The organism is Coraliomargarita algicola, from assembly GCF_033878955.1.
Classification (GTDB): domain Bacteria; phylum Verrucomicrobiota; class Verrucomicrobiia; order Opitutales; family Coraliomargaritaceae; genus Thalassobacterium; species Thalassobacterium algicola.
Window position 1 is genome coordinate 2018503 of the sequence record NZ_CP138858.1, and the last position, 230686, is coordinate 2249188.

The window sequence follows — 230686 nt, forward strand, 5'->3', positions numbered from 1 at the left end:
ATCAAGGGCTGGGTCTTTCTAGAAGATTGGCCATTACTGGGCATGCCCGCGCTCCCATGGAAACCCAAGCAACTCCCAGTCGTCGCGATTCAGTCTTCGCCATCGGCCTTCATGTATGTCGACCAGGGCTACCTCGACGCGCTAGTCGTGCACCCCTACTACGACTGGGGCGTTCAGAGCGTCGAGGCCATGATTGAAAAACTACATAACAATCAAGCACCCGCAGCGCCCGTCTTACGCACAACCCCACGGCTAGTCGATTGGCGCAACGCCGAAGCCTACCGCGACAACTGGAAGAAGTGGCTCAAGTAAGAATCACTCCCCGCAAGGATTTACATGCGGATGCTTCACTTCAGGCGATGTGGGCTGGAGTAAGATTTTACCCAAACGCGGCTGGCCATCATGCTCGATCGCAGCCTTGTATTCGGCGAACGAATACGTCTTCTCGATCGGCAATTTCAAGCGCCCATCTGCCATCATCGCATACACCTCTGTCATGACTTCACGTACCGCTTCGACCCCATGACGTTTGCCATACTGATCCCACCAGAAACCAGTGAGTCGCACATCATTAAAGATAAGAAAGCGTGTCGGAAAACGAACTTTATCGCCCACCATGCCACCGAAAGTGACTTGTGTGCCCCCTTCTCCCAAGGCTTTGATCTGATCGATCGCGCTCTCTCCCCCAATCGAATTCAAGGCTAGGCGAACAGGGGCACCAGCTGTCAGTTCAGCGATTCCCTTGGCCCAGCCAGAACCTTCAATCACAACATGGTCAGCTCCCATCGCTTTGAGTGGCTCAACTAATTCTTCGCGTCGGACTTGGCTAATCGTCTTGAGGCCAAAGGCCTTGGCCATCTGGATCACTGATAGCCCCACCGCAGAGTTACCCGCGTTTTGCACCACCCAATCACCTGCTTGCAGGTCCACGACCTTCCTAAGTAGGCAATACGCGGTGGGCGGATTGATGAATGAGATCGCGGCCTGTTCGACCGGCACTTCGGAGGGCACCACCAATAAATCTTCGGCGGCCACACAAGCCGAAGCTTGCCACGCACCGTCCTCGCCGGGGAAGCGCACCCGCGTGCCAATCTCAAGCCCCGTCACTCCCGAGCCGAGTGCTTCGACCACGCCGACGCCTTCGCGGCCAGCCACTGCCGGTAGTTCGCGCAGGCTACCATAGCTCCCACCAATCATCCCATAATCCGAGGGATTGATGGTCGCCAATTCGAGGCGCACACGCACTTCGCCTGCCTGAGGTTCCGGCTGGGCGATTTGTTCCAGTTGCAAGACTTCGAGAGGCTTCCCAAAGCTGTGATGTCGTATCGCGATTTGTTGCATAAATTAAGACTTAAGGAGAAAATAAAATTATGCCACCACAGGAGACAAAATATAATCAATCACATCGTTTGCTGAATAGCTGGACTGATTGGCATCGAGTATGGAATCAAGAAAACGCATATCCTCGCCCCAGGTCACCAAGGGTTGCACAGGAGTGCCGCGGCGCACAGTGCCCATACCAATTGTAGCCAGCAGACCATTGCAAAGACACTGTTTACCTTCGGCCTCCTCAGCAGTGCCTCCTTTGTTCACAAAAGGCTTACGGGGGCTGGCGGGGCACCGGTAGCCCAATGTGCCATCGTCCTTGGCATATACGTGACGCAAATAACCGAGATCGCAGGCGCGACAAGCATCGCGTGTGCTGTTCGCTTCGACTTCCACCCGTTTAAACGGATAGCCCGTGGGCGAAGCTTTAAAATCAGTGATCACCTGCAGTGTGCCATCACGGTGTTTTTGAATAATCTCCGATTTAATTTTTGCGGTAATGCCGGATTCTTCACTGCAGGCAAACGCTGTGCCGACTTGCACACCGCAAGCTCCGGCAGCCTTCGCTGCGGCTAAAGCTTCGGGTGTCGAACAGCCGCCCGCCAGCCAAAAAGGCATGCCAAGCGCAGCCACCTTTTCGATGGAACAAACATCGCGCTCAGTGTATTCACCACCACGACGTGGAGGTGCATTGTGCCCGCCCGCCCGGTGATGCTCGATCACAAAGCCATCGACCCGGCCACTGGCCTTTTTCATCAGAGTCTTGGCCAGTACATCGGAAGAAATGACAGCAAAAAACAAGGGACGCTTGAGTGTCTTCTGCACCGCCGAAACGTGAGTGCCTGGGTGGAAAGAACTGGTATACTCCTGCGAGCGGTCCGTCGTGACCACATGGAGCTTCATTTCAACGGGCTGGAGTTGCGACATTTTATCAAGCGCACCGGGAATCCCCAGCGGAATACCTCCGCCCATGCACACCACATCCACATCCGCCAGCATCGCTCCGAACAACGATGGCAGCGTCGGCAACTGAATTTTTTCGAGTAAATTGATACCGACCATGCCCGAGTGCCCTTCTTTGGCTAAATAAACTTCCACAAAGTTGGCCACAATCAGCAACTCCTCATCCTCACGCAGCATATCGACTGTGGGCATCGGCTTAAGCTTGTAAGCTTCATCGGCTTGCTTGCCGCCCTCGATGTACCACTTGTCCAGGATCGTCCGCACCATTTCAGGATATGGGAACGCCTCAAGCGCACGACGCATATGCCCGCCCGGATCGCCAAGCTGAAGCCGACGAATCAAAATCGTATCGAGTGCAGTGCCCGAAATCACACCGAGCTGCCCGCGCCTGGCGACCGCATTGGCCAAACGCCAATTGGAGACGCCTGCCCCCATGCCGCCTTGGATAATTTCTGGATAGGCCGTGGCCTGAGAGGAATCTAAAGTGTTCAACATAAGCTCACTTAATGGTGCTCGAAATTAAAATAAGTCGAAGCTAATGCGAACAGGGCGGCCTGTTATAATTCCGCCTGCTGCATTCCATTAAAAACACCCATGTTAGGACAGGTAAATCACTTCGATGACCAGACCCCCATGCTCAACAATTGCTTTTCAGCCTGCGCCGCCCAACCACGATTCGCAGCAGGACTCGCGGGGCTGGGATGCAAAACGCGCCCCACATTCAGCTCGTAGCCGAGCAAAGCCTCTTTCGCACGCGACTCGGCAAAGGCCCCCACACCGATCACCCACTCTGGCTGCAACACATCCACCAAGTCACGCAGATGCTGATCGCAGACAGCATATAAATCTGCCAGTTCTGCCACGGGTAGTTTATCTGGCGTGCGATTCTTGCCACTTGCCTCCATGAATACCAGTGGGCAATAATTAGCCACGAAATGCTCCGCAAAAAAGTCCTCCGCCACGGGATATTTTTCCGCAAAAAGCCCCCATAACCGGCGTCCACTCACCTCACTGCGCTGACATGCAAAGCCCTCGATCGGACGCTTCGGGTGTACATTCTCAGGCGGCAGTATAGTCTCCTCCACTCCAACCCAATCCCGCACTAAGGCAACTTCACCAAAGGGCACTCCTGTTTGTGCCATACCGAAAGGACCGGGATTCATCCCCATGAAAATAACCTTTTTCCTCGAAGCCGCGTGTTGCTCCAAGTAACTGCGATGCCCTGTCCATGCGTAGCGCAGAGGATTATAAATATGCGTCGTCGGCGCGGCAAAATGTAGCGCGTCCACACCATCAGCTAAACGCTCGGCGGCCGCGATGGCTTGTTGCGCAATTTCAGCGGACATCTGTTTGCCTTTCAACACGGTCACTATGCCCCAAATCACGCTCCGGTGCGATGTGGTCACGCACGCGTTGCTTCAATTCTTTCATTTCTGGAAAACGGCCCTCGATCTTACGCTCCCAGAGCAGGTGCTCGTCGACTGTCACACGAAACGTTCCGCTACTATCAGAAGGTCGCAGCGTCACCGCGCCCAGCTCCGCCTCGAAGGTGGTTAAGAGTTCCTGCGCCGTCCATGCAGCTCGTAGCAGCCAGCGACAGCCAGGACAGTATTCGATTTCAATTTGTGGCTTCATTTGTCTCAAAGATTAGGCGTTTAAACTCAGGGGATGCAGCGTCAACCCCTCTTTGGATAAAGTGGCTGCCAGATCGGCAACGCGTTGACCACGGATCCGCAGCTCGGGCGCAATGGCATGGAGCGGGTGCACCACAAAGTCGCGCTCCGCGATACGCGGGTGCGGCACATGCAATCGCTCACATTCAATCGTCGCCTCCCCATAGGCGATCACATCGAGATCAATCGTGCGAGGTGCCCATTGACCCGTGCGCACGCGCCCGAGCTCTGTTTCCACCGCTAAACAACGATCCAAAAGCTCCAGTGGGGCCAAGCTGGTCTCCACCTCCGCAATCGCGTTGAGAAAGTCGTCGACCGCCCCCATTCCCACTGCACGATTCTCGTAAACAGGGCTCACCTGAACCACCTGCAAACACTCGTCGCCCGCTAAACGCACCAACGCCGATTGCATCTGTCCCAAGCGATCGCCGAGGTTACTCCCGAGCGCGATATAAGCGCGAACTAGCGGCATCGTGTCACCTCCGCAGCGAAGTAGTCGCAAATACAATCGACTGGAACGGCAGGCTTTTTGACCCTGACCGTGACCGAAATCACTTTCGCGAAACGCTCGAGAATCGTCGCCGCAATGCGATCTGCCGCCGCCTCGATCATATTAAAGCGCTGCTCGGTAAATACCTCCTTCACCGCCTGATACAACTCGACGTAATTGACCGTCGACTCTGGCGTATCCTGCGAAAGATCCAGCGAGGAATCGAGCGTCGCCAGCACATCCACCCGAAAACGTTGCCCCAAGACGGCCTCCTCTTCGAGAAGTCCATGCCGGGCAAAAAACACCAATTCCTTAAGCTCAATCTTAGCAGTCTGCATCCGCGCAGTAAAAGCTCCCAAGCCAAGAATGGAAAGAACACAATTCTGTAGATGGCACCCACGAGATAAATACCACACACATTTGCTTAAAAGATTGATTCAAACCACTCTTAAAGTTCGTATTCACCTTTCGACTATCTCCAATTGACACTCTATACTCCATGCGTCCTGAAATTCACTGGCTCCTTCATTTTTGCTCCGATAACGAACTTTTAACAACTGCCCAAATTACCGGCATGGCGGCCAATCTCGATCCCGAGACCGACATCCACTCCGTCGCCAAACTGTTGACCAACACTGGCTGGGTCACCGACAGCGAATTCCTACAAGGCGCTGTCGACGCCGCACTGCAAAACGTGCAAGAAGGATTCGAACTGCCGGAAATCCCAGGCATCTCTGCCGAAATCGAATCCACCGCCGAAGGCTTCCCCACCTTCTCCTCCTTCGAGGAAATGTCAGACGCCGAGCTGCTGCTTGCACTGAAAAAGCTATTCATACAATGCCAGAAAATCGGTGCCAGTGACTTACATATTACCGGTGGTGCACGCCCGCGCATTCGCCACCACCGACGTATCGTTTACCTCAGTAACACCCCACTCTCAGACGAGCTGGCACGCCGCATGAATCTAATCCTGCTCAACGACGCCCAGCGCAAACAGTTCGAGACCGACTGGGATCTCGACTATGCACTCACGATCGACAACGAAGACACAGCGAGTGGCATGCGATTTCGCGCCAACCTAATGGAGCAAAAAAACGGAATCTCAGGCGTGTATCGCGTCGTCGCCGATCACATCATGAGCCTCGAAGAACTTGGTTTCCCCAATGCCCCCGACATTCGAAAACTGCTCGCCTACCACAACGGCATCATTCTGGTGACCGGCCCCGCGGGTAGCGGCAAAACCACCACCCTGGCCAGCTTGGTCAATGAACTGAACCAATCACGCCAGGAGCACATCATCACGGTCGAAGATCCGATCGAGGTCATGCAGGAATCTGCCAATAGCATCGTCACACAGCGACAAATCGGCGATCACACCCAATCCTTTAATTCCGCGCTCAAGTCCGCCTTGCGGGAAGATCCCGACATCATCGTGATCGGAGAAATGCGCGACCTGGAAACCATCGAAATGGCCATCACCGCGGCCGAAACCGGCCACCTGGTCATCGCCACCATGCATACCCGCGATGCCAGCTCGACCCTAAATCGACTCCTCGACGTCTTTCCCCCACGACAGCAAAACCAGATCCGCGCCATGGCCGCCGGCTCCCTACGCGGCATCCTCTGCCAACGCCTCCTCCCCAGCGTCGACGACGAAGTCGTGCTCGCCTGCGAGCTGCTGGTCAACACCAACGCCGTCGCCAACATCATCCGCGACGGCAAGGACTCCGGGCTGAACAACGCGATGCAATCTGGCAAAAAACATGGCATGCGCACCATGAACGACTCCGTAAAAGAGCTACTCGAACAAGGCAAAATCTCCCCTGAGACCGCAGCCGAGCACACCGACAACGCCGAAGACTAAAACCAGCACTCCCACACACCCCCATAGTATGAACGATTTAGATACACTACTCACTGACATGCTGGAACGTGGCGGATCCGACCTCCATCTCTCCGTCGGCGCCCCCCCAAAAACACGCATTGATGGCATCATCCACCCGCTCAACGATCAGCCCATTCAAGCCAACGAAATTGAGGCCATGCTACAAGCAGTCACTCCCAAGCACCGCTGGGACTCATTCCTCAAAACCCACGATACAGATATCGCACATGAGATCCCCGGCCGGGCACGTTTCCGAATGAATCTCTTCAGAAACAGCAAAGGCATGGCCACCGTGTTACGTCAGATCCCCTCGCGCATCGCAAGTATCGACGAGTTGGGACTGCCCGTAGCGCTCAAAAACATTGCCAGCTACACAGAAGGCCTAGTGCTCGTAACCGGCCCAACCGGTAGTGGAAAATCCACTACATTGGCAGCGATCATCGACCAGATCAACAGCAGCTACGAACGCCAGATCATCACCCTCGAAGATCCCGTCGAATTCTCACACATCGACAAAAAGAGCACGATCTTACACCGTGAAGTCGGTGAGCACTCACATTCGTTTGCGGCTGGCCTCAGAGGTGCCATGCGCGCCGACCCCGACGTCATACTCATCGGCGAGATGCGCGACATGGAGACCATACGGCTAGCCCTAAATTGCGCCGCCATGGGCACACTCGTCTTCGCGACCTTACACACCAATAGCGCCACCAAGACCATCGATCGGATCGTCGATGCCTTTCCTTCCGACGAACAAAACCAAGCCCGCATCATGCTGGCAGAGACTCTACGCGGCATCGTCTCGCAGCTACTCTGCAAACGCAAAGATGGCGGCCGCATCGCAGCGCACGAGATCCTACTCAAGCATGGCTCACTGCCCAATTGCATACGCAACAGTGCCCTCTCCAGCATACGCAATATCATCGACCAGAACCGCAGCACCGGAATGATCTCGATGGACACCTCCCTGCGAAAACTACTCGAGGACGGCATCATCACGCAAGAAGAAGCCTACATGAAAGCGATCGACAAAGCGCAATTTCAGCTAAGCTAACGCACACAGAGGACAGAGGACAGAGGACAGAGGACAGAGGACAGAGGACAGAGGACAGAGGACAGAGGACAGAGGACAGAGGACAGAGGACAGAGGACAGAGGACAGAGGACAGAGGACAGAGGACAGAGGACAGAGGACAGAGGACAGAGGACAGAGGACAGAGGACAGTCTCCCCGGTTCAAAGAACCGAGGCCACAAGAAAAAAAATCATTCTGCCTACAATAATTCTGCCCCAAAAATTCAATATTGGACGTTGGACGTTCAATGTTCGACGTTCCCAATCCCCGCCGCTCCCCGGTTCAAAGAACCGAGGCCACAAGAAGAAAATCATTCTGCCTACAATCATTCTGCCCAAAAATTCAACATTGGGCGTTGGACGTTCGACGTTCCCAACGTTCCCAATCTCCGCCGCTCCTACTTCAACAAAGCCTTAATATCGTCGAGGTTCACTTTGGCATTGGCGGCTTTGCTCTCGTCGAAGAGTTCCTGTAGAATTTCGGCTTTCTTAGCCTGCAATTCCAGAACTTTTTCCTCCACGGTGTTGGCGGCGATCAGCTTGATGCTGGTCACGACTTTGGTCTGACCGATACGGTGCGCCCGGTCGGTGGCTTGGGCTTCGGCCGCGGGATTCCACCAAGGGTCGTAGTGCAACACGGTGTCGGCTCCGGTGAGATTCAGACCAGTGCCCCCGGCTTTGAGCGAGATCAAGAATACCGGGATGCTCTCGTCTTGATTAAACTCATCCACGAGCGCCAGTCGGTTCTTGGTCTTACCATCCAAGTAACAGAATTTGTGACCTTTCTTCTCCAGATGCTCAGCCAACAATTGGAGCGCGGTCACGAAACTGGAAAAGACCAGGATGCGACTGCCGGCGTCGAGACACTCATCCAGCACTTCGTCAAAAGCGGCGAGCTTGGCGGAGTCTTTCTCCGGGAATTCTTCGTCGATGATGCGTGGATCGACACAGGCTTGACGCAAACGCAGCAACTCGGTGAAGGCGGCAAACTGCACGCGACCGGCGTTGGCACCGGACATTTCTAAATTGAAAATATCGCGACGAGTTTTTTCCAAGGTATCCTGGTAGAAGCGCTGCTGCTTGGCACCGAGTTCACAGAAGAATGTTTTCTCGATCTTATCGGGCAGCTCCGGCGCAACTTCCTTCTTAGTGCGGCGCAGGATGTAGGCCGCCGCGCGCTCGGCTTGGCGTTTATTATGCCAGGCTTTGTTGTCCTGCGAGATTTTACCAGTGGGCTTTTGCAAATAGCCGGGCATCAGAAAGCTGAACAATGAGAGCAAGTCATCCAATGAGTTTTCGACCGGGGTACCTGTCAGCAAAAAGCGTCCTTCAGCGTGCAGACTGGTGAGGGTCTTCGCATTCTGACTGCGGCGGTTCTTAATGTGCTGCGCTTCGTCCCCAATCACCACACACCAATCCATGGTGCCGAGCAGTTCGGCGTCTTGGCGTAAAGTGCCATAGGATGTAATGACGAGATCGTATTCCTCCAAGACCACAGGCTCCTTGGCGCGTTTCGGCCCGTGGTGTTTAAGTGTTTTAAGATTGGGTGTAAAACGAGCGGATTCCCGCTGCCAGTTTTCCACCAAACTGGCAGGGCACACGACGAGCGCGGGATGCTTCGCAAGCGGAGTTGCGCCCGCTCCATTCGCCTTCTCATTTCGGATACACTCAATCAAGGCCAGCGCTTGCAAGGTTTTACCAAGCCCCATTTCATCGGCTAAAATGCCGCCGAGTTGATGACGATAGAGGTGCCAGAGCCAAGCGACACCGATGCGTTGATACGTGCGCAAAATGGCGTCAAAACCAGGGCGGATGGGCGCGGCTTCCAGCGCACCGACTTCTTTTAAAGCACGGCTGCGAGACTGCCATGCTTGGGGCGGTTGCCAGCCTTCACAGAGCTCGTCGAGTAAATCTTCGACATCGATCAAATCTTGAGTTTCAAGGCGCTTGGAAAACGTAGGTGTAAAGGGACGGTCCGCTTGACCGCTGACTGAACGTTCCAGCTGGTGCAATTGTTCGACGGAATGGCGATCCAGTAAGGTGATGGCGCCATCTTCGGCTTCGACATAATTCTTGCCACTGGCAAGGGCGCGTCGCAGCTCCATTTCGTCGGTGTGCTGACTGAGACTGACCTCCAGCGCAAATTTCCCGCCATCCTCCTTGGCCTCCACTTGAAGTGCCGACACTTCGACCGACTTTAGTTTGGATTCAAAGTTCTTAGTAAACTCTGCCTGCCATTCATTCTTAAGCGCGGCCCAGTGCCCCGCGAGAAAGTTAAGTACTTTATGACGGTCGCGAAGCCACCATTTGCGGTTGCTGGGTTCGAGCATAAAGCCCTCGGCCTTCAATAAACTACGCAAGGGTTGCACGGAAGCGCTATCCCCGGAAGGCAAACGAATGGCGATATAATGAATCGAGCCATCCACAACCACACTCTTATGTGAAAAGCCCTCCATACTCGCGGCCGCCTCACTGGCCACGGGGTAATCGGCCTTGCGGGCCTGCCACAATTTCGCGCCCTTGGATTCGGCGATACGGCGCAGGTTGGGTTTGGACTTTTCGCGCAGACTAAGATTTGCAGGAAAACTCCGCGGCTTGACTGGCTCGGGGTCCAGCACGACGGGCTCCGGCTGAGCTGGCTCAGGCTCCGCGGCTGCGGACTCCCCGAGAAATTCATACACGCCAGGCAATGCACCGTCGACCCAATCAATAGGCGCATTGGGCTTCTTGACCCAATAGACGATAGGCTCTCCCCGAACCGCATCCAGTAATTGACGCAATTGCGCCCCAGAGAGCTGCAACAGGCTGGAGAGTTTGCCACCGCACCAGGATTCGACCAGCTTAAGCACCGCAACTTGCTTCGGCGCCACCTTGTATTTTTGACGCGGGTTGAGCTTATTCAGCGGCAGAATTTCGCGCCCTGCCGCGGCATCGAGCTTAAGCACAATGGCTCCCCGCTCGGCCGCAGCTTCCAGATTGGGCGGCAAAAAAATCAAAACGCGCAACAACAAACCATCTTCCCCCATCCGAATAGAACGCACTCGCGGCAGCTTGGCCGGTTTCACAGGCGCAGCAACGGGCTCCGGCTCGGGTGCGGCCGCCAAAGTTTCGGCGACTTTGGCATTTTTAGCCTCTTCTTTTAATGCCTGGTAGTGAAGCGCCGTCGCCAACACATGCACGCAGACTTTACGCCGACGCCCTTCCAGACAATTACAGCTACTTTCGGCAAACACGGTAGAGCGCAGATTGAGCTCGGGCGTATAGATGCCATCCCCCCCATCCACCAAACCTTTCAATACCGGGCTCTCCCACTCAGCCGACTCGACGGCATGCGATTCAAAGAGCTTTTCAGCTTGGCGATAGAGAATACCACCTCCCAATTCAATTAGGAAGCCACGGTCGAAAGTCGGTGCGGGTTTCGGAGAAAGTGCCATAGAGCGCGAGAATCGGACAAAATATCGCGCAAGAGGCAACCCCGCAAAAAAAATTCCTATTTCCAGAATTGCAGGAATGCGCCGAATATCTATCGATGTGCGCATGAAAACCAAGGTTGCTCTTATACTCTCAGGCTGTGGCGTTTATGACGGTGCCGAAATCCATGAATCCGTACTCACACTCTTGGCACTGGCCAAGGCCGGGACACAGACAAGCTGCATCGCGCCCGACATCACCCAACGCCACGTAATCGACCATGCCACAGGAGAAGAGCTCGAAGACGAAGACCGCAATGTGATGTCCGAAGCGGCACGTATCTCGCGCGGCGAGATTCTACCACTCGACAATATCAAAGCGGAAAATTACGACGCATTTATCTATGTAGGTGGCTTTGGCGTGGCTAAAAACCTCTCTAGTTACGCCTTCGACGGAGCGGACTACGATGTGGACCCAGCCGTCATCGACCTCATTCAAGCGGCTCACGAAGCCGGAAAAGCTCAGGGCTTCATGTGCATCGCCCCCGTATTGGCCGCACGCGCGCTGGGAGAAAAGCATGTGCAACTCACAATCGGCAACGACCCCGACACCGCCGCAGCACTCGTCGCCAAAGGTGCTCAGCACATCGCCTGCCCAGTCGACTCCATCGTAGTGGACGAAGCCAACCGCGTAGTCAGCACACCGGCGTATATGCTCGCAAAATCAATCACGGAAGCGGAGAGTGGGATCAACCAACTCGTCACCGCAGTGCTTAAATTCTGCTAGCCACGTGAAATTTATGCAGATTGAGTACTTGACGACGCGTCTTTGAAACCTTTAATCCGCGCATTCCAAACGAGCCTAGCTCTAAAACATTTAATCTAAGACACACATCCCATGGGACAGCCAAAACGCAAACAATCCAAGCAACGCAGCCGTAAACGCCGCGGAGCCACTACTTTCGCACTGCCACAATTGTCAAAAGACTCTCAAGATGGCACACTGTTCCGCCCACACCGCGTGAACCCTGCCAACGGCATGTATCGTGGCCGCCAGGTGCTCGACGTCGAAGTCTAAGCACTCGGACGCCTCATAACTTTCTAATTTGACTTCCTATATGGGCGCACCCGGCGGTAAATGCACCATCGCGGTCGACACCATGGGGAGCGACCTCGGGCCCACGGAATTTATCCGTGGGCTTTTGTATGCAACTGAAGAGCTCGATCTCGACTGCAACTTTACCCTAGTCGGTAAAGGCCGTCTGATCGAACGCTTGTTAAAGGTCCGCAAGTCCTCAATCGACCCAGCCAGAATCAATATCCATCACGCCAGCGAAGTCGTCGGCATGGATGAAAAACCGATTCAGGCACTGCGAAAGAAAAAAGACTCTTCGATGTCGCAAGCCATCGAGCAACTACGTGACGGCAAAGCCGACGCGGTCGTCAGCTGCGGCAACACGGGCGCACTGATGGCTGGTGGCACTCTGCGACTGCGCCCACTGGACGGTGTCGATCGGCCCGCGCTCGGCATTATTATTCCCAGCAAGCGTAAGCCCTTTGTGCTGATCGATGTCGGTGCAAATCCCGAGTCGACTGCGCTCAACCTCGTACAGAATGCAGTATTGGGTGCCAACTACGCCAAGGCCGCACTCGGCTGCGCCAGCCCACGTGTCGCCCTACTCACCATTGGCACCGAAGAAGGCAAGGGCAACAGCCTGATCAACGCCACCCACACGGATCTACAGAAAATCCATGGCAAAGTGATCAACTATGTAGGCCCCATCGAAGGCTTCCAGCTATTCGATGGCGACGTGGATGTAGTCGTTTGCGACGGCTTCGTCGGCAATATCGTTTTAAAATCCAGCGAAGCGCTATTCGGCTTCATCGGAGCCACCATCAAAGAAGAACTGGTGCGCAATCCCAAACGTATACTCGGTGCCGCGCTCTCCAAGTCAGCCTTCCGCGACATGAAAGTGCGCCTCAGCCCCGACCAGCACGCGGGCGCCCCACTACTGGGGCTCAAAGGTAACATTTTGAAATCGCACGGCTCCTCCAATTATATTGCAATTGCCAATGCTTTAAGGATCGCCCGCGAGGTGGTGATGCATGATATGATTGACTCAATCGGTTCAGATATCAATCAAGTGAGTGACCTGATCTAAACTTTCTGCCGCTGCGCTACAGCAGAGCGGCAGATTCAAATACGATCGTTCACGTAGAATCCAATTTTTTCAATGTCTCAGCCTACTCAATCCGTTATCATTACCGGCACAGGTGCGTATGCACCCGATCATATAGTGACCAATGATGATATGGCCAAAATCGTGGAGACGTCGGACGAATGGATTCGCACGCGCTCCGGCATCAGTGAGCGCCGCTTTGCTGCCAAAGACGAAACCACCAGCGACATGGCGCAGCTGGCCGCGGAAAAAGCAATCGCCGCCGCTGGCATCGACCGCAACGAGATCGACCTCATCATCGTTGCCACCATGACGCCGGACATGCCCTTTCCTTCGACCGCATGCTTACTCCAAAGCAAGCTCGGACTCAACAACATCACTGCCTTCGACATACAGGCAGCCTGCTCTGGTTTTATTTACGCACTCAACACCGGCTCCAATATGCTGCGCTCCGGTGCTTATAAAAAAGCCCTCATCATCGGTGCCGAAAAAATGAGCTCGATCTTAGACTTTGAAGACCGCACCACTTGCGTGCTCTTCGGCGATGGTGCCAGCGCAGTCATTTTAGAGACCTCAGAGACTGCTGCCGTGGGCGTACTCGACACGATCACTGGTTCCGACGGGTCCGATCCCAGCCTGCTCTACCAAGCCGCTGGCGGCTCCGCAATTCCCGCAAGTGTCGAATCTATCAACGCACGCCAGCACTTCATCAAGATGAACGGCAAGGAGATATTCAAGCTCGCCGTCCGCGTCATGGGCCAAGTGAGCCAAGATGTGCTGGAGCGTAACGACTACAGCACCGACCAAGTCGACCTGCTCATTCCACACCAGGCCAACATGCGTATCATCGACAGCCTCGCCAAACGAATGAAGCTGCCGATGGAACAATTTCACAACAATCTTGACCGCTATGGGAACACCTCCGGTGCATCTGTCGGGATCGCCCTGGACGAAGCCTTCCGCAATGGCCGCATAAAGTCCGGCGACTTAGTGCTACTGGTCGCCTTCGGGGCAGGCTTGACCTGGGGAGCCTCACTGATCAAATGGCAGTAATCTGGCACTAAACAATATGCAACGCAACGCTTTCACTCTTCTCGCAATCTGGTTTCTCCTCCTCTCCTCCTTACAAGTTGAAGCAGGACTCAATCCATTCAGCTGGTTCGCAGGCGACGACGAGGAAGACGTCATCGCACTTAAAATTGCCAGTCCCGCCGATGAAGCCGCAGCCGCCTCGCTACTGGAGACTGGCATGGCCAAACTAGAAGACGGCAACACAGGCTCCGCCAACCGCACCTTCAAGAAAATCATCAAAAAATATTCGACTGCCAAAGCCGCAGCCGATGCCCGCTACTATCGCGGACAAATTCTCACCACCAAAGGCAAATGGGTGAAAGCCTTTGCCAGCTTCCAGGAAGTCATCTCTAAACACCCCAACTACGAAAGCTTCGACCAAGTGATCGGCGCACAATTTGAATGCGCGACCGCACTCATGGAAGGTGCCCGCGGACGCATCCTATGGATCATTCCAGGCTTTAGACAATATGGCGAAGCCACCCGCGAATTTGAACAAATCGTTCGCAACGCCCCCTACAGCGATTATGCACCGCTCTCGTTGATGAACATCGCGATCGTCTCGGAAATGCAAGAAAAGCCCGAAGATGCCATTGATGCGCTCGATCGCTTGATCAACTACTACCCACAGAGCATGCTCGCCCCCGACGCCTACTATAACATGGCCGAGACCTACTCGAACCTCGTCAAAGGCGCTCAATACGACCAAGGCTCCACCCGCCAAGCCATCAGTTACTACGAAGATTTCCTGATCCTCTTCCCCAAGAGTAACTACCTGGGCGAGGTCGAAAGTAATCTGGCCGCGATGGAAGATCTACTGGCCCGTAGTCGACTCAGCCTGGGTGACTTCTTCTATAATTTCCGCTCCAACAACACCGCGGCACTGGTCTTTTACAACGAAACCATCACCATCGCCCCCGAATCCGAAGCGGCTGCAGAAGCACGCCTCCGCATCGCCGACATCGAAGCAGGCGTCAAGCCGACATCCGGCGCCAGTATCCTGCGCAAGATCCTGACAGACTAATCAACATAAATACCGGCGGCCCCAGTCCACTTAGCTTAAATCATGAAGATGCTCCCAAACGCCCTCCGCACCCCCCTGCTCGCTATGCTCACCGTGCTGGCCGCGATCCTGATTAGCGGTTGTCAATCCTATCAATGGGGCAACCCGGCGGAGCTCCCCTTCAAGTCGATCTACATCAAACCTGTCTCCAACGACAGCTTCGCACCACAAGCACAAGCACTACTCAGCGGACAGATACGGGATGCCTTCATTCGTGATGGACGCACCCTGCTCGTCACCAGCGAAGAAGACGCCGATGCGGTACTACTGGTCAATCTGACCAACTACAAACGAAGAGCCGCGGCCCTCAGTAGTCAAGATACCGCCACCGCTGCCGATTTTGATCTCACACTCGTGGCCGAGCTCTCTCTATATAACCAAAATCAAGGGGATTACTTTTTTGAAGGACGCGTCATCGAAGAAACTTCCAACGCCTACGTCAACAACCCCTACCTGGCGTCCACAGCGACATCCAACACACAGAGCTTCCTCCAATCCGAGGACCAAGCCATGTCACTGCTGACCCGCGATCTCGCTCGAAGAATAAGCAACGAAGTGCTCAGCCCTTGGGAACCCAAGCAGTAATCCCCGTCCAGCGCCCTTTTTAAACGCCGACGCAGGTCGGCGTTTTTTTGTGTAAGCTGCAGTACAAACACGATCAGCAATGTGAATGAGATCCAGTATCAAAGATTATATTGACAGCGAGTAAATTGAGCTATTGGGACTCATCCTCCCGTCAAACAAACCTAACAATAAACAAATGAAAAAACACCCTATCCTCGCGCTGGTCATCCTTGGCCTTGCAGCCTTCGCATCGACGCTGCGTGCAGCTGAAGAAACCACAACCTCCATGCCTTCGCGTGAAGTCATGTGGGAAATGTTGCAGCAACAACAAAAGCAAATCGCCGAACTCACCGCACTGGTAAAGGCCAACCAATCCAGCACAGTCGAAACACGCCTCGAACTCGCGCAGGCCAAAGCAGCCGCCTCCAATGCTCAAGCTGAAGCCAACAACACTCGTAAAGCGCTGGCATCGACTCAAGCTCAGCTCGAAGCCACCACTCTCGCGGTCGAAGAATCTGGCAGCAGCTTCGGATCTGCCGGCTGGTGGGAAAAGACCTCTGTGGGCGGCTACGGCGAACTACATGCAAACTTCTATGAAAATGCGGACAATGAAATCGATTTCCACCGCTTCGTACTCTTCGTCAACCATGAGTATAACGACTGGATCACCCTCTATACCGAACTGGAGCTAGAACACTCCCTCGCTGGTGACGGTGCGAGCAAACCAGGTGAAGTGGAACTCGAACAAGCCTTCGTCCGCATGGACTGGACCGAACGCTTCAGCACCGATGCGGGTCTCTTCCTGATGCCTGTTGGCATTACCAATGAAACACACGAGCCCAATACATTCTACGGAGTCGAGCGCAACAACATTGAGTCCCGCATTATCCCCTCCACATGGTGGGAAGCCGGCCTCAAAGGCACCTACCGCTTCAATAACGGCATCGCCGTCGATGCTGGCATCACTTCCGGTCTGGATATGACCACAGATGGCGTCATACGTGGTGCACGTCAAAAAGTCGCTGAGGCCATCAACAACGAAGCTGCCTTCGTCGGTCGTGTAAAATACACCGGCATCGCAGGGCTCGAACTAGGCGCTTCAGCCTTCTATCAAGATGAAATGAAACAATCCGTAGGCGGCGATGTTTCCGGTCTATTGACAGAAGTCCATGCCGACTACAGCTATCAAAACTTCCGTCTGCGTGCCCTCTATGCCCGTTGGGACTTAAGCGGCACCATCGACGCCGATGCCGAAAATCAATACGGCTTCTACATCGAGCCCTCCTACCGCTGGCAAGTGAGTGAAAAATATGGCGAGCTCGGCGTCTACTTCCGCTACAGCAACTACGAGTATTACACAGGCACGCTGCTCAGCGAAAACGACATTTACGAGCTCGGCCTCAACTACTGGCCACACCCGAATGTCGTCTTCAAAGCCGACTTACAAGAAATATCCGAGTCCGACCAGTACAGCGCCAATGGCGACACCGTCTTTAACCTAGGCGTCGGCTACCAATTCTAATTGTCAAAACCTTGGCCTGCGCTTGCTCTTTCAGCCAGCGCAGGCCTTTTTGGTATCTATGCACTTTCGCCTCAGTACATTCAGCTTACTCCTCCCCCTGTTCCTAGTGGTCAAGGTCGGCTTGCAAGCGAAAGAGGACATCTACCTGGAGCCTGACAGCTTCATCCAACAGAGCTTCGAAGGCACGCCCGAACAAAAAGTGCTGTGGTTAACGAAAGAAACCAAGGCCCGCATCAAAGCAGTTTTCGGTAGCGACTATCCTGGCCTGCGCATCCGCTACTGGCAACAGGGCCCGCGCACCGCATGGATTCTCGAAGAAATCGGTAAGGTCAAGCCCATCACTACCGGCTTTCTCATCGAAGGCGATGCCATGCTACAAATGCGCGTGCTCATCTATCGCGAAAGTCATGGCTGGGAAGTGCGCTACCCCTTTTTCACCGATCAATTCACAGGGCTGCAATTATCCCCGGAGCAAAAGCTTAATAAGAAGATCGACGGCATCAGCGGCGCCACCCTCTCAGTCAACGCCCTCACCCGCCTCTCAAAACTAGCGCTCTTCCTACACCAGGAGGTAACACAGTGAATTTCCCGCGCAAACGTGTAATCTTAGCCTGGCACCGCTGGATGGGCCTAGTCTCGGCCTTGTTTCTAGTCGTGCTCTCCATCACTGGTCTGGCGCTCAACCATACCGAGCGGCTGGGTTTAGATACGATACAAATCAACAACCGTTTCATCCTCAGTCGCTACGGCATGGCCGCCGGCTCTGAAATCCACGCCTACCGCATCCACGGCTCCCACACCTTGGCACACCTGAATGGACAACTTTTCTACGACGGCCAAGCACTCACTCACGGCGACCTCCCCCTCGGCATCGTCGAAGGCGATCCCATCAGCGTCGTCGCCACTGCCACTCAACTCATTTATCTAAGCGGCGATGGCGAGTTAATCGAGACGATTCACCACAGCCAGCTGCCCTACGATAAACTCATCGCCGTCGGGCGCAGTGGCGACGATCGCCCGGTACTCATCGCTGAAGAGGGATGCTGGAGCCCCGACGCTAATTGGCTCGATTTCGACACGTATCAGGCTGGCTACAATGTGAGCCCACTGATACAAACCGAGCTCAGCGATGCCAGTGCCGCAACAATTCTAGACGCCTTTCAAGGCAGTGGAGTTTCCCTATATCGTGTAATGCTCGATCTACATGCGGGACGCCTATTCGGTTGGGGCGGACGCACACTAATGGATCTAACTGCCATCGCGATCCTACTACTGGTCAGCTCCGGCATCGGCGGTTGGCTGCGCAAATCACGCCGAAAAACACCGTCCATTTCCTGATGCAACGTCGACGCTTCATTCAAATTATGGCGAGCTCCATCGCGGGCTTAGGCCTCGGGCAAACACTTTCTGCACGTTCACTACAGCCCGTGAGTTGGCAAGGCTACGCACTCGGTAGCGAAGGCCAATTTACGCTCTACACAGAGCAGCCCACACAAGCCAGACGCATACTCGACACTTGCTTAGCTGAAATCCGCCACCTCGAATCGCGCTTTAGTCTATACGACAGTCAATCCGAACTCTGTCAGCTCAACCGCAACGGCTCACTCAGCAATCCCGCCCCCGAGTGGCAGCCTCTACTACGCGCGATCGACCAAGCCTACCAACAAACAAACGGTCTATTTGACCCCACAATTCAACCCATTTGGAAGCACTATCAAGCACATTTTGCAGCGCAGCCTCAGGCCACGACTGTGCCCGATGAAGGCACATTACAAGCGGCCCTCGCTCGCACCGGTTGGCAACACGTGCAGCACAATGAGAGCGGCGTCCACTTCAAGCAGCCCAGCATGTCACTCACCCTCAACGGCATCGCCCAAGGCTACATCACCGACCGCATCGCAGAAATCCTACAGGCCGCCGGCTACGGACAAGTACTCATCGAACTGGGTGAGACACGCGGACTGGGACAACATCCAGAGCAACGCCCTTGGCAAATCGGCATCCAAGACGCCAACAACCGCCAAAACATCTACCGAATCGCTGAGCTGGAAAACCAAGCCCTCGCCACCAGTGGTGGCTACGGTAGTCCCTTCTCTCAAGACGGCACATACCACCACCTGATCCACCCGCAGACAGGCCGCCCCACCACACAATGGAAAAGCCTAAGTGTGATTGCCCCCTCCGCCACCCAAGCCGATGCCCTCTCGACCGGACTCTCATTTGCCAGCCCAAGCCAGATCCAGCAATTCCAACAAACACACGACCAAGTCCAAATACTCACACAGGCCTAATAGACGTAGAGTGCGAAGATTGTGAAGCCCCTACAGAAAACACGTCTGCATAGTAATGATTCTGCAAAAATACGTCATCGCCGAATTCGGCCTCAGGTAATGTAAGCAATCAAGTTTCATCGCATGAGTCACACTGCGGCGTACCATGCTCTAGCCATCCATTGCCCCCCTCACCCCACTAAACAAGTTCGGTGTCGTGTTGAACCTTAGAAAGCTTAGTCTGGTCGGACGGCCACACCGCAGCGCTCGCCCATCTTGGCGTACACCTCGCGCCCAGCCGCGGCTTGTTCCAGTAAATCGGCATCGAGCCGTAACGCGCCTGACTGATAGATCGTCGTCACACAGGAGCCACCAAAAGAAAAATAGCCCTTGTCCGCGCCCTTCTGCACCACTCCGGGCTGAAAGGTCGAGTGCATGCCCCCCACACAGGTCGCCCCCACTTCCATCACGATCACTTTGCCAAACTCAGGCGAATCCACCAAGGTGCGCGCACGTCGGTTTTCCCACAAAATCGATAAATTGCGCCGCAAGGCCAAGGGACTCACCGAGCGCAAACTTCCTGCCAGGATGTCCACCGGCCCGGCCTGCCCCGCAACCGGGAAATGATAGCGGTGGTAATCCACTGGACACAGCCGCGAGATCACCATCGAGCCCCCTTCAAACTCACGCGCCAGCGCGGCGTCCCCAACAAAGGCTTCCAAATCAAAACGCTGCCCTTTGATATAAAAACTGTCTGCCAAACTAACATTCTCGATCCCCAGGTGCCTGCCATCGGCTGGGAAAACCGCTACCGCCGGATCGGCATCCACAGGACGCGCGCTCGGCTTCAACTTGCGGTAAAAGAATTCATTAAAACTCGAGTAGCTCTCAACAGAATCCGCAAATTCATCCACATCGACCCCATAGTCCCAAATAAAAGGTGCCACCTTGGCGCGACTCTTCGGGGAATCCATCCGCCAGCCATACCACTTCGAGAACCACAAGCGCTTCACCGCCACCGCTACCGTCAAGCGGCCCAACGGATTCCCATACGCCCAGCGTAAAAAGCCCTCCCCATAGACATCCTCCGTCTCCACTTCGCCACTGTGGCGATTGTAAAACTCGATGGCTGCGTTATATTCTGCGTCCTGACTCATACGGCTGTGCTAATCAATTTTTCCGTCCATAGCGACGGCGCGTGCTTTTAATTTCTCTTAAAGTCGACTCTTCTGGCTCACTGGTGTGAAACTTCGATACAGCCACCCGCTGCGACTGGTAAATCCCCGTGTGCCCACTACAATAATAGGCAACAAAACAAGCGACGGCATAGTACACCGCATTCTCCGCCCCAAACAGCTCGATCCCCATCATGGTGCAAGCCAGCGGCGTATTCGTCGCGCCCGCAAAGACTGCGATAAAACCGAGCCCGGCTAATAAATCCACGGGAGCCCCCAATAGCATCGCCAGCGAGTTCCCCAAGGTGGCACCGATAAAAAACAATGGCGTCACTTCCCCGCCCTTAAAACCTAAGCTCAAGGTAATCGCCGTCAGCAGTAGCTTCCAAAACCAACTAAATGGCTCCGCCCCGCCCGCCGTAAATGCGGATACGATGCTCACCCCCTCCGGATCTGGCGAACGCACCCCCAACCCTAAATAATCATAGCTGCCAATCAGCACACTGATGCCCAACACCAAGAGGCCGCCAATCACCGGTATCAGCCACTTGCGCGCCACCAGTGCCTGCGAAGTGGACTTGAGCCAGTGTGATAACTCCGCAAAGGCATAACTCGCCAGCCCAAAGCAGGCTCCCGCCAGCACAACCTTTAGCAGCAAAACCAGATCCAAAGAAAAGTACCCGATCGCCGCCTTGGCCGAATACGCGATATGATACTGCGTGTGGTGGATGGGAAAGGCATGACAGGTCACATCCGCCAACAAACTCGCGATCAAACAAGGCAACAGGGCATCGTATTTGATCCGCCCGATTGCCAACACTTCTAGCGCAAAGATCGCCCCCGTCACCGGCGTGCCAAAGACCGCACCAAAGCCGGCCGCCATTCCCGACATCAATAAAATGCGCCGATCCTCCCGCGAGAGCCCAAAGCGCTGGCCTAAATACTCCGCAATACTGCCCCCCATTTGCACCGCAGTGCCCTCGCGCCCAGCCGAGCCACCGAAGAGATGCGTCACCACCGTCGTGAGCAAAACCAAGGGCGCCATGCGAAAAGGAATCCCCCCGCCAGGCGCATGAATCTCATCCATGATCAGATTATTGCCCGCCTCTGAGTTTTTGCCCCAGTAGCGATAGAGCGCGTAAATGCCGACTCCTGCCAGCGGCAACAGCCAAATCAACCACATGTGCGCCTGCCGTGTCTGCGTCGCCTGCTCCAATAGCCATAGAAATAAGGCCACCATCGCCCCCACCGACACCGCCACCGGCACCACTAAAAGCGACCACCACACGACATGCCGCGCGATCCGAAACGGCTCAAAACTATGTCCTGCATTCGCCATTGTTAAAATAAAGCGCAGACTCGGCTTTTTCGTACTGTTTCGGCATTTTGCATATATATTGCTTGGCGGGAATCACGCCCCCTGTAAAGCCTACCATTTCACACCTTTTTTCTTATGACCGACACGATGACCGAATTTGACAGCATTCTCGAGGCACTCCACCAAGCAATCGAGAAGACCGACGCCGCCGCCGCAATCAAGACGCTGCAACAAGCCGATCACGATGAAACTGCCAAACTAATCGACCGTCTGTCCGCCGAAGATCGCCAGGCCCTCTTCGGCCTGCTCACACCGGAACAAGGTGCCGAAGTCCTCGAACGCGTCTACTACTTTCAAGGTGCCGACATCATCGAAGAACTCTCGGCCGAAGTCGCCGCCCCCTTCGTGGCTGAACTCGATAGCGACGACCGCGCCGACCTGATGAACGAGCTCGATCAGGCCGACTCCGAGGCGATTCTGGAAGAACTCGACGAAGATCTCGCCCACGAAACACGCCGTTTCATGGCCTACCCCGATGGCACCGCCGGCGCCATTATGTACAGCGAGTTCGTCTCCTTTCAGGCCGATATGACGGTTGAAGAAATCCTAAACGACATCCAAACCAACCGTAAAAAATACATCGAGTTCGGCGTCCAATACGCCTACGTGCTCAGCCAGGACAAACAACTCCTCGGCGTCCTGCCCGTGCGCAACCTACTCTTCGCCAGCCGCAGCCAACAGGCCAGCGAGATCATGATTCCCAACCCCACCACCGTGCACGCCTACGACACAATCGAGGAGCTGGAAGACATTTTCGAAGAGCACAACTACCTCGGCCTACCCGTCATCAACAAAGACGGCTGCCTCATCGGCATCATCGACCGCGAATCCACCACCGAAGCGCTGCAAGAAGCCGCCACCGAAGATCTGCTCAAATTCCAGGGCTTGATGGGTAAAGAAGAGCTCCGCTCCATGCCACTCAAAGTCCGCAGCGGGCGCCGCCTCTCCTGGCTCAGTATCAATGTCGTGCTCAACCTCATCTCCGCCAGCGTGATCGCCATGCACCAGGATACCCTCGAAGCCGTCATCGCGCTCGCGGTCTTCCTCCCCATCATTTCCGACATGTCCGGCTGCTCCGGTAATCAGGCCGTCGCCGTCTCCATGCGCGAACTTTCCCTCGAACTCATCAGTCCCAAGGAGTTTCGCCGTGTCTTTTTCAAAGAATCCAGCGTCGGCCTCATCAACGGCGCCTGCCTCGGCCTGCTGATAGGCGGCCTCGCATGGCTGTGGAAAGGCAACGCCGTGCTGGGCCTGGTGGTCGGCACCGCCCTCGCACTCAACACCACCGTCGCCGTCTGCGTAGGCGGCCTAGTCCCCCTCGCACTCAAAGCCTGCCGACAAGACCCCGCACTCGCCTCCGGCCCCATCCTCACCACCGTCACCGATATGTGCGGCTTCATGCTCATCCTAGGCCTCGCCTCCCTGTGCCTCCCGTATTTGGTATAATGGCGGAGGAATGATGATTGATGGTGGATATGTCATAAATCATCAGAAAGCGCAGATCCGCTATCCGCCATCATTCATCCGCCATCTAAAAATTATCCCGATTAGGCCTTGATCTTTGCGAGGTGGGGGCATTTATTCCTCCGCTTTCACTTTTAACAAGGAGTCCTACTATGTCACAACACAACAGTTTCAAAGCCGCCGGTGGTGGTGGTAAAAAGAATCGCACCGTCCTCAAGCGCTTCGAGCGCGTGGACTTGCTCCGCAAGCGCGGACAATGGGAAGACGGCCAACGCGTGATTGGTCTGAAAAAGACCAAGCCCGAAGAATAAGCCCCTCGGTCAACTATTTACAAAAGCCCTTTTCTCTAATTGAAAAGGGCTTTTTTATGCTGCCATATTCTGTTAAAAATCAGTAGTGACATTCCACAGAGCTTTCCCAGTATGCATCAGAGCGTCACCACAAAACTACGGTATATCACCTACTCACTCTAAGCACCTGCACCAGGAAGACCTGTTAATACATCAATGTTACCTTACCTGCACATATTGATTCGCGTAGAAGACGACGGCTCCCTCCACGCGCTAGGTGCATTTACCAGCAAAGAGAAACAGCTCGCCTACCAAAAAGACAGCGGGCTCAAAGACAGCCAGGTGCGGCTCGACTTCTACAACGGCCCCTTCGACGAAGACATCAGCGTCATCTATGCCGGCCACCGCCGCTGGAACATGGACCTGTTTCAACTCGGCGGCTACTTCAAAAGCGAAGGTGAAGCCTGGACCTGGGTGACCCAAGAAGGCTACGTCAGCGTACTACGCATCGACACCACTTACGAAGAAGAAAAAGCACTCCAACAGGACGCACTCGAACGCTACGCCAAACTACAACGTCGCTGGCGCCTCGCCACCTACGAAGAACTCGTCAGCCGGGAAGGTGCCGACAAAGCACGCGCCAACATCAAGCTTCGCTTCTACGAAGACGCCCTCGAGTCCTTCAAACCCAAGACTCGACGCGACCTCCGCGCCCTCTACGCTTTCGCCATTTTAATTCTTTGCCTACCACTAGCCATCTTCTACTTCCTCAGCCGAGGCCCCGAATATGGCGAAAATGTCGACTCCGTCGGATGGCTCCCCAGCTATACCAGCGACATCTCCTACTACCGCTCGAAACAAGTGCAGGTTTTCGAGTTCAAAGTCAGCAGCACAGACTTTAAGCGCTGGGCCGAAAGCCGCGGCATGAGCGTTCGCCGACTCGTGAATAAAGAGATTATCAGCCGCTACAAAGCTTACATCCCCACTCCCAGCAGTCAATCCAGTGCCCCCGCCACTCCAGGCGGCGTCCTAACCGTCGAACAATTTGAGTCCTGGCAAGACGACATCAGCGCTAAAGTAGAGCAAGGGCTCATCGCCGAAAGCCCGCTCAAGGATATTGCCATCTACGATAATCAAACAAAAAAAGCCTACTACGAGTACCTAATTAACTTCTAAAAAAATTGCTAAAAGCAACAAGTACCCCACCAGTTCAACTGTTGAATAGCGCTCCATCCCCCTACACTTGAATCAATACTTTGACACCTGCATGATAGTTTGTAACGTCAGACAAGAAATGAGGAATTTCGGATAATCATGCAGGCGAAACACCCTAGAGCATTTTCATTGATAGAACTTATGGTCGTGGTCACGACCATAGGTATTTTAGCGCTGCTCGCCACCCCGGGCATCCGCAACGCTGTAGAACGCACCGAAGCCACAGTCACAGCAAACGACATACGGATATTCGCCGAGGCCATCGAATTCTACAGTACCGCCGAGGGCAGCTATCCCGAGGCCATGACCTATACACGCATGCCCAACGAGATCGCCAGCTACCTCGCGACTCCATGGAAAAACGGCAGTTACAGTTGGTTTTACGTCAACACAGAGAACTTAACCTATGTGTACGTATACAATTTAAACTTCACAGCTGAACAAGCCGTACGTCTCGACAGCATGATCGACGATGGCAACATTGCCACCGGCGGCATACGGATGGCCTACAACGGCAGCGGCTTAGTTTATTTATTCCGCTATAATCCATAAGATCCCGCACGCCCGGGCATTCAGGGCAAAACAAGAATCGCGCTTGCAATTTTCAAACAAATCGCGAGCTTAAGCGAGTTCTTTGAAAGAAGCATCCGCAAATGCGGACACAATTCTTTCCGTATTAGGCTTTTTAAATTATAGAAGGCCTCATTCATAATTCCTAATTTTAATTCTTAATTGAATATCAAGGGGGGTGTCACGGATTCGACCTTGTGTCGTAGTGCGAGGCTGCATGTCGGAGATGATGGAGGCTCCGTATCAATCCATTACAAAAATTAATTGGCGAAGAACAATTCGCACTTGCTGCTTAATGCGGCAACGTTTCTACCCTGACACCTGCTAAGGAATAGAAGCGTCGACTAGCAGGCATAGCTCGATAAGTTGGCTTCCGCTTATCAGCTGTATTCAGGAAGCCTGGAAACTGAAGAGTCTGCTTAGAGACGCTTCAGCGACGACAACAAATTCTAAGCTAAGCATGTAGATGCCACGTGTGAAAGCACGAGGGACGCGGGTTCGACTCCCGCCACCTCCACCATTTGACCACCCTCGACAGGGCGCGACAGAAGTGGACTATACACCTCACAATCAACAACTTCCAACACACCATTGGAAGTTTTTTTGTGGACAGAGTTCGACACGTTTTGACCCGTTTTCCCAGAAATCTGTGCGCGTATGTGTGACACCTCACCCAATTGAGGCAACCCGCGCACCGCCTCACGGAGTGGCAATAAAGCAGCATCCGTATAAACAACATTCGTCAGCCGCCGATCGCTGTGACGCATCAATGACATTGCCGTGCGTTCGTCCACACCAGCACGCTGCAAATACGTTGCCCACGTCTTGCGGAAGCTATGAAACACGGCCACATGCCCCCGTTCATCGACTTCGGGAATACCTGCCGCCTTTAAATCAACCTTCAATGTCCTAGAGCGAGGAACCCCCTTCCTGAAAACCTTATCTGTCGGTTTTGCAGATTCAGGAATGTAAGCCCGTAACGCCTGCTCAAGTTCAGGCAATAAAGGAAGCGTAGCGCTTTTCTTGTTTTTCGTAGTGCTCGCCCTGACTTGGATTCGCGAGTGATCACCGTCGAAAATCACATCACCGCATAGAAGCTGTTGAAGCTCCTGAAAGCGTAGGCCAGTAAAAGCGGCAGTTTGGTAGGCGATCCGTCGATATTCGGGAGCGACCTCAAAGATTGCTTTTAACTCAACATCTGAGAACGCCCTCTTAACCGTCTCATCATCTTCGGTCTTATCGACCTTAGACACATGTTTAAGCGGATTAGTTTTGATACGTTCGTGCCGCTCCAGCCAATTCAAGAAAGTAATCATTTCAGCTAGGTAATGATTCAAAGTGCCTGGCTTCATTTCGGTCTGGCGAGAACGCCAGCTGGTGAAGCTATCAGCTGAAATACTAATCAGAAACTGCCAGCCGCAGTCTTCAGAAATCCGTAAGATTCGGCTTTCAGTCTGCTTCAAACCTTTACCGTTTCGCCCAGTCTTACCCCGCCTCTCCAGATCGGCGCAGTAGTCCTTGAGATGCTCTGCAATGGGTTTCTTAGCACCCTCACGAATAGACTTAGGCATTAAAATCCCCGCTTGTTCTGCCTCAATTTCAGCGCGGAAATCGTTTGCGAGTTTTTGAGCCGCTTCAAGTGTCGACACCCCCAAAGACTTCCAACGATCTGCCAGCATATCGCCGAACCGATAACGCAAGTAATAGCACTTAGACAAGACCCGCTTACCATTCACACGCTTAGGACGCTTTTGAACTTTAAAGATCATGCCTCAACGCCCCCGATCAGCTGTACAATTTCACTCTTTCTGATACGCACACAACCACGCACACGGACGCGCTGAAGCTCTCCGTTTACAATCATACGATCAATCGTGCGCTCAGAAACGCCAAGGCGCTCACTTGCTTGCTTCTTGGTTAATAGAATATCAGTCTTCATTTTCATCATTCTCCGTTGTTGGTTTAGACCAGAGCAAAAGACGCTCGGCCACTTGTTGAATCTCGTCCGTAATCCCCTCCATCACTGGCTCAGGAGTACGAGCAAACTCATCGTTATAGAAGTCTCTCAACTTAGTATGAGAGACACTGACGCCCCGCTCTCCCAGCCATGCGGCAATATTACGCCAGCTCATGTCTCTGAGCCTTAGCGCATACACCACTTTGAAATAAGGTGCGAGTTCAGGAAACTTAGGAGCACGCAGTGCTTGCTCTAAAAGTTCGTCGGGATTTGGCATGTTTTCATTATCCATATTCAATTTACATGTTCAATTTACACCGACTAGTCAAGTCGTTTACAGACAAATAGTGGACAGTCTAGTCCACACTCGACCGACACAGACGAAAAGACCGTAAGAAGCAGTAGGTTCCCTGTTATGTCGCGAAGACTAAAGGACGCGACCGCGTGGCAGGTGCCACGCGCTTCGGAACTCGCACGCAACACCTGCCACACGCCCCACACATACGCAGTAAGACGCAATGGCTTTAGATGGGGGTTCAGCTCACAAATCGAAGCATACCGAAGCTAGCCGCTGCGAAAGCCGAGGAACTCCGCAAGCCCCAAAGGCAGCTAATGGCGCTTCAATCCCGCGCGGGATTAAGACGATCCGGTCGCTTCGCGCTGCGGATCTTGCAGGACGGTTAAGCATGGAGATGTAGAGCACAAGTCAATTTGCTAATCTTGTATGTCTAAAATCAATTGTCTGAAATGCTCTTTAAGTTTATCATATGTATCAATCATGAATTGCCCGCCACAAAACACATAGGACCAATCATCTCCAATTCTGTATGCATATGGACAATGTAAACAGTCATCAAAAACATTTGCATATGACTTCCCCCTCCAAATTCGAACGCCTTGCGGGCAATAATCTACGTGCCTAGCCATCCCCCTCTTAACTATCGATCGCCTTGTCGCAGTGCTAAAGAATCGCTCTTTGATACGATTCGCATGAGCATTATATAACCATTCTTTGTTCTCAACATTTCCGACAATTAACTCACGCAACAGATCCTCGGTAAGCTCACGATCTCCTTTTGAGAGATCTATTTCGATAGTGGAAAGACCTAGACGTTTAATCTTCTTAAGCTTCCGTTCATCGACCTCGTGAGTGACCTTAATTTCAATTAGGAGTTTAGATTCCCCCTTTATGGCAATGATATCTGGAACGATGTCTTCGGTTTTTCGTTCTTCAATAACTTGGTCAAATTCAATCGTTTGCTCTCCTGCGAGAACAACATGTTCAGCATATGAATCGAATTTTAGAATTACCGCTGGAATTACTATTTTCTTTTCTTTCGATAAGATTTTTTTTGCAGCTAAGTGAAGTGCTGTTTCGAGTGCAGTTGCACATTCGCCACCACGATAATGAGCAAAGTGGTGCATCGTTTTCTCCCCCTTCTTGGCAACCAAAGGATGCCCGCAACTAGGGCATGTGCAATTACACGAAAGCCCTTTGTCGACCTTCGAGATATGAATTAGCTCTTCGTCTAAAATTCCGAATGGAAGCTTGAGATTCATGTTGTCTAACGTGAAGACATATCGACAGAGCAAAAACAGAACCGCAACGAAATAGATACTGCGATTTTTTTTAACCAAAGGACTCAACCCGGAGAGCTGCAGCCACCCGCCCCCAAAACATCGACCATCTTTGCCTGATTTTCTGCCCTTGCCGCTTCGATCTCCTCCTGACTGTTCTCGAGTCCAGCCAAATATTGAAATAAGCGCTGCTGAGTTTTCTCATTCATAAAAACCGTCATACTCTGCCTTTTTTTATGGGCTTTTTTGCGCTTCAAGTAACGCCGAAGAATCCGCCTCAAACGATGCTCTGTATCTGGTTCAAGATGTCCCAAACTCTCAATTTGCTGATACTTCTTTAACTGCGCCTCTCCGATCGTCCCCCACCATCGACCGACCGAAATATCTGGCGCCTGATTTCCCTTCTGCGCGTGCAAAGCCAAATACCAGCTAGCGCGGCCAGCTTCCCGCCTTGTGACCTTCAATGCATACTGATGAGTGTTCCCCGAACGTTCAGCCCACCACTTTTTCAATTGAATCTCTTGCTCCTCGGATAGATCAGACATCAGGCAATGAAAATGAGCGGCACGCCGAAAACGTGACAGATAAGCCATTTGAGCGGCCGAAATCAAAGAGCATTTAGTAAGCAAATCGACACAGACTTGCCGTCTCTCTTGAAACTCCAAACGCCAAAAGCCGAACAAACCACGACGCAGGAACCACTTGCCCAGCTGCTTACAGTCCTCTTTCCAATAAGTGCCCGTTTGCTCAGGTTCAAGTTGCCCGTAGGTCAAAGTGATATGCGCAGGCTGCATTGGCCACTTAGTCGAAGCCAAAGCACGCCCAAAGTTTAGCCGAGCTTTCTTTGAAAATCCGTTAATTGCTTGCTTCTGGCCACCACCAGGAGGAACTGCCCCCTGCCTGATTGGCAACTTCTCAAGGGTGATCTTGAGAAGTGAGCCTGCTGTTTGAAGTTCTGCCCGTTGCGGATAGTCCCCGCAGGTCATTATTCTTTACCCTCCGCCCCATTTGGCAACCCAGACAAAGCGAGAATGGCCGCTTTAATGTGCTGAGGTAAAGAAGGCCAAGATTCGACCAGGTGAACCAGATCTTGCCTATCCTTGCCTTGAATCTGTGCGCTTATCTGTGCTACCAACCCACAGCCAGCACGACAAGCACATTGATTATTAGCTACTTGCAAATCTCGGGAGCATTCTTCGACTCCCGCCACCTCCACCAATTTTGTCCAAGCTTGCTTGGCAACAAAATTGAGTGCCCGGCGTAGCTCGACAGAGCGAAGACGGGCGACACCTCAAATAACAAAGAGGCGCTCAAACCAACGATCGTCGCACGCATTCAAAACACCAATTTTGTCCAAGCTTGCTTGGCCTCGGGATTGGAGCCGTCGGCAGGCGTGAGGCAGATCGCCCTTCCCCCACTCCCCGGTTCGGAGAACCGAGGCTACGTATCTTCAATCCTCGGGATTGGAGCTGTCGGCAGGCGCGGGGCAGATCCCCCTTCCCGCACTCCCCGGTTCGGAGAACCGAGGCCACGTATCTTTAATCCTCGGGATTGGAGCTGTCAGTAGGCGCCGGGCAGATCGCTCTTTCCGCACTCCCCGGTTCAGAGAACCGAGGCTACGAATCTTCAATCCTCGGGATTGGAGACGTCGGCAGGCATGAGGCAGATCGCCCTTCCCCCACTCCCCGGTTCGGAGAACCGAGGCTACGTATCTTCAATCCTCGGGATTGGAGCCGTCGGCAGGCGCGAGGCAGATCGCGCTTCCCGCACTCCCCGGTTCGGAGAACCGAGGCTACGAATCTTCAATCCTCGGGATTGGAGCTGTCAGTAGGCGCGGGGCAGATCGCTCTTCCCCCACTCCCCGGTTCGGAGGACCGAGGCCACGTATCTTTAATCCTCGGGATTGGAGCTGTCAGTAGGCGCCGGGCAGATCGCTCTTTCCGCACTCCCCGGTTCAGAGAACCGAGGCCACGTATCTTCAATCCTCGGGATTGGAGCCGTCGGCAGGCGCGGGGCAGATCGCTCATCCCGCACTCCCCGGTTCGGAAAACCGAGGCTACGTATCTTCAATCCTCGGGATTGGAGCCGTCGGCAGGCGCGAGGCAGATCGCGCTTCCCCCACTCCCCGGTTCGGAGAACCGAGGCTACGTATCTTCAATCCTCGGGATTGGAGCTGTCGGCAGACGCGAGGCAGATCGCTCTTTCCGCACTCCCCGGTTCGGAGAACCGAGGCTACGAATCTTCAATCCTCGGGATTGGAGACGTCGGCAGGCGTGAGGCAGATCGCCCTTCCCCCACTCCCCGGTTCGGAGAACCGAGGCTACGAATCTTCAATCCTCGGGATTGGAGCCGTCGGCAGGCGCGAGGCAGATCGCGCTTCCCCCACTCCCCGGTTCGGAGAACCGAGGCTACGTATCTTCAGAAGCCAGCTACTGTTAATCAGTTGGTTATGAAAATCACGACATGCGCCAATTGGGCGAAATGGGAAGTCGCATAACTTATTGATATTTATATCTGGCTTCTGACACCTGTCTGCTCTTTCTAGAATAACAGAGCGGACCCGAAAAAAATTAAGCCGCAGCGCCAGTTGAACTCGCGATGCGACTGAAAAGCGCGCATGGTCCATGAGAACCGAGCTGAAATCGCTTAAAGCGGCCGTGCGAGGAAATTGACGCGGCGAATGAACACATCTCCGTGCTCGCGGACAACATCATCAACATGATTGTAGCCGCTCCCTGCTAGATTCTCTAAAATAGACAAACCTTCATCGGAAAGCACTGTTAGGCGTATTTCTGCATACAGCAGCGGGTTTGTAATCAATTCTGCTTGAGCTGAGTCACCTCCATAGGCAAAAGCACCATTTGTCCCTGCCAGCAGATCTCCAGTGCTCGCATCCCAATTGACAGGATTCGGCGTATCCGTGCCATCATCTTCGTAAAGAATGACTTTGAAATCGACAATATTTCCAGCAAGGTAGTTTTCGTCGATTTCTACATCTGCCTTATCCCAAAAGCTATTCGCAGTGAGATCTAGCTGCGGACTGTCCGTATCCGATGAAGATCCCATCAATGAATTAAAAGTAGTATCAGGACGAGCAATTGCACGGTACAGAGCATACACTTCGTCTTCAGCATTTTCATATGCTTCTCGATACGAAAGACGATAGGCAATCGCGCAAATATCACCTGCTGAAGAATCATCACGATCTAGCGCAGGTGAAAATAACTTTAGAGCAACAGTTTGATCGTTATAAGGACCTAAAGGATTCTCGGGCGACTCGACGCGCAACCACTGCTGTCCATTACTCCTGAAAACTGCGGTCTCCAAATCTTGTGTCAGCAAATCCATCGCAATGCGTGCTTCAGAATTGGCAGAAAGCTTGCCGGAAGAACGGTTCCAAACTTTCAAGACTTCACTGGTGATCTGAATAACCAAGCCCACCAAAATCACCATGATGACGGTGGCCACCATGATTTCAATTAGAGTAAATCCCTTTTTTACGACGCCCCCTCTGAATTCCTTATTCTTCAAACTTTTCATATTTAGTAAGATACGCAGTATTTCTTAGCGTACGATTGCGGTGTTATATGTAAATAGCGGCTGTTTATCATTGAGAGCGCTTAAAGATGCGTCTTCAGCGGTTTCACCAGGATTTGCAGGCAACTTAGCACCATCAAAGGTCGGCGATGCATTCTCGACATAGATACGGACTTCCATGGCGAAATAACCTTCAAGATAGTTATCAATATTCGCACTCTGCAGGCTATATACTCCAGTATCAGAATCTCGCACAGTGCTGCTTAAGTAGGTATCGGGCGTCACTGAAGAGGGAGTCAACACAACGCGATAAATCGGCCCTGCAGCGAGGACTGTTGAACCAGTTGTGATATCTGAATTATCCACTGTCGCGCTGGTTTCACCGAAAAAACCAATTTTCAGCGAAACATCGTCACTGTTAGCACTGGCATACTTACGGAAAACGAAAATCGTCGCGTAACCATCTCCGGCTACAGCATTAAAAATTGTTTCGAATTTAGATTCATCTGCATTCGCAATTTCTGGTGAATTTTGTAGAAACGCGTTGACCGTATTCACAACCGAAGCGACCTCGTCCGTTTTCTCGACTTCATCCACCGATTGAAGTGTCGGCCCCAACAATCCGACAAGAGCCAGTACAGTCACGAGAAAGATACCAATCGCTAAAACTACCTCAATCAGGCTAAATCCTGTCTGGCGACGTGTTCTATGTGGCGTAAAAAGTGCGTTGTGTTGAGAGTGCATGTTGGACTAAATTGAAGGCTTCTGTTAATTAATTTTTGTGGGATCGTCAACCAGGGTAGTCGTGCCGACTCGACGAAAAATGAGTGCTGTTTTTAAGCCGGATTGCTCACTATTGGCGTCATAATCCTGCAGCGTGCCGCTGGCATCATACTGCCCCGCGCGAAGTGCAAGCCATTGGTTCGCATTCTCAGAATTCCCATTGGATTTAAAACCATACCAATAGTAAGAAGTCGAACCTCCGCCACTGGCGGAAGTGTTTGCACCAACAGACTTGCGTGGATAATCGAGAGTCATCGTATCCGCAGTATAATTCTTACTCAAGGTCGGATCAAAATAAATACCCTCTGGCAAATAAGTGCCCTGAGTCGCCGCTTTCCAGCCTGGAAGGCCGTCTGGAGTCCCGTCAGCCTTATAGTCCTGGCCCCAATACACGACACCAATAAATCTGCGATATTTCTCCGGATCAGAGGGGTCATTATTAATAATCAAACGCGTTTCTGCATTTTTTAAAATAGCCTGTCCGCGTGCTCCTTGCGCAATGCCAGCAATAATCCGCTGAGACGAACTCAACTTAGCTCCCGCTCCCCCATTTCCGCCAATGAATATAATCGACGAAGCAATCAGAATGATACTGATGACGACAAGCAGCTCAATCAAAGTAAAGCCTGCCTGCGCACGAGCGAAATTGGATTGGTTTCGATATATCATTTAATTATTGAGGTAATAATCAGGCTCTTCTTCGTCTGTAGTGCTGGGGTTATCCAATGCATATGCAGTGACACCAGCTTTGACTTGAGACTGTCCGGGCACGTCAAGACGACCATCTCCGTTTGAATCAATTAAGATTGTAATATTTGTATTATTAAAACGGTCCGCTAACTGAGTGGAACTGACAACGGCAGTCGCTTCGTCGTAGTAGAATTCAGATTCACCGAAGCTGTGAAATGCCACCATCTTTCGATTGCCGCCAAATGCGACTTTAGTATTACTAGTCGAAGACGGATCGCGTCCTGATAGAGTTTTAATAAATGCCAAACTGTCTGTACTCAAGTTTACAGAATCATCTGTAGTGGACGATGTTGAAAATGGATAGTAACCATACTCTCCTTTAAACATCGTAATCGCAGTCACGTAGTTAGATAATTGCGCCTTAGAAGCAGCAATATTGGCTTGTTTTTTAACAGCTCCAACAGTGGGGATCAAAATACCAGCAAGTATGCCGATGATAGCGATCACCATCAAGAGCTCGATGAGCGTAAAACCTTTAGATGTATCTTTATTCATAGTGATTATTGGCCTGCGTAAATATTATCGACATTTGCAGCAACTGTTTGATCTTGGATGCCTTCGCTATCCGCAGCGACATGATCACCATCAGGACCACGCGAATATAGAACATAGCCAAAGTTATCCCAGCTGGTGGTATTCGGTCCGATGTAATCATACACATATGGATTCCCCCACGGGTCCAAAGGCCAGAGTACTGTCGGAACCTTATCGGGAGTATATGTGTCGTTAAAAGAAAATTGCTTCATATCGAGATACGATTTCCCACGAGCCTTGGCAGGTGAAAAATCTGGCCGATATTTCAAATCTGCTGGAGTTGAGCCGCTATTGTATTCCCAATCCATCCAGCCGTCCAAGGCCAACAGCAAACGACTTCCATTGGTCTGAATCTGAGCGTCTGACAAAGCTTGATTATTTACCCATGGGTAATCTCCATAATCTCCCTTAAATTGCTCTAGCGCTTGCGCCAGAACAGCCAGATCCGCCTTGGCTCTGGCCCTGGCCTGAGCATTTTGCACACCACGGGAAATACCGAAGGTGATGCCAGCGAGGATCAAAATAATAGCAATCACGACTAGCAACTCGATCAGGGTAAAGCCCTGCTGCTTCGAGCGCTGTCGAACGGAAATGGGGGGATGAAATAACATGGGGAGAATGTCTAATCTCTGTATTTTACAGAATAAGCATGGAAATATCGTGTTTCCACGAGGCGCTGTCAACACTGTGTGTCAATGCGGACGGGGGTTTTCAATGATTCTTTTCCAAAGCGCAAGCGATAGAGCACGAAAACCATGAACATGGTGAAGGCAAAATACCAGGGAAAGCACTGTAGCGAATCGACGAAAACGGATTCGCGCGCGACCTCGCCATCGGCCTGCGCTTTAATCCACACGATCAAGCCTGAATACATCAAGGAGACAGCACCATAGCTGAAGTTGGTCGACAGCCCGCGAAAACTGAGCACGGTGGCCCGCTGCTCGGAAGGCGCAGCTTCATTTAAATAGCGGCTGACAAAGAAACCGGTCAGTTGAATGGAGGCATAGAGTAAAATAGCCGGCAGGATGCCCCAGATCGGCACGGCAAAGCCTAGCCCCAGCAAGCCAAGAAAGACCGCGGCCCCGGTGAGTAGAAAGTTTTTAAGCGGCGTGCCCTTTTCGGTCAGCAGACGTGCCAGGCGTGGCACCAACAAGCCCATCAGCGCCATGCCGGAGCCGATCAGGCCGTAACTGGCGATCGGCAGCTCGATGACGTGCCAGTATTCACTGGCGAGTGTGAGAAATTGGCGCACCGCACTATCGATCACCATGGCAGCCAAAATAATGGCAAATGGCAGCGGCGTGGCCCAAATCCAGCGGGCGGCGGCGCCGGTCTGCCGCCAGCTTTGTGCCAGAGTCTCACGCACACTGCGCTCGCTGACTGTCGCAGCTTCTCGCATGCGCAAGGCCATCCACAACACCACGACTCCAGAAAAAAGTGTGAGTAAAATGGGCAATTTAATGAGCTGCGCCTGCTCCACGACGATCGACAGACCCAAAAACTGTAGCCATGCGTTGACCATCTCGGGATCATAAACGGCGGCACCGATCATCATGGCAAAAAAGAAGGCCAGCGAGGTATCGCGTTGCACGCGTTCCAGCACATGGCCCCAGCGCTCTTCCAATCCCGCGGCTTTGAGCGAATCATACACGAGGGCCTCATCGGCGCCACTGGCAGCGGCCTCCGCCGCGCCACTGAGCAATCGATTGCACACAAAGAAGGCAAAAAGCCAGCCGCTCGGGCCGATGGGAACAATCAGCAGCACCAGCATTTCCAGCAACATGCAAACGCCCGCCACCCAAAGTAAATTACGCCGACCGATGGTGTCTGCCAGCGCCCCCGAAGGCACCTCCAGCAGGACGATGGTCGCGGCCCAGATACCATTGAGCACACCGAACTGACCGAGTGTGAGCCCGTAGTCCAAAAACAGCAAGGCATAGACCGGATAGTAGAAACGCGCCGAGAAAAACATACGAAACAGCGTAAAGCTGCGCACATTGCGCCAGGCGATGGTTTCTAGGTTTGCAGTGTCCATAATAGAAAGTAGTGACAAACTTCCAGCTTGTCGGAATAACAGCAAGGCAAGCTGGAGGCTTGTCACTACAATAAATCGACTAAAATAAGAATTGGTATTTTAATCCGTCGCATCTACTTGCTTTCAGGTTTGCAAGCCTCTGAGAAAAGCACACAAGCTTTCGGCTCCGTTTTAACTTAATCCGAAAATCATTATGTCCGATCCAAAACCTGTTAAAAAAGTTGCTCTTCTCACTGCGGGTGGTCTCGCGCCTTGCCTCTCGTCCGCTATCGGCGGTCTGATTGAACGCTACACGGAGCTGTATCCGGACATCGAGATCATCTGCTACCGCGGCGGCTATAAGGGCTTGTTGCAAGGCGACAGCATCACGGTGACCGAATCGATCCGCGCGACTGCGGGCACTTTGCACGCGCACGGCGGCAGCCCGATCGGCAACAGCCGGGTAAAATTGACCAACGTGAAGGACTGCATTAAGCGCGGCCTAGTCCAAGAGGGCGAAGACCCGCTGAAAGTGGCGGCCGACCAGTTGACAAAGGACAATGTGGACGTGCTCCACACCATCGGGGGCGACGACACCAACACCACGGCGGCGGACCTGGCTGCATTCTTGGCTGAAAACGACTACGACCTGACCGTAGTCGGCCTGCCCAAGACGATCGATAACGATGTCTTCCCGATCGCTCAAAGCTTGGGTGCATGGACCGCGGCTGAAGAAGGTGCGAAATATTTTGAAAATGTGGTGGCGGAGCACAATGCCAACCCACGCATGCTAATCATCCACGAAGTGATGGGCCGCAACTGTGGCTGGCTGACTGCGGCCACTGCGGATGCCTACCGCAAGCGCTTAGACAATTTGGAATGGGCGGAAGAAATCGGCCTCAGTGCCGCACGCAAAGAAGTGCACGCCATCTTTATTCCAGAAATGGAAATCGACATCCAAGCGGAAGCCAAGCGCCTCAAAGCCGTCATGGACGAGCATGACAACGTCAACATCTTCATCTCCGAAGGCGCAGGCGTAGAGACCATCATTAAAGAGATGGAAGCCGCGGGTGAAGAAGTGCCACGCGACGCCTTCGGCCACGTCAAGCTGGATGCCGTCAACCCAGGTAAGTGGTTTGGTGAGCAATTCGCCAAGATGCTGGATGCGGAAAAAGTGTTGGTGCAAAAGAGCGGCTATTTCGCTCGCGCGGCACCAGCCAATGTGGAAGACATTCGCCTGATCAAGAGCTGCACCGACCTCGCAGTCGACTGCGCAGTGGTGCGTGAAAGCGGCGTAATCGGCCACGATGAAGACGACCGCAACATTTTGCGGGCGATCGAGTTTCCACGCATCGCGGGTGGTAAGCCTTTCAACATCGACACTCCATGGTTCGAAGAACTCCTGGATGCGATCGGCCAAGCCAAGGGCGCCAACATCGCTCAAGCGGGGCATTAATTAAGAGAGCACTCACTGCGTGTCCGAATCTCCGCATCCATCCAGGCGCGCTTGGCATCCGCTCATCGCGCCTGCGATGGCTGCGTTTTCGACCTATTGGCCCGCGATCTTGCTCATCCAACTCGTGGCACTGGCAGTGGTGCTCAGCTACTACCTGGTCGACCGCGCAGGCGGGCTCTTTGCGACTGTGGCCGACTGGAAACAAGCAGGCGGGCTCTACTTCGCGGCGGGCTCGACGATAGTGAGCGGAGGGATCTTGCCCGAGCTGATCAAGCGACGCTTTCGGCCCGCTGGCGTGAAAGCGCCCGGGCTGGGCGAGCTTTGCCATCAATTTATAATGTGGGCGACGCTCGGCATCGTAGTCGACTTAATGTATCGACTACAGAGCCACTGGTTCGGTGATGGCAAGGACCCTGCGACGCTCCTGACAAAGGTATTTGTCGATCAGTTTGTATTCACCCCCCTGATCAGCCTGCCCGGCATCGCACTCTGGTTTGCGCTGCGCGAGGTGAACTATTCGCCAAAAGCCTTTGCGGGCTGCCTGCGCTTTCGAAATTTAAGCGCGCGCGTCTTACCGCTCTGGACCACCTCGCTGTGCTTTTGGCCGGTCATGCTCTGCATCGTGTTTTCGCTGCCGACGCCCTTACAATTCCCACTTTTCCTACTAGGCAACGCAGCCTATAGCATACTGATGATCTTCATAGTGCGCCATCAAGCGCCGCTGCAGACCACGTAGCCGAGTGCTGCGGGCTCGGTTCTGGCGGGACGGGCTCCCGACCCGACGCAAATGTAAACCGCAGAGTTCGCGGAGAACGCAGAGGCGATGGGGAGCGCGCCGCCACTCACACGATGCGAAACGGGGTCTAAAGTCCCCCGCTACTGAATTCCGCGACTCATTCAACATTCGACGTTGGACGTTCAATGTTCAATGTTCCCACCTTCTCTTCGCCCGCGCGTGCGAGGCTAGGCTCAAAAATCGAGCTTAGTGCTCGCCCCTACTGAAAAAGTCATATTTCACGGGGCAGTGAACACGCCTTTAATGACTCCACCTCTACCGATTCCAGTTAATGAGACTGCGCCCAATTGGCGTAAGATCGTTAAAAAATACCAGCAACCTTGCCTGAAGAAGAGCTCGTGGCAGATCGTCAATTCAATGGGTCCTTACATCGCCTTGTGGGGGGTGATGTACTTTACAGTCTCGTTTTCGTGGCCGCTCACACTGGCACTGGCCACACTGGCAGGGCTCTTTTTGGTGCGGGTTTTTATCATTTTTCACGACTGCGGACACGGCTCGTTTTTTCGAAATAAAAAAGCAAACAAGACGGTGGGCTTCATCTCGGGGCTGATGACGCTCACGCCCTTCCGCCACTGGACCTGGCAACACGCGGTGCATCATGGCACTTCCGGCAATCTGGATCACCGGGGGGTGGGCGATGTCTGGACGATGACAGTGAAGGAATACCAGGCGGCTCCCTTGTGGCTACGGGTTCAATACCGTCTGACGCGTAATCCTTTTATCCTGTTCGTGCTCGGCCCGCTGGGGCTGTTTATCGTGTATCAACGCTTCGCCTACAAAATCGCCAGCCGCCGCGACCGTATGGACGTGTATAAGATGAATGCATGCATCGCGCTCTACGCAGTGGCGATGAGCCTGATATTTGGTTTTTGGAATTTCCTATGGATTCAACTGCTGATCACGACGGTTTCCGGAGGGGCGGGCATTTGGCTATTTTATGTGCAGCACCAGTTCGAAGACACCTACTGGCGCACGGGTGATGAGTGGGACTATACCGACTCGGCCATGCAGGGCAGCTCCTTTTATCGCTTACCTGCGATTTTAAACTGGTTCTCTGGCAACATCGGCTACCACCACATTCACCACTTGAGCTCGCGCATTCCGAATTATAATTTAAAGGCCTGCCACGAGTCGGAGCCCTTCTTTCAACAAGTGCCGGAGTTGACACTGCGTAGCAGTATTCGATCGATCCAGCTGCGGCTGTGGGATGAGGAAGCGGGCAAACTCGTCGGCTACGATGTGCTGAAAAAATCCGCCCACTAGTTGCGTGGCTACAAATATTCAGCGATCACCGCTTGTAGGGCTGGGCGCATCGCATCGGCAAGCTCGGGATTGGCATAGGCGGCCCAACTCACTGGCGTAGTGGTATCCAGCGGGCAATCCAAGGGCTGGCCATCGGGCTTTTCGACCACACAGCCCGCCTCTTGCAGAATGAGCGCGGTCGCGACATCGTAGGGGTGGCAAGCAAGATTGGACAAAATGCCGAGCTTGGCAAAGGCCTCCGGACGCAGGTCCGCGACAAAGCGATCATGCCCGGCCAGGATCTCGTAAAACTGACCACCACTGGAGATATATTGATCATTAAAAACCAATGGTGACGGCGAATCCGGCTGTCCATAGAGTCGATCCCACAACGCTTCTTCGACTCGACTCAGGAGCGCCAAGCCTGCGGAAAAAAAGCGACTGACGGTGCCGAAGGCATGGCGCACTTCATGGGCACGGCTCGGTTGCAGTCGGAGTGCTTGACTACTAAAGCCGTCGCGCACGTCGATCGCCACGGCACGCACGCCGCAGCCGCGGATGGCGCTGACTTGATCGGCCCGCCACTGCCGGGTGGTGGGGATCTCCGTCATCACGGCGACTTCAATATCGGCTAGGCTAGTGTCCGCGCCGCGCTGCGCGGCCACCCCGGCAAGGATCCAAGCGGCACGCTTATCATACATAATACCCCGTGTGCCGTCAATCGGGTCGATGATGCATTTCAGCCGGGTCTCGCCCACAGGAGTACCGAGGGGATAGGTCAACACTGCGTCATCTTCCAGACCCTCCATCACAATTTCCACCGGCTGATCGCTCGGCCAATGCGCGCAAAACCAGCTATGAATCGTCGTCTCTGCTACACGATCGATCGCGTAGATGGTATCAGCCGCGGTCTCCTGCGACACCGCTGCCAGTGCCTCAACAGTGCTCCGTGCACGCTCGGCCAGAATTGCTTTTAAAATCGCCTGCTGCAGCTCGCAAAGCAGCGTGCGGATGCTTTCTTGGTTTTCTATCACAGAAAAGAGATGGCCCAAAGCCCCCAGGCTTGGCAAGGCAATCCCAGCCCCATTATCTGGTTGTCGCCGCGCGGTGAACCCGTTCCTACTGTGTGCGCCTCTCTTCTTCTGAGGTCAGAAGTCATCTGACTCCCCTTTCCAGGCTCATGGACTTACTCTCACATACCATTACTTTTCGTCATGCCCTCGCTCAGTGGTATGCCACCGCCCAGCGGCCCTTGCCCTGGCGCACACAACCGAGCCTCTATCGAACCGTGGTGTCCGAGCTGATGGCGCAGCAGACACAAATCAAGACCATGCTGCCCTACTTTGAGCGCTGGATGCAGCGCTTCCCCGACTTTGCCGCACTGGCCGAGGCGCCCGCCGAGGATGTGCTCAAGCACTGGGAGGGACTGGGCTACTACAGCCGCGCGCGCAACCTCCACAAGTTGGCCAAGGAATATGTCGCGCTGGAGCCCAAACCACGCAGCCGCGAAGATTGGCAACAACTGCCCGGCATCGGCCCCTACACCTCGGCCGCGATCAGCTCGATCGCGCTGGGCGAACCCGCGGCAGTGGTCGATGGCAATGTGGTGCGCATTCTCGCGCGGCTGACGGACGATGCCCGCGTGTTTAAAAACAATGGCGAAGCCGTCAAAGCTTTCACTCCCACCGCCGAAGCCGTGCTGGACCAGGGCAATGCCGGCGAGCACAATCAAGCGATGATGGAGCTCGGCGCCACAGTGTGCCTCAAGCATAAGCCACTCTGCACGGTCTGTCCCGTGCTGGCCTATTGCGCAGCCAGCCGCAAGGGCAGCCAAGAGGCGCGCCCCAAGATCGAGCGCAAAGCCACGGTAAAAGTCGAAGTCGAGCGGGCCTGGGTATTGCAAGCGGGCAAGCTACTGCTCCACCGTATCGCGGAAGACTCCGGCCAACTGGCCGGGCAGTACGAGCTGCCCCGATTAGAGACAGTGGCCAGCCCGCGCAGTGCCAAGCAGCTGCTGGCCAGCAAATCGCGCTCGATCACGCACCGCCGCATCAAAGAACACATTTACCAAGTCAAAGCCAAGCCCAGGATCGACGCCTCACTGGAGTGGGTGCGCGTCGAAGACATCGAGCGCATCACACTATCGGGCCCCCATCGCCGCTGGATCGGCGAACTGTTGGCCCGCTAGTCGGAGGACTGAGGGCGGAGGACAGAGGACAGAGGACAGAGGACAGAGGACAGAGGACAGAGGACAGAGGACAGAGGACAGAGGACAGAGGACAGAGGACAGAGGACAGAGGACAGAGGACAGAGGACAGAGGACAGAGGACAGAGGACAGAGGACAGAGGACAGAGGACAGAGGACAGAGGACAGAGGACAGAGGACAGAGGACAGAGGACAGAGGACAGAGGACAGAGGACAATTTCAATAGTTATAGCCCTTCCTGTCTCGCCAAAATACGCATACCGTGTTTTTTTATAACTAACTTACAATAAGCGACTTGCTCTTAATTTCAAAGCTCCGACTAATGAATTAAGGTTCAAAGAACCGAGGCCACGAGAGAACCCCCGCAACACACCCGTTCATGCCCCAAGACTGAACTAGCTCAGCCACGCCAAGCATGCAGAAGGAAAAATCATTCTGCCTCCAATTATTCTGCCCTCCTATTCAAAATTGGACGTTGGACGTTGGACGTTCGACGTCCCCCCTCGCCGCTCCCCGGTTCAGAGAACCGAGGCCACGTGAGAAATCTCGCTCTGCGGCGGCCAGTATCCATTAGCGAACAATTTGCCGCAACCTTTTACATAAATGCTCGATTCTAAGTTGGACCTTCCGCCCGTGACGCCACTACTTTGCTCCGCAACATGCCAAAGCCCAAAAAATGGACTGCTGACGACTTCGAGATCCGCACCTCTACTATCGAGGGCGCGGGCATGGGACTCTTTGCCAAACACAGTATCGCGGAAGAAGATACGATCGGCTACTACACCGGCGAGGTAATCACCGAAAAAGAGTTTCACGACCCGGAGCGCCCCTTTTCCGCATACGTGATGTGGGTCTGCCGCACGCATATCATCGTGGGCGAAGGCCCCAAGGCCAACTACACCCGCTACATTAATCACAGTGATGAGCCAAACGCCTTTCTAATCGTTTCCAGCCGCTGGAAGACTGCACGCTTCGAAGCGCTGCGCGACATACAGCCTGGTGAAGAAATCTTTTTCAATTACGGAGACGACTACTGGGAATAATTGACCTAGGAACAATCCCACTCCATTTAGATCAAAGCTCACAATTATGAATATCGACCCCATCTACTCAGGCCTCGACGAGGAACAACGCAGCACAGTGACTGGCCTGCCACGTGGCGATCGTTTGATCGAGTTGTCCACACTACGCAACCGACCGACGCGCGAGATGATGACCGAACTGGCCGAGCTGGCCGAGCTGCCGGTGGTGCAAAATTTCGAACTGATCGAAAACCCCACCGCCACCCTGCCCCTGCGCATGATCCACGAGTATCAGTGCATCCCGATCAAAACGGAAGCTGACGAGGATCGAGCATTTAGCGACGACCTGGCCGCCGAAACAGACCAGAGCGCTCCCATCGCCCTAGCCACCCTATGGCCGCCCGACGAGACAATGAACCGCTGGATCTACGCCGTCAGTGGGCGCAATGCCCAATGGTTCATGGGCGATCCGGAACAGATCACCGAAACCATCACCCAAAACTTCGGCGTCGGCTCCGGCAGCTTGGATGAGTCGGACCTGGTGACCGATGTCGCCGATGCCGATGAGGCAGAGGACGAAGATGCGGCCGTGATCCGCTTCGTAAATGAAGTGGTGCAGAAGGCTGTCAGCGATCGCGCGACCGATATCCACTTCGAGCCGCACCGCGACGAACTACAGATCCGCTACCGCATCGACGGCGAACTGGTGCCCGTCCGTGTGCCCGACAATTTGATCCGCTTCCAGGGGGCCATTATTTCGCGCCTCAAAATCATGGCCAAGCTCAACATTTCGGAGAAGCGCCGCCCACAGGACGGCCGTATCTCCTTCGGCGCCGGCAACTCGGAACTCGACATCCGTATTTCCACCTTCCCGACGATGTATGCCGAAAGCGTCTCGCTGCGTCTGCTGAATCAAAAGTCGAAGCCACTCTCGATGCGCGAGCTGGGCCTTGCAGACGATGAGGAGAAAAAGCTGACTCAGTCGCTGGCCACGCCGCACGGCATCATTCTAGTAACGGGTCCCACCGGCTCGGGTAAATCCACCTCCTTGACTGCCTTCATTCGCCTGATCAACAAGCCCGAGCGGCGCATCATTACCGTAGAGGACCCGATCGAGTATGAAGTGCCCGGGGTCAACCAGACACAGGTGCACCCCGAGATTGGCCTGACTTTTGCCCAATCACTCCGTGCCGTGCTACGGCAAGACCCCGACGTAATCATGGTGGGTGAGATTCGCGACCGCGAGACCGCCGACATCGCGATCCGCGCCTCGCTGACTGGGCACTTGGTGCTCAGCACGCTCCACACCAACGATGCCCCCGGTGCCCTCACCCGCTTGGTCGACATGGACATCGAGCCCTTCTTGATCGCCTCTTCGGTGGAGATGATCATCGCGCAACGCCTGGTGCGCCGCCTCTGCCCCAACTGCGCGCAGCCGGCCAATTACGATCCACGTCAAGTCGCCAGCTTTTTACACACCATGCGCATCGACCCCAGCGAAGTGCAATACGCTCCACTGGCCAAAGCCCCCTGCGGTTGCGAGCGCTGTCGCAAACTCGGCTTCCGTGGCCGTGTGGGCATGTTTGAAATCCTACGGGTGACCGAAGAGATCCACGAACACATCGTCAAGCGCGACTCCGCCCGCATGATTCGCCAGACAGCGGTCTCGCAAGACATGCGCACACTGATGCAAAGCGGCTGGGCCCACGTCAAAGGAGGCACCACCACATTAGAAGAAGTCATGCGCTTCGCCGAACTCGAGAGTGACGAAGAGTAAGGCTCTCGCCTCTGCAACAGCCGGCAAGCCCGTGCACAAATGGAAATCGAATGTTCGCAGTGAATGTCTCTGACTACGTCCCCCCCTTCGGTTTTCGAAATGCGCATCTACAAACCGTCTACCCGACTCTGTTCAGGCGAGTGCCGGTAGTCACCGTCCAACGCGAACGAATCGCCACTCCCGATGGCGACTTTATCGATATAGATTGGAGCGCCAGGCAGAGTAACAAGCGCCTGGTTGTCATCACACACGGTCTCGAAGGGCATTCGCGCAGCCACTACTGCCAAGGCATGGCCGCCGCCTGCCAACAAGCAGGCTGGGACGTCCTGGCATGGAACTTCCGAGGTTGCAGCGGAGAGCCCAACCATCAGTTACAAAGTTACCACAGCGGTGCCACCGGAGAGCTGCAAATTGTGCTGGAACACATATTTGCAAACACTGCATATGAACAACTGGCGCTCATCGGCTTCAGCTTGGGCGGCAATTTAACACTTAAATATATCGGCGAACACGGAACCTCAATCGATCCACGTATCAGCGGCGCGGTCACCTTCAGCGTGCCCTGCGATCTAGCCAGCAGCGCGCAGCGACTCGAACACTGGCAAAACCGCATCTACATGGCGCGCTTCATGCGAACTTTACGTCAAAAAGTAAGAGAAAAGGCGCAACGCTTCCCCGATCAACTGTGCTTGGACGGCCTGGCGACCATGCGCACCTTTGCCGAGTTTGACGACAAATACACCGCCCCGATCCACGGCTTTACCGACGCGAACGATTACTGGACGCAGTGCAGTTGTCGTCACCTGTTAGACAAAATCGCACTGCCCACGCTACTGGTCAACGCGCTCGACGACCCCTTTCTAACACCCGCATGCTACCCACATCAAGCCGCAGCGATAAACCCAAAATTCACACTTGAAACACCCCCACACGGAGGCCACATCGGCTTCGTTACATTCGCAGATCGGGGCAGATATTGGTCCGAAAAACGAGCCGTCGCCTTTCTCAACCTGATTTCATAAGTCAGCCATCACGAGGCCAACTCGACCTGCCGCATCATCGGCAATATCGGAAAACCAATAAAAAGCGCAGTCACTCCCAAAGCCCTAGCCCTCGCTACGAAACTGAGTCGGCGACATGCCGGTGATACGCTTAAAGGAGCGATTGAACTGCGAAATGGAGTCGAAGCCTGTCTCAAAGGCAATCTCGCTCACGCGGAGATGCGGATTTTGCAATAGGTGCTTGGCCTTCTCCACGCGGGTGCGCGCCAAATAATCGGTAAAAGTAATGCCTGTGGCTTGCTTGAACACCTTGCAAAAATGACGCGTGCTGGCATTCACGGCCTGCGCGGCTTCGTCCAAGCTGATGCGCTCATTGAAACGCTCGCTGATATATTTCTTGGCACGGCTCACCACTTGATCTTCTGGATCGGCCGCGGCGATCGACTGCTCGGGCTCGATACTATTACTGATAGTCGCGAGGTGCTCGGCAAAGGTCGACAACAGCCGCAACATGGCATCGTACTGCTCCGGATTGAAGACCTTGGTCTGAAAATAAGCTTCTTCCAAGGCCTTTAAATTCACCTCACTCCCCCAGGCGAGCAACTGCTTGGTGGTGCGGGTAAACTCCTGCTGATTCGGTTGGTGCAAGAGAATTTGCCCGGTCTGCAGGAATGCAATCAACTCACCGCCGACCCGAATCGGCACCGCACTATCGCATAGACCGGCAAAACAATGCAGCGATTTAGGCTCCATGCCGGCCTTCTGCTCCAAGTCGGCCTGCATCTTAATGCAATTCGCACAACCGGCATTGGTCTGCGCCAGCAACATACAAAATGGGTTCCCGCCCTCGCGACTCTTCAATGCATTCTCATAGGCCTTTACCGGACGAATCGCCAAGGGCAGCCCGGTGGCCGCTCGAAAGGCCTGCTCGTAGTCTCGATAGAGTTGCGATTCACTCAACCGGTCGACCACAGAACGACCTGCACCACAGGGCGCGCAGGTTGAATCAGAATCGGAATGACAGGTTTCGGTGAGCATATCAGGAGAAAAAAGTGTTTTTTGCAGAATATGCGCAGTCTTATGCGCAATATGCTGAGACAGCCTAGCCCCTGATCTGTAATAATCAAGCCATGCATGCACGCTTGGTCAGCTACCTTCGTGATAACCGTGATCAAATCATTGAAAACTGGTTAACCGAAGTGGACATCCCAGCCCCCATCGAATCGAAGGGGCTGGAAAGCGGTGTTGTGCCCTATGAGTTCTTTACCAAGGCGCTGGATGCAGTTCTCGATTTGATAGAAAACGGGCCTGATGCAGGCAATAACCCTCAGGTGCTCCATCTCAGCAAGTTTCTCGGCGTGAGCTGCGACTGTCGCGAGCGCTGCTTCGGCGGACGGGTCTGCTTGGAACTACAGGATGCAGGCTTACACGCCTTCATGTCTGTCTTCGACGATGAGTGGGACGCGGAACACGAATTTAGCCCCTTTGATCGCGAGTGCTCCAAAGGCCTGATCAACCACGCGCTCTCTATTTTCTTCAGTAAAGAAATTAAACTCTGCCAACAAAGAACCTTCCGCAGCGACTGCCCATTTGCTGCCTACAACTAAATACTTCCATGAACGTCCTCATACTCACCGTCTTCCTGAGCCTACTACTCGCTTCGCTCTTTCTACTCTTCTTCGTTCGCGAACGACGCACACAGGGCCTCGGCTCGCCGGAGCAGGATGCCCTGCGCCCATTCGACTCTGAAATCCCTAAAAACGCCCTCCACCGCTAAACTCACAGCGACGACTTACATTTAACGCAGATGAATACAAACAACACAAAAACCACGACTGTCGTCTACGATGACGACTCCGTAAGGAAGTTCATGATCGCCTCCATTTTCTGGGGCCTGGTCGGCATGGGCGCAGGCGTCTTGATCGCCACCCAATTGAACTACTGGCAAATGAACGGAAAGTTCCTCGAATGGATCACATTCGGGTGGCTCAAAAGTGAGGGCGTGGAGTTCCTGACTTTCGGACGTCTACGTCCACTGCATACCAATGCTGCGATTTTCGCCTTCGTGGGTAATATGATGTTTGCCGGCATCTACTACTCGACTCAGCGACTCTGCCGTGTGCGCATGGCATCCGACCTGCTCACCAAGATCAACCTCTGGGGCTGGCAATTTATCATTGTCTGCGCCGCCATCACCCTGCCCGCGGGCTACACTCGGGGTAAAGAATACGCGGAACTGATCTGGCCAATCAACATTTTGGTCGCTGTCATCTGGCTGGTCTTCGCCGCCAATTTCTTTTGGACGCTGGCAAAGCGCAATGAGAAGTCGCTCTACGTGGGGCTCTGGTTCTACATCGCGACCATCGTAACGATCACCATGCTTTATGTGGTCAATCACCTCTCGATCCCAACCAGCTTCACTCACAGCTACCCGATCTTTGGAGGCGTGCAAGACGCGCTGGTCCAGTGGTGGTATGGGCACAACGCGGTGGCGTTCTTCCTCACCACGCCGATGCTGGGCATCATGTATTACTTCGTGCCCAAGGCAGCGAATCGTCCGGTCTACTCCTATCGTCTGTCGATCATCCACTTCTGGTCACTGGTATTCATCTACATCTGGGCTGGTCCGCACCACTTGCTCAACACTGCCCTGCCCGAGTGGCTACAATCACTAGGCATGATTTTCTCACTCATGCTATGGGCGCCCTCTTGGGCCGGCATGCTCAATGGTCTGCTCACCCTGCGGGGCGCATGGGACAAGCTACTGACCGATCCGATCATTAAATTCTTTGCCGCAGCCGTCACCTTCTACGGCATGGCCACCTTCGAAGGCCCCCTGCTTTCGATCAAAGCTGTCAATGCCCTATCGCACTATACCGACTGGACCGTCGGACACGTGCACGCCGGCACCCTCGGTTGGAACGGCTTCCTCGCTGCAGGTATGTTCTACTGGCTGGCACCACGCCTGTGGAATACCAAACTCTATTCCACGACATTGGCCAACGCTCACTTCTGGCTCGGCATGGTGGGCATCCTACTCTACGTGGCTTCGATGTGGGTCTCTGGTATCACACAGGGCCTCATGCTCAACGCCACCACAGAGGGCGGCACCGTCCTGCAGTATCCTAATTTCCTGGACACCTTACAAGCGATCCGCCCGGTCATGCTCTTCCGCGCCATCGGTGGCGGCCTCTACTTGATCGGCTTCTTTATGTTGGCCTACAACATCTGGAAAACCGCCCGCAGTGGTCAAGCTGTCAACGGCACCGTGGAAGTCGCCACTCAAACTGAGTCCGACACCGACAAGCGTTTCTCGACCTTCCTCTCGGCTCCTGTCATTTACTCTGGCCTGATCATCTTCTCGGTCTGCCTATCCATCTTCAGCAATGGAGCGCTCTTCATCTTTGGCATGTTCTTGACCATCGTCTTTATCATTGTGGCCATCGCCCACTTTGAAGTGTCCAAGGCGAGCTGGAACGACTGGTTCGAAGAGCTCCTCAGCCATAGCTTTGGCTTTAGTGTCTTGACGATCATTGCTGCAGCCATTGGTGGAGCGATCCAAATCATCCCGACTGTTACTGTGCAACGCGCGGACAACATCGAAGGCCGTATTCAAGTGCCCTATACACCACTCGAACTCGCCGGTCGTGATATCTACGTCAGCGAAGGCTGCTATAACTGCCACTCACAAATGATCCGCACCCTGGTGCCCGATGTCATGCGCTATGGCAACAGTGGTCAAGGGGGCGGCTACTCTCACCTGGGCGAGTCGATCTACAACTTCCCTTATCAATGGGGCTCCAAACGCACGGGTCCTGACCTCGCCCGCGAAGGCAGCCACCGCTCTGACGACTGGCACTACTGGCACATGCTAAATCCGCGTGACATCTCACCGGGCTCCAACATGCCCAACTACCCATGGCTCTTCGAAAAGCCAATCAAGGTCAGCCAATTGCCCAATAAAATCCATGCCATGCGCATGCTAGGGGTGCCTTACCCGATCGATCTCTCCGAAGAGGAAATCCAGGCCCAGGTCGATGAACAAGCCGCTGGCATCGTCGAACGCCTGGCAGAAAAGGGCGCCTTCACCGAACCTGACCGCGAAATCGTCGCCCTCATCGCCTACCTACAAAAACTGGGCACCTACACAGAAACGGGCGATTCCGCAGAATAGTCCGCCCATTCACTCATTCGTAAGTATTAGTTACTAATTCCAAATTCTAAAAGTCATGTTTAAACGAATCATCTACGACGATTGGACCAGCATCGTACCACTCATCTCCTTCTGGCTCACCTTTGGCGTCTTCCTCGCCATCGTTGTGCGAGCCTTGCTCCTTAAAAAGACCACCGTTCACCACATGGAGAACCTCCCGCTCGAAGACGGAGACAACGCGAACACTCAAGTAGCTAGCAAATGAGCACAGACGACCATAAAGACTCTCACCTCGTCAAACAAGAGGACCTGCCCGAAGGGGTCATTCTGCGCGACCACGTAGTCGACGGCATCCAGGAGTATGATCAACGCCTCCCCTTCTGGTGGCTGTGCATCCTCTTCGGTGTGATCGCCTTCTCCATTGTTTATTGGCTGGTGCTGGATGATCGCAGTTTTAACGGCAGCGCGCACCAAGAGCTCGAAGCGCAACTACAAGCGGTCGCGGCCAAGCGCCTGGCGAATTCGATCGACGTCACCAACGACGATCTCTTCTTCGAGATGGCAGGCACCGCACAATTCGTCAGCGCGGGTGAAAACACCTTCATGACCAACTGCGTGGCCTGTCATGGCAAGGAGCTACAAGGCGGCATCGGCTTCAACCTAGTCGACGAGGAGTGGGTGCACGGCTCCAAACCCTCCGAAATCTATAATACGATTGCTCATGGCGTGCCTGAAAAAGGCATGCAAGCCTGGGAGAGCCAACTGGGCCAAAAGCGTATCGCCGAAGTGGTCGCTTTTGTCTTGAGCAAAAACCCCGGGCTGAAGCCATAAAGAAGATCGAACACTCAAAACCGAACATTGAACATCGAATAAGTCCTCTCAGACAAGCTCTGCATTCAAAATTGGATATTGGACCTTCGATGTTCGATGTTCACCCCATATCATGAAGCCCAATCAGCCATCACGTGCCACGCCAACAACCATCAACCAGGATGGTTCGCGCAAGTTTCTGCATCCAGCCGACGTTAAGGGTTTCTTCACCACCTACCGTCGCATCTTCGCGCTGCTACTGATCGGCATCTACGTATCCCTTCCATGGATACCGATCAATGGTCACCCGGCCGTGTTCCTGGATGTGCTCAATCGCCGCTTCCACCTATTCGGCCTTAGCTTCGCAGCTCAAGACTTGTGGATGGCGTTCTTCTTCATCACGGGCCTGGGCTTCACACTCTTCTTCATCACAGCACTGCTCGGTCGCGTATGGTGTGGTTGGGCCTGCCCGCAAACGGTCTTCTTGGAACACGTCTATCGCCGCATCGAACGCTGGATTGAGGGCGACGCAGCTGCTCGCAAGAAATTGGACAAGCAAGCATGGGATAACGAAAAGATCATCAAACGTGTCGTAAAGAATGGCATCTTCTTCGCCTTCTCGGCGCTGATCGCGCACCTCTTCCTCGCCTACTTCATTTCGATTCCCGAGCTCTATCACTGGATGACGAGCAGCCCGAAAGAGCACTGGGGCGCCTTCTTATTTGTCTTCATCGCTAGCAGCATAATCTTTGTCAATTTCGCTTGGTTCCGCGAACAGCTATGCCTGGTCATCTGCCCTTACGGTCGCCTGCAATCCGCCTTGATCGACGATGACACACTCATTATCGGCTACGATGAAAAGCGCGGCGAACCCCGCGGTTCAGCGAAAAAGAAAGACATCGGCGACTGCGTGGATTGCACCCGCTGTGTGCAGGTCTGCCCCACGGGCATCGACATCCGCCAGGGCCTGCAAATGGAATGCATCGGCTGCGCCAACTGTATCGACGCTTGTGATACAATCATGGCCAAGCTGAACCGTCCCAAAGGTCTGATCCGCTACGACTCACAAAATGGCCTCGCAGGCCAAAAGCGGCGCTACTTACGCCCACGCACTTTTATCTACGCCGCACTGATGCTCATCGGGGCAGCAGCCTTTACACTCTCCGCCATGCAACTGCGCAGCGCTAATATGAATGTCGTGCGCATGTCCGGCGCCCCCTACTTCCTAAGCGATGCGGGCGTGCGCAATCAATACATGGTGCGGGTGATCAATAAGACCAACGAAACCAAGACCTATCGCATAATCAGCGCCGCTGAAGGCCAGACCTATACAATGGAAGGCAACGAAGACGGCATCACTGTGCCGCCTATGGGCGAAGAAGTGCGCCCGGTCATCATATCTGTCCCACGCGCGCACTACAGCGGACAGTTTCCCTTAACGCTCTCTCTACTCGCGCCTGACGGGGAGACAGTCATAATGACTCGCGAAGCGGAATTCCTAGGTCCCAATGCACGACTTTGGAAAGAACACTCAGCAGCAAAATGAGCACGCCCAAGAAAAAGAAATTTGCCTGGTCCCTGTGGATTCCTGTGACCCTCGCCTTCATTCTGGTCATCATCGCATGGACGATCCTGATCAAAATAGCTAAAGAAAATCCCGTTGAAACGATTGAAATCGAAAGAACCACCACACCGTAGCCACCACAGCTTGGAGTCCCGCCTTTAGGCGGCCAGCTCGACCAGGCTTGGCATACGCAACCGCCTAAAGGCGGAACTTCAACATTTATAAATGTCCACCGCCACCAAAGCTATTTGTGCCCACTGCGGCACGCCCTTCACTCCTCGGGCGAAGGAAAGCTACTGCTGCCATGGCTGCGAATATGTCGCGCAAGTGCTGAGCGAAAACGACCTGACTCGTTTCTATGAACTCAAGGGAAACACCGCGGTGCCGCCCGTCGGCTCCAAGGCATTCACCGAAGCTGAGGTCGCGCCCTTAATCGCTGAGCTCAAACGCGTCGAAGCCAACTGCGGAAAACCTGTCGCGCACACTCGCTTCTGTCTGGAAGGCATTAGTTGCATCGGTTGCGTGTGGTTAATTGAAGCCATCTTCCAACGTCAACCAGGCAGTGCCCGTGTTCGAATCGATCCACGTGCCAGCGCCATCGAGATGTATTGGCAACGCGGGCATTTCAATGTGGCGGACTTTGCACAGGAAATCCAAAAAATCGGTTATCGGCTCACCCTCTACACTGAAGATCCTCAAGCGAATACGGGCAGTCGTCAAATCATCCACCGTCTCGGGCTCTGCGGCTTCTTTCTCCTCAACACCATGCTGTTTACCCTGCCGGCCTATCTCGGCATGGGCGGTGACTTTTTTCTAGCCCCACTCTTTCAACTCCTGGGGGCGACCTTTGCCACCCTCAGCCTCATCACCGGCGGCGGCTACTTCATCCAACGCGCATGGCAGGCCGCACGTAACCGGGTGCTGCACATCGATCTGCCCATCGCTGCGGGTTTACTGGCGGGCTACATCGGCTCCCTGCTGGGCTGGGCAACCGGCTATGTAAACCTAATCTATTTCGATTTCGTAGCCACCTTCGTCTTCCTCATGCTACTGGGACGTTGGCTACAGGAATACGCGCTGGAAAAAAACCGCTCGCACCTGCAACGCCAAAAAGCAGGCCCGCGCAATGTTACTCTCATCGGTGGCGCCCAAGACGGGCAAAGTATTCCAGCCAGTCAAATCACCGCAGAGCTGCAATACAGCGTCGCCCCCGGCGAAATCAATCCTGTCGCAGCCGATCCCTTGGATGCGCAAGGCAGCCTCAGCTTAGAATGGATCAATGGCGAAGCCGACCCTGTCACGTGGCCACAGAATCGCACCGCCCCGGCGGGCGCGATCAACGTCGGCTTACACAGCCTACGCTTCCGCGCTCGCGAGGCTTGGGACGACAGCCTCCTGGCTCAGCTACTGGAGCGCCCTGAAGATGGCTTTCAGGAAAGACGCTTACAGACGGTGCTAAAATATTATATCGCATCCGTCCTGGTGGTCGCGGCCATCGGCAGCTTGAGCTGGCTACTCACATCCGGCGATTGGCTCAAGTCCACCCAAGTGCTCATCTCCGTGCTCATTGTCTCCTGCCCCTGCGCGCTCGGCGTCGCCCTGCCGATGTGCGACGAATTTGCAAATGCCCGCCTCCGTCGCAGTGGGCTGTTTATCAAAAGCGCACAGATCTGGGAGCGCCTGCGTCAAGTCCGCACCGTGGTGTTTGATAAAACCGGCACCCTGACGATGGATATCCCTCGCCTACTCAATACAGCTGCGATCAAAGAGCTCGATTCACTGGCTGCGCAAGCACTTCAGCAGCTCGTCGAGCACAACCGACACCCCATCGCACGCTCGCTGCGCGAAGCACTACTGGCCGCATTCCCCAAGCTTCGCAGCGACAACAGCGCAGCCTTGGTTGAGGAAACCATCGGTCAAGGTGTGGCGTGGAAAGACGCCGGCGGCAACGAATGGACCCTCGGTAAGCCTGATTGGCGGACTGCCAAGCTTCCAGCTGGTCGCAGTGAATACCAGCAAGCTGGAAGCTCGCCACTCCGCCCACACACTTGCCTGCGCCAAAACGGTTTACTCGTGGCAGGGTTCAACTTCCAAGAAGACGTGCGGGATGATGCCCGTGAAGCCATCGACCATATACGTAGTCGTCAAATGGATACAGCCATCCTCAGCGGCGACGCGCCCGAGCGCGTGCAAACCATCGCCACCCAACTCGGCATCGAATGCAAAGCTCAGTGTAGCCCACGCGACAAAGCCAACTGGATCGAAGCCCGTGCGCCCCAGCAAGCACTGATGATCGGCGATGGGGCCAACGATAGCCTCGCATTCGACGCAGCCATCTGCCGCGGCACCCCCGTAGTCGATAAAAGCATCCTCGAAGCCAGCGCCGATTTTTTCTTTTTCGGCCGCAGCTTACGCAGCCTCCCGCAGCTCTTCCAAGTCGCCGCCAGCCGCCGCCTGACCATCACCACCATCTTCACAGTCGCCGTGCTCTACAATATCAGTGCAGTCGGCATCTGCCTAGCCGGACACATGCACCCACTCATGGCTGCCATCCTCATGCCACTCAGCTCGCTAGTCACACTCGGCCTAGCTTGGCTAGGGCTCGGTAGACAAACTCAAAAAACGTAGGATCATAACTTACCACGCCCTCGTTGATCAGGCGGACGTGACAAGTCACGCCTCTACAAAAAAATTTATGCAAACAGAACTTCTCGCTCCCGCAGGCTGCTATGCCTCCCTTCAAGCCGCCATCGATGCCGGTGCCGACGCCGTTTACTTCGGCTTGGCTCAGCTGAATATGCGTGCCCGCTCGCGACGCTCTTTTCACGTGGACGACTTGGCCACGATCATGGAACGCTGCCACGCCGCAGGTGTGCGCGGCTATCTGACACTCAACACCCTCCTCTACGACCACGACTTAAAGCTCTGCTACAAGCTACTTGAAACCGCCAAGCAACACGGAGTGCATGCCGTAATCGCAGCGGATATGGCCTGCATTCTAAAGGCGCGCGAATTGGGACTGGAAGTCCACCTCTCCACCCAGCTCTCGGTGTCCAACTTCGAATCCTTTAAATTCTATGCGCAATTCTGCGACCGCATCGTGCTGGCCCGAGAACTCAACCTATCGATGATTCGCAAAATCCATCAGCAAATCATCCAGCACGACTTGCGCGGTCCGGCTGGACGATTGGTTGAAATCGAAGCCTTCGCACACGGTGCGCTCTGCATTGCTGTATCCGGACGCTGCGGCATGTCGCTCTACACCGATAACGCCTCCGCCAACCGTGGCGCCTGCGTGCAGAACTGCCGCAAGAGCTACGTCGTCAAAGACCAAGAGAGCGGCCAAGAACTCAAAATCGACAACAATTTCGTTCTTTCGCCCAACGACATCTCCACCATCGAGTTTTTGGACCAAGTCGTCGAAGCGGGCGTGCACACACTCAAGATTGAAGGCCGCGGTCGCTCGCCGGAATACGTCAAACTGGTCACCCGCGCCTACCGCCAGGCACTCACTGCAATTCAAGACGGCAGCTATAATCCAGCCTTCGTTGACCAACTCATCATCGAGCTCAAAAAGGTCTACAACCGCGGACACTCCTCCGGCTACTACCTCGGACGCGAACAAGGCTGGTCCAATGCCTATGGCTCCAAGGCCACCCATCAAAAAATTTTACGCGGCGAAGTCACACACTACTATTCAAAGATCGGCGTGGCCGAAGTTCGCGCCATCGGCGCAGTCGAAGTCGACGACGAGTATGTCATCATCGGTGAGACTTCAGGAGTGGTCGAGGGCAAGATCGAGGGCCTACGCCTCGACGACGGCGAAGTGCCCCAAGCCCAAAGCGGCGACGTCTTCGCCCTCAAAGTCAACCAACGCGTCCGCCGGAATGACAAGTTCTTCATAATACAAGAAGTCATCACAAAGTAAGACAGGCGCCGCGCCTGTCATGTCTCATAACGATATCCCGTATGACCTACATCAAAATAGCCCACAAAAAACCAGAGTGTATCGGCTGTGCCCTCTGCACCGAAGTCGCGCCCGGTTATTGGCAGATGGACGAGCACGGCGAAGCGCAGCTCACTCAAGTGACTCGTCGTGATGCACAATTTGAATACGCTCAAGGCTTCGCCGAAGACCGCGCCACTCTGGAGCAAGCTGCCGCCGGCTGCCCGGTAGACATTATACGAATCGATTAAGACTCTGCATTCGACAACACGATCCGGTAGCGAGCATCCCCGGACTTCAAGCGTTCAAAGGCCTCATTGATCTCACTCATTGGATACGATTCCACCTTGGGTTGAATCTCATGCAGACGCGCAAAATCCAACATCTGCTCAATCGTCGCTGGGCTCCCCACGGGAGATCCCGAAATTGAGCGCTGGGCTGATATCAAGGAAAACACGCCCACTTCCAATGGCTCCAAAGTGGCTCCCACGAAATGCAGCCGTCCCTTGGGCTTCAAGGTGCTCAGATACAAATTCCAGTCCAACTTCACATTCACCGTCGAAATGATAAAATCAAAAGATCCGGCCGCAGCTTTGATCTCCGCAGCATCACGCGAGTTGAGCGTCGTATGCGCCCCCAATTCCAGCGCCTCCTGACGCTTGGATTCACTCGATGTAAACGCAGTCACCTCGCAGCCCCATGCATTGAGAAATTGCAACGCGAGATGCCCCAGACCGCCAATACCAATCACAGCGACCTTGTCAGTCGGTTGCACATCAAACTGCACGAGTGGGTTAAAGACGGTAATGCCGCCACACAGTAAAGGTCCCGCAGCGGCTAAATCAATTCCCTCGGGGATCACCACCACACTGGCCGCATCCGCCCGCACCTTATCCGCAAAGCCTCCATGCCGCGCGACGATGGTCGATTCCGCCGATTGACAGAGATTCTGATCTCCTGTCTGACAACAGGCACACTCCCCACAATAGCCCGAATGCCAGCCCAGCCCCACCGTCATCCCAGGCTGCAGTCGGCTGACCTGTGGCCCCACCGCCGCGACACGTCCAATCACTTCATGCCCCGCGACTAAGGGATACTTCGACATGCCCCACTCATTATCGATCATACTCAGATCGCTATGACAGATGCCACAGTGCAAGACATCAATTTCCACCTCATTCGGCTTCAAATCCCCCACTTCATAGCTAAATTTTTCTAAAGGTCCGCCCGCCTGCTGCGCGGCATAAGCATGGATCGTCTGTGTCTGTGTCGCATTGTCATTCATAGCCATAAGCTAGCAAAAATCTGATAGAGTGCAAATTCCCCAAGCAGTTGAAACTTTCGCCTAGAGCTTGCGATTCATTTATGATGGCGATTCTAATCTGAAGCTCCCCTCGAATAATTATGAAAAAATCTACCGTTCTACTTGGTGTCACAGTCTGGTCAGTTAGCCTACTGACTGCGTATTATATCGGATCACGCGCCAACGAGGCCTCCAATCCCTCCACCACAACGCCGATCGCTCAGGCTAATCGCGAAAACACCCAGCAACAAAGCTTTCAAACTGTAGCACTCACCGAGCCCGAAGAAGCCAATAAACTGGAAGCCTTTTTCGACGGCGAAGCACTCTCCTTAGAAGAAATGCTGCGAGAGATTCCCACACTCAGCGCCGAGGAAAGCCGTCAACTACTCACTCAGGCCCTGGCCATGCCTAAGTCGGACCCCAAACGCGCCCGACTAATCAACGAATTACTCAGCCAGATCGCCGAAACCGAACCCATGGCTGCGCTGGAACTGGCCACTCAAATCGACTCCTTGCGCGATTACGAAAGCGCACGCGTTTCCATCCTCGAGGTATGGGGCCGCAATGATCCCGCCGCTGCCATTGCCTGGGCCGCCACTGCACTAGAAAACGAGCCCTCACGCTCACGCGCCTCTCAACTGACCGCGATCTACCGTGGCTACGCATTGACGAATCCGGAAGCCGCCTTTCAACAAGCACTCACAATGGATGAAAATGCGCGCCTAAAAAATCGCCTACTCGGTGAAGTGCTCGAAGCCCAAATTGAAAACGGAGGCCTGGAAGCCGCCAAACTCGCGGTCGACTTGGTCAGTGATCCCGACATGAAAGACCGCCTACGCCGCGACCTCGTCAGCGAATGGGCCGAATTCGACCCCAGTGCCGCAGCGGAATATGTCGTCTCACTCGGCGACGAAGCTTCAGCTGATTTAAAAAATGCCCTCATCCGCGAGTGGGCCGAGAGCAGCCCTGCCGAAGCCGCAGCCTGGTTGGACAGCTTGGATGCCGACGACCCCGCCATCGCGCGCGCCAGCGCATCCATCATCGAAGAATGGACTCGTTACGATCTAGCCGCTTCCGCAGAATGGCTCAATAGCCTCGAAGCCAGCCCTGAGCTCGATCGCGCTGTCATCACCTACACCTTTAGTGCCGCCGCGGAAGACCCCGCAAGCGCCATGACCTGGGCGGAGTCCATAGACGACGATCGCCGACGCACCTGGATGATGGAGCGCGTCGCCGCCACTTGGAAGGAACAAGACACCGAAAGCTTCAGTGAATATCTCGATAGCTCCGAACTAACTGAAGAGCAGCGCACCACCCTCGAAAACGCCGAAAACCGCGGCGGCCCAGGTGGCGGCGGTGGTCGGGGTCCTGGCGGTGGTGGCCGCGGCCGATAATGGGATGCCCCACAGGCATGCGACTCTCGATAGAACAGTGTTTGACGCTCCTGCTACATCGAGCGCAGACAAGCCATTAATACTTGCAAACGATCTGCCTAGCCACCGAACTAGGGTAATACACATACCTGCGAGCCATATCCGCCCGCCCACGGTATACGCATTCCTGAAATCAAGCGAAGCAATTACAATGCAAGCCATCCAAACTATCACCTTCGCGGTCAATACGACCAAGCCCGGGGCCGAAGAAGCCGCTCGCTACCTAGCAGGCATCGCCGAATGCGAAGGAGTGCGAACCACCATTAGTAGCGAGTATCCGCTCCAGCCAGATGCCCTCAAGGGCCAAGATCTCTGCTGCGCAATCGGAGGTGACGGCACTCTGCTCGGCGTGCTCGATGCCGCCCTCGAATCAGGCTCCGCGGTGCTCGGCGTGAATATGGGCAAACTAGGCTTCCTCGCCACCTTCACAGCCGAAGAAGCTGCCAGAGATCTGCCACAACTCATCCAAGGCCATTACGAAATCGCAGAGCGCTCCGTGCTCAAATGCACCACACGTGCCGGCGAAACGATCTCGGGACTCAACGACGTCGTGCTGAAAGAAACCGACGGCAGCGGCCTCATCCGCCTACAAGTATCCTCCAACGGCAACCCCGTGTCCGAATACCATTGCGACGGCCTCATCTTTTCCACCCCCACCGGCTCGACTGCCTATAACCTCTCCGCTGGTGGACCAATTATCGGGCCCAAAGTCAGTGCCATCGCAATGACTCCGATCTGCCCCCATACCTTGGGTAATCGCTCCGTGATCTTCGATAATTCCTCGCGCATCAGCGTCACCCATCTCGAACCGGGCCCCTGTCCACGCATCACCATCGATGGCCGCGTACGCTTCGCCACCGCTGACAATTTTCCCATCGAGATCGCCGTTGCCGAACGCAGTTTCCGTCTCATGCAACATCCCGACCACTCCCACTTCGCCATCGTCCGCGACAAACTCCACTGGGGCGACCCGACAATTCGGTAAACGAATTGCCGGGAGTGGAAAGTTGGGAGTGAGAAGTGGAAAGTAACTACGATGAGTATACTCAATTACCAAGATTTGATTGTCTGGCAGAAAGCGATGACACTTGCTGAGCTGGTCTATGCTTTGACGCAGCATTTTCCGAAAGAGGAAATCTACGGACTGACTAGTCAGGTGCGACGAGCGGCGGTATCGATCCCTTCCAATATCGCAGAAGGACAAGCGCGCACAGGAACGGCCGAATTCAAGAATTTCTTATCGATTGCATCCGGTTCCAGAGCTGAAGTAGAAACACAGCTCATCCTGGCACAACGACTCAATTACATCACGGAGCCCCAGCTCAAAGAAGCGCTAGACCTAGCCAACGAAATCAAACGCATGACCCACGCCCTAAACAACAAACTAAAATAACTCCCGACTCATCACTGGTGCCAAAGGCACCCCAACTTCCCACTTTCCACTCCCTACTCTCCACTTCCCACTGGTGCCGAAGGCACCTCTCCCCACTCTCCACTTTCTACTGGCGTCAAAGACGCCCACTCCCTTTGAGCATCCTCGACAACATTCAAAACAAACAGAAAACCGCGCTACTTAAAGTCGCTGAAATCTTGCGCGATACAAAGGGCAGCGGCCGCGCACTTTTGGTCGGCGGCTGCGTGCGCGACGGGCTGCTCGGCATTCCCGCCAAGGATATCGACATCGAAGTCTATGGCCTCGATGCCGACGCAGTGGAAGCCGCACTCAAGCCGCACTTTCGCTTGGACACGGTCGGGCGTGCCTTTGGTGTCTTCATCCTCAAAGGGCTCGATATCGACATCGCCCTGCCCCGCCGCGAGTCCCGCACCGGTCCCAAGCACACAGATTTTAAAGTCGAAGGTGATCCCCACATGTCGCCCCGCGAGGCCGCTTCACGCCGCGACTTCACTATCAACGCCATCAGCTACGACCCGCTCACGGGCGAGCAACTGGACCCCTATAACGGCATTCCCGACCTAAAGGCGCGTCGCTTACGCCACGTCTCCGAGGCCTTCAGCGAAGACCCGCTGCGCGTGCTGCGTGGCATGCAATTCATCGCCCGTTTCGACCTCACGGCCGCCCCCGAGACCATCGCACTCTGCCGCCAGCTCTCCCCCGAGCACCTCCCAATGGAGCGCCTGTGGGAGGAATGGAAAAAGCTCATCCTCAAAGGGCAACAGATCCGCAAAGGTCTGAACTTCCTGAAAGACTGCGATTGGCTACAATATTTCCCAGAGCTAGCAGCCCTCGACGGCTGTGAACAAGAGCCACAATGGCACCCGGAAGGCGATGTCTGGACCCACACCGGCCACTGCCTCGACGCCTATGCCGCCCACCGTATCGACGACGAATGGGAAGACCTCGTCGTCGGCTTCGCCGTGCTCTGCCACGACTTTGGCAAGCCCGACACCACCTACACCGACGACAACGGCCGCATCCGCAGCCCCCGCCACGACGTGCTCGGCGTGCCGATCGCCAAAACCTTTCTCGAGCGCCTCACCCGCCAGAAGAAAATTTTCGAAGAAGTACTCCCACTCGTCGAGCAACACATGCGTCCGCTGGCCCTTTACCGCGACGGCGCCGGCAACTCCGCCATCCGCCGCCTAGCAGCCAGAGTCAAGCGCATCGACCGTCTGGTGCGCGTCGCCCACGCCGACAAAAACGGCCGCCCCCCCATCGAATCCGACGGCTACCCCGAAGGCCAATGGCTACTTGATAAAACAGCCGAGCTCGCCATTCAGGACAACGCCCCCAAGCCCATCCTACTCGGGCGTCACCTCTTAGAGCTCGGCATCAAGCCCGGCCCCCACTTCGGCAAAATCCTCGACCGCGCCTACGAAGCCCAGCTCGACGGCGCCTTCACCGAAGAAGAACAAGCCCGCGACTACCTCAAAAAGCTGGTAACCGAGATTTTGTAGGGGCTTCACTTGTGAAGACCGCCGCACACTAGCAGTCTCCCCAAACGTAGCAGGGTTGCTTTAGCGCCCTGTTTACATGCGTAGCCGTGTTCAATATATGAAATCGGGCAGCTAAAGCAACCCGACTACATCGAGCAGCAACTTTCCCACATTCAAAGTTGGACCTTCGACGTTCGACGTTCAAAGTTCTTCTCCACATGAAATCTCTTTACCTACTCGACGGCATGGCGCTGGCCTATCGCGCGCACTTTGCCCTGATTCGCAGCCCCATTTACACCAGCAAAGGCTTCAACACCTCGGCCATCTTTGGCTTCACCGCCACCTTGATCGATCTGATCACCAAGCAAAAGCCGAGTCACTTGGCTGTGGTCTTCGACACCTCCGCGCCCACCGAACGCCACATTCTACACCCCGAGTATAAGGCGCAACGCGAAGCCATGCCAGAAGACCTGGCCGCCGCACTGCCCCACCTCTCCCGCATCGCCGAAGCCTTCGGCATTCCCGTGCTCAAAATGGATGGCTACGAGGCCGACGACATTATCGGCACCCTCGCCCACCGCGCGGAAGCCGACGGCTTCGACGAAATTTACATGGTCACCCCCGACAAGGACTTTGGCCAACTAGTCACCGACAAGATCAAAATGTATCGCCCCGGCCGCAAAGGCGACGGCGGCGAAATCCTCGGCGTCGAGGAGATCAAAGAAAAATGGGGCATCACCCGCGTCGACCAAGTCATCGACATGCTCGGCCTCTGTGGCGACGTCTCCGACAACATTCCCGGCGTGCCCGGCATCGGCCCCAAGACCGCCGAAAAACTACTGGCCAAATACGACACTGTCGAAGGCCTGCTCGACCACGTCGATGAGCTCAAAGGCAAACAACAGGAAAAAGTCCGCGACAACGCCGACCAAGCCCGCCTCTCCAAAAAGCTCGCCACCATTCAACTCGATGTTCCCATCAACTCCGACTGGGACGCCATCCAGCTGGAAGCGCCCGACCAGGAAAAGCTGATCCCGATCTTTGCCGAATTCGAATTCCGCACCCTCGGCAAACGCATCTTCGGTGCCGACTTCTCCGTGCAAGCCGCCGCCACCGACCTCGTGCTTATGAGCGAGGACGACGAGAAAGCCGCCAAGCAAGACCCGGGATCGCAAATCTCCGCATTTGCTGCGTCCGAGTCAGCCGACCCACAACTGGCCCTCATTCCCGAGATCGCCTTCAAAAAGTTCGGCGACCTCAAGACCGACTACCGCATCGTCAAAACCGATGCCGAACTAGCTGAGCTCGTCGCCAGCCTCACAGCAGCCAAAGCATTTGCCTTCGACACCGAGACCACCGGGCTCAATCCCCGCGCCGCGCAACTCGTCGGCATGTCTTTCTCCACCCAGCCACACAGCGGCTACTGGGTGCCCGCCAGCGAAGCCGCCCTAGCCGCGCTGCGCCCGGTCTTCGCCGACGCCACACTCACCAAAATCGGTCACAACCTCAAATTCGACCTGTCCATCTTAGAGGAAAACAACCTCCCCGTCGCCGGTCCCTGCCACGACACCATGCTGGCCCACGCACTGATCGACCCTGAACAGCGCCACAACCTCGACACGCTCTCCGAGGACTTTCTCCAATATTCCCCGATCCGATTCAGCGAGCTACTGCCCGACGCCAAAAAAGGCGAGTCAATCGACTACTCCGGCGTCGCCGAAAAGGACCTCGCCCACTACGCGATCGAAGATGCCGACATCGCGCTGCAACTCTGGCAGACCTTCGAGCCCAAGCTCAAAGAAAGCGGCCAGGCCAAAGTCTTTTACGACATCGAAGTGCCCCTACTGCCCGTGCTCGTCACCATGGAGCGCGAAGGCATCCGCATGTGCGAAGACACACTCGCTGCCACCGGTGCCTCACTCGAAAGCCACATCGCGCAACTACAAGCCGACATCTACCAAGTCGCCGGCCACGAGTTCAACCTCAACTCTCCCAAGCAACTCGGCGAAGTTTTGTTCAACGAACTCAAACTCGTCGAAAAACCCAAGAAGACCAAGACCGGCCAGTTTGCCACCAACGAGCAAGTGCTCTCCAGCCTCGCGCCCAAGCACCCGATCGTCGCCGACCTACTCGAATACCGCCAGCTCACCAAACTCAAGAGCACCTACATCGACGCCCTGCCACACAGCGTCGACGCCAAGACCGGACGCGTGCACACCCACTACGGCCAAGTGCAAACCGCCACCGGCCGCCTCTCCTCCAACGATCCCAACCTGCAAAACATCCCCGTGCGCAGCCCCAAAGGCCGCGAGATCCGCCAGGCCTTTGTGCCGCGCGAAGGTTGGAAACTCCTCGCCGCCGACTACTCCCAGATCGAGCTACGCATCCTCGCCGCCCTCACCAGCGACGCCGGCCTACTCAAAGCCTTCAAAGAAGGGCAAGACATCCACACCGCCACCGCCGCCAAGATCTTTGGCGTCACCCCCGAAGACGTCACCCGCGACCAGCGCAGCACCGCCAAAATGGTCAACTTCGGCATCCCCTACGGCATCTCCGCCTTCGGCCTAGCCCAGCGCCTCGGCACCGTCAGCCGCAAAGAAGCCCAAGAAATAATCGACAATTACTTCGCCCAATTCCCCGGCATCCCCGGCTACATGGAAGCACAAAAAGAAAGCGCCCAAAAGAAAGGCTACGTCGAAACCAAGTGCGGACGCCGCCGACACCTACGCGACATCAACTCCGGCAATGGCACCATCCGCGCCGCCGCCGAGCGCAACGCCATCAACATGCCCATCCAAGGCACCGCCGCCGACATGATAAAGATCGCCATGGTGCGCATTCAAAACGCCATCCAAGAAGCCGGCCTCAAAAGTCGCATGCTACTTCAAGTGCACGACGAACTCGTCTTCGACCTAGAGCCCAGCGAAGAAGCCCAACTGCGCGAAATCGTAAGCGATGGCATGGTCGGCGCGCTGGAACTCGCCTGCCCCATCGAAATCGAAATCGGCCTAGGCGACAACTGGCTCGAAGCACACTAAGATTTTGGGGAACGTCCAACACTGAACATCGAATGATTGTCGTATCATTCAAAATTGGACGTTCGACGTTGGACGTTGGACGTTCCCAAGGCTTCGCTAGCTAAACACCGCCTTACGCAGCCCCCGAATCACAGCCAGGTCGCCCCATTCGGCCCCCTTCAGTCGATTCATCTTCGGAGGATGTCGGCGCTGGCGCTCCATTTGCCAAGCCGCAGCGTAACTCCTCACAAATTCCGCAGAGCCCAAGATCGCACCATCCGTAAAATAGCGCACCCGACAGCGCAAAATCGCCGCTTTCGGCAATAAGCCATCCTCCTGCTCCAAAACACGCAGAGCCTCCTCACGTGCAATGGTAGCACCCCCCTTCGAACTCGCCGCACTGCCCTGACCAAAGAGTAGAAGACGATGCGCCCGCAGCGGGTTCGTATCATGATCGCCCCAGATACGGCGCAAGCCCTCGATCGCAGCGGACACGCCTGAGACCGCCTCCGCATAGCCACAGAAGCGATAATCCTTCGGATCCTCCACCAGACCAGCCCGCACTGGATTCAAGTCAATATAGGCAGCCATCGTTTGCAAAGGATTCCCTTTCCCCTCGACCAGCACCGATTTAAAACGGTCCGCCCACAGCGTGCCATAACGATTATGGTTACGGTTATACCACACAGAAAAGCGCTGCTTCACCGCCTTCATATATTCAGAAATATCCCCCATCCGGGCCAGTAACTTACGCCGCGTCTCCTGAGCGTCCTCCGAATTCGCAGCCAACTCAGCGCGCAGCACCTTAATCGAGTCCGACTGATACGGAGTCGGTTTAGGATACAGCACCTGATAACGACGCAGCAACTCCGCATCATCCACATTTTGTTCCTCAGGCACCCGCAGCAGCACATGGAAATGATTCGACATGATGCAATAAGTCAGCACCTCCACCCCGCAGAAGTCAGCCAACTGCCAAATCATCTTACGCAGCACCTCCTTCTCACGATCCTTAAAGAGCCGCTCACCGTTCACCACACGCGTCATACAATGGTAAGTCGCCGCAGCCCCCTCAACTTTAGTTCGACGTATTCGTTTCATAACTCCCCTTCAAACAATAGCTTGCCATCACATAACTCAAGCAGTCAACCTAATTCTTATAGCCTGGTTCTATATTTTGAAATAGCGACTTGGCAAATGTTGGGCTTTTGATTATCAATTGGGTTCTCATGCAAATTACATCTCAAGACCTGCGACTGATCGAAAAGTATAACCGCCCGGGGCCTCGCTATACGAGCTACCCGCCTGCGAATCACTTTCGAGAATACGAGGACTACACGCCTTTGATGGCTGGCGTGGAAGATGGCGATGCACCGCTTTCACTGTATTTCCACCTGCCCTTCTGTGAGACGCTGTGCTGGTTTTGTGGCTGTCACCAGATTACGACTCTGGATCGTAATCGGGGAAGTGATTACCTGGACTTGCTGGAAAGGGAACTTGAAATCTTTGCTCAACATCTGCCCGCGGGACGCGAGGCGGTGCAAATGCACTTCGGGGGCGGCACGCCTAACTTCTTCACCTCGGCCCAAATTGACCGTTTGGCGAGCATGATCGACCGACACTTTACTTTTTCCCATGATGCGGAAAAATCAGTTGAGCTGGACCCGCGTCGACTGAATCGGGAACACGTGGAGGCATTTGCTCGCATGGGGCTGACCCGCGCCTCTTTTGGCGTGCAGGACTCCAACCCTGAAGTGCAAAAGGTGATCCACCGACTACAACCGCAGGCGATGAATGTGGAAGCGATGCAAATGTTGCGCGACAATGGTTTTAACTCGGTCAATCTGGACCTGATCTACGGTCTGCCACTTCAGACCTGCGACAGTTTCTCGGCAACCCTGGATGAAGTGCTGGAACTGAAGCCTGACCGATTCGCGATTTTTAACTACGCACATGTGCCATGGATGCGACCTGCCCAAAAGCTACTGGAGAAAGCTGGTCTGCCGGATGCGGAAACTAAAATGCAGCTGCTGAAACTTTGCATCGAACGCCTGACTGCCGAAGGCTATGTCTATATAGGTATGGACCACTTTGCTCTGCCCGACGATGAATTGGTGCAAGCGCAACGTGAGCAGTCACTGCAACGCAACTTCCAGGGCTATAGCACCCGTGCGGGTGTCGAAATTTGTGGCTTTGGTATTTCTAGTATTTCACAAGGCTCGATCGGCTTTCACCAAAACATGAAAGATCTTGAAAGCTACCGGGCGTGCCTATCACAAGGCAAGCTACCGATCACCAAGGGCTATGAGTTGACGGACGAAGACCGCATGCGGGCGGACGTGATCATGCGACTGATGTGCGACCTTTCGCTCGATTTTGGCGCCATGTCTGAAAAATGGAATGTCAACTTCGAGTCACACTTTGCCGAGGCTTTAAAGCAACTGGCTGAGCCAGCAGAGGATGGGCTGCTGGTCTGGACGGATCGCGGATTTGCTGTCACCGAGCGTGGCCGCCTTTTTATTCGAAATCTTGCCATGTGCTTTGACGCTTACCTAGACCCTGCGGTCGCAGGCCGCTATTCTAAAACGGTTTAACGATCTCAATGGAGCTGAGCGCCCCAAGGGCTACTTGCATGCAGCTTGAATACGCGAATAACGCCAAATAAGACAGGCAAATTCTCCACTAGAAAGCGTTATTGAAATAAATTTATAGATTTTTTTGAGACGTCGTTAATTCAGAAAATACAAAATTTCGAATTCGGGCTCAGCTAAGAGATAGCGTGCCTTAGAGCACAATTGCACTCACTAAATTAGGTAACGGTATCGAACTGATAGAGGCCTCGAATCCACTCCCGGGGCAAATAAAACCCTTGATCCCGACAAGGGGGACGCCTCTAGACTAGTGGCATCGACGAAATAGAACTACAGATTCCCGATTCCCTGGACGGCTCATCAATCAATCGATTGGTTTCGCAGAGCCCGCCCCTGGACACGAACTCCACTTATTGCAACCTTTTGCAATGTATTCACTTTTCGGATACATCTATAATTGCAAAAAAGTTGGGTGAACCCGTGGGCTTTGTTTCTGGCTACATGATTCCACGCAAAGCCTGCACTCTGTTCATCTGGCAGGTCGTAGTCAGCGCGGAAGCACGTGGGCAAGGCTTAGCCTTGCGAATGCTGCGTGAGCTATTGCAACGCGGACACAGCGAGGAGGTGCGTTTCCTGGAGACAACAATCACCAAAGAGAACGAAGCTTCGTGGGCACTCTTTCGCAAATTGGCGAAAGAGCTGAGTGCAAAGCTGGAGGTATCTGTAGCCTTCGACAAAGAGACTCACTTTTTCGGTGAGCACGAGACCGAGCATTTAGTGCGCATTGGTCCGTTCAATTAATTTATTAACCAATAATAAACATGAAAATATTCGAAGAACTCGAATCCGAGGTGCGTAGCTATGCACGTAACTTCCCGCGTCTGTTTAAACGGGCGGCGGGTGAATTCATATACGATGAAGACGGGAATGAATACATTGATTTCCTAGCCGGAGCGGGTGCGCTCAATTATGGACACAACCACCCAGTCTTTCGCAAGAAATTGATTGAGTACATTGAGTCCGAGGGCATCACTCACAGTCTGGATCTGCACACTGATGCCAAAAAAGAATTTTTAGAGGCATTTAAGCAGCATATTTTAGAGCCACGCAAACTGGACTATACATTAATGTTTACTGGCCCGACAGGAACCAATGCAGTGGAGGCCGCGCTCAAAATTGCGCGTAAAATCACAGGTCGCTCACATGTAGTTTCTTTCACCAACGGGTGGCATGGGCAAACTTTAGGCGCGCTTTCGGCCACTGCAAATTCGCATCACCGCAATGGTGCGGGCATTGCTCTGACGGGGGGCCACCGCATTCCTTACGACGGTTATTTAGGCGACGAAGTCGACACCACTGAATATTTGGACAAAGTGCTGACAGACAGTAGCAGCGGAGTAGATTTACCCGCGGCGGCTATCGTAGAAACGGTGCAAGGCGAAGGCGGCGTAAACTATTGCAGCATGCAATGGCTACAAAGTCTGGCCAAGGTTTGCAAGCGCCATGGCGTGCTCTTGATCGTGGATGACATTCAAGCGGGCAACGGGCGCACTGGTGACTTCTTTAGTTTTGAGTTTGCAGGCATTGAGCCAGACATCGTGACGCTCTCGAAATCGTTGAGCGGCTATGGACTACCTTTTGCTATGTTAATGTTTAAGCCGGAGTATGACAAATGGACTCCAGGTGAACACAACGGCACCTTCCGCGGGAACAATCATGCATTTGTAACTGCAAAGTCAGCACTCGACACCTATTGGGCCGACGGCGAGTTCGCGCGTGAGATTAAGGAAAAGGGAAATTATATCGCCGGACGCCTCGACAAGATCGTCGAGAAGTATGGCGATGGCAATTTCACGGCCAAGGGTCGTGGCATGTTTCAGGGCATCAATTGTGTCAGCAGTGAGATTGCAAGCCAGATCTCACGAGCAGCCTACAAGCGCGGTCTGATCATTGAAACCAGCGGCACCGACGATCAAATTATAAAGCTACTTTGCCCGTTGACCATCTCACAGGAATCACTGGCGAAGGGCATCGATATTATCGAAGAATCGATTCAGGAAGTCTGCGCCGCCCATGGTGAAATCCCTGACGATCCGTGTTACTTCGACGACGTAGTCGTCGAATCGAAAGAAGAATCGCAGCATATCATCGCATAATCATGATCGTACGTAATTTAAAGCAAGCAGCCGACGAGGGGCGTAAGATCGTCTCTCCCGACGGGAACTGGGATAGCACACGCATGTTGTTGCAAGACGACGGCATGGGCTTCTCCTTTCACATCACCACGATTTATGCAGGTGCCGATTTTGACATGCACTATCAGAATCATCTGGAATCAGTCTATTGCATATCCGGAGAAGGAGAAGTGCAATCACGTGAAGACGGGCAGGTTCATGCGATCGCTCCCGGCACACTCTATGTCTTAGACAAACACGATCGGCACACGCTACGAGCCAAATCAGAGATGAAGATGGCCTGTGTGTTTAATCCGCCGCTGCATGGCACCGAGGTGCACAATGCAGAGGGAGCTTACGAATTAGAGGCCGCTCCAATTCAGCAGGGCTGAGCCCTCCCCTCCGATGATCCTCAGTTTTCTGCTATTCCTCGCGGCATTCGTAGTGATTGGCGTTAGTTCTGTGCGGCACAGTCGCGGCACCAAGAAGGACTACTATCTGGCAAGCTCATCAGTGGCTCCGTCCTTGGTCGGCCTGTCCGCCGTGGCGACGAACAATAGCGGCTACATGTTCATTGGCGTGATTGGCTACACCTACGCAACCGGCTTGGCGGCGATCTGGCTAATGATCGGATGGATCGCAGGCGACTACATCGCCTCGACCTTCATCCATGCCCGTCTACGGCGAGCAACCGCCCACACCAAGGAGGTCAGCTTTGCAGGCGTGCTGAGCCGCTGGGGTGGCCGCGAAGATGTGAGCTTGCAGCGCATCTGCGCCATCATCTCGCTCGTATTTCTACTCGCTTACGCCAGCGCGCAACTTGTCGCTGGCAGCAAGGCCTTGCACGTGCTCTTTGGCTGGCCTACCTATGCCGGGGCAGTGATTGGCGCCATCCTAGTCATCGTGTACTGCCGAGCAGGCGGTATACGCGCCTCAATCTGGACAGATGCCGCACAGTCTGTGGTGATGATCTGTGCGATGACGATGATGCTAGTCGTCGGCATTCACAGCTTCGGCGGCATCGGGGGCGCGATCACAAAGATGGAAGCGATCGATGGCTATTTAAATTGGTTCCCACAAGATCTCGCCCTCCCCGGACTGGCGGGCGGGCTGCTATTCGCCATAAGTTGGGCTTTTGCGGGCTTTTCTGTAATAGGGCAACCGCATGTGATGGTGCGCTTTATGACACTGGACAACCCTGGCCAAATGCGTCGTGCACGGGCCTGGTATTACCTCTGGTTTCTCGCCTTCTATCTAATGGCAACGGGCGTAGGCATGCTTTCGCGCATTTACATTCTCGATCCCGGCAATTTCGATGCAGAGCTCGCCTTGCCCACCATGGCGCAGCAGATGCTTCCCCCCTTTGCCGCGGGGATTGTGCTGGCGGGGATCTTCGCTGCGACCATGTCCACGGCCGACTCGTTGATCTTAAGCTGCTCTTCCGCGCTGACGCACGACTTACTGCCTGGGAAAATCGAGAAAACCAAAATCCTCAAGCTCGGAACCGCCTTGATTACCTTAGCCGCACTGGCCTGGGCCTTGCTCAACAAACAAAGCGTTTTTAACTTAGTCATCATGGCTTGGTCCGGACTCGCAAGTGCTTTTGCACCGCTACTGATCTATCTCTGTCTCGGCGCACAGCCCAGCCGACAAGGATCCGTAATCGCGATTTTCGGAGGGCTCGGAACGGCACTGCTTTGGCGATTCTTGGGATGGCATGCCACCATCTACGAAGGCATGCCCGGGATCTTAATTGGCTTACTCATTCTAGTGATTGATGGGCGACTCTCAGCAGCAGCTCGCAACGAATCATTAACAGAAAAAGAAACATACACATGACACAGCACACAGTCGAAAAGATCGGGGGGACTTCTATGAGTCAATATGCCTCGGTGCGTGATAACATCATTCTGCAAGGTCGCCCGAAGGTCGACGCGTTCAATCGAATCTTTGTGGTATCCGCATACAGCGGCATCACCAATCGCTTGCTCGAGCACAAAAAGAACGGGCAGCCCGGCATTTATGGGCTCTTTGCTAAAAGCATGCAAAGCGAGGGCTGGAAGGCAGCGATCACAGACTTAAGAAACGAAATAAAGCGCATAAATGCCGAGTTGTTTGCGCATTCAGATTCCTTACACGAAGCGAATCAATTCATCGAGCAACGCATCGACGATGCCGAAAGCTGCTTGGACGGGCTGTTGCAACTATGTGGGCACGGACACTTCGAGCTCGGCTCGCACCTTGAAACCGTAAGGGAAATGCTGGCGAGTTTAGGTGAAGCACACAGCGCATGGAACACCGCACGCTTGCTAAACGAAGATGGGATCGCCGCGCGCTTCATTGATTTAACCGGCTGGCAAACACAGCGCCATATCACACTGGATGAACGCATACAAGAGGCCTTCGCTGATTTGGATTTGAGTGAAGCGTTCCCCATCGTGACCGGCTACGCGCATAGTCAGCGTGGTTTAATGAAATCATTTGATCGCGGCTACAGCGAGATGACTTTCAGTCGACTAGCAGTGCTCACACAAGCGCGCGAAGCGATCATTCACAAAGAATTTCATTTGAGCAGTGCCGACCCCGGCATCGTCGGCGAGCAAAACGCAGAGCCAATCGGGCGCACCAATTACGATGTCGCCGACCAATTGGCCAACCTCGGCATGGAAGCGATCCATCCACGTGCGGCGAAGGGCTTACGCAAAAACGACATCGCGCTAGTGGTAAAAAACACATTTGAGCCACAGCACCCCGGCACACTCATCACCACCGGCTTCACGCGCGAGCGGGCACAGGTCGAAATCATCACCGGGTGCACCGACATCTATGCCTTTACCCTATTTGATCAAGACATCGCGGGCAACTTCCATGAGTATGATCAAGACATCGTAGAAACGATTCAGCAGTGCAAAGCACATATCGTATCCAAGGGCGTGAATGCCAACACCATCACTCACTACATCAATGCCAACCTGCAAACAATTAAGCGCATTCGCGCACGACTGCTCAAGCGTTACCCCGATGCTGAGATCGATCAACAGCGCGTCGCCTTTGTTTCCGCAATCGGCAGCAATATGACAATTCCCGGCATCATGGCGCGCGCCACTGGCGCACTCTCGGCGCATAACATCAATATTCTAGCCACTGGCCAATCGATGCGACAGGTAGACATCAATTTTATCGTGAAAGAGTCCGATTATGAGGCAACCATACGCAGTTTGCACCGCGTCTTAGTCGAAGAAGACGTACCGCGCGGCTCCATCGCCAATGCGGCTTAAGCACAATTAATGATCTCAATGATAAAGCAGACTCCATTCTACGCACACTGGGCCTTAGTCTTGGCGCTCACATTTTGGGGCTCGGTCAATGCCAGCGCTCAGGACTTCGACGGGCCCGCGTCGACAGTGGCCCCTACGTCATCCAAGGCGAGCTATACAGATACCATCGAATCGCTGGAGGAGCCACTCTACTCCCCTTTCATTGAGCGCTATGTCTTGGACGAGTTAAAAACACTGCGCAGCGAGATGGCCGCACAGAAACATGAACTCATGCAACAGATCCTCGACCGCGAGCACAATTCCGTAGACCGCGCGGTCGCATATTCCACTGACACGGTAACTTACTTCTTTTATCTCATCGCGGGGGTCTCTTCCATTCTGGTGATCATGGGCTGGTCGTCGATGCGCGACGTGCAGAAGCGTATTCAAGTGGCCGCTGAAGGTCGCGTAACGAAGCTGATCGACGTGTATGAAACACGACTCGAAAAGCTCGAACGCGTAGTCAAACAGAAGACACAACACATCGAAGAGAACCGCGAAGAAATTGAGCGCACCCAAGACATACAAGCACTCTGGTTACGAGCGGGGCAAGAAAACAGCCCCGCGCAGAAGATTGCGCTCTATGATGAAATCCTGAAACACAACGCACAAGACGTAGAAGCTCTCACCTATAAAGCACACTCCGTGTTGCAACTAGACGAGCCGCAATGGGCAGCCAACCTGTGCACCCAGGCGCTCGACATCGATGCCGAAAACAGTCAGGCGCATTACCAACTAGCGCGTGCTTATTGTACCATGGGCTATAGTGATGAAGCGATCCAATCACTACAGCGAGCGATTCATTTCACTGAATCTTATCGAGCAGAGCTCGGGAGTGATGAGGCACTCAAACCCATGGCAAGTTTGCCTGAGTTTCAGAAATTATTGTCGAATGTTTAATTTTTAATCTGATTGATGATCGGTGTATATTTTTCTCTGAGTGCGTCCGCACCGGCTTGTCGACCAGTAGCTTCAAGGTACTGCATGTAAGTTTCAAACCCTTCGACTCCAGGTTGCCCATGCGTAAGTGAGGCATGGAAGGGGCCACCTTCGCGAATCACAGTCCACAGCGGGTCCACTACGTCGTTTCCAGTTAAAGCCATTTTCTGCATTTGCGCATCGTGCCACCTTGACAGGCGCCATTGGCCTTCACGGCAGAGCTCCGGATGATCTAGTGCCAAGTCGTTTTGCTCGTGTGGATCCGCTTCAAGGTCATGCAGCATTTCCTGGGGGAAAAGATGGAAACCATCGTGGTAAGTGCGCGTATAAAGCCATTTTCCCCAGCGGACTGAGCGCTGGCAAACATGGCAGCATTGGCTAATCGTGACTTCATCGCGCCCCATATCCAAGCCCTCCGTAATGGCCGGAGCATAGGACTCGCCATCCCAAATAGCTTGTATTTTACCTCCAAGCAATTCCATGACAGTTGGAGCAAAGTCGATATTGTAATGAAACTGACTATTGCGAATACCTTTAGCACCGCCTGGATATTTAATAATCAATGGAACGCGGCAGGTAATGTCATCAGCGGTGCCGTGTTCACCGTAAAGACCCCATTCTCCTAAATTTTCACCGTGATCAGCTGAAATCACAATCATGGTATCGTCGTAAACGCCGGCCGCTTTCAGGTCTTCCACGATGCAAGCAATTTGATCATCTACGTAGCGGACTCCCATGTCATAGCCGTCGATCACTTGACGCACGGACTCACGGTCAGTTGCTTTACCAGGATGACGAGGATACGCGGGATGACCATTTCCAGTATACATATCGATTTCGTGTGCACAGTGCGGGCCCACTTTCTGATTGTTGGCTTCGATCACCTCATCGGATAACCATTCAGGCAGTGGTTCATTCTCGAACTGATTTTCGATGTTCAAGGGCACACGATAAGGGGTGTGGGGGTCCCAATAGTTAATATGCAAATACCAGTTATCTTTCGAAGCATTATCAGCCATCCATTTACTGACGACAGGTTGCACAACTTCGGCGGATTCAGCACCACCTTGCCCGGTGTTATGTATTTCGTTGAAGCCAGCATAAAAATGCCATGCCGCATGACGTTGACCGAAGGGGCTGATCATTGCAGTGTGATAATTGAGATGTTGCAACTGACGAGCGAGTCCGTGTTCATCAAAATTGTCGCGGAAGCCGCGCTGACTTCCTTCAATTTTGGGTTGAGCCGCGGTGCCTCCATGCCCCACAACGCCAGTTTGTATTCCGAAACGCCCCGAGTAGAACGCAGTGCGTGATGGGAGGCAGGGTGCATCGGGTGTATAACAACGATCAAAGACGACGCCCTCTTTAGCAATCTGGTCGATCGCTGGACTGGTGTTGCGATGATAGCCGTAGCACCCTAAATGATCTGGGCGTTGACTGTCGATATCGATGTATAGTATGCGCATAGTTACTGTTTGAGCGTTTGAGTTAGGGATTGAATGATAAATTCAGGTTCGTTTGCCCGTGAGAAGTGGTACACTTCAGCGACTGCAAGCACGCCGAGAAATGACAAATCATCGGGGTCAAAAGCTGCAGCGGCAAATCGACGAACTCCATTGGAGTTAAAAGGAAGATCGTAGGCTGTTTGTTGTGACTTTGCGTGACGGATACGTTTTTGTATTTCCTCGCGGTCGATCGGACAGAGGATTCCATTGGCTGTATAATGCTGACTCTTCTTTAGCGGCGGAGCTTGTGAAGCAAATGCGTGGCCGACACAAATAACCGCTTCAAACTCAGTGTGCCAGTCACGTAGGAAGCCCGGTCGAGCTTGAACGCAAAGCTCAGTTTCAGGATTAGTTTGATGGATGAGCTGCATGCCGTCGCAGGTGGGTTCATACCATTCGACAGTGCAATCGGTGGATGCAACTAGCATTGCCATGAGTGCTTTCAGCGAATCACGAAAGCGCTCGATCGGAGATTGTAGAGGCTGGAGTCGAAAGAGTGCCTGATACCGCTTTTCCGGAATCTTGCGAACGATTCCCATTTGTTCCAAGGTGGCCAATAGGCGGAGTGTGGACGCTTTTGGGGTCTCTAATTGTCGACTAATCTGGTCCAGGCTCATTGATGAATAGCCTTCGAGTAGCTGTAGCAAGCGTAAGCCACGCTCCAATGCAGGTGCACTTGCTTCTATGCGATCAGACGAGGATTTAATTTCCATATTTGAAACCAATTTCAAATATGGAAGAACGCTGCAAGTTTATTCTAAAACTTGTAGCTCAGGGATTGCCCAAAGACGTAGGCAGTCTTCCAGCTAGAGCCGCCGACTGCGCGTTTGGACTGTGTCATTAGATACAATGACAGTTTACTGCGCTCGCTAATTTTGAAGGTGGTCTTGAGGGGGATGAAGCGATTTTCAAATATTTCGTCTGTATCATAGCGCACGAATACTTCAGTGCTGGCACCGATCCCCACAAGCCGACCATAATCTTCCAATTTGTAATCCAGCCCGAAACGATGCCGCGAGATCCAGTAGTCGTCGCTGCCTTCAATTTCACGCAGGCCCAGCACGTGACGCATGCTGAACTTGAGATTGTCACTAAGCTGCCAGTGTGGACTGGCGTGAAGCCAGAAAATATGCAGCCGCCCATAATCATCCCCACAATCACTACGAATGTCCTCCAACAAATAAGTCGCGCCTAAATCCAGATTGGGGTGCACTTTATACTGCACCGTCGGGAAGAGCAGCCATGCCCCAAGAAACTTACCTTCATCGAATAGCCGACTCTGGGCTCCCGCAGTGATGCGCCAGTTATCATCTTCGTAGGCATTGATACTGAGCGACTGCCAGAGACGGACATCGCCGTCAAATTCAGCATTCAGAACTTGTACTGCTGACAATAAACCACCACAGATAAGAACGAGAGTGGTGTAAACACGGAAACTGTACTTAAAAATCATTCCTCCGAAATGAAGAACTCCTCGAATACATCAATACATCTTATCTTAATGCGATGTAGTATTAGATAGAATTATCAAACACATGAAAGCTTGCCCCTGTCATTTGCAAAACAGCCGCTTGCATCTAGAATCCCCGAGTATGCGTCTTTTCTACTACTGCCTCACCTTCACCCTCACAGCATCGCTAAGTGCCAACCAAGTTCGTGAGTTTTGGTTCAACGGCGCAGAGATCAACCGCTACGAACTAACTCAAACACGCTACGGAGAGTCTCACCCAGGGCACGTCGAATTCATCTACGTCACCGAACCCTTCCTAACCGATGTCCAGGTTAAGAACGAATCCGGGGGGCAGCCATCGACTGACGTGCTCAAGCTCAACGCTCTGCGCACTTTTAACACGGGGATCTACAGCTACCGCACCATGAGCAGCACCTTTCAACCGATCGACTTGGAAAAATACCCCCGAGCGCTCAAAACAAACACCAGTGTACAGGACTGGCGTGGCCAATCTTTTTCACAATTGAACCGAACAGCACAAGGCTGGCGTGGCGAACTGCGCTCCTACTTTCAAAGTGAAGCCGATCAAAACTTTGAACTTAGCGATGCCCTACTCGAAGATGCCGTATGGCTCAAGCTACGCCTCTCGCCTCAAAGCCTTCCCACGGGGCCCATCCAAATCATACCGAGCGGTGTGCATACCCGATTCGCACATAGCCCGGTCCGCATAGAACGCGCCACTGCAGAACGTATCACTCAAGGGGCAATGAGTCGCTATATCATCCGCTACGAAAACATCGATCGAGAACTACACATCAACTATGAAACAAAATTTCCCCATATCATCCAAAGTTGGAAGGAGATCGAAGACGGCAAGCGCATCACACAAGCAGTGCTCACTCACCGTGTAATGAACAGCAACTACTGGTCTGAACACGCTCCTCAAGACGCTTCCAAACGCAAAACGCTGGGACTAAACCCCATCGCCAATTAAGCCCGCCTACTGCCCGAAGAGCTGCTTCAACAAATCTGTCGAGCGCGCTAAAGGATTTTCACGTATCGCTTTCTCTTCCGCAGCCATCGCGGTAAAGAGGCCATCCAGTGCTTGATCATTCACATATTGGTCCAGATCAAAATCACTGGCAGCGATTCCAGTAAAGGACTGAATTTTAGAGAAGAGCCCAGTCCCTGAACTTGGCACAGCCGACTGCATCTCCTTATATGCGCGCGTAGCACCTGTCGCATCCGTTGCTTGCGAAATCAGTGGCAGCATACGCTCACTCAACTGAGCGCGGGATTTCTTTTCGAGGAAACGGGTAATGGCATCGTCCTCTCCCTTCCAAAGTGTATTAAGGTCCTCTAGTGTCAGGCTATTGATCGCCTCCTTCACAATCGCAGGCGCAGCAGCGACGCCTGCTTCCGCGGCACGATTGATCGTAGCCTGAACATCATCTAAACGATAGTCTTGATTGATCAAAGCTAAAGGCTTGCGCAACTTCTCAACCGCGCGGGGCAATGGAATTTGATACAATTCAGAGTTAGCAAACCCACCCTGCTGCCCCAGTGCAGTCAATGCACGTTCGGCAGAAACGGCCAATGCTTCACGTAGCGCTTTGGCCAATTCATCGGCATTTGCAAACGCACTCCCGAGCTCCGTATCAGCCGCAGGACTACTTTTAAAAATAGACAAAGCTCGACTCGCCCAGGAGGACTCGGCGCGCAGCGCCCCAGTCGATAGTAGAACAGTCAGAGCAACAAGAAGTGTATTTTGAATAGAACGCATGTAGAGAAAGCTAGCGCTTCAGCCACAAAAGGCGAGCGAAAGGACTCAATCGATAGGCAAGTCGAACAGCATCACTTGAGCGACCTCTGTCCCTTGCTGCACAAAGTCCAGATCAGCAACATCTGTCAGCGCCAGCGAATCCCCCCGCGAGAGCTGTTCTCCCCCCACTTGAACGTCACCCTGCAGGACGAATATCCAATAGCCGCGCCGCTCACTATCACTGACATAGGACACCGACTTCCCCTCACTTAAGCGAAGAGTGCGCAGCTCTGCGTCTTGGCGAATCGCCATCGAGCCCTCATGCCCATCCGGGGACAGAATGAGTTTCCATTCGTTATCCACGGCACCGAGCATCGGCTGATCGGCATAGCGTGGTTCAAGCCCCGTTTCGCTCGGCTGAATCCATATCTGCATGATATGCACGGGCTGATCCGCCGAAGGGTTGAACTCACTGTGCACCACTCCGCTGCCCGCACTCATGTATTGAATATCCCCTGTTTGAATCACACGACCATTCCCCAGACTATCCTTATGCTGCAACTGACCATCGAGAACGAGAGTGATGATCTCCATGTCCCGATGCGGGTGCGAAGGAAAGCCGCCACTGGGCGCGATGATATCATCGTTCACCACGCGCAAGGGGCCGAAGCCCATGCGCTCGGAGTCATAGTGTCCGCCGAATGAAAAACTGTGCCGACTATTCAGCCAGTCGAAATCACTGTGCATACGCTCTTCTGAGCGTGTGAGTTGTTTTGTAAGTGTCATGATAGAATGTGCCTTTTTCTAATGAATCATTTTGCAGCGAGCTTACGATCGACCGAGAAGGCTCCCCCACCACCGATGGCGAGAGTGAGACTGGTGAGTAGCAGCGTGAGCGGATATTCCATGCCGTTATTCGAGGCAAAGAAAGCGCTGGAGTGCGCGGTGAGAATGGCAACCGCCATGGTGCCCGCGAGGCTGAGGCCTGCCAATCGTGTCATTAAGCCCACAATCAACAGCAAACCGCCAACAAATTCTGTACCGCCCGCCATCGCCGCCATCAATAAACCCGGTTTCAGGCCAAGGCTCTCAGAGAAAAATTGCCCCGTCGCTTCGAGGCCATAGCCCCCAAACCAACCGAATAACTTTTGTGAACCGTGCGCAGCCATCACGACACCGACGCCTAAACGGATCGGCAAGAGCGCGATGCTGTTGGAAGTATTGAGGAGGATTTCTATGATTTTCATATTTATTGTTCTTTCTATTTGTATTTCAGCCCACACAAAACCTTGACATCAAGATATATGGGTAAATTTTATTATTCAGTCAGCGCTTGGCTACGACGGCCCAGCTTGCGCATCAAATCAGCAAACTGAGTGCGTTCCTTCTCGGAGAATTCGCTGAACAGCGTGTCTAAATTGGCCGCGTGTGCGGCGAAGGCGTCCACAATCACCTCACGCCCAAGCTCGGTAAGATGCACGAGCACAACGCGAGCATCGCCCTCACTTCGCTCACGGCGCACATAGCCCTTCTTTTCCATTCGTTGCACAGCGGTGGTAATTGAACCGCTAGTCAGCAGCACCTTCTCGCCAATGGTGTTCACTGGCAGCGCGCCCTTATGCAGCAAAACTTCCAGCACTGCAAAGTCCGACAAAGAAGCAAAGCCTTGCTTTGCGATACTCTTATGATCGTAGCGCATCACCCCGTGCGATGCCTTCCAAAAGAGAAGAAAGAGGTGCGAACCAGAATGTTGATAAATCTTGGGCATGACACTCAAGCTAGCAACAACTATCTTGATGTCAAGCTAAAATTAATCCCGCATCCGAAACGACAGCGAGAACTCGTGCGCTTGCCCGGTCGGCGTGGGCCCCGCGGAACTTGCCATGCGAAACGCAGCGAGGACAGATTGATCAAAGGCCGCATTGCCCGATCCGGGGCGCAGGCGCGCATTGGTAATCTGCCCCGATGCAGACACATTAAAAACCACCTCAGCCACCAATTGAACACCAGCGAGCTGAGCGGGCTTGGTCCACGCGGCGTCAATGCGTGAGCGCAGGCGTGAACTATAACTAGCCAAGGCCGACAATTGCTGCGATGAAAGCTGCGGGTTTGATTGACTCGCAATCGGATTGCGGGGGAGCACTAATTTAGGCACATCGATTTGCCGCACTTGAATATTTGGACGAGGCGTCACAACTTGCCGCGGCTTAGGCGCCTCCTTAGGGTGCTCTTTGAAAAAATCATCTGCCGACATCAACTGAGGCGCCGGCTTGGGCGTCGGTTTCGGGGTGGGGGTGGGCGTCGGTTTCGGCGTCGGGGTGGGCTTAGGCGGTGTAGGCGTCGGCGCGACTGGCTGCGGCTCCGGAATGTCCACTTGTGGCACGGGCGGTAGCTCAACCGGAGGCAGGTCGACAGGCAACTGTGGTTCCGGCGTGGACTGTTGCGCCTGGCTCACTTCGCTGGGCGGCTCTACCATCTCAAAAACGTGTGGTTTTTCCTTCGGTTTGAAAGCTTGCACGATAGTCGCCAGAAACAAGCCCAACAGAACCACCAGGTGTAAAATCACCGCAGTCCACAGGGGTTGGTTCTTCGTGAGTTTCATCATTCGACTTTGGTATCTAAACTAATCTTGGAGAGCTTACGCTGCTTAATCATGTCCACCACTGTAATGACTTTTTGATAGGGCAATTGAGCATCTGCCCGGATACTAATCACAGACGGCGCAGGGTCCATCGCCATAGTATCTAATAAATCTCCCAGCTGCAGTTCAGTCACTTGTTGATCCCCCCAATAATAAAGCCCCGCGCGATCGATTGATAAAGATTGAAAATCTTCACGATCTTCCGACTGCGTCTTGGCAGTTTCAACTGGCAGGTTTAACTCGACGGTCTGCTCAAGCAAAGGCGTAGTCACCATAAAAATAATCAGCAACGCAAACGCGAGATCGATCAAAGGAGTGACGTTGATCTCGGTCAGTGCAGAAAGCCGGTCTTTGCGATGGAATTTACGAGCCACAGTGAGAATTATAAATTAATAATTAGGAACTAGGTAAGCAGAAACTATGCATTCGCAGCCGCCTGTGCTTCGAGCTCGATACGATCCGCAGCAGTACTGGCGAAATTCTCCAGCTCAACCACTGCAATTTTGGTCTGTTGCAAAAGATAATTATACCCAAAAACGGACGGAATCGCGACAATCAAACCTGCCACGGTAGTCAACAAGGCACCGGAAACACCCGGGGCCAGACTCTGCAAGCTAGCCGACCCCGCGCCTGCCATACCACCAAAAGCATCCATCACCCCCCAAACAGTGCCCAACAACCCCATGAAAGGAGCCCCGGTGATAATAGAGCCCAAGACCACCATCTTCGCTTCGTAACGAATGATCTGTTCGGCGACGCTACGTTGAAGCGCATTTTCCACATGCCCCATGCGAAGTGTGGCACGGTGCGGGTCCGCATTACTCAAATCACCACCATAGCGGCGAAAGGCCTCCAGCGCTTCGCGAATAATATTGTAATATGGGCCCGCCCCCTTGCCGGGCCGCTCCGGATCCAGCGCGATCAGATGCGACTCCTTACTTAACAAACGCTCGTAGCGCTGATTTTGCGACCGCAGCTTGGACAGATCCATGTATTTACCCAGCATCACCGTCCACGCGACTATACTTAATAGTCCGAGAATAAAAATGACCACCTTACCCGCGAAATTCGACTGCGCGAAATAAGTAAATACATTGGGCCCGGCGGCCGCCTGAATGAAAAGAGAATCGAATACAAAAGTGAGGCTCATGAAAAATATAGTAAAGTCGTTGCAGGAACAGACATCAATAAATCACAGGCGTTCAAAAAGCTTCCAGCTTAAAAGAAAAATGTGAACAATAAATATATTCCATTGACAGTATATACCAAAAACAGGATATACATAACTCATGGAAGCCAGTGAACTCTATAAATGCATCGCGGACCCGCAGCGCTTACGCATCCTCAATCTATTAGAGGCAGGCGCGCTCTGTGTATGTCACATGCAAGAGCTGCTCGACGTACCGCAAGTCAAGACATCGAAACAACTCGCTGCAATGAAGCAACTCGGCCTGATCGAATCCAAGCGCGAAGGCACTTGGATGATCTACTCACTGATCGAACCTATCAATGGCCTCCTTCGGGCAAACCTACAATATCTCCGCCAAGCCGAGTGTTCCGAGTGCAATCAACTGCAGCGCGACCTAGTCAACCGCAACCAACTCATCGCACGCATCGCCGAAGCCAACGACGACTGCCCCGTCAGTGTCTGTGAAAAGATCGGCTGCTGCTAACAGACTAAGAACTGAAATTTACGACAACGATATAAATTATGAAAACGAATACAGAACAAGCCACCAAACAAGCGACTGCCGAAAAGCCCGGCTTCTTCACTCGCATCCTGAATAAAGTGGACAGCTCTATGAAGGCGAAAGCCGATCAAGCCGCGCAAAACGCATGCTGTGGCGGCGATAAAAACGGCAAAGGCGGCAAGTGCTGCTAAACACTGCGAGTCGATCCAAAGATTTTTAGCGCCGGTCGCACTGCTTAATCGGCCGGTCAAACACACAACTGCGAGTGCCACAAAGGGCACTCAATAGAATTCCTATGCTCACATCCATAATAGATAGCCTACTCTACGGAGCACTCGGACTCGATCCGGAGTCACGACTAGTGGGGGCCTTACACTTTTTTCTCTACGACACGATCAAGATCTTTCTGCTGCTGGCAGTCATGGTTTTCATCATCGGAATCATACGCACCTGGTTGCCAGAAGATCGTCTCAAACGCTGGATGGGGCGTGGTGGCCTCTGGGGCAACATGGTCGCTGCACTCTTCGGCGCCATCACTCCGTTTTGCTCCTGCTCATCGATTCCGATTTTCATCAGTTTATTAAAAGCGGGCGTGCCACTGGGAGTCACCTTCTCCTTCCTGATCACCTCTCCGATTATTAACGAGTATCTGGTCATCCTCATGGTCGGCGAATTTGAAACCCCGATCACCGTCGCTTATGTCGCCAGTGGCCTGTTCATTGGCACCGTAGGTGGTGGCATTCTCGGAAAGCTCAAGCTAGAGAAACACCTGGAAAAAGACATCATCGCATCCGCAAATGCTGAGAACGAAGTAGTGAGCCACACACTGGTCTCGCGGATACGCTACGGCTGGGATGAAGCCATCAGCGTCATTAAGCAAATCTGGCTTTGGGTCATCATCGGCGTTGCCGCCGGAGCCTTCATTCACAACTACGTGCCGCAAGAGACCATTCACTCGCTGATGGAAGCCACCGGAATCTTCTCGGTTCCAATCGCAACCGCGCTCGGCGTGCCCATGTATGGCAGCTGCGCCGCAATCGTGCCCATCGCAGTGGTGCTCTTCCAAAAAGGCATCCCCATCGGCACGGCCCTCGCTTTCATGATGGCCATGGCTGCACTCAGTTTACCGGAAGCGATCATGCTCCGCCGCACCATGCAGCTCAAGCTGATCGGCATCTACTTCGGCATCACCAGCCTCGCAATCATCTTCACCGGTTACCTGCTCAATCTCTTGGCCAGATATCTATAATCACGTTTTACACAAGCACTCAACATTATGAAAAAAGTACTCATTCTTTGCACTGGTAATTCCTGCCGCAGTCACATGGCTGAAGGCATCTTACGCGCCGCAGCTGGCGACCTCTTCGAGGTCTTTAGCGCGGGCTCCAAGCCCAAGGGTGCCGTACATCCCCTGGCAATCGAGGCGCTCAAGGAAATCGGGATCGACGCCAGTGGGCACACATCCGATCACCTCGATCAATATCTAAACACAGGCATCGACACCGTAATTACTGTCTGTGGCAACGCCGACCAAGCCTGCCCGACTTTTCCCGGCAAGGTAAGTCGCTACCACTGGGGCTTTGAAGATCCCCCCCATGCACAGCGTCCCGGGGAGAGCGAGCTCGACGCCTTTCGCCGCATCCGCGACGAGATCAAACTCGTCTTCGAGGCCTATGCCGCGGGCTACCGCGAAGCTTACAAAGCCTCTGAATAATCAAGCCAAAAACTGGCGGCTGTGAGCGACTGCTAAGTCGCTCAGCCATCGGCAATGTTTCTGAAGTGCAGGCAAATCGAATTCAAAAGCATCCACAGATTGACATAATGAAAACAACACAGATTGACACAGGCTGCTGCCCAAGCGACCGCAAACAACTCGGCTTCCTAGACCGCTACCTCACGCTATGGATTTTTATTGCGATGGCGATCGGGGTCACCATCGGATCTGTATGGGAGAGTGCAGAAGGTTTCTTAAACCATTTCCAGGTAGGTGCCACCAATATACCAATCGCCATCGGGCTGATCCTCATGATGTATCCGCCACTGGCTAAAGTACGCTACGAGGAGATGCCACGTGTGTTTCGCAACGTCAAAGTGCTGACGCTCTCGCTGGTGCAAAACTGGATCATCGGGCCTAGCCTAATGTTTGCACTCGCGATTCTGTTCCTACAAGACTACCCGGAATACATGACCGGAGTCATCTTGATCGGTCTGGCCCGCTGCATTGCGATGGTGATCGTATGGAACGAACTAGCCGAAGGCGACAACGAATACGCTGCGGGACTAGTCGCTTTCAACAGTGTCTTCCAAGTGATCTTCTTCAGTCTATATGCCTGGTTTTTCATTACATGGCTCCCCGGGGTGTTTGGCTTAGAGGGCAGTGTGGTCGAAATCAGCATGGGTGAAGTGGCGAAGAGCGTGCTCATCTATCTGGGCATCCCCTTCTTTGGCGGCATGCTGACACGCTTTATTGGTGTTAAACTCAAGGGGCGCGACTGGTATGAACAGGTCTTCATCCCCAAGATCAGCCCGATGACATTGATCGCCCTACTACTTACAATCGTGCTGATGTTCAGCTTCAAAGGCAGCGCAATCGTGGCCCTGCCACTGGATGTGTTACGCATTGCAGTGCCGCTAACGATCTACTTCCTCATTATGTTTTTCATCAGTTTCTTAATGGGCAAAATGGTGGGCGCCGACTACAAACAAAGCGTGACCCTGAGTTTCACAGCTGCCAGTAACAATTTCGAGCTAGCGATCGCCGTCGCCATCGCCGTATTCGGCATCGGCTCAGGCATCGCGTTCACTGCCGTGATTGGACCACTGGTAGAAGTGCCAGTCATGATTGCGTTGGTCAATGCCGCCTTCTGGATACGCCGTCGCTATTACTCAAAAAGTTTAGCCTAGATTCGGCCATGAACTAAAAAGATGAGTGAATAGCCGAACCTTAGGTCAAAAGACACACAACTCACCAGCAGAAAGCCTAAGCAGCGTCTGCGGGTGAGTCCTTTGACTCGACCTTGGACTCTTCAGCCTCAGAAGTTTCGTCTGCTTTATTAAAGTGCATCTTAGGCTTACTCCGACCTTCGACGACGCCGCGGTTGATGACGACCTTTTGCACGTTCTCGGTTTGCGGCAAATCATACATCACATCGAGCATGATGCGCTCCATGATGGAGCGCAGGGCGCGAGCCCCAGTCTTGAGCTCGATCGCTTTTTCGGCGATGGCAGCGACCGCGTCGCGGGTAAAGTGAAGATCGGCCCCTTCCATCGAGAAGAGCTTACTGTATTGCTTCACCAATGAGTTTTTGGTGTTTTGCAAAATGTGCTCCAGATCGGAACGCGACAACTCATCCAACACTGCGACCATAGGCAAGCGACCGATAAACTCAGGTATCATACCAAAATGGACCAAGTCCTCGGGTTGAGTTTCACGAAGAAGTTCGCTAACAGGCACCTCGTTCTGATGACGATTACGCTCCGTATCGAAGCCCATCGCTTTAGAGCCCACGCGGCTTTGAACGATCTTATCGAGGCCTACAAATGCGCCCCCACAGATGAAGAGAATGTTGGAAGTGTCGAGTTGGATGTACTCTTGATTCGGATGCTTACGCCCGCCTTGAGGTGGAACGTTACAAACGGTGCCTTCGAGGATCTTTAATAGTGCTTGCTGCACGCCTTCTCCGGAAACGTCACGAGTAATGGATACATTATCTGTCTTACGACCAATCTTATCAATCTCGTCGACATAGATGATGCCACACTCGGCCTTTTTCACATCGTAGTCCGCAGATTGCAACAGACGCAGCACGATGTTTTCAACGTCCTCACCAACATAGCCAGCCTCGGTCAAAGTAGTGGCATCAGCGATGGCGAAGGGCACGTCGAGCATTTTTGCCATCGTGCGGGCGAGCAATGTTTTACCACTACCCGTAGGTCCGAGTAGTAAAATGTTACTCTTTTCAATTTGGACATCATCGTATTTGCCATCCAAATCGGCAAACTCAGACGATTGATCGATACGCGACTCAGAACGCAAGCGCTTGTAGTGATTATACACAGCAACGGCTAAGGCACGCTTCGCATAATCCTGACTAATGATGTGCTCGTCGAGTGCGGCTGTAATTTGAGCCGGCTTAAGCAGATTAAAACGTCCACTTGAAGTTTCCGGAGTCTTTGGTTTTGCTTCCGCGCTCGCCTCCGACAACTCACGGTCGATGATGGTTTTGCACACAGAAACACAGGAGTCACAGATGTGCACGCCAGCGGGGCCGGCGATCATTTTGCGAACTTCGTTTTGTGCTTTTCCGCAAAAAGAGCAGAAAGTCATTCGTGTGGACTTAGCCATAATTAAAAAAAATTGAAATGTGTAAGCAGGCCGGGATTAGCCAATGGGCTTGGCCTCGATGACCTTATCGACGATACCATAGGCCAAGGCGTCCTCAGCGGTGAGGTAAAAGTCGCGGTCAGAGTCGTTGGCAATCTCTTCGGCAGTCTTGTTGGTATGACTTGCAATTAGATCATTCATACGCGAGCGCCAGCGCAAGATTTCGCGGGCCGCGATCGAAATGTCAGATGTTTGGCCAGTCGCCCCCCCGGTCGGTTGGTGCATCATAACGCGGCTGTTGGGCAGGGCGTAGCGCTTGCCCTTAGTGCCGGCAGCCAGCAAGAGTGTGGCCATGCTGGCCGCTTGCCCGACGCAATAAGTGACGGTGTCACACTGCAGGAAGTTCATGGTGTCGTAGATGGCCATGCCGTCGGTCACACTGCCACCTGGCGAATTGATGTAGAGGCTAATGTCCTTCTTCGGATCTTCCATTTGCAGGAAAAGCATCTGAGCGATGACAGCATTGGCGACAAAGTCGTTAATCGGAGTGCCGATAAAAATAATACGGTCGCGCAAGAGGCGGCTGTAAATATCCCAAGCGCGCTCGGAGCGGCCTTCGCGTTCATAGACAGTAGGAAGTGGTACGTAGCTCACAGTGTATAAGTTGGTTTCTGGATAAAATTGATATGAAGTCCCCTAGCCTACAGGCCAAGTCCCGAATATCAAATGCTTTTGAAGATTCTACGGTTTAGCAGATTATTAAAAAAACTGACTTCCGTCAATGAATGTAGTGCAGCACCCGAAGGGCACTGCACTACAAAATGAATGCCAAAGCAATCGAAAGCCTTGGTCTTAAGGACTGGCTAATTACTCGGCGACTGCTGCTTCAGCAGGCTCAACTGTCTCACGCTCAGCCTTTTCAGCCAGCAGATCCATAGTTTTGCCCAAAATGATATCGCGACGCATTTGGTTGATACGATTTTGATCTTTTTGGAGCTCCTTGACCAACTTCTCTGGCTGTTGGCCTGACTGCTGAGCTTCCATCATGATCATACGGCTAAAGTCTTCGTTCTCGACCTTGATCTTCTCTTTCTCAGCAATCTTGGACAAGATAATACGAGACTTGAGACGGTCGTGAGCGGCCTTGCTGGCACCTTCGTGGAGTGATTCCTTGTGCTTCTCAAACTCTTCAGCAGAGACGCCTTGCTGCATATTGCGCTGCATAAAGTCACGCAATACCGCGTCGGTTTCGCTTTCGACGCCGCTTTGTGGAACCTCAAAATCAACCGCCTTGAGCAGCTCTTGGGTGATTTGCTGACGCTCGGAATTGGCGTTTTGCTGCTTCTTTTGATTCTCGATATTTTCAGCAATCTTGCTGCGAAGTTCAGCTTCGTCGGCAACTTGCAGGCTCTTAAAGAACTCTTCATCCATTTCCGGCATGACCTTCTCGCGGACTTCCTTCGCTTCGATGGTATAAACTGCAGTCTTACCAGCGAGCGCTTCAGGTTGAAAATCTTCAGGGAACTCCATAGTCACTTCCTTGGTGTCGCCAGCTTTCATACCAACGAGGCCATCGACCACGGCACGCACGCCAGGCGCATCTTCGTTACCCGCCTCTTCCCAAGTGGTCTTTTGAGTGCCAAACATAGGTGTTTCCGGCACGAGATCAGCGACCAACTCGTCGCCGATTTTACCTTCGTAGCCGCATTGCACATAGTCGCCCTTCTCTGCAGCTTTTTCTGCCACATTGTATTCGGCGCGCTGACTCAAAATTTGATCCAGCATCTTAGAAACTTCCTCGTCGGTCGCTTCAGTTGGAGTATTAGTCACCTTCAGCCCCTCGTAGGCAGGCACTTCAAATTCAGGAACCACATCTACAGTGAAAGTGACGACGGCGTCTTGGCCAGCCGAGATCTCTCCCTCATTGAGTTCAACGATAGTAAATACCTCAAAATCGGCCCCCGCGACACCTTCTTGGTGCGCTTGAGAGACGACACGCTGTTTGAGCTCCTGCTTAAGATCCTTGGCGAAGCGCATGCGCACCATATTCTCAGGAGCTTTACCCGGACGGAAACCCGGGATTTTGGCTTGACGCTGAAAGTCCTTAATAAGTTTCGCCTCGAGCTCAGACACTTCCTCAGAAGTGACTGTCACGGCGATAGTTTTGCGAGTTGCGTTGATGTCTTGAACGTCGGTTTTCACGGTGTGTATGTGTGTTGAATGAGGTGGGCGAGAAAGGACGCCGCACTGGAAAAAGCGGGCGATTAGAGGGGAAAGGCATTTTACGGTCAATGCCTATATTGCAATCGAAGCAAGCCTAAGCACATTTAATTGAGCCGAAACCAGACAAGTATCACCTCAGCGGCTCCAGCTAGTGACTTCGCAACACATTTGAGCGACCACGGAGAGCCCCTTGTCCCAATCGCCAGGCAGAGCTTACTTAGAACGAGAAGGAGCGACCGCCGCATAAAGCAGCACCAGCAAATTGACCCCGGGGACAAGCATCAATAGCGACCAATACGCGGGTTTATCCATATCACGCAGACGCTTCAGCAGCTGCATCAGCCCTGCCAAAGAGCAAAACAAGGCAATCACAATACCAACAAATGGCCCCAAAGGGCTATAGTTGCCATGGTGCCATTCATTAAAATAATCCAAGGCAAGCTTCGTGACTGCCAGCGTCAAAAGGACGAGCAGAGCGACGCGCACGATAAAAACAAAACGACCAATACGGCCTTCGGAGCTAATAAAAGTATCTTTCATAGTAGAGAGTAGCAGAAATAATGAAGCGATGTTTACGATAAAAAGCAGGATCGCAATAAAAACCTACCACGCATTGCACAGCGCAGTATTTTAATCTTATAAGAGCGGGTGCAGCGTCAATTCGCTTAATTCTGAGGAATGAACATGACGCAAGGAACGCACTCAAACACCGCACTCAACTATGTCTTGGATCGCACTCAGTATCTGCTCCGCCCTACTACTAGGTCTTTACGACCTGGCTAAGAAACACGCGCTCCGCGATAACGCAGTGCTGCCCGTGCTCTTTTTCGGAATCGTAACTAGCGCGCTGGTATGGCTCCCCTTCGTGCTATGGTCGCAGCTCTCTCCGGAGAGTTTCCCCTCCGCACAATTCCAAGTCACCCCTCTCGCCACACATCAGCACGTGCTGCTATTCCTAAAATCCTCACTCGTGGCGGGCTCCTGGATATTCGGCTACTTCGCCCTCAAAAACCTACCACTTTCGATCGCAGGGCCAATACGCGCCACCGGGCCTCTATGGACGATTCTACTTGCAGTCTTTTTAATGAGCGAGAGCCCCAGCCCGCGGCAATGGCTCGGTATCAGCATCGTGCTGGCCGCGTTTTACGCATTCTCTTTTATCGGCAAACTCGAGGGCATCCACTTCACCCGCGACAAATGGGTCGGCTATATGATCGCCGCGACGCTCATCGGCGCCTGCAGCGCCATCTACGATAAATTCCTGCTACAAACGGCGCTGATCGAACCGGCCACGGTACAAGCTTGGTTCTCAATCTACCTCGTCGTGGTCATGGCCCCCTTCTACCTGCTATGGCGACGAGGTGCCTGGCCGCGCGGAAAGTTCGAATGGCGTTGGTCGATTCCACTGATCGGCCTATTACTGCTCTCGGCAGATTTTCTATATTTTACAGCCATCGCCCAAGAGGACGCCCTGATCGCCGTCATCTCCCCCATCCGGCGCAGCGCGGTCATCGTCACATTCCTGGGCGGCATACTGATTCATAAAGAACTCAACTTTAGACCCAAAGCGATCTGCATCGTTTTCCTACTACTAGGCATCGTGCTAATGAAGCTCGGTAGTTAGGTTGGAAGACACACAGTCAAAGCTCCTCCGTATAACTAAACTCCTGCGATACAATGTGCCCGGGGCGTGCCTTCACTTCAGCAAACACGCGGCCCACATATTCCCCCAGCACACCGATGGACAGTATCTGAACGCCGCCGAGAAAACAGACCGCGACCGAAAGCGTCGCCCATCCCGGCACATCTGAACCAAAAAAGAGCGTGCGCCCGGCAATCATCAATGCGTAACAAATCGACAGCATTGAGATCACCACCCCTACGCCCGTCCAGACCCGCAGCGGCCAATCGGAAAATGAGGTCAAGCCCGTCAAGGCCAGATCGAATAAGCGCTTAAAATTAAATTTGGAAGTCCCGCTTTGGCGCTGATCGATTACAATCGGCACCGCCTGCGACTTAAACCCAACCCAACTATATAGTCCTTTCATAAAACGATTACGTTCCGGCAGCGAAAGAATGGCTTCCACCACCTTACGATCCATCAATCGAAAATCGCGCGCATCTGCTGGGATTGAAACCGAAGTGCTCTTTCTCAGTAACCAGTAAAATGCATTGGCCCCCTTGCGTTTAAAGTAAGACTCGTCCTCACGATGCGCACGCACGCCATAAACCATCTCAATGCCGGCATCCCAATGCTCTAAAAACTCCTTCAGATAGGAGACGGGCTCCTGCAGGTCGGCATCGATCATAATACACGCGTCCCCCCGCGCCGCCCGCATGCCAGCCGTCATCGCATTTTCTTTGCCGAAATTTCGCGAGAGACAAATCACCCGCACCGGGAATCGCCCAATCGTTGTTCTGGCTTCGGCCACCGTCGAGTCGCTGCTACCGTCGTCTACAATGATAATCTCAAAATCGCGACGCAGTTGAATCATTTCCTCTGCGATGGCAGTAATCGTCGCAACGATATTGCCCGCTTCATTATAGGCGGGCACCACACAAGACACCTGCGGACACTCGCGCAGAAATTGCCGCGCGAGAAACGACGAATCTAGCTCACGCGAGCCATGACGATTCAGTGACTGCGCATTCATCTGGAGCGGGTTACAGTTCATAATAAAGAGCATCTTTTGCGTAAATACCTTGAAGCTTAAATTTCGTATCAAAATCTGCCGGCAACTGATCCATACGACTCTTGCGGATCACGAGAAAGTCCCGGGCATCATTATGCAAAATCGTTTCGATACCATCGATACTCTCGATCGTATGCACCTGCCCTTCGGCGTAAAACTCGGCCGAGTAATAGCGCTTATCTAAATAGTAAATCTGCCCACCACTCGTGCCGCGCATTTGATTGATGTCTTCTATCAAATACTTCTGCGACTTCTTCACCACAGATGCACCTCCTACGTAGACAGCGCCACAAACCAATGCAAACAGACACACCGCCACACTGACCGTTGCGACATAAAACCTGGCCACACCGGGTTTTGGCACTTGCACCCCCTCGCCCGCAAATCGCCACAGATCGATCACCAAAAAGCAGGCCGCTGGCAGTCCGGTAATCACATAAGTGGCGATGATATTCGTCGCCAAAGTAAAGAATAGCATCGGAGAAAGCGCCCAGCAAAGCAGGTAAAGCGACCATCCATCTGCTTCGATCACTAGCCCACGATACACGCGGCGGCCCCAGCGCAGCGGAGCCAAAAAGAAGAAACTCCAAGGCAATACCGCAGCCAACCAAAACACCCAAATCGTGCCACGAGTCTCCGCGTGCCCATGCCCATAAAGGTCGCCCGTCCAACCGCTATCCAAGAAACGATGCCAATGCTCCCCGAGAATAAAATACTCGATAAAGCCCGGCGTCTTAATCTCCGCTCCGACATACCATGGCAGAAAGATACAGGCGCTCAGCAAGCTCCCTTCAATCCAAGGCAATTGACGCCACGTATCCCGCCAACGATTCTTCAACAACACCCACATACCAATGGGAATACCAGTCAGCACCACTGCGACCGGCCCTTTTGCCAGCATCCCGATGCCCAAACCAACAAAGAACAGATAGCTCCAAAGCCGGGCATGCTTATGCCCTGTCACCGCAACATAAAAGCCCGCCATACTAAGAAAGACACCCGAGGCCATCACAAGATCGGTCATTACAGTAGCACTTGCTAAATAAAAAAGTGCCGTGCTCGACAGTATCACAATACCCGCCAGTGCATAATCACGCCCTTTATAAGAACGCGCCCAGGCATAGAGCATCCAAACCGTCGCGATCGCCGTGAGAAAAATAAAAATGCGCGCGCCAAATTGCCCCACTCCAAACAACTTCATACCAAGCGCGGACACCCAGGTATGCAGCGGTGGCTTCCCCCAGAAAGGCACCCCGTAGTCAAACTGCGGAGTCATCCAATCCCCAGTCTCGACCATCTTGCGGGCGATCTCGGCATAACGGGCTTCCGTCGTATCGGTAAATGGGATCTCGAAGAGCATCACAAGCCGAAGAATTCCCGCCAGTGCGAGAAATCCCCATAGCCAGCGACGTTGTAGCTGAGTCAATGTAATATGCGTCAATTTATCCATACCGATCCAATGACTCTCAGAGGAAAGTCATTAATCAGCGCATCATAGCGTTTCCCAGATGATAGGATTATGAGAACATCTCATTTTTCTCAGAAAAATGTATTTTCACCGAAAAAACCGATGCCTCACTAAAGCGGACGTCCAATTCAACATGTAGTAATTTCGCGATCTCTTGCGCCAAAGCGAGCCCGATACCCGAATGCCCCCCCTCCACACTCCGCGCCGCATCACTGCGATAAAAAGGCTCAAAGATATGCGCGAGCTCCGAGCGTTCGAAGCTACGGCATACATTCGAAATCACCACGCAGATCCCCGCGTCCACAGACTGCACAAGCACCTTGACCACAGAGCCTGTATCCGAATGTGCCACCGCATTGCCGATCAAATTGTTCATCAATATTCCGACCAATGTCTCATCCGATGCCACCACACAGCTCTGCGCCGGGATCTCTGTCTCCAACACCAGACCGCGACTCGCAATGCGTTCCTGCAAAATCGCCAAGCGTGTTTCGACCACCAAGGAAATATCCACTGGGCCCCGCTCGACCGCTTCCGATTTATTGTTCAGGCGCGAAAACCACATGAGCCGATGAATCAAATCCCCCATTTGCCGGACAATGCCCTGCGCACATTCAATCCGCTGCCGATAATCCTCCGCCTCACGTTTTTCTGCCAAAGCTTGCTCCAAGGTCGCCTCAACACCAGCCAGCGGCGTACGCAACTCATGCGCGACGTTGGCTGAGAATTTTCGCTCACGCTCACGCACCCGTCCAATTCTGCCAAAGAGCTCCTGATAACGCGCCACCAATCCCCGCAGTTCGGCTGGCAAATCTTGTGGCACCGCCAACTCTGCCTTCGGATCATTCACATCAGTCTGCATGATCACTCGCTCTAAACGCTCTAGCGGGCGAATCGAGCGGGCAATGATCTGACGAATCGTCACAAAGCTGACAAAAAGGGAAAAGGCCAAGCCCAACAACAAAGTCCCGATCAATCGACGCAGTGCATTTTCCGCGGCCTCCACATCGAGGGCAATCGCCATATAGTGAGGCTGCGCCTTTGTGGCTTCGCTGCGAGCCACTTCTTCGTCCTGCCCATCCCACTCGACTACAGGAAAAACTTGCCGCCCGATCACACGCCCGTGATGCCCTCCGGGCAACAATACGTTCGTATACTGAGCACTCTCTGAGCCAAAAAAATGCGGTAAATCCGTGCCCTGCAGCGCTGGCGAGCGAGTTGCCTCCCCCGTCACTTCATTCCACACTTGTATGTAAGTGCTGCCGATACGCGCAGTGTCGTTCTCAATATCATGCAGCCACTCGTGATAAATGGAGCCATCGACCAGCTCCAATTCCAGCTGCTGTAGCGCCAAGGTCGATTCCAGGTTCTGATCAATCTCCTGATACAAGGTCGAACGCGCGGTCACAAAGATCACATACGATCCCAACGCGAGGATTAGCGTCACCATCAAACCGATCCAAAACACCAGTCGACTGCGTATAGAGACGAATTTCATACCGTTTGATACTCCAGTAAATACCCCTGCCCACGGCGTGTCTGAATGTATGTCGCACCCGTCCCCGTGCCGAGCTTCTTCCTCAAATAGCCGATATAGACATCGACCGCATTACTCGAAGCATCTTCGTAATAATTATAAACATGATCCCAGATCTCTTGGCGCGAAACGACCTCGCCCTCCCGTAACGCAAGGTATTCGAGCAAACTGTCCTCTTGGGCCGTCAACTTGAGTTCGGCACCAGCGCGCTCCACCCGCTTCGCGGATAGATCGATACTTAAATCACCCACCAGCAAGCGCGATGCCCGCTTATCGTATGCCTTTCGCGTTTGCGCCCGCACCCGCGCCAACAGCTCTTTCAAGGCAAAGGGCTTCACGAGGTAATCGTCGGCCCCCGCATCCAAACCTTCGATGCGATGATCCACCGAGTCACGCGCACTAATAATAATCATCGGCACACCCTTGCCCTCAGCTCGAATCGTTTCCAAAATCTCCAAGCCATTCATCTTAGGCAACATAATGTCTAAGACGATCGTATCGTAATCGTGATTCTGCGCATACCACAAGCCCTCCTCCCCCTCCACAGAGGCATCCACCGCATAGCCTGCGGACTCTAAGGATTCAACCATCGCTGTGCGCAACGGCGAGTAGTCTTCAATCACCAGAATTCTCATACGCGTCCCTCAATTTTTTCAATCGCCCATTGCGCATGTTCGGCCACCATCGGATCCCCCGCGTCGACGGCCGCGTTGAGTGCTGGCAAGTCGGCAGCGGTGCCCACATTGCCCAGCACCACGCAAATATTACGTTTAAAGCGGTGCACTTTGAGCCGGCGCAGCGGGGAGCCCTGCATCCGCTCCGAAAACGTCGCCTCATCCCAAGCCAGCATCTCGGCCAAGCCAGGCAGTTCGCGGGGCGCAAACTTCGGCTCCACCGTCGGCACTGCCCACTTATTCCAGGGGCACACGTCGAGACACTCATCGCAGCCGTACAACCGGTCGCCAATGGCCTCACGATACTGCAGCGGAATCGCCCCATCGTGCTCGATCGTCAGATAAGAAATACATTTGGACGCATCCAACTGGTAAGGCGCCGTGATCGCTTGCGTCGGGCAGGCGTCCAGACAACGCGTGCAACTGCCACAGCGGTCTTTTTGTTTTTCGCCAGTCGGCAGCTCCAATGTCGTGACGATATTGGCGAGAAAATTCCAGGTCCCCCGCTTCGGCTCGATCAGGATCGTGCTTTTTCCCTGCCAGCCCAAGCCTGCGGACTCCGCGATCGGTTTTTCCAACAACGGCCCGGTATCCACGTAAGGTCGCTGCTCGCCACCATATTCCTCACGCAGAATACGGCACAGTCGCTTCAAACGGCGCAGCATAAAATTATGATAATCGTCGCCCAAAGCATACTTAGCCACCCGGTAGCCACGTGTCGGATCCGGCTGATAATAATTAAGCGCCAGTGAGATGATCGATCTTGCCTCACGCTCAGGAATTAAGCGGTCCGGGTGCAATCGCCGATCATTATTACGCTCCATCCACGTCATCGTGCCGTGCTTCCCATCCGCGATCCACTGAGTATAGTAATCGCGCCGGAGCTCTAGCGGAACCGCAGTCACCCCCATGGAATGAAAACCTAAAGTCTGAGATTCCGCCTGAAGACGTGTAAAAATTGTAAAATTTGGCTGCACCACGTCCCATAATATGTAAGCCTAGCTTGTAGAGTCCAGCCATCTGAAGCAGATAATAACAATGCCAACAGCAGCTGGCTGCAAAGTCACAACCAGAGATGAATTGACAGTTTTTTGACCTCGGATATCTGCCCTGTATTCAATATCTTCATAAACTAACCTAACCTACCTTATTATAAAAAGCACAGATTCCGTGATTGGACGCATCCCCTCATCGCCACCACTGGCTGAGAAAGTAAAGGCTCATCCTCTACTTCTGAACCTGCTGATTATGCTCATCTACTGGGCCTCTTCAAGCGTGGGCTTCGTACTGGCAGCGATAGAAGCGAACATCTCGCCGATCTGGCCACCAAGCGGATTCGCCGCAGCAGCGATATTCTTAGGCGGCTATCGTCTCCTACCTGGCATTTTAGCAGGGGCATTGGCAGCAAATGCGTGCAATGACCTCACGCTGATCAGCGCCTTTGCCATCGCGATCGGCAGTTGTGGCGAAGCGGCTCTAGCGGGCTGGTTACTAAACCGTATACGCCCCCTGGGCGCTCAACTGGGTAAATACACCATTCCCATCTGGATTCTAGGCACATCCCTATTCGCTCCAATGATCGCAGCCACAATCGGCAGCTTGAGTGTCATACACCTGAATACACGAGAGGCCCCACTGGATTTTTGGGAGCTTGCACTCACCTGGCTAGCTGGCGACTCCATCGGGATACTAATCATAGTCCCAGTCTTGCTCTCACTGAGCCGCCCCAAGCTATCGATCGAATGGTTCACAAAATTGATCTGTATAAGCACGCTCAGTTTAATGGTTTATGCCTTCTTCATTTGGGCACAACCGAGCTCTGCATATTACTTTCTAGCCTTCGCACTCCTCATACCAGCTTGCCGTTTTTTTGGAGAAGCAGGCTGCGCTTTAAGCACGCTGAGTTTTGTCGTATTCACCATTGTCACCATATTAACGACTCCGGATAGTAATCCCTTCGCCTCTTCCAACAACGAGCTGCTCTCATTAGTGGCCTTCTTAATCGCTCTATCGATCACCTCTTTAACGATAGCCTCTTTGTATGAGAAAAATCGCTTCTTAGTCCCTTCGATTTTGTTCATAGTCGGATGGACGACCAGCGGACTGATCTACTTTATTTTACAGAATGCAGCCGCTCAAATCGACGAAGAAAACTTCACGGAACTGATCCACGACATTGAGTCCGCAGTCACCGACCGACTGGATACCTACCTAAACACCTTAATCGCAGGCGCAGGGCACTATATCAACTCCGAAGAGCTTAAAACAGAAGAATGGCGCTCTTTCGTCCAACACTTAAAAATCGTCGAACGCTACCCTGGCATCAACGGAATAGGATTCATCCAACCTTTCCATGACACCGAAATCCCCTCATTTGTGGCAAAAAAGCGCGCAAGTGGACTACCAGATTTCAAAATCAAAGAAGTACCGAATGTCGAACGCCCAGCGACCGATGTGATGGGCTACGAGCACTTCATCATCACATACATTGAACCACTCAGCACTAACCATCAAGCACTCGGCCTCGACGTAGCCTCGGAAATTAATCGACAAACAGCTGGACAACGTGCACGTGATTCAGGGAAACCAGCGATGACTGGCCGCATTATTCTCGTACAAGACGGCATGTCACGCCCTGGCTTTCTGGTTTTTCATCCGATGTACCAAGCAGGGGCACCGACTGAAACTGTTGAACAACGCCGTCAAGCCTTTATAGGCTGGAGCTACGCCCCCTTCATTACTGAAGTTTTCCTAAATGGAGTACTGGGCAATCGCGAAGACCAGATACAATTCCACATTTACGACAGTCCCAAGATCACCCCCAGTAACTTCGTTTACAGCACGACCGGTTCCCGCCCCGAAACAGAGACCGCCAAATACGCACACAAAAGCAGCCTGAAACTCGCCGACCAAACTTTCAGTTTTGGCTGGAATCGTGGCCAAAACTTTCCCACCCAAGAAACGGCCTCTGCCACGATCGCTGCCGCAAGTCTTGCTCTAGGCAGCTGCTTGCTAGTCGTCATCGTCGTCAATCTACAGTCCACGAATCGCCGCGCCCAACACATCGTCGCCGAACGAACTCTAGAACTGCACGCAGCCAATGAGAAACTACAGAAAGAAGTTAGCGAGCGGCAAAAAGCCGAATCCGACGCCAAAGAAGCGCACCAGATAGCCGATACTGCAAACAAAGCCAAAAGCGAGTTCCTCGCAACAATGAGTCACGAAATCCGGACCCCGATGAATAGTGTCATTGGATTTGCCGAACTGCTCTGCGGCAGTGAGCTCAATGCGGACCAACGCCTATGGGCGACCTACATTCAGTCCTCAGGAAATTCACTACTTGCCCTAATCAACGACATTCTCGATTTCTCAAAAATTGAAGCAGGTAAGTTCGAACTAGAGGCCATCCCCTTTTCCATCCACAAGACACTCGACCAAGTGGTGACTGGATTTGAGCCAATCGCCGCTCAAAAAGGGCTACTGATTAATCTAGAAACCAGCGAAGACTTACCAGCCAAAGTCGTAGGCGACCCAACGCGACTCAAACAAGTCATCACGAATCTAATCGGCAATTCACTTAAATTCACGAAAACTGGTACTATTAGCGTCACAGCAGATTGGCAAGGTGACCAAGCCAACGGAGTCGCAGAAATCTCAGTTACTGACAGCGGCATTGGCATTCCTAAAAGCAAAATTAAAAACCTATTTCAACGCTTCTCGCAGGTCGACAGTTCCACCACACGTCAATATGGCGGGAGCGGTCTGGGGCTCGCGATCTGCAAACGCATAATCAATTTAATGGACGGAGAAATTAAAGTCGAAAGCACTGAAGGCAAAGGCACTACAATGAACTGCAGCATCCCCTTTACATGCTCCGATCAAGCAAAGAACGCAGCAACCAAACCGCCCTTTATTGCCAATTTATCCAATGAAGCTAATGAGAACAAGCGCCGCGTCTTGGTCGTCGACGACAACGCAGTCAATCGCAGACTCGCTCAAACAGTCTTACGTCGCCTCGGCAACGAAGTGGACACCGCCAACAACGGAGTGGAAGCGATCGAGCAGGTCTCACAACATTTCTACGATATCGTTTTCCTCGATTGTCAGATGCCGGTAATGGACGGATACGTCGCAGCGGAACGCATTCGCGAACTGGAAGCCGATGGAAAAATACCCGGCAGCCAGCCCGGCATGCCACTCCCCATCGTGGCACTCACAGCCAACGCCTCGGAAAAAGACCGCCATGCCTGCCTCAGCTGTGGCATGGACGACTACATTAGCAAGCCCGCGAAGATCGACGACTACCGCACAATATTTAAGCAATTGGACGAAAATGAACGCGGCCAGCGCTACCGAGCATAAGTAATTAGTTTCGCTTTTCGTTGATAAGGCACAGAAATTCTGTGAGCATCGCTGATTGTGCAGATTCCAAGCAATCGAATCAGAACATTTGCAGAACGATAAAAACTTCGTTGGCTGCCGAACTAACGATAGTAATTTGATATGAATAGAAACGCCCCTCCTCCGATGCAAAGAAATCCTCTGGATGATATAGACTGGGATGCCTTACGGCGTTACAGGAAGCTCATTCTAATCGTGCCCCTACTGATCATCGTCGCTCTGGGTGCCTTGTCGAGCTACTACATTGTCCAGCCCGAGGAAGAAGCGGTCGTCAAACGTTTCGGTCGAGTGGTCGCGCTCAAACAACCAGGCTTACACTTCAAACTCCCCTTCGGCATCGACACGGCGCAAATGGTACCCACCGCCCGTGTGCTCAAACAAGAATTCGGCTTTCGCACCCAAGGCATCGACGGGCGCACCAGCTATCGTAAGGACCAAGCACACCGCGATGAATCGCTGATGTTGACCGGCGACTTAAAAGTCATCGATGTGGAATGGGTGGTGCAATACCGAGTCAGTGATCCGGATAAATTCTTACACAGAGTTCGCAGCCCGGAACAGACCCTACGCGATGTATCCGAATCGGTCATGCGCCGCATCGTAGGTAACAGTCTCGGTAGTGATGTCTTAACCGAGAAACGTGTGCAAGTAGCCAACAGCTCTCGCATCGAACTGCAAAAAGCAATGGATTACTTCGATCTAGGCATTCAAATCAGCACCATCGAACTGCAGGATGTCACCCCACCGGGGCCGGTTAAACCAGCCTTTAATGAAGTCAACCAGGCAGAACAAGAGCGCGAACGCTTTATTAACGAAGCCGAGAAACGTCGCAATCAAGTGGTGCCCCGTGCAGAAGGTGAAGCACGGCAAGTCATCGCAGAGGCCCAAGGTTATGCAGCCAAGCGCATCAACGATGCCAAGGGCGAAGCGGAACGTTTCACAGCCATCTATCAGGCCTATCGCGACGCACCCGATGTCACCCGACAACGCATGTATCTTGAAATGATCGATGATGTGCTGCCTCAAGCCGGCAAAATTTTCATCATGGACGAAAATCAAACCGCCCCTCTACCACTGCTAAACTTAGGTGATGCCCGGATGTCACTGCCCGCCAATCGCTAGTCATGAACAATAAACAAATCCCATTTATCGCCGGGCTCATTTTGCTAATCGCAATAGTCATCGGCCTACGCGCTTCGATCTATATTTTAGACGAAGCCGAACAAGCCGTCATCGTGCAACTCGGCGCTCCCGTCGGCGAGCCTGTGACCACACCAGGGCTGCACTTCAAGACACCTTTTATTCAAGAGGTGCGTCGCTTCGACAAACGAGTCATCTCATGGGATGGCGATCCCAACCAAATCCCAACGCGTGGCGAGCAATTCATCTCAGTGGACACCACCGCTCGCTGGCGAATCGTCGACCCTCTCGTCTTCATGCAGCGCGTGCAAAACGAGCGCGGTGCCACCATGCGCCTCAACGACATTTTGGACTCGGTCGTTCGGGATAAAATCTCCTCCACCGATCTCGTCGAAATTATTCGTTCCAAAGACTGGAAAATCAGTGAAGCTGACCTCGCACGCGTGCAACTCAGCGGCGAAGACGATGAAGAAATCCTACTACAAGAGGTCCAAACCGGCCGACAGGAATTAGTCAAATCCATCTTCGATCAAGCCGCCAGCCAAATGCCGGAATTGGGCATCGAACTGGTCGACATACGCATCAAGCGCATCGACTATGTCGAAGCAGTCGAACAGCGTGTCTTTGACCGTATGATCGCCGAACGGCAACGCATCGCAGAGCAATTCCGATCTGAAGGACAAGGCCGGGCGGCCGAAATCGACGGCGATACTAAACGCTCGCTGGCGGAAATACAATCTGAAGCGAACCGCAAAGCCGAGGTCATACGCGGCCAAGCCGATGCCGAAGCCTCACGCATCTATAGTGAAGCCTTCGGAGCCGACCCAGAGTTTTACGCCTTTCTACGTACCTTGGAAAGTTATCCCAAGACAGTTGGCCCCAGCTCTACCTTGATACTTGGAACTGACTCCGAATACTTCCGCTATCTGCGTGATGTAAGCGTGCAGAAGAGTCAGGCAGAGTAGCAGTCACTTCGAGAACAGGCTCATGCGGTACCCGCGTGGAGTCAGTCCGGTATAGCGCTTAAAAACCCGGATAAAATACGATGGTTCATTAAAACCGGAAGCCCACCCGACCTCGGCGACATTATGCCGCGTCTCCTTTAATAGATTCTTCGCCAGTGCGATACGCTCTTGCGCGATCCATGCCATCAATTTGAGACCGACAACTTGATGAAACTGCCGCGACAAATGATCGGGCGTGCAAGCCAGCGCATCCGCAATCTCACGCACGCTCAAACTTGTCTCATTTAAATGAATACGTACATACTTGCGAGCCTCCACCACAAGTGGCGGCTCAATCACTCGCCCCGCGTCTGGCGCTCGTCCGAGCTCATATAGCACACCCAGCAAAAAAGCATCCACCAGAGAACGAACAAAATCCACTCGGTCAGGTTCAGGTAAACTATGATGTTCCGCAAGGTCATCTAAATAGCGCATCCACTCAAAAGGTCGCACACGTTTCTCCCACAGCAAAGAGGGCTCACTTAAAATACGTCGCTGTGGGTCCGCACGCCCCTCCAGGATAAAGCTCTGCCCCACCACCAAGACACGATATGGCCTTTTTAAGTCAATCGGTGTTTCCGCATGTGGTAACCCGCGTGGTATCACGCACATATCACCAGTGTTTAAACGAAAACTCGCCCCAGGGCATACAAAATCAGTCGCTCCGCCAGTCTGTATAAAGAACTCTGGCTCGGGATGAAAAAACGCATTCTCTTGCCGCGTATGTAACTGACAACGCTCCGGTAAATGGACACGAACCCGTCCAGCTCGCAAGCGTTTCAAATGCCGCCGGATCAGCTGCGAAAAGTCTTCCTTAACTCTATCTTCCGAGAATACGGCCATGCAGGTTTTGTACTATAATTCACAGATCTGTGCGATTCTTTAATCTCGGTTTATCCAATTTCATAACTGTAATTCCATAGATTAATCACAACTGATCTCTTACAAAAAAATCACACGCCCCACCACACACAAGTGAGTCCTATGAACACAAAAATCCAAGTCACTGTCTGGAATGAATTTCGCCATGAGAAGTCGAATCCTAAAGTCGCGAGCATCTACCCCGAAGGCATGCATACGACGATCGCAAACTTTCTAGGGAAAGAGGCCGACTATGAGCTGCGCACCGCCACGCTTGATGAGCCGGAACACGGACTCGACGGAGAGGTATTAAGCCACACTGACGTACTGATCTGGTGGGGCCACATGGCACATGGCGAAGTATCCGATGCAATTGTGGAAAAGGTTAAAACCCGCGTATTGGAAGGCATGGGCTTAATCGTACTCCACTCGGGTCACTACGCTAAAATATTCAAAGCACTCCTCGGCACCAGCTGCTCCCTGAAATGGCGTGAGTCCACCGATAAAGAACGCTTGTGGAACACCATGCCCTCACATCCGATCTTACAGGGCATCGGCGATTACTTCGAAATTCCACAAGAAGAAATGTATGGTGAACCCTTCGGAATTCCCCAGCCCGATGAGCAACTCTTAATTTCATGGTTTACCGGCGGCGAAGTCTTTCGCAGTGGTGCCACTTGGACACGTGGCCACGGTAAAATCTTCTACTTCCGCCCAGGGCACGAAACCTACCCCACCTACCATCAAGCGGAGGTACAAAAAATCATCACTAACGCCGTGCGCTGGGCCAGACCAAATGTTTGCATTCCCGACAATTGCCCCAACAGCCCGGCACTGGAACCCCTGCCAGAGGACCCCGAAGCAGACAATCGTCCCACCATCGGACACAAATAAAATTCTCAACGCTCCATTCTAATGCCCAAGAAAAAGACTTCCCCCATCCGCGTCGCCATCATCGGCACTGGCGGTATGGCACTCTTCCACGCGCGCAACTTCGCTCAGGTAGCTGGCTGTAAACTGGTCGCAGGCGTTGATACGGATCCGGAACGCCTCGCAGCCTTCGCTGCCGAGCACAGCATCGCCGAGACCTACACAACCACTGCAGAACTACTCGCTAAATCTGAAATCGACGCCGTCTCCATCGTCACCCCCGACCCATTCCACAAAGCCATTACGCTGGAATGCCTCGCAGCCGGCAAGCATGTGCTCTGCGAAAAACCACTCGCGCTAAACTATCCCGACGCCAAAGCCATGGCCGACGCCGCAGACAAAGCAGGAGTGATTAACATGGTCCACTTCACTTATCGCAATTGGGCCCCGCTACAAAAAATTGCCCACATCGTACAAACGGGCAAAATCGGAGAAATTCGCCATATTGAAGCCAGCTATCACCAGTCCTGGCTGGTCAGTAAACAATGGGGCGACTGGCGCACCAGCCCCAACTGGCTCTGGCGCCTCGATAGTGCGCATGGAAGCAAGGGCGTATTGGGCGATGTCGGCGTCCACATATTAGACTTTGCCACCTACCCTGCCGGCAAAATTAAGGAAATCTATTGCCAGCTCAAAACTTTCAAAAAAGCCCCTCGCAACCGTATCGGTAAATACAAACTCGATGCAAACGACACTGCCGTCATCACAGTAGAATTTGCCAACGGCGCGCTCGGCAGCATCCAGACCACTCGCTGGATGACCGGCCACCTCAATCGACTTTTCCTGAAAATTTCCGGCACAGCAGGCAGTGTCTCTTTCGACTCAGCACTCAGCGATACGGACTATACCATTTGCAAGGGCGCCGACATTGAAACCGACACCTGGAAAAGCGTTCAAGTCAAAGCCACGCCGCACCTCCAACAACGTTTTATCAAGAGCATCCGCACGGGCGTGCAAGACCAGCCCGATTTCCGCCGTGGAGCCGAAATCCAAAAACTGCTCGACGCCAGCTTCAAATCCAACGAATTACGGCAACCCGTTCGTATTCGGTGATTCCGCAGCACACATTCAGTCAGTATCTCGCTCTGGGGAAATCCCCGCTGGATCAATCTTTCCGAATCGCAGGCCGCCCCACGCGCCAGTCTCGATATTGTCCTGGAGGGCCAGTCTCTCCGGCCACTGCAGCGCGTGCAATGTTACTTAATTCACGTGCACTTACGAAATGCACAGCAGACTCGCGTCCTACATTGTACTGCTGCAACAAATGTTGATACATGCCTCGCATGCGCGTGCCCAATAAAACTTCAGCATTTCGCTCCACACAGCCATGGGTGTGCATTTTAATAAAAATCCAATTTTCTCGTCCAAGCACGTGCACTTGTTGCTTAACCCAAAGGTCGACGCGATCTGGCGTGGGTATATTGCCCCCAGAGATATCTGCATTTTCGATCCGTGGAATCAGGCCAAATTTACGACTACGCCAGTTCAGTGCGACCGGGCCTTGAACCAACAATAGTTCGTTATCTTCGGGCGCGAGGCCCACTTGTAAACGCCGCCCAAAATCATGCGAGCGCGGCACGCCAGCTCGATCCTTTGCCCAATACAAATCATTACAAAAATTTCGAGGCTGTGTGGGCGATGGCACCGACGGAAAAGTAAAATCCGCATAGCAGCCCGTCTCACGCAATACATCCAACTCATTATTCACGCCACACCAATCGCCGTCCGGGCGAGCATTACAAAGAGCCCAATTTCCATGAATAAAGCCATACTTGGGCAGGCCGCTGCGATCCTTACCAAGAATCCCAAATTCATGATGTAAATAATCGCGAAACTCGATCAACTGAGCCCGCAGGCCCGCTTCCGTGTCATCGCGGTGATGTAAATGTACCTCCATCTCCGCCCATCCTGACTCTAACAATGGCAATAACTGCGGCACATAACGCTTTGCCCCTTCAGGTGCTTCAGCAGGATAAAAGATCGAGTGGCAAGGATGCCGCCCGTCGACATCACGAAACTCCCCCGCAAGCCGCGGCCATTCCTGCAGCCAACGTGCAACACGCTGATCGCCCACTGCCTCTGTTTGTGAGGCGGCGGGTGACAGCGGTTCATAATGATCACAAAGCGCAAACATTATGTGTACAGGCTGTGAACTACGCCGCCGACGTCTCAATACGGAGCGCATGTAGGGGATGAGCCACTTATCAATTGCTTTCATAGTTATTAAAACGTGAGGACTCCAGAGCAGATGCATCAAGAGCAATCACATCGGCCAAGACCTTAGCAGCCGCCTGCCAAGTGAAGCCAGACATTCTTGCAGCAATCGACGCACGGTCAAACTTCGTGTGTCGGACTTGCCGCAGTGAACGGGCCAAGTCTGCAATGATCTGAGTCTCCGCATGTGCGTTAACTTCAATCACAAAACCATTTTCTCCCGCTCTAATTAGCTGGGGAACCTCCCCCACGGCCGTAGCCACCACTGGACAACCACAAGCAAGAGCTTCGATCACCACATTTGGCATTCCCTCAGAGCGGCTACATAAGCACAGAGCCATCGCTTGACGCATACGCTCCGCCACTCGATCGGGAGCTTGACGCCCCCACCAATCAATTCGACCTGTGATTCCCAGCGCTTCAGCTAGGCGCACCAAATCCGAGCGCAAGGGCCCCGCCCCGATCATACTTAAACGCACATCAGCCCCCAGGTCCGGCGCAGCTTGAGCAAAAGCCTGCAACAGACGAGCAGGCGCTTTTACATCGACAAAGTTCCCAACAAACAGAATTTCACCACTGCCATCACTCGCGGGCATCCCTTGATAAGCAAAGATATCCTGTTCCACTCCATTATTGAAAGCATGCACCCGCTCCGGAGGCAACCCAGCATCCAACATGTCGCGACGCAGCTCGCTCCCAGGACAAAACACATGCGGCGCAGCGAGTAAACAATGCTCTACCAGCGGCTTGAATTTACTTTGCTGTATTCTCACACGGAAGTCCGAGCCTAAGACCAGCACCGAATACGGCACCTGCAACCCCTCACACACAGGTGCCATCGCCACCGCATCGGGATACACAAAACCTAGCACCACATGCACCGGCTCCTGCGAGTTAGCGATGCGTTGCTCCAGCAAGCGCCTCACAGCCAAATGGTAGAAGCGCCAATGCTGATGGATCGCAAAGCCGGGCGTATAAAAATAACGCGGGTGCCTAACCTCGATGCCATCCATCATCTCCATACGCGACGGCAAGCCACGCTTACCAGGAAACCATGGCAGTGGCGCAATGACTTCCACCTCATAGCCCAGGCTGCGCAAAGCCTGAAAATGGCGCTGATTATACAACGCTCGCATCGGCGCTTTGCTATGCGGATACAAATTACTGACTAATATAATACGCATATCATCCCACCGAGTTCATCACTCGTATACTTAGATAAATAAAAACCATCGAAGCGACACTCAAGCCCGGCCAAATCCACCACTTACGCGCCCCGATCCAACAATAATCGTTCAGTGGCAAAACTCCAGTCTGCCGGGCAACCAAAGTATAACAGGCCGCACACATGGCGAAGATCACAAAAAATGGCAACTGATAAGTACGTGAGAGAAAATAGCCTGACAGATACATCCCGGCCAAGCCCGGCACCAAACACTTTAACCATAAGCTGAGATGCCGATCATCTGCACTGTCAGTCTTGAGCTCCGCCATCTGCCACAAGGAAATAAATGCAAAGGCAAGGCAACTAAACCAAAAGGTGTAACCAAAAGTGCCGAGTTCGGAATATGCATGAACATACGAATTATGCACCGATCGATTTTTAGGAATATAATCCGTAATCATGCCATAGCCCACTCCAAACGCAGGCTTATGAATGAAGGCGTAATTCGCCTCCCCCCAAAAGTTCACGCGCTCCCGCATCGAGTCATCCATCAAACCACCCGAAAAACGGGAGGGCAAAAATATCGTAATCAAAAAGATGCCACAAAAGCAGCAAAATGCAAACTGCTTGACCGACATCATCTTACGAAAAGCAACCCCGACAGTCACCACTAGAGATAAAAAACCACCACGCGACTCAGTCGTAAAAATTGCCCATACGATTGCGAGCAAAGCAGTCATGGCACCAATCCGCAGAAAGAAATGCCGGTAACGAATTAAAACAAATACAGTCAGCGGCAAGGCGAGTGTCAGTAATTGAGCCGTGTCATTGGGATCACCGAAGATACCAAAATAGTGAGCCTGATATACAAATTCATCCGTGCCGGGAATCGGACGAATCAATGGTTCCGACCCTCCAAATCCAGTGCCTGTTTGGATTTGAAGAATACAATTCACCGAGATGAAGCAGGACATCAAAACTAGAAAGATGGTAAAAACCTCCAGTCGCTTCACACTATTTAAATTAATCCACAAGACCACGAAGGTGATGAAGATTTTACCAAAGGCAGTGACAGACGACACAAAGCCAGACAGGTAAGTATTGGCCAAGTGCGACATCGCCACCGAAAAAAACAAGCCCCCCATCAAGATCCACCAAGGGTTCCGCTTATCCGGCATCTTGAGCGTCTTGCCCATTACCTCCAAAGCACAAAAACCAATCGCGAGCGCCTGAGTCAGCAACACGGGACGAAAGACCTCCAGCATCGGGAGTGCCCAATCCTGAGGCCGAATGATCAGGAAGAACAAGTAAATACAGATGAAGAAAAAAGACATGCTAAACGGAGCTAGAGTACCTCGGCGCAAATAAGCAGCCCTTCAAGAAACCGCTGCCCCAAGCTAAATGCATACAGACAATCGCCCGCAGCACACCCAGCTGCAGCTCAATTGGCACCCGCGGGCCACGCAATTGCATCCCCACGCATAAAGCCGCGGCATACCCAAGCAAGATGCATGGCAACAGTAAGATGCCCAATGGATGCAAAAACACGCCTGCCATCAAAGAAGCGTAGAGCGACAAGGCGAAAACCAGCACCAAGACGGGCGGCATCAACTGACGCACGCGTAAGGTCGACGGATAGCGCCGCGCCATGCGCGCCTTCCAATAGCCGTAATTATTATATTGCTGCCACAATCTAGCATAGGTCGGACGTGAGAAGTAAACACAACGAATTTCCGGGTCAAAATACACGACGCCCCCACTCTGGCGAATCCTTACGTTGAGCTCGTAGTCTTCGTTCGCCAGCAAGCTCTCGTCATAGGCTCCCACACGGCGGAGTGTCTCCGCTCGAAAGCATCCATAAGGCACTGTATCCACTTCGGCCGCCTCGCCACCGGAGCGATAACTCGCACCACCCGAGCCGAGTGGGTGCCCCGCCGCAATCGCAATCGCTCGTCCAGCAACAGTCTCCACCGAGGATTGCACCTCCCACTGCCCGCCCACATTATCCGCACGCCCGGCTTGAATATGTGCCACACAACGCGCCACATAATCCTTCGCGGGGATCGCATGTGCATCCATACGCAAAATGATGGGGGCCGTCGCCGCCGCAATGCCCAGATTCAAAGCATGCGGGATCTGACGCGCCGGGTTATCCAGCACTTGTAGCTGCAACTCGGGGTGCTGCTGCGACCAGTTTGCGATCACCTCCCGCGTCGCATCCGTCGACAGTCCATCAATGATAAAGACTTCCATAAAAGACGCCGCAAAAGTCTGCTGCAGCAAGGCGTTCAGCGTGCGCTCGATCGTCGCCTCTTCGTTGAAGCAAGGAATGATCACGCTCACCTGCGTCGTTTCTTCTGTCAGTTCGACTTCCATACAATACTTGAATACGCCCTCTATTTCGCGACAGGGTCACCGTAGATCTTAATGACTTTTGCGGGAACCCCGACTGCAGTCGCCCCATCGGGCAAATCTTTAGTCACCACCGCGTTCGCGCCGATCTTCACGTCGTCCCCGATCTTCACCGCACCGATAATTTTGGCCCCTGCCCCGATAAAGACACGACTCCCGAGTTGGGGTGCTTGGCGCCCCTCGGCTCCAATAGTCACTTGATGCTCAATCATGATGTCATCACCGCCACTCACTTCGCCATTGATCACAATCCCCTGACTATGAATCAAAACCAACCGCTCTCCAAACTCCGCCCCACGCCCGATGATGCATTGACCAAACCAAACGTTCAGTTTGTTAAACACCATCGTCAGCGGCGTCAATTTGGCCCGCTGCGACCACTGCATGCCACGGTAGCAAAGCAGCGCAAAAGTCCCATCAGTCAGGCACACCTTGACCAATGCGGCAGCCGTATCGCTTTGATACAGCCAACGTGCCTTTGCTTTTAAATCTTCTTTAATAGACATCAGTAATAGTATTTCAAAGTTCTAGCGAGCTTCCATCACCTGACATATGGTCTGCGCATGCTTCTGATAAGTATATTGCTGCTGACACAGCGCCCGATTCTCCCGCCCAACCACTTCAGCATCGCAGGCATCCACTGCTTGCAAAGCACGCACCAGGTCGGCGATCTCTGTTTGATCAAAGAGAAAGGCTGATTGCATATCCGGCAAAACAGACTGCACAGCTTCGACACGACTCGCCACAATCGGCAGGCCTGCCCCCATGTATTCAAAGAGTTTGATCGGCGAGCGAAAGGCGTTCACTGCCGGCACGATCCCCACATCCAAAGCTGACAAAAATGCCGGAATATCGGCATAATCAATCGCGCCCGGTAGCAACAATTGTTGCTGAATCCCCAGTGCCTGCGCCTGCTCCAGCAAGGCCTCGCGCAAGGGGCCATCGCCCGCCAGCACTAACTTCCGATCCAACTGGCCGGCAAAGGACTGCGCGAAGGCACTTAACAATCGATCCAACTCGTGCCAAGGCACAAACCAGCCGACAAAGCCATAGGCCCGATCACCCGCTTGCAATCCGTAGCGCGCACGCAAGTGCTCGCGTGGCTCCAACTCACGCCCGAAAAACTGCTGCGCATCCACGCCATTGGGCACCACGTGTATCCGCTCAGGTGCGACACCAATCTCGGCAATGCGATCCGCCAAATACTGACTGACTGGAAAGACCGCTTTCGCCCCCAGTAAAATACGACGTTCATTCTCGCGGCAGCGCTTCGTCAACACTTGCTTGCGCACACGCTCATCGCCCGCCAGTTCGTTCACCTCCAGCGCATAGGGCTTCTTAAATCGCTCCGCAACGCTTTGCGCAGCATGACAAAAGAACGCATAGCGCTCGTAAATCCAATCACAGTCCTGCATGGCCGCCTGCATCTGTTGAATCGCCGAACGATTATAGGCGATCTCACCGCACTCGAAGACGACTTGCGGCGCATAGCGACTCAGGCGCTGCAATAAGCTCTCTCGACTTTGCTTAAAAGGATTACTGCCACGGAACTGACGCGGATCGCGCCCCGTCGGGCTCACAAACGACACCTCGTAACCCGCCTCCTCGAAACCTTCCGCAATGCCTGCAATATGCACGCCCTCAGGACCGGTGCCTCTGGTTCGGAAATGATAGATTACTTTTTTCAATTAAATAACTTCGTTAAGGGTTGATCGCCACCGATGTATACAAGTCCTCGTAGCATTCAAGACAATGACTTTGCGAATAAATACGCCCCGCAGAACTGGATGACAGCGCAGCCACGCGGCGTGGCGGGCGTGCTTGGTATATTTCCAGCAATTGCTGCGACCACCCACTAGGCTCGTCGACCAACACGGTGCCATGCCCCACTTCGCGCACCACAGCCCCGCAGTCCCCGACATCCGTGACACAGGCATAGAGCCCACCCTCCAAGGCTTCCAATAAGGCAACCGACAATCCCTCACTCAATGAAGGTAATAGAAAGACGTCCATTAATGCCAACCAAGGCTGTGGATCCGTTTGAAAACCAGCCAAGACCACCAAATCTGCAATACCCAGCGACTTGGCTTGCTGCTCGATCGCTGCTCGCTCCGGCCCATCGCCCACCAGTAGAAGCTTCGCAGGCTTGCCTCCCGCCACCGCATGCACCTGCGAGGCAAAGGCGGCAAACTCAGGTAAGAAACGCGCCCAGCCCTTCACTGCCGCCAAACGCCCGACGGAGCCAAATACAATACAATCATCCAAGCCGTATTGGGCACGCATCCTAGCCACCTCCAGCTCATCCACCTGCGAATACGCAGCCACGCCATTGGGAATTAAACGAATCTTCTGCGCGGGGATAAATTGCTGAGCCGCCATCGAATCGCGCGTCCCCGCAGATACCGCAACCACAGCACCGGTCAAGCGCGCCAGTAAGGCACTACGCAAGCGATTGCCCATGCCAAGAACATGTGTATTGGCTCCATGCTGCGTCTGCACGTGTGCCACTGCCGAGCCCACCGTGCCCAACACCGCGTATTGCTGCGCCGCCAAATTGTGCGAATGCAGCACATCAATCGACTTCTCTTTCAGGAATTGCCGCAAACGGCGCATCGCCGTGCGATCCCAGGGCTTGCGCTGTCGTTGAGCTGATAAACAGTAGTGGTTGGTCTGCGGCAATTGCTCCGCCAGCGCACCGGGCTCATCAAGTGTGATCACATAGGTCGACTGCGCATCTTGCTGCAAACGTTGCAAGGCCCAGCGCACCACCAGTTGCTCCGCGCCGCCGTGGTTCAAATTGATGACTAGATGCGCGATACGTTTCATCGCAGAGGCTCCTCCACCTGCGGTAACTCTCGCACCACGCGCGCGGGATTGCCCGCCACAATGGTATCTGCCGCCACATCCTTGGTCACCACGGCACAGGAAGCGACAATTGCGCGGTCGCCGATGGTGACTCCCTTCAGAATCATGGCACGGTTACCGATCCATACGTCATCGCCAATCGTCACGGCGCGCACCTCATCCGCATTCAAACGGGCATTCTCACGCCGCCGCAACGCGTCCAGAGGATGCCCATCGTTATCACGAATCGTCGTTTCCGCAGCAATTAAGCAATGCCGCCCGATCTCGATTCTCTCAGCCGCACAAAAGAAGCACTGCGAGCCAATAAAGCTATCTTCGCCCACAATTATTTCAGCCAGCGTGCCGTCATTTAATGGCATAAAAGAAAAACCAACTTTCCCAGAAAGTCGCACTCGCTCCCCCAAACGAATTTTGCCCTGTCCTGCAATGTAGGGGCTACGCTCAATCCAAAGCTCCTTCCCGGCCTGATGTTGAGAGCGAAAAAGCGGCTCCACCCAAAAAGTCTTGCTCAACCAATCCCAACCTAAAGCTAGGACATCGATCATTTTTCGGATCAACGAAAACACTCCACGCGAAACAGTGTTATCCGGTAAACTATATAAATATACCCGCTTAAGTAATGCTTTGAAATTCATAAGAATAAATTTTTAAACGACTCAGATCGAATCGGAGAACTTCTGCCCAGCGCTTAACTGGCGCAGTACAGTCTGATACTTTTCAATCGCCAGCGCTTTAAGCGTTTCTGAAATCACCAGTGGAGAGCTTTGCGTGCGCGCTTTTAAAATCTCACCCGATTGAATGTTAGCGGAATAGTCCCCGAACCCAGCCGTTCCAGTCTGATCAAAGATCTGGTATTCGGGTTTTAAAGCAGTATCTAGACCGATCCACTGAGTCAGGGCCGCCAGTGTCGCTTCGGCATCCTCCACCAAGTCTTCGCCTTTCATAAAAAAGTAATTACCTTTTAAGCGTTTGGCTAAATCAACAATTCCATCCAAGCGCCTGATGTAATTAGGCAAAATGTCCCCCTCCATGTCAGGTGTGACTCCATCGCTTAGTTTTTCTTTCATCCTATAGATACTCTCCAATGTAGCGATCGGCTCCCGGATCGTAATAAAAAAACGAATACTTTGATTCTGAATCGCCCAGTCCGATATCTCAAAATTATGCAGCAACTTATCAAAGACAAAACGCCCGGGCAAGTGCCCACCATGCAAGCTGCCCACGCGATGCCGTATCCGCATCAGGTCGACAAAATTACGGTATGGGATGTGGTTTTCAGTGTAACCTGTGATCTCGGGATGACTCCCTAAAATGTGAGCGATGAGAGTCGTGTAACCACGCATATGCCCGATCATCAATAAATAGTTTTTTTTCTCCAGAAACACAGATGGGTGCCGGATAAAACTTGAACTCACATTGAGCAGGGTTCGCATAAGATCTAAGAATTATGGTTGTCGGGTTCGGATTCAATTAAAATAGCTATCACAATGATTTTAAATTACTTATAGAACATAACATCAGGCTAAGCCTCTTCGTCCGCGAATACCTAACATCGCAGCCACCCGAATTTCAGGCCTCATGTATGACTGATAATAAGTCCAATTGGCCTGCGCCATCGCATCCGCCAAAGCTGTATCACTCAACAAGCGCTGCGCATGCTGCAACAAAGAATCAACGGATTGAAAATAAAAACAGTTCTTCGACTCTTCAAATCCTCCGGGAATCGTATGCACGGGTGGTTCTGCTATGATCGGTTTGGAAAAAGCGAGATACTCAGGTAATTTCCAACCATTCGATTGGTGCAGTCCAGCGGAGCTGACTGCGATCGAAGGTTCGCGCAGTAATTTAAAGTAACCCACTTTTTGTGATGCATACGCATCGCACAATAAATCTCGATCACAGTATGATTGCGCAAAGGCAGAGGGTGCAATGCCACCACGAAATGCTTGCGGAAACTGTAACTTCAGCGCGCGCACACAATCGACGCGAAACTCATTGATTACCTGCCACTCGCTGGCTTTTTCTGCCGAGGGCGCCTCTGCGGGGTCCCACAAGCGTGTCTGAAAAAGTATTGTTCGATAACATCCGGGAGTGGGCGCTTGTTCACACTGAGAAAGACGCGGCAGAATAAAGCGATCCCTCAGCACACGATCCATCCCCCCAAAGGCACAAAGATGACGCGGCCAATCAGCGGGTTCAAAATGCAACTGCCGCTTTAATAAATGCCAATCTACCTGATCATCATAAACCAAATAATTGAGGCCGTAGGGTCGCACTTTATCGGAGCTAGCAGCGACAGCTGGGATGAAGCCGCGCTTGTAGTAAACATCGCACCAGTCCAAGCCTCCAAGATGAATCTCATGACTGTCGTGCAAATCAAAATACAACTTACGCCCATCCGCTAATACCACACGACAGTGTGCCATCTGCGCATCGACTAAATGTGCTGCTGCATCCGCATAGGTCGCAGCAGGCGCCGCAATAAAATGCTGTTCGAGTCGAATCTCTCGCTGGTGATGCAGCCGATGCAAGCCTGTCAGCAACTGCTGCAGGTGCGGACGATTGGACCAAAGCTCTACGCGCACACGCATTTTAAAAAAGCCCCTTCAAAGCCGCCAGTAATAGTATAGTTCGCAGATGCCGACGCTTGCCTGGTATCTGTAAAGGCAGTGGACAGGCCCAATAAGAACGCAACAAGAGCTTCAGCGCTGCCCCGTTCATTTGAGACTCAGAGGCCATCCAGGAAGCGCCCATGTATTGCACGGCCAAAGCGCGCCCCTTGGAACCATGCCCGCGTAAGACGCCTCCAGGTGCATAGGCCTTTTCGACAACTCTTAGCACCTCAGGCAAAAAAGTCTCATGATTGCGGCTCAAACTGCCGACTTCGTCACGGTAGCGGCTCACCGGATACTGCAACTTTCCTACCGCGCTGTGAGCTGTGATACGCATCCACAGTTCGTAATCCTCGGGTCCTATAAACTGCGTATCAAAACCTTCACATGTGAGAAAGAGCGTCCTCTTTAACAAAACAGTCGTCGTTGCCACTGGATTGGAAGAGACAAAATCCGCCACCGATAAGAATTGTACAAAACCATCCGCCAGCGACTGCTCCGCTGAAGGCGCGGGCACCGACGCGACTAAATCTGTGGTCTGCCCGCAAAACATGCCGACATCGGGGAACTTCGCCGCTAAGTCTAACTGCAATTGTAAACGCCAAGGCAACCAAGCATCATCCGCATCTAGAAAGGCCAACCACTCGCCTTGCGATTCTCGAACTCCATAATTTCTAGCGGCCGCAGGCCCGGCATTGGCTTGTGAAAACACACGCACCTGTGGGTAACGCTCGCGCACATAATCCGCCGTGCCGTCCACCGAACCATCGTCGACGAGCACAATTTCAAACTCTTGAAAAGTCTGCGATGTTAACGAAGCCAAGGTCTCATCGATTGTCGCCTTCGCGTTGTATGCAGGAATAATGACAGAGACCTTCATACGTCCACCACCTCTCGGTAATACTTCAAGTAAGTCTCGACCACGGCATCGGTCGAGTAACAATCCAGCGCGTGCTGGCGTGCCGCCGCGCCTTTAACTTGGACCCAATCACGATCAACCGTGCCGAATGCGGCGGCTAATGAACCCTCCGCTTCAATATCAAAACACTGCCCACCGGGACCGACCATCCACTCTAAAACCGGGTGCGTATTGGCAATCACAGGCAAGCCCGCAGCCAGCGCTTCCAAGATCGCGATCGGCATCATTTCAAACAGCGAGGCCAGAACAAAACAATCCGCCGTATTTAACAAGGCAGGCATCTCTGCTCGCTTCTGATTCAATAAAATATGGATACGCCCCTGCCCCAGCGATTGACTCATCTCCAGCAAGGCATCTGTTTCACGATCACGCGCGCCTGCTATAATCAAATGCACAGGCGCGGCATCGACAGCGGCATGTTCAAGAAATGACGCAAACTCTTGAATCAAAAAATCGATTCGCTTGTGGAAGACTTTCACCGCCGCCACACAGACAAATACTAGGCTATCCTGCGAAATGCCCAGTTTACTTCTGAGCTCGGCACGTTGTTGCTGGCGTAAGTCATCATCAGCCACTGGAGCGAAGGCATCCACATCGACAAAATTGGGCAAAGCACACCAGCCCGCGGGCGGTGATGACAGCTCTAGGCGTTGCACCGTTTGCTCAAGATGCCAGGGCGCCAAATGCTGCAAGTAATCAAAAGGCTTTAAGAACTGAGCACTCTCCTCGGTGCCATGCGCTAAGATTTCTTTCGCCTGGACCAGCCCCATTCTGCGAAAGCGGCGACACCACAACGCTAGCATGGGATCTTGCACATGTAGGATGGTGTATTTGCCAGCTCGCAGCACAGGCCAGAGCCGCCACCAAAAGGTCCACTGCTCTAATCCGTAAGCACCCGTTATCCCGAATCGCCAAATAAAGCGAGGTAAGCGACGCAGCCATTTTGCATTCGCAGGATCATCGCGTCGTAAACAATCAATCGAGACACAATCAACACCTCCTGCCAGCTGAGGGATCGCATCCCCCCAAGCCCCCAATAAAGTGACATTTACACCACGCGCATGTAAAGCCTGCGCCGTATCAAGCGCCCATGTTTCAATGCCACGTGAGACGTGCCCTAGCCCTGTCGATGCAATTGCAATCCGTTCCATATTATACTAGCTTTGCGTACGCCTCCATTGTTGCAGCGGCCATTTTATCAGCGGTCAAATGCTCCAAGGCATAGCTCTGAGCCTTCTGACCGTCCGCCACCATCTGCGTGGGATTAGAAAGGTAGCACGCGAGGGCATCGGCCAAAGCCTCCACATCGTAGGCTTTAACAACTTTGCCCCCTCCTGAATTCTGAACTAACTCTTTCATACCTCCCACATCACTGACCACAGAGGGACGCGCGGCAAACATTGCTTCGATCAAACTATACCCCAAGGTTTCCGAGTGAATGGAAGGGAGCACATTGATATCAATCGCGGCAGCAAACTCAATCGCATCGGTTCGGTGCCCCAAGAAATAGACCGAATCCTCGATCTCTAAGTCTTTTGCCAATTGTTGCAGCTCTTGATCCAAGCCACCGCTGCCTGCAATCACTAAAGCGACCTCTGGATGTTCTCCGCCTTGCAGCAAACGTGCAAAAGCCTGTAGTAATACGGCATGCCCTTTCATCGGATGTAAGCGTGCGCAGATACCGATCCATACCGCATCAGTCGCCGCGGGTAACAGTTTGGAACGATACTGATCGCGATCGAACTGACTATAATCAGGAGGCGTCATACCGTTATAGATAATTTCCACTTGATCCCGACGTAAACCCACACGCTGGTGCCAGGCATCAAAGGTCGCATGCGAGACACAAATATGCCGATCACCACAAGCAAACGAAAGCCACTCGATACAACGACGAAACCAATGCTGCGCCGGTGCATCTTCGCCAGGTAAATTATGCACCGTGGTAACCACCGTAGAAAAGCCCGCTAAGCGTGCCGCAATCGTTTGAATTTCACAGCCCACCCGATTGACATGAATCAGCCCTTCAGACCGATTCGGAAGCTCTGATAATTGTTTACGCAGTTGCAGTAATTGCCGGGTATAGCCAACAATTAGTTTAAGCGTAGCCAACACGCCACCAGCTGCTGCTTTTTCCTGACGCATCTCAGGGAGCAGCTTCGGCATCGGCATTTCTGCCACTGACTCAAGCTTTGGCTCAATGACAGGGCTCATCACACAGTCATCAACTGGGCGGTAAATACACGCCTGAGCCTGTAACAAAATAAAAAGATAACGATCCACACCTGATTGAATATCAATCGCACTCTGGGGTGGACGTGGCATCAGGTAATAGGGCAAATCTTGCTTATCAATTCCCATACTATGCTAATTCTTCCACTCTGAGCGCTGGTTTCACGAGCTGACAAAACTGCTCAATTATCCGAACCTCATCCTCTAAATTACTATTTGGTGCAGCGGGAAAGCCCTTACATAATTGCTGCGCGACATAGGCGGGATTGCGGCCTAGTGCCGACAGCAAACCTAACATAAAAGCAGAAGGATGGCTTCTTAGTTTGTGCCGATAGAGATTAAACTGCCCAAAATACTCGTTCCAGTCAGTTTGCAACAAGGTCTTTCGCCAATGAGGTAAGGCCTTCCACTCTGCTGGCAAACGATCTTCGACGGTCGATAAAACCGCAGCACCTGCCATAGCTTTAGCAGTCGTATGTTGACTGGATCTACCACGGGAACGCTGCTGCGGATGTATGCGCCACGTCGCGAGTCGCTCGGGAATATACAATGTATCACTTTCAAGCGCTGCGAGACGCGCCCAGAAATTGTCAGCATACGGTCCCAAATCACAGCGAAATAAACCAACCTGCTCGAAAATACTTCGCCTAAAGAGCACGCTGGTAATTGTCGTCCAAGAAGGACCAAAAAAACTATGCACAAGAAACTCCATCAGGCCGGGACGACGGTGCGCACGATCTAAATCAGCTCCATAAAATCGCCCACCAAAGCTACCTGCTTCACGAAGAATCGCACCATTCTCATCAATGTAATCAAAAGCACACGTCGCTATAGATACATCAGTAAAACGATCCAACAGCTCAGACAATCGTTCGATCAATTGTGTATCCGCGGTATCATCAGCCGTCGCGATATAAAGATAGTCACCACGCGCCTGTTCGATACAAAAATTCCAAGCAGGATAGATGCCCTCTTTCGGTATTTGATACAGCCGTACACGTGGATCATTTTTGAATGTTTGAAGATACTCCCAACTTCCATCATCCGAAAAGCTGTCCGCGACAATCAGTTCCCAATCCTCGAAACTTTGACAGATTAGGCTCTCCATACGTGGCGCTAAATAATCGATCCCGTTCAATACGGGCAAACAAATGCTGACCTTAGCTGCTGTCATCATGAACCCTCGCTGAGAAGTTGTTGATACAAATCAATGTAGCGCTTTGCTTGGAGCTCAAGAGTGTATTCATTCAAAGCCACTTCACGACAGTTCGCTCCGTAAACTTCTAACTGACCGCAATCTGACACTGCCTTTGAAATCTGTGCCGACAGCGCCTGCACATCCCCCACAGGAGCGAGAAACCCAGTATGACCTGGACGAATCATGTCTGGTAAGCCCCCAACATCAAAACCGACACAAGGGGTGCCACAGGCCATAGACTCTAACACCGTGTTCGGTAAATTATCTTGCAACGAAGGCACAGCGAACAGGTCAAGCGAGGAATAAAAGAGCGCAAGTTTCTCATCTGAATCTAATCGCCCCAGCGCAATATGCCGCTCGGACGCTTCGATAGCGCTCGTTCCAACAGATACCCGAACTAGGTCCGCATCCTCAATGCCAAGGAGTGCTTGCTGTAAGAGCTGCCCCCCTTTGCGTGGATCTGCTACTGATTCACAAGCAAACCCAACAATCTTCTTATCACGCGGTAATCCGAGCGCGGCTCGAGCTTGATATTTGTCGATTGGTGCAAAAGTCGCAGTATCGATTCCATAAGGTATGCACTTACATAAAAAGCGAGACGTGTGATCGCGCTCCTTAAGTGAGTCATAGAGCCAACGTGAAGGTGCGACAAAGACCAATCGTGATGTGGGCAATGCTGATAGCACCGCACGCTTCCGCTCTAGCGTTTGCTGATCTAGTCGCTTTAATCTAGGGGTAAAATCGTTCTCAGCAGGCGTATAATGCCAAATGCCCTGCAAAACATTCATGTCGTGCAGTGTCCAAACAATTGGTGCACGACTGACCATCCACGGAAGAATCGTCGGCCAATCGATCAACCAGGGAGTCCAATGCAAATGCTGAATATCCACATCTCGCAAAATTTCTTCGAAATGCGCAGGACGGAAATCGCTTCGACACTCACTAAAGAATGTAGAGGTCTTGCGTCCACTTTGAAGGTGCCGCTGCCGTCGCCAATCCCAGCGCGTTCTCAAATAGCGGCTTAATCCACGTCGATACTCATGATAAGGGATTTTAGTTACAGGAGAATCTTCAGCATTCTTGTTTTTCACTAAAAACCTCGAATCCACTCCCTGCATGAGCATTCCTGCATGCAAGCGAAGGGCCGCGCGAGCCGCACCACCAGTATCACTAGAATTTATCTGAACGACTCGCATAATTTACCCGACGACTCCTGTTATAATATCTTACTCCTGTAAGAATTTTAGTTCATTCTATATTTACTGACTCCCCTTCATAATCAGCGGAATCGTTCGTATTAAAATTTGTAAATCCAGGGTAATACAGAAGTTCTTAATATAAAAAAGATCATACTGCAATTTTCGACGCGCATCGGCAACGCTCTCGCCATACTTAAATAAAATCTGCGCCCATCCAGTTAAACCCGGCTTCACCAAATAACGCCATTCATACAATGGTATTTCTTTTTTTAGAATTTCAACAAACTCAGGTCTTTCGGGACGAGGGCCTACTAAGGACATGTCCCCTTTGAGGACATTCCACAGCTGTGGCAATTCGTCCAGTCGAGTCTTACGTAAAACTCCTCCAACACGAGTGACCCGCACATCATCCTTAGTTGCCCATTGTGCACCATTCTTTTCAGCCTCAGTGGTCATCGTGCGAAATTTAAAAATCCTAAATGGTCGCCCTAACAGCCCCACCCGTGTCTGCGAATAGAATGCAGGCCCCGAGCTGTCCAATTTAACTAAAACTATCACCACCAACCATAAGGGGAAAGTGAGCAGTAATGCCAACAAACTCACTCCTATATCAATCAAACGCTTCAAGGAAGTCACAGCTCCCCTTGCGGGCTTAAAAAAATTAGCACCTTGCCAATGCAAGTTACGATACGAAACGGTCACCTCCCGGAAAAACACTTCCAAAAAGGCGCCCTTATTTAAAAAATCAATGTGCTGAAACGGCAGTAACTCCACCAAATCATACATATTCTCGGGAATGGAGCCTTCATAGCACGAAACCACAATTTCGACATTTGCCTCACTCAAACGCTTTGCAAACAAATGAACGTCATCAATCACCTGACAATCCACTCCGTATTCACGACATGGATTCACACAATCCCCCACGTTAGCAACCCGAACGATTTCAAAGTGTGGATCCGAGGAGACACGCTCCACAAACTCTCGCGCCAACTGATTACAACCCAATAAGACTATGCGCAAAGGGTTCCGCGCCAAATACAATTTAGCCAGCATGCGGGTGCAGGAGAGACCAATAAAACTAAGAACAACTACACTGACGACGACATAGCGACCAAATACATGAAGGTGACTAAAGTTAACAATTAACCCAATCGCCACAAATGCAAAAATAGAAGCCTGAATTGAACCAAGTAAAATATCGTATCGAGAAAACAAATGCTGCATTCGATGCGCATACAAGCCGCATAAACGCACGCAAAGAACTAAGACAATCCCGTATCCCACACAGACAACTACACGATTATAAACTTCGTAAACATCTACATATGGCGACAAAACCAAGCCTATAAACATAGCACAAGCGCCTATAAAGAAGTCCAACAATACCCAGCGAACACCATTATGAGATTGCAGTAACACACTTAGACTGAATTTAGACATGATTACTTATTTCCAACAAGGAAACACCCTAAAGTCTATTCATAAAATACTAAATCGACTAAAAGTGGCCTATGATCACTGCCAAGGCTTTCCTCAACTTCAGCACGCATTGATTTCATCTCAGATGTATGCAATACATGATCAATTCGGATGGAATGCCACGAAGTATATTTGGTTGCACCAAACCCATTTCCGCAGATATCGAACGCATTACCATAATTCCCCAAAAAGCACTGATACAAAGGACTCTCATAGGGCATATTGAAGTCACCGAGCGCCAACGAAACACCAAGTCGCCTCATATCATCTGCAACAATCGATGCTTCATGATAGCGGCGTCTAAAATTATTGCGCAACCCGTTCAAATCCAAAGTCAGATGCAACAATGGCTCCAAGCCACCCCGAGGCGTATCGAGATGCACATTCATTAGGCGTAAATTGCGATCAGGCAAAATGACATCAACCACCAAATAGACTAAGCCATATCCGCCAGCCTCAACAATTTCTGACCGCCTCAGAGAGGCCACGTATTCAACCGGGTAACGACTCGCGACCACCAACTGCCCACGCCTCAAAAAATACCAATCCGGTGACATCAAAATTTGATCCACGGCAACATCCTGCGACAACTCTTGGAACGCAATCACATCCAACGAAGTCTCCAGTAGAAACGACTTCAACGAAGCAAGATCCACAAGACTCTGGCCTGCATTCAAGGTCATAACACTCAATGAATGTGAACGTTGAGCAGCCAAAGGATGAAAGCGCATACCGCTATAATAAATCACTTGTAATACAGCACAGATCATCAACACGACAATCGCCCTGCTTCCATAATAGAATATTGCTGGTATTGCACATACAAGCAATACACCCGCCCACCACTTAGGAAAAAACAACAGTGCATACCAAAGCGGTGCCACTCCTGAATAAACAGGCCACCAACAAATTGTAGCACTCAGCAAAGCGCTCACACAATATACAATGAGACATAAGAGAGCGACGCGCCGAAGCCACCCTATGGACTCGATACGCGTCATAAACCAAACTTCCAACGCTTCTTTTTAGGCAATTCACAATTCATCCCATACACGAATGCACTCTCAATATGACTCATTCCATAATTGCCATAGGTATCATATCCGTGGCTGCGCAAATAAGAGTCATCGACATTATTAACACAAAAGCCTAGCAAACGCATGCCTCGCAACTCAGAGAGACAATTCTCCACACTCGATTGCTTAGATAATGAGTCCATCATTACCACGACTCCACCGGTAGCCTGACAGAACGGCATCGACTCAGAGAAAATATTAACTGGTGCCGTATCTACAATGATCACATCAAAATCTTCATGCAAGGACTGAAGCAAATCACGCAACCTCTCAGTCTGAACCAATTCGGGAAGCGAGTCATTAAAAACACCCGAAGGCAAGATAGACAATGGCTCATGCTTCACCTTCATAATATGGGTCCTCACATCACATGAATCATCGGCTAACCAATCCGCAAGGCCATGCCGGAGCTCCCGGCCCAGCAATCGGCGCGTTAGACTACCACGTCGCAGATCTGCATCAATAAGCAACACACGCTTACCAACCCATGCAAAAGGAAGCGCAATATTCGCGACATTAAAGGTCTTACCATCGCCCGAATTACTCGAGGTAATAGTAAATGAAACTGCCGACCCTTCACCAAATTGCTTCAGTAAATTCAGCCGAATACGTCGATATGTTTCCGTTGCGACCTGATTAGTCCCCTTCGCCGCAACGAAAATATCCGACTCCGGGTTAAACTGATTGGGTGACAAATATAAATCCCACCGCCTGATTTGCGCCAACATCAACAGATTATAATCACGCTGCAACTGAATCACGTTTACAGGAGTCGGTTTCAAATACTCTAGCCCTAAAATGAGCCCGCCCCCTGCCACCATTCCAAGTACCACCGAAGCTAGCAATATTTTCATCACTTGCGGCTGAATCGGAGCTGTCCTCGCTTGGGCTTCCTGAATTTCACGTAAGAAAAACGATTCGGATGTACCCGTATTCTCCAGCAAACGTCCATAAACTAGATTATACTTTTTCTCCAAATGCTTCACACGAGATAAAATCTGCCGATGTTCATTCTCCTCCTCAAAACCGATCTCGCGCTTTTGATGCCAATTTTCAATGACCGCTTCGATACTCGACTCCTGCAATTTCAATGCTTCGAAACGAGCTTTAAAACGCTTCAACGACAAATCGTTCAGATTTGCCAAGGAACTACGCACACTTTCAATTTCCTGCTTCAACTCGATCATCCGGGGATGCGTGCTCTTCAGAACTTTGCCCTGTTGCTCCAATTGATTCATCAAAGCGACCAACTGAGCTTGAGCACGCTCCCACTGACTCCGAGCTTCGAGACTTCCGTACAGGTTGACAGAGCTCTCACCTACAACTGCAAGCCCTTGGCCCTCGACAGCATCACCTGGCCTTCCCGAATCCCCGTCAAGGGCAGCTTGACTACCCGCTTCAGTCTCACGGGTCATCGCCAATGCTTCATGAACAGTGAGGACATTCGTTCCAAGTATCTGTTCGTATTGCTGACCAAGCAAGACTCGCTCTACACGGACTTCTTGTAATCGAGAGAGCAATTGATCGATAAAAGCCATATTCATATCCAAGCGCTCCTGCCGCAGAAACACTTGATTTTGACTCTCAAAAATATCCAAAGCCTCCCTAGCCTGCTCTAATTCTTCCAAGACACGCGTCTCTTCACGTTTTAACCCTGACAGTGCGCTTTCATTGACCTCAGTTAGCTTTTCCAAACGCAACCTACGATACACATCGATCATACTCAACACATAGTCCTTAGAGTATTGTGCATTCACAGAATCCACGGTGAAATCGATCATGGATCCATTAGAACCAGCCACACTTTTCACATTAAACTCGACATACAATTCAGATGGAATGAGACGTGTTTTCCATTCTGGAGCCAATTCCAACCGAACCTGCTGATGTAACCGCTGACTGTTCAACAATAGAAGTTGGCGCAACATGCTCTGCTCTTGCTGATCATACTTAGTTTTTGCACGCGTTTCCACTCGGCTATCATTGAAAATTTCAATACGGGCAGTGGCGCGATAAATAGGTGTAGCAAAGTAAGCGTATGCACCTCCAAGAAGAGAGCATAATAACACACTAGCAACTAACCACATCCAATGCCCCAGCAGAAGTTCGACCAGCGCAATCGGATTCGAAAACACAGTGGAGCTGGCCGGCTCATTGACTACAGACGGCGCCTGAGGCTCACTCTTTGTCGTGGAATTGGGAATTTGCATCTCGATTTATAAATTAATAAATTTCTGGGGCACGATCACCATATCCCCGGGCAGTAATACTCGATCCCGATCCAAAAAACCCTCTTCAATCACGACCTCTAAATCCACAAGTTCCACAGTGCGCTCCTGCCCAGAATAACGAATCAATTTGATCGCATCTCCTTTAGCAAACCGTGTTAAGCCACCTGCCTTAAAAACAGCCCGCATCAACGTAGCCGACTCCCCCGGCGCAAACTTAATCACACCAGGTGCCCCCACTTGCCCCACCACGATCACTTCTGTCGGGTCACTCGTAAGCAATGTCTCCTCCCCGGCTCCATTCAGCCCAGGAATGAACAATTCATCTCGTCTCTTTAACGTAAATTCTCTTGCCGCATCAGGCTGAAGCAGCAACTCGCGAATATTGACGACTATTTTTTCTTCATCGCCAGACGCAGACCTTCTCATAATATAAGCATTATCCAGATCTGCCCACGAAGTCAGCCCCTTGACTCTCGCTAATACCTGTGACATTGAAATTTGTCCCGTTGGGGGCAAATCCACTAAACCCGGCTCCTTAACTGCCCCAAACACATATATCGCAGCTGGTGCTTGCTCCAGGACTCGAATAACCACTGTCGCTTTCCAGTAAAGATCCTCCTCTAGCGAATTCGCCAACTCTCGCTGTAAAGATTGAAGGCTCTGTCCCGCAACCAAGCGCTCACCTAGATAGGGCAGATTAATAAGCCCATCTTCACTGACCTTGCCCTCAAATTGAAACTGAGCATCCTCTTTTATTGTAATTTGCAGCAAGTCGCCGTACTCGATCACTCGCGTAGAAGTCGGAGTCTCACTAAGCGCCACCTGCGAGTCTGGCTTGTCCAACACCTTCTGCGCGCTCAGTGACACATGCAGAAACATGCAGCCAACGATAATACAAGCAATGCAGAGTAAGCCTTTTAAAGGGTATTTTATAATGATTAAAGAGCTCATCGCGATTCGTATAATAATTCTAACGACAAAATACTATAATTTAAAACTCAAACTAGAAGAAACGATATGACGGGAATACCCCTGACCTTTCGCTCCGCCATCGAACTGATTAGTATAGTCGTAAGTAAAATTAACAGTCCACCTGGGAGCGATCATATAATCGGTTCTAAGATTGAGGTTATATCGACAAGCACTAGCCGAACTGCCAACATCATCAAATTGACGAAGTTCCTGGCGAAGCCGCACCTCCCAAGTGGGGCTCAAGTCTAGATTGAGTGCATATGCAATTGAAAATGTTTGGCTATACTCCGCCAAATCAGAACGATTCACGCCAGTATCTGCGACTAAATTTGAAAAATCACGATGGTAACTCGCCGTAAATTGATGCTCCAAATTACTGCGCCCCCTAAAATCCACAGAAAATTGAACCTTAGGCGACCAAGCAGAGCCTGAATCAGCCCCCCCCCATGAATCCTCTTGGTATTCAGCCCCCAAACTCATACCGTAAACAACAGCATACGAACTCAAATAAGTCCCCTCAAGCCCAACTTGATACGCTTGGATCTGCTGCCCATTCGTATAATTATCCCTTACAGTAAGCGTTGAACCGGCGTAAAGCCCTGCACGCAGGCTCGGATTGGCATCCAACACTAGCTTAGTGCTAATGTCGTGACTTTTCGCATTTAGTTGAGACGCAAGATCATCCTCAGATTGATGACCAATCGCCCGTCGCGACGAAAACGTATAGCCTAGATTTGAAGTTAAATTTGGTGATAAAGCGCGCGCGTAATGAGCTCCTGCACCATACGCTAGTTCTTGAAAGCTGCGATCCTGCTGTTGTCCTGCGCCATTCTCGACACGCAAGCCAATAAGTGAAGAGGATAACTTCGTATTCACAGTCAGAATACGATCCCCCGAGCGAATCGCGACAGACATTGCAGCAGCGGTTTCATCGACACCACTAATAAGGAAGCGCCCCCCAGCTGAATCCTTTGGCTTTTCAAGGTATTGAAGGTCCAGATTTGTATTCAACCGAACACTGGGTGCCGGCATCCATGAGATATCGGTTAAAAAACCTACTGAATAGAAAGCCGAACCTTTCGCTTCAACATCCTGATCGTAGTTACTATCCCAACCGAGACCAGTCCTGATAGTAGAATCAAAATATACTTCACCTACCTTTAAATTATAGTCCGGGATGCGGGCCGTCTGGATGCTCCCCCATTCGATGTCCGCTCCGAATACAACACTCGGAATCAAGCCAATCAGTCCACATAGCGGCACGAATGGGCTCAAATGTTGATAAATCAACTGATCGATCCCCCGCATATTCATCATAAAAAAAGCTCCGTCGAAACGGAGCTTTTGATCATTGAAATTTATTCTTTGAATTAACGACGGCGGCGTAGTGAAACGAAGCCTAAGGAAATTGCACCGATCAGCAGAGCATAAGAGGATGGCTCAGGTACGATGATGAAGTCAGGAGTCATATCGATGTCAATGTGACGACTACCAGTTGCACTGCCTGTGACACCCACAACGATGTCAAGAACTTCGGCCGTCGAATCAAAACCAATAGTCACTGGAGACTGAGCAATTGCATCAGTGCTGGTGATATTACCTTTCGGTCCATAGGGCGAAGGATATAGCCCAACTGAATATCCAGAGTGAAGCGAAGTATTAGTGACCAGCTCAGTGTTGGATGCTAGTTCAATGAGGTCGGCCTCCGCGGTAACAAGCCCAGCGTAGTCAGCACGATTAGCATTCACATCACTGTCAAGGTCATCGAATTGGAGACGAAGATCGCTACCACTGGCATCCGCAACATCAACTGCAGTCGATGTACCCGTAAGCACGAAACTAATTGAGATCTTAACCCAAATATCAGCCGAAGAGTTTTTTTCCAGACGAATACGAGCGTCATCCCCACGTGCTCCCTCATTCGCAAAATAAATCAAGCTGCTGTCATCAACACTCGCATCGGAGATAGTAAAAATAGCATCGATCACACCGACACCGCCCGCACCTTCGAGGTCAGCAACACCAGTTGCTAGGTATTGACTTCCAATAACCGCTCCAGAACCCTCCGTTGCCGCAGTGATTGCAGTGAAGTTGATATTGGTAAAATCCATCGACACATTCGCGAGTCCAGAAGATGCGGCACACACCACTGCACACAACCCGACAATAGTAGCTTTAATTTTCATATTATTTTCAGTTAGTTAGTTTTCAGTTCAACTTAGGCTTGAGTCTTAAAATTCTGCCGTATTTCAACCACAAAAATCAGTCAATTGACTAGATTCCGCAGAATACAGGTCCGTAGATTGTCAACTCTTCATACTTTGTCAATGGTATAATGCCTCTTACTGCATTTTTCTAGGCCTTTTAACGGGCAAAAAAATAAGGCAATCACCCCACCGCAAACAAACAAACCTTTTACATTTTTATTGTTTTCACGAGCAAAAGAAGCATTGAAAGTGCTGAATCCGACGACAGCAACAGTGACAAGAACACTCAAATGAACTCAAATCAGCAGTTTACGCCCCCCGAAACCACCATTCGTGCCAAAGGCAATTGGAGTGCCTTCAACATCGGTGAGATACTCGAATACAAGGATATGCTGCGCTACTTGGTGATCCGAGACTTCATCAGTAAGTATAAGCAAACAATCCTAGGGCCAATTTGGTTCATCTTACAGCCATTGCTAATGGGCGTTATTTTCACCATAATCTTCGGTAAAGTGGCTGGTTTATCCACCGACGGCACACCTCAATTACTCTTTTACCTCTGCGGCCAACTAGGCTGGACCTACTTCCAGGCTTGCTTAACAGCAACCGCGGGCAACCTGATCACCAACGCGAATCTATTCAAAAAGGTTTATTTTCCACGCGTGATCGTGCCGCTGGCCACGATTACCTCGAATTTACTAGCCTTCAGTATTCAACTACTCAGCTTTTTAGGGTTTTGGCTGTATTTCAAGTTTGCGACCGACCAAGGCGCTCGCTTCGAAATGGAAATCAGCATCCTACTACTGCCATTACTGATTATACACACTGCAGCGATCAGCCTGGGCACCGGCCTCTGGCTCTCGGCATTATCCGCAAAATACAGGGACCTCCACCACTTAACTCCCTTCTTTGTGCAGGCCTTCATGTATATTACTCCAATTATCTACCCCTTATCCCAAGTTCCGGAGAGATTCCATTGGCTGATCAAGCTCAATCCGCTGACGGCTGTAGTCGAAAGCTATCGCCATATGCTACTAGGCACGCCGGCAATACCGACGGCAGATCTAATCTTATCGATCGCCATCACCAGCGTAGTTTTAATTTCTGGCCTTGTGATCTATGAAAGAACTCAACGCAATTTTATAGATTACGCTTAAAATCGACGACCCTCCAGCGACACCAAGACCCGACGAAATATGTCCCATCCAATAGCGATCAAAGCCGAAAACCTCTCCAAGTGCTACAAACTTGGTCAATTTGATGCATCTTCGCTACGCGAAGAAGCCAGTCAGTTGTTCCAGAAACTGAAAAGACAAAATCAGGACAAATTAAAATCGACGGCTGAAAATGACTTTTGGGCTCTCAAAGATATTAACTTCGAGATTAAGCAGGGAGACGTCGTCGGCGTCATCGGTAGAAATGGAGCGGGGAAATCAACTTTGCTCAAACTAATCAGCCGAATCACAACCCCCAGCGCCGGCCAAATTCGACTGCGCGGCAAGGTGGCTGCTTTACTTGAAGTCGGAACCGGCTTTCACCAAGAGCTAACAGGGCGCGAGAATATTTATCTCAACGGCACAATTTTAGGCATGAAAAAGCGTGAAATCGACAGAAAGCTGGATGAGATCATCGAGTTCTCTGGCATTGAGAAGCATATCGACACGCCGGTAAAACGCTATTCTTCGGGCATGAATGTCAGACTGGGCTTTGCTGTAGCGGCACACTTGGAGCCAGACATTTTGATCGTAGATGAAGTTCTCGCAGTCGGCGACCAAGATTTCCAAAAGAAATGCCTTAGTAAAATGCAGGACATTTCAGGCAATGGCCGCACAGTGCTCTTCGTGAGCCACAATATGGCAAGCATTCGCACGATCTGCAATAGTGCGATCTTACTGTCGAAAGGACAAATTGAATGCCAAGATCTAACCGATAAAGTCATACAAACTTACGTTCAAGGCAGTGATGCGAGCACTCAGACACCCAACATCTTCAATCCGGTTGAAATCGTAGAAAAAAAGGGATTACGCGTCAAATCCGCAGAAATCACTTCGCGGGTCGTGACCAGCTTCCCCTTCGAAACTTCAATTGAGTTAGAAAACAATTCGGATGAATTACTTCGCACCGGCGTCTCTTTTGGATTTCGAAATACATCCAACGAGCCACTGCTCCATCTACTCTCGGACCACCAAGCTATTGACTTCGAGATCCCGGCAAGGTCTAGCATCGTCGTCCGCTGCAAAATACCTGCGCTGCCCTTAGTCCCGGGCGAATACATTCTGAACTTAGTATTAGGCAACAAACATACCGAATTTTGTAATTATCAAAGTGCATTCTTACTCCATGTCGAAGACGGTTCATTCGAACAGTTTGGACACATGATGCGCAAAACGACTTTCCCTATGATTTACCCTGCCAAGTGGGAACACGAAAGCAGATGAATACAGTATCCCCCAAACGGCTCATAAAAAACTGCATACTCTTCAGTTTTCACATTTTCGCCCGCTCAAAATGGGCTCTTTATTGCCTGAAGCAAACTGGCACCCCCTGGTCAGGCTGCAACGCTCCCAAAGGTGCTCGGCAGGATGAGCGATCCTACGACACGATACACGGCTTCTATGGATCTGAATTAGTGCCTGTCTTAGAAGCGCTAACGACTCATAAGCAGTATCAACAACTGATAAGCATCAGCTCTAGCAGCAATTTCTATGCGATACAATTGGCCACGAAAAAACCTGGGCTCGAAGTTTACGCCTTTGAGGCTTCTCAAGTAGCGAAAGTCTCTTGCGCGAGTTTTCCGCACAGCATAATGTCAGCGATCAAGTCCGGATTTGCAGCTACTACAGTTCAAAAACCCTGTCAACAATACCACAAACGGGACACTGCTTGCTCATTAGTCACAGCGAAAGATCCTCACTATTCACCTCTGAGTCGATTTCAGGCCTTAAGCATTGCGACCTCGTAATCGCAATGTATTTGAGGGCAAACACAGAGACTCGCCAGCAACTCACCGAGCGATTCAATCAAACGCATCATGTTAAATTCATAACGTCGCCGTTCCCAATCAAGCAGTTCAATCAAGAGCAACAAGCCACAGCCAAAGATCAATCAGTTCAAGGATGTAATAATGACCGAGAGAATGAAAGCGCTCACATTTATGGCTGGCTCCTACTAGAATCGAAATCAAATGCCTAGACTAGCCATTTACACTGCAATCATCGATCAGTACGATAGCGCTCTTCAACCTGGATTTGGTGAGCCGACGGCAGATGTTGACTACTTCTGCTACACGGACAACGAACTGCCGCTCCCAAAAACAATTGAAAGACGATTGTGGAAACGTAAACACCGCGACGCAACGCGAGATGCCCGTGAAATAAAGATACAAGCGTTTAAAGACTTCAAAGACTACGATTGGGTCGTGTGGATCGATGCCAACTGCACCATCAATGCAACAGAGATCAAACACTACCTAAATGAGCAATCGAGCCCCTCTCACCCGATTAAAGTGCTCGCGCATGATGTTAGAAATTGCCTCTACCAGGAGGCCCAATGGGCCTTTGTCGAGGCCGCGGATTCACCCGCGCGCATCTCCCATCAGATCAATCGCTATAACGAAGCAGGCTTCCCAGCCAATTTCGGACTCGCCAACACGAACCTGCTCATCCGCAAGCCAACAAACCCGACAGCCATCCACTTTTCCAATTGCTGGCTCAAACAACTCAGCGCAGGCAGTCGACGCGATCAGTTATCCTTCGACTTCGTGCGATGGCAGCAAAACATCCAAATTGACACGATTCCGGGCATTTGGTACGACAACCGTTTTTGTAAACGCACGACAGATCATGTAAGAAAGGCCTACCGCGCCCCCTTTCATAAGACAATGATTACTGAATGGATACGCAGAATCCTCTACGCCGACGACCTATTCCATGAAGTCCTTTACGATCACCGAGGGGCGCAAAATACGACAAGCTCAGAAGCAAGCAAACAACCCGATTCCCAAAAGCTATGAAATCTACACAAACTAAACGAAAAGTATTTGTCATTGGACTCCCCAAAACCGGGACAACGAGTGTAGATGCTGCACTGACGATGCTGGGCTACAGATGTCGCCACAACCCGTTTAATTTTCGCGCACTCGCGATGCGAGGTTGTTATCGCTTCGAACCTGTCGACGACTGGGACGCACTGAGCAACTTTGGCGAGCACTTCTATCCACAACTCGATAAGGAGTATCCCAATAGCCGTTTCATACTCACTACGCGCGAGAAGGAAAGCTGGCTGACTTCTGTTGAGCGTCAATTTTCCAAGTTCGACGGCCTAGGCTTACACCATATGCCACTGAGAGCTAGAAACGTTTTTTGCTCATGGAAGCATCTAAGACGCGCGGTATCATACTACATTGGCGATTATTTCGAACCACGCCTCATGCACATGCGACTACAAATATTTGGCAGCTATGCCTTCAACAAAGATCTTTACAGCCAAGTCTACGACTTACACCTGGCGGCCGCACGTGCATACTTTCGCGATCGCAAGGCGGACTATCTCGAAATAGAACTTCAATCGAACAGCGGATGGGGGCCACTGTGCGAGTTCCTTGATTGCGAAGAACCACAGGAGGACTTCCCCCACCTACGACGCCCGCCATCAAGCCCAACCATCTCACAAGAATAAAAGCCAAGAACTGTTCATCCATAGGATGCTAGCGCGACATTTACAGCCTCTAGCATAACTGAACTTCACAGCCACTCACTTTTAGAATCATTGAACACGAACAAGCTATCTCCCCCACCGCCAATCATCTTAACTGGCATGCACCGCTCCGGCACCTCCCTGTTAGGTAGCTTTTTAAATGAATCTGGTATTCACATGGGCTCCGACTTGGTCGAAAAAGATTCAGGAAACCCCAATGGTTACTACGAAGATACCGAGTTCCTAAATTTTCACATCAGGCTGATTCAAAAATACCACAAGAGTAATTGGTATGCACCGAGTTCGATCATGCCAAATGACGAAGAACGCCAGATGGCCTTGGACCTACTCTCGAAAAAAGGATCTCACGGCGTCTGGGGCTGGAAAGACCCACGAAGCACACTGTTTCTGGAATTATGGAGAGACCTCTGCCCCGACGCTAAGTTTCTATTCGTTTACCGAAATCCATTTTCAGTCATCGAATCCCTAAATCGCCGAGAAAAATCGGGCAAACTTCACTGGCGCGCGCGTGCGATGTGGCTAAGAGGCTGGCTAGTTTACACGCGCTGCTGCATCAATTTCCACCAAAAGCACCCCAATGATTGCCTCTTCTTCTCATTAGAGAGCATGACCCAAAACCCCGAAGAACGCATTGACCAAATCAGCAAGTTTCTGGGATACCCACTACAAGCTAAAACGTTTGAGAAACTATACAAACCCACAGAATTAAGGTCGATCAATCAGAATTTATACCAGCTGACTCGCTTGCCTCAACATTTATCCTATCTTGCATGGCGGCAATACCAGCAACTTAAGAAATCATATCCTTGAGCATCTGCTGCGTAGGGCTGGTACTCCCCTCGTAGAACGCAGATGGCTCCCCCTGAAAGACGATTTCGCCGCCGGCCTCTCCTCCCTCGGGACCGAGCTCGATGATCCAATCGGCCATGCGAATCACATCCAGGTCGTGCTCGATGATCAGGATGGTGTTACCCGCATCACGTAGCTTGAAGACCAGGTCCATGAGGCGCTGCACATCCAGCCAATGTAGACCGGTCGTCGGCTCATCGAGGATGTAGAGCGTCTGGCCCTGCTGGCGCTTGCTCAATTCTAAGGACAGTTTAATCCGCTGCGCTTCACCACCAGAGAGCGTGGTGGCGGGCTGGCCCAGCTTGATGTAACCGAGCCCGACATCGGCCAAAGTGTGCAATTTCTCGGCAATGCGTGGCTGCTTCCCAAAGACTTGCAAGGCTTCGTCCACACTCATCTCCAAAACATCGGCGATATTATAGCCTTTAAAGCGCACATCCAGCGTTTCCCGATTATAGCGACGCCCCTTGCAACTGGGGCACTCGCTATACACGTCGGCCATAAACTGCATATCGAGCTTAATCACGCCGTCGCCTTTGCAACGTTCGCAACGCCCACCACTCACATTGAAGGAAAAACGGTTGCGCTTGTATCCGCGTATCTTAGCGATCGAGCATTTAACGAAAAGGTCCCGCAACTGATCGAAGAGCTTGGTAAAAGTCGCCGGGTTGGAGCGCGGGCTGCGACCGATCGGCGATTGATCGACTTGAATGACAGAGAGGAAATGATCCAGCCCTGTGATCTTCTTATGCTTGCCGGGAATCGTCTTGGCCCGGTTCAGTTTAAAAGCCGCAGCCTTGGCCAGGATGTCGTTGACCAAGGTGCTCTTCCCGGAGCCGGACATCCCACAAACCACGCTCAGCAGGCCAACAGGAAACTTCGCATCGACCTGCTTGAGGTTGTTTTCATACGCCCCCTCGACGCTCAACCAGTCGGACTTAGGACGCAGCGTGCGCGCATTCTTTTCAACACGCGCCTCCCCGCTGAGGAACATGCCAGAGCGACTGTATGTATTATTAAACGCATCTGTGGGGCTGCCCTGATAAATCAACTCGCCCCCCTCAACGCCCGCGCCCGGACCGAGCTCGATCAGATGATCGGCCGCCAACATGGTTTCACCATCGTGTTCCACTACGACGACGGAGTTGCCGCGCTCACGTAAACCGATGAGCGTTTGAATCAATCGACGGTTGTCCAATGGATGCAGTCCAATGCTCGGTTCATCTAAGAGATAGACCACGCCGACCAGCGACATGCCCAGCTGAGTCGCCAAGCGCACGCGCTGCGCTTCGCCCCCACTTAAGCTGGTGTATGTGCGATTGAGCGTGAGGTAACTGAGCCCGACTTCATTCAAAAAGGAGAGTCGCGAACCGAGACCGCGCACGGCGTCGCCCACAGTCGCATAGGCCGGATTGCTTTGCAGCGCATCCACGAAGCCTTGCGCTTCTTGCAGCGACATGGCCAGCAAATCGGTAATGGAGCGCCCCTCGATCAAGACACTCAAGCTCGACGGACGCAGCCGGCGACCGGAGCAGGCCTCGCAGCGACTGCTGGTTTGATAAGCCATCAGGCGGGCGCGCAGGCCGTCGCTAGTGGTGTGGCGACGAATATTTTCCAGATCCGTCAACACGCCCTCAAATGGCATCAACTCAGGCTTAGTATTGCCGCCCTTGAGCTTAAAACTGAACAGTCGCTCGCCCGCGCCATGTAGGATTTGCGCGCGCACATCGGCATCGAGTTCATCCCAGGCCAAGTTGGGATCAAATGGCAATTGCTCGGCCAACTGCTTGAGAATCGCGTTGTGCCGAATGATCATCTGCTTGGACCCGAGCCGCCATGGCTTAATCGCCCCCTTTTTCACAGAAATACTCGAATCTGGCACAATCAGTTCGGGCTGAAATTGCAAGGTCTCCCCCAGCCCGCCGCACTCAGAACAGGCGCCCTCGGCATGATTCCAGGAAAAATGACGCGGTGAGACAGGCTCATACACATCGCCGCAATTCACGCAAGCCAGACGGTTACTCAAGGGGAGTTCACGCCATTGCTGTCCGTCCTCAATTAAAATCAGCGCACGGTCCTCCCCCTCACTGAAGGCCAAGTCCAAGGAGTCCGCCAGCCGACTGCGTTGGTCGGCCTTGAGCACAATACGATCGACCACGATCTCGACCGTAATCGACGCAGCCTTGGAATCGATCAGATCATGCTCATCCAGACGGCGGATCTCGCCGTTAAGGCGCACTCGCTGGAAGCCTCGCTGCTGCAAGCGCGGCAATTCTTCGCGCAAGATCGCAGGCTTGGCCGTCATCCACGGAGCGAGAATCATCAAGCGACTCCCCTCCGGCTCCGCATAAATGCGCGTCAGGCAATCGTCCATCGAGCGCCGCTCAATAATGCCGCCATCCTTCGGGCAATAAGGTGTGCCGCAGACCGCCCACAGCACACGGGCGAAATCGGCGATTTCGGTAACCGTTGCCACGGTGCTGCGCGGATTGCCCCCGCCCCCGGTGCGCTGCTCCAGCGCGATGACGGGCGAGAGACCTTGAATGTAGTCCACATCCGGACGCGGAATTTGCTCCAGGACCATACGCGCCTTAGTCGAGAGGCTGTCGATGTATTTACGATAGCCCTCCGCATAGATGGTATCGAAGGCCAGTGAGGATTTACCCGAACCACTGACGCCCGTGATGACCACCAACTGATTGCGCGGAATGTCCACGTTGATGTTTTTTAGATTATGCTCGCGCGCACCTTTAACAGAAATCGAATCGGCTAATTGCTTTGGAGTGGTCACTGCATCGGTGGAACTCATAAATCTACAAGAGGAGCGCTTATATAGGAGATTATGCAGGGGCGCAAGTCCACTACAGATAAAGTTACGAATCGTTGAATTTACGTTGTCACAAGCACTATATTGAGTAGGTTTAAGAATAAATTATGAGCAAAAACAAACTACCGATTCTCTACATAAAATCCGGTTGCCCCTGGTGCCGTGAAGCCCTTTCTTTTTTCAATTCGCAAGGTGTCGATCTGGACGTGCGTGATGTCAATGTAAACGCCAAGGACATGGACGCCATGGTGGCCCTGAGCGGACAGACCAAGACGCCCACCTTTGAGTATGAGGACTTCATGGTGGCCGACTTCGATGTCGACGAGTTCTTGGCCGAGCTCAACGAATTCCCCGAGATCCGCCAAAAGCTAGGCATTTCGGACGACGAGAATTAGAGGGCCTCGTCAGCGCGCTCTAAACTTGCGCCTCGTCCACGAATTCCAGACTGCCGTCCTCTTTGAGGCGACGGTAGTAGCACCCTGAGCGAGCAATGCCCGCTTGGTTTTTGGTGTGGCAGGCGCCCTTGCCCGCCGGCGTCACCTTGTAGAGAATCGAATTTTGCTCACAATTGACGCGGATCTCTTCGATTTTCAAATAATCGCCACTGGTCTTGCCCTTGATCCAGAGCTCGTTGCGACTGGTGCTCCAAAAGGTCGCCATGCCACATTCGAGAGCGGTTTCCAGCGCCAGTTCATTGGCGTAGCCGACAATCAGCACCTCACCGGTTTGCGAATCTTGAGCGATCGCAGGCAGCACGTCGGACTCGCAATTGGCCACCTTACGCAGCTTTGCGAAATCGAGATTGAGCACCTTGCCTTCTTCTAATTCTTCATGAGTCATGCCTTCGAGCTAGAGCCCTGACAGCTGAGAGTCGAGTTCTGAATGACTGTAATGAAGCAAATTCATACGGAATTCCCCATTTTTCCTTTTCATTAGATGGCATCCGTTCATCTTCGGCGCTTTCAGATTATCAAAATTCCGCCCGCTCAGGGCCCATCACCTAGAAACATTATGCAAACAGAGATTCTCTCCCAAGCAGCAACTCAAGCACGCGGACTCGCAATCGACGCAATTCACGCCTGCAGCTCTGGCCACCTAGGCCTCCCTCTCGGCTGTGCCGAAATCGGCGCCGTGCTCTATGGCGCAGGCGGCCTCCGCTACAATCCAGCAGAGCCCAAATGGCTGAATCGTGACCGTTTCGTGCTCTCCGGCGGTCACGGCTCAATGTTCCTTTACTCATGGCTACACCTCGCGGGCTACGAGCTCTCCTTGGAAGAGGTGAAAAACTTCCGCCAACTGGGCTCCGAAACTCCAGGCCACCCTGAGTTTGGTGATACTGTCGGCGTCGAAGCCACCACAGGCCCACTCGGTCAAGGCATCGGCAACGCAGTCGGTTACGCACTCTCCGGTAAACGTGCCGCAGCAAAGTTCAACACCGCAGAGCACACCATTTTCGATCAACACGTGTTCGCCCTCCATGGGGACGGCTGCTTGCAAGAAGGTGTGGCCAAGGAAGCAATCGCATTTGCCGGTCATAACAAATTGGACAATTTGATCCTGATCTACGATTCCAACGACGTCACCCTCGACGCCATGGCCGATCAGACCCAGAGCGAAGATGCCTCTGCTTACTTCATCTCTCAAGGCTGGGACACCGTGACCATCGACGGCCACGACCTCGCCGCAGTTGAAGCCGCCATTTCCGAAGCCAAGGCCAACGACAACGGCAAGCCTAAGGTCATCATCGCCAAGACGACTATCGGCAAGGGCATCCCAGAAGTTGAAGGCACCTCTGCCGGCCACGGTGAAGGCGGCGCCAAGTTTGCAGCCGCCGCCCGCATAGGACTCGGCCTGCCAGAAGAAAGCTTCTACGTATCCGACGAAGTGCGTGCCCACTTTGCTGAAGTCGCCCAAGCAGGCGCCGCCGCCTACAAGGAGTGGGAAGGCGTCTTTGACGCATGGAGCGCCGCCAACCCAACACTCGCTGCGGAGCTCAAGGGCGAAGTGCCGGCCGACCTACTCAGCCAGATTCCAGAATTCGACGCAGGCACCAAAGCCGCGACCCGCGCTTCCGGAGGCACCATCATTCAAGCGGTCGCCAAAGCAGTGCCTAGCCTCATCAGCGGCTCGGCCGACCTCTACGGATCAACCAAGAACTACATCAAAGACGGCGGCGACTTCGGTCCCACCAACTTCAATGGACGCAATATCTGGTTCGGCATTCGTGAACACGGCATGGGCGCCATCTGCAACGGGATCGCATATGACGGCATCTTTAAGGCCAGTGGCGCGACCTTCCTGGTATTTGCCGACTACATGCGCGGCTCGATTCGCCTCGCCTCACTCGCGAAGCTGCCTGTCACTTACATCTTCACGCACGACTCCGTCGGTGTCGGTGAAGACGGCCCCACTCACCAACCGGTAGAAACCGTGAGTGGCCTGCGCGTCATTCCAAATCTCGACGTGATTCGCCCTGGTGATGCGGAAGAGACCGCTGCAGCCTTTGCCGCAGCTGTTCAACGCGAAGACGGCCCCACAGCGCTGATTCTTACACGTCAAAACATCCCAGCCCAAGACAGCATCAGCGTGAGCGATCGCCGCGAAGGTGTGCTCAAGGGTGGCTACATCGCCAAGAAAGAAAGCGGCGACTTGAAACTAATCCTAATGGCAACGGGCTCTGAGCTACAACACGCCATGGGCGCGGCCGAGCAACTCGGCGACGGCGTGCGCGTGGTATCTCTTCCTTGCTTCGAACGCTTCGAACGCCAAAGCGCGGACTACATCGAAAGCGTGCTGCCCACTAGCTGCACCGCACGTGTCGCCGTGGAAGCAGGCGTCTCCAGCACCTGGGGTAAATACGTCGGCTTCACCGGTAAAACTGTCTGCATCGACCGCTTCGGTATGTCCGCTCCGGGCGATACTGTAATGGCCGAACTTGGCATGACTGCCGACAACGTCGCAGCGGTTGCTAAAGAATTACTCTAATATGCAGACTTAGCGCTGCTACAAAACGCCGCCCACGCAAGGGGCGGCGTTTTTTTATGGCTGCCCTCTTTTTCCAGAAATGCTAAAGATCATTCAGACTTCGCAAGTGTAATCACGAGCACTCAAGCCTCCCATAAGTGCCAACACTCAATACAATTACAAATTACATTGCACCCCATCCTACAACCGAATGTTTTAGACAACGCATGCTACAGTTCAACCGACAGCCCCTCACTTCCTTACTGATTACCTCACTCGCGTTAATACTAACTTCATGTGGTGACAGCGCAGATCAAGGCGACACTGCGAAGTCGTCCTCCCCCGCTCAAAAGCAGCCGGGCCAGGTTTTTCCTTACTCTCACAATCCGCAACGCTTAGCAAAGTTCGGTCCCGACACCTGCGTAAAATGCCACGAAAAAGAAGTCACTGAGTGGAAGAGCAGTCACCACGCCAAGGCCAACCGCCCCGTATCTGTAAAAAAAGACGCCGCAGCCTTCACTCCGACCCGCCGTATTCAAGAATCCGGCGTAACCTACGAAATGGTGCAAGTGGACGAGGCCTTTAAACTGCGCGTGCTTTCGGACGATGCCCCCACCCTTGAATACGATCTGGTCGGCGTGATCGGCGAAACCCCGCTACGTCAATACCTCGCTCTACTCCCAGGCAATCGCTTTCAAACCATCAGCGCCACTTACGATGTGCTGAACGATCGCTGGGTCGATGTATTTGCCGGAGAAGACCGCCTACCGGGTGAATGGGGCCACTGGGCCGGCCAAGGCATGAACTGGAATGCCAACTGCGCCTACTGCCACACCACGGAATATGACAAAGCTTTCGACTTTGAGGGCAACCTCTACCAATCGACTTGGATTCAGCAAGGCATCGCCTGCGCCGAATGTCATATCGGCCTCGAAGAGCACCTGGTCGCCTCCCAAGCAGGTGACTATACCAGTGGCCTAAGTCGTCTCGATCCGCTGCAAACCAAAGAAAATTGCCTAACCTGCCACTCGCGCCGCGATCAACTCACCGCCGACGAGTTTGCGCTGGGCGACCGCTTTGACGACCACTTTTCCGTCTCTCTACCCGACCAACCCGGCCTCTACTACGCCGACGGCCAAATCCTGGACGAAGATTATGTCCATGCCTCCTTTGAAATGAGCCGCATGGCCCACGCAGGCGTCACCTGCATGGATTGCCACAACCCGCACACGCTGGAACACATCCTACCGGCCGAAAACAATATGCTCTGTATGCGCTGTCACGAAACGGGCATGCTGGAAGCGCCCATTATCGAACCCGTCAAGCACAGTTTCCACGCCGAAGGCAGCACCGGCAACCAATGCATCGAATGCCACATGTCAGAGACGGTTTATATGCAAGTCGACTGGCGCGCCGACCATGGCTTCCACTCCCCGGACCCATTAATGACCAAAGAACTGGGCATCCCCAATGCCTGCAGTAAGTGCCACACGGACGAAACAGTCGACTGGGCGGTGGAACACGCCGAAGCTTGGTATGGGGAAAAATTGGAATCGAGCCGTCAACGTCAACGCGCCCGCGCGATCAGCAAGGCCTATAATTACGATCCCGCCGCCCTGCCCGCGCTCCTGGAACTGGCCAAGGACGAAGACATCGCCGCATGGCAAGCCACCTACACCGGCCTAATTGCCAACTATCTCCCCAACGCTGCCGCCGAAGCGCACCTTCGCAGTGAGCTCGACAACGAGAGCCCGCTCGTGCGCGTGCGGGCCACCAGCGGCCTCGCCATGATCGAATCCGGCAGCGAGGCGCTCATTGATCAGCTAAAGGACAAAAGCCGCTCCGTCCGCATCGCTGCCAGCCGTGGCCTAGCCACCCGTAACGAAGAAATCACTGATCCCGTCGCCGCGAAAGAATGGGCGGAATACTTAGAGTTCAATTCGGATCGACCACAAAGTTTATTGATCAAGGCCAACACCGCCGCGCGCGAGTCACGCCCGGAAGATACCTTAAACTACGTGCAACGCGCCACCGAGCTCGATGCGCTCAACCCCGAAATGTATCACCAAGGCGCCATCCTGCTCAGCAGTGCAGGTCTCAATAAGGAAGCACGCAAACAACTCTTCAAGGGCTGGGAATATGCCCCGCATGACCCACGCTTCCCCTATTCGCTTGGACTACTAGCCGCCGAATCCAACGATCTAGAATCCGCTGTCGGCTACTTAGAAGAGACCGTTGCCATGCAGCCCGACTTCTACCGTGCTTGGTATAACCTCTCGCTCGCCTACACTCGACTCAACCGCCCAGAGGACGCCGCCCGCGCCATGCAACAAGCACGCGGCGAATAGCCGCCGGATGCAACAAACCAACGGAACCGAGCCTAAAAAACTCGGCTACAGTTTACAAATATGCCGCCAGCGCTGGTGAATCACTCATTTCCCAGCGCCGCAACTGAATCCGCAGAGACATACACATCCGAAAACCATACGCTCCAGAGTAGCTGGGTGCTTCAGCCCCAGTTTCCACGCGCTCGGCACAAGCGAGCAACGGCTACAGTTTACAAATATGCCGCCAGCGCTCGTGAATCACTCATTTCCCGGCGCCGCAACTGAATCCGCAGAGACATGCACATCCGAAAACCATACGCTCCATAGTAGCTGGGAGCTTCAGCCCCAGTTTCCATGCGCTCGGCACAAGCGAGCAACAGAACCGAGCCTAAAGGACTCGGCTACAGTTTATAAATATGCCGCCAGCGCTGGCAAATCACTCATTTCTCGGCGCCGCTGCTGAATCCGCAGAGACATACACATCCGAAAACCATGCGCTCCATAGTAGCTGGGTGCTTCAGCCCCAGTTTCCACACGGTCCGCATAAGCGAGCAACAGAACCGAGCCTAAAGGACTCGGCTACAGTTTACAAAAATGCCACCAGCGCTCGTGAATAACTCACTTCCCAGCGCCGCAACTGAATCCGCAGAGACATACAAATCCGAAACCCCATGCGCCCCAGAGTAGCTGGGTGCTTCAGCCCCAGTTTCCACACGGTCGGCATAAGCAAGCAACGGAACCGAGCCTAAAGGACTCGGCTACAGTTTACAAATATGCCGCCAGCGCTGGTGAATCACTCATTTCCCGGCGCCGCAACTGAATCCGCAGAGACATGCACATCCGAAAACCATACGCTCCATAGTAGCTGGGAGCTTCAGCCCCAGTTTCCATGCGCTCGGCACAAGCGAGCAACAGAACCGAGCCTAAAGGACTCGGCTACAGTTTATAAATATGCCGCCAGCGCTGGCAAATCACTCATTTCTCGGCGCCGCTGCTGAATCCGCAGAGACATACACATCCGAAAACCATGCGCTCCATAGTAGCTGGGTGCTTCAGCCCCAGTTTCCACACGGTCCGCACAAGCGAGCAACGGAACCGAGCCTAAAGGACTCGGCTACAGTTTACAAATATGCCGCCAGCGCTTGCGAATAACTCACTTCCAAGCGCCCGCTGGCGACTCGTGAGAGAAAACGCGCTCGGATCCCATGCGCATTGGCATGCTCGAGCCCCTGCTTGCGGCCCTTCACAAAGAGTGCGGTGGCCAAGGCGTCGGCATCCATACAGTGCGTGTGCACGACTGTTACATTGAGTAATTCGCCATCGCGTAGATCGACTTGTTGTGGATCTACAATGTGTCCGACGCTGCCGCTGGCATCGCTGCGTTGACGCTGTGAGTTTCCGGAAGTGGCCACCGCTTCGCCACACAATGCGAGCACGGTTTCGGGAACGGTCGCCCCCGTCTCCTCTTGGCTGGGCGTCTCTAACAGCAGCCACCATGGCTGGCGATCTGGCTTGCAGCCGCGGGCAAAGGCCTCCCCCCCGACTTCTAACAAATAACTATTTAATCCGATCGTATGCAAAACCTCGACTGCTTGATCAATGGCAAAGCCTTTGGCGATCGCACATAAGTCCAAGTGCAGGCCGCCCGGGCACAACACCTGAGTGTCTGTTTCCACTTGAATCGTTTGCCACGAGGGTCGTCTCAGCTGACGCTGGGCCTCCCTGCGACACTCTGCGGACGAGGCGTCCACGATCTGCGGACCGAAGCCGAGGCTATTCACCAGCGGGGCCACAGTCGGATCAAAGGCGCCATCGGTTTGGGCCGCGTAGGCGAGTGCACGGCGCAGGACCCGCCCGGTCCAAGCATCCACGCTCACGCGCTCACCCGCTGATGCCGCATTCAAACGCGCAAGATCCGATGCGGGCTCCCAAGGGCTCATCGTTTGAATCACTCGCTGAAAGACTGCCTCCACCCGCCGCTGTAATTCCGTGGGCGAGGTATGCGCCACCTCTGGCACGCGCAGTTGCCACACCGTGCCCATCGTATTCCCCCCGAGCACCCAAACTCCGGCATCCGCCGCGGGCCATGCCAGCGCGTCCGGATCGAGCTCGGGGGGAATGAGCACAGTGCGCTCCGATTTAGCAGATGAAGTCATCGGCGATTCTGCAGCGCACTGTCGCGATTACTCAGGCAAGACCTCAAAAGTCATCGTTAGCCCATAGCGCAAGGACAAGGGAGCGCCTTCGAGCGTGCCCGCATCCTGACTGCTGCTAGTGTCCAACCAGTAACGCCCGGGTTCATCAAAACTGATTTCGATTTGCCCCTCGGCATCGGTCACCAAGGTCTGTAGGCCGGGCTCATCGCGGTAGCGATCGTCACCACGCACGACTTCGACTTCCAGACCTTCCGCAGGCTCGCCATTGAGCAAGAATCCAAAGGTGACGGTCTCATTGGCAAAGAGATCGTTCGGGTGGGTCACTGGCACAAATTCAATGCCTTCGCCAGTGCTAGCGAAAACATCGACGGTGGGGTTGTTCACCGTGACCGCAGTTTCCAAGCGACTGAGGCTCTTCATCACAGCGACGCCTTCTTTCGCAAACACACCGGCTTCTTTCAGCTCGGCCAAATCGCCGCGCATACGCTTGCCTTCGCCGCCTTCTGTCCAGCGTGCAAAGTAGCCCTCGCGCTGGTTCAAGACTCGGTAAGTGCCTTCTTTACTGACATGGAAGTCAAAAGTGCCACGGATGTGCCCCTTCATGGCATTTTCAATCGTGCCGAATTCGCCATCGGGCTCGATGATCTGAATCGACTCCGGCGCGAGTGCCACATGGTTAGGGAAGAAGAGATCATTCGACACCGCCGCATCCACGGTGACCCAATGGTCCGTGCCCGAGAGCACATGAGAAGAAGGCAGCAACCATAGGCGGTGCGCACTGGCAGTGGAAGCAGCCAGCGCCAGGCCGAGGAAACAACTGAGAGCGTTTTGATATCGTTTATTCATAATAACTAACTTTCTGGATTGGTTTGTAGTTTAAAAGTGACAGTGCCGAGTTCACGCGATCCTTGGGCACTGAGCTCAGGCAAGTTTTGGCCATCCCACTCAAAGGGGATGCGGATCATTTCGCGGCCGCCCACTTCGCGTGAGGCCTCCACCACGAAGGCGTAATTGCCTGCGGGCAGATTAAAGAAGCCGCTCTCGCCTTGCCGGTAGACGATGCGGTGGATGCCGGGGGGACGTGTTGGACCACTGACCCCATCAATCGGCATATCCTGCGAGCGACCGCTTTTACGCCACCATTGACGCAGGTCCTTGAGCCAGGTTTCCCCCTCGTCATTGCTCATTTTTACATCATAGAGCACTGACAAATTCTCCACCGCCTTACGGTCGGAATCTTCGATCCAGACCGCCACATAGGGTCGATGGTATTCCGCCACCGACAAACGGGGAATCTCGATCGTGGTTTCAAGTTGCAGGGCTGCCGTCGATTGCAAACAACCCGTGGAAAGTAGCGCCGCTTTGAGCGCGCTCTGTGTTTTGGTTTTCATAATGATTTAGTGCACAAAAAAGATGATGAGAATGAACGGGAGCAGAAATCCCGAGATAATCAACGGCCAGGTGCTCGGGCGTCGTTTGGCATGCACCAGTAAGAGGAAGAAGCCTGTCATACAAAAAATGATCGTCGCCACGGAAAATACATCGAGAAAGACGAACCAGGCAAAACCGGTATTTCGCCCCTTATGCAGGTCATTTAAATAAGCAATCATCCCACGCGTGCTGCGCTCATACATCACCTCCCCACTCTCGCGGTCGATCAGCAACCAAGCATCCCCGCCGGGGCGCGGCAGACTCACATAAATCTCATACTCCGACCATTCACTGGACTGATGGGCCACCGACAGGTCAAACTCCTCCTCAATCCAAAGCACCACGCTGTAGGGCAAACTATCTGTGGCGGCCGCTAAGTCTGCCTGCAATTCGTTGGGCAATAGAGCATCCTGCGCATACACCTCCGGCTCCGAGCCGATGCTGCCGGCATGATTGAGTGTAATGCCGGTAAAGGCAAAGAGCAGCATGCCCACCAGTGCGATCGCACTACTGACCCAATGCCAAAGATACAGCTGTTTAGTCAACTGTGCTTTCCAACGACGTTTCTTAGCTTTCATATAATTAATTCTTCTTTGGCGACGCATGTAAGCGCGACGGCTGCACGACAAGCCAGAAAGCCAATACACACAGCAGCCCCGCCTCAGCCGCCTCTTGATACTGTTGATTCGTGAATGCCATACCTTCAAATAAGATTGAGTCTCACTAGCGACAAGTAAACTCTAAAAAATAGTGAAGTCGAGAGGCACGCGACGAGAAGCACTACAGCTCATATTAGCGCCTATCACAGACGCAAAATGCATCGCTCTCCTCAGCCTCGACAGACAAAAAAACCGACCAGCCTTTCGGATGGTCGGTTTGCACTAAAGCGTTCGCTGAATTAAGCCTCAACGTAGGCACAAGTTGAGCAAATCTCTCCACTCATGCTACGCTACATTCTTCGAGCACACAAAGTAAGCAGTAATGCAGCTCCCCCAAACAACAAAGCGAAAGTTTGAGGCTCTGGAATAATTGAAACATTCCCCGTAATGCGATCGAAAACAGCCGATTGCCCATCTGATAAGCCCGATACGCTCACACTAGAAAAGTCACCTGAATATTCCTCTAAATCAAAGATCTGAACTAATGTACCATTCGTATAAGTACCACCAGAAAAGTTAAGATCCAGCAAACCACCGAATACCACCGAACCATCAGCGCCTTCAACCAAATCATATGTGCCCAAGGCCAAACTAGGATCTGAGAAGTCAAAAGTTGTTGTACCGCTAAGCGTCAGAGTCACATCACTTAAGCTCATCGTCCCATCGACGCTCAGTCCATTGACATTCAATGTATTGCCGCCGCCTTCAACGGTACCAGCTCCAGTCAAAGAAGCACTATGCGTAAAGCTAGCACCTGAGATCGCTGAAATATCAAACGTGCCACCATTCATAACAAGATCCCCAGCTCCAATGACACCTGCACCACTCATTGCCAATGTGCCACCGCTCACTCGAATATCTCCATCCCAACTGTTAGAGGCATTACTTAGCGTCAGACGGCCATTACCAGTCTTATCAATCGTAATTGTTTCCTTAGTGCTAACAGCACCATTAAGAATCACATTACCATAAACAGCAGAATTAGCCGCATTCACATTCACAGTCTGTGTCGCCCCCGCCGTTGAAGTACCAAAAATAACATCCGCATCTATCTGAAAACTCCCAGCGGTTGGCGTATAATTAATCGCACTACCAGTTCCTGTTCCGAGAGTTCCAAGCGTCAGCGTCGCCCCACCCGTAGCAGTCAATACATAACCAGAAGCAGCAGAGCTATTCGCGGTCATTCGAGCGATTAGGACTGAAGAACTCAAATTTGGTTGCACACTGGCTGCATCGCTAAAAATAGCCAAATCGCCCCCACCATCAGGAAAGCCACTACCGACATTCCAGTTAGATGCTGTGTTCCAATCCGTTCCAGTGTTATCCCAAGTATAATTCACAGCGTGAAGCGTGCCGAGTGAAAGAGTGCTAAGAATCCCAAATGAGAGTCCAAGTGCTAAAGATGGAGTGGGTAATGTTTTTTTCATAGTAACTTAAGGTGTATATTATATTTCCACTGAGGTATCACACCTCAGAAAGGCTATTCTTCGTAAACGCTATGAAACATCAAGCAACGATACATGACATGCAGATATAGCGTTCCACATAAGGAACAAGATGAGCCATCCGAACGAGATGGCATCGACTGCCACAAAAGACACGCACATGTTCCACAATAGGAACAACAATGCAGGCAGCTACTGTAAGGAGCTTGATGAACTAGTGCGATACTCCCAGATTCAATAAACGCTCCTAGCGTGAGCCTCAATCTGGCAAGATTCTCTCGAACAAATATATCATTTAAAGCCTCACACAGACAAACCCTGGTTGTTCATTGCCCCCTCAATACACGCTCCCCATGCATATAATAACGAATTTATATCCAAAGAATAAACAAGCCACCCGTCCAAACAATATAGGTTTCACGCTCATCGAACTCTTGGCATCAATCGCAATTATAGGCGTTCTCATGGCAATCCTAATACCAGCGATCGGGCGTATTAAGGCCTCAGCCCAAAATGCCAACTGCGCGAGTAACATGCGAGAGCTGGGTCAAGGGCTGCTGCTATTTACCCAAGATAACAAGGGACAACTCCCCCTATCAATCCAACCGGATCCACGCAAACCGGACGACGATGGGACTGTCTCTTGGCAAATTCTAATGATGCGGCAATTAGATGTCCCCTTCGCACAAAGAGGCGACAAGAGTATTTTCATCTGCCCATCCCATCGGAACACGTATCCACAAGACGCCTACCGAACCTATGCGCTCAATCTTTCAGGGGCCGAACCCACCGTCGATGCGCCTAGGCTACTTAGCCTCACCAACCCATCCCAAACCGCTCTGCTAGTTGAAAGTAGACATGAATCTGGTGGTGCTGGCTATGTGTCGCTTAGCCGCAGCATCAATGGTGGGAGTGGCAAGCATCGCTTAGATTACCGGCACAACGGGCAAATGAACATATTTATGGCCGACGGTCACATTCAAAGCATCAGTGAGGACGACCCTAAAATCGACGACTATCTGCTCAACATTCGAAACTAAAACATAATGACTCGACACAAATATGCAGCAGTGGGAACGGGAGGCCGTATCCCTATGTTTATTGATCCGATTGCCGACACCTATCGCCAGAGTTGCGAATTGGTGGGTCTCTGCGATAGTAGCGCCACTCGACGCCGCTGGCACCAACAGCGTTTATGCAAAGAGTATGGAATCGATCCCATCCCCGATTACGGGATCGAAGACTTCGACCGCATGCTAGCTGAAGGCCAGCCCGACACAGTCATCGTTTGCGTGCCAGACAGCCTGCATCATGAGTATATCGTGCGCAGCCTAGAGTTTGGAGCGGACGTCATCTGCGAAAAGCCGCTGACCACCGATGCGGACAAATTTGCTGTGATTGAAGATGCGGTTCGTCGCACTGGAAAACGTGTGCGCACAACCTTCAATTATCGTTGGGCTCCTGGCGCCACCCAAGTTCGAAAACTCATCGCCGAGGGGGCGATCGGAACGGTCAAACACGTGGACTTCGAATACATGCTCAACACTGCGCATGGTGCCGATTACTTTCGCCGCTGGCACAGCTATAAAGAACTGTCGGGCGGGCTCTTCGTGCACAAATGCACGCACCATTTCGATTTGATCAACTGGTGGATCGATGCGATCCCAGAAACCGTCTTTGCTATGGGCGCCCTCGCATTTTATGGCAAAGACAATGCCGTGGCCCGCGGGCAGGAAGCACTGACACGCTACGATCGTTATACCGGCGTCGAAGCATCCGAAGGCGACCCGTTCCGAATGAATCTAGAGGGCGACCCGACTTTGAAAGGCCTTTACCTCGAAGCTGAAAAAGACAGTGGCTACATTCGCGACGAGAATGTCTTCCGCGAAGGCATCGACATTGAAGATTCGCTCAGCGCCACCATTCGCTATCGCAGCGGTGTCATTGCCAGCTATTCACTCAATGCTTATTGCCCCGCGGAAGGGTTTCGAGTTGCCATCACGGGGGACGAAGGGCGTCTCGAATACTCAGAAACCCACGCGGCACATATCATAACAGGCGATCGGGACATCAAGTTCGAGCCCACCGCCTCTCGGGGTGCCTCACTAAAGGTCCATCGTTTATTCGAAGAACCGCAAGTCATCCCGATCAATATGCCGGAAGGTGGCCATGGCGGAGCGGATCCGCTCATTCAGGAACAAATGTTCTCCGAAAACCCAGCACCCGAATCCTACGGACGCAATGCCGGCCATCAACAAGGTGCGGCCTCTCTATTAGTGGGCGCTGCCGGGAATCGATCCATCGCAACCGGGCAAGCAATCCGCATCACCGACCTATACCCACTTTCTCCAGAAAGTGTGCAATTGAGCGAACTCATTTAATCGAGCCCCGACTGCAGCAGCCCTCTCCCAATACATAGCATGAAACGCCCTTCCTTTAAATCACTCATGGCTGCACTGTGCCTAGTGGCCGCCAGTCACCTACCCGCAAGCCCCGTGCCCACAACAACGACTCTAGCCAACTGCACAGTATCGCTTCCAGAAGCGGCGCGCTTTATAGCAGTGGAGCCATCAAGCGCCCCTCAGGTCTGGTGCCTCGTGGAGAATTCTGCCAATAAGCCCCGCGACCTCAGACTGGACTTACTGCTCAACCGCATAGGGGCCGAACCAAGCTTACATTCGCAGACGATTCAACTAGACGCCAAGGAGTCACGGCGCATCAACTTGCCAAGCGCCTGGTTTGAGCAATTCGGGGTCTATCGTCTCGATTACAGGCTCGCCGAAGAGGCCTCACAAGCTTCGCCTTGGGGCAGCGATCTGTTAGCTATTTACCCGCGCAACCCACAGCCTGCAGCTGGGGAAAGTGCCATGCCTATCGGCTTCGCGACGGGTGCTGCACTATGCACGCCTCGCCTCTTGGAGATCGCTGCCTCACTGGGCTTTGAATACTACCGCTACAATGCCGTCTGGGCACAGGTCCAGCCACAAGAGGGCGTCTGGAATTGGGAGCGCATTGACGACTATCTAGCCCAAGTGCAGCAGCATGGATTTCAGTGGCATGTCACCACCACAGGTTGCCCATCCTGGGCAACTGAAGAACGCTTTGATCCTCCGCCACTAGAGCCTTGGCGCGAGTGGATCAGCGCACTCGCGACCCGTCATTCAGACAGTATGCAATTCTGGGAAATCTGGAACGAACCCAATATCGGATTTTTCAATGGCTCGGTCGAAGAGTATACCGAAGTGCAGCGCGTCGCTCACGACGCGATCAAAGCGATTTCCCCGGATACCATTGTCACTTCGGGCGGCTATGCAGGCATGAATCACCACAAGTCAAAGCCAGGCGCATTCGAAGCCGCACTTTTAGAGCATCCGCGCGCCTACGACTGGTTCGCCTACCACATGCACGACACCTTTCCCCAATTCTACAGTGATTTGCACCACCAGCTCGCAGCCATTCAGCAACGCACGGGAAAAACAGATGTCCCGATCGTCTTTACCGAGACCGGATTCGACACCCGCCATGGGCAACGTTTTCAAGCCGAAACACTGTTGAAAAAGATCACTTACGCCGCCGCAATCGGCGCCAAGAGCTACACCTGGTATAATCTATTGGATCGCGCGGGCCGAGATAATCCCAACCAAGCCGGTAAGACCTTTGGCCTCATCACTAACCCAACCGGCACGGGTGACTTTGCTGCGATTGAGGACGCAATACGCCCCAAGGAGTCCTTTGTCGCCGCCGCCACCGCAATCCCGAAATTACGCCGTCTGCCCGCGCTCGACATTTGGTCTGAAAATGATGGCTTATTCGCTTTTCTATTTGGCCGCACAGATGAGCATTTACTCGTCGCCTGGCGGGAGGACCCCCAAATTCCCGATGCCATTTGGGCCGTGCGCACCGATGCGCAACAAGTCATTCAAACGGACCTGTTTGGTAACACAACTGAGCTCCCCGTGGTCGACGGCGTCGCACTCGTGACACTGGGCGCCCCACACTATTACGACTTCGTTGGTTCGCCAACCACTCCAGAGCGATTGGCGCCCTTGGTTAGTCTGCCTCAGACGGTGTCCCCCGATGCCGATGGCGTGGCCTCACTGGAGTTAAAACTACAGAACCCACTCCAACGTACGGTCACCGTGACTGCGACGGCTCAAGTAAAAGCGAGCCTGAGCTCCACACAAACAGTCACCCGTGAAATCGCAGCCGGTGCATCGGGAACATTCCCCATGCGTTTTGATGTGGGTCAGGGAGCGCTCGGAGAAATCGTCACCGTGGATGCAGCATTTACTTTTAAAGAGATCGCATGGGCCCCTAGCCTAGAAATTCCAGTCGTCTACAATATCATTCGAGCGGACACCACCACTCGCATCGAGTTAAAGAGCCTCAATCAGGTGCTCAACAAACAGGACTATGATCCACATACCCTGCATTTGCTCTGGGGCAGCCCTGCGGACTTAAGTGTCCGCGCCAAGATACACTCCAGTCCCTCCTCGCAGCGTATTAAAATGACTTATCAAGTCACCGACAACCAGCACTATGCCGCCAGCGCAGAGGAGCCCCTCTTGGATGGCGATGCACTTGAGATCGGATGGGAAAGCGAGCAAGGCGTCCGTGGGCATCTCGCCATTGCCGGCGACCTCGGGACCTCTCCTCGCAGCGAATTCTACTTAGATGCAGAGCAAGTAGAACGCCCGCTGATCAATGCCATCCAAATCACTCGTGAGGGCAAGACCACCACATGGGAACTGACACTCGACACGCAGCAGATGGGCTTAAGCGAAACTGATTTCGAGCAAAGCATACGTTTCAACTTTGCAGTTCACGACAACGATGGCGAGGGCCCCAAGAGTTGGATCTCTCCCACCTCAGGCTTAGGAGGGCGCCCCTACTTCTCCTCGGAGCACTTCTACCGACTCGAACTTGGAGCCGCGCAGGACTAGCCCATGCTGTATCTAGTTAGAGGCATTCGACTGGTAACGCTGAATCGTCATTCGTAATGGAGTTATTGAAAAGATGTCTCTCAACACATTCGAAGGAGATTTAGCGCAGGAGACAGGGCGAGGACGATTGCCCCAATGCCATGGCATTGGGGCCAATTACCAACTAAAATACCCCGCAGCCTGTCCACCGTAGCTCACAGAGCAAAGGAGAGATCCACAGCCCCCATCACGATGCGGGCGTGACAAGTCGCGCCCCTACCGTTGACAAGCGTATACACGCACTGACTTCTGAAAAAGGCGATCTACCGAGATACAGTTTCCCAGCCTCCACCGACGCTTCAGATATAATCAAGGACAGCACGCATCCACGATGGCAAGCTCGTCGGCCTCCAATTCAATAGAGCCAATGTCGAGCGTCTTAGGATGCGACCAACGCGCGGTCTCATTGTAAGTCTTCCATGCCCGCGTCTCATGATGGTTTTTATAAACCGTCACCTCATCAAAGGTCAGCTGAACCTGAGCGCGTAGTAATAACTGCACCAGACCATTGCCCCACAGTTCGACTTGAGAAGCTTGCACAGTCGCTTCTCCGTTGAATGCCAAACCGATGCCAAGATTGTCACGCACCACGACCTGCTCGAGCGTCGTGTCCGTTTGAAATCCATTTAACAGTCCGTTGTCATTTTCGTAAAACAGACTTTCGCGAATGCTGCATTGAATACTTCCATGAGATGAAAATCCTTCGTCCAAATTCTGACAGGCAGTGAGGCCCGTAAAAGAAAGACCGCGCCCCTCTCCGTGTAGATTAATACCATCATTCAAGGATCCACTGACAACTAAGTCTCGGTATTGCTGATACGAAGCATCCTGAATACGAAGCACAAAATCGCGAGTGGAAATCTCCCATCCCTCGGGTGAGATCCCTGGAAGCAACTCAAGCCGGCCTTGCTTGGCGTCATAACGAATGCCATGGCTGAATCCATGGGCCTCCGATTCCATGACACGCTGCCCCTGATGTCGCAGCACAAATGGATAAGCCACTGACGGGAAACAACGCCCTTCAACAAAAACTAGAGGCTCGAAGCCAGTAATCTCATTACCATTTCCTTCAATGATAATCGGGCGCGCCTCAGTGCCCGAAGCACGAATATGCAAGACCTCTCGATAAGGCCCACTCTCTGGAGCAAGCCATAAGGTATCACCAGCAGACAGCGCCGCAGCAGCAGAAGCCAAATCTTGATAAGCGTCGCTCGCATTTGGATTGACAACTACAGTCGCAGAAAATGCACACTGCGCCCAGAGCAAGCCACAAGAAGCATACGCAAACGTTCTCATTGATTCACTGAAGGAGCTGGGTAAACATGGATATCTTTCGAAAAGTCGATTGAGATGGGCTGCGTCGTATCAAGATCGTAATCAGAGCCAGTGCTGCTTTGAGATAGCTGATTGGAGCCACTAATTGTATTCCCCACAATATACACGTCCTCCGACTGATTAATATGTATCGCAGGCCCGCCGACCTCCTCAATTGTATTTCTCAAAATATTAATCGCTCGAATATGCATATTGGGCCGTGCAGTTTCAGGTGTCGCTCCGCGGTGGAAGAGCGAAATAGCGCCGGGCACATGGGTTCCAGAGAGGTGCATGACGGGGTCAAAGCCAACATCTCTGATTGTGTTGTTCAAAATCGTCACGTTTTCCACCCAACCAGCCTCACGGTAAAAGGTCATTTCGGAGCCAATTGAAATCGCCGACTGCTTAATATTCTCAAGGGTATTCCCTTCAACTAGTCCATTGGAACTCATTAGGCGCAGGCCACGGCCACGATGATCACGAAAGTGGTTATTACGAATCGTGTAATTGGGGGCCGCAATCGCGGGGATCTCAATAAAGTCTCCGGCCTCAACCGACATCGCATGCTTGTCGACTTGCATCGCATAGACCGAAATCCGCCCCGACTTGACGGCTTTAGATTGCCAAATTTCCTCTGCAATTTCCAGAAAATCCTTCGACGCGTTTGGCTCTAACTCAAAGGACTGAATGAGCGCACGATCTTTTACATCGAAAGAGTCCGGTGCGATGCTCATCGCCACATCACCCGCACTCACAATCGAGGTGAAGGACTCTCCTAAGTAGGGACGAATCAAATACAGCATGTCGTCTTTGACTTGAGCCACATAAAACGCGATCCCATGTAAGTTGACGGCATCATCTCCCATAAAGGAAAAGTCACAGTTCTCTATAATCGGCCCCTTACGAGCATATGCATAATTAAACCCATCAGCGGAAATAGAGAGCAAGCGCGGCACCTCGGCTCCCTCAGGCATGGGGCCGCGTTCGATTGTGTATGAGAAATAATTATCTCCATCCATGAAGCGTGAAATCACACCAATCGAAGGCAGGCTCCACATGGTCACTTCCTTCAGAGTGATATTCTCCCCTCTCTCAATACGAATACCACGTGAGTTTCTAAAATCGAGAACGATGTAATCGCCAACATTCAGAGTCTTCAACGTTGCCATCTTTCCGCTAGAGAATTGCAAGCGTCCCTCTCTAGGATTGATCGCTTCTGCTTTTTGCGCATACATAACGGGTGTGTCTTTTTTCCAATTCAGCGTCTCTGGTGAAAATGCAAACGCTCGGCCACTCAAATAATGCGGCGCCAGATCCGGATAACCGTCATGAACTTTAAAGGTAACAACGCCACTCTTACGATCCAAGGTCTCAATAGTGCCTTGAGTAAAACCAAGTGGATTTGAATCCAAGGTTAGGGACTCTAGCGTCAATCCATCGCAATCAGTCGCGAGAATACCACAATCCCGGAGATTGGTAAAAACGAGTGTCGTGTCGTCGCCCCGAATCGTAAAGTCCTTGAACCCCTCCAAGCGCAGGACCTGATCGAGCGAGTGCTCGCCTGTGGGAAGCAGCACCTCGCGCTCTCCACGGGCAACCGCACTATTGATCGTTTGTTGAATATCTATCGCGCTAGATGTGAGCATACAGGTAAAGAAAGTCGTGAGGCAGCAAACGAAGGCTTTAAGACAGACAGAGCGTCCGAACGCCTTCAAAGATAAGCGAGACATCGTTCCGATTTGTTGGAGGGATAATTGCATATTAAAAGTCGTATTCATTATATTTGAGCAGGGATATGAGAGCCAAAACTAAATTGTGTCGAAGGGATCAAATTGCCTGCGGCCGCATGTGCACGATCCATTTCGTGACGAATATCTGCGCCTGCAATCGATTGAAGCGTGTCTTTATTTTTCCAGGCAAGCGCCGCTGCAGTACCCGCAGCCTCACCTAAGCCCATACAGGTCGGCATCACCCGAAAGCTGCCCGCGGCCTCATGGGTGGCACTAATGCAACGCCCCGCCGCCGCGACATTCTCCAAATCTACTGGCAGCTGACATTCCCAGGGAATACCATAAATACTGCCATTATCTTCATACTGTGTCCCAGTGCCTTCAGTGGAATGAACATCGATCGGATAGGCACAAAGCATGACACTACTTTCAGGGATACGCGCCGAGCGCACATCATCTTCAGTTAAAGTATAGCGTCCGACAATCCGGCGTGACTCACGCACCCCAACTTGCGGTCCGGTTTGATAGAGATAGACATTTTCAAAACCAGGAATGTATTTACGGAAGAAGGCGACCAGCTCTTGGGCTTGACGCCGGCCTTCCACTTCAGCGCGAGTCGTTTCCATCGCATTACACGAGCTCAGCCCACTAATACGTGTACCATTCACTGTAATGCGCGACGGATCGTGCGGCATTGACCAAAACAGCGCGACATTCTCACGTGGGATCGACCACTCCCCTGCGCTGCGAGCGAGCGAAACCTGCGCGGCATATTGATCCCCTTCCGCCACGTAGCGACCTTCAATCAAACGCCGTCCCGATGCCGCCCATGCCTGTGGATCAAAACCACCCATTTGCACCACCATAGTCATCGGCTGAGTCGCGCCACTGGATTGATTACCATGGAAAAGGCCCGCCCCCGCCATGGCCGATGGGTCTGCATCGCCAGTCGCATCAATCAAATAACGACAGCGAATGCGCACACGGGAACCTTTACTTAAAAATTCAGCTACCCACAGATCTTTCTCTCGATAGACATTCGATAAAATCGAGTGATACAGCAGCTTGCCCCCTGCCTTGAGAATCGCCTGCTCCATCCCAAGCTTACAGACCTCCGGCTCATAATAGTCTGCTTGTGTGTGGGCATCATAGTAGTGCGACTTCATATCAATCAGTTGCTGCCTAAATGAACGGTAGACAGGTGAGGAAAGGTCCACATCGACGCCTAAATGATTTAAGTAGCAACTCAGCCCAGCGGCCGTCCCCATGCCTCCCAGAAAACCATGCCGATCGGCGACAATGGTCTCACAACCACCACGTAGAGCAGCACTTGCAGCTCCAAAACCAGCAGGCCCACCACCGACGACGAGACAAGGGATCTCTAACTCCAAAACGGATAAATTCATACAGAGAATTGAGGCCCCTCCACATATTCGAGACAAGGGCATAGCCTAGCCACAGGAGAAGTGTGTTTCGCATTTGGAACAGGCGGCAAGGATGGAATTGCCTTTTCTCGCACACAAAGCTGCAATCACACGATGCCCCCAATAGTTCGCAAGCAAACCCCACTCACCCAAGGAATCGCAGCCGTGCGACTCATGGTCGACGCAGGCCACTCCCTCGGCGTCACCAACATAGCCAAGGCCCTGGAAATGCCCAAGTCTTCCGTCCATCGCTTACTCCAGTCGCTATGCGAGATCGGCTTTGTACAACAACTACCAACAGGTAACTACACACTCTCTCCAGACATATTTGAATTCGTGCATGAAATTGCCCTTCACTACGGTAAAAACCTAAAACTAGACGCACATATCCGTAAAGCGGCCAGTCAGCATAACTGTAGCGTCTACATCAGCATGCTAGGTAAACGTGACACATATACGATCTGCGCCGCTGGTGAAGAAGGTAACACCACGCGTCTAGGCCTGCATACTCCAGCCTACTCTTCTTCCGTCGGGAAAGTCCTCATTTCCTACATGGATCCAAGCCAATGGCTCAATTACGCACCACAGGTCGATCAGCCTGAGCAGTCACTCCAGCCAGCTCAAACAACGCCCTATACTATCTTAGACCCCAATGTATTTCTGACGGAACTCAAGCAAGTCAGCGAGCAACGCGTCGCCTGGAATATTCGAGAATCGGATAGCGACTATGCATCCATAGCCATGGCACTAAGAGAACCCTTCATACAACTACCACGACTGGCCGTCGCTCTCGTATTTCCCTACGAGGATTTCAAGAACCGCGACCGCAAAGAACTCGCCGCTCAACTCGCCAAGATCGTCAAAGAAATGGAATGTGAGCTAGGTTCACGCTAAGTCCGCTTTAAGCGCAAAAAAGCGGCCACCCAAAAAGGGTGGCCGCTGTGTTTTAAAGCCTTCGCTTTAGATCAGTTCAGATCGAGCTTAGAGAGCTTCTGGACCAGTCTCGTCGGTGCGGATACGTGTCGCGCTTTCGACGGGAATGATGAAGACCTTACCATCGCCGATCTTGCCAGTCTTGGCGGCTTTGACGATCGCTTCGGTCGTCTTTTCCGCGTCGGCATCGTCAACAACGATTTCGATCATTACCTTAGGCAAGAAATCAACTGTGTATTCACTGCCACGGTAGATTTCGGTGTGGCCTTTCTGGCGACCGAAACCTTTGACTTCCGTGACGGTCATACCTTCGATGCCGATGTCTGCGAGAGCTTCTTTGACCTCTTCAAGTTTGAAGGGCTTGATGACTGCTTTTACCAATTTCATAGTATTATGTAATCTGTGGTTATTTTTGTTAATTGGCTAGGCGAAACTTAGCGTGAGCTGTTTGCGAAGTCAGGATAGGCTTCTTGACCATGCTCACCGATGTCAAGACCTTCGGCCTCTTCTTCAGGTGATACACGGACACCGATAGTGACCTTCAAGAGACCGAAGACGATCATCGAGAAGATGAAGGCGAATGCGCCAACGGAGAGTGTGCCGATCAATTGGATTCCGAAACCGGCAGCGTCACTGAAGAGAGCCACTGCAAGTGTGCCGAAGATACCACATACACCGTGAACGGAGATGGCACCGACAGGATCGTCGATCTTGATCTTGTCGAAGAAGATGATCGAGAAGACAACCAGGATACCAGCGATGAGACCTGTGATGATGGCCCAGAATGGCATGATGGAGTCCGCACCCGCTGTGATACCAACAAGGCCAGCTAGGATACCATTGAGACCCATGGAAAGGTCAGGCTTCTTGAGGAATACCCATGAAGTGAAGATCGCACCGAGGCCACCACCAGCGGCGGCAAGCGCAGTTGTGCAGAATACAAGCGATACCAAGTAAGGGTCGGCATTGAGAACCGAACCACCGTTGAATCCGAACCAACCGAGGAAGAGAAGGAAAACACCGATCGTAGCGAGTGGCATGCTGTGACCGAGGATCGGCTTGATGCGACCGTCGACATATTTACCAGCACGTGGTCCGAGGATCAGCGCACAAGCGAGAGCGGCGAAGCCACCGAAACCGTGAACGAGGGAGGAACCTGCAAAGTCGTAGAAACCACGAGCAGACAACCAACCTCCACCCCACTGCCATGAGCCAGTGATGGGGTAAGCGAAAGTCACAAGCAGTGTTGCGAAGATCATGAAAGAAGAAAGCTTAACGCGCTCAGCAACTGCACCCGAAACGATAGTCGCCGCTGTTGCAGCGAACATGGCTTGGAAGATGAAGTCAGTATACCAAGTGTAGTCTGCATACTCGGAAGTCATTAGATCAACCGAAGCAGTGACGTCGAACCATGAACCCATGGCAAACACACCCGCGGAGCCTTCTGCGAACCCAGGATACATCGCATTGAAGCCCCAGAGTGCATAAGAAATAAGACCCATGCTGATGATGAAGACATTCTTAAAGAGAATGTTGACGGTGTTCTTGGATTGGCCGAGTCCCGACTCAACCGTAGCGAAGCCAAGGTGCATGATAAACACCAGAGCGGCAGAGATCAGCAGCCAAAGGTTACTGATCGTAAAGAAGGCGGCACCGGGAGTTTCCATGAAGGCCGCATAGGCCTCGTCAAATGGAATCGCGTCAGCGACAGCTTCGACAGCTTCAGCTGCTTCTGCAACCGGCATGTCCTGTGCGCCGAGCGAGCCGGCCATCAGAAACGCCGAGCTGCCGAGCAACAGAGCGAGAAGGTATTTCTTAATCTTCATTATATGTATTATTTAGTCAGGTTGATTGCTTTGTTCAGGAATTGAAATCGAGATACCCTAAATGGGGAGCATCCCGAGCAGATCGCGGAATCGCGAACAACCAACTTATAGCACTCGACATGCCAAGTTGAAATATGCCTCAATTAATTCATCAAAAAGCAACAAAGAGCAGCCAAAAGTCACCACATATAACTAAATATCATATACTTACGCCCGCTGATAAATATTATCTAAAAATAAAAAAAGGACGCACAAATGCGTCCTTTATAAAAAAAAATTAGTCAAATATTGATCATCCAGGAGGCCAAGCCATCTGCCGACCGCCCAACACATGCAAGTGAAGGTGAGGTACGGTCTCTCCACCATCTTTTCCATTGTTTATAACGATCCGAAAACCACCCGACAAATTCAACTTTTCAGCGACGGATGCAGCCGTCAGCATCAGATGGCCCAAAACCGCCTGATGCTCCTCGCGAGCTTTTGCGATACAGGGCACGACTTGCTTCGGCACGACTAAAAAATGCGTCGGCGCCTGGGGATCGATATCGTGAATGGCAATACACAGATCATCCTCGTGCTCAATTTTAGCAGGAATCTCGCGATCAATAATTCGTTCAAATAGAGTCTTCATATGATTAGGGATTCTCTTTGGTATAAATAGTCACAAACTCGGCCATCAATTCACGCAGCGTCGCTTTAATCGTATCGACTTCGTTCACATCGGAGCGCGCCGTACGACGCAGTTCAAAAGTTGTCGCAACGGTCTTATCCTTATTGCGGTCAATCGTCACATGATCACGCACCTGTAAGATAAGCTCAAACTGCCCGGTAGAGACACGACTGGAGGTATCAATCGACAACACAATCAAAGGCACATTCAGCTCTGGCTTATTCACAATGAAATTGCGCAACTCAATGTTCCCACGACGCAATTGGAGCTCCATAATATCACTCAAATCCAAGCGCTCAGTCGCGGTCACCTCAGTGGCAAAGGAGGTATCAATATTCATATAAAGAAAATTGATGCCCCTTAAGTGAGTGGAATTCTCTACGGCAGACAGAGGCGATTGTAAGCAAACGAGAAGGGGAAGTAAGCAGAATAAGTAACGCATAAAAAACGAATAAACACGACAATGGGCAATGTAAAGCATGCGACAACGCAGGCGCAACAAAGTTCCTGCTAACCTAACGCGGCCTAAAGCACAACCACTTGCAAACGCGACCCACGCGTCGCCCAAGCACAGACCAGCTCATCGATCCAATCTCGCACCCGCTGATACTGCGCCTCGCGCTGCTTAGTCCAATACTTGCCAACGGGGCAAACCGCCTCGCGTAAACCAGTCACCAGCAACAACCCTTCGCGACGCCCCGCTAGTTTTTTCATTTCCACGACGATCGCCTGCCGTATCCACAGCGGGCTAAAATCCTCCAAACGCGGCACATGCCAATGAGCAAAAGCAAAATCGGCTCGGTGCCCGGAGACCCCGAAATGAAGTTTCGCTAATTTATCAACATAATCTCCCAGCGGCACACGTTCGAGATCTTCAGGGTGCTCTTTATACGCAAACTCTAAGGCACGACGCGCATGCTCCGCCCGCTCAGGGTCCGACACACGCCCGAGCAATTCGTTGAGCGTCCGAAGCTGCTCGACTGCAATCAGCTTGGCTTTAGGCATTATCTGTCGAAGCTTTCAGCTCATTGATTTCCTGCGCCAACTCGGCCAAATCCCTAAAATCTTTATAAACGGACGCATAACGAACGTAAGCAATTTGATCCAAATGCTTCAAACGCAGCATAATCTGCTCACCGATAGCGTGAGCCGGGATTTCATGGTCAAATTCTTTCTCCAAAGACGCCAACACATCGGCAATCAACATCTCGATCTGCATCACATCAATGGGCCGTTTTTCTACCGCTTTTTTGAGTCCACCCAACACCTTAACGCGGTCAAAGTCCTCGCGGCGCCCATCACGCTTGACCACTTGCAAATCGGCACGCAGCACCTCTTCAATCGTCGTAAAGCGATACCCACAGTCGAGACACTCACGACGGCGACGAATCGAAGTCTCGTTTTTTCCAGTTCGAGTATCGAGCACTTTTGTCTCAATAGAGGCGCATTTTGGGCAACGCATGATTAGCAATATGAATTCAAAAATCAGCAGAGAGAAGGTCTACTAACAATAATAAGAAAAAGACTACTATATGTAGCCTACTACATTTGCAATCCCTATATTTAGTAGCTAGGCTACAGCTTAAGAAAGTTCTCAAGCATCTTCATCCCCTGCTCCGTGGCGAGCGACTCGGGGTGAAACTGGACCCCCCATACGGGGAGATCTTTGTGAGCCAAGCCCATGATTTCGCCCGCCTCTGTTTCAGCCGTCACCTCCAGGCAATCGGGCAAGCTTTCACGCTCGACCAGCAGCGAATGGTAACGGGTGGCCACCATCGGATTGGGCAACCCCTGGAAAATATCCGTATCGCGGTGCGTGACGGGACTGGTCTTACCATGCATCAAGCGCTCCGCGCGCACCACCTTGCCACCGAAGTGCTGGCCGATACTCTGATGCCCCAGGCAAACCCCGAGCAAAGGCTTCTTGCCCGCAAATGCCTCAATCATCGCCAAGCTAACGCCTGCCTCGTTGGGCGAACAGGGACCGGGCGAGATCATGACACGGTCAGGATTCAGCGCGAGCGCCTCCTCCACCGTGATCGCATTGTTGCGAAAAACCTGCTGCTCCTCACCCAGCTGGCCAAAATATTGCACCAAATTATAGGTAAAAGAGTCAAAATTATCGATTACGAGAAGCATGCCGAAAATCAGAAGCGTGTTCGCCCCGAACTGCAAGCTCACAAGCAAATTGAAATCGAAGCAATTTTGCAGCTACTTGGTCATTTCCGCACGAGCGTTTTCATAGGCACTCAGCGCGCACTGCGAGCAAGCGGTCCGAACGTCGGCGAAGAAGTCGTTGCCCTTGTCATCGACGAGAATGTAGGCCGGAAAGTCCTCCACTTCGATCTTCCAAATGGCTTCCATGCCGAGTTCTGGATATTCCAACACTTCGACATTCTTGATATTGTGCTCCGCCAGCAAGGCAGCGGGCCCACCGATGGAGCCGAGGTAGAAACCGCCAAACTCTTTACACGCATCCGTGACCTGCTGCGAGCGATTGCCCTTGGCCAGCATGATCATGGAGCCGCCCTCCTTTTGGAAGGGATACACGTAGCTATCCATCCGTCCTGCGGTCGTAGGACCGAAGGAGCCGGAAGGCTTGCCAGCGGGCGTCTTGGCGGGCCCCGCATAATAAACGGGGTGGTTCTTCAAATACTCGGGCATGCCCTCGCCCTTATCCAAGCGCTCCTGAATCTTGGCGTGCGCGATGTCGCGGCCCACGATGATGGTGCCACTCAGCGAGAGCGGCGTGGCGACCGGATATTTGGTCAGCTCCGCCAGGATGTCTTTCATCGGACGATTCAGGTCGATGGCGACCGGGTCTTTTGGCTTCGCGATCTCGCCGTCGGCAGGAATGAAACGAGCGGGGTTTTCTTCTAATTGCTCCAGCCACAGGCCATCTTTATCGATGCGCGCCTTGGCATTTCGGTCGGCCGAGCAAGAAACGCCCAAGGCAACCGGACAGGAAGCACCGTGGCGTGGCAGACGAATCACCCGCACGTCCAGAGCAAAGTATTTACCACCAAACTGTGCACCGTAGCCCATTTTGCGGGTGTATTCCAGCAGCTTGGCTTCGAGTTCTGTATCGCGGAAGGCTTGACCGTATTCGTTGCCCTCAGTGGGCAGCTCATCGTAATACTTGGTCGACGCCAGCTTTACCGTCTTCAGGCAAGTCTCAGCCGAAGTGCCTCCAATCACAAATGCGATGTGATACGGTGGGCAGGCAGAGGTGCCCAAGGTGCCCATTTTCTCAATGCAGAATTTTTCCAAATTGGCAGGATTGAGCAGCGCCTTGGTTTCCTGATAGAAAAAGGTCTTGTTGGCGGAGCCTCCACCCTTGGCGACAAAAAGAAAGTCGTAACTGTCGCCATCCGTTGCCAGCAGGTCGATCTGAGCCGGCAAATTACAGCCCGTATTCTTTTCCTCATACATGGAAAGCGGCGCCATCTGCGAATAGCGCAGGTTCTCCTGGGTGTAGGTATTATAGACGCCCTGCGAAAGCGCTGCTTCGTCACCGCCGCCGGTCCAAACGCGCTGGCCCTTCTTACCCAAAATGATAGCGGTGCCGGTATCCTGACAGAAAGGTAGCACGCCGTGCGCAGACACCTCGGCGTTACGCAACATGGTGAGCGCAATGGTGCGGTCGTTTTCTGTGGCTTCTGGGTCATCGAGAATGGCCGCCACCTTCTCCAAGTGCTCCGTGCGCAACTTGAAGGAGATATCCTTCATCGCAGCTTCTGCGATGTAAGTCAGCGCCTTGGGATCGACCTTCAGCATTGATTCCCCAGCGAAATCAACCGTTTCGACAAACTCGTTGGTCAGTAGACGATACTGCGTCTTATCTTTTCCAAGTGGAAATTGCTTTTGGTAATGAAACTCAGGTGCGGGCTTAGCCATAGTTATACTTTCTAATTTAGTTCAACTTTAGAATTAGTAGCGCTACTCAAAGGATTGGCAAGTGCGAACCCTCTAAAAAATCGTATAGCACATGCAGCCTTCCTGCCCAGAAAATTTACGCCAATCGCAACTCTAGCTTTTGCTTTAAGTGGCGCCACTCTGGAAGCAGTGCAGCCAGCAATTGATAAAAATCGGCACTGTGATCATGATGCTTCAAGTGACAGAGCTCATGGATCATAACGTAGTCGATGCACTCTTTCGACGCTTTGACCAATTCGACATTCAGGGTCAGCGTGCCGTTTTCAGATAAACTACCCCAGCGCTTCTCCATGCGCTGAATGACAATGCTTGGTTTGTGATACCCATAACGCGCGATCTTAGGCCAACAGCGTTCTAAGCTCTGCGCAAATTGCTCGGCCGCTTTTTGTGCATACCATTGCTCCATTAAACGCTTGGTCATATGCGGCGCCACTTTTTGCCAACAGCTCACCTCAAAGACTCCATGCTTTAAACGCACTTTGTTTGCATCTCCAACACTGACCTTGAGCTGATATTGCTTACCGAGATACAAATGCGTTTCACCGCTGATGTAGTGGCGCTGCGGCGTGCGGGGATTGAATTGCTTGAAATAATCTTGTTGATTCACGATCCAACGCGCGCGCTTGCGTAACTTAGCTTCAATCGCACCAACATCGGTGCCTGCGGGGGCTTTCACCACCACGGAAGCATCGGGATGCACCGCAATCTCCAAGGTTTTGCGATCTACGGTTGAACAGGTGTAATCAATCACCCGTTGACCATAGAGGATGCTCCCCTCCATCATTTCTGCTGTAGATTGCATCGGTTTAGCCTCGGGAACGTGCCACTTGCATAACTTTTTCGATCATGGCATCCATTTGATCCAACGACAGTTCCAGGCCTCGCTTCGCTCTGAGTTCATCGAAGCAGTAATCATCAATCGCATCGATCACCGCCTTCTGCGCATCACTGTCGTCCCAAAAGTTCACCTTAAAGTGCTGCTGTAAAATAGCATCCACCGCCAACGCGGTATCCGCCGCAATGCTTTCTAATGCCTCGGCTGCCATCGCGTGCTCGACAAAGAAAGGCTTCACCACCCCAAAGTAAGCCTGCGCGTCTTCGTTGCCCTTCAATACCGACGGCACATCGTCATGCACCTTGCCGACGACTTTATTGCGAATGTCCACCACGCGATTCAGGTACTCCAAATCCGACAAACGCTTCGCCCGAAAGTCTTCGATGGCGCGCTGGATCAAAATAGAAAATTTCTCATAGAAGGCCGGATCTTCATCCATCTTCTCCGTGATCACCTTCTTAGTGGCATGCGCGATGGTGTCGGCCTTGGCCGCGGTGCGTGGCTGCTTGCCGTAAACACCTTGCTCTTCTTTAACCTCGTTAAAGGTTTCGTCGTCAAAGATGTTCACCGGCTCGTTGAGCTGAATCACTTCGTTCGCCTGAATATGGGTATCCAGCAGCTTCTTGATCTTCGGCTCGTAGTCGCGGTAATCGATGGCTTCGGCGTAGCGCAACTTGACCGAGGCTTTCAACTTTTGAAATTGCTTCAGGTCCTGCTTATAGCGCGCCAGCAGCGCTTCATCGGTTTCGAACAGAAACTTCTCCGAGGACAGCGCGATCGAGAAGGTCTTGGCGTATTCGGACAATCGGGTATAAAACTCGTCGCGGATCGACTCGTCGGCCAGCAACTGCTCGTAAGCTTCCGAGTCATTGGAGTGCTTCACCGTTTTGAACAATGCCCACAGATCCGAGTAGCGTTGCGGCAACTTGGCCACTTCCGCGTGAATCGACAATAAGGTGCCTTCGATATCCGCCTCATCGAAGCCTTCAAAGGCGCTATACATCGTCAGCGCTTCGTCCAACTCTCCTAGCACGTTGGCGTAGTCGACGATATAGCCAAATGGCTTATCTTCGTATAATCGATTCACCCGCGCGATGGCTTGCAGCAGCGTATGCTCACGCAGTACGCGGCAGAGATACAGGACGGTGTTGCGCGGCGCATCAAAGCCAGTCAGCAGCTTATCCACCACAATCAGGATTTCCGGCTCCTGACCGTGTTTGAACTGATTGATCAACTGCTTGGTGTATTCCTCCTCGCTGCCATAGCGCGCCATCATCTTTTTCCAGAAGCGCACCACCTCGTCGCTCGGCTCGTCATCGGTCTCTTCGTAGCCCTCGCGGCTATCAGGGGGCGAAATCACCACTTCGGCCCGCACCATCCCAATGTCGTCGAGATATTCCTGATATTTCAACGCCGAGACTTTGTTGGGCGCGACCAACTGCGCCTTAAATCCTGTCCCTTGCCAGGTCTCGCGGTAGTGCTCGCTGATATCAAAGGCCTGCATGTAGATCACTTGATCCGACTTACTCAGCATTTCCGCGCGCGCATATTTTCGTTTCAAGTCGGCTTGCTGCTCTTTGGTCAACCCTTGGGTGTGACGCTCAAACCAGAGATCAACCGCCGCCTGATTCTGCGTCATCTCGACATAGCGCCCTTCATAGAGTAGCGGCACCACAGCCCCATCTTCCACTGCCTGCGAAATCGAATAATGCGGGTCAATCAAATCACCAAACTTGGCGAAATTGTTTTTCTCTTTCTTAAGCAAGGGCGTGCCGGTAAAGCCGAGGTAGCAGGCACGCGGAAACATCTGCCGCATCCGTGCCGAGAACGAGCCAAACTGGGTGCGATGACTTTCATCCACCAATACAAAGATGTTCGGCGAGTCGTCGCTGTATTTGCTGCCCACCTTGTCGAACTTATGGATCAGCGTGGTGATGATGCCCGACTGCTTTTCCGCCACCAATTCCAACAAGTTACGCCCTGAAGTCGCACGGCAGGCTTCCAAGCCACAGGCGGCAAAGGTGTTGCTCAACTGTTTGTCCAAATCATCACGATCCGTCACCAGCACGATGCGGGGATTCAATACTTCCGGATCGAGTGCTAGATTACGCGCCAGCAGCACCATCGTCAACGACTTGCCGGAACCTTGCGTGTGCCAGATCACGCCGCCACGACGCGCGCCCTCAGTATCGTAATTCCGAATACGCTGCAGTGTGGATTGAATGACAAAATATTGCTGATAACGGGCGATCTTTTTGATCCCGCCATCGAATACCGTATATTTCCAAGCCAGCTCTAACAAACGCTGCGGACGACACAGCGCAAACAGCGACTTATCCTGCTCCGTGGCAAGGCGTTCGCCTTGAGTGCTGAGTGCTGAATGATCAGGGCTGAGTGACTGAAAATTCACTGCTTGAGACAACGACTGCTCGACCAGCGTTTCCAACTCGGTCAGTGCGGCCCCGCTCTGATCCAAGGCAGGCTCTTTCCAGACGCCCCAGAACTTCAGCGCCGTGCCAGTAGTCGCATACAAGGCCTGATTTTTATTCACCGACAGTAGCAATTGCGTATAGGTAAACAGCTTCGGGATATAATCCTCGTTTTGATTGCGAACTGATTGCTCCGCCCCGAGCTTCACTTCGATCCCCGGAGCCTTGCACTCGATCACGGCAAAAGGAATACCGTTCACAAACAGCACGATGTCTGGCCGCGCGGTCTCATTGCTACGTGTGCGCTCGACCGCGTATTCCACTGTGACATGAAAACTGTTTCGTTCCCAATTGCGCCAATCGATGTAATTCAGATTAAAGCTTTTAACGTCGCCCTCGATCGATTGCTCCAAAGCCGTTCCGAGAGTGATGAGATCGTAAATCGCCTCATTCGTTTTCAACAAACCATCGTATTTGACGTGCTTGATCCGCTCGATTCCCGATTGCACGTTTTCCTCGCTAAAGAGATACTCCCCGCCTTTGTAGCGGATACGATTAATCGTTTTGAGCTGCTCACGTAGCACATTCTCCAACAGCACGTTTGAGCGCCGCCCGCCACGTTCCCGCAAAGCCGCCTCCGGCGAAAGATAAGTGTAGCCCATCGCCACCAGCAGTTGCACAGCCGGCAGTTGCGAAGCGAGTTTTTCGTCGGTGTTGAAATCGGTCATGATAGTTCGCTTTCCTCTAAAACTTCCCAGTAGCCGCGTGTTCCACCCACGCGCTGAATCAGTCCACTTTCTCGAAGTTGCTTAATATGCTTCTCCACCGCAGTGGTGCTTATCTCTAAAATTTCTGCTAGTTGAGATCCGGTAATTTTCGGAGACTGTTTCATCTCCGACAGAATTCTCACTTTCGTATTACCCAACTCATTACCCAACCCATTACCCAACCCATTACCCAACCCATTACCCAACGTTTTCCCGACGCTTTCCCGACGCTTTCCCGACGTTCCACCCGAAATCGTTCCGAAATCATTCCCGCCGCCTCCCGAAACAACCGTTTCGGAAGCCTGCGATTTCAGTAACTCCACAGCAACACCCCCTGACCGCTCAGCGAAGAAAGGTCTGGGTAAGCCTGCTTTGGTGCAGGCCTCGGCAATCTTCTCGACTCCTCGCCCCCAAGAGTCTACATAACCGGCTTTATAGCAAACATCCGCAATCAATGGATTCCGAGGAAAGGATTCATGCACCTCAAAGAGTTTTTCAACACTCAACTCAAGCGGCAGAGTTCCCGCATTCCAAATGGAAATACGATCATCCATGACTTTGAGCTGCGTCATGCTGCCCATGTAGTTCCGATGCACCAACGAATTGAGCAGTATTTCACGCAATGCGGGAACCGGATATTCCAACTCTTCAATACGCCGCAGCCCTTCAAAGCGCACAGGTTTAATCAGAAACTTTTTCTCCAACTGCTCCATGACCTCGCGCATCATCTGAAATAAATTCCCCTCACACACTTCCTGAAAACGCATATCGACGACACTGGCACCAAAGCGCCCGATCTTAACATACAAGTTTGCATAAAACTCACCTGGATCTTTACCAAACAACACTAATGCCGCGTTTGTCAGCCCCTCCTTCGTCAGCAGCCGTAGCTTTTTCAACAGAGTCGCAGTGGACAGCCCAGAAACATTCGGTAACCGCCCCGCAGTCAGCGCCTCATTTTTAAACCATTCAATCGTCGTCTCATCAATATCATCCAAGCACGCATTTCCCTGAATCGCACGATCCCAAGTCAGCCCCATTTTCTTCAACAGAAACTCATTGAGCGCTGCCCCCTTAAGCTCCTGCTTCACGCTGCCCGAACGCCAGTAGTAGGCCCCACGCAAAGAGATCGGCACTGTCGACGGTTCCACGATAATTTCAAGGAAAGGTTTGCCCGCATCTTCCTGCAAATTGATCGCCGGCATTAGCCCCAGCTGATCACGGATCTTATTCGGCAGATTCTCCAAAAGCTTCTTAGCATTGCTGACCCCGATGACCAATCCCACATCGTCCTTACCGATATAAATTCGTCCCCCCTGCGCATTGGCGAAGCCACAAATCCACTTCAAATAGTCATCGTGCCAAGATTGCTTGAATTCAACATTTTGGGATTCCGAGTTCATACGCAACCTCCTAGAAACGGGAACGCCAAGCCCCAACTTGGCGAGGCTAGGAACGTCGACAAAGTCCAAATCTTAAATCGATTATCCATGGCTCTTCCGCTCATTAAAATGCCAAAAGAGAAGCCGCCCTGAGGCTCTGCTCTCTTGAACTGTTGAGTCGCCCAGATACGGAAACGGGTCGCCACATGACTTTTCACGCGGTAGCCGACCGAGATGATCATGTCCAAATTGTAGTAATCCAGCAGGCGTTTCACCTCCCGCTTCCCCTCTAATCGAACTGACAAGAATTTCTTGTGAGTTGCCTCCAGCACGAGTTCCTTTTCCTCGTAAATGTTTAATATATGCTGACTTACATTCTGCTGTGTTGTTTGAAACAGCTCCGCCATCAATGGCTGTGTCAGCCAGAACGACTCATCCTCAAAACGAACATCCAATTTCAATTGACCATCTTCAGCCTGATAGACCAAGAACTGCCCCTTGGCGGCTTCGCCGAGGTCTGAGTGCTGAGTGCTAGGTCCTGAGTGGCTGCTTAAATCATCCTTCATAATTCATCCCTCCTAATTCGGCTGAGCCGCGCACAGCCGGAAGTTGCGAAGCGAGTTTTTCGTCGGTGTTGAAATCGGTCATGATCAGGAAACCTCCGCAATCGACTTGTCGCACTCTTCGACTATGTATGCTGGAATCGTGTCATATTTAGCGGGGTCGAGTTGGCAGATAAATTCATTCTCAATATGATATGTTTCTTTGATGAATTTCTCGATAACAGGATCATTCTCATCATGGTCAATAAGTCTGCACACTTGCAGCTTCTCATAGCCATTGGTGCATGCATGATACAGCTGCTTCATGGCTGCAGTATCAATAACACGGCTTAACGCATCAGCGTATGAAAAGTCAGCGATATCACTAGATATTAATTCGCACCCCGCTGAGAACTTTGAAGGATCCATTTCAGGATAATCATCATCTTCATTTTTAAGCTCACGGCTATCAATCGCACGTGCTCGCTTATGCTGAAGATTTGAAAGCACCTGATACGCATCACCTTTGTTGTCGATAATCTCGAGATGACGCCTCATATAAATTAATTTTATAATATCATCTTTAGTCGATCCTAGCGCAGCCTTACAAATCTGAGCGAAAGTTTCTATATCATTCCGTCCAATCTCTAATTCTTCGACGATACCATTAGCCAATTTCAAGAATGAGGCAGCTGTCTGATTACCAAATTTATGAGATAGTGATTTGATTGTATCGATGATCGGCTCCACGTCATGAGTGAGCATTAAAACTGTTTTACTTTTCAAGCAAGAGTCAGTATCCCGCCGAAAAAGCATTTCAAGAATCGCGTATTTTTTGTTCTTATCGAATGAAGAAATAGGGTCATCGAGAATGATCAAGTCCGGCTGCTTTGACAGGCATTCATACATAAAAAGAACGATAGAAAAAGCATTCCTCTCTCCAAAGCTGAGATGCTGTTTCCCGCCACTAAGGTGCTGTTTATGATCCACGTGCAGCAGTTTTAATCGCGCTTGATCACCTTCACCTACAATCTCAACCTTATAGCGATATCCCGCATAAGAAAGGAATTCGTTTATATCTTTTTGATGCTTCTCAACAACTCGCTGCATCTCCCTTCGCTGTTGGATGATCTTTCCCTGAAGTTGACCTGCTTTGTCAATGATAGCATCGATCGATACATTTATCGGATCAATAGATCTTTGCGTCTTATCAGAGTTCAACTCCGAGAAAGCTTTCAGATCGATCTTATAGGTAGGAAGTATTTCAGCCACCTGTTCACCTTCTTTGAACTGAAAACCCGAAAGTGTCCGTAGTTTTTCAAGTTTCTCGACCAGTAAATCAATTCGTTCCTTCACAATGACCAGAAAACTCTCGTGCTCTTTTTCAAGGCCATCCTTCAAAGTAATGATGTTTGAAAGTGTTGCCTTCGCATCCTCTGAAAAATAATCACCTAATCGACCAATTACCCCAATAATTGCCACTAAATTTTTAATGGTGTTCTTGTCATATTCTTGGCCAACCTTTCTAATCTGTTCTTTTTTATCTACCGCGTTCGAAGTGCAAAAGGGGCAGTTATCCGAAAGATCTGCATACTCATAACCCTTAGTTTGCCAATCGACCCAACCGACACTATTCTGGCTTTGAATAAACGGCTTATAGCATTCGAGCTCTGCAGGAATATGCTGGATTTTATTTCCTGCCGCTAAGCCCTTTATCCCTGTTGATGATTTTGCAATTCCATTTTTTGTCAGTTTAAAGGCTGCCCCCATTTCCTTGAGAGTAGAAATCAACGCTTCCAGTTCTTCATTGCCAACAAACAACTGCTTCATCTCAGAAACCAGCTCTTCGATGTCTCGCTCTTTTTGCCTGTAGCTCTCTGTTTTGATAAAAACGTCAAAGCTATTATTGAGCAGCTCATCCTGCCTAAAAGTAAACTGGTTTACATACTCTTCATTGAAACACATTACGTTATGAAGAGATTCCAACCCAGATATTTCAGGGCTCTGATTATCCGGATTAACTTCTCTCAACTTAAAGGGAATTAGTTCGTCTAGGTTCGAACCCTCAGTTGTCGCGAGGCTTATTGCTCGTGCAATCGTGCTCTTACCCGTTCCATTCGGCGCAAATTTGATATTCAGTTTCTTTTCGGCCAGCGTAATGCTAGCGGAATCGATGTTATTGCAGTTTTTGATTTCGATATTCATGTCATTTCCAATTCTGTAGATCACCCGAGATTCACCCGCCACTCCCCAGTGAGCAGTTTCTGCATTAGGCCACGTTTTTGGGCTTTGTATTTTTCAGTTATCAGTTTTAGGAGAGTAATTTCTTCCTGAGATCTAGTCAGAGCTTCTGCTATCGCTTGCTGTTCATCCCAAGATGGCAAAGGCAACTCCACCATATTGTAGGCTGACATCGTCAGTCCAAAACGAGTAACTCCATTAGCTTGACGCGAGAACTCGTATCGAATTCTTGGCGTATGAAGTGCGAAGTTTAAATATGGACCAAATAATTCTTCATTGGGACGAAGAATAGCAAGATGATAGCCGCACACTAAATCCTGCGGGGCTTCTAACACACATGCTGAGTTTGCGATGTCATCAGCAGTTTCTGAGTCTTTTGTTAATATGACATCATGGACTCTCAGCTGGTATTTTTCGATCTCACTTGAACTTGCCGAGGCAGACATAAAACCAAGCTTTTGTGTTATGTAATAGTTCCGGTAAACATCCATGTAGTTACATAATCGAACAGGCATCTCTCCTTCATGAACCTTCTTATCAACATTGCTAGTTATGACTTCGCAAACCTCCCCAACTTTCACTTTTCTGGATTCGCGCCGATTGCTATTGTTATGGGCCCCGGGGATCAACTCCTGCATCAACCCACGGAACCGGCGTTCCTTCGCCTCGATCAGGCGCTCGGTTTTCTCGATGGCGGCATCCCAGGTGGACAGCACAGCGGCGATGGCTTTTTGCTCGGGAAGCGGGGGGAGAAGAATGGGGAAGGCTTTGAGTAAGTCCGTGTTCAATCGTCCCGTGCCGTGACCTGCAGAATCCACTAGTCTCATAAGCTTATGCTTACTTCCAACTAGGTAATACAGGACATACTTTGGATCAATTCCATCATCCAAAACCAAGGCTTTGATGTCTTGATTAAAAGCTAGTTCGCGCCCAGCGAGACATACGGGAACATCCTTAAACAAAGTCATGCCTCGAACCAAAATTAGAAGCGAATCAGCGGGTGTAATTTTAGCCTTAGCCTCTCCAAGCTCTGATAACATCAGGAGAGAACTACGAAGAACGGGCACTTTCAAATCTTTCGCAGTAATCCATGGCAAATGATCCCCCCAAAGGTTATTATCCCGTTTACTAGGTGTTCCGCCCGATCGAACCGAACAGATATTCTGTAGCTCTTGAAACTTCATACTTTTCCTCCCATCTGAATCCACCACGCGACTTGTGTGGTTTGACGTAGGGTCTTCATAGGTGAAGACCGCGATACAGCTCGCACAGACACGGTCTCCACAAGTGGAGCCCCTACGATTTCCCCCACCCGCGTCGAAAGCCTTGCTGACTCTAAAATTGGAGCCTTTCGTTGCGCTCCAAAGTTCAAGCCCACCATTTTTCCCATGTGGAAAAAATGCTTCTGACGATAATTTTCGCAGACCGCATGGGCTTGAATGACTCGTAAACTCTCAGTTGTTGCAAATTTTGCAACAACTGCCTGCAGTCCGGAGTTCTGAACCGTTGCATTTTTTGCAACAGTTGCTCGTCTCAATAGAACACTGCGAATTCCACTGACCATCTCCACCAAACAGGTCGAAATCGACCAGTTTAAGATTTGAAAAAACGCACTCATCCTTGTTTGCCTTTCTTTTTATGAAATTCGCCACCCGCAACGCGCCCCGGTGCGGCGACGTCCTCCCCGCGTTCGAGTTTTAATAGCATTTCCACCGCGCCAGAATTAAACTTTGAAAGAGCGAACCACTTTTTGCCCAAATCCTTTAAGGACGCTCCGATATCTTCTGCGAAAACAGAGGAGAGATACCTCCAACCGCCGTGACCACTTGAGGTCGCAGATTGCGACTTCAAACTGGATGAGTCACAATTGGCGACCAGTTCATCCAATTCACCCTGAGTGAATTGAAATCTGAATGAATGAGGAAAACACTTAACCTTTCTATTTACCTGTTCCTTCATGCTTTTTTGCCTTCTATTTTTTTGACGATCCGATCCTCCACTAAGATCTGCATTTGCTGGACCGCGGTCTGGTTTAAACGCTGCAAGCGATCCGCTGCGGGGAGGCCTTCTTCAATAAAGTGGGCGTTGAGACTTTCCAGATTGGCGAGGCAGACCAATTGCGAGCTATTTGCGAAGTCGCGGATATTGCCTTTCTCCTGCGGATTATCTTCTCGCCACTGCTGAGCGGTTTTGCCGAAGAGCGCCATGTTCAAAAGATCGGCTTCGGAGGCGTAGATCCGATTGATCTGGGCTTTATTTAAAGTGTCGGGGATCAAATGCGCTTGGATCGCATCGGTGTGGATGCGGTAGTTGATCTTGGTGAGGTTACGACGGACATCCCATCCGAGTTGCTTTTGTTCCAGCTCCTTGAGGCGCTGAAACTCTTTAATCAAGTAAATCTTAAATTCCGCACTGATCCACATACCGAATTCAAAGGCGATATCCTGATGAGCATACGTGCCTCCATAGCGGCCTGCCTTAGCAACCAAGCCAACCGCATTAGTCTTAGCGACCCATTCTTTAACGCTGATCTTATAGCTATTGAGTCCCACCTGACTTTTAATTGTGGCAAATTCGCCATAATTAAAATCCGGGTTATGCACCTTCTCCCAGATGCCCAAAAACTCGACGGTGTTTCGATTGCGCAACCAATCAGCGATAAAAAAATCGCCGTCTTTGGCCTGCAACATATCCGTCAGTGAGATGAAATCCATATCACCTTTGGAAAACACCGCGATTGCGGTTCCCTGAACATCGATGGTTTTATTTTTACGCATGATTCAGCTCTCTGGGTTCCGATTAATTTGCTTCAGCTTCTCGGCCATCTGCGCACGCACTTCGACAAGCTCGGCTTCAAGCGCGTCGATTTCTGTTTGCACCTCGTCGATGTTGATCGGCTCTTCTTCCTCAAAGGTGTCCACGTAGCGTGGGATATTGAGATTGAAATCGTTTTCCGCGATCTCGCTGACGGGCGCGAGATAGGCGTATTTATCGATGGTCTTCCGCGCGCGGAAGGTGGCCATGATCTTATCTAGGTGCTCAGCGGAGAGATTGTTTTGGTTTTTACCGGAAACGAACTCACGGCTGGCGTCGACAAAGAGCACGTCCTGACAGCTTTCGCGTGGACCGCCCTTCTCGCGGGCACGGTCGAAAACGAGGATCGCGACGGGGATATTAGTGGTGGGAAAGAGATTGCCCGGCATGCCGATCACGGCGTCGAGCAGGTTTTCCTCAATCATCTTCTGACGAATGCGCCCCTCGGCTGCACCACGGAAGAGCACACCGTGCGGCACGACGACGGAGACGCGGCCGGATTTCTCCAAAGCAGTCTCGATCATGTGGCTGATAAAGGCCCAGTCGGCCTTGCTCTTAGGCGGCACACCACGCCAGAAACGGTTGTAAGTGTCGCTTTCGGCATTTTCCGCACCCCACTTGTCCAGCGAGAAAGGCGGATTGGCCACCACACAATCGAACTGCATCAAGCGATCGTTTTCAACCAATAGCGGCCCGTTCAAGGTATCACACCATTCGATGCGGGCACTATCGAAGCTGTGCAGAAACATATTCATGCGGCACAAGGCCCAGGTGCTACCATTCGACTCTTGACCGTAGAGCGCGAAGTCACGCCCCGCAATTTGACGCGATGCCTGCACCAGCAGTCCACCGGAACCACAGGTTGGGTCGCAAATACGGTCGCCAGCCTTCGGCTCAACCAAGCGAGCGACCAACTCGGTAACTTGCAGCGGGGTAAAGAACTCGCCCGCCTTTTTGCCAGAGTCTGCAGCGAAGCGCTCGATCAGGTAGATATAAGTGTTACCGATCACATCTTCCGACACACGGCTTGGGCGCATATCCAGCTGCGGCTTGTGGAAGTCTTCCAAGAGCGTCTTAAGACGACGATTGCGGTCTTTGGTCTTCCCCAGATTGGACTCGCTGTTGAAATTGATATTACGAAAGACCCCTTCGAGCTTGGCCTTATTGTTGGATTCAACGTGCTCCAGCACGACATTGATCAGTTCGCCGATATTGGCCGCCGAGCGGCGCTCATAAAGACTGTAATAATTTGCCGGAAATTCATCCAGAGTCGTCACGACGCCCGTGTCTTCGTTGGTCTCCGTCAACTTGACGATAGGCAGGACAAAGCGTTCGCGCTCCAACTTGCGAAGAATGCGGGCCTCATCGTCGCCAAACTGCTCTTGATAGCTCTCGTAGTGATCCTGCCACACATCCGAGATGTATTTTAGGAAGAGCATGACCAGGATGTAGTCCTTATACTGAGCCGGATCGACCGTGCCACGGAAAGTATCGCAAGCGGCCCAAGCGGCTTGATTGATGTCACGTTGATTGATTTGAGTTTCCATAAATATTAGTTCTCCCCTTTTGCTAGTTGCATGAGTTGTGTTGAAATAAGTGCCCTCCGACGCTCCGACAAAGCTTCGAGCAAAGTAAGCTCGCGCTGCAAAAGAGCAGCCATGTCGACGATTACCTGTTGCGTCGGCAGATCTGGCAAATCGACCGGTAGGCCTTCTAAACTGTTTTTGCTGACCATTTTTTGCGCAGTACCCTTGATGCGACTCGCCAAATAGGCCTGCGCCTCGTCTTGGTGTAGATACCAGTTCAAATACTCTGGAAGAACCTCCTGCACCGAATTCACACGCACCCGATAGAGCGGAGCCGCCAAAATAATCGCTTCACGGGGCTCATCCACCATCAGCGCGGGACTCATATCCATGCCTCGGGAACGAAAAACAAGGTCGCCGAGCCGTAAAAGCTGCGAGTCTTTAACCTCTCCCACTTCCACACGCTGTAATTCGCGACAATCTACGACATCGTCCCAAGTCAAATCTTTCATCTGCACAACCGGCGCACCGCCTGCACATGCTTCCAAGCGAGAACGGAAGCTATATCCGACCTGAACTTGTGCGATTTCCTTTAGACATCTCGGCATAAGAATACAGCAACTAAGTTACTACAAATACAGAATGTCAAGCATTACACAGCACTGCAATGCGATTACTGCAAAAAAGACATCCGTAGCGACCATCTACAAGGCCTATCCCTCATAAACCATCGAATTTGACTCAAGCGCAGTCAACAGCCCTTCAATCGTAAGGTGATAGGCAGACTGAAGCTACCAAGGACACGATGCCCTCGTCCATGCGCATCGAGCACATCATACTCATTCAAAATTGAGCGTTCGACGTTGGACGTTCGAAGTTCAAACCTCCATTGCCACGATCCAAAGTCTCACGACTGTTCCGGTCTGCTTCGCTGCCGGCCTTGTCGCCTGCGGCTCGGAACGGCTACGAGCGTCCCTACAACTTAAGATTCGAGACCACTCTCGAGCAACGCGGGCACTTGTTGCAGCAATTGATCGCGTGCGATCTCGGCCTCGGTGCCAGCAGTCAAGTCGCGCACTTTAACGACGCCGCGCTCCAACTCTTCGCTGCCGTAAATGAGCGCGAAGCGGGCACCCGACTGGTTGGCGGCCTTGAATTGCTTGCCGAAACCTTGATTCTTGAGCGGATACTCAACCTGGTAACCCAGTGCTCGCAGCTGAGCGGCATCCGCCAGCGCGGCATCACGCTCGTCCTCGCCTCCGATGATCGCGATAAACTCGGGGCGTTGCATATATTCCGGCATCAGCGACTTGCTCTCGAGCAGGTCCACCAATGTGACATCGCCCATCGCAAAACCGACCGCCGGCATATCGGGCCCGCCTAGTTTCTTAACCAGCGCGTCATAGCGCCCGCCCCCGGCCAAGGCACGCCCGGCGCCACTGGCCTCAAAGGCTTCAAAAACAAAGCCTGTATAGTATGCGAGCCCACGCACGATCCCGAGATCGATTTGAATAAAGTCACCTGCGCCGGCTGCCTTGAGATTACGCAGTAGCTGCGCCCAGTCTTCCATGCGCGCCTTAGCTTGAGCTGCGAGATCCCCTTCGAGTGGTAAATTTTCAATATACGCACGCAAACGGTCGAAGTCGCGAATCGCGATCGCCTCCTCGATGCGGCCCAAGAAGGCTTCCGCTTGCTCACCGAGCACGGGTGCCAGCTTCTCAATGGTCTTGCTGCGATCGGTGCGCTCAAGCTTGTCGATAATGCCCAACACGGTGGCACTGCCCGCCTCGTCGAGCCCCTCGGCTGCCAACATCAACAGCCATAGGTCACGGTCACTGAGGCGCACTTTAAAGTCACCCGCACTGAGACCAAAGGCTTGCAACGCCTGACAGAGCAGCGCGATCAGTTCGGCGTCGGCGGTCGGGCCTGGCTCGCCGAAAATGTCGACATTGAACTGATAAAAGGCACGCAAACGCCCCTTCTGCGGACGTTCGTAGCGATAGTGTTCACCAATATTGAACCACTTAACGGGACGCTTCAGGCTATTAGCCTTAGCACCGATCAAACGCGCCAACGAAGGCGTCATTTCCGGGCGCAGAGCCACCGCACGGCCGCCGCGGTCTTCAAAATTAAACAGTTGGCTGACGATTTCTTCGCCCGATTTTTCGATATACAGCTCCAGTGGCTCCAGCACCGGGGCATCGTATTCCAAAAAGTTAAAGGCACGCGCGACCTGACGCCAGCGACCAAAAACATGATTCCGACGCGCACAGGCCTCCGGATAAAATTCCCGGAATCCGGGTAGCGTTTCAAACTGCATAATGAATCTCCCTTAGAAAGATGCTAAACGACTAGACCTCACGATCCGTCCAAAGATTTGAATTATTAAAAAAATCAAATCTTCCGAGTCGCAGATAAGCTCTAATTACAGAGCATCCACGTCCAAGTCCTGAAGCTGAGCCTTCAACTCCTTGCCAGCCTTGAACTTGATCACGGCACGCTTAGGAATGACGACGTCAGTCTCCGGCTTATTCGGGTTGCGACCGATGCGAGATTTGCGAATCTGCACTTCGAATACACCGAAGTTGCGCAGCTCAACATTACGTCCCTCGCTCAGCGCTCTGGCGATCGCGTCGAGAGTCAGTTGCACAGTTTCTCGCACTTCTTTTTGCGGAAAATCAGTTTTATCGTAGATATCTAGAACGATATCGCGTTTTGTAAGGTTATTGGACATCCTGGGTATGCTAGGTGGCTTGCGAAAATGAAAAATCAAAAGTTACTGTTGCTGCGATACTTCGGATCGCGAAAACACTGTCAAACTAGAAAAAATATGAGTGATAAAGAACCACCAAATCCTTTCGAGGAAATTCAACGTCAATTAAAAGATTTGTTCAAGGACTCGAATGTAAAAGTGTCAACCCATGGTTTCACCGAAAGCGATCCTTTTGCCGACGAGCCCGAGGAGTCCGAACCGGAAAAACCGAGCGAACCCAATAAGAGCGCTCAAACGCTGGACAATATTCGCAACTTCCATCTCAAACCAAAGGAGATACGCGACTATTTAAATCGCTTTGTCATCCGTCAAGATGAGGCCAAAAAAGTTCTATCTGTGGCGATTTGCGATCACTACAACCATATCCGCAGCACACTTTCCGGCGAAAGCACGGAAGCCACCGAGTATAGTAAGCAAAATCTACTCTTTCTCGGCCCGACCGGAGTCGGCAAGACCTACCTGATGAAAAATGTGGCGCGCCTGATCGGCGTCCCCTTCGTCAAGGCCGATGCAACCAAGTTTTCAGAAACTGGCTACGTCGGCTCCGATGTGGAAGATCTGGTGCGCGATCTAGTCAAAGCGGCCGATGGCGACATCGAACTCGCCGAAAAAGGCATCATCTTTGTCGATGAAATCGATAAAATCGCCGCCGAAGCCGGCGCGGGAGGACGCGATGTGTCCGGCCGCGGCGTGCAAATCAACCTGCTCAAACTAATGGAGGAGACAGAGGTCAGCCTCTTCAGCCCGACCGACATGATGGCTCAGATGCAGGCCGCGATGGAAATCCAGCGCGGCGGCAAGCCGAAGCGAAAATCGATTAATACCAAAAACATTCTGTTTATAGTGAGCGGCGCTTTCGATAAATTGGCTGAATCGATCAAAAAACGACTCTCCCAAAACGAGATGGGCTTCGGAGCCAGTGTGAGCGACGAGCAAGAAGACCTCTCCGCTTACCTGCAGCACGCGGAGACCAGCGACTTTATCAAATACGGATTCGAGCCCGAATTCATTGGCCGCGTACCCGTGCGCTGCGCCTGCTCCGCACTGAGCTCCAACGACTTGGCGCACATTTTAACAACCTCAGAAGGCAGCGTGCTCCACCAGTATCGCGACGACTTCCGTGGCTACGGAATCGACTTCGACATCGGCCCCGAAGCCATCATGGCCATCGCCGAGGCTGCCAGCCAAGAAGGCACCGGTGCCCGCGGCATTATGACCGTCATGGAACGCCTCTTCCGCGATTATAAATTCGAACTGCCCTCAACCGCGATCAAGCACTTTGAAGTTACGCCCGAAATGATCGCCGACCCCGCAGCCAGCCTACAGGCCCTCAAAGCAGAGAACGCCCACTTACAAGCTGCCGTCTGGGAAAATGACATTAAACGCTACGCCACGGCCTTCGAGAAGCAGCACGGCTTCACCCTGGAATTCAAACCACTGGCGGTGGAAGCCTTACTGCAAGAAGCCGAACAACGTGACCAAAGCATTCAGTCACTCTGCAGTGACAAGTTTAAAGATTTTGAGCACGGATTGAGCATCATCAATCGCAACACAGGCCAGACCGTTTTCAAACTGGGCAAGCTCGCGATCGAAAACCCAGATAAGGAGCTTTCTAAATGGGTGGTTCGCAGCATCGAAAGCGTCAAAGGAAGCTCAGATTGAGATTGAACGCGCTCCAAAGTTCCCACTCCCTACTCTCCATTCAATAAGATGCCAGAAGGAAAAGCAGTCAGCCAAATGTTCGCCGGAATCGCCGGGCGCTACGACGTCGCCAATCACCTCCTCAGCGGAGGGATCGATTTTTACTGGAGGCGCGTGCTCACGCGCATGGTGCAGCAGCGTGCGCCCAAGGATATAGCGGACCTCGCGACAGGCAGTGGCGACGTCGCCTTCAAGCTGCGCGACCGCATGGGCACCAGCGTGCCCGTGACGGGGCTGGACTTCTGCGAGCCGATGCTGGACGAGGCCCGCAGCAAGCGCGCGGCCAAGCCTGCATATGCCGACATCGAGTTCGCCTTCGGTGACTGCATGCAGTTGCCACTGGAGGACGCCTCCGTCGATGCGGTCACCATTTCCTTCGGAGTGCGCAATTTCGAAGATCGTCAGCGGGGGCTAAAAGAGATCCTGCGCGTGCTACGCCCAGGTGGACGTCTGTTCGTGCTGGAATTTTCGCAGCCGGACCGCTGGTTTCGCCCGATCTATTATTTCTACCTGAAATATATTTTACCCTGGGTGGCGGCCATCGCGACCGGCGACAAGAGTGCCTACGACTACCTCGCCGGCACGATTGAAAATTTCCCTACTAAGGAGGCACTCTCTGAACAGCTCAAACTTGCTGGCTACGAAACTGTCTCCGCTAGGGGACTAACTTTTTCCATCGTGGCGATCCACGAAGCAAGGAAGGCGGACTAAGCCCCCTTAGGATATTCACTGGCGCACTACATCGAACCGAGTCGCACTGGATAGAACGGGGGAATGGCATCGTCCAATATCCGCGCACTCGGATTCACGAGATGAACCTGAGTCTCAGAATACCTCAGTTGTTCGACCAAATCCGCATAGAGTTTCTTCGCTGAAGCATACTCAACGCTAAGTCTTTCATTTGATAAATCCTTCTTCGACCACTCATCGAGATACTCTCCAATAATTGTTGTTCGAGCGTCTAAATCCTGCACGCGCTTCATCAAGATATCCACTGACAGCTTTAACTGATAATTGATCGCCTCTTCAGCAAAAAGGTTAGCAACAATTGCCGCCATGATGGGATCCGGATGTTCATAACTGACACGTATCGTCAGCAACTCCACGTCCGCATCCACCGTTACGCCTCTTCGTAACTTCATAGAGTGACAGAGCTGAGTCACCTCTGCCAGCAACGGGGATTGGTGCCATCAGACGATCACGCTTTTTATCTTGGAGACGCTGATCCACTCCTTTTAAAACCGAATCCGACTGTGCAACGGCGACATGATAGGAAAAGTCCGCCTTGGTGGGATTCACATTCTGCTCCGAGTTTAAGTAATCCTGACGAAAAAATTTATCGGTGACCAGCAGGGTCGCCGTGGCTTTATATATGGGCGACGAATCATCCCAAACGGAAACAGTCTCAACAGATGACTCTGCTACAGAAGCAGAAGACTCGATTGAAACAACAAGAATTACAATCAGTTGCGTAATTTTGCGTAGCATTAATCCCATACATCATAACTAAACCTATGAAGGTTATTATTCAATCTTAATGAGTTTACAATCAATCTTCCAAGGAGACGGCCGCTCCGTCGACGGACTCGTCGTCATCGACAAAGCGGACGCAGAAGGCGGCGATCAACATCGAAGCGCCGCCCAGCAGCACCGCGTTCATGGTATTGCCACCGAGCAGACGGGTCATGACATAACCAAGACCAAGTGAGGCGGCAATCTGCGGTAGGACGATGAAGAAATTAAATACCCCCATGTAAAATCCCATCCGACTGCCAGGAATCACATTGGCCAGCATGGCATAGGGCATCGAAAGGATGCTGGCCCATGCGATGCCCACGCAAACCATTGAAGCCAATAACAATTTCGCATCGCCAACGAAGGCCACCGACAGCAAGCCCAGCGCACCGATCGCTAAACAAGTGGTATGAATGCCCTTGGCGCTGAACTTACGCACAATCAACAACAGTAAGAACGCAAAAAAGAAAGCCACCCCATTATACACCGAGAAGCATACGCCGCCCCATTCGGCCCCAGCCTGATACGCCTCGCTGCTATGGTCTGTGCCTCCGAAGATGTGCGTCGCCACCGCTGGAATGAAATAAATCCACATACAAAAGAGGCCAAACCAGGTAAAGAACTGCACCACGGCGAGTTGCTTCATTGCCTTGGGCATCGAGCCAATACCCTCGAAAATTTCCTTAAACGCATTGCCCACCCCTGCGGACTCACGTTTCATTTGCTCAAACGCTTCCATATCCTCCGGCGGATACTCTTTAGTGGACAAAATCGTATACAAAACCGCGGCAAAAAAGACACCCGAGCCCACGTAAAACGCAATTTTTACGGTTTGCGGAATCGCCCCGGTGGCGCCTTCCGCATTGGTGACACCAAACCAGTTGGAGAGCATCCAAGGTAAAGAGGAAGATAGCACCGCGCCCAGTCCGATCAATAGACTCTGCATCGCAAAGCCCAGCTTGCGCTGCTTCTTATTGAGCTTATCGCCGACGAAGGCCCGGAAAGGCTCCATACTAATATTAACCGAGGCATCCAAAATCCAGAGCAAGCCAGCCGCCATCCAGAGTGAGCTGGAATTGGGCATCGCGATCAAGGAAAGACTGGCGAGAATCGCACCGACCAGAAAGTATGGCCGACGACGCCCAAGCCGCGTCCAAGTGCGATCACTATAATAACCGACCAAGGGTTGCACGATCAATCCGGTCAGCGGCGCTGCCAACCAGAGAAAAGGAATCGTGCTCTCATCGGCGCCGAGGTATTGATAGATCGCGCTCATATTGGCCATCTGCAGCCCCCAGCCAAACTGGATGCCAAAAAAGCCGAAGCTCATGTTCCAAATTTGCCAGAATGATAGTTTTGGTTTATTCATAATGTTTATGCTTCGTTATGGCCCTGCTGTGATCGCAGCGACAGCGGCGTTTCCCTCGACATCAGCCCGCGATCCGTTTCGCGAGTGAGGGCATCTAACTCTTCGAGAGCTCCAGAGAGCCGCAGGGTATCCGTAAGGCGCCACCCCCAGCTACCGGAGGCTTTACCAGGCGTATTCATTCGAGCATCCGAGCCAAGCCCTAGCAAATCCTGCACAGGAACTACCACTGCCCCCGCTCGCGAGCGATACAGACTGCGTATAAAATCCCAATGAATCTCGGAACCGTCGCTCCCAAAATATTCAAGTGTCATGGCACGCTCCTCCTCGATCTCCTCCGCAGTACGAGTGCTGTCTTCCCCGGCCTCACTCGAAAACCAACCCACCACCGTATCATTATCATGCGTGCCCGTATAGGCGATACAGTTTGGGACATAGTTCTCTGGCAAAAAAGTGGAACTCATCGGGTCAGTCCCAAAGGCAAACTGCTCAATGCGTAGACCCGGCAAATTATAATAATCACGCAGCTGCTCGACCTCGGGCGTGATCACTCCGAGGTCTTCTGCGATGACGGGCAAGGGCAAACCGTGATCCTCGACGAAGGCATTGAACACCTCATACCCCGGCGCGGGAACCCAGCTCCCCTCTGCAGCAGTCTCAGCCTCGCCGGGCACTTCCCAACACGCCTCAAACCCACGAAAATGATCGATCCGAACCACATCGACCCAAGTCAGGATACGACTTAAGCGCTGACGCCACCATGCATACTTATGACTTCGATGCATGTCCCAATTGTAAAGCGGATTTCCCCACAGCTGCCCCGTCGCAGAGAAATAATCCGGGGGCACCCCCGCCATCACACTTGGACTACCGTCGGCGTTTAGACGAAAGAGCTCTCGCTGACACCAAACATCAGCACTGTCATGCGCTACAAATATAGGCAAGTCACCCACTAGGGACACCCCAAGCTCGTGAGCGTGCCGCTGAACAGCCGACCATTGCAAACGCAAGATGAACTGTTCAAAATAGACTCGTTGGATATCCGACTCCAACTCCTCAGTGATGCGCTGAAGCGCCACAGTATCACGGTCGCGAAACTCTTCAGGCCACTCCGTCCATGCGACGCGATTAAAGCGAGCCTTGAGCGCGCTGAACAATGCAAAACACTCCAACCAGTCGCGTTCGGACTCTAGAAATACCCGGTACTGTTCCCGAAGCGGATCCGAACTCGGTAAAGCAAAAAATTTCAGCGCCGCTCGCGCGGACACTTCAGCTTTGTTTGCATACAACCTCGCATAATCCACCCGAGAGTGCAGTGGCATACGCAAGGCCAATAACTCCTGGTCATCAAGCAAACCACGCGTATGCAAGTCCTCAGGACTTATAAAAATGGGATTGGCCGCAAAGGCAGACAGCCCCTGATAGGGCGAATCACCATACCCGGCCGGATTGAGCGGCAAGATTTGCCAAATATTTTGCCCGTGTCGCGCCAACTGCTTGACCCAGCGAATCGCGGATGGCCCGAAATCCCCAACTCCAAATTGATTCGGCAAGGAACTCGGATGCATCAGGAGACCACAGTCTCGATGAAAAAGAGGTGTAGTCATTAACGGTCTCCTTCCAGCCGGGAGATTTGGAAAGCCCCATAATACGCGTTATGAACACCGCCATTAAGATTAAATAGCGCAAAACTTTTAATCCGAACCGGAGCATCCTCCGCCACGGGCAAACTCATGCGGCGCTGGGGAAATTCATGCAGAACTTGATCACTCAAAGTCGTGATTTGCAGTTTATAGAGCCCAGCCTCACCAATGGTCACGCCGATCTCAATGCCAGCCGGATCGAGAAAAACCCGGGTGTTGAAACGACCGCCAGCGTCCAAAATCTGATATGTACTTAAGCCTTCGATCACAGCCAACACCAATGCACGACCTTGGCTCAATTCGCTGAGATCCGTGGCCGTATCGGCATGACGCAGTGCGATTCCGACACTGGAGACGCCCTCCGCGTCGCGCTCAAACTTGTGACCAAAGCCATCAAACTCAAATCGTAAGGAAAATACATCCCCGGCGATTAAAGGACGCTCAAACGAACGAAAAGCAACCGTCTCTTCGAAGCCAGTTCCATTTGCATAGATACCAAACGCGCGCCCTTCACGTGCAGCCGCCCCCAAGTCCGCCTCCTGATCCGCATCAGCGATAAAGAACCCCGCATACTGCTCCTCCCCCGCAATACCATACTCAGGCGCAAAGAGTTGCCAGCCCTTGAAACCGCGCCCGCCCCAGTCGCCGGTTTGCCATCCATCTGCATACGCGTCATAATACGCTTCATCCTCCGCGGCTACATACCACTGCCCATGACCAACAAGTGGAACCAAATAAGCAAGCAGCAGCACATGCGCACAAAAAACGGGGAAGATAAGGGGGGAACAAACAGACATAGCGAAATAATCTGCCCCCACCGTAAGCATCGTAATCAATGACAACAGGCCACGCTCCAGTTGACAGTTGAACTCCGCCTCGCCAGCTTAAAATTACTAATTAAACAGCACACAATTCATAAGCTAAGCTAATGCAAGACCTCCTTAACATTAAAGAAGATGAGCAAATAGACGGTTCATCTTGCCTTTATTTAAATAATCAAAATACACAAGAATAGGCACGAATACTGCCTCATAGACAAAGCCCGAATCTTCCAACTGAAACAAAAACCAACATAATGGACTTCACCACACAGCTCGGACTCGACCCCAATACAGCGGCTTACGCCCACGATGAACAATCACTCATCGAATACGTGAATTTAAAACTCACTTCGATCGGCCAACCGATCTTCGAAGAGGTCTGCGATTCCCGCTTTAACAGCTTGAGCAAGTCACTACTCGCCAGCTATCAGGAAAAATCCCGCCTACTGGCCGACTACTTGCCCCCCTGCGATCAACGTATCCAGAGCTTTCTGGCCGAATATTTTGGCGAACTCGACCTGAGCGAGATGCCACACCTGCCCAATAACACTTTGATCCTGGATCGCCACGGTGTCGCGCGCACCCTCTCGCTGCCAGCCAAGGGCGACCACTTTACATCCGAAATCATCGACTCCTACCGCATTCAACAAGGAGTGCTACATAACCCCAAGAGCGACCGTCGCACCACCAAGGGGGTATTCCATGTCACCGAAGGAGGACTTCCTGTCCCCAACGATAAAAAAGCAGTTCCCAAACTCGCGGCTGCCCGACTTTTTGCCAAAGCACTCAAAGGAGCCCCCGAATCTCTACAGACGCTGCCTTTCCTAGCCAACCAGGAAGATAAGGCCCGCGCATGGGTCTCGTTGCTACTACGCCCGGTCGTGGTTCCAGCGGTGGATGGCTTTAGCCAGGAAAAAACGATGGAAGTGCGCTTCTTCGCACCTGGCAACCTGGTCTGCAACCTAGACTTCGTTGAATCCATTTTCGGCAATGCCGGCGATCCTTTCATCGCCGACAACGATGCCGCGCTCGACCCCGCTCACTGGACCGGCCACAGCGGCTGCGTGATCCTGGCCCCTCACCTCATGGGCACTACTAAAGTTGAGCTCGGCCTTCCTAACATTAAAGATGCCACCGAACGTCAGATACGCGACGGCATGTGCTGGGAAAAAGAGGACGAACTTTATAACGATGGCGGCGCATTCAAAATCACTTGCCGCGATGAACGTGGCGTCGTGGTCACCGCCATCGCCGACAACTACTTCGGCTACTGCAAGAAGGAAGTTAAAACACAAATCGGCTACTCGGCCAATCTGAACGGACTCGCCGAAGAAGAACACGCAGGCGGCACCCTAGCCTTTACAGGTTACGACCTGGGAGAAGACTTCCAGCTCAGCCAATACTATCCAGTTGTCGACCAGACCTTTGATGGCGTGATCGCTCGCTACAGTGACCGTATTGATATCAAACCCGAAGGCTACGCCATCGACAAGAGTTTCAGTAATATCATCTACATCCCTGAAGATGCCCGCATCGAGCTCAATACACAGCGCATCAACTGGACAAAAGACGGCAATGAACAGGAGATCAAGCTCCTCCCAGGCAATACCTACGTGCTGCCCTCCGGCTATAAGGTGGAAATGATGAAACCTGCCGAAGGACGCCGCTGGCGCCTAGTGGGCTACACCGCAGAAAGCCGCGTTTGCCACAAGCCCTGCACCGTATCCGGTGGAGGTAAATCTGAAATCTCCAAACCGATCACCGACGCCATCATCTCTGGCCCGGTCTTCGTTCGGGATTTTGAAAAAGACTTCGATCTGGCCGAAGAAATCATTCAAAAAGAATACGGACAACGCTTCTTGGATACATCCAAGAACAAGACCCAAGGCCGCCCCCTACTAAGTAAAGACCGCTCACTGGGATCGGTCATCAAGCTGCTCACTCCCTCCAAGGGAGAATACACAGAGGAGTATAACACCTGGCTCAAATCAATTCCACAACACGTCAAGGAACTCGGACTCATCATCAAACGCTTCTACAAAGAAGACTGGGGCAGTGACTGGCGCAAACGCTTCAGCGTCGATTTAATCAATGGCGAATTGGGCAACATCCTGCGCTATCGTGAGCAACAAATGCTCACTCAATATCTACGCGTCGGTTACACAGAAAATGGTTCGTGGCGCACCTTTGGCTTACGCAAAGACTTCATCCCCGCGGCCAAGATCTCACTCGAAGACGATATCACCGCATCGGTAGTCGCCCCTTGCTCGCAGTTGAGTAGCCTACCTCCCGGATGGTCACTCCCCTCTGCGAAATTTGTTCATAATTGCGAGTATCGCTTCTTCCAACGTCCCGACGATGCCATCATTCGCGGCTACGACAAGGGCGCGGAACAAGATCTCAGTTCTTTCGGCAGCTTCTTGAGCAACTACGAGCCACTCGACCGCGAGTTCGCCAAGAACGAGACGGAAGACGCCATCCGTTTCGGCCAATACACGGAACCGATGCGTAACATGGTGCTCGATTTCAGCCAGGCCAACTCGCCGGACTACTATTCGACCAATGCATATCCACGCATCGTCGACGGCAGCCCAACTAAAAATCCGCGCTACCTGCAAGTCCGCCCGGACCTGAAAGATCCTCGCGCAGTTTACCTGGCCGACATCAGCTCACGCCTCTTCCGCCGTCAGGATTCACAGTCTGCCCTGCTACGCCCAGTCACATCAATCCTGCCAGGGCGCCGCAACAATCCCGCCGAGCCAGATGCAGGCGTGAAGCCGCTCTGCGTATTCAGCCCGATCCACCACATGGAGCTTCCCGAGCTCTTCATGGAGGACATCGCCAGTATCACCGGCAAGTCCCCCTCCACCACAGGCGCTGGCTCCGAAGGGGCACTAACGAAGGGTCCATTCAACGCCCTTCCTCCGATTTACGACATGAACAATGCGCTGGTATCTTACCTCGCAACAGATCAGCCCGTATTTATCACTGCAGCTGGCTACGTCGGTCCTCACTTCCGCGTCGACCACGACATCAGCCTACTCGTCCCCGAGATCTGGTGCCGCCTCAAAGATAACGAAACCGATCCGAAATGGATGCTGGAACACGGCTATCTGGAGAAAGTGGAAGACTTCGAGCACGAAGGCAAAAAGGTGCTCGCAAGCCGCATCGGTTATCGCATCACCGCAAAATTCGTCCGCATCTTCTTCGGTCGCGTCTTCAATAATCCAACCTCCGTGCTGGACGAGCAAATGCTCAAACCGGAGTTGCAAGACATGGACACCTTCGTCGAAGGCATGGAAACCATCATCGCCGCACACAAACAAGCCGCCGAGAACTACTTCGCCGACGGCTCGATCGAAGATGCTTGCCCGCCTCTCAAGGCACTGCTCCACATCATGAAAGACGGTCACTACGAAGGCGAAGATCTCGATTCGCCCAAGGTGCGCGAGCTCTTCACCCGCGAGTCGATGCTCGCCAGCGATTGGTATGCCGAGCGCCTACAAAGCCAGCAGACGCACGACATTGCGATGTGGAAGAACAACGTTCAATACCTGCATAACTTCTTACAGCGCGAATCGCATTCCGGCGTAGCCAAGCGCCTAAATATCGAAACTCGCCTGACAGCTGCCAAAGAAGAACTCGATAAAGTCAGCTCCAAGAAGTATCTCGAAACACTCGTCGGCACACTCGGACGCCAACCCATCGAGAAGTAGGCCACGTGCCACATTTCCAAGCAAAAAGCGCAGATCAATTGATCTGCGCTTTTTTTTGCGTGCGGAACTTCGCATCAATACGACAACACAGCCCCCAGCTCCACTTGAAGGCCCCACGCCACCAGCCCTTAGCTCATGCGGGGCTTCTTGATGGTTGGCTTGATCCGCTCAGGACGAAAAGGACGATCAAACGCAGCAGCAAATTGATACCCCCCTGAAAAATCCTCCACACTGTCCTGATCCGTCTTCCCGAGCACCTTACACTCGACCAGATTAAAGACAATATTACCAAAATCACGACACTCGCGAATCCCCCAATGCTCCAAAACAGGCCGCGCCATGGGCCCATACTGATCAATCGCATACAAGCGGATACCTTCAAGCAACTGCTTGCCCGTCAAGTGGTTCGACTTATCCAGATCCCCACTCTTATGCATCTCCTTCAGACTAAAATCCAGCGCTTGACGCAGAAAATAATATGCACCGCGTGCATACCGTGGATCATCCTTGCGAATCGTGCGGATTACTTCGTTAAAATCTCGGTTTGGGTCATTCACTGCGAATAGATGAAGCGGAAAAAACCAAGAGGTCAACCGATCAAATGTAACACCACTACACTACTCTTCATTTACAGTCAGACCACGGTTGTCAGTAATCAGCCGATAGGCCCGGCTCTTGACCCCATTCCCCGCGTACACTTGCTCCATAGCGGCAGCCACTGCCTGTGCTTTATCAGGGCTCGTCACACAGACAACCGTCGAGCCACTTCCGCTGAGCCAGCCTGTATACGCGCCGGCATGACAGCCCGCTTCAATACTTTCGTGGCCAAATGGATTGAGTAACTCTCGATAGGGCTGATGGATATAGTCATTTACGGCACCATCCAGACGCTCAAAATCCCCCGAAACCAACACACCCACCAAAAACGCGAGGCTATTGGCGCTGCGCACCACATCTTTAAATGGAATCGACTCCGGTAGCACACGTCGCGATTTCTCTGTCAGCACTTTATAATCCGGCGAGACCGCCACAAAGGTTAACGACTCTGGCAAAGCAAAGCGAACATGCTCGCGATAAGCGAAAGTTTCCGGTTCGGTGCGCGCAATGCAAAAACCTCCGGCAAACACCGCACAGGCATTATCCGGCGCATTGTCCAAATGAGTCGTCAGTCGAATCATCGCCTCTAAATCCAGCGGCTCCCCGTGCAGTTTATTCAAACCAGCCACGATTGCTGCACGAATCGTCGAACTGGAGCCCAGCCCACGCGCTTCCGGCACATCTCCCCAAATTTCATAATTGAAGCCGACAGCCTCCACCCCCGCGACTTCTGTAAAAGAACGCGCGGCCTCTTCAATCATCGCCTGCGTGCCTCCGTGCGCCTCCTCCAGTGCGCAAATTTCACAATCACTTCGCTCAACCAAACGCACGAAATTATACAAAGAGAGCGCAACGCTCAGCGTATCAAAGCCTGGCCCACAGTTTGAAGTGCTGGCCGGTGCTTGAACAATGATAGATCGGGATGACATATGGGTAATGGGGTTGGGAGATGGAATGTGACACAAGCTGCGCTGCGACCTGCAAAATTCTGCGATATAAGGTTAAATATCAAAGACCTCCACACACAGCTCAGCGTGCACACGCTGCGATCAACGGTAATCGCGCATATCACGCTCAGCTTCACGCATCGTAATTTTCTTTTTTAGAGTTTCACGCTTATCGTGCAATTTCTTACCAGGTACAAAGCGCAATCTCGATTTTTATCAAGCCGTGCTTGATATAAATACGCAGAGGAATCAAAGACTTCCCTCCCGTTTCCATCGCACCAAATAATTTATGAATCTCACGACGATGCAAAAGCAACTTACGCTTACGCCGGGGTGGATGATTTTGAAAATTCCCGAATTTATACTCTCCAATATGAGAGTTATATAGCCAGACCTGCCCCTTTTCCACGCGGCAAAAAGCCTCGCTGATCTGCGCATCTCCATCGCGGATGGCTTTCACTTCCGTGCCCTGCAGCACGATGCCAGCCTCAAAAGTATCCCCCACAAAATAATTGTGGTGAGCTTTACCATTACGGATTTCCCGAAGGTGATCCTTCGATTTTTTCTTGGCGCACACGTTAATGGAATCCCTCTATTGGGGGAAAGCTAGAGGGCACGCTATAAAAAAGAAAAGGCTTACTCCTCTACAGGCTCGGAAAGCTGATAGGTAATCTTACCTTCCATGATCTCACGCAGAGCCATATCTTCAGCAGACAGACGCTCCAACGACTCAATCAATGGCTTGTAACCACTCTTCAGTTGTTTCGCCCGGCGGGACACCACATTGACCAAAATCATCGGATCAGTGATTTTCTTCTGCGCTTCTCTTAAATAGTCGTCTCTCAAAGTCGTATTCCTCCAGTATCTGTGTTCAATTGGGAAAAACAGCGCAAAATGAAGGCCACATGCGCATTTGCAATAAAATTCTGCTACAGTTCGAATTCGGTTGTAATTGGCCCCATTATATACAGGCCTGCTCTCTCGCCTATTTATATAGGGAGAAAAAACCCTAAAAAATCCCATTGACAGCGGACCTGCCCATTCTACTGTTCACCGCTTTTCCAAAAATCATGAAGACGACTTTAGCTACTAAATCCGACCATACCAAATCTTGGTATGTAGTCGATGCTGCCAACGAAACACTCGGCCGCATTTCCGTAAAAATTGCCAACGTGCTGCGTGGTCGCCATAAGCCGACCTACACACCGCACGCTGACACTGGCGACTTCGTCGTGGTCATCAATGCAGAGAAGATCAAAGTCTCCGGCAAAAAGAACTCCGACAAGAACTATATGTTCTACTCCGGCTGGATGGGTGGCGAAAGTTACGTCAGCATGAGCGACATGCGCGCTAAAAAGCCTGAGTTCATCATCGAGCACGCCGTCAAGGGCATGCTTCCACGCAATAAGCTTGGTCGTGCAATGATCAAGAAACTTAAAATCCACGCTGGCGCTGAGCACCCTTACGAAGCTCAACAGCCTAAACCTTTGGTTTAATAGCCCACCTTTAATATAATGAGCGAAGAAACATTTGTAACCGTCGGCCGTCGTAAGACAGCCACCGCACGCGTCCGCCTTACTCGCGGCACTGGCAAGGTAGTCGTTAACGGCTCCGAGCCTCTCGCCTACTTCAAGACTGAAGAATTTGCTAACGCAGCCCTCTCTCCTTTGAAGACAGTTGAGATGTCCGACCAAGTGGACATCACTGTAAAAGCACAAGGTGGCGGCCTCAACGGCCAAGCTGGTGCAGTTCGCCTCGGTATCGCCCGCGCTCTTGAGAAGCTGAACGCAGATTTGCGCGTGCCTCTCAAGCAAGAAGGCCACATGAAGCGTGACCCTCGCTCTCGTGAGCGTAAGAAAGCCGGCCAACCCGGTGCACGTAAGCGCTTCCAATTCTCGAAACGTTAAACCGCCGCGGCGGCAATGGTCGCATCTCTTTTTGCAACCCTCCAAAGCCGCGCAAGCGTGCCTTGGAGGGTTTTTTCGTTTCATTAGCTCCACTTAAAATCACTAATACAATCATGAATGCAGCAATCATAGGCGCCTCGGGCTACTCCGGCGAAGAACTGGTCCGGCTTCTTTCCCGGCACCCGGATGTCAAACTGACGGCAGTGACCTCGCGCTCGCTGGCAGGTAAATTAGTGGGCGATCAAATGCCGGCCCTGCGACACCTGGTGGGCGACCTGTCTTTTACCGCATCCAATCCGGCGGAACTCGCCGCCTCCACGGAGATCGACATCTTTTTTCTCGCCCTCCCCCACGGCGTGGCTTCTGAGTTTGCCGATCCGCTCTATCAGGCGGGCAAAACGGTGATCGACCTCAGCGCGGACTTCCGCCTCGGCTCGACTCGGGTGTACGAAGACTATTACGGCCAAGCACACCCGGCACCACACCTACTGGAAGCCGCTCCCTATGTCATCCCGGAACTCGCCGACGACAAATGGAAGAGCGCCTCGCTGATTGCCTGCCCGGGCTGCTACCCGACCAGCATTCAATTGCCACTGGTCCCCTTGCTCAAAGCGGGACTGATCGACCCCAAAGGAATCGTCATCAATAGCTACAGTGGTGTCAGCGGTGCCGGCCGTAAGGTCGCCGAAGACTTCATCTACTGCGAGCGCAACGAAAGCATGAAGGGCTATGGTATGCCCAAGCACCGCCACCTGTCCGAGATCGAAGAGCAACTCGAAAAAGCGGCCTTCGCCGACTGCATCGTGCAGTTCAACCCACACCTCGCCCCCATGTCACGCGGCATCTCCACCACCATCGTGGCCAAGGCCAAGCTCAAAGACTCTCTAAATAGTGTCTACGACACCTGGGAAAAGGCCTACGGCAGCAAGCCTTTCGTATCCATACTGCCCACAGGCACCTTCCCAGACACCAAACACGTAACCGGCACTAACCGGGCCGACATATCCGCGGTGTACGACCCACGCACGGGCAATTTCATCATTAATTCTGTCATCGATAATCTCATCAAGGGTGCCAGTGGCCAAGCCGTCCAACTCATGAATCTAAAGTTCGGCTTCGAAGAAACCGCTGGCCTACTCTAATCTCAGCCCTCAGCTCTCAGCCCAATGATCCAAGTTCAGCTAATCGAAAATCCACAAGGTATCGCCGACTGCCCCGGCTTCAAATCCGCGGGTGTCGCCGCGGACATCCGGGAGAAGGGCGACCTCCAACAACTCGATCTGGCATTGGTGACAGCCGAGCAACCTTGCAATGCTGCGGGGGTATTCACGCTCAACGATGTGTGTGCCGCCCCCGTGCACGTGTGCAAGGCAATCCTCTCACAGCCCAACATGAAGGTCGCCGGCTTTGTTGCCAATAGCGGCAATGCCAACGCAGCTACAGCGGAACAGGGCATGCGCGACGCCAAGGAAATGTCTGCGATCGCACAGCTGGAGACCGGTATCGGCTCGCCTTTTTTGGTCTGCTCGACCGGGCGTATCGGACGCAAACTGCCCATGGGCAAAATTAAATCCGGCATCGCCACGGCCGCACACGCACTCAGCTCAGAAACACAGGCCTCGCTGGATGCAGCCGATGCCATTCTGACCTCCGACACCCGGCGCAAGTGCGCCACAGCACGCTTCACTTACCAAGGCCAAACACTCACCGTCGCGGGCATCGCCAAGGGCGCAGGCATGATCGAGCCCAATATGGCCACCATGCTCGCCTTCCTCGCCACCGATCTGGAGGTGGACAACGCCGCGCTGAAAGATACTCTGGTCCAAGCCTGCAATCAGACCTTTAACCGTATCTCAATCGACGGCGACATGAGCACCAACGACACCGTGCTACTACTCGCCAACGGCAAGTCCGGCTTGGTGCCCAACGATTCACCCGAACTGTTGCAAGCCTTCCACGAGGCCGTGCTCCAGGTCTGCGATGCTCTGGCGGAAAAAATCGTCGGCGATGGTGAAAAAGTAACCAAACTGGTCGAATTAGTCGTCGAAGGCTGCCAAAGCGAACAGGACGCCGAAAAAGTGGCTCGCGCCGTGGGCAACTCCTTATTGGTCAAGACTTCCTGGTATGGCTCCGACCCGAACTGGGGCCGCCTCGCCGACGCCGCCGGCTACGCCCGGGTCGGACTCAAAGAAGCATGCTTCGACATCCACTACGACGATGTGCCCGCGCTGATCGGTGGACTCCCCCAAGACAGCAACCTCGCCCAGTGGAAAGCGATCGTTTCTAAAAAACGCTTCCGTATCACTCTCAATCTAAACCAAGGCAGCGGCAGCTTCCGCCTACTCACTTCCGATCTCAGTGAGGCCTACGTAGACTTCAATAAATCCGAATAATGTCCGATATTTCCCAACTCGACGTCACCACTAAGGCAGCCGTGCTGCTTGAAGCGCTTCCCTACATCCAACGCTTTCGCGATGCGATCTTTGTGGTGAAATACGGTGGTGCCTTTATGGACGATGCCGACCCGATGGTGCGCACCCGTGTCGCCACCGACATCGCCTTCCTGCATGCAGCCGGCATCAAAGTTGTGGTCGTACACGGCGGCGGCAAAGCCATCACACGCGCACTGGCTGAATCCAATGTGCAAACACGCTTCGAGCACGGTCTACGCGTCACCGACGCCGAGTCGGTCAAAGTGGTCGACCACACTCTCAACAAAATCGTCAACCTCGAGATTTGCGAAATCCTGCAGGCCAAAAACGCCCGCCCACTCGCGATTCCGGGTAACAACATCCTGGTCTGCGATAAGAAACAAGTCGTCGTGGACGGCGAAGAACTCGATCTGGGCTTCGTCGGTGAGACGCATACCGTCAAAACCAAAATCATTAAAAAAGCACTCAACGATGGCTACATCCCCATCATTTCGCCCATCGCCTGCGACGAAGACGGCCAAGTGTACAACACCAACGCCGACGCCGCCGCAGGTCGTGTGGCCGCCGCGCTGCGCGCCCGACGCCTCGTCTACCTCTGCGACGTGCCCGGACTGATGAAGGATATAAATGATCCCACCTCGCTAATCTCTTCACTCAACGCCGACGATGTCGCCGGCCTGGTCCAAGATGGCACCATCAACAAAGGCATGATTCCCAAAACCGACAGCGCCGTCAAAGCGCTCCGCAGTGGCGTGCACCGTGTCCACTTTATCGACGGCGAGCAGCCCCACAGCCTACTACTGGAAATTTTCACCGACAAGGGCGTCGGCACCGAAATCGTTAATTCGTAGCGAGCCTTTCGACTCGGTTAACCCGTTTTCAGTTTACCGTTCCTCAGTTCAACCGAAAACTGACAAACAGAAAACCAGCCAACTTTTTCCTCCCATGAACCACCATCCGACACTCATCAAAAACTACGGCCCGCCCGCGTTTAACGCCGTGCGGGGCCAAGGCGTGTATCTCTACGACGACGCCGACAACGAGTATTTAGATTTTGGCAGCGGCATCGCCGTAACTTCTGTGGGGCACTCCCACCCGAAATGGGTGGCGGCAATGCATACCCAAGCCGCCACACTCACTCATTGCAGCAACCTCTACGGCATCCCCGGACAGCAAAAGCTCGCCGACCGCCTCGTTGCTAAAGCTGGCCCCGGCCGGACGCTCTTCTGCAATAGCGGCGCCGAAGCCAACGAGGCTTTGATCAAACTGGCACGGCTGCACGGAAAAAAGCTGAGCGGCGAAGAAGGCAAACGCTTCACAGTCGTCGCCGCGAAAAACGCCTTCCACGGACGGACCTTCGGCGGTATGGGCGCCACACCTCAGGAAAAGATCCAAGGCGGCTTCCGGCCCATGCTGGAAGGCTTTAAATTTGGTGAGCTCAACAACATCGAGAGTTTCGACCAACTAGTCGACGACTCCGTAGCCGCCGTATTCATCGAATCCATACAAGGCGAAGGTGGCCTCTTCCCTGCCGAAAGCAGCTTCCTACAAGAATTACGGGCACTCTGCACCGAGCGGGGCGCACTGCTCATGCTGGATGAAGTGCAATGCGGCATCGGCCGCAGTGGACACTTTTTCGCCTTCGAAGCCAGCGGCGTCCAACCCGACGCAATCGGTATGGCCAAAGGCCTCGGCGCCGGGTTCCCGATCGGCGCCATCTGGGTCTCGGAGCCCTACGCCGAGCTCTTCCAGCCCGGCTCGCACGGCACGACTTTTGGAGGCAGCCCGCTCGCCTGTGCCGCTGCCAACGCCACCCTCGACATTATCGAAGAGGAGCAACTCATCCAACAGGTGGCTGCCAACAGCCCGGCCTGGCACGCTCAACTACAAAAACTCGCCCAAAAGTATCCCGAGCTGATTGCTGGCATACGGGGTGCTGGATACATGGTCGGCCTCGTGCTCAAGCCCGAAGGCCTCAACCTCAGCATCACAGCGGCCGCCCGTGAGAAAAAGCTACTCGTCGTCCCCGCGGGCAACAACGTCGTTCGCTTGCTGCCCGCACTCATCGCGACACCCGCACAACTCAGCGAATCCGTCGAAATCCTCGATGCCATCTTCGCCAACACCGAAGCTTAAACTTCGAATATTAAATCATTTCTAACTCCTTTAATAAAAACCATTACACTCAACATTCAGCGTTCGAGCTCGAACCCTCGATGTTCCCCCAGTCATGCACCACTTTTTAAAAGAAACCGATTTCAGCCTCGAACAGGCCCAACAGGTATTCCTGTTGGCCAAGCAATTCAAAGCCGAACGGGCCAGCTCGGCGCAGCCACTCAGCACTCAATCCTGGGGCCTACTTTTTTACAAGAGCAGCACCCGCACCCGGATCTCCTTCGAAGTCGGCGTGCATGAACTCGGCGGACATCCCGTCGTGCTCAACTCACAAAACACTCAGATCGGACGCGGCGAAACCATCGAAGATACCGCCAAAGTTATGTCGCGCTACCTGCACGGCCTCGTCATCCGGACCTTTGCCCACAGCATCATCGAAGACTTTGCCGCGCATGCCAGCATGCCCATTGTCAACGGCCTGACCGACTTCAACCACCCCTGCCAACTCTACACCGATATTTTCACTCTGTTGGAGCGCTACTCGCCCGACGACATGGATATTGAAACGCTCAAAGGCAAAAAAGTCGCCTTCCTCGGCGACTGCGCCAGCAACATGGCCAACTCGTGGATTCATACCGCCGCCATGTTCGGCATGGAGATCGTACTGGCAGGCCCCGAAGGTTTTGAGCCCGGCAGCGAAATCGATGACGCTCTCAAAGCCGACGGACTGGAATTAAACTACACTTTCACGACCGATCCCACAGCCGCCTTCCAAGACGCCGACGTCATCTACACCGACGTCTGGGTTTCCATGGGCGACGAAGCCGAAGCCGAGAAACGCAAAGCCGAGATGGCCCCTTATCAAGTGACCCGCGAACTACTCGCCCTAGCCAAAAGCGAGGCCTACTTCATGCACTGCCTCCCCGCCCACGCCGGCGAAGAAGTCAGCCAAGAAGTGCTCGATAGCCCACAAAGCATCATCTTCGACGAAGCCGAAAACCGCCTCCACGCTCAAAAGGCAATCATGGCGAAATTAGTCGAACTGAACGCCTAAAGGCAACTCTGCCCGCACGAACAAAGCTGGTAGGATGACCTACATGCACTCGAGTCTTAAGCTTTAGACCAGAGCGATGCGAACGCTCTACTTTGCCTCGCTTGCGTCCACGTAGTTATATTTAGTTTCCCCGATCGCCCGTTGCACATTCGTCAGGGCGAGCAGATAGCTGTAATTCGCCTGCAACTGATTGTTACGGGCTTCGGTCAAGGAGACACGTGCTTGCAAGGTATCCAGAAAAGTGGAGCTGCCGACACTATAGCGATCATTCGCCAAGCGCAGTGCTTCTTCAGCCTGCCCGGTCACGAGACCGGCGGCTTCCACCAACTCAGCTGCGCTCTCGAGTTCGGATACCGCACGTCGCACTTCGATTTCTACTGAGAGACGCGTCTCATCGAGCACGAGTTCGCTTTGCCGCACCCGTGACTTGGCCTGCAACACGCGGCCTTTCGTCGCGCGCCCATCCCATATATTCCAGTTCGCCTCTAAGCCAACATACCAGCCATCCTCAGGATTATCAAAGCGATCATCCGTGGTGGTGTAGGAACGTAAAAAATTATAACTTCCGATCAAATCCACACTCGGGAGGTAACCTGCCTCTGCGGCTTCTATGCCTTCCTGATTAGAATCGACCAACAAAGCCAAGCGGGCCAATTCAGGACGTGCCTTCATCGCTTGCTGCATGGAATCTAGCAAACCATACTCCTGCATGCGGACATCGAGTTCGCCAACGAATTTAGGCATCTTCACCGTGGGCGCTCCCCGGCGTTTCACATAGCCGACCACGCGCTTGAAATCTGCCACGGAGACCCGAAAATCATTTTTGGCTCGAATCAATGCGGGCTTGGCATTGGCCAAGGCGACCTTTGCTTGCAGCACATCGAAATTAGAAACCGAGCCGGCCTCGAAGCGACTCTCGGTATTGGCAAGCTGCTCTTCCAAGAGTTCTATATTCTGAGTTTCTACCTCGATGGTCTCACGTGCCAGCAAGATACCGTAGAACGCCGTCTTTACTTCTTGAATCGCAGTTTCGACACTGGCCTGAAGATCATACAGCGCAGCGCGTTCCAATGCGTCCTGCGCACGAATTGCAGCACGCAAGCCACCGCCCGCATAGAGTGCTTGCCGCACCTGCAGCGAGACCGACCAATTATCTGAAGCGCTATAGGAGGCAGTCATGCCATCGGCCTGCTCGGAGATGCTTCCGTTCAAAGACAGCGTCGGGCGCACGGCCGCGCCGACTTCCATGATCAGTCCGTATTGCTCTTCAATACGCTCCTTGGCTTGGAGAATGGTGAAGCTGTGTTCCAGCGCATAATCAAGCGCCGCTTCCAACGTGATCTCATCAGGGATCGGCATCGGATCTTCAGCTGCCAGGGCCATCCTACGATCAGAACTGACGGCGCTCGCCGCAGTGGCAGCAGCAAAGAACATTGTAGTTAAAAGATAGATACGTTTCATACTATACTGCTTAAGCTGGAGTTTCAGGAAGGTCGGCAGCCGTGACTGCTTTGACCACGCGGCCTTGGTGCTCGGCCGCGATCAACATATAAATGACGGGCACCACAAAGAGTGTGAATACCGTGCCGATCGCGAGCCCACCGACGAGCACGAGACCAATCGAGTTACGAGCCTCAGCACCGGCACCAGTCACCAAGGTCAGTGGGAAGTGGCCGAAGATGGTAGCCGCGGTGGTCATTAAAATCGGGCGCAGACGTGTCAACGAAGCCTCATGCACCGCTTCTAATTTAGCGAGCCCTTGCCGCTGCAAGGCATTGGCAAACTCGACAATCAAAATGCCGTTCTTGGCAATCAGCCCGACCAGTGTCACTAGCCCAACTTGTGTATAAATGTTGAAGGTGGTCGTCCAACCATCTGTGAAGGACGGCGCTGGCAGCGGCATCTTAAGAAAGGTAAAGACACTCGCGCCAAAGACTGCCAGTGGCACCGAACCAAGCAAAATAATGAATGGGTCGCGGAAGGAATTGAACTGCGCCGCCAACACCAGAAAGATCATCAAGACTGCCAGCGCGAAGGTTTGCATAAACTCCTTATTGCCCCCCTCTTTGCGCAACTGACGAGATTGGCCAGTGTAGTCGTAACCAAAACCGGCAGGTAGAATTTTGTCAGCCTCGGTTTCAAGATAGGCCAACGAGGCATCCAATGTCCCCGTGCCCATGCCGGAAATCTTCACCGAATTGAGCTGCTGAAAGCGGTTCAAGCTGCGTGGCTGCACATGGTTCTCAATGTGAGCAATGGAACTGAGCGGGATCAGCTCACCGCCGGGACCGGAGGTATAAATGTCTGTCAACTGTTCGGGGTTCAGACGGCTCTCGCGCTTAATCTGCGGAATCACCTTATAGCTGCGCCCATCGATACTGAAACGATTTACATAATTCCCCCCGATCGCGGCACCGAGGTCTTGCCCCACTTGCTGCAAGCTCAGGCCCATCGAAGCGATCTTATCACGGTCGAATACAATTTCGGACTGTGGAAGGTCGTAGCGCATATCAATGGTCAAGAACTGAAACTGTCCGCTGGCCATGCCGCGCTTCACTAACTCCTGAGCGTAGCCTAATAATTGCTCGGCATCGTAGGTCGAAGAAATTACAAATTCGATCGGCATGTCGCCCGCACCAGGTAGCGCCGGGGGCGTGAGCATGAAGACGTTGACACCTGTGATTTGCCCCACGCGCGCCATCACATCTTGGTTGACTTCAATCGAAGTGCGCTCGCGTTGCGACCATGGCACCAAGCTCATACCTGCAATACCAAAGGAGGGATTCGAGATCTGGAAAGTGAAGTCATACTCAGGCGTTTCCTTCAAAATGTCGAACATCTGCTCACTGTAGTGCACGGTTTGATCCAAACTATTATTCGAGGGCGGATCAATGACACCAAAGATAAAGCCCTGATCTTCCATCGGCGCAAGTTCGCGCGGTGACATCAAAAACATCGGAATCGCAGCCAGTGTGAGCACGATCCAGATCGCATACACCCATGGTCGTGAGGACAAGGCCATGCCTAGTAGTTTCGAATACCATGATTTCACTTTCTCGAACTGTCGCGAGATCATACCGGCAAATCCACGCTCACTCTCATTGGGACGCAGAAAACGGGAAGACATCATGGGCGAGAGCGTCAAGGCGACAATCGAAGAGATCACAATCGCACCGCTCAGAGTCATCGCGAACTCCTTAAAATAAGCGCCGGTCAAACCACCCTGCAGCGCAATCGGCATATACACCGCGACCAGCACCAAGGTGGTGGCGATGACTGGGCCCACTAATTCACGTGCAGCCAGCAGTGCCGCTTCTAGGCGTCCCTGTCCTTCGGAAAGGTGACGCTCTACGTTTTCAACGATCACAATCGCATCGTCCACCACCAGGCCGACCGAGAGCACGATCGCGAGTAGCGTCAACAAATTGATACTGAAGCCAAACACCTGCATCAAAAAGAAACCGCCGATCAACGAAATCGGGATCGCAATCACAGGCACGGCGACCGCGCGCAACGACCCCAGGAAGAGGAAAATGACCACGACCACAATTACCAGTGTTTCAATCAAAGTGGAATAAACTTCGGACACCGCATCTTCGATGTATTCACTGGAGTCATACGCGATGGCCGCCTGCATGCCTTGAGGCAATTCCTCTTGTATGCGTTTCATTTCGTCACGCACCCCTGCCATCACATCCAGGGTATTGGCATTCGGCAATACCCAGATACCCATGAAGACCGCTTGCTCACCGGAAAAGCGCACGTCTTCGGTATACGTCTCAGAGCCGAGCACCACATCCGCAACATCGCTCAAGCGCACTAGGCCGCCATCTTTCTCAGCAACGACCAATTGCTTGAAATCCTCTGCTGAACTCAGGTTGGTATTGGCTGTCAGGCTGACTGTTAAGTAATGCCCTTTGGTCTGCCCCACCGCGGACAAGTAATTATTTGCAGCAATGGCTTGATTGACCTGAACAGGACTGATGCCGTAGGCCGCCAAACGATCTGGCTTCAGCCAAATGCGCATGGCAAAATTCTGCGCGCCAAGGATATCGGCGCGTTGCACACCTGGCACCGCACTCAAGCGTGGCTGCACAATGCGAGTCAAGTAGTCCGTCACTTCATTCCGCTCAAGAATGTCGGAACGGAAGCTCAAATAAGCAGCACCGATCTGCGAGTCTGCAGTCTCAATACCCAAGACTGGCACTTCCGCCTCCGGCGGCAAGTCGCCACGCGCTTGGTCGACCTTGGTGCTGATTTCAGAGAGCGCCGTCTTACCATCGTAATTAAGCTTAAGCGTCACCTTGATGGTGGACACACCAAATGAACTGGTGGATTCAATATAGTCGATTCCATCCGCAGCCGCGACGGCTCGTTCAATCGGCGTAGTGATGAACCCGCGCACCAGATCGGCATCGGCACCAATGTAAGCGGTCGTAATCGTTACGATCGCGTTCTCATTCTGCGGATATTGGCGAACCGTCAGCTTACTATAGGACTGTAAGCCGGCGATCACGATGACCATACTCACAACAATCGCGAGTATGGGTCGATTGATGTATAGGTCGGTAAAGGATTTGTGCGCACTCATGCTAGTTGAATCAGATTCCAAATTTGTATATGACTAAATTGAGGCTCGCGCCTTAAGCATCGTCCGGGGTCGGATTGAGTTGCGCCTCCGGTGTCGTTCCATCGTTGATCAACACGGGCGCACCGGACATTAACTTCAGCCCGCCCGCAGCGACTACTCGATCCCCCAGCTCCAAGCCTTCGATCACTTCGATGAAGTCTCCCCGACGCTCACCCAAACGAACAAATTTCTGCACCGCAATAAAGCCCTCCCCTTCTTCTGCTGGCTCGACCACATAGATCGAGTTACCGAAGGATGCATAAATCACTGCACTGGCAGGCACCGCCTTGACTGTCCGTGGCGCATCACGTGCGATGCGCACATTGACAAACATACCAGCAGCCAATTGCCCCTGCGGATTTGGCAACGTCGCCTGCACCTCGACCATGCGTGTGGTCGCATCGACCTCTGCGGCGATTGCGGAAACCGCCCCGGCCTTTACTTGATCTGGAAAGGCGTCGGTGTAAGTCTCGACCTCCAAGCCGACTTTGAGATAGGCGAGGTCGCGTTGCGGCAAATAGAAGTTCGCATAGATCGGGTCAGTCGACTGCAGACTCACCACCTGAGCGCCCGGCGTTAGGTATTCCCCGAGATTCACCCGGCGGATGCCGAGGCGCCCCCCAAAGGGTGCGACAATCTTCTTCTTCTCAATGATCGCCTCCAAATTTGCGACGTTGGCCATCGCTTCTTTATACCCTGCGTCGGCGGCATCAAACTCAGCCTGCGAAATCGTTTTGCGTCCCAGCAATTGCTGAGCACGATCCAGACTAATTTTTGCCAAATCTGCAGCAGCACTCGCAGCCGCCAATTGTGCCGCCTCACTGCGTGTGTCCAACTGCAACAGCAGATCTCCTTTGCGCACCGTCTGCCCCGACTCAAAGGCCAAATCAGTCACAAGCCCCGCAGATTCGACCGAAAGCGTCACCCCTTGCACTGGTGCGATCGTTCCGATCGCATTCGACTCAACAGGCCAATCCATACTGCTCACATTTGCAGTCGCAACGGAAGCCGGAGGGGGCTGCATGTTGGGAATCGCTGCCATGATCTCGCCAATCTGAATCGCCTTCAGCCCGACTAAGGCACCGATCACCACAGCAAGGATCACCACAGTGATGCCTGTCTTTATCACGAAAGATTTTAACTTACTTTTTGCCATAACCAATTTTAGATTTTTTCCTTACTTAAATATTTTTGCCATCGCTTCCATCTTTCGACTCGGCATTGACCAGCTCACTGACTCCACTGGCTAGCTTCTCTAACAACAGCAAGAGTTGCGCCTGCTCCTCACGCTCTAGCACATTCATTAACTGGCTCATCATTTTAAAATGAGGCGGCAAGAACTTATCCAAAAATTCTTGCCCCTGTTCCGTTAAATAAATCGATACTGTGCGCCGATCACTCGTGTCATGCTTGCGACACACAAACCCATCTTTTTCCAAAGAATCGAGCAAACCAGTCACCGATGCGCGGGAGATTTGCGCCAAATCCGCCAACTCTGCGGGTGTCGAAGCCGTGATCCACGAACTGTCTCCCTGAACCTGATCCTTATTCATCAATAAGACCAAAATCATGAAACGCCCATGCGATATACCAGATTCAGCGCAATGCGCCAGCTTCTGCTTCCACAATAGATCGTGCGCATGAAAAAACGTGGCCAGAGTATACATCACTTCTGGATCGCAGTTTTCAAACAACTTCGAAACCTCAACAAAGCACTCTAACTTCGGCGGATCTTTAAACATGGTCGGCTCGTTCATTAATATTTTTGGAACATCAATTTTTAATTCACGCCCTAATAATTAGGAGCCTAACTAGATTGCAAGACTTTGTTTAACTTTATGCGAAAAGCCTCAATTGGATCCAATCTGCAAATAGTTATCATTCAATTGCAAGCTGGAGTACCCCTCCAAAAACTGACTCACTATCGGCATGCGAATGCCCCTACGACTCCCCCTAATTGGATTAGCCATACTACTCGGCGCAGCCTTCACGTTGAGTATTTTTGAAAAGTGGCGCGGTCAACGAGCCTGGGATCGGACGCGTAGCGAATTAGAAAGCATGGGGCTTCGAACCGATTGGCAGCAAGCACGACCACAAGCGATTCCAGAAGCAAACAATCTGGCCTTAGCTCGGGTCATGACTGATTGCATACGCATGACCAGCAACCACGACCAACTGGGCGACTGGCAGGCAGAGCCCATCTTCGATGAGCAGGCGACCGAAGCGGCCAGCGCGGCACAAGAGCTCTTCGCCCCCTCAGAGTCGAGGAAGCATCAGGCCTTTGGATTTGCCCAATCAGACTTAGAATCGCTAGATATTTTTGGCAAGACACACGCAGACAAGTTCACACAGCTGACTCGTATCTTACACCCTTATCGCAGCGCACTCGCCGAGCTCAGAGCCGCCTGCGACGAACGCTCGAGTAGCTATCTGCCAGGCGACTACACAGTAGCCGCGGCATCTCCCATACCCGATTTTGAGCTACTGCGCACAGTGACACGCCTACTCACCGCCGAAGCCCTGCTCGCCCTACGCACAGGCGAGAGTGGGCTGGCATTAGAAAACTGCCATGCACTACTGCGTATTTCGAACCTCAACCCACAGGTCCCGTTTTTAATCAACGTCATGATCGAGACCATTGTGATTCGTAGCTCTATCAGTGAGATACTTTACTATGGCCTAGTTCACGACGTCTTCGACACGCATCAATTAGCCGAAATCCTCACTCTTTGCGCGCCGATCGACTGCATCAATAGGCTCGGACAATCTTTCGAATTCGAAATGCTGACGATGAGCAACTCAATCAAAGCATTTTTCGAAGATCCCGTCGAGCTGACGCATCTATTCGGCAGCGATGGCGTCCCGCTACTACTCGGCTCCAACATGTGGGTGGTGAATGACTCTCTAGTCTCCGCACTCTGGCACTTTGTGCCCGCCAAAGGCTGGAACCTGCAAATGCTCGCCAGAAGCCTCAACTTCACCAGCCAATACTATAGCGCCTTCGACCTCGCAGCTGGCACTGTGGATCTTAAAAAGCTCGAATCGATGCACCTGGAAATGGAACGACTAGAGACAGAAGGTGACTTTTTCGACACGCTACTACTCATCACTGTCCCCGCCTACGGGAATGTCGCCGAGACAGCCGTGAATACTCAGCGACGAATTGATTTAATTGTCATAGCCGCCCAACTCATACTGTCCGCCAAACAAGGCGTCCCTTTACCGCAAGAAATAACTGCTCAACTGGCGTCCAGAACAGATCCCGCTAATAAACAGATCTATCACTATACCCAAAGCGCCGATGGCTTCATCCTCAGCAACTCAGACAAAGGCGACAGCATCACGGACAATGAAGATGACCTCGTCATCCACTGGGCGCCACGTGATTAATTCGCAGACACGTCGCCGCCTTCGCTGCACCCTATAGTAGGACAGGTGCCCCGACCGAGCACTCGAACCCTAGCGATCCGCCTCATAAGCCAATCCGATCTCCGCGCGCCACCAATCCAGCGCCTTCATATTACCCAGGCTATCGTCCAAGCGCATGCCTACCGCACGCGCCCCGATTGCTTGACCACGCAATTCGCCGGCAAAGGATTCGATTTCATAGGCATACAGATCGCGCCCAAGCATAGGCTCGATCACCTCGTCTGCCTGATCGTCATCCAACACCGTGCGTATCCTCCCATTACAGAACCAGGGACTCTCCACGATGATGCGTCCCCGCTCGCCGAAAATCACGACCTGATTTTCAGCACTCATTTGCACCGCGCAGGTGCAGCGGGCCAAGACATCTCCCTCAAAGCGCAGTACGGCTGTCGTCCACATGTCCACCTTGGTCTGCATGTCGAGGTGACCCACAGCTTTCAATTCCAACGGCTCCGCAAACAGTCGTCCTTGCGCACGCCCTGCAATCAAACGCGCAAACGACATCGGATAGCAGCCCACATCTAAAATGCCGCCGCCCCCCAGCGCTTTATCCTGCAATCGGGACTCCGGGCACTCGCCGGCATTAAAACAAAAAGTCGCATCAATCATCCGCACCTTGCCGATCACGCCCGACTCCACCAAGTCCACCACTCGCTGCGTTTGCGGATGATGACGATACATGAAGGCCTCTCGCAACAAACAGCGCTTCTCCTTCGCCACCTTCACCGCATGCTTTGCCTCCCGCAAGTTCATGGTGAGCGGCTTTTCGCACAGCACATGCTTGCCCGCATAAGCACAATGCGCGATCCACGCTGCATGCTGAGGGTGAATCGTAGCGATATAGACCGCATCCACTTCCGGATCCGCCAATAACGCCTCATAAGAACCATAAGCACCCGCCGCACCATGCTCCGCAGCAAAGGCCTGCGCCCGCTCTGCATCCCGTGCGGCCACCGCATGCAATTCACTCCCCGCCACCTTTTGCAAAGCTTTTGCAAAAGAATGCGCAATTTTGCCGCAGCCCAAAATCCCCCAGCGAACCCGTTTCATATCAGTCGTCATTGCAATAGAATCAACGAGCTCACAAAAGATTTCCAATCAAATTCAGACATAGGAAATAGATTCCCCAGTTTCCAGGCACAGCCAACACGCGTATTTCCCAGTCATAATAATACACGCAAATGAACGTAAATTGACGGTTCCAAATCGCCGTCCCTTCAGCCTCAGCGAACAGGCTGCCCGCTATTTCTGTAAAGCGTAGCGAATCACCTCAGGGCAATTCGTCGTAATCGAAGTCACACCAAACGAAGCATAACGCCGCGCATCCACAGGATCGTCCACGGTCCAGATGTTTAAATCGATGTCTGCTTCCAAGATCGCCTTCACCATTTCGCGATTGATCCCCGAGTGACACCGCAAGCCGATTCCATCCACGTTGGTGTCCACCACCGTGTCGAGCACATCCGCAAGTTTCAGTTTAGAACGCCCCAGCCAATTCGATTTAACATCGATCAACCAATACACGCCCAGCCCAGGCCGCTGCGCCTTCAGTGCTCGCACCATCTCGAGATCAAATGTAATCAGCACAATTTGCTTCAGCGCCACCGAAGCGGCGTCGAGCACCTCAAACAAAGGCACTAAAATCTCCGCCCCCGTCTTCAGCTCAATCAAAACCTTCTTCCCCGCATGCACATTCGCCAACCACTCACTCAGCAGCGGAATGCGCTCTCCCTTAAAATTTGCCAACTTTTTCAGCCCCACATCCAACTGTGCCAACTCTTCGTAAGTATGCGCCTCGACTGATAAATTTCGTTCTGCCACCCGCTCCGTATCAGCATCGTGAATGCACACCACCTGGCAATCCGCAGTCAGGCGCACATCACATTCCACGCCATCCGCGCCTTCCACCCAAGCCCGCTGCAGCGCAGAAATCGAATTTTCCGGTGCCGCGACCGAAGCTCCACGGTGGGCAATGATCCTAGGAATATCATTCATGCCCCCTAACGATGAGTCACAATCCAAAAAACTCGATCAAATTCTCCCGATCACTGCCCACAAATCCACGTCCCGTAAAAATGATTCTGCCTAAAAGCACCCTCAAAGCGTCAGCTAAAGCCCGAAGCACAACCTAGCAACCGCACTTTCAGTCATAAAAATTCACGTTCATTCACGTAAATTAACGGTTCAAAAACGTCAGCGCCCCCCCATTACGCCCCCACAGCACAGCCGTCACACAGGAAGCAACAAAGGTACTTTTCGTATTGTTCCCTGCGCCTTCGCTCGCCAACGTAGCTGGTTTTAGACTTTTCTGACTTTCCAGCTATGCAACCAATCATTCTCCAAGGCCGTCAGGCATTCTCCGATTTCCGTCTCACCGCGCTTAAAAACGCGCTCAACGATGCCATCGCCGCACACGACATCGCCGCCATCGACGCGGTCGAAGTCTACTTCATCGAGTCAGCCCATCCGCTCGACGACCAGACCACCGAGCGTGCCTTCGCCCTGCTCGCAGCCGAACAGCACTTCGCCCGCGCCAACGAAGGCGGCTTCTTCGTCACCCCACGCAAAGGCACCATCTCTCCCTGGTCCTCCAAGGCGACCGACATTTTCCATAACTGCGGCCTCGACGCCATTGCCCGCGTCGAGCGCGGCATCCACTTCATCCTCACCACCGAGGACGGCCTGGTGCTGAGCATGCAAGACCTCGGCTTGGCGCTGCTCGCCCTGCACGACCGTATGACCGAAGCGGTCTACGACGACGTATCCGACTTTTTCAGCCACTTCGAGCCCGCCCCCTTCCGCACCGTACCTCTCATGGCCGAGGGCCCCGACGCTTTCTACAAGGCCAACATCGACTGGGGCCTCGCCATGTCGCCCGACGAAATCGACTACTTGGTCAAGGCCTACCAAAAGATGGAGCGCGACCCCACCGATGCCGAACTGGTCATGTTCTCGCAGGTCAATTCCGAGCACTGCCGCCACAAGATTTTCAATGCCGACTGGATCGTCGACGGCGAGAAGAGCGAACTGTCGCTCTTCAGCATGATCCGCAACACCCACAAGCTCAACCCCGAAGGCACGCTCTCCGCCTACGCGGACAACTGTGGCGTCATCCCCGGCGCCCCCGCCGATTGGTGGGAAGTCAACCAACAGGACGGCAGCTTCGCCTACCAAAAGACTCCCAGCCAGCTGGACATTCTTTGCAAAGTCGAAACCCACAATCACCCCACCGCCATCTCACCTTTCCCGGGTGCCGCGACCGGCGTGGGCGGTGAAATCCGTGACGAAGGTGCCACCGGTATCGGCGGCCGCCCCAAGGCAGGCATCTCTGCCTTCATGGTCTCCAATCTGGAAGTGCCCGGCTACAAGCAGCCTTGGGAAAAGCACATCGCCGAGCACCCGAGCCGCATGGCCTCGCCCATGGACATCATGCTCGAAGGCCCGATCGGTGGCGCTGCCTTTGGCAATGAGTTTGGCCGTCCACAACTCTGCGGCATGTTCCGCACCCTCCAGCTGGAGCACAACGGCCAACACCGCGGTTACCACAAGCCCATCATGGTCGCTGGCGGCATGGGCAACATGAAGCGTGAGCACGTCGATAAAAAGCCGATCCCTCCCACAGCTCTCATTCTACAACTCGGCGGCCCGGCCATGAAGATCGGTCTCGGCGGCGGCGCTGCCTCCTCCATCGGCGCCGGCTCCCAATCCGAAGCCCTCGACTTTGACTCCGTCCAGCGCGGCAACCCGGAAATGGAACGCCGCTGCCAACAAGTAATCGACGGCTGCATCGCCCTCGGCGCGGACAATCCCATGCTTTCCATTCACGACATCGGCGCCGGCGGACTTTCCAACGGCCTGCCCGAGCTGGTCGAAGCCACTGGTGGACGCTTCCACCTGCGCAACATTCACAACGAAGACTCCTCCATGTCGCCCATGGAGATCTGGTGCAACGAATCCCAAGAGCGCTACGTCATGGCCGTCATGCCCGACCGCATCGAAGCCTTCAAGGCACTCTGCGAGCGCGAGCGCTGCCCCGTCGCCATCGTCGGTGAAGCCACCAACGACGGACAACTGGTGCTGGAAGACTCCCACTTTGAAAACAACCCGATCGACATGGACATGAGCGTCCTGCTCGGCAAAACACCCAAGATGCTCAAAGACGTCACTCGTCTGGTCGAAGACCACGCCGAGCTCGACGTATCCGAAATTCAATTACCCGAAGCCATCGACCGCGTGCTGCGCTTCCCTGCCGTCGCCAATAAGAGCTTCCTCATCACCATCGCCGACCGCAGCATCACTGGCATGGTCGCCCGCGATCAAATGGTCGGCCCCTGGCAAACCCCCGTCGCCGACGTCGCCGTCACCGCCACCAGCATGGACAGCACCACCGGCGAAGCCATGGCCATGGGCGAACGCACACCCATTGCCATCCTCAACGCCGCCGCATCCGGCCGCATTGCCATCGGCGAGTGCTTGACCAACATCGCCTCCGCCTACGTCGGCAAGATCGGCAACATCAAACTCTCCGCCAACTGGATGGTCGCCGCCGGCGAGCCCGGCGAAGACGCCAACCTGTACGACACCGTCAAAACCGTCGGCATGGAAATCTGCCCCGCCCTCGGCATCTGCATCCCCGTCGGCAAAGACTCCATGTCCATGCGCACCAGCTGGAAAGACAGCTCCGGCCAAGACCACAAACAAGTCTCCCCGCTCAGCCTCATGGTCTCCGGATTTTCCAGCGTCGAGGACGTGCGCAAGACCGCCACCCCCGACCTCAAGTCCAATGACAGCGCCCTGCTGCTAATCGATCTCGGTGCCGGCAAAAACCGCCTAGGCGGCAGCACCCTCGCCCAAGTTTACAATCAAATCGGCAACAGCTGCCCCGACCTCGACGATCCTGAAAAATTCGTCGGCTTCTTCAATGCCATCCAAGAATTGCTCAAAGAAGGCCTCATCATCTCCTATCACGACCGCGGCGACGGCGGCTTATTGGCGACCCTAGCCGAAATGGCCATCGCCGGCCGCAAAGGCATAAACGTCATCCTCGACAAGCTCGTGGAAGCTCAGTGGGAAGTAGAAAGTGGAAAGTGGGAAGACTCAAAGGAACTCTTCACTCCCCACTCCATACTCTCCACTCTCTTCGCAGAAGAGTTAGGTGCCGTCATCGAGCTAGACAAATCCAAGCTCGCCGCCGTCATGACCATCCTCGCCAAGCACGGCGTCAGCGACATAACGCACCTAATCGGCAACACCAGCGCCGAGCCAACGCTCAACATCAGCCTCGAAGGCCAAGAAATCTACAGCGAAACCATCACCACGCTCAACCGCGCCTGGTCCGAGTTAAGCTTCCGCATGCAAGCCCAGCGCGACAACCCCGCCTGCGCATTGGAAGAGTATAATAGCTTGTTAGATGAAGATAACGCAGGAATCCTGATCCGGCCCACCTTCGACCCCGACGCCGAAAACGTAGGGGCGCGACTTGTCACGCCCGCATCAGAGTCAGCCGCGCCAGAGTCGACTTTCATCCCAGATCCCGCATCCGCCATCATTAATCACTCATCCGCCATCTCTAAAAATCGACCTAAGGTCGCCATTTTCAGAGAACAAGGCATCAACGGCCAAAACGAAATGGCCTTCGCCTTCGACCGCGCTGGTTTCCAGAGCATCGATGTCCACATGACCGATCTGCTCAGCGGCAAGGTCGACCTCAAAGACTTCGCCGGCCTCGTCGCCTGCGGCGGCTTCTCTTACGGCGACGTCCTAGGCGCCGGTTCCGGCTGGGCCAAGAGCGTTCTCTACAACCAAAAGTTGAAAGACATGTTCCAAGCCTTCTTCGAGCGCGAAAACACCTTCACGCTCGGCGTGTGTAATGGTTGCCAAATGATCTCCCAACTCAAGGAAATCATCCCCGGCGCCGAGCACTGGCCACAATTCAAGCGCAACCGCTCCGAGCAATTCGAAGCCCGCTACAGCAACGTCGAGATCATGGAGAGCCCCAGCATCTTCTTCAAAGACATGGCAGGCAGCCTGCTACCGATCCCCGTCGCCCACGGCGAAGGCCGCGCCGATTTCTCCGCCACCGGCGACTTCGAGCAGTGCCTCACAGGCGACCTCATCAGCATGCGCTACATCGACGGCCAAGGCGAACCCACCGAGCAGTATCCCGCCAACCCCAACGGCAGCCCGGCAGGCACCACCGCCTTCACCACCACCGACGGCCGCGCCACCATCATGATGCCACACCCCGAGCGCTGCTTCCGCAGCGTTCAGATGAGCTACCGCCCAGCCGATCAATTCACCGGCGAAGCCGGCCCTTGGCTCAAGATGTTTCAAAACGCGCGCCGCTTCGCAGCGGAAGTTTGATCGGTCGGATCCGTCCGATCAGACCGATCCCCAACCATCCGACCGATCCGACCAATCCGACCGATCCTCCCCCCAAACAACACCCCCAAAACCAAAAAACCAAAATGCCCGACGCCCCCGCAGACCGCCAGCCAGCGAAACGCCGCTTGCGGCCCAGCGGGGGCTATCGGAAACTGCGTAGCTTTCAAACCACCACGCTCATCTACGACGGCACCGTCAGCTTTTGCCGGCGCTTCGTGAGCGGCTACAGTCGCACCCAAGACCAAATGATCCAGGCCGCCCGCAGCGGACGGCAAAACATCGCCGAAGGCAACCGCGCCGGTGCGGTCAGCACCAAGTCCGAGCTAAAACTCACCAATGTCGCCCGCGCCAGTCTCGAAGAGCTGCTGCTCGATTTCGAAGACTACCTACGCCAAAACGACCTGCCCCTCTGGGATCCCAACGGCAGCCAGGCCAAGCAAGTACGTGAGCTCGGCAGTCAAATTCGCAAGGCTCCCGAAAACTCCCCCCTGCACGATCCCCAAGACGCCGGCGACCGCGCCCGCGCCAAGCTCTACGCCCCCGTGCTCCAGCACGAAGATCCCGCCGTGATCGCCAACAGCCTAATCTGCTTGATTCATCAAGCCAACTACCTGCTCGACCAGCAGCTGATTAGCCAAGAGCAAAACTTCATCGAAGGCGGCGGCTTCTCCGAACAACTCGCCAGCGCCCGCATCGCCGAAAGGCGTAAAAAGGATCGGTCCGATCGGGCCAATCAGACTGACTTGTCCCGGCGTAGCTCAACGAAGCCGGATCAAAGCCACATCCCCAAATGCCCAATCTGCGGCGAGCTCATGGCCCTCCGCACCGCCCGCCAGGGCAAAAACGAAGGCCACCAATTTTGGGGCTGCACCCAATACCCCGACTGCAAAGGCACCGCGCCCGTATAAAGTGATCCGTCCGATCCGATCAACCTGTCCCGGCGTAGCTCAGCGAAGCCGGATCCGACCACACCCATGTTCCGTCTAAGCAACATGCGTCCACTTTACGCAAAAACTTGCGAATCTCCCTAACGTTGACAGGTTAGCTAGAAGAACCAAAGTTTAGGGCAAAAAGAAACCCCGGCTCCGAGCACCGTCGCGAAGGACGGGAGAAGGATTTCCGAGGTGAACGCTCATCAAAGTAGAGAACCGCCGATAAAAATCAAGCATGAACTCCAGCGGCTACGATCAGATCATACAGACACTCGCCGAATTATCAAAAACACTCGACCGTTACACCCAGACGCGGCAAGCTGGCCTCAAACCATGGATCGATCAAATAAATCATTAAATGTATATGCCAACCCCACGGCCGCTCCACGGACAACCACAAAGGTAATTACATGTCATCTTTTTTCAGCCTAAAGTCGTTTCAGGATTAGAGTTAGTCCAAGAATTAGAACCATGAGCCATCCAGCCAAAACACTGAATCAAGTCTCCACAGAAGCACACCAAGTGCTCTGCGAACGCTTAGGCGTAGCCGACACCGTCCGCTTCTTGAATCAATTCAAGAACGGAAAGGGTAATTACACTAAAGAGCGCGACGCCACCCTCGAAGACATGAGCGTTCAAGAAGCCGCAGCAGCCATCCGAAAGTCGAAGGAAGCTAAGAATACAAACATAACGACATGACCCGTTTTCCAGCCCCTGCCTTACCAAGACCGGGATGAGGCCCTGGATATCCTCGATTCAGAAAATATAAACGAAGCCACTCTTTTCCCTGGAGAAGACGGTTTCGTGCGGAATCTCAACAAAAAGAATTTCGGCGAAATTTAATTTCCTTCACCTGTCTATCTTCACTCAAACCTCAATAACTGCTCACAATGCATCCTTTTCATATCCCGAAACAAACTGACGTTGATATCGTAAACGCCCTTGGTCGAATCCGGGACGAGCTGAATGACGTCTGGAAATTGACCATTCATGTAAACCTACCGCCCACGGGCAATTTGGTTCAGCTAAATGGTGAAATTCCTGCTGAAGAAAAAAGCCTACAGTTTGTCTTTAACAATCATTCAGAGGTCATACCAGAATTTAGGCTCCAAGAAGGGAATGTCGTGGTATTTCAAATCCAACGCAAATCAGAGGTCACTGATAACGCCGAGATTCACAACAATGCATTCAATCAAAGTAAGGACGAGAATCAAAAGGCGCAGCGCTTCGTTGCGTTAATGAGTAGCGCGCGAAAAGCACTAAGAGCCCTGGATATTGAAGCTGCCTTTGAGGGGGAAAAAGATACAACGTGGAATCGATATCGAAAAGCTCAGTCCGCCACGCTCAATAGCCTCCAAAAGGCAACAGCAGATTTGATCCTCAAGGCTAGCGAACAGAATGCCCGGTTGGACGAGGCCCGATCTAAAAAGTTCTCCCAACTCGAAGAAAAACTTAGAGGCGAAATTGCAGAAGAGCGTAAGACCTTGGAAGAAGCTCATCAATCTCGACTTGATAAGCTGGAGATAAAAGAAAAAGCACAAGAAAAACGCGAGGCTGAGTTCGAGACCAAGGAGTCTCACTATGTGGCAAGGCAAAAACAGGCAGAGCAGATTAAACAAGTACAAGATTGGCTTGAAGAATGGAAACTTACTCCTGGGACTACAAAAAAACGTAGGCCAATTGCTTTTGCTTATTGCGCAGCGTTAATCTTCACGGGCTTGCTTAGCCTATATGCGACCTGGCACAGTTACAACTTACTCCAAGATGTCGACAAGATCGCTAGCCTCGAATGGTGGCAGTGGCTTGGGATTTGGGCAAAATCGATATTTCCATTGGCCGGTTTCATAACATTCATGATCTACTTTATCCGTTGGTCTGGAGATTGGGCGAGGCAACACTCCGACGAGGAGTTTCGGAATAGAACTCGCCTAGTCGACATCGGGCGCTCTTCGTGGATATTGGAAGCGGTGCGTGACGCGCAGGAACGAAAAAGTGAACTTCCGCCTCAGTTACTGGAGGAACTATCGCGCAACCTTTTCTCTCATACTTCGCGTCCAGAGGGAGACATTCACCCACAGGCCATTTCAGATCTATTGTCGAACGGGCTTACTGGCTTGCGAGTGAAAACCAGCGACGGATCTGAAGTTGAAGCAACCAGAGGGAAACTACGGTAAATCTAATGCCTGACACCCCACACAAATCGATCCTAGATCGTAGCATCTTTCGCTTGCAAATCGAAGAATCTTTCGCACCTCAGCTAAAACTGCTGGAGCAGATGGTGAACTACGGCACCAACCTAGTCCCGCGCTGCTTTGATAGCTCAGACAAACAGCTACCAGACATCGTCTGCATCGGGTCTTTCCTTAAACATGCAGTCAGCGCCCTTGATGCCATTCACATCCTTGTCCAGGAAGGTGCAACGACTGCATGCCAGGCACACATACGGTCCATTTTCGAAATCAACCTGTACATTGAATGGATCTGTCAAGAAGACTACGAAAAGCGTGGAGTCGCTTACTTTGTCTGGAATATCCGGAAGAAGCGCTATTGGAATCGCTGCGCACTTGAGGGAACAGCAGAGCATAAGGCTCATCAACAGCACATGAAAGGCATGGACACGAGTCGAACATCCAAACGATTTGATCAAGCTGAGTTATGGAATGCAGTCAATCAGGATGACAAACGTCTACAACATCCTGAATTGGCCACTGTGAACGACATGTTTGAACAACGGATGAAAAAATCAGGGAAGGACGTTGAATGGTATGTGCCCTTTGGGGTCAGCGGGTTAAGAGACATAGCAATCAAGCTCAACAAGGAAGCAGTGTATAAAGTATTTTTTGGAAAACTATCCGAAGCAACCCACGGTCAAACATTGGAACAGCAGCTCTACTTTTCAGATACCACAGGTGTGATGCATTTCGACCACATCCGCACCCTAGCACGAGTAGATGACGTCTTTAAACTAACATTCCTGCAAGTTATGGATCTTTATTCGCAGACACTCAGGCGATATCGTCCAGATGAAGAAAAAGCCTTTTATCACAAGTATCAAAATGAATGGCGCGATGCATACTGGCGGGTTCCTAAGGTTTCTAAACAGAATGGAACTTACCACATTACCGAAGGGGAAGAACCACCTGCATTTACAGATTTATGAATTACATCCGCTTCAGATATAACTACTATAGCATTGGCCAAGGCCTCTTTTCTTCCGGTGCTTTACTTGATCCCTATAAGCAAAAGCCCAAATACCTTTGGGTCTATGATTGTGGTAGCGCCTCCAAGGGAGCATTTGGGACCAAAGCGCAGAATATAGACCATTCACTGGACAAACTATCAAGAGTGGGACGCAAAACCGAGACCATAGACCTCCTAACTCTCTCTCACTTTGACAAAGACCATGTAAATGGTGTGGTTCAGCTTCTCACCAGATTCAGGGTAAAGATACTATTACTGCCTTATCTAGGTCTAACGGAGCGACTACTGATTGCGCTTGGAAGTGAGTCGGATGGTGATACTGCCGAAATCCTGGACTTTTTGATTGATCCCGCCAGCTACCTAACCGAACACGCGCCCAAGGGCATTGAGCGTATTGTATTTGTTCCTCCAAGCAGTGGCGATACCGCCCCTCCTGCAGAAGGTGAATATCCGCCTGAATCGCCGGATCGCGATAAGGAAAACCGCGAAGTTGAACCTAGATATTTTTCTGAACAAAAGCCTCCTGAAGATGATACACTAGTCCGACATGCCCCTGGATTAATCGCGAAAAGTGGTGAGAAAACTCAGGTTGAATACCTGGGAGCGGACACAGGTATCACGATTAGCCCGTTCTGGGAATTCATTCCGTATAACGAAAAAAGAATCCAAGCCATACCGACAAGCTTCAAGAATCAGGTCATGCAATTAAAGGACCAGTTGCTCAATAACTCGAAATCAGCAATCGCTCAGCTTAGAAGTCTATACGACTCAACCTTTGGAAGCGATGGACCAAGTAGAAACGACATCTCATTGTTTCTTTATTGTGGCCCAATCTACAGCACATGGCGGAATCCCTCAATCTATGGCGTATATGGCGGCGAAAAGTATATGGCTCGCCGGTGGATACGGAACCATAGATTTCATTACGCTTCCGGAGTTCGCATGGTAAGCCAACTATACACAGGAGACGGATACCTCGACACACTGGACAGGATCAATGCACTAAAAGAGCATCTCGGTGTAGAAAGATGGACCGCTATTTCGGTCTTCCAGGTCATGCATCATGGTTCACGGAAAAATTGGTGTCCTCAAGTCGGCCCAGAGTTTCGAGATCTCTGCCTAAAGGTTTGTTGCTCAGATCCCAGCCACTATGGACACCCTCACCAAGAAGTGAAGAACGACCTGCGTCCACTCTTTCAAGTTAACCTGAATCCACTAACGATCGAAGGTAGGCTATATTTGTAGGCATAGATATGAAACAAGAAGAAATGGACGAAGACTATAAGGCGGTTCTCGAAGAACTGTTGGCAGAGCACAAGGAGTTCGATGAAAGATTCGCTCGAGGCGAACCGAATCCACTCGGCAATTTAAACCGCCGCAATTTCCGGACTCTTATCAAAGTTAACATGTGGGGCTGGCTTAAAGTCCAAGCCTCGCCGAGAGTTTTTTCACTATATCAGAAAAAATTTGAGTCCATGTTAAACGAATGCAAGGAATATTGCTCCCAAGAGACATCATTGACTCACAAACAGGAATGCGAGAAACTCATAGCCGAAGTTGAGCAATTATATACTGCTAAACTAAGGAAACAAGAGCAAGTGAAGCAACTTGCAACTGAGAAGCTTGCATGGGAACTTCTGCCTCCCGGCGAAACGACCTTTGAGCGTTTAAATAGCGCAATTGAAAAATCTAAAGTATACAGAGACGAAGCTTTTGATCGCTCACGTCTCGACACTGCGTATTCCCTAAACCCAAATAAAATCTATGTAGGTCAGAATGAGTTCTCCGGTTACTTCGCGTTCTTATACCCTTGGACAACAAAAGTGCTCTTGGAAAATCCGAACTATGGCAATGCGGCTTACGTCTTCACTGACTCATGGAAAACGCTTTCACGCTTACCAAAGTCCAAGCTACTCGCCTACCATGCAAACAAAGTTAAAAAGTTAATTCATCACAAACAATCAGACGGATGGAAGTCAGAATTAATGAGAGCATTAACGAGCCAGTAGAAAACAATACTTAAAAAACCATAAATGCTGCGGGCAAAAAAAGATGACATGTCATTACCTTTGTGGTCAACGTATAGCCAGCATCCCCCACTCTTTTAAAATCATGGCTCGCAGTCTTCGAATTGAGAAAGAGAACGGCGTTTACCACATCATCAACCGTGGGAACTACCCTCCTTCGCTAAACGAGCTACGGCGGACATGCCGGCAGGATTTATTCATCAACGAAGGTGCCCACTTAGCATTCGAGAAGTGCTTATTTGAAGCCTGCGAGAAATGTGAATGGATACTTGAAGGATTTTGCGTGATGACCAACCACTTCCACCTGGTCGTCCGCACACCGAAAGGAAATTTGATCTATGGGATGTTCCGAGGCCTATGGCCGACAAGACCGGCTGCGTAGCAGACCGGAACAGTGGTTGCAGTCCACATTCGCGAATCGCTACCACAAGTTCCGCAAAGTGCACGGCAAGCTGTTTGCTCGCCAAGCTGCCCGAGGGGCACCCGCTTCACTCACCCGCGCTGCGGGCTACGCCATCTACGCACTGTCGTGCTCCGTCAAGGACGCTATGGATGCCAAATCAATCGTAGCAGATCTCAAATCAGCCGAATAGAAAGTGATGCTGGTCACCCTACTGAAACAAAAGTCCAGCGCTACCAATGTCTGAATCACCCAACAGATTAACATGGGAACGCCTGATGCAGTCAGCCGATATGTTTCCGAATTCAAACAGAACAAAGGCGACAAAACCAAGGCATACAAAGAGCTGACCACAAAGGTAATGACATGACCCAAATGGCACGGCAAAACCTGTTTTGGACACTAGTGAACTTCGAATCGATTAATTTCATTGCGTTAGCATGTTCGTTTGTGATTTTCAATGTTAATACTAAGAACATTGATGAAAATGAAACGATTGATCCATTCTATTTTCTGCCTGCTTGCACTGTCTGGTATCACCTCGTGGGGCAACGCCGAGACTTACTTAGTCGCAGGCACCAACGTAACATTGACCTACAGTGTAAGTGGAGATTCTGCGGAAGTGACGATTACCGATTGTAATGAAGATGCCATGGGCGCTCTGATCATCCCTGCAATGATAAATAGTCAGCCAGTGACGAGGATTTCCGACGATGCCTTCCGTGGATGCTCTAGTCTCACTGCGGTGACTATTTCAAATGGTGTCACTGAAATTGGCAACAGTGCATTCTATCAATGCCGCGATCTACAATCTATAATCATCCCAGACAGCGTCACAAGTATCGGAATGTTCAGCTTCGGCTGGTGTGAAGACCTATCCGTCGTCACTATCTCTAGCCGCGTGGTAAGTATCGGTTATAATGCGTTTGCGCTTTGCCATAGCTTGCTAAGCATTGATGTGGATCCAATGAATCAGTCATATACGAGTATCGATGGTGTTCTATTTAATAAATCCAAATCAACTTTGATTAATTACCCCTCTGGTCGCACCGGACCCTACGAAATACCGCATGGTGTTGTGACGATCGAGCGCAGTGCTTTTTTGCAATCTTACCATTTGACCGAAATTTCAATGCCTAGCAGTCTGGAGACAATCCATGCATTAGCTTTTAATGATTGTTCAAGTTTAACTCATGTTACAATTCCTAGCAATGTGTCAGTTATTGGTATAGCGGCTTTTGAAGGTTGTTCCCGCCTCAAGAGCATATCAATTTTAGGCAACCTAGATTCGATTGGGAATTTGGCTTTTGATAGATGCTGGCGCCTTACCAATATAAGTTTTGAAGCTGGGGCACCTAGTCACGTTGATTCCGACATCTTTTATAGGGATACCCCTTCGAACTTAACGATTTATTTCTACGAAGGTGCCGTTGGGTTTTCAGAGCCTACTTGGCAGGGTTTTACTGCAGTCATGCTCAGCGGCCCCGCAGAAGATCTTGATGGGGATGGCTGGGGGCACAAATTGGAGAGCCGTCTTGGCACTGATGTTAGGAATAGTAACGATCACCTGCAAAATTGGATCTCTAAAGGCATAGAGGGGTTAAAGCTGCACTATGGACCGCACAGTGACAATGTAAACTTCGCTGTCGAATACACGACAGATTTAACGGACCCAGATAGTTGGCTGGCAGTGGACGAGCTTGATTTTGCTGGTGATCAAGGGGAGCAAGTCGCCACCTTACCAGATCACGATGGTAGCCATGTTTTTTATCGTATTAGCGCAAGTGCAGCCCAGTAAGCAGGACTGATAATAGAAATCTGAGGAACCACTGCTGTCCAAAACAGAGGATTCCTCGGTAAGATGCCCAGGCGATTTTAGAGCAGTCTGCATTCAAGTAGACATGCGGGCTGGCTAAAATTTCACTGAAAAGTCCGCATCTACGTTGTCCTTTCCTCGCAATGCCCTCAGGCTGTGGCCAATAGCCACCTTCAGCCGTATCGAACTAAAGATGACGGCTCCCAATCATTTAATTCTCCATCCTCAAAATGGAAAAGACAGTTCAGCAAAATGAAGACTCTTCTATCAATGCTATACCTCGCCCTGGGTGCGACCGTATATGCGTCCAACCAACCGAATGTATTGTTCATCTCGGTCGATGACATGAATGATTTCCCTGCGTTCGCAAATCGCTACCCAGACGCCAAGACCCCACACATGAATCGTCTTGCAGAGAGAGGCACCGTGTTTGCAAACGCGCATTGCCAGTTTCCGATCTGTGGCCCCTCGCGAGCCAGCGTCATGTCAGGCTTACACCCCTCGGCCCTAGGCTACGATCATCATATGAAGGATAATGATCTCCAAGAGCGAGCCAACGAAATGGGAACGGATTTGCTGCACAGCTACTTCTCCAAGAACGGCTATACCACTTTGGCTATTGGCAAAATTTACCACACACATGTGCCTGAGAATAGCGTCGATGTCAGCGGTGGCCGAGAAGACTTCAGTGAAGGCACCGGACTACTAAAAGAGAATTGGCCACAAGAGAACACCAGAACGGACTGGGCAATGGCCCCGGAACGTGATGATCAACTACCCGACTTCCGGACCGCTCAATGGACAGTTGAACAGCTACAAGCCGAACACCAGAAGCCATTCTTCATGATGGTCGGCTTTTTACGCCCGCATGTCCCATGGTATGTCCCCAAAAAGTGGTTTGACCTATATGATAAAGACAAGCTGACACTGCCGGCCTACCGCTCAGACGATTTAGACGACATTCCAGACATCGCGAAACGAATCAGCATATATGAAAACATGCCCCGCACGGATTGGGCGATCGAAAATAAGCAATGGCGTAATATCTTACATGCCTATCTTGCCAGTATAAGCTTTGCTGACGCTCAAGTCGGCAAGGTGCTGGATGCTTTAGATGCCAGCCCCTACCGAGACAACACGATCATTGTCCTTTGGTCCGATCATGGCTATCAACTCGGCGAGAAAAACACCTTCCAAAAGCACTCGCTCTGGGACCGCTCCACTCATGTCCCGATGATCATCGTCGACCCGCGCCATCAAGCAGGTCAACGATCTGAACGTGTAGTGAGCCTATTGGACCTCTATCCCACTCTTGTTGAGCTGTGCGACTTACCCACAAACGTAATCAACCAAGGACGGAGTCTTGTGCCCTTACTCAAAGCCCCGACAACAGAATGGCCCTATCCCGCAATCACTGGGTGGAAGGAAAACAGCTTTTCTATTCTAAACGAAAGATACCGCTATATCCGCTATGGTGACGGCAGTGAAGAATTGTATGACCACCAAAACGATTTGAACGAGTTTACGAACATGGCAAACAACACAGCTTACAACGAAACTAAAAGTAAAATGGCGGCCGCACTAGACAGCACACTAGAGCAAATACACAGCAAATAGTGCAATATAAGAGATCTCCTTACATTCGTTTAAGACTCCAAAAGATGACATGGGAGGAGTTGCCAGGCGCGAGTGATCGCTAAACTGAAGCTCCTACTATGTCATCTTTTAGAGTAGTAGTAGTAGTAGTAGTAGTAGTAGTAGTAGTAGTAGTAGTAGTAGTAGTAGTAGTGGAGAATAGTTTGAGAGTGTAATGGTGTAATGATACGGTATATCGGCAGCTAAATTCCTACTTTGCATTTGCCCTGTAAGCTACAGATCGACTAACTTAAAAACTGCAAGCCCCACCCCATCATGTTCAAACTGATATCTTCCTGCTCAGTTCTTGAGAAAATCTCCAGAGCACAAAGCAAAGTCAGACGCCTCCACTTGACACGACGTTGCCGATTCCTCTTGGCCTTTTTCGTCATCATAACCGGAACGCTGACCACACATGCAATTACCAGCTCAACAATCGAAGCCTTCGACTCCCGGGGGCGGATAGAATTACCAGCGTCAAAGCAGCGAATCGGAGATGCTCAACGAGGACGTGATTACTTAATTAACGGCGATTACATTAAGAGCGGCATCCCACTCGAGCTTTACCGCGTGCTCCAAAAAAATCACAGTCGTAACGAACTAGGAAGAGCAGGAGAGAGCGCCACACTGCCGCCCTACCTAACCGCAATAAAAGCTCACAATGGTAGGGCAATCGCCTCCAGCAACTGCCTCGCTTGCCACTCTCAAGAACTCAACGGCGAGTTCATCTTAGGCCTGGGAAATACTCTCAGAGATTTCACCGGAGACAATTCAGCCTACGCGAAAAAGATCGATCAACTGCTTAGCGTCACTGAATTAGCCGATCCTAAACCACGGGAAGCCTATGCCGCCTTTCGCGACGCCACCCTCGCCGTCGGCCCGCACATTCGCACGAAAGTCGTGGGCACAAACCCGGCCCTCAAACTCGCGCTCGTGTTGGGTGCACACCGGGACCCCAAAACGCTGAGTTGGAGTGAGACTCCTCGATTTCAACTTCCGCCGGCCGACGAAGTTATCCCGAGCGATGTGCCCGCATTCTGGCTGCTCCACAAAAAAAACGCAATGTTCCACAACGGCATGGGACGTGGTGATTTCGCACGCACTATGATGGCATCGAGCCTCTACACGCTGCGCTCCATTGACGAAGCTGAAAAAATCGACGCTCATTTCGTCGACGTGCATGCCTACATCGACACTTTGAGGCCACCAAAGTACCCCAATCGAATCGATACCGAGCTACTTGAGCACGGTGAAGAAATTTTTTCACAACGATGCGCCTCTTGCCACGGAACGTATGGTAAAGAATGGAGCTATCCGAACCTATTGATACATCTCGACAAGATCGGCACCGACCCTGCCATGGCGCTCAACGCCCAGAAACAAGACGCCACTTACGGAGTGACCTACAAGGAAAGCTGGTTTGGACAAGGCGAACATGCCGGTCGTCTAGCGCCCTCTCCGGGCTACGTGGCCCCACCCTTGGACGGCATCTGGGCAACCGCCCCCTATTTGCATAATGGCTCCGTCCCGACACTGGAGGCTCTACTCGACTCCAGCCTACGACCACGCTATTGGAGACGCAGTTTCAAGCAGCAAGACTACGATCTTGAACGAGTCGGATGGATTTATCAAGAGGTGGAGTCTGGCGGGCACAAACACATCTACGACACCACCTTATTCGGACACTCTGCTGAAGGGCATCCTTACGCCGACAAACTAGATGCAGAACAACGACGCGCATTACTCGAATACTTAAAATCTCTGTAAGGCCCGCAGTGGAAGCGAAGATGCCACAAGAGTCCCCAAACGCTCGGACTCCGTCCTAGTCACTTGACTCGCAGCAGCATTGTAAGATCCTTAAACAATGACTACACCGAATGAGGAAAATTTTAAATACTACAAGAAGGCTGAAACAAAAGCGCTGGCAATACTAGCCGAAATGAAGGCGACCACCCCGAAGAAAATGGACATTGAGCTTTCACTATTGGTCGCGATTTTTGAACTACACAAAGGCGAGATGCCCGCGGAAGCGATTAGCAAAATCGTGCAAGGCCACTTAGAAACAGTGGAACCTTATTACGCCTCGCAAGCATCGAAAGAGTCTTGAGCACTCGGATAAGTCTTGCCCGAATTTACAACCAATGTCCGTCACAAGCAAACCGCCCTTTATCAACTTAGCCGAGGACGTTGCGATCCAAGGCTACAACGAATCACATGAAGTTGTGTATTGGAATCGGGCGAGCGAACGACTCTACGGCTACTCTCGGAAAGAAGCACTGGGCCAAACGCTCGAAAATTTGATTATCCCTGAATCCATGCAAGATCAGGTTCGCAACGAAATCAACGCCTGGTTGGCAACTGGTGTCCCCCCACTAGGCGGCTTCCTAAAATTACAACACAAAGACGGAAGCCTGGTCGAAGTGCATTCAAGTCATATTTTCACCCGCAACGGGGACGAATCGGTCACAATGTACTGCATCGATTTAGACGCCGAGCAAGCGGTTGGATTACCCTCCGCCTTCTCAGATAGAATAGATCCAAGAGAGAACCCGCGCAGCCAGATCTACTCCTGCCTCTCCCACGAATTCCGCACCCCCTTGAATGCCATCACAGGCTACTCAGACCTATTACGCATGAGTGAAGGAGCTGAAGACAAGAAGGAACTGCTGGAGCAAATGAATCGCTCGGCCTACCGGCTGTTATCCACGTTTCAGCACATGATGTTTCTGCTGGCTTGGTCTCGTGGCGACCTCAGCCCACAGAAAGCGCCCGTGCGTATATTCGAAGTCGTCATCGATTCGATCCGCAGTATCAGCGAAGCGGCCGCCATTGAGGAGGTCCAAATCGAGTTAAAGGAGAACGACAACTACAACGCACATGTGCTGAGCGATAGCGACTTCCTCACACAAACTATTTACGCAATCTTAATGGCGGCCTTGTCAACCTCCTCCAGAAAACAATCGATCTCCGTAGAAATCAGCGATCATGCCGACGGCAGTCATATTTTGCTCGATATTCGCGACAAGGGCCAACAGCTCGACGCCGAAGCCCTACTCTCACTCTTAAGCGGGCAAGCTCCCCTGGTCAATCCACTGAGGCAGGAAAGCCACGGTCAAGTCCTCTTCCTGCCAGTTGCCCGAGACCTCGCAGTCAAGTTGGGAGCCATGTTCACCATGGAACAAATCAAGGAAGGCGGCAATCGCTATTTGCTCTCCTTGCCCCGCGCGACTCCAGCACTTTTAGACTGAGCGCAAGACAGAAAAATACGTCCGAGACCCGCTCAAGCTAAAGCAACCAAGGCATGGAAGTTTTCTCCTCAGAGAGTTTCCAAAGCTTATGCGCTTGCTCCTGATCCAGTGCCAGACCTGCCAGAGCACACTCGCCAACAGGGCCCACCATCTCCCCCCGTTGGGTCGGACCGTATAACTTCTCAGATTTCAAGCCCGCTTGGGTGGCACACATCACTTCTGGCCAAGCGCCCCGCTCGGCCGATTGGGCCAACGGAGAGAGCAAGGCCGCGAGGGCTCTGGTGATGCAGTTGGCATTCTCCCGGATCAAACTTGTTCGCGCCGCCCCCGGATGACATACATAGACCTGAACCTGTTTGCCCGCAGCTTGAACTCGGCGCTGTAACTCGTAACCAAACATCATCTGCGCCAGTTTACTCTGAGCATAAGCATTCCAGGCGGAGTAGTTTTGGTCGAAGTTAAGATCTTCAAACTGAATTCGCTTCAGCCCCATTCGATACGCATTACTGCCGACGACCACAATGCGTCCGGCTGACTCCTGGATACGCACGAAGAGCAATCCACACAGCAGAAAGTGCCCCAGGTGGTTCACACCCAAATGACTTTCAAAGCCGTTTACAGTCATCTCTTGTTGGGCCACCTGCGCGATGGCGCCATTACAAATAAGTGCATCGATGCGTGGCAGCGTTTCTAGCACTTCCGCTGCTGCCTCGCGTACAGACTCCAGCACTGCCAGATCCATACGCACGAGACGAAGCTCCGCCTCTCTGCCAAATTCCTGCTTCAATCCTTCGATCGCGGCCGCCGATTTTTCGGCACTGCGATTCAGCATCATCACTTGCGCTCCCTTCGACAGCAACAGCCGCGCAGCCTGATACCCCGCTCCGCTATTCGCGCCAGTAATGGCATATGTTTTACCGGCGAGGCTTCCGACTTGCTCAGGAGTCCAGCCATTGGGGCCAAATGTATAGTTCGTGGTCATTGTTCTTATTCCTTATTGTATCAATAGTATTCAAACAGGCGCTCACCTGCTACAAACAACTATACTCTCAAGCACCTCGCAAAACTAGGCGCATTCATCTCGAAAACTTGCCTATTTGTATCTTCATCTAGCAAATTACATCTCCGCATGCTAGCATACCGACATGCATACAGAATCGATTCAACAGCTCATCCAAAGCCGATTACACCAAGACGGCATGGTAGAAACCGGGATAAAGGGCGTGCAACTGTTCCGAGTGACTAAGCCGATGAGCTGCGCACCGGCCATCTACAAACCCACTGTAGTGGCCATCGTGAGCGGCGCCAAGGAAGCGATTCTAGATGGCAAACGTTATGTGTATGACAACAGTCGATACCTGTGCTGCTCCATATCCTTGCCCGTGGAGGCAGGCACCCCGACGGCTTCACCAGACAATCCGCTCCTCGGCGCCTACATCTCACTGGATACACGAGTAATGACGCAACTGGCAATCGAGATGGAAAGCGCTGCGGGTGCGATTGCAAAGCCTAGTAGCGGCCACTCCCGGCTGGCTTTGCACTCGCTCGCTGGGACGACACTTTCAGCGAAGCCCTGCTGCGACTACTACAGTTATGTAGTGACCCCATGGATACATCGCTGCTGGGCGAAACCCGATTACGGGAGTTGTACTACGCCGTATTAAAAGGCGAAGCCGGCGACTCAGCTAGGCGCGCCTTTGGAGTGGGCAACGAAATTGCTCGCGCAATCGAGTATATGTCTTCCCGTTTGGATACGCCCATCACGATCGACGACACCGCCACACAGGTTGGAATGAGCCGCGCCGTATTCCATCGAAAATTCAAGCAGGCGACCATGATGTCGCCCATCCAGTTCGTAAAGGCGATGCGTCTGAATAAGGCCGCCATGAAAATAGCGGGCGGGACAACCGTGAACGAAGCTGCCCTGGAAGTCGGCTACGTCAGTTCCTCTCAATTCAGCCGCGAGTTCAAGCGCATGTATGGCCGTTCTCCCAAGCAATGGACTCAGGCATGGGCTGAATCTATATGACTTTTATCCACAATTAGGTGATTATGCTAAGCTGAATTCACCTGCCTCTACCGATGGAGATTGGGCCGGAGCACAGAGTATTACAATCGTCGCGTTACCTTAATCGTCCCGTGAAATCCTTTTCTTACGGCTTAAATCCGAAAGAGGTAGCCGCAAGCTCCCAGGCTTCTTGTGATCCG

At 52.5% G+C, this 230686-nt stretch carries 205 protein-coding genes, 1 other RNA gene and 3 pseudogenes (2 of these 209 running past the window's edge); 97 read left to right on the forward strand and 112 right to left on the reverse strand.

Going from position 1 to position 230686, the window contains the following annotated elements; genetic code table 11:
• A protein-coding gene (locus SH580_RS07820) for a sugar ABC transporter substrate-binding protein (protein WP_319834453.1) crosses the window boundary here: on the forward strand, positions 1-312 show its 3' portion. The gene continues 645 nt to the left of window position 1, outside the view; only the last 312 of its 957 coding nucleotides appear in the window; the start codon falls outside the window, past its left edge; its stop codon occupies positions 310-312.
• A 3-nt stretch (positions 313-315) separates the two neighbouring features.
• Here the strand turns inward: SH580_RS07820 and SH580_RS07825 are convergent, their stop codons facing one another.
• From SH580_RS07825 to folB, 6 genes are all read right to left on the reverse strand, one after another.
• Complete coding sequence (locus tag SH580_RS07825) at positions 316-1341, reverse strand: zinc-dependent alcohol dehydrogenase family protein (protein WP_319834454.1); 1026 nt, start codon at positions 1339-1341, stop codon at positions 316-318.
• Between the two features lie 27 nt (positions 1342-1368).
• Positions 1369-2784, reverse strand: a complete 1416-nt coding sequence (locus SH580_RS07830) for a nitronate monooxygenase (RefSeq protein ID WP_319834455.1) — start codon at positions 2782-2784, stop codon at positions 1369-1371.
• A gap of 116 nt (positions 2785-2900) precedes the next feature.
• Entirely contained in the window at positions 2901-3635 is a 735-nt protein-coding gene (locus SH580_RS07835; RefSeq protein ID WP_319834456.1) for a uracil-DNA glycosylase family protein, read from the reverse strand.
• Positions 3625-3924 carry an Rdx family protein gene (locus SH580_RS07840; RefSeq protein ID WP_319834457.1) on the reverse strand — a complete coding sequence of 100 codons (300 nt, stop codon included), beginning with the start codon at positions 3922-3924 and terminating at the stop codon, positions 3625-3627. The genes SH580_RS07835 and SH580_RS07840 overlap by 11 nt, the downstream gene beginning before the upstream one ends.
• Positions 3925-3936: 12 nt before the next feature.
• On the reverse strand, positions 3937-4434 hold the full coding sequence (gene folK, locus SH580_RS07845; protein WP_319834458.1) for a 2-amino-4-hydroxy-6-hydroxymethyldihydropteridine diphosphokinase: 498 nt from the start codon (positions 4432-4434) through the stop codon (positions 3937-3939).
• Positions 4425-4790, reverse strand: a complete 366-nt coding sequence (gene folB, locus SH580_RS07850; protein WP_319834459.1) for a dihydroneopterin aldolase — start codon at positions 4788-4790, stop codon at positions 4425-4427. Before folB ends, folK begins: the two co-directional genes overlap by 10 nt.
• Positions 4791-4951: 161 nt before the next feature.
• Here folB and SH580_RS07855 point away from each other — a divergent pair, with 161 nt between their 5' ends.
• Together SH580_RS07855 and SH580_RS07860 are read left to right on the forward strand one after the other, a co-directional pair.
• On the forward strand, positions 4952-6316 hold the full coding sequence (locus SH580_RS07855) for a type IV pilus twitching motility protein PilT (RefSeq protein ID WP_319834460.1): 1365 nt from the start codon (positions 4952-4954) through the stop codon (positions 6314-6316).
• Positions 6317-6344: 28 nt separating this feature from the next.
• Positions 6345-7391: a type IV pilus twitching motility protein PilT gene (locus SH580_RS07860; RefSeq protein WP_319834461.1), complete on the forward strand. Its 1047-nt coding sequence runs from the start codon at positions 6345-6347 to the stop codon at positions 7389-7391.
• Positions 7392-7807: 416 nt separating this feature from the next.
• On the opposite strand, the gene SH580_RS07865 is transcribed toward SH580_RS07860, so the two are convergent.
• Complete coding sequence (locus tag SH580_RS07865) at positions 7808-10843, reverse strand: DEAD/DEAH box helicase (RefSeq protein WP_319834462.1); 3036 nt, start codon at positions 10841-10843, stop codon at positions 7808-7810.
• 103 nt (positions 10844-10946) lie between these two features.
• Here SH580_RS07865 and elbB point away from each other — a divergent pair, with 103 nt between their 5' ends.
• The 10 genes from elbB to SH580_RS07915 all read left to right on the forward strand — a co-directional run bounded on the left by elbB (position 10947) and on the right by SH580_RS07915 (position 19510).
• Positions 10947-11606 (forward strand): isoprenoid biosynthesis glyoxalase ElbB, encoded by a 660-nt coding sequence (elbB, locus tag SH580_RS07870; RefSeq protein WP_345786257.1) that lies wholly within the window; start codon positions 10947-10949, stop codon positions 11604-11606.
• A 111-nt stretch (positions 11607-11717) separates the two neighbouring features.
• On the forward strand, positions 11718-11897 hold the full coding sequence (rpmF, locus tag SH580_RS07875; RefSeq protein WP_308949272.1) for a 50S ribosomal protein L32: 180 nt from the start codon (positions 11718-11720) through the stop codon (positions 11895-11897).
• A gap of 40 nt (positions 11898-11937) precedes the next feature.
• Positions 11938-12981, forward strand: a complete 1044-nt coding sequence (plsX, locus tag SH580_RS07880) for a phosphate acyltransferase PlsX (protein ID WP_319834464.1) — start codon at positions 11938-11940, stop codon at positions 12979-12981.
• Positions 12982-13053: 72 nt separating this feature from the next.
• On the forward strand, positions 13054-14052 hold the full coding sequence (locus SH580_RS07885; RefSeq protein ID WP_319834465.1) for a beta-ketoacyl-ACP synthase III: 999 nt from the start codon (positions 13054-13056) through the stop codon (positions 14050-14052).
• A 16-nt stretch (positions 14053-14068) separates the two neighbouring features.
• Positions 14069-15094: an outer membrane protein assembly factor BamD gene (bamD, locus tag SH580_RS07890; RefSeq protein ID WP_319834466.1), complete on the forward strand. Its 1026-nt coding sequence runs from the start codon at positions 14069-14071 to the stop codon at positions 15092-15094.
• Between the two features lie 42 nt (positions 15095-15136).
• Positions 15137-15718, forward strand: a complete 582-nt coding sequence (lptE, locus tag SH580_RS07895) for an LPS assembly lipoprotein LptE (protein ID WP_319834467.1) — start codon at positions 15137-15139, stop codon at positions 15716-15718.
• A gap of 175 nt (positions 15719-15893) precedes the next feature.
• Complete coding sequence (locus SH580_RS07900; protein ID WP_319834468.1) at positions 15894-17219, forward strand: hypothetical protein; 1326 nt, start codon at positions 15894-15896, stop codon at positions 17217-17219.
• A 58-nt stretch (positions 17220-17277) separates the two neighbouring features.
• Positions 17278-17802, forward strand: a complete 525-nt coding sequence (locus tag SH580_RS07905) for an FMN-binding protein (RefSeq protein ID WP_319834469.1) — start codon at positions 17278-17280, stop codon at positions 17800-17802.
• Entirely contained in the window at positions 17799-18557 is a 759-nt protein-coding gene (locus SH580_RS07910; RefSeq protein ID WP_319834470.1) for a PepSY domain-containing protein, read from the forward strand. Before SH580_RS07905 ends, SH580_RS07910 begins: the two co-directional genes overlap by 4 nt.
• The gene (locus SH580_RS07915) at positions 18557-19510 is read left to right on the forward strand and encodes an FAD:protein FMN transferase (protein WP_319834471.1); all 954 of its coding nucleotides are present in this window, start codon (positions 18557-18559) and stop codon (positions 19508-19510) included. Before SH580_RS07910 ends, SH580_RS07915 begins: the two co-directional genes overlap by 1 nt.
• Positions 19511-19725: 215 nt before the next feature.
• On the opposite strand, the gene SH580_RS07920 is transcribed toward SH580_RS07915, so the two are convergent.
• On the reverse strand, positions 19726-20646 hold the full coding sequence (locus SH580_RS07920; RefSeq protein ID WP_319834472.1) for a phosphatidylserine decarboxylase: 921 nt from the start codon (positions 20644-20646) through the stop codon (positions 19726-19728).
• Positions 20647-20659: 13 nt separating this feature from the next.
• Positions 20660-22003: a voltage-gated chloride channel family protein gene (locus SH580_RS07925; RefSeq protein ID WP_319834473.1), complete on the reverse strand. Its 1344-nt coding sequence runs from the start codon at positions 22001-22003 to the stop codon at positions 20660-20662.
• Positions 22004-22117: 114 nt separating this feature from the next.
• Between SH580_RS07925 and mgtE the strand changes: the two genes are divergently transcribed.
• The 5 genes from mgtE to ssrA all read left to right on the forward strand — a co-directional run bounded on the left by mgtE (position 22118) and on the right by ssrA (position 26101).
• On the forward strand, positions 22118-23488 hold the full coding sequence (gene mgtE, locus SH580_RS07930; protein WP_319834474.1) for a magnesium transporter: 1371 nt from the start codon (positions 22118-22120) through the stop codon (positions 23486-23488).
• A 170-nt stretch (positions 23489-23658) separates the two neighbouring features.
• Entirely contained in the window at positions 23659-23817 is a 159-nt protein-coding gene (locus SH580_RS07935) for a small basic protein (protein WP_319834475.1), read from the forward strand.
• A gap of 195 nt (positions 23818-24012) precedes the next feature.
• Positions 24013-24972: a hypothetical protein gene (locus tag SH580_RS07940; protein ID WP_319834476.1), complete on the forward strand. Its 960-nt coding sequence runs from the start codon at positions 24013-24015 to the stop codon at positions 24970-24972.
• 138 nt (positions 24973-25110) lie between these two features.
• On the forward strand, positions 25111-25563 hold the full coding sequence (locus SH580_RS07945; protein ID WP_319834477.1) for a type II secretion system protein: 453 nt from the start codon (positions 25111-25113) through the stop codon (positions 25561-25563).
• 192 nt (positions 25564-25755) lie between these two features.
• Positions 25756-26101, forward strand: a transfer-messenger RNA (tmRNA) gene (ssrA, locus tag SH580_RS07950).
• Positions 26102-26312: 211 nt separating this feature from the next.
• Here ssrA and SH580_RS22170 read toward each other — a convergent pair.
• The 11 genes and pseudogenes from SH580_RS22170 to SH580_RS08000 all read right to left on the reverse strand — a co-directional run.
• Positions 26313-27350 (reverse strand): annotated as a pseudogene (locus SH580_RS22170) (tyrosine-type recombinase/integrase); the annotation flags it as partial.
• Positions 27347-27520 (reverse strand): helix-turn-helix domain-containing protein, encoded by a 174-nt coding sequence (locus SH580_RS07955; protein ID WP_319834478.1) that lies wholly within the window; start codon positions 27518-27520, stop codon positions 27347-27349. The gene SH580_RS07955 and the pseudogene SH580_RS22170, both read right to left, overlap by 4 nt.
• A complete protein-coding gene (locus SH580_RS07960) occupies positions 27510-27830 on the reverse strand; it encodes a hypothetical protein (RefSeq protein WP_319834479.1) in 321 nt (106 codons plus the stop codon). Before SH580_RS07960 ends, SH580_RS07955 begins: the two co-directional genes overlap by 11 nt.
• Before the next feature lie 422 nt (positions 27831-28252).
• Positions 28253-29098: a competence protein CoiA family protein gene (locus SH580_RS07965; protein WP_319834480.1), complete on the reverse strand. Its 846-nt coding sequence runs from the start codon at positions 29096-29098 to the stop codon at positions 28253-28255.
• Between the two features lie 83 nt (positions 29099-29181).
• On the reverse strand, positions 29182-30102 hold the full coding sequence (locus SH580_RS07970; protein ID WP_319834481.1) for a hypothetical protein: 921 nt from the start codon (positions 30100-30102) through the stop codon (positions 29182-29184).
• 1660 nt (positions 30103-31762) lie between these two features.
• Positions 31763-32656 carry a PilW family protein gene (locus SH580_RS07975; protein WP_319834482.1) on the reverse strand — a complete coding sequence of 298 codons (894 nt, stop codon included), beginning with the start codon at positions 32654-32656 and terminating at the stop codon, positions 31763-31765.
• Positions 32657-32680: 24 nt separating this feature from the next.
• Positions 32681-33397, reverse strand: a complete 717-nt coding sequence (locus tag SH580_RS07980) for a prepilin-type N-terminal cleavage/methylation domain-containing protein (RefSeq protein ID WP_319834483.1) — start codon at positions 33395-33397, stop codon at positions 32681-32683.
• Between the two features lie 24 nt (positions 33398-33421).
• Entirely contained in the window at positions 33422-34105 is a 684-nt protein-coding gene (locus SH580_RS07985; RefSeq protein WP_319834484.1) for a prepilin-type N-terminal cleavage/methylation domain-containing protein, read from the reverse strand.
• Entirely contained in the window at positions 34106-34681 is a 576-nt protein-coding gene (locus SH580_RS07990; protein ID WP_319834485.1) for a type II secretion system protein, read from the reverse strand.
• A gap of 5 nt (positions 34682-34686) precedes the next feature.
• Positions 34687-35331, reverse strand: a complete 645-nt coding sequence (locus SH580_RS07995) for a prepilin-type N-terminal cleavage/methylation domain-containing protein (RefSeq protein WP_319834486.1) — start codon at positions 35329-35331, stop codon at positions 34687-34689.
• 68 nt (positions 35332-35399) lie between these two features.
• Positions 35400-36755, reverse strand: coding sequence for an MFS transporter (locus tag SH580_RS08000; protein ID WP_319834487.1), 1356 nt, complete (start codon positions 36753-36755; stop codon positions 35400-35402).
• Positions 36756-36948: 193 nt separating this feature from the next.
• On the opposite strand from SH580_RS08000, the gene SH580_RS08005 reads away from it, so the two are divergent.
• The 3 genes from SH580_RS08005 (at position 36949) to SH580_RS08015 (ending at position 40249) form a co-directional block, all read left to right on the forward strand.
• A complete protein-coding gene (locus SH580_RS08005) occupies positions 36949-38190 on the forward strand; it encodes a pyrophosphate--fructose-6-phosphate 1-phosphotransferase (protein ID WP_319834488.1) in 1242 nt (413 codons plus the stop codon).
• Positions 38191-38209: 19 nt separating this feature from the next.
• Positions 38210-38926, forward strand: coding sequence for a hypothetical protein (locus tag SH580_RS08010; RefSeq protein WP_319834489.1), 717 nt, complete (start codon positions 38210-38212; stop codon positions 38924-38926).
• A gap of 303 nt (positions 38927-39229) precedes the next feature.
• Complete coding sequence (locus SH580_RS08015) at positions 39230-40249, forward strand: fatty acid desaturase (RefSeq protein ID WP_319834490.1); 1020 nt, start codon at positions 39230-39232, stop codon at positions 40247-40249.
• An 8-nt stretch (positions 40250-40257) separates the two neighbouring features.
• Here the strand turns inward: SH580_RS08015 and SH580_RS08020 are convergent, their stop codons facing one another.
• Positions 40258-41262 (reverse strand): hypothetical protein, encoded by a 1005-nt coding sequence (locus SH580_RS08020; protein ID WP_319834491.1) that lies wholly within the window; start codon positions 41260-41262, stop codon positions 40258-40260.
• A gap of 146 nt (positions 41263-41408) precedes the next feature.
• On the opposite strand from SH580_RS08020, the gene SH580_RS08025 reads away from it, so the two are divergent.
• The 4 genes from SH580_RS08025 to SH580_RS08040 all read left to right on the forward strand — a co-directional run bounded on the left by SH580_RS08025 (position 41409) and on the right by SH580_RS08040 (position 46255).
• Positions 41409-42416, forward strand: a complete 1008-nt coding sequence (locus SH580_RS08025) for an A/G-specific adenine glycosylase (RefSeq protein WP_319834492.1) — start codon at positions 41409-41411, stop codon at positions 42414-42416.
• 677 nt (positions 42417-43093) lie between these two features.
• Positions 43094-43477, forward strand: a complete 384-nt coding sequence (locus SH580_RS08030; protein ID WP_319834493.1) for an SET domain-containing protein-lysine N-methyltransferase — start codon at positions 43094-43096, stop codon at positions 43475-43477.
• 46 nt (positions 43478-43523) lie between these two features.
• Positions 43524-45233 carry a GspE/PulE family protein gene (locus SH580_RS08035; RefSeq protein WP_319834494.1) on the forward strand — a complete coding sequence of 570 codons (1710 nt, stop codon included), beginning with the start codon at positions 43524-43526 and terminating at the stop codon, positions 45231-45233.
• 50 nt (positions 45234-45283) lie between these two features.
• Complete coding sequence (locus SH580_RS08040; RefSeq protein ID WP_319834495.1) at positions 45284-46255, forward strand: YheT family hydrolase; 972 nt, start codon at positions 45284-45286, stop codon at positions 46253-46255.
• Between the two features lie 84 nt (positions 46256-46339).
• On the opposite strand, the gene SH580_RS08045 is transcribed toward SH580_RS08040, so the two are convergent.
• Entirely contained in the window at positions 46340-47272 is a 933-nt protein-coding gene (locus SH580_RS08045; protein ID WP_319834496.1) for a PocR ligand-binding domain-containing protein, read from the reverse strand.
• Between the two features lie 92 nt (positions 47273-47364).
• Between SH580_RS08045 and SH580_RS08050 the strand changes: the two genes are divergently transcribed.
• From SH580_RS08050 to SH580_RS08095, 10 genes are all read left to right on the forward strand, one after another.
• Positions 47365-47841, forward strand: coding sequence for a hypothetical protein (locus tag SH580_RS08050; protein WP_319834497.1), 477 nt, complete (start codon positions 47365-47367; stop codon positions 47839-47841).
• 8 nt (positions 47842-47849) lie between these two features.
• The gene (locus SH580_RS08055; protein ID WP_308952178.1) at positions 47850-48011 is read left to right on the forward strand and encodes a hypothetical protein; all 162 of its coding nucleotides are present in this window, start codon (positions 47850-47852) and stop codon (positions 48009-48011) included.
• Between the two features lie 30 nt (positions 48012-48041).
• Entirely contained in the window at positions 48042-50408 is a 2367-nt protein-coding gene (gene ccoN / locus SH580_RS08060) for a cytochrome-c oxidase, cbb3-type subunit I (protein ID WP_319834498.1), read from the forward strand.
• A gap of 55 nt (positions 50409-50463) precedes the next feature.
• A complete protein-coding gene (locus tag SH580_RS08065; protein ID WP_308952176.1) occupies positions 50464-50652 on the forward strand; it encodes a hypothetical protein in 189 nt (62 codons plus the stop codon).
• A complete protein-coding gene (locus tag SH580_RS08070) occupies positions 50649-51218 on the forward strand; it encodes a c-type cytochrome (RefSeq protein WP_308983985.1) in 570 nt (189 codons plus the stop codon). The genes SH580_RS08065 and SH580_RS08070 overlap by 4 nt, the downstream gene beginning before the upstream one ends.
• Before the next feature lie 112 nt (positions 51219-51330).
• A complete protein-coding gene (ccoG, locus tag SH580_RS08075) occupies positions 51331-52743 on the forward strand; it encodes a cytochrome c oxidase accessory protein CcoG (RefSeq protein WP_308952173.1) in 1413 nt (470 codons plus the stop codon).
• A complete protein-coding gene (locus tag SH580_RS08080) occupies positions 52740-52895 on the forward strand; it encodes a hypothetical protein (protein ID WP_319834499.1) in 156 nt (51 codons plus the stop codon). Before ccoG ends, SH580_RS08080 begins: the two co-directional genes overlap by 4 nt.
• A 91-nt stretch (positions 52896-52986) precedes the next feature.
• Positions 52987-55389: a heavy metal translocating P-type ATPase gene (locus SH580_RS08085; RefSeq protein WP_319834500.1), complete on the forward strand. Its 2403-nt coding sequence runs from the start codon at positions 52987-52989 to the stop codon at positions 55387-55389.
• 67 nt (positions 55390-55456) lie between these two features.
• Positions 55457-56689 carry a peptidase U32 family protein gene (locus SH580_RS08090; RefSeq protein ID WP_319834501.1) on the forward strand — a complete coding sequence of 411 codons (1233 nt, stop codon included), beginning with the start codon at positions 55457-55459 and terminating at the stop codon, positions 56687-56689.
• Between the two features lie 41 nt (positions 56690-56730).
• The gene (locus tag SH580_RS08095) at positions 56731-56958 is read left to right on the forward strand and encodes a ferredoxin (protein ID WP_319834502.1); all 228 of its coding nucleotides are present in this window, start codon (positions 56731-56733) and stop codon (positions 56956-56958) included.
• Here the strand turns inward: SH580_RS08095 and ahr are convergent.
• A complete protein-coding gene (gene ahr, locus SH580_RS08100) occupies positions 56955-57998 on the reverse strand; it encodes an NADPH-dependent aldehyde reductase Ahr (RefSeq protein WP_319834503.1) in 1044 nt (347 codons plus the stop codon). The two genes, SH580_RS08095 and ahr, sit on opposite strands and share 4 nt — an antisense overlap.
• A 113-nt stretch (positions 57999-58111) precedes the next feature.
• Between ahr and SH580_RS08105 the strand changes: the two genes are divergently transcribed.
• The 5 genes from SH580_RS08105 to polA all read left to right on the forward strand — a co-directional run bounded on the left by SH580_RS08105 (position 58112) and on the right by polA (position 65376).
• Complete coding sequence (locus SH580_RS08105) at positions 58112-59404, forward strand: hypothetical protein (RefSeq protein WP_319834504.1); 1293 nt, start codon at positions 58112-58114, stop codon at positions 59402-59404.
• Positions 59405-59594: 190 nt separating this feature from the next.
• Positions 59595-60428 carry an NAD(+)/NADH kinase gene (locus SH580_RS08110; RefSeq protein WP_308952164.1) on the forward strand — a complete coding sequence of 278 codons (834 nt, stop codon included), beginning with the start codon at positions 59595-59597 and terminating at the stop codon, positions 60426-60428.
• Between the two features lie 51 nt (positions 60429-60479).
• Positions 60480-60836, forward strand: coding sequence for a four helix bundle protein (locus SH580_RS08115; protein WP_319834505.1), 357 nt, complete (start codon positions 60480-60482; stop codon positions 60834-60836).
• Between the two features lie 134 nt (positions 60837-60970).
• On the forward strand, positions 60971-62359 hold the full coding sequence (locus SH580_RS08120; protein WP_319834506.1) for a CCA tRNA nucleotidyltransferase: 1389 nt from the start codon (positions 60971-60973) through the stop codon (positions 62357-62359).
• A gap of 197 nt (positions 62360-62556) precedes the next feature.
• A complete protein-coding gene (gene polA / locus SH580_RS08125; protein WP_319834507.1) occupies positions 62557-65376 on the forward strand; it encodes a DNA polymerase I in 2820 nt (939 codons plus the stop codon).
• A gap of 96 nt (positions 65377-65472) precedes the next feature.
• Here the strand turns inward: polA and SH580_RS08130 are convergent, their stop codons facing one another.
• Positions 65473-66456 carry a transposase gene (locus SH580_RS08130; RefSeq protein WP_319834508.1) on the reverse strand — a complete coding sequence of 328 codons (984 nt, stop codon included), beginning with the start codon at positions 66454-66456 and terminating at the stop codon, positions 65473-65475.
• A gap of 128 nt (positions 66457-66584) precedes the next feature.
• Here SH580_RS08130 and hemN point away from each other — a divergent pair, with 128 nt between their 5' ends.
• The 7 genes from hemN (at position 66585) to SH580_RS08165 (ending at position 74337) form a co-directional block, all read left to right on the forward strand.
• Positions 66585-67949: an oxygen-independent coproporphyrinogen III oxidase gene (gene hemN / locus SH580_RS08135; protein WP_319834509.1), complete on the forward strand. Its 1365-nt coding sequence runs from the start codon at positions 66585-66587 to the stop codon at positions 67947-67949.
• Between the two features lie 345 nt (positions 67950-68294).
• Positions 68295-68747 carry a diaminobutyrate acetyltransferase gene (ectA, locus tag SH580_RS08140; RefSeq protein ID WP_319835000.1) on the forward strand — a complete coding sequence of 151 codons (453 nt, stop codon included), beginning with the start codon at positions 68295-68297 and terminating at the stop codon, positions 68745-68747.
• A gap of 20 nt (positions 68748-68767) precedes the next feature.
• Complete coding sequence (gene ectB / locus SH580_RS08145; protein ID WP_308952072.1) at positions 68768-70102, forward strand: diaminobutyrate--2-oxoglutarate transaminase; 1335 nt, start codon at positions 68768-68770, stop codon at positions 70100-70102.
• A 2-nt stretch (positions 70103-70104) separates the two neighbouring features.
• Entirely contained in the window at positions 70105-70512 is a 408-nt protein-coding gene (locus tag SH580_RS08150) for an ectoine synthase (RefSeq protein WP_308952074.1), read from the forward strand.
• A 13-nt stretch (positions 70513-70525) separates the two neighbouring features.
• Positions 70526-71959 (forward strand): sodium/proline symporter, encoded by a 1434-nt coding sequence (locus tag SH580_RS08155; protein WP_319834510.1) that lies wholly within the window; start codon positions 70526-70528, stop codon positions 71957-71959.
• A complete protein-coding gene (locus SH580_RS08160; protein WP_319834511.1) occupies positions 71956-73398 on the forward strand; it encodes an aspartate kinase in 1443 nt (480 codons plus the stop codon). The genes SH580_RS08155 and SH580_RS08160 overlap by 4 nt, the downstream gene beginning before the upstream one ends.
• Positions 73399-73416: 18 nt before the next feature.
• On the forward strand, positions 73417-74337 hold the full coding sequence (locus tag SH580_RS08165) for a TPR end-of-group domain-containing protein (RefSeq protein WP_319834512.1): 921 nt from the start codon (positions 73417-73419) through the stop codon (positions 74335-74337).
• Here the strand turns inward: SH580_RS08165 and SH580_RS08170 are convergent.
• The 3 genes from SH580_RS08170 to SH580_RS08180 are packed head-to-tail and all read right to left on the reverse strand — an operon-like array spanning position 74334 to position 77334.
• Entirely contained in the window at positions 74334-75842 is a 1509-nt protein-coding gene (locus SH580_RS08170; protein ID WP_319834513.1) for a sulfatase family protein, read from the reverse strand. The genes SH580_RS08165 and SH580_RS08170 overlap by 4 nt on opposite strands.
• A gap of 2 nt (positions 75843-75844) precedes the next feature.
• Complete coding sequence (locus SH580_RS08175) at positions 75845-76594, reverse strand: helix-turn-helix domain-containing protein (RefSeq protein WP_319834514.1); 750 nt, start codon at positions 76592-76594, stop codon at positions 75845-75847.
• Positions 76595-76638: 44 nt separating this feature from the next.
• Positions 76639-77334 carry a DUF2490 domain-containing protein gene (locus SH580_RS08180; protein WP_319834515.1) on the reverse strand — a complete coding sequence of 232 codons (696 nt, stop codon included), beginning with the start codon at positions 77332-77334 and terminating at the stop codon, positions 76639-76641.
• Positions 77335-77473: 139 nt separating this feature from the next.
• Here SH580_RS08180 and SH580_RS08185 point away from each other — a divergent pair, with 139 nt between their 5' ends.
• A complete protein-coding gene (locus SH580_RS08185; RefSeq protein ID WP_319834516.1) occupies positions 77474-78325 on the forward strand; it encodes a hypothetical protein in 852 nt (283 codons plus the stop codon).
• A 6-nt stretch (positions 78326-78331) separates the two neighbouring features.
• Here SH580_RS08185 and SH580_RS08190 read toward each other — a convergent pair whose 3' ends face one another.
• The 7 genes from SH580_RS08190 to SH580_RS08220 form a co-directional block, all read right to left on the reverse strand.
• Positions 78332-79114 carry a DUF4197 domain-containing protein gene (locus tag SH580_RS08190; protein WP_319834517.1) on the reverse strand — a complete coding sequence of 261 codons (783 nt, stop codon included), beginning with the start codon at positions 79112-79114 and terminating at the stop codon, positions 78332-78334.
• A 45-nt stretch (positions 79115-79159) separates the two neighbouring features.
• Complete coding sequence (locus tag SH580_RS08195) at positions 79160-79879, reverse strand: pirin family protein (RefSeq protein ID WP_319834518.1); 720 nt, start codon at positions 79877-79879, stop codon at positions 79160-79162.
• Positions 79880-79905: 26 nt separating this feature from the next.
• Complete coding sequence (locus tag SH580_RS08200; RefSeq protein WP_319834519.1) at positions 79906-80340, reverse strand: DoxX family protein; 435 nt, start codon at positions 80338-80340, stop codon at positions 79906-79908.
• A 71-nt stretch (positions 80341-80411) separates the two neighbouring features.
• A complete protein-coding gene (locus SH580_RS08205) occupies positions 80412-80861 on the reverse strand; it encodes a MarR family winged helix-turn-helix transcriptional regulator (RefSeq protein ID WP_319834520.1) in 450 nt (149 codons plus the stop codon).
• Between the two features lie 42 nt (positions 80862-80903).
• A complete protein-coding gene (locus SH580_RS08210; RefSeq protein WP_319834521.1) occupies positions 80904-81698 on the reverse strand; it encodes a TonB family protein in 795 nt (264 codons plus the stop codon).
• Positions 81695-82108, reverse strand: coding sequence for an ExbD/TolR family protein (locus SH580_RS08215; RefSeq protein ID WP_319834522.1), 414 nt, complete (start codon positions 82106-82108; stop codon positions 81695-81697). The genes SH580_RS08210 and SH580_RS08215 overlap by 4 nt, the downstream gene beginning before the upstream one ends.
• Positions 82109-82152: 44 nt before the next feature.
• Complete coding sequence (locus tag SH580_RS08220) at positions 82153-82884, reverse strand: MotA/TolQ/ExbB proton channel family protein (RefSeq protein ID WP_319834523.1); 732 nt, start codon at positions 82882-82884, stop codon at positions 82153-82155.
• A 139-nt stretch (positions 82885-83023) separates the two neighbouring features.
• On the opposite strand from SH580_RS08220, the gene SH580_RS08225 reads away from it, so the two are divergent.
• The 5 genes from SH580_RS08225 (at position 83024) to arsB (ending at position 86329) form a co-directional block, all read left to right on the forward strand.
• Positions 83024-83407: an ArsR/SmtB family transcription factor gene (locus tag SH580_RS08225; protein ID WP_319834524.1), complete on the forward strand. Its 384-nt coding sequence runs from the start codon at positions 83024-83026 to the stop codon at positions 83405-83407.
• Positions 83408-83445: 38 nt separating this feature from the next.
• On the forward strand, positions 83446-83616 hold the full coding sequence (locus SH580_RS08230; RefSeq protein WP_319834525.1) for a hypothetical protein: 171 nt from the start codon (positions 83446-83448) through the stop codon (positions 83614-83616).
• 104 nt (positions 83617-83720) lie between these two features.
• Positions 83721-84674 carry a permease gene (locus SH580_RS08235; RefSeq protein ID WP_319834526.1) on the forward strand — a complete coding sequence of 318 codons (954 nt, stop codon included), beginning with the start codon at positions 83721-83723 and terminating at the stop codon, positions 84672-84674.
• Between the two features lie 27 nt (positions 84675-84701).
• Positions 84702-85139: an arsenate reductase ArsC gene (locus tag SH580_RS08240; RefSeq protein WP_319834527.1), complete on the forward strand. Its 438-nt coding sequence runs from the start codon at positions 84702-84704 to the stop codon at positions 85137-85139.
• 107 nt (positions 85140-85246) lie between these two features.
• Positions 85247-86329, forward strand: coding sequence for an ACR3 family arsenite efflux transporter (arsB, locus tag SH580_RS08245; RefSeq protein WP_319834528.1), 1083 nt, complete (start codon positions 85247-85249; stop codon positions 86327-86329).
• A 76-nt stretch (positions 86330-86405) separates the two neighbouring features.
• Here arsB and clpX read toward each other — a convergent pair whose 3' ends face one another.
• The 4 genes from clpX to SH580_RS08265 form a co-directional block, all read right to left on the reverse strand.
• The gene (clpX, locus tag SH580_RS08250; RefSeq protein ID WP_319834529.1) at positions 86406-87770 is read right to left on the reverse strand and encodes an ATP-dependent Clp protease ATP-binding subunit ClpX; all 1365 of its coding nucleotides are present in this window, start codon (positions 87768-87770) and stop codon (positions 86406-86408) included.
• Between the two features lie 36 nt (positions 87771-87806).
• The gene (locus SH580_RS08255; RefSeq protein ID WP_308952106.1) at positions 87807-88403 is read right to left on the reverse strand and encodes an ATP-dependent Clp protease proteolytic subunit; all 597 of its coding nucleotides are present in this window, start codon (positions 88401-88403) and stop codon (positions 87807-87809) included.
• A 213-nt stretch (positions 88404-88616) separates the two neighbouring features.
• Complete coding sequence (tig, locus tag SH580_RS08260; protein ID WP_319834530.1) at positions 88617-89951, reverse strand: trigger factor; 1335 nt, start codon at positions 89949-89951, stop codon at positions 88617-88619.
• Positions 89952-90185: 234 nt separating this feature from the next.
• On the reverse strand, positions 90186-90512 hold the full coding sequence (locus SH580_RS08265) for a DUF805 domain-containing protein (RefSeq protein ID WP_319834531.1): 327 nt from the start codon (positions 90510-90512) through the stop codon (positions 90186-90188).
• Positions 90513-90693: 181 nt separating this feature from the next.
• On the opposite strand from SH580_RS08265, the gene SH580_RS08270 reads away from it, so the two are divergent.
• Positions 90694-91596, forward strand: coding sequence for an EamA family transporter (locus SH580_RS08270; RefSeq protein ID WP_319834532.1), 903 nt, complete (start codon positions 90694-90696; stop codon positions 91594-91596).
• Between the two features lie 16 nt (positions 91597-91612).
• Here SH580_RS08270 and SH580_RS08275 read toward each other — a convergent pair whose 3' ends face one another.
• The 5 genes from SH580_RS08275 to queG all read right to left on the reverse strand — a co-directional run bounded on the left by SH580_RS08275 (position 91613) and on the right by queG (position 97324).
• Positions 91613-92647 carry a glycosyltransferase family 2 protein gene (locus SH580_RS08275; protein WP_319834533.1) on the reverse strand — a complete coding sequence of 345 codons (1035 nt, stop codon included), beginning with the start codon at positions 92645-92647 and terminating at the stop codon, positions 91613-91615.
• Entirely contained in the window at positions 92637-94115 is a 1479-nt protein-coding gene (locus tag SH580_RS08280; protein WP_319834534.1) for an ArnT family glycosyltransferase, read from the reverse strand. The genes SH580_RS08275 and SH580_RS08280 overlap by 11 nt, the downstream gene beginning before the upstream one ends.
• 67 nt (positions 94116-94182) lie before the next feature.
• Positions 94183-95631, reverse strand: coding sequence for a sensor histidine kinase (locus SH580_RS08285; RefSeq protein ID WP_319834535.1), 1449 nt, complete (start codon positions 95629-95631; stop codon positions 94183-94185).
• On the reverse strand, positions 95628-96305 hold the full coding sequence (locus SH580_RS08290) for a response regulator transcription factor (RefSeq protein WP_319834536.1): 678 nt from the start codon (positions 96303-96305) through the stop codon (positions 95628-95630). Before SH580_RS08290 ends, SH580_RS08285 begins: the two co-directional genes overlap by 4 nt.
• Positions 96302-97324, reverse strand: a complete 1023-nt coding sequence (gene queG / locus SH580_RS08295) for a tRNA epoxyqueuosine(34) reductase QueG (protein WP_319834537.1) — start codon at positions 97322-97324, stop codon at positions 96302-96304. The genes SH580_RS08290 and queG overlap by 4 nt, the downstream gene beginning before the upstream one ends.
• A 268-nt stretch (positions 97325-97592) precedes the next feature.
• Between queG and SH580_RS08300 the strand changes: the two genes are divergently transcribed.
• The 3 genes from SH580_RS08300 to hflC all read left to right on the forward strand — a co-directional run bounded on the left by SH580_RS08300 (position 97593) and on the right by hflC (position 102850).
• Positions 97593-100706: a CHASE domain-containing protein gene (locus SH580_RS08300; RefSeq protein WP_345786216.1), complete on the forward strand. Its 3114-nt coding sequence runs from the start codon at positions 97593-97595 to the stop codon at positions 100704-100706.
• 165 nt (positions 100707-100871) lie between these two features.
• A complete protein-coding gene (hflK, locus tag SH580_RS08305; RefSeq protein WP_319834539.1) occupies positions 100872-101867 on the forward strand; it encodes an FtsH protease activity modulator HflK in 996 nt (331 codons plus the stop codon).
• 2 nt (positions 101868-101869) lie between these two features.
• Positions 101870-102850, forward strand: a complete 981-nt coding sequence (gene hflC / locus SH580_RS08310; RefSeq protein WP_319834540.1) for a protease modulator HflC — start codon at positions 101870-101872, stop codon at positions 102848-102850.
• Positions 102851-102853: 3 nt separating this feature from the next.
• On the opposite strand, the gene SH580_RS08315 is transcribed toward hflC, so the two are convergent.
• The gene (locus SH580_RS08315; RefSeq protein ID WP_319834541.1) at positions 102854-103732 is read right to left on the reverse strand and encodes a helix-turn-helix transcriptional regulator; all 879 of its coding nucleotides are present in this window, start codon (positions 103730-103732) and stop codon (positions 102854-102856) included.
• Positions 103733-103873: 141 nt separating this feature from the next.
• Between SH580_RS08315 and SH580_RS08320 the strand changes: the two genes are divergently transcribed.
• Entirely contained in the window at positions 103874-104644 is a 771-nt protein-coding gene (locus SH580_RS08320; RefSeq protein ID WP_319834542.1) for a ThuA domain-containing protein, read from the forward strand.
• A gap of 21 nt (positions 104645-104665) precedes the next feature.
• Positions 104666-105733, forward strand: a complete 1068-nt coding sequence (locus SH580_RS08325) for a Gfo/Idh/MocA family protein (protein WP_319834543.1) — start codon at positions 104666-104668, stop codon at positions 105731-105733.
• 52 nt (positions 105734-105785) lie between these two features.
• Here the strand turns inward: SH580_RS08325 and SH580_RS08330 are convergent, their stop codons facing one another.
• The 21 genes from SH580_RS08330 to SH580_RS08430 all read right to left on the reverse strand — a co-directional run bounded on the left by SH580_RS08330 (position 105786) and on the right by SH580_RS08430 (position 129443).
• Positions 105786-106898 carry a hypothetical protein gene (locus SH580_RS08330; protein ID WP_319834544.1) on the reverse strand — a complete coding sequence of 371 codons (1113 nt, stop codon included), beginning with the start codon at positions 106896-106898 and terminating at the stop codon, positions 105786-105788.
• Positions 106885-108078, reverse strand: a complete 1194-nt coding sequence (locus SH580_RS08335; protein WP_319834545.1) for a glycosyltransferase — start codon at positions 108076-108078, stop codon at positions 106885-106887. Before SH580_RS08335 ends, SH580_RS08330 begins: the two co-directional genes overlap by 14 nt.
• 1 nt (position 108079) lies before the next feature.
• Positions 108080-109393, reverse strand: coding sequence for an O-antigen ligase family protein (locus SH580_RS08340; RefSeq protein WP_319834546.1), 1314 nt, complete (start codon positions 109391-109393; stop codon positions 108080-108082).
• A 1-nt stretch (position 109394) separates the two neighbouring features.
• Complete coding sequence (locus SH580_RS08345; protein ID WP_319834547.1) at positions 109395-110435, reverse strand: glycosyltransferase family 2 protein; 1041 nt, start codon at positions 110433-110435, stop codon at positions 109395-109397.
• 20 nt (positions 110436-110455) lie between these two features.
• Positions 110456-110977, reverse strand: coding sequence for a serine O-acetyltransferase (locus SH580_RS08350; RefSeq protein WP_319834548.1), 522 nt, complete (start codon positions 110975-110977; stop codon positions 110456-110458).
• A 21-nt stretch (positions 110978-110998) separates the two neighbouring features.
• Positions 110999-112159 carry a glycosyltransferase family 4 protein gene (locus tag SH580_RS08355; protein ID WP_319834549.1) on the reverse strand — a complete coding sequence of 387 codons (1161 nt, stop codon included), beginning with the start codon at positions 112157-112159 and terminating at the stop codon, positions 110999-111001.
• A gap of 13 nt (positions 112160-112172) precedes the next feature.
• Complete coding sequence (locus SH580_RS08360) at positions 112173-113297, reverse strand: glycosyltransferase (RefSeq protein WP_319834550.1); 1125 nt, start codon at positions 113295-113297, stop codon at positions 112173-112175.
• On the reverse strand, positions 113294-113971 hold the full coding sequence (locus SH580_RS08365) for an acyltransferase (RefSeq protein ID WP_319834551.1): 678 nt from the start codon (positions 113969-113971) through the stop codon (positions 113294-113296). The genes SH580_RS08360 and SH580_RS08365 overlap by 4 nt, the downstream gene beginning before the upstream one ends.
• A gap of 21 nt (positions 113972-113992) precedes the next feature.
• On the reverse strand, positions 113993-114769 hold the full coding sequence (locus SH580_RS08370) for a sulfotransferase family protein (protein WP_319834552.1): 777 nt from the start codon (positions 114767-114769) through the stop codon (positions 113993-113995).
• Positions 114770-114853: 84 nt separating this feature from the next.
• Entirely contained in the window at positions 114854-115927 is a 1074-nt protein-coding gene (locus tag SH580_RS08375; protein ID WP_319834553.1) for a glycosyltransferase, read from the reverse strand.
• A 1-nt stretch (position 115928) separates the two neighbouring features.
• On the reverse strand, positions 115929-116828 hold the full coding sequence (locus SH580_RS08380) for a glycosyltransferase family 2 protein (RefSeq protein WP_319834554.1): 900 nt from the start codon (positions 116826-116828) through the stop codon (positions 115929-115931).
• Complete coding sequence (locus tag SH580_RS08385; protein ID WP_319834555.1) at positions 116825-118018, reverse strand: glycosyltransferase family 4 protein; 1194 nt, start codon at positions 118016-118018, stop codon at positions 116825-116827. Before SH580_RS08385 ends, SH580_RS08380 begins: the two co-directional genes overlap by 4 nt.
• A 1-nt stretch (position 118019) precedes the next feature.
• Positions 118020-119228 (reverse strand): glycosyltransferase family 4 protein, encoded by a 1209-nt coding sequence (locus tag SH580_RS08390; RefSeq protein WP_319834556.1) that lies wholly within the window; start codon positions 119226-119228, stop codon positions 118020-118022.
• A gap of 1 nt (position 119229) precedes the next feature.
• On the reverse strand, positions 119230-120276 hold the full coding sequence (locus SH580_RS08395) for a glycosyltransferase family 2 protein (RefSeq protein ID WP_319834557.1): 1047 nt from the start codon (positions 120274-120276) through the stop codon (positions 119230-119232).
• A complete protein-coding gene (locus SH580_RS08400) occupies positions 120273-121388 on the reverse strand; it encodes a glycosyltransferase (RefSeq protein WP_345786217.1) in 1116 nt (371 codons plus the stop codon). Before SH580_RS08400 ends, SH580_RS08395 begins: the two co-directional genes overlap by 4 nt.
• A gap of 168 nt (positions 121389-121556) precedes the next feature.
• Complete coding sequence (locus SH580_RS08405; protein WP_319834559.1) at positions 121557-122939, reverse strand: sugar transferase; 1383 nt, start codon at positions 122937-122939, stop codon at positions 121557-121559.
• A gap of 35 nt (positions 122940-122974) precedes the next feature.
• Positions 122975-123913, reverse strand: a complete 939-nt coding sequence (locus SH580_RS08410; RefSeq protein ID WP_319834560.1) for an endonuclease/exonuclease/phosphatase family protein — start codon at positions 123911-123913, stop codon at positions 122975-122977.
• Positions 123914-123975: 62 nt separating this feature from the next.
• Entirely contained in the window at positions 123976-126264 is a 2289-nt protein-coding gene (locus tag SH580_RS08415) for a GumC family protein (protein ID WP_319834561.1), read from the reverse strand.
• A gap of 6 nt (positions 126265-126270) precedes the next feature.
• Complete coding sequence (locus tag SH580_RS08420; protein ID WP_319834562.1) at positions 126271-127236, reverse strand: polysaccharide biosynthesis/export family protein; 966 nt, start codon at positions 127234-127236, stop codon at positions 126271-126273.
• 33 nt (positions 127237-127269) lie between these two features.
• A complete protein-coding gene (locus SH580_RS08425; protein ID WP_319834563.1) occupies positions 127270-128574 on the reverse strand; it encodes a hypothetical protein in 1305 nt (434 codons plus the stop codon).
• A gap of 53 nt (positions 128575-128627) precedes the next feature.
• Complete coding sequence (locus SH580_RS08430) at positions 128628-129443, reverse strand: PEP-CTERM sorting domain-containing protein (RefSeq protein ID WP_319834564.1); 816 nt, start codon at positions 129441-129443, stop codon at positions 128628-128630.
• A gap of 311 nt (positions 129444-129754) precedes the next feature.
• Here SH580_RS08430 and SH580_RS08435 point away from each other — a divergent pair, with 311 nt between their 5' ends.
• The 5 genes from SH580_RS08435 to SH580_RS08455 all read left to right on the forward strand — a co-directional run bounded on the left by SH580_RS08435 (position 129755) and on the right by SH580_RS08455 (position 134990).
• Complete coding sequence (locus SH580_RS08435) at positions 129755-130621, forward strand: ABC transporter permease (protein WP_319834565.1); 867 nt, start codon at positions 129755-129757, stop codon at positions 130619-130621.
• Between the two features lie 39 nt (positions 130622-130660).
• Complete coding sequence (locus SH580_RS08440) at positions 130661-131902, forward strand: ABC transporter ATP-binding protein (RefSeq protein ID WP_319834566.1); 1242 nt, start codon at positions 130661-130663, stop codon at positions 131900-131902.
• 746 nt (positions 131903-132648) lie between these two features.
• On the forward strand, positions 132649-133476 hold the full coding sequence (locus SH580_RS08445) for a glycosyltransferase domain-containing protein (RefSeq protein ID WP_319834567.1): 828 nt from the start codon (positions 132649-132651) through the stop codon (positions 133474-133476).
• A complete protein-coding gene (locus SH580_RS08450; protein ID WP_319834568.1) occupies positions 133473-134141 on the forward strand; it encodes a sulfotransferase family protein in 669 nt (222 codons plus the stop codon). Before SH580_RS08445 ends, SH580_RS08450 begins: the two co-directional genes overlap by 4 nt.
• 90 nt (positions 134142-134231) lie before the next feature.
• Entirely contained in the window at positions 134232-134990 is a 759-nt protein-coding gene (locus SH580_RS08455; protein WP_319834569.1) for a sulfotransferase family protein, read from the forward strand.
• Here the strand turns inward: SH580_RS08455 and uvrA are convergent.
• Positions 134971-137838: an excinuclease ABC subunit UvrA gene (uvrA, locus tag SH580_RS08460; protein WP_319834570.1), complete on the reverse strand. Its 2868-nt coding sequence runs from the start codon at positions 137836-137838 to the stop codon at positions 134971-134973. The two genes, SH580_RS08455 and uvrA, sit on opposite strands and share 20 nt — an antisense overlap.
• 125 nt (positions 137839-137963) lie before the next feature.
• Between uvrA and SH580_RS08465 the strand changes: the two genes are divergently transcribed.
• The gene (locus SH580_RS08465; RefSeq protein ID WP_308951177.1) at positions 137964-138251 is read left to right on the forward strand and encodes a glutaredoxin family protein; all 288 of its coding nucleotides are present in this window, start codon (positions 137964-137966) and stop codon (positions 138249-138251) included.
• A gap of 19 nt (positions 138252-138270) precedes the next feature.
• Here the strand turns inward: SH580_RS08465 and SH580_RS08470 are convergent, their stop codons facing one another.
• A complete protein-coding gene (locus SH580_RS08470; RefSeq protein WP_319834571.1) occupies positions 138271-138696 on the reverse strand; it encodes a phosphoribosyl-AMP cyclohydrolase in 426 nt (141 codons plus the stop codon).
• Positions 138697-138867: 171 nt separating this feature from the next.
• Between SH580_RS08470 and tkt the strand changes: the two genes are divergently transcribed.
• The gene (gene tkt, locus SH580_RS08475) at positions 138868-140841 is read left to right on the forward strand and encodes a transketolase (protein WP_319834572.1); all 1974 of its coding nucleotides are present in this window, start codon (positions 138868-138870) and stop codon (positions 140839-140841) included.
• Between the two features lie 206 nt (positions 140842-141047).
• Positions 141048-143168: a multiheme c-type cytochrome gene (locus SH580_RS08480; protein WP_319834573.1), complete on the forward strand. Its 2121-nt coding sequence runs from the start codon at positions 141048-141050 to the stop codon at positions 143166-143168.
• A gap of 1100 nt (positions 143169-144268) precedes the next feature.
• Here SH580_RS08480 and SH580_RS08485 read toward each other — a convergent pair.
• From SH580_RS08485 to SH580_RS08505, 5 genes are all read right to left on the reverse strand, one after another.
• Positions 144269-145303 (reverse strand): FAD:protein FMN transferase, encoded by a 1035-nt coding sequence (locus SH580_RS08485; protein ID WP_319834574.1) that lies wholly within the window; start codon positions 145301-145303, stop codon positions 144269-144271.
• 27 nt (positions 145304-145330) lie between these two features.
• Positions 145331-146149, reverse strand: coding sequence for a DUF4198 domain-containing protein (locus tag SH580_RS08490; RefSeq protein WP_319834575.1), 819 nt, complete (start codon positions 146147-146149; stop codon positions 145331-145333).
• 5 nt (positions 146150-146154) lie between these two features.
• A complete protein-coding gene (locus tag SH580_RS08495; protein ID WP_308985987.1) occupies positions 146155-146694 on the reverse strand; it encodes a DUF2271 domain-containing protein in 540 nt (179 codons plus the stop codon).
• A 6-nt stretch (positions 146695-146700) separates the two neighbouring features.
• Positions 146701-147312, reverse strand: a complete 612-nt coding sequence (locus SH580_RS08500; protein WP_319834576.1) for a PepSY-associated TM helix domain-containing protein — start codon at positions 147310-147312, stop codon at positions 146701-146703.
• Positions 147313-147683: 371 nt separating this feature from the next.
• Entirely contained in the window at positions 147684-148820 is a 1137-nt protein-coding gene (locus SH580_RS08505) for an autotransporter-associated beta strand repeat-containing protein (RefSeq protein ID WP_319834577.1), read from the reverse strand.
• 371 nt (positions 148821-149191) lie between these two features.
• Between SH580_RS08505 and SH580_RS08510 the strand changes: the two genes are divergently transcribed.
• From SH580_RS08510 to SH580_RS08520, 3 genes are read left to right on the forward strand one after another with little or no spacing between them, the layout of a single operon-like run.
• The gene (locus tag SH580_RS08510; protein WP_319834578.1) at positions 149192-149878 is read left to right on the forward strand and encodes a prepilin-type N-terminal cleavage/methylation domain-containing protein; all 687 of its coding nucleotides are present in this window, start codon (positions 149192-149194) and stop codon (positions 149876-149878) included.
• Between the two features lie 6 nt (positions 149879-149884).
• Positions 149885-151219, forward strand: a complete 1335-nt coding sequence (locus tag SH580_RS08515) for a Gfo/Idh/MocA family protein (RefSeq protein ID WP_319834579.1) — start codon at positions 149885-149887, stop codon at positions 151217-151219.
• 39 nt (positions 151220-151258) lie between these two features.
• Positions 151259-153781, forward strand: coding sequence for a hypothetical protein (locus tag SH580_RS08520; protein ID WP_319834580.1), 2523 nt, complete (start codon positions 151259-151261; stop codon positions 153779-153781).
• Positions 153782-154129: 348 nt separating this feature from the next.
• Here the strand turns inward: SH580_RS08520 and SH580_RS08525 are convergent, their stop codons facing one another.
• The 3 genes from SH580_RS08525 to SH580_RS08535 form a co-directional block, all read right to left on the reverse strand.
• The gene (locus SH580_RS08525; RefSeq protein ID WP_319834581.1) at positions 154130-155116 is read right to left on the reverse strand and encodes a hypothetical protein; all 987 of its coding nucleotides are present in this window, start codon (positions 155114-155116) and stop codon (positions 154130-154132) included.
• The gene (locus SH580_RS08530; protein WP_319834582.1) at positions 155113-156780 is read right to left on the reverse strand and encodes a right-handed parallel beta-helix repeat-containing protein; all 1668 of its coding nucleotides are present in this window, start codon (positions 156778-156780) and stop codon (positions 155113-155115) included. Before SH580_RS08530 ends, SH580_RS08525 begins: the two co-directional genes overlap by 4 nt.
• Before the next feature lie 131 nt (positions 156781-156911).
• Positions 156912-158270, reverse strand: a complete 1359-nt coding sequence (locus SH580_RS08535; RefSeq protein WP_319834583.1) for an FAD-dependent oxidoreductase — start codon at positions 158268-158270, stop codon at positions 156912-156914.
• Between the two features lie 132 nt (positions 158271-158402).
• Here SH580_RS08535 and SH580_RS08540 point away from each other — a divergent pair, with 132 nt between their 5' ends.
• The gene (locus SH580_RS08540; protein ID WP_319834584.1) at positions 158403-159182 is read left to right on the forward strand and encodes an IclR family transcriptional regulator; all 780 of its coding nucleotides are present in this window, start codon (positions 158403-158405) and stop codon (positions 159180-159182) included.
• 87 nt (positions 159183-159269) lie between these two features.
• On the opposite strand, the gene SH580_RS08545 is transcribed toward SH580_RS08540, so the two are convergent.
• The 20 genes from SH580_RS08545 to SH580_RS08640 form a co-directional block, all read right to left on the reverse strand.
• On the reverse strand, positions 159270-159608 hold the full coding sequence (locus SH580_RS08545; RefSeq protein WP_308951224.1) for a P-II family nitrogen regulator: 339 nt from the start codon (positions 159606-159608) through the stop codon (positions 159270-159272).
• Between the two features lie 47 nt (positions 159609-159655).
• The gene (locus SH580_RS08550) at positions 159656-161047 is read right to left on the reverse strand and encodes an ammonium transporter (protein ID WP_308951225.1); all 1392 of its coding nucleotides are present in this window, start codon (positions 161045-161047) and stop codon (positions 159656-159658) included.
• Between the two features lie 292 nt (positions 161048-161339).
• A complete protein-coding gene (locus SH580_RS08555; protein WP_319834585.1) occupies positions 161340-161678 on the reverse strand; it encodes a histidine triad nucleotide-binding protein in 339 nt (112 codons plus the stop codon).
• A gap of 4 nt (positions 161679-161682) precedes the next feature.
• A complete protein-coding gene (locus SH580_RS08560) occupies positions 161683-162057 on the reverse strand; it encodes a hypothetical protein (protein WP_319834586.1) in 375 nt (124 codons plus the stop codon).
• A 185-nt stretch (positions 162058-162242) separates the two neighbouring features.
• Positions 162243-162722: a hypothetical protein gene (locus SH580_RS08565; protein ID WP_319834587.1), complete on the reverse strand. Its 480-nt coding sequence runs from the start codon at positions 162720-162722 to the stop codon at positions 162243-162245.
• The gene (nrdR, locus tag SH580_RS08570) at positions 162715-163179 is read right to left on the reverse strand and encodes a transcriptional regulator NrdR (protein ID WP_319834588.1); all 465 of its coding nucleotides are present in this window, start codon (positions 163177-163179) and stop codon (positions 162715-162717) included. Before nrdR ends, SH580_RS08565 begins: the two co-directional genes overlap by 8 nt.
• Before the next feature lie 113 nt (positions 163180-163292).
• Positions 163293-163856 carry an anthranilate synthase component II gene (locus tag SH580_RS08575; protein ID WP_319834589.1) on the reverse strand — a complete coding sequence of 188 codons (564 nt, stop codon included), beginning with the start codon at positions 163854-163856 and terminating at the stop codon, positions 163293-163295.
• Between the two features lie 72 nt (positions 163857-163928).
• Complete coding sequence (locus SH580_RS08580; protein ID WP_319834590.1) at positions 163929-165614, reverse strand: fumarate hydratase; 1686 nt, start codon at positions 165612-165614, stop codon at positions 163929-163931.
• A 115-nt stretch (positions 165615-165729) separates the two neighbouring features.
• Positions 165730-166455 (reverse strand): M48 family metallopeptidase, encoded by a 726-nt coding sequence (locus SH580_RS08585; protein ID WP_319834591.1) that lies wholly within the window; start codon positions 166453-166455, stop codon positions 165730-165732.
• 4 nt (positions 166456-166459) lie between these two features.
• On the reverse strand, positions 166460-169645 hold the full coding sequence (locus tag SH580_RS08590; RefSeq protein ID WP_319834592.1) for a type I restriction endonuclease subunit R: 3186 nt from the start codon (positions 169643-169645) through the stop codon (positions 166460-166462).
• The gene (locus tag SH580_RS08595) at positions 169642-171087 is read right to left on the reverse strand and encodes an ATP-binding protein (RefSeq protein WP_319834593.1); all 1446 of its coding nucleotides are present in this window, start codon (positions 171085-171087) and stop codon (positions 169642-169644) included. The genes SH580_RS08590 and SH580_RS08595 overlap by 4 nt, the downstream gene beginning before the upstream one ends.
• Entirely contained in the window at positions 171084-171632 is a 549-nt protein-coding gene (locus SH580_RS08600) for a virulence RhuM family protein (RefSeq protein ID WP_319834594.1), read from the reverse strand. Before SH580_RS08600 ends, SH580_RS08595 begins: the two co-directional genes overlap by 4 nt.
• An 84-nt stretch (positions 171633-171716) precedes the next feature.
• Positions 171717-173813, reverse strand: a complete 2097-nt coding sequence (locus SH580_RS08605) for an AAA family ATPase (RefSeq protein WP_319834595.1) — start codon at positions 173811-173813, stop codon at positions 171717-171719.
• Positions 173814-173833: 20 nt separating this feature from the next.
• Complete coding sequence (locus SH580_RS08610) at positions 173834-175033, reverse strand: restriction endonuclease subunit S (protein WP_319834596.1); 1200 nt, start codon at positions 175031-175033, stop codon at positions 173834-173836.
• Positions 175034-175463: 430 nt separating this feature from the next.
• Positions 175464-175808 carry an ORF6N domain-containing protein gene (locus tag SH580_RS08615; protein ID WP_319834597.1) on the reverse strand — a complete coding sequence of 115 codons (345 nt, stop codon included), beginning with the start codon at positions 175806-175808 and terminating at the stop codon, positions 175464-175466.
• Entirely contained in the window at positions 175805-176626 is an 822-nt protein-coding gene (locus SH580_RS08620; RefSeq protein ID WP_319834598.1) for a KilA-N domain-containing protein, read from the reverse strand. Before SH580_RS08620 ends, SH580_RS08615 begins: the two co-directional genes overlap by 4 nt.
• A 3-nt stretch (positions 176627-176629) precedes the next feature.
• Positions 176630-178210 (reverse strand): type I restriction-modification system subunit M, encoded by a 1581-nt coding sequence (locus tag SH580_RS08625; RefSeq protein ID WP_319834599.1) that lies wholly within the window; start codon positions 178208-178210, stop codon positions 176630-176632.
• A gap of 5 nt (positions 178211-178215) precedes the next feature.
• Positions 178216-178797 (reverse strand): restriction endonuclease subunit S, encoded by a 582-nt coding sequence (locus SH580_RS08630; RefSeq protein ID WP_319834600.1) that lies wholly within the window; start codon positions 178795-178797, stop codon positions 178216-178218.
• Positions 178798-179171: 374 nt separating this feature from the next.
• On the reverse strand, positions 179172-180509 hold the full coding sequence (gene hisS / locus SH580_RS08635) for a histidine--tRNA ligase (protein WP_319834601.1): 1338 nt from the start codon (positions 180507-180509) through the stop codon (positions 179172-179174).
• A gap of 105 nt (positions 180510-180614) precedes the next feature.
• Entirely contained in the window at positions 180615-180923 is a 309-nt protein-coding gene (locus tag SH580_RS08640) for an HU family DNA-binding protein (protein WP_308951233.1), read from the reverse strand.
• A 96-nt stretch (positions 180924-181019) separates the two neighbouring features.
• Here SH580_RS08640 and SH580_RS08645 point away from each other — a divergent pair, with 96 nt between their 5' ends.
• Both SH580_RS08645 and ubiE read left to right on the forward strand, forming a co-directional pair.
• A complete protein-coding gene (locus SH580_RS08645; protein ID WP_319834602.1) occupies positions 181020-182624 on the forward strand; it encodes an AAA family ATPase in 1605 nt (534 codons plus the stop codon).
• 48 nt (positions 182625-182672) lie between these two features.
• On the forward strand, positions 182673-183374 hold the full coding sequence (gene ubiE / locus SH580_RS08650) for a bifunctional demethylmenaquinone methyltransferase/2-methoxy-6-polyprenyl-1,4-benzoquinol methylase UbiE (protein ID WP_319834603.1): 702 nt from the start codon (positions 182673-182675) through the stop codon (positions 183372-183374).
• A 26-nt stretch (positions 183375-183400) separates the two neighbouring features.
• On the opposite strand, the gene SH580_RS08655 is transcribed toward ubiE, so the two are convergent.
• The 4 genes from SH580_RS08655 to SH580_RS08670 all read right to left on the reverse strand — a co-directional run bounded on the left by SH580_RS08655 (position 183401) and on the right by SH580_RS08670 (position 187984).
• A complete protein-coding gene (locus SH580_RS08655; RefSeq protein WP_319834604.1) occupies positions 183401-183805 on the reverse strand; it encodes a hypothetical protein in 405 nt (134 codons plus the stop codon).
• A gap of 407 nt (positions 183806-184212) precedes the next feature.
• Positions 184213-185547 carry an MFS transporter gene (locus SH580_RS08660; protein ID WP_319834605.1) on the reverse strand — a complete coding sequence of 445 codons (1335 nt, stop codon included), beginning with the start codon at positions 185545-185547 and terminating at the stop codon, positions 184213-184215.
• Between the two features lie 5 nt (positions 185548-185552).
• Positions 185553-187151: a 4-alpha-glucanotransferase gene (malQ, locus tag SH580_RS08665; RefSeq protein ID WP_319834606.1), complete on the reverse strand. Its 1599-nt coding sequence runs from the start codon at positions 187149-187151 to the stop codon at positions 185553-185555.
• Entirely contained in the window at positions 187151-187984 is an 834-nt protein-coding gene (locus SH580_RS08670; RefSeq protein WP_319834607.1) for a hypothetical protein, read from the reverse strand. Before SH580_RS08670 ends, malQ begins: the two co-directional genes overlap by 1 nt.
• A 278-nt stretch (positions 187985-188262) precedes the next feature.
• Here SH580_RS08670 and SH580_RS08675 point away from each other — a divergent pair, with 278 nt between their 5' ends.
• Complete coding sequence (locus SH580_RS08675; protein ID WP_319834608.1) at positions 188263-191724, forward strand: PPi-type phosphoenolpyruvate carboxykinase family protein; 3462 nt, start codon at positions 188263-188265, stop codon at positions 191722-191724.
• A gap of 128 nt (positions 191725-191852) precedes the next feature.
• On the opposite strand, the gene SH580_RS08680 is transcribed toward SH580_RS08675, so the two are convergent.
• From SH580_RS08680 to SH580_RS08695, 4 genes and pseudogenes are all read right to left on the reverse strand, one after another.
• The gene (locus SH580_RS08680; protein ID WP_319834609.1) at positions 191853-192281 is read right to left on the reverse strand and encodes a Minf_1886 family protein; all 429 of its coding nucleotides are present in this window, start codon (positions 192279-192281) and stop codon (positions 191853-191855) included.
• A 60-nt stretch (positions 192282-192341) separates the two neighbouring features.
• Positions 192342-193250: a homoserine kinase gene (locus tag SH580_RS08685; RefSeq protein ID WP_319834610.1), complete on the reverse strand. Its 909-nt coding sequence runs from the start codon at positions 193248-193250 to the stop codon at positions 192342-192344.
• A 120-nt stretch (positions 193251-193370) separates the two neighbouring features.
• Positions 193371-193845, reverse strand: a pseudogene (smpB, locus tag SH580_RS08690) (SsrA-binding protein SmpB).
• Positions 193846-193904: 59 nt separating this feature from the next.
• Positions 193905-194114 carry a DNA-directed RNA polymerase subunit omega gene (locus SH580_RS08695; RefSeq protein ID WP_319834612.1) on the reverse strand — a complete coding sequence of 70 codons (210 nt, stop codon included), beginning with the start codon at positions 194112-194114 and terminating at the stop codon, positions 193905-193907.
• Positions 194115-194338: 224 nt separating this feature from the next.
• On the opposite strand from SH580_RS08695, the gene rplM reads away from it, so the two are divergent.
• From rplM to argF, 7 genes are all read left to right on the forward strand, one after another.
• Positions 194339-194764, forward strand: coding sequence for a 50S ribosomal protein L13 (gene rplM, locus SH580_RS08700; protein ID WP_319834613.1), 426 nt, complete (start codon positions 194339-194341; stop codon positions 194762-194764).
• 18 nt (positions 194765-194782) lie between these two features.
• Complete coding sequence (gene rpsI / locus SH580_RS08705; RefSeq protein WP_308949258.1) at positions 194783-195175, forward strand: 30S ribosomal protein S9; 393 nt, start codon at positions 194783-194785, stop codon at positions 195173-195175.
• 113 nt (positions 195176-195288) lie between these two features.
• Positions 195289-196317, forward strand: coding sequence for an N-acetyl-gamma-glutamyl-phosphate reductase (gene argC, locus SH580_RS08710; protein WP_319834614.1), 1029 nt, complete (start codon positions 195289-195291; stop codon positions 196315-196317).
• A gap of 24 nt (positions 196318-196341) precedes the next feature.
• Positions 196342-197568: a bifunctional glutamate N-acetyltransferase/amino-acid acetyltransferase ArgJ gene (gene argJ / locus SH580_RS08715; protein ID WP_319834615.1), complete on the forward strand. Its 1227-nt coding sequence runs from the start codon at positions 196342-196344 to the stop codon at positions 197566-197568.
• Complete coding sequence (argB, locus tag SH580_RS08720) at positions 197568-198458, forward strand: acetylglutamate kinase (protein WP_308949261.1); 891 nt, start codon at positions 197568-197570, stop codon at positions 198456-198458. Before argJ ends, argB begins: the two co-directional genes overlap by 1 nt.
• Positions 198459-198552: 94 nt before the next feature.
• Positions 198553-199743, forward strand: coding sequence for an aspartate aminotransferase family protein (locus SH580_RS08725; RefSeq protein ID WP_308986229.1), 1191 nt, complete (start codon positions 198553-198555; stop codon positions 199741-199743).
• 94 nt (positions 199744-199837) lie between these two features.
• Positions 199838-200776: an ornithine carbamoyltransferase gene (gene argF / locus SH580_RS08730; protein ID WP_319834616.1), complete on the forward strand. Its 939-nt coding sequence runs from the start codon at positions 199838-199840 to the stop codon at positions 200774-200776.
• A gap of 87 nt (positions 200777-200863) precedes the next feature.
• On the opposite strand, the gene SH580_RS08735 is transcribed toward argF, so the two are convergent.
• From SH580_RS08735 to SH580_RS08750, 4 genes are read right to left on the reverse strand one after another with little or no spacing between them, the layout of a single operon-like run.
• Entirely contained in the window at positions 200864-202237 is a 1374-nt protein-coding gene (locus SH580_RS08735) for a TolC family protein (protein ID WP_319834617.1), read from the reverse strand.
• Positions 202238-202247: 10 nt separating this feature from the next.
• Entirely contained in the window at positions 202248-205367 is a 3120-nt protein-coding gene (locus tag SH580_RS08740; RefSeq protein WP_319834618.1) for an efflux RND transporter permease subunit, read from the reverse strand.
• 52 nt (positions 205368-205419) lie between these two features.
• Positions 205420-206562: an efflux RND transporter periplasmic adaptor subunit gene (locus SH580_RS08745; RefSeq protein ID WP_319834619.1), complete on the reverse strand. Its 1143-nt coding sequence runs from the start codon at positions 206560-206562 to the stop codon at positions 205420-205422.
• Positions 206563-206587: 25 nt separating this feature from the next.
• On the reverse strand, positions 206588-207163 hold the full coding sequence (locus SH580_RS08750; protein WP_319834620.1) for a MarR family winged helix-turn-helix transcriptional regulator: 576 nt from the start codon (positions 207161-207163) through the stop codon (positions 206588-206590).
• Between the two features lie 178 nt (positions 207164-207341).
• On the opposite strand from SH580_RS08750, the gene SH580_RS08755 reads away from it, so the two are divergent.
• A complete protein-coding gene (locus SH580_RS08755) occupies positions 207342-208796 on the forward strand; it encodes a hypothetical protein (protein ID WP_319834621.1) in 1455 nt (484 codons plus the stop codon).
• A 69-nt stretch (positions 208797-208865) separates the two neighbouring features.
• Here SH580_RS08755 and SH580_RS08760 read toward each other — a convergent pair whose 3' ends face one another.
• Entirely contained in the window at positions 208866-209885 is a 1020-nt protein-coding gene (locus tag SH580_RS08760; protein WP_319834622.1) for a Gfo/Idh/MocA family protein, read from the reverse strand.
• A gap of 192 nt (positions 209886-210077) precedes the next feature.
• The gene (locus tag SH580_RS08765; RefSeq protein WP_319834623.1) at positions 210078-210830 is read right to left on the reverse strand and encodes a glycerophosphodiester phosphodiesterase family protein; all 753 of its coding nucleotides are present in this window, start codon (positions 210828-210830) and stop codon (positions 210078-210080) included.
• A gap of 327 nt (positions 210831-211157) precedes the next feature.
• Between SH580_RS08765 and purL the strand changes: the two genes are divergently transcribed.
• From purL to SH580_RS08820, 11 genes are all read left to right on the forward strand, one after another.
• Entirely contained in the window at positions 211158-215198 is a 4041-nt protein-coding gene (gene purL / locus SH580_RS08770; RefSeq protein ID WP_319834624.1) for a phosphoribosylformylglycinamidine synthase, read from the forward strand.
• 104 nt (positions 215199-215302) lie between these two features.
• On the forward strand, positions 215303-216127 hold the full coding sequence (locus tag SH580_RS08775; RefSeq protein ID WP_319834625.1) for a four helix bundle suffix domain-containing protein: 825 nt from the start codon (positions 215303-215305) through the stop codon (positions 216125-216127).
• A 259-nt stretch (positions 216128-216386) separates the two neighbouring features.
• Positions 216387-216509 (forward strand): hypothetical protein, encoded by a 123-nt coding sequence (locus SH580_RS08780; RefSeq protein WP_319834626.1) that lies wholly within the window; start codon positions 216387-216389, stop codon positions 216507-216509.
• A 113-nt stretch (positions 216510-216622) separates the two neighbouring features.
• Positions 216623-216850, forward strand: coding sequence for a hypothetical protein (locus tag SH580_RS08785; protein WP_319834627.1), 228 nt, complete (start codon positions 216623-216625; stop codon positions 216848-216850).
• A 191-nt stretch (positions 216851-217041) separates the two neighbouring features.
• Positions 217042-218325, forward strand: a complete 1284-nt coding sequence (locus SH580_RS08790; RefSeq protein WP_319834628.1) for a hypothetical protein — start codon at positions 217042-217044, stop codon at positions 218323-218325.
• A gap of 5 nt (positions 218326-218330) precedes the next feature.
• Entirely contained in the window at positions 218331-219311 is a 981-nt protein-coding gene (locus SH580_RS08795; protein ID WP_319834629.1) for a DUF5677 domain-containing protein, read from the forward strand.
• On the forward strand, positions 219308-220597 hold the full coding sequence (locus tag SH580_RS08800) for a ComEC/Rec2 family competence protein (RefSeq protein WP_319834630.1): 1290 nt from the start codon (positions 219308-219310) through the stop codon (positions 220595-220597). The genes SH580_RS08795 and SH580_RS08800 overlap by 4 nt, the downstream gene beginning before the upstream one ends.
• Positions 220598-220605: 8 nt before the next feature.
• Positions 220606-221361 carry a hypothetical protein gene (locus SH580_RS08805; protein WP_319834631.1) on the forward strand — a complete coding sequence of 252 codons (756 nt, stop codon included), beginning with the start codon at positions 220606-220608 and terminating at the stop codon, positions 221359-221361.
• A gap of 356 nt (positions 221362-221717) precedes the next feature.
• Positions 221718-221972 (forward strand): hypothetical protein, encoded by a 255-nt coding sequence (locus SH580_RS08810; protein WP_319834632.1) that lies wholly within the window; start codon positions 221718-221720, stop codon positions 221970-221972.
• A 294-nt stretch (positions 221973-222266) separates the two neighbouring features.
• Positions 222267-223577, forward strand: a complete 1311-nt coding sequence (locus SH580_RS08815) for a leucine-rich repeat domain-containing protein (protein ID WP_319834633.1) — start codon at positions 222267-222269, stop codon at positions 223575-223577.
• A 270-nt stretch (positions 223578-223847) separates the two neighbouring features.
• Positions 223848-225212, forward strand: a complete 1365-nt coding sequence (locus SH580_RS08820) for a sulfatase (RefSeq protein ID WP_319834634.1) — start codon at positions 223848-223850, stop codon at positions 225210-225212.
• A gap of 108 nt (positions 225213-225320) precedes the next feature.
• Here the strand turns inward: SH580_RS08820 and SH580_RS08825 are convergent, their stop codons facing one another.
• Positions 225321-225452: a hypothetical protein gene (locus tag SH580_RS08825; protein ID WP_319834635.1), complete on the reverse strand. Its 132-nt coding sequence runs from the start codon at positions 225450-225452 to the stop codon at positions 225321-225323.
• 129 nt (positions 225453-225581) lie between these two features.
• Here SH580_RS08825 and SH580_RS08830 point away from each other — a divergent pair, with 129 nt between their 5' ends.
• The 3 genes from SH580_RS08830 (at position 225582) to SH580_RS08840 (ending at position 228478) form a co-directional block, all read left to right on the forward strand.
• Positions 225582-226997, forward strand: a complete 1416-nt coding sequence (locus SH580_RS08830) for a c-type cytochrome (protein WP_319834636.1) — start codon at positions 225582-225584, stop codon at positions 226995-226997.
• A 97-nt stretch (positions 226998-227094) separates the two neighbouring features.
• The gene (locus SH580_RS08835) at positions 227095-227337 is read left to right on the forward strand and encodes a hypothetical protein (RefSeq protein ID WP_319834637.1); all 243 of its coding nucleotides are present in this window, start codon (positions 227095-227097) and stop codon (positions 227335-227337) included.
• Positions 227338-227371: 34 nt separating this feature from the next.
• Complete coding sequence (locus SH580_RS08840; RefSeq protein ID WP_319834638.1) at positions 227372-228478, forward strand: PAS domain S-box protein; 1107 nt, start codon at positions 227372-227374, stop codon at positions 228476-228478.
• Between the two features lie 37 nt (positions 228479-228515).
• Here SH580_RS08840 and SH580_RS08845 read toward each other — a convergent pair whose 3' ends face one another.
• Positions 228516-229460, reverse strand: coding sequence for an SDR family oxidoreductase (locus SH580_RS08845; protein WP_319834639.1), 945 nt, complete (start codon positions 229458-229460; stop codon positions 228516-228518).
• A 163-nt stretch (positions 229461-229623) separates the two neighbouring features.
• Between SH580_RS08845 and SH580_RS22010 the strand changes: the two are divergent.
• Positions 229624-230507 (forward strand): annotated as a pseudogene (locus tag SH580_RS22010) (AraC family transcriptional regulator).
• A 99-nt stretch (positions 230508-230606) separates the two neighbouring features.
• Here the strand turns inward: SH580_RS22010 and SH580_RS08860 are convergent.
• On the reverse strand, positions 230607-230686 hold the 3' end of the coding sequence (locus SH580_RS08860) for an FUSC family protein (protein ID WP_319834642.1). 496 nt of this gene lie beyond the right edge of the window; 80 of the gene's 576 nt are visible here — the last part of the coding sequence; its start codon lies beyond the right edge, outside the window; it ends in the stop codon at positions 230607-230609.

Bases quoted from the DNA above. Each gene is read 5' to 3' on its own strand.
- lptE (WP_319834467.1), top strand. From the start codon at position 15,137: ATGAAGATGCTCCCAAACGCCCTCCGCACCCCCCTGCTCGCTATGCTC.
- SH580_RS08275 (WP_319834533.1), bottom strand. From the start codon at position 92,647: ATGAACTGTAACCCGCTCCAGATGAATGCGCAGTCACTGAATCGTCAT.
- SH580_RS08415 (WP_319834561.1), bottom strand. From the start codon at position 126,264: ATGCAAATTCCCAATTCCACGACAAAGAGTGAGCCTCAGGCGCCGTCT.
- SH580_RS08440 (WP_319834566.1), top strand. From the start codon at position 130,661: ATGTCCCATCCAATAGCGATCAAAGCCGAAAACCTCTCCAAGTGCTAC.
- SH580_RS07925 (WP_319834473.1), bottom strand. From the start codon at position 22,003: ATGGCGAATGCAGGACATAGTTTTGAGCCGTTTCGGATCGCGCGGCAT.
- SH580_RS08340 (WP_319834546.1), bottom strand. From the start codon at position 109,393: ATGTCTTTTTTCTTCATCTGTATTTACTTGTTCTTCCTGATCATTCGG.
- hemN (WP_319834509.1), top strand. From the start codon at position 66,585: ATGCAAATTACATCTCAAGACCTGCGACTGATCGAAAAGTATAACCGC.
- SH580_RS08055 (WP_308952178.1), top strand. From the start codon at position 47,850: ATGAACGTCCTCATACTCACCGTCTTCCTGAGCCTACTACTCGCTTCG.
- SH580_RS08500 (WP_319834576.1), bottom strand. From the start codon at position 147,312: ATGAAAGCTAAGAAACGTCGTTGGAAAGCACAGTTGACTAAACAGCTG.
- SH580_RS08280 (WP_319834534.1), bottom strand. From the start codon at position 94,115: ATGGATAAATTGACGCATATTACATTGACTCAGCTACAACGTCGCTGG.
- SH580_RS08115 (WP_319834505.1), top strand. From the start codon at position 60,480: ATGAGTATACTCAATTACCAAGATTTGATTGTCTGGCAGAAAGCGATG.
- SH580_RS08530 (WP_319834582.1), bottom strand. From the start codon at position 156,780: ATGCTCACATCTAGCGCGATAGATATTCAACAAACGATCAATAGTGCG.
- SH580_RS07935 (WP_319834475.1), top strand. From the start codon at position 23,659: ATGTCACAACACAACAGTTTCAAAGCCGCCGGTGGTGGTGGTAAAAAG.
- SH580_RS08495 (WP_308985987.1), bottom strand. From the start codon at position 146,694: ATGAAAACCAAAACACAGAGCGCGCTCAAAGCGGCGCTACTTTCCACG.
- SH580_RS08675 (WP_319834608.1), top strand. From the start codon at position 188,263: ATGGACTTCACCACACAGCTCGGACTCGACCCCAATACAGCGGCTTAC.
- SH580_RS08685 (WP_319834610.1), bottom strand. From the start codon at position 193,250: ATGTCATCCCGATCTATCATTGTTCAAGCACCGGCCAGCACTTCAAAC.
- SH580_RS08515 (WP_319834579.1), top strand. From the start codon at position 149,885: ATGACTCGACACAAATATGCAGCAGTGGGAACGGGAGGCCGTATCCCT.
- SH580_RS08565 (WP_319834587.1), bottom strand. From the start codon at position 162,722: ATGCCTAAAGCCAAGCTGATTGCAGTCGAGCAGCTTCGGACGCTCAAC.
- SH580_RS08760 (WP_319834622.1), bottom strand. From the start codon at position 209,885: ATGAAACGGGTTCGCTGGGGGATTTTGGGCTGCGGCAAAATTGCGCAT.
- SH580_RS08290 (WP_319834536.1), bottom strand. From the start codon at position 96,305: ATGAGAATTCTGGTGATTGAAGACTACTCGCCGTTGCGCACAGCGATG.
- SH580_RS08765 (WP_319834623.1), bottom strand. From the start codon at position 210,830: ATGAATGATATTCCTAGGATCATTGCCCACCGTGGAGCTTCGGTCGCG.
- SH580_RS08835 (WP_319834637.1), top strand. From the start codon at position 227,095: ATGACTACACCGAATGAGGAAAATTTTAAATACTACAAGAAGGCTGAA.
- hflC (WP_319834540.1), top strand. From the start codon at position 101,870: ATGAACAATAAACAAATCCCATTTATCGCCGGGCTCATTTTGCTAATC.
- SH580_RS07990 (WP_319834485.1), bottom strand. From the start codon at position 34,681: ATGAATAAAGATACATCTAAAGGTTTTACGCTCATCGAGCTCTTGATG.
- SH580_RS08330 (WP_319834544.1), bottom strand. From the start codon at position 106,898: ATGAAAGCAATTGATAAGTGGCTCATCCCCTACATGCGCTCCGTATTG.
- SH580_RS08620 (WP_319834598.1), bottom strand. From the start codon at position 176,626: ATGCGTAAAAATAAAACCATCGATGTTCAGGGAACCGCAATCGCGGTG.
- SH580_RS08185 (WP_319834516.1), top strand. From the start codon at position 77,474: ATGCGTCTTTTCTACTACTGCCTCACCTTCACCCTCACAGCATCGCTA.
- ubiE (WP_319834603.1), top strand. From the start codon at position 182,673: ATGCCAGAAGGAAAAGCAGTCAGCCAAATGTTCGCCGGAATCGCCGGG.
- SH580_RS08780 (WP_319834626.1), top strand. From the start codon at position 216,387: ATGAACTCCAGCGGCTACGATCAGATCATACAGACACTCGCCGAATTA.
- SH580_RS08590 (WP_319834592.1), bottom strand. From the start codon at position 169,645: ATGACCGATTTCAACACCGACGAAAAACTCGCTTCGCAACTGCCGGCT.
- SH580_RS08105 (WP_319834504.1), top strand. From the start codon at position 58,112: ATGAAAAAATCTACCGTTCTACTTGGTGTCACAGTCTGGTCAGTTAGC.
- SH580_RS08505 (WP_319834577.1), bottom strand. From the start codon at position 148,820: ATGAAAAAAACATTACCCACTCCATCTTTAGCACTTGGACTCTCATTT.
- SH580_RS08600 (WP_319834594.1), bottom strand. From the start codon at position 171,632: ATGAAGGATGATTTAAGCAGCCACTCAGGACCTAGCACTCAGCACTCA.
- SH580_RS08585 (WP_319834591.1), bottom strand. From the start codon at position 166,455: ATGCAATCTACAGCAGAAATGATGGAGGGGAGCATCCTCTATGGTCAA.
- SH580_RS08395 (WP_319834557.1), bottom strand. From the start codon at position 120,276: ATGATGACAGCAGCTAAGGTCAGCATTTGTTTGCCCGTATTGAACGGG.
- SH580_RS07830 (WP_319834455.1), bottom strand. From the start codon at position 2,784: ATGTTGAACACTTTAGATTCCTCTCAGGCCACGGCCTATCCAGAAATT.
- hflK (WP_319834539.1), top strand. From the start codon at position 100,872: ATGCAAAGAAATCCTCTGGATGATATAGACTGGGATGCCTTACGGCGT.
- SH580_RS08090 (WP_319834501.1), top strand. From the start codon at position 55,457: ATGCAAACAGAACTTCTCGCTCCCGCAGGCTGCTATGCCTCCCTTCAA.
- bamD (WP_319834466.1), top strand. From the start codon at position 14,069: ATGCAACGCAACGCTTTCACTCTTCTCGCAATCTGGTTTCTCCTCCTC.
- SH580_RS07945 (WP_319834477.1), top strand. From the start codon at position 25,111: ATGCAGGCGAAACACCCTAGAGCATTTTCATTGATAGAACTTATGGTC.
- SH580_RS08200 (WP_319834519.1), bottom strand. From the start codon at position 80,340: ATGAAAATCATAGAAATCCTCCTCAATACTTCCAACAGCATCGCGCTC.
- SH580_RS08170 (WP_319834513.1), bottom strand. From the start codon at position 75,842: ATGCGCATACTATACATCGATATCGACAGTCAACGCCCAGATCATTTA.
- elbB (WP_345786257.1), top strand. From the start codon at position 10,947: ATGAAAACCAAGGTTGCTCTTATACTCTCAGGCTGTGGCGTTTATGAC.
- SH580_RS08840 (WP_319834638.1), top strand. From the start codon at position 227,372: ATGTCCGTCACAAGCAAACCGCCCTTTATCAACTTAGCCGAGGACGTT.
- folK (WP_319834458.1), bottom strand. From the start codon at position 4,434: ATGCCGCTAGTTCGCGCTTATATCGCGCTCGGGAGTAACCTCGGCGAT.
- SH580_RS07835 (WP_319834456.1), bottom strand. From the start codon at position 3,635: ATGTCCGCTGAAATTGCGCAACAAGCCATCGCGGCCGCCGAGCGTTTA.
- SH580_RS08370 (WP_319834552.1), bottom strand. From the start codon at position 114,769: ATGCGAACCCTGCTCAATGTGAGTTCAAGTTTTATCCGGCACCCATCT.
- SH580_RS08480 (WP_319834573.1), top strand. From the start codon at position 141,048: ATGCTACAGTTCAACCGACAGCCCCTCACTTCCTTACTGATTACCTCA.
- SH580_RS08815 (WP_319834633.1), top strand. From the start codon at position 222,267: ATGAAACGATTGATCCATTCTATTTTCTGCCTGCTTGCACTGTCTGGT.
- SH580_RS08190 (WP_319834517.1), bottom strand. From the start codon at position 79,114: ATGCGTTCTATTCAAAATACACTTCTTGTTGCTCTGACTGTTCTACTA.
- SH580_RS08030 (WP_319834493.1), top strand. From the start codon at position 43,094: ATGCCAAAGCCCAAAAAATGGACTGCTGACGACTTCGAGATCCGCACC.
- SH580_RS08550 (WP_308951225.1), bottom strand. From the start codon at position 161,047: ATGAAGATTAAGAAATACCTTCTCGCTCTGTTGCTCGGCAGCTCGGCG.
- SH580_RS08015 (WP_319834490.1), top strand. From the start codon at position 39,230: ATGACTCCACCTCTACCGATTCCAGTTAATGAGACTGCGCCCAATTGG.
- SH580_RS07825 (WP_319834454.1), bottom strand. From the start codon at position 1,341: ATGCAACAAATCGCGATACGACATCACAGCTTTGGGAAGCCTCTCGAA.
- SH580_RS08625 (WP_319834599.1), bottom strand. From the start codon at position 178,210: ATGGAAACTCAAATCAATCAACGTGACATCAATCAAGCCGCTTGGGCC.
- polA (WP_319834507.1), top strand. From the start codon at position 62,557: ATGAAATCTCTTTACCTACTCGACGGCATGGCGCTGGCCTATCGCGCG.
- SH580_RS08130 (WP_319834508.1), bottom strand. From the start codon at position 66,456: ATGAAACGAATACGTCGAACTAAAGTTGAGGGGGCTGCGGCGACTTAC.
- SH580_RS08785 (WP_319834627.1), top strand. From the start codon at position 216,623: ATGAGCCATCCAGCCAAAACACTGAATCAAGTCTCCACAGAAGCACAC.
- ahr (WP_319834503.1), bottom strand. From the start codon at position 57,998: ATGGCTATGAATGACAATGCGACACAGACACAGACGATCCATGCTTAT.
- SH580_RS08745 (WP_319834619.1), bottom strand. From the start codon at position 206,562: ATGGCAAAAAGTAAGTTAAAATCTTTCGTGATAAAGACAGGCATCACT.
- SH580_RS08050 (WP_319834497.1), top strand. From the start codon at position 47,365: ATGCATGCACGCTTGGTCAGCTACCTTCGTGATAACCGTGATCAAATC.
- SH580_RS08360 (WP_319834550.1), bottom strand. From the start codon at position 113,297: ATGAAACGTATCGCGCATCTAGTCATCAATTTGAACCACGGCGGCGCG.
- tkt (WP_319834572.1), top strand. From the start codon at position 138,868: ATGCAAACAGAGATTCTCTCCCAAGCAGCAACTCAAGCACGCGGACTC.
- SH580_RS08775 (WP_319834625.1), top strand. From the start codon at position 215,303: ATGCCCGACGCCCCCGCAGACCGCCAGCCAGCGAAACGCCGCTTGCGG.
- rpmF (WP_308949272.1), top strand. From the start codon at position 11,718: ATGGGACAGCCAAAACGCAAACAATCCAAGCAACGCAGCCGTAAACGC.
- SH580_RS08790 (WP_319834628.1), top strand. From the start codon at position 217,042: ATGCATCCTTTTCATATCCCGAAACAAACTGACGTTGATATCGTAAAC.
- SH580_RS08645 (WP_319834602.1), top strand. From the start codon at position 181,020: ATGAGTGATAAAGAACCACCAAATCCTTTCGAGGAAATTCAACGTCAA.
- SH580_RS08750 (WP_319834620.1), bottom strand. From the start codon at position 207,163: ATGAACGAGCCGACCATGTTTAAAGATCCGCCGAAGTTAGAGTGCTTT.
- SH580_RS08000 (WP_319834487.1), bottom strand. From the start codon at position 36,755: ATGGACACTGCAAACCTAGAAACCATCGCCTGGCGCAATGTGCGCAGC.
- rpsI (WP_308949258.1), top strand. From the start codon at position 194,783: ATGAGCGAAGAAACATTTGTAACCGTCGGCCGTCGTAAGACAGCCACC.
- argC (WP_319834614.1), top strand. From the start codon at position 195,289: ATGAATGCAGCAATCATAGGCGCCTCGGGCTACTCCGGCGAAGAACTG.
- SH580_RS08580 (WP_319834590.1), bottom strand. From the start codon at position 165,614: ATGGCTAAGCCCGCACCTGAGTTTCATTACCAAAAGCAATTTCCACTT.
- SH580_RS08070 (WP_308983985.1), top strand. From the start codon at position 50,649: ATGAGCACAGACGACCATAAAGACTCTCACCTCGTCAAACAAGAGGAC.
- SH580_RS08845 (WP_319834639.1), bottom strand. From the start codon at position 229,460: ATGACCACGAACTATACATTTGGCCCCAATGGCTGGACTCCTGAGCAA.
- SH580_RS08420 (WP_319834562.1), bottom strand. From the start codon at position 127,236: ATGAGCTCTTTAATCATTATAAAATACCCTTTAAAAGGCTTACTCTGC.
- SH580_RS08045 (WP_319834496.1), bottom strand. From the start codon at position 47,272: ATGCTCACCGAAACCTGTCATTCCGATTCTGATTCAACCTGCGCGCCC.
- SH580_RS08595 (WP_319834593.1), bottom strand. From the start codon at position 171,087: ATGAACTCGGAATCCCAAAATGTTGAATTCAAGCAATCTTGGCACGAT.
- SH580_RS08670 (WP_319834607.1), bottom strand. From the start codon at position 187,984: ATGTCTGTTTGTTCCCCCCTTATCTTCCCCGTTTTTTGTGCGCATGTG.
- SH580_RS07915 (WP_319834471.1), top strand. From the start codon at position 18,557: ATGCAACGTCGACGCTTCATTCAAATTATGGCGAGCTCCATCGCGGGC.
- folB (WP_319834459.1), bottom strand. From the start codon at position 4,790: ATGCAGACTGCTAAGATTGAGCTTAAGGAATTGGTGTTTTTTGCCCGG.
- ccoG (WP_308952173.1), top strand. From the start codon at position 51,331: ATGAAGCCCAATCAGCCATCACGTGCCACGCCAACAACCATCAACCAG.
- SH580_RS08235 (WP_319834526.1), top strand. From the start codon at position 83,721: ATGCTCACATCCATAATAGATAGCCTACTCTACGGAGCACTCGGACTC.
- SH580_RS08240 (WP_319834527.1), top strand. From the start codon at position 84,702: ATGAAAAAAGTACTCATTCTTTGCACTGGTAATTCCTGCCGCAGTCAC.
- SH580_RS08365 (WP_319834551.1), bottom strand. From the start codon at position 113,971: ATGAATTTCAAAGCATTACTTAAGCGGGTATATTTATATAGTTTACCG.
- SH580_RS08025 (WP_319834492.1), top strand. From the start codon at position 41,409: ATGGACTTACTCTCACATACCATTACTTTTCGTCATGCCCTCGCTCAG.
- SH580_RS08795 (WP_319834629.1), top strand. From the start codon at position 218,331: ATGCCTGACACCCCACACAAATCGATCCTAGATCGTAGCATCTTTCGC.
- SH580_RS08385 (WP_319834555.1), bottom strand. From the start codon at position 118,018: ATGGAACGGATTGCAATTGCATCGACAGGGCTAGGGCACGTCTCACGT.
- purL (WP_319834624.1), top strand. From the start codon at position 211,158: ATGCAACCAATCATTCTCCAAGGCCGTCAGGCATTCTCCGATTTCCGT.
- SH580_RS07840 (WP_319834457.1), bottom strand. From the start codon at position 3,924: ATGAAGCCACAAATTGAAATCGAATACTGTCCTGGCTGTCGCTGGCTG.
- nrdR (WP_319834588.1), bottom strand. From the start codon at position 163,179: ATGCGTTGCCCAAAATGCGCCTCTATTGAGACAAAAGTGCTCGATACT.
- SH580_RS08425 (WP_319834563.1), bottom strand. From the start codon at position 128,574: ATGATGAATATGCGGGGGATCGATCAGTTGATTTATCAACATTTGAGC.
- SH580_RS08095 (WP_319834502.1), top strand. From the start codon at position 56,731: ATGACCTACATCAAAATAGCCCACAAAAAACCAGAGTGTATCGGCTGT.
- SH580_RS08725 (WP_308986229.1), top strand. From the start codon at position 198,553: ATGAACCACCATCCGACACTCATCAAAAACTACGGCCCGCCCGCGTTT.
- SH580_RS08035 (WP_319834494.1), top strand. From the start codon at position 43,524: ATGAATATCGACCCCATCTACTCAGGCCTCGACGAGGAACAACGCAGC.
- argF (WP_319834616.1), top strand. From the start codon at position 199,838: ATGCACCACTTTTTAAAAGAAACCGATTTCAGCCTCGAACAGGCCCAA.
- SH580_RS08540 (WP_319834584.1), top strand. From the start codon at position 158,403: ATGCCCCCAATAGTTCGCAAGCAAACCCCACTCACCCAAGGAATCGCA.
- SH580_RS08610 (WP_319834596.1), bottom strand. From the start codon at position 175,033: ATGAAGTTTCAAGAGCTACAGAATATCTGTTCGGTTCGATCGGGCGGA.
- SH580_RS08205 (WP_319834520.1), bottom strand. From the start codon at position 80,861: ATGCCCAAGATTTATCAACATTCTGGTTCGCACCTCTTTCTTCTCTTT.
- SH580_RS07855 (WP_319834460.1), top strand. From the start codon at position 4,952: ATGCGTCCTGAAATTCACTGGCTCCTTCATTTTTGCTCCGATAACGAA.
- arsB (WP_319834528.1), top strand. From the start codon at position 85,247: ATGAAAACAACACAGATTGACACAGGCTGCTGCCCAAGCGACCGCAAA.
- SH580_RS08180 (WP_319834515.1), bottom strand. From the start codon at position 77,334: ATGATTTTTAAGTACAGTTTCCGTGTTTACACCACTCTCGTTCTTATC.
- SH580_RS08325 (WP_319834543.1), top strand. From the start codon at position 104,666: ATGCCCAAGAAAAAGACTTCCCCCATCCGCGTCGCCATCATCGGCACT.
- SH580_RS07975 (WP_319834482.1), bottom strand. From the start codon at position 32,656: ATGAAAAGTTTGAAGAATAAGGAATTCAGAGGGGGCGTCGTAAAAAAG.
- uvrA (WP_319834570.1), bottom strand. From the start codon at position 137,838: ATGAGTTCCACCGATGCAGTGACCACTCCAAAGCAATTAGCCGATTCG.
- SH580_RS08380 (WP_319834554.1), bottom strand. From the start codon at position 116,828: ATGAAGGTCTCTGTCATTATTCCTGCATACAACGCGAAGGCGACAATC.
- SH580_RS08525 (WP_319834581.1), bottom strand. From the start codon at position 155,116: ATGAGAACGTTTGCGTATGCTTCTTGTGGCTTGCTCTGGGCGCAGTGT.
- SH580_RS08735 (WP_319834617.1), bottom strand. From the start codon at position 202,237: ATGAAACGTATCTATCTTTTAACTACAATGTTCTTTGCTGCTGCCACT.
- SH580_RS08375 (WP_319834553.1), bottom strand. From the start codon at position 115,927: ATGCGTGTGCGCGTAGAGCTTTGGTCCAATCGTCCGCACCTGCAGCAG.
- SH580_RS08165 (WP_319834512.1), top strand. From the start codon at position 73,417: ATGATAAAGCAGACTCCATTCTACGCACACTGGGCCTTAGTCTTGGCG.
- SH580_RS07920 (WP_319834472.1), bottom strand. From the start codon at position 20,646: ATGAGTCAGGACGCAGAATATAACGCAGCCATCGAGTTTTACAATCGC.
- SH580_RS08390 (WP_319834556.1), bottom strand. From the start codon at position 119,228: ATGGGAATTGATAAGCAAGATTTGCCCTATTACCTGATGCCACGTCCA.
- SH580_RS08085 (WP_319834500.1), top strand. From the start codon at position 52,987: ATGTCCACCGCCACCAAAGCTATTTGTGCCCACTGCGGCACGCCCTTC.
- SH580_RS08265 (WP_319834531.1), bottom strand. From the start codon at position 90,512: ATGAAAGATACTTTTATTAGCTCCGAAGGCCGTATTGGTCGTTTTGTT.
- SH580_RS08405 (WP_319834559.1), bottom strand. From the start codon at position 122,939: ATGTCTAAATTCAGTCTAAGTGTGTTACTGCAATCTCATAATGGTGTT.
- SH580_RS08800 (WP_319834630.1), top strand. From the start codon at position 219,308: ATGAATTACATCCGCTTCAGATATAACTACTATAGCATTGGCCAAGGC.
- mgtE (WP_319834474.1), top strand. From the start codon at position 22,118: ATGACCGACACGATGACCGAATTTGACAGCATTCTCGAGGCACTCCAC.
- SH580_RS08160 (WP_319834511.1), top strand. From the start codon at position 71,956: ATGACACAGCACACAGTCGAAAAGATCGGGGGGACTTCTATGAGTCAA.
- SH580_RS08560 (WP_319834586.1), bottom strand. From the start codon at position 162,057: ATGAATATTGATACCTCCTTTGCCACTGAGGTGACCGCGACTGAGCGC.
- SH580_RS08485 (WP_319834574.1), bottom strand. From the start codon at position 145,303: ATGACTTCATCTGCTAAATCGGAGCGCACTGTGCTCATTCCCCCCGAG.
- SH580_RS08270 (WP_319834532.1), top strand. From the start codon at position 90,694: ATGTCTTGGATCGCACTCAGTATCTGCTCCGCCCTACTACTAGGTCTT.
- SH580_RS07965 (WP_319834480.1), bottom strand. From the start codon at position 29,098: ATGAATCTCAAGCTTCCATTCGGAATTTTAGACGAAGAGCTAATTCAT.
- ccoN (WP_319834498.1), top strand. From the start codon at position 48,042: ATGAATACAAACAACACAAAAACCACGACTGTCGTCTACGATGACGAC.
- SH580_RS08490 (WP_319834575.1), bottom strand. From the start codon at position 146,149: ATGAATAAACGATATCAAAACGCTCTCAGTTGTTTCCTCGGCCTGGCG.
- SH580_RS08450 (WP_319834568.1), top strand. From the start codon at position 133,473: ATGAAATCTACACAAACTAAACGAAAAGTATTTGTCATTGGACTCCCC.
- SH580_RS08445 (WP_319834567.1), top strand. From the start codon at position 132,649: ATGCCTAGACTAGCCATTTACACTGCAATCATCGATCAGTACGATAGC.
- SH580_RS08655 (WP_319834604.1), bottom strand. From the start codon at position 183,805: ATGAAGTTACGAAGAGGCGTAACGGTGGATGCGGACGTGGAGTTGCTG.
- SH580_RS08740 (WP_319834618.1), bottom strand. From the start codon at position 205,367: ATGAGTGCGCACAAATCCTTTACCGACCTATACATCAATCGACCCATA.
- SH580_RS08350 (WP_319834548.1), bottom strand. From the start codon at position 110,977: ATGTCTATTAAAGAAGATTTAAAAGCAAAGGCACGTTGGCTGTATCAA.
- SH580_RS08430 (WP_319834564.1), bottom strand. From the start codon at position 129,443: ATGAAAATTAAAGCTACTATTGTCGGGTTGTGTGCAGTGGTGTGTGCC.
- SH580_RS08510 (WP_319834578.1), top strand. From the start codon at position 149,192: ATGCATATAATAACGAATTTATATCCAAAGAATAAACAAGCCACCCGT.
- SH580_RS08345 (WP_319834547.1), bottom strand. From the start codon at position 110,435: ATGGAAGTCGAACTGACAGAAGAAACGACGCAGGTGAGCGTGATCATT.
- clpX (WP_319834529.1), bottom strand. From the start codon at position 87,770: ATGGCTAAGTCCACACGAATGACTTTCTGCTCTTTTTGCGGAAAAGCA.
- SH580_RS08195 (WP_319834518.1), bottom strand. From the start codon at position 79,879: ATGACACTTACAAAACAACTCACACGCTCAGAAGAGCGTATGCACAGT.
- SH580_RS08555 (WP_319834585.1), bottom strand. From the start codon at position 161,678: ATGAAGACTCTATTTGAACGAATTATTGATCGCGAGATTCCTGCTAAA.
- SH580_RS08520 (WP_319834580.1), top strand. From the start codon at position 151,259: ATGAAACGCCCTTCCTTTAAATCACTCATGGCTGCACTGTGCCTAGTG.
- SH580_RS08040 (WP_319834495.1), top strand. From the start codon at position 45,284: ATGTTCGCAGTGAATGTCTCTGACTACGTCCCCCCCTTCGGTTTTCGA.
- SH580_RS08225 (WP_319834524.1), top strand. From the start codon at position 83,024: ATGGAAGCCAGTGAACTCTATAAATGCATCGCGGACCCGCAGCGCTTA.
- SH580_RS08300 (WP_345786216.1), top strand. From the start codon at position 97,593: ATGCTCATCTACTGGGCCTCTTCAAGCGTGGGCTTCGTACTGGCAGCG.
- SH580_RS07960 (WP_319834479.1), bottom strand. From the start codon at position 27,830: ATGGATAATGAAAACATGCCAAATCCCGACGAACTTTTAGAGCAAGCA.
- SH580_RS08755 (WP_319834621.1), top strand. From the start codon at position 207,342: ATGCCCCTACGACTCCCCCTAATTGGATTAGCCATACTACTCGGCGCA.
- SH580_RS08335 (WP_319834545.1), bottom strand. From the start codon at position 108,078: ATGCGTATTATATTAGTCAGTAATTTGTATCCGCATAGCAAAGCGCCG.
- rplM (WP_319834613.1), top strand. From the start codon at position 194,339: ATGAAGACGACTTTAGCTACTAAATCCGACCATACCAAATCTTGGTAT.
- SH580_RS07955 (WP_319834478.1), bottom strand. From the start codon at position 27,520: ATGAAGACTGATATTCTATTAACCAAGAAGCAAGCAAGTGAGCGCCTT.
- SH580_RS08435 (WP_319834565.1), top strand. From the start codon at position 129,755: ATGAACTCAAATCAGCAGTTTACGCCCCCCGAAACCACCATTCGTGCC.
- plsX (WP_319834464.1), top strand. From the start codon at position 11,938: ATGGGCGCACCCGGCGGTAAATGCACCATCGCGGTCGACACCATGGGG.
- SH580_RS07860 (WP_319834461.1), top strand. From the start codon at position 6,345: ATGAACGATTTAGATACACTACTCACTGACATGCTGGAACGTGGCGGA.
- SH580_RS07985 (WP_319834484.1), bottom strand. From the start codon at position 34,105: ATGATATATCGAAACCAATCCAATTTCGCTCGTGCGCAGGCAGGCTTT.
- SH580_RS08660 (WP_319834605.1), bottom strand. From the start codon at position 185,547: ATGAATAAACCAAAACTATCATTCTGGCAAATTTGGAACATGAGCTTC.
- malQ (WP_319834606.1), bottom strand. From the start codon at position 187,151: ATGACTACACCTCTTTTTCATCGAGACTGTGGTCTCCTGATGCATCCG.
- ectB (WP_308952072.1), top strand. From the start codon at position 68,768: ATGAAAATATTCGAAGAACTCGAATCCGAGGTGCGTAGCTATGCACGT.
- argB (WP_308949261.1), top strand. From the start codon at position 197,568: ATGTCCGATATTTCCCAACTCGACGTCACCACTAAGGCAGCCGTGCTG.
- SH580_RS08175 (WP_319834514.1), bottom strand. From the start codon at position 76,594: ATGGAAATTAAATCCTCGTCTGATCGCATAGAAGCAAGTGCACCTGCA.
- SH580_RS07970 (WP_319834481.1), bottom strand. From the start codon at position 30,102: ATGACCTGCGGGGACTATCCGCAACGGGCAGAACTTCAAACAGCAGGC.
- SH580_RS08605 (WP_319834595.1), bottom strand. From the start codon at position 173,813: ATGAATATCGAAATCAAAAACTGCAATAACATCGATTCCGCTAGCATT.
- SH580_RS07900 (WP_319834468.1), top strand. From the start codon at position 15,894: ATGAAAAAACACCCTATCCTCGCGCTGGTCATCCTTGGCCTTGCAGCC.
- SH580_RS08545 (WP_308951224.1), bottom strand. From the start codon at position 159,608: ATGAAATTGGTAAAAGCAGTCATCAAGCCCTTCAAACTTGAAGAGGTC.
- SH580_RS08825 (WP_319834635.1), bottom strand. From the start codon at position 225,452: ATGCAAAGTAGGAATTTAGCTGCCGATATACCGTATCATTACACCATT.
- SH580_RS08320 (WP_319834542.1), top strand. From the start codon at position 103,874: ATGAACACAAAAATCCAAGTCACTGTCTGGAATGAATTTCGCCATGAG.
- SH580_RS07865 (WP_319834462.1), bottom strand. From the start codon at position 10,843: ATGGCACTTTCTCCGAAACCCGCACCGACTTTCGACCGTGGCTTCCTA.
- SH580_RS08465 (WP_308951177.1), top strand. From the start codon at position 137,964: ATGAGCAAAAACAAACTACCGATTCTCTACATAAAATCCGGTTGCCCC.
- SH580_RS08315 (WP_319834541.1), bottom strand. From the start codon at position 103,732: ATGGCCGTATTCTCGGAAGATAGAGTTAAGGAAGACTTTTCGCAGCTG.
- SH580_RS08155 (WP_319834510.1), top strand. From the start codon at position 70,526: ATGATCCTCAGTTTTCTGCTATTCCTCGCGGCATTCGTAGTGATTGGC.
- SH580_RS08210 (WP_319834521.1), bottom strand. From the start codon at position 81,698: ATGATGAAACTCACGAAGAACCAACCCCTGTGGACTGCGGTGATTTTA.
- SH580_RS08810 (WP_319834632.1), top strand. From the start codon at position 221,718: ATGGGATGTTCCGAGGCCTATGGCCGACAAGACCGGCTGCGTAGCAGA.
- SH580_RS08640 (WP_308951233.1), bottom strand. From the start codon at position 180,923: ATGTCCAATAACCTTACAAAACGCGATATCGTTCTAGATATCTACGAT.
- SH580_RS08220 (WP_319834523.1), bottom strand. From the start codon at position 82,884: ATGAGCCTCACTTTTGTATTCGATTCTCTTTTCATTCAGGCGGCCGCC.
- SH580_RS08285 (WP_319834535.1), bottom strand. From the start codon at position 95,631: ATGAAATTCGTCTCTATACGCAGTCGACTGGTGTTTTGGATCGGTTTG.
- SH580_RS08820 (WP_319834634.1), top strand. From the start codon at position 223,848: ATGAAGACTCTTCTATCAATGCTATACCTCGCCCTGGGTGCGACCGTA.
- SH580_RS08630 (WP_319834600.1), bottom strand. From the start codon at position 178,797: ATGCCGAGATGTCTAAAGGAAATCGCACAAGTTCAGGTCGGATATAGC.
- SH580_RS08005 (WP_319834488.1), top strand. From the start codon at position 36,949: ATGTCCGATCCAAAACCTGTTAAAAAAGTTGCTCTTCTCACTGCGGGT.
- hisS (WP_319834601.1), bottom strand. From the start codon at position 180,509: ATGCAGTTTGAAACGCTACCCGGATTCCGGGAATTTTATCCGGAGGCC.
- SH580_RS08805 (WP_319834631.1), top strand. From the start codon at position 220,606: ATGAAACAAGAAGAAATGGACGAAGACTATAAGGCGGTTCTCGAAGAA.
- SH580_RS08470 (WP_319834571.1), bottom strand. From the start codon at position 138,696: ATGACTCATGAAGAATTAGAAGAAGGCAAGGTGCTCAATCTCGATTTC.
- SH580_RS08065 (WP_308952176.1), top strand. From the start codon at position 50,464: ATGTTTAAACGAATCATCTACGACGATTGGACCAGCATCGTACCACTC.
- argJ (WP_319834615.1), top strand. From the start codon at position 196,342: ATGATCCAAGTTCAGCTAATCGAAAATCCACAAGGTATCGCCGACTGC.
- SH580_RS08615 (WP_319834597.1), bottom strand. From the start codon at position 175,808: ATGAAGGAACAGGTAAATAGAAAGGTTAAGTGTTTTCCTCATTCATTC.
- SH580_RS08575 (WP_319834589.1), bottom strand. From the start codon at position 163,856: ATGCTTCTCGTAATCGATAATTTTGACTCTTTTACCTATAATTTGGTG.
- SH580_RS07995 (WP_319834486.1), bottom strand. From the start codon at position 35,331: ATGTTATTTCATCCCCCCATTTCCGTTCGACAGCGCTCGAAGCAGCAG.
- SH580_RS08150 (WP_308952074.1), top strand. From the start codon at position 70,105: ATGATCGTACGTAATTTAAAGCAAGCAGCCGACGAGGGGCGTAAGATC.
- SH580_RS08230 (WP_319834525.1), top strand. From the start codon at position 83,446: ATGAAAACGAATACAGAACAAGCCACCAAACAAGCGACTGCCGAAAAG.
- SH580_RS08110 (WP_308952164.1), top strand. From the start codon at position 59,595: ATGCAAGCCATCCAAACTATCACCTTCGCGGTCAATACGACCAAGCCC.
- SH580_RS08080 (WP_319834499.1), top strand. From the start codon at position 52,740: ATGAGCACGCCCAAGAAAAAGAAATTTGCCTGGTCCCTGTGGATTCCT.
- SH580_RS07905 (WP_319834469.1), top strand. From the start codon at position 17,278: ATGCACTTTCGCCTCAGTACATTCAGCTTACTCCTCCCCCTGTTCCTA.
- SH580_RS07885 (WP_319834465.1), top strand. From the start codon at position 13,054: ATGTCTCAGCCTACTCAATCCGTTATCATTACCGGCACAGGTGCGTAT.
- SH580_RS08535 (WP_319834583.1), bottom strand. From the start codon at position 158,270: ATGAATTTATCCGTTTTGGAGTTAGAGATCCCTTGTCTCGTCGTCGGT.
- SH580_RS07940 (WP_319834476.1), top strand. From the start codon at position 24,013: ATGTTACCTTACCTGCACATATTGATTCGCGTAGAAGACGACGGCTCC.
- SH580_RS07980 (WP_319834483.1), bottom strand. From the start codon at position 33,397: ATGCACTCTCAACACAACGCACTTTTTACGCCACATAGAACACGTCGC.